The 230,686-nt window shown below is 38.4% G+C and carries 200 protein-coding genes, 6 tRNA genes and 4 pseudogenes (1 of these 210 cut by a window edge); 109 read left to right on the top strand and 101 right to left on the bottom strand.

Annotated features, from left to right (window positions below):
* The first annotated feature begins 92 nt into the window (after window positions 1-92).
* The 12 genes from ABLC00_RS13700 (at window position 93) to ABLC00_RS13645 (ending at window position 9,467) form a co-directional block, all read left to right on the top strand.
* A complete protein-coding gene (locus tag ABLC00_RS13700; RefSeq protein WP_004885831.1) occupies window positions 93-548 on the top strand; it encodes a thioesterase family protein in 456 nt (151 codons plus the stop codon).
* Between the two features lie 13 nt (window positions 549-561).
* On the top strand, window positions 562-1,110 hold the full coding sequence (locus ABLC00_RS13695; protein ID WP_004885833.1) for a GNAT family N-acetyltransferase: 549 nt from the start codon (window positions 562-564) through the stop codon (window positions 1,108-1,110).
* 183 nt (window positions 1,111-1,293) lie between these two features.
* Window positions 1,294-3,111 carry a translation elongation factor 4 gene (lepA, locus tag ABLC00_RS13690; RefSeq protein WP_033846083.1) on the top strand — a complete coding sequence of 606 codons (1,818 nt, stop codon included), beginning with the start codon at window positions 1,294-1,296 and terminating at the stop codon, window positions 3,109-3,111.
* 70 nt (window positions 3,112-3,181) lie between these two features.
* Window positions 3,182-4,009 (top strand): signal peptidase I, encoded by an 828-nt coding sequence (gene lepB / locus ABLC00_RS13685; protein WP_002052421.1) that lies wholly within the window; start codon window positions 3,182-3,184, stop codon window positions 4,007-4,009.
* 24 nt (window positions 4,010-4,033) lie between these two features.
* Window positions 4,034-4,408: a DUF4845 domain-containing protein gene (locus ABLC00_RS13680; protein WP_001224037.1), complete on the top strand. Its 375-nt coding sequence runs from the start codon at window positions 4,034-4,036 to the stop codon at window positions 4,406-4,408.
* Window positions 4,380-5,072: a ribonuclease III gene (gene rnc, locus ABLC00_RS13675; RefSeq protein WP_004707545.1), complete on the top strand. Its 693-nt coding sequence runs from the start codon at window positions 4,380-4,382 to the stop codon at window positions 5,070-5,072. The genes ABLC00_RS13680 and rnc overlap by 29 nt, the downstream gene beginning before the upstream one ends.
* A gap of 11 nt (window positions 5,073-5,083) precedes the next feature.
* A complete protein-coding gene (gene era, locus ABLC00_RS13670; protein WP_079376989.1) occupies window positions 5,084-6,106 on the top strand; it encodes a GTPase Era in 1,023 nt (340 codons plus the stop codon).
* Between the two features lie 18 nt (window positions 6,107-6,124).
* A complete protein-coding gene (locus tag ABLC00_RS13665; RefSeq protein ID WP_004885836.1) occupies window positions 6,125-6,325 on the top strand; it encodes an NF038104 family lipoprotein in 201 nt (66 codons plus the stop codon).
* Window positions 6,326-6,334: 9 nt separating this feature from the next.
* Window positions 6,335-7,048, top strand: coding sequence for a DNA repair protein RecO (gene recO / locus ABLC00_RS13660; protein ID WP_004707550.1), 714 nt, complete (start codon window positions 6,335-6,337; stop codon window positions 7,046-7,048).
* Window positions 7,049-7,061: 13 nt separating this feature from the next.
* A complete protein-coding gene (gene pdxJ, locus ABLC00_RS13655) occupies window positions 7,062-7,787 on the top strand; it encodes a pyridoxine 5'-phosphate synthase (protein ID WP_002052525.1) in 726 nt (241 codons plus the stop codon).
* Between the two features lie 6 nt (window positions 7,788-7,793).
* Window positions 7,794-8,438 (top strand): tRNA-(ms[2]io[6]A)-hydroxylase, encoded by a 645-nt coding sequence (locus ABLC00_RS13650; protein WP_002052437.1) that lies wholly within the window; start codon window positions 7,794-7,796, stop codon window positions 8,436-8,438.
* Window positions 8,439-8,708: 270 nt separating this feature from the next.
* Complete coding sequence (locus tag ABLC00_RS13645) at window positions 8,709-9,467, top strand: SDR family oxidoreductase (protein ID WP_004885840.1); 759 nt, start codon at window positions 8,709-8,711, stop codon at window positions 9,465-9,467.
* Between the two features lie 187 nt (window positions 9,468-9,654).
* Here ABLC00_RS13645 and ABLC00_RS13640 read toward each other — a convergent pair.
* Window positions 9,655-9,730 (bottom strand) — tRNA-Asn (locus tag ABLC00_RS13640).
* 49 nt (window positions 9,731-9,779) lie between these two features.
* Here ABLC00_RS13640 and ABLC00_RS13635 point away from each other — a divergent pair.
* Window positions 9,780-9,924: pseudogene (locus tag ABLC00_RS13635) on the top strand (hypothetical protein); the annotation flags it as partial.
* Window positions 9,925-9,965: 41 nt separating this feature from the next.
* Complete coding sequence (locus tag ABLC00_RS13630; RefSeq protein ID WP_004885843.1) at window positions 9,966-10,394, top strand: hypothetical protein; 429 nt, start codon at window positions 9,966-9,968, stop codon at window positions 10,392-10,394.
* A 14-nt stretch (window positions 10,395-10,408) separates the two neighbouring features.
* Here ABLC00_RS13630 and ABLC00_RS13625 read toward each other — a convergent pair whose 3' ends face one another.
* The gene (locus tag ABLC00_RS13625; RefSeq protein ID WP_004707558.1) at window positions 10,409-10,846 is read right to left on the bottom strand and encodes a PaaI family thioesterase; all 438 of its coding nucleotides are present in this window, start codon (window positions 10,844-10,846) and stop codon (window positions 10,409-10,411) included.
* A gap of 186 nt (window positions 10,847-11,032) precedes the next feature.
* Between ABLC00_RS13625 and ABLC00_RS13620 the strand changes: the two genes are divergently transcribed.
* Window positions 11,033-11,443 carry a GFA family protein gene (locus ABLC00_RS13620; protein ID WP_004885853.1) on the top strand — a complete coding sequence of 137 codons (411 nt, stop codon included), beginning with the start codon at window positions 11,033-11,035 and terminating at the stop codon, window positions 11,441-11,443.
* Window positions 11,444-11,494: 51 nt separating this feature from the next.
* Here the strand turns inward: ABLC00_RS13620 and ABLC00_RS13615 are convergent, their stop codons facing one another.
* Window positions 11,495-12,730 carry a pyridoxal phosphate-dependent aminotransferase gene (locus ABLC00_RS13615; protein WP_006581845.1) on the bottom strand — a complete coding sequence of 412 codons (1,236 nt, stop codon included), beginning with the start codon at window positions 12,728-12,730 and terminating at the stop codon, window positions 11,495-11,497.
* Between the two features lie 208 nt (window positions 12,731-12,938).
* Here ABLC00_RS13615 and ABLC00_RS13610 point away from each other — a divergent pair, with 208 nt between their 5' ends.
* Window positions 12,939-13,118, top strand: coding sequence for a hypothetical protein (locus ABLC00_RS13610; RefSeq protein ID WP_000139632.1), 180 nt, complete (start codon window positions 12,939-12,941; stop codon window positions 13,116-13,118).
* 29 nt (window positions 13,119-13,147) lie between these two features.
* Here the strand turns inward: ABLC00_RS13610 and ABLC00_RS13605 are convergent, their stop codons facing one another.
* Window positions 13,148-14,584 carry a diguanylate cyclase domain-containing protein gene (locus ABLC00_RS13605; RefSeq protein ID WP_004707564.1) on the bottom strand — a complete coding sequence of 479 codons (1,437 nt, stop codon included), beginning with the start codon at window positions 14,582-14,584 and terminating at the stop codon, window positions 13,148-13,150.
* Window positions 14,585-14,727: 143 nt separating this feature from the next.
* Window positions 14,728-15,519 carry a hypothetical protein gene (locus ABLC00_RS13600; RefSeq protein ID WP_002052788.1) on the bottom strand — a complete coding sequence of 264 codons (792 nt, stop codon included), beginning with the start codon at window positions 15,517-15,519 and terminating at the stop codon, window positions 14,728-14,730.
* A 179-nt stretch (window positions 15,520-15,698) separates the two neighbouring features.
* On the opposite strand from ABLC00_RS13600, the gene uvrB reads away from it, so the two are divergent.
* The 8 genes from uvrB to proB all read left to right on the top strand — a co-directional run bounded on the left by uvrB (window position 15,699) and on the right by proB (window position 25,236).
* The gene (uvrB, locus tag ABLC00_RS13595) at window positions 15,699-17,720 is read left to right on the top strand and encodes an excinuclease ABC subunit UvrB (RefSeq protein ID WP_004707569.1); all 2,022 of its coding nucleotides are present in this window, start codon (window positions 15,699-15,701) and stop codon (window positions 17,718-17,720) included.
* Between the two features lie 94 nt (window positions 17,721-17,814).
* Complete coding sequence (locus tag ABLC00_RS13590) at window positions 17,815-18,402, top strand: lipocalin family protein (protein ID WP_002052730.1); 588 nt, start codon at window positions 17,815-17,817, stop codon at window positions 18,400-18,402.
* 108 nt (window positions 18,403-18,510) lie between these two features.
* Window positions 18,511-19,458, top strand: coding sequence for an EamA family transporter RarD (rarD, locus tag ABLC00_RS13585; RefSeq protein WP_079376984.1), 948 nt, complete (start codon window positions 18,511-18,513; stop codon window positions 19,456-19,458).
* A 216-nt stretch (window positions 19,459-19,674) separates the two neighbouring features.
* The gene (locus ABLC00_RS13580; protein WP_004885861.1) at window positions 19,675-21,132 is read left to right on the top strand and encodes a glyceraldehyde-3-phosphate dehydrogenase; all 1,458 of its coding nucleotides are present in this window, start codon (window positions 19,675-19,677) and stop codon (window positions 21,130-21,132) included.
* Between the two features lie 149 nt (window positions 21,133-21,281).
* Entirely contained in the window at window positions 21,282-22,016 is a 735-nt protein-coding gene (locus ABLC00_RS13575) for a hypothetical protein (RefSeq protein WP_004885863.1), read from the top strand.
* A gap of 11 nt (window positions 22,017-22,027) precedes the next feature.
* Window positions 22,028-22,702 (top strand): hypothetical protein, encoded by a 675-nt coding sequence (locus ABLC00_RS13570; protein WP_006581331.1) that lies wholly within the window; start codon window positions 22,028-22,030, stop codon window positions 22,700-22,702.
* 164 nt (window positions 22,703-22,866) lie between these two features.
* The gene (cgtA, locus tag ABLC00_RS13565) at window positions 22,867-24,087 is read left to right on the top strand and encodes an Obg family GTPase CgtA (protein WP_004885869.1); all 1,221 of its coding nucleotides are present in this window, start codon (window positions 22,867-22,869) and stop codon (window positions 24,085-24,087) included.
* 15 nt (window positions 24,088-24,102) lie between these two features.
* Entirely contained in the window at window positions 24,103-25,236 is a 1,134-nt protein-coding gene (gene proB, locus ABLC00_RS13560) for a glutamate 5-kinase (RefSeq protein WP_002052602.1), read from the top strand.
* A gap of 27 nt (window positions 25,237-25,263) precedes the next feature.
* Here the strand turns inward: proB and ABLC00_RS13555 are convergent, their stop codons facing one another.
* Together ABLC00_RS13555 and ABLC00_RS13550 are read right to left on the bottom strand one after the other, a co-directional pair.
* Window positions 25,264-25,920 (bottom strand): HAD-IB family hydrolase, encoded by a 657-nt coding sequence (locus tag ABLC00_RS13555; protein ID WP_004885875.1) that lies wholly within the window; start codon window positions 25,918-25,920, stop codon window positions 25,264-25,266.
* Window positions 25,887-27,095, bottom strand: coding sequence for a DUF1615 domain-containing protein (locus ABLC00_RS13550; RefSeq protein ID WP_002052526.1), 1,209 nt, complete (start codon window positions 27,093-27,095; stop codon window positions 25,887-25,889). Before ABLC00_RS13550 ends, ABLC00_RS13555 begins: the two co-directional genes overlap by 34 nt.
* Window positions 27,096-27,177: 82 nt before the next feature.
* Here ABLC00_RS13550 and dusB point away from each other — a divergent pair, with 82 nt between their 5' ends.
* Complete coding sequence (gene dusB, locus ABLC00_RS13545) at window positions 27,178-28,203, top strand: tRNA dihydrouridine synthase DusB (protein WP_004885882.1); 1,026 nt, start codon at window positions 27,178-27,180, stop codon at window positions 28,201-28,203.
* 43 nt (window positions 28,204-28,246) lie between these two features.
* On the opposite strand, the gene ABLC00_RS13540 is transcribed toward dusB, so the two are convergent.
* Together ABLC00_RS13540 and ABLC00_RS13535 are read right to left on the bottom strand one after the other, a co-directional pair.
* A complete protein-coding gene (locus ABLC00_RS13540) occupies window positions 28,247-29,293 on the bottom strand; it encodes a nitronate monooxygenase family protein (protein ID WP_004885885.1) in 1,047 nt (348 codons plus the stop codon).
* Between the two features lie 111 nt (window positions 29,294-29,404).
* Window positions 29,405-30,106 carry a VIT family protein gene (locus ABLC00_RS13535; RefSeq protein ID WP_004700019.1) on the bottom strand — a complete coding sequence of 234 codons (702 nt, stop codon included), beginning with the start codon at window positions 30,104-30,106 and terminating at the stop codon, window positions 29,405-29,407.
* A 250-nt stretch (window positions 30,107-30,356) separates the two neighbouring features.
* Here ABLC00_RS13535 and ABLC00_RS13530 point away from each other — a divergent pair, with 250 nt between their 5' ends.
* Together ABLC00_RS13530 and wecB are read left to right on the top strand one after the other, a co-directional pair.
* Window positions 30,357-31,574: a M48 family metallopeptidase gene (locus ABLC00_RS13530; RefSeq protein WP_004885893.1), complete on the top strand. Its 1,218-nt coding sequence runs from the start codon at window positions 30,357-30,359 to the stop codon at window positions 31,572-31,574.
* A 2-nt stretch (window positions 31,575-31,576) separates the two neighbouring features.
* Window positions 31,577-32,713, top strand: a complete 1,137-nt coding sequence (gene wecB, locus ABLC00_RS13525) for a non-hydrolyzing UDP-N-acetylglucosamine 2-epimerase (protein WP_004885895.1) — start codon at window positions 31,577-31,579, stop codon at window positions 32,711-32,713.
* 7 nt (window positions 32,714-32,720) lie between these two features.
* Here the strand turns inward: wecB and ABLC00_RS13520 are convergent, their stop codons facing one another.
* The 9 genes from ABLC00_RS13520 to ABLC00_RS13480 all read right to left on the bottom strand — a co-directional run bounded on the left by ABLC00_RS13520 (window position 32,721) and on the right by ABLC00_RS13480 (window position 43,384).
* A complete protein-coding gene (locus tag ABLC00_RS13520; RefSeq protein ID WP_004885897.1) occupies window positions 32,721-33,626 on the bottom strand; it encodes a hypothetical protein in 906 nt (301 codons plus the stop codon).
* A complete protein-coding gene (locus ABLC00_RS13515) occupies window positions 33,604-35,448 on the bottom strand; it encodes a hypothetical protein (RefSeq protein WP_004707591.1) in 1,845 nt (614 codons plus the stop codon). The genes ABLC00_RS13520 and ABLC00_RS13515 overlap by 23 nt, the downstream gene beginning before the upstream one ends.
* Complete coding sequence (locus ABLC00_RS13510; RefSeq protein WP_004885899.1) at window positions 35,449-36,699, bottom strand: glycosyltransferase; 1,251 nt, start codon at window positions 36,697-36,699, stop codon at window positions 35,449-35,451.
* Window positions 36,686-37,582 (bottom strand): hypothetical protein, encoded by an 897-nt coding sequence (locus tag ABLC00_RS13505; RefSeq protein WP_004885902.1) that lies wholly within the window; start codon window positions 37,580-37,582, stop codon window positions 36,686-36,688. Before ABLC00_RS13505 ends, ABLC00_RS13510 begins: the two co-directional genes overlap by 14 nt.
* Complete coding sequence (locus tag ABLC00_RS13500) at window positions 37,582-38,322, bottom strand: membrane protein (protein ID WP_004885904.1); 741 nt, start codon at window positions 38,320-38,322, stop codon at window positions 37,582-37,584. Before ABLC00_RS13500 ends, ABLC00_RS13505 begins: the two co-directional genes overlap by 1 nt.
* 194 nt (window positions 38,323-38,516) lie before the next feature.
* Window positions 38,517-39,959: a deoxyribodipyrimidine photo-lyase gene (gene phrB / locus ABLC00_RS13495; RefSeq protein WP_033846081.1), complete on the bottom strand. Its 1,443-nt coding sequence runs from the start codon at window positions 39,957-39,959 to the stop codon at window positions 38,517-38,519.
* 102 nt (window positions 39,960-40,061) lie between these two features.
* A complete protein-coding gene (gene slyD, locus ABLC00_RS13490) occupies window positions 40,062-40,544 on the bottom strand; it encodes a peptidylprolyl isomerase (RefSeq protein ID WP_002052512.1) in 483 nt (160 codons plus the stop codon).
* Between the two features lie 135 nt (window positions 40,545-40,679).
* Window positions 40,680-41,966 carry an NAD(P)/FAD-dependent oxidoreductase gene (locus ABLC00_RS13485; protein WP_004885910.1) on the bottom strand — a complete coding sequence of 429 codons (1,287 nt, stop codon included), beginning with the start codon at window positions 41,964-41,966 and terminating at the stop codon, window positions 40,680-40,682.
* 98 nt (window positions 41,967-42,064) lie between these two features.
* Window positions 42,065-43,384, bottom strand: coding sequence for a D-alanyl-D-alanine carboxypeptidase PBP6B (locus ABLC00_RS13480; protein WP_002052978.1), 1,320 nt, complete (start codon window positions 43,382-43,384; stop codon window positions 42,065-42,067).
* A gap of 171 nt (window positions 43,385-43,555) precedes the next feature.
* On the opposite strand from ABLC00_RS13480, the gene ABLC00_RS13475 reads away from it, so the two are divergent.
* Window positions 43,556-45,259 carry a M61 family metallopeptidase gene (locus tag ABLC00_RS13475; protein WP_033846080.1) on the top strand — a complete coding sequence of 568 codons (1,704 nt, stop codon included), beginning with the start codon at window positions 43,556-43,558 and terminating at the stop codon, window positions 45,257-45,259.
* A gap of 401 nt (window positions 45,260-45,660) precedes the next feature.
* A complete protein-coding gene (locus tag ABLC00_RS13470) occupies window positions 45,661-47,898 on the top strand; it encodes an NADP-dependent isocitrate dehydrogenase (RefSeq protein WP_002052445.1) in 2,238 nt (745 codons plus the stop codon).
* Window positions 47,899-48,016: 118 nt separating this feature from the next.
* Here ABLC00_RS13470 and ABLC00_RS13465 read toward each other — a convergent pair whose 3' ends face one another.
* Window positions 48,017-48,805 carry an rRNA large subunit pseudouridine synthase E gene (locus ABLC00_RS13465; RefSeq protein WP_004707608.1) on the bottom strand — a complete coding sequence of 263 codons (789 nt, stop codon included), beginning with the start codon at window positions 48,803-48,805 and terminating at the stop codon, window positions 48,017-48,019.
* 200 nt (window positions 48,806-49,005) lie between these two features.
* On the opposite strand from ABLC00_RS13465, the gene icd reads away from it, so the two are divergent.
* Window positions 49,006-50,262 (top strand): NADP-dependent isocitrate dehydrogenase, encoded by a 1,257-nt coding sequence (icd, locus tag ABLC00_RS13460; RefSeq protein ID WP_004707610.1) that lies wholly within the window; start codon window positions 49,006-49,008, stop codon window positions 50,260-50,262.
* An 81-nt stretch (window positions 50,263-50,343) separates the two neighbouring features.
* Here icd and ABLC00_RS13455 read toward each other — a convergent pair whose 3' ends face one another.
* From ABLC00_RS13455 to ABLC00_RS13440, 4 genes are all read right to left on the bottom strand, one after another.
* Complete coding sequence (locus ABLC00_RS13455; RefSeq protein WP_079376986.1) at window positions 50,344-50,835, bottom strand: hypothetical protein; 492 nt, start codon at window positions 50,833-50,835, stop codon at window positions 50,344-50,346.
* Window positions 50,836-51,246 carry a hypothetical protein gene (locus ABLC00_RS13450; protein ID WP_002052664.1) on the bottom strand — a complete coding sequence of 137 codons (411 nt, stop codon included), beginning with the start codon at window positions 51,244-51,246 and terminating at the stop codon, window positions 50,836-50,838.
* 225 nt (window positions 51,247-51,471) lie between these two features.
* Window positions 51,472-51,597: a hypothetical protein gene (locus ABLC00_RS13445; RefSeq protein ID WP_004885924.1), complete on the bottom strand. Its 126-nt coding sequence runs from the start codon at window positions 51,595-51,597 to the stop codon at window positions 51,472-51,474.
* Complete coding sequence (locus ABLC00_RS13440; protein WP_004885926.1) at window positions 51,594-52,772, bottom strand: YbfB/YjiJ family MFS transporter; 1,179 nt, start codon at window positions 52,770-52,772, stop codon at window positions 51,594-51,596. Before ABLC00_RS13440 ends, ABLC00_RS13445 begins: the two co-directional genes overlap by 4 nt.
* 96 nt (window positions 52,773-52,868) lie before the next feature.
* Here ABLC00_RS13440 and ABLC00_RS13435 point away from each other — a divergent pair, with 96 nt between their 5' ends.
* The 4 genes from ABLC00_RS13435 (at window position 52,869) to ABLC00_RS13420 (ending at window position 59,193) form a co-directional block, all read left to right on the top strand.
* The gene (locus ABLC00_RS13435) at window positions 52,869-53,750 is read left to right on the top strand and encodes a LysR family transcriptional regulator (protein WP_348941027.1); all 882 of its coding nucleotides are present in this window, start codon (window positions 52,869-52,871) and stop codon (window positions 53,748-53,750) included.
* Between the two features lie 197 nt (window positions 53,751-53,947).
* On the top strand, window positions 53,948-55,342 hold the full coding sequence (locus ABLC00_RS13430) for an L-cystine transporter (protein WP_002052703.1): 1,395 nt from the start codon (window positions 53,948-53,950) through the stop codon (window positions 55,340-55,342).
* A gap of 150 nt (window positions 55,343-55,492) precedes the next feature.
* The gene (locus ABLC00_RS13425) at window positions 55,493-56,308 is read left to right on the top strand and encodes a PhzF family phenazine biosynthesis protein (RefSeq protein WP_032010297.1); all 816 of its coding nucleotides are present in this window, start codon (window positions 55,493-55,495) and stop codon (window positions 56,306-56,308) included.
* 122 nt (window positions 56,309-56,430) lie between these two features.
* Window positions 56,431-59,193: a pitrilysin family protein gene (locus tag ABLC00_RS13420; protein ID WP_004885934.1), complete on the top strand. Its 2,763-nt coding sequence runs from the start codon at window positions 56,431-56,433 to the stop codon at window positions 59,191-59,193.
* 59 nt (window positions 59,194-59,252) lie between these two features.
* Here ABLC00_RS13420 and ABLC00_RS13415 read toward each other — a convergent pair whose 3' ends face one another.
* A complete protein-coding gene (locus tag ABLC00_RS13415; protein WP_002052603.1) occupies window positions 59,253-59,642 on the bottom strand; it encodes a DUF3144 domain-containing protein in 390 nt (129 codons plus the stop codon).
* Window positions 59,643-59,745: 103 nt separating this feature from the next.
* Between ABLC00_RS13415 and ABLC00_RS13410 the strand changes: the two genes are divergently transcribed.
* On the top strand, window positions 59,746-60,378 hold the full coding sequence (locus tag ABLC00_RS13410; protein ID WP_004885938.1) for a hypothetical protein: 633 nt from the start codon (window positions 59,746-59,748) through the stop codon (window positions 60,376-60,378).
* Window positions 60,379-60,413: 35 nt separating this feature from the next.
* Here ABLC00_RS13410 and ABLC00_RS13405 read toward each other — a convergent pair whose 3' ends face one another.
* Complete coding sequence (locus ABLC00_RS13405; protein ID WP_006580651.1) at window positions 60,414-61,877, bottom strand: CYTH and CHAD domain-containing protein; 1,464 nt, start codon at window positions 61,875-61,877, stop codon at window positions 60,414-60,416.
* 165 nt (window positions 61,878-62,042) lie between these two features.
* Here ABLC00_RS13405 and ABLC00_RS13400 point away from each other — a divergent pair, with 165 nt between their 5' ends.
* From ABLC00_RS13400 to rapA, 6 genes are all read left to right on the top strand, one after another.
* The gene (locus tag ABLC00_RS13400; RefSeq protein ID WP_079377149.1) at window positions 62,043-62,426 is read left to right on the top strand and encodes a DUF962 domain-containing protein; all 384 of its coding nucleotides are present in this window, start codon (window positions 62,043-62,045) and stop codon (window positions 62,424-62,426) included.
* 114 nt (window positions 62,427-62,540) lie between these two features.
* The gene (gene thiE / locus ABLC00_RS13395) at window positions 62,541-63,152 is read left to right on the top strand and encodes a thiamine phosphate synthase (RefSeq protein WP_004885946.1); all 612 of its coding nucleotides are present in this window, start codon (window positions 62,541-62,543) and stop codon (window positions 63,150-63,152) included.
* Window positions 63,153-63,193: 41 nt separating this feature from the next.
* Entirely contained in the window at window positions 63,194-64,492 is a 1,299-nt protein-coding gene (hemL, locus tag ABLC00_RS13390) for a glutamate-1-semialdehyde 2,1-aminomutase (RefSeq protein WP_004885950.1), read from the top strand.
* A 62-nt stretch (window positions 64,493-64,554) separates the two neighbouring features.
* Window positions 64,555-65,259, top strand: a complete 705-nt coding sequence (locus ABLC00_RS13385) for an isochorismatase (RefSeq protein ID WP_004885953.1) — start codon at window positions 64,555-64,557, stop codon at window positions 65,257-65,259.
* A gap of 132 nt (window positions 65,260-65,391) precedes the next feature.
* Window positions 65,392-66,030 (top strand): RluA family pseudouridine synthase, encoded by a 639-nt coding sequence (locus tag ABLC00_RS13380; RefSeq protein ID WP_004700090.1) that lies wholly within the window; start codon window positions 65,392-65,394, stop codon window positions 66,028-66,030.
* 144 nt (window positions 66,031-66,174) lie between these two features.
* On the top strand, window positions 66,175-69,012 hold the full coding sequence (rapA, locus tag ABLC00_RS13375; RefSeq protein ID WP_002052446.1) for an RNA polymerase-associated protein RapA: 2,838 nt from the start codon (window positions 66,175-66,177) through the stop codon (window positions 69,010-69,012).
* A gap of 55 nt (window positions 69,013-69,067) precedes the next feature.
* Here the strand turns inward: rapA and ABLC00_RS13370 are convergent, their stop codons facing one another.
* Window positions 69,068-70,084: an AI-2E family transporter gene (locus tag ABLC00_RS13370; RefSeq protein ID WP_002052593.1), complete on the bottom strand. Its 1,017-nt coding sequence runs from the start codon at window positions 70,082-70,084 to the stop codon at window positions 69,068-69,070.
* Between the two features lie 168 nt (window positions 70,085-70,252).
* Window positions 70,253-70,948 carry an HTH-type transcriptional repressor FabR gene (gene fabR, locus ABLC00_RS13365; protein WP_004707630.1) on the bottom strand — a complete coding sequence of 232 codons (696 nt, stop codon included), beginning with the start codon at window positions 70,946-70,948 and terminating at the stop codon, window positions 70,253-70,255.
* Between the two features lie 140 nt (window positions 70,949-71,088).
* On the opposite strand from fabR, the gene ABLC00_RS13360 reads away from it, so the two are divergent.
* Complete coding sequence (locus tag ABLC00_RS13360) at window positions 71,089-72,159, top strand: ferredoxin reductase (protein WP_004885957.1); 1,071 nt, start codon at window positions 71,089-71,091, stop codon at window positions 72,157-72,159.
* A 12-nt stretch (window positions 72,160-72,171) separates the two neighbouring features.
* Window positions 72,172-73,266: an acyl-CoA desaturase gene (locus tag ABLC00_RS13355; RefSeq protein ID WP_002052591.1), complete on the top strand. Its 1,095-nt coding sequence runs from the start codon at window positions 72,172-72,174 to the stop codon at window positions 73,264-73,266.
* A gap of 32 nt (window positions 73,267-73,298) precedes the next feature.
* Here ABLC00_RS13355 and ABLC00_RS13350 read toward each other — a convergent pair whose 3' ends face one another.
* Window positions 73,299-73,763 carry a hotdog fold domain-containing protein gene (locus ABLC00_RS13350; protein ID WP_004885959.1) on the bottom strand — a complete coding sequence of 155 codons (465 nt, stop codon included), beginning with the start codon at window positions 73,761-73,763 and terminating at the stop codon, window positions 73,299-73,301.
* 119 nt (window positions 73,764-73,882) lie between these two features.
* On the opposite strand from ABLC00_RS13350, the gene ABLC00_RS13345 reads away from it, so the two are divergent.
* A complete protein-coding gene (locus tag ABLC00_RS13345; RefSeq protein WP_004885962.1) occupies window positions 73,883-74,515 on the top strand; it encodes a TetR/AcrR family transcriptional regulator in 633 nt (210 codons plus the stop codon).
* Window positions 74,516-74,569: 54 nt separating this feature from the next.
* Here ABLC00_RS13345 and ABLC00_RS13340 read toward each other — a convergent pair whose 3' ends face one another.
* Window positions 74,570-75,274 (bottom strand): SIMPL domain-containing protein, encoded by a 705-nt coding sequence (locus ABLC00_RS13340; protein ID WP_002052708.1) that lies wholly within the window; start codon window positions 75,272-75,274, stop codon window positions 74,570-74,572.
* 467 nt (window positions 75,275-75,741) lie between these two features.
* On the opposite strand from ABLC00_RS13340, the gene ABLC00_RS13335 reads away from it, so the two are divergent.
* From ABLC00_RS13335 to ABLC00_RS13325, 3 genes are all read left to right on the top strand, one after another.
* The gene (locus ABLC00_RS13335) at window positions 75,742-77,115 is read left to right on the top strand and encodes a diaminobutyrate--2-oxoglutarate transaminase (RefSeq protein WP_002052610.1); all 1,374 of its coding nucleotides are present in this window, start codon (window positions 75,742-75,744) and stop codon (window positions 77,113-77,115) included.
* Between the two features lie 2 nt (window positions 77,116-77,117).
* Complete coding sequence (locus ABLC00_RS13330; protein ID WP_004707641.1) at window positions 77,118-78,650, top strand: aspartate aminotransferase family protein; 1,533 nt, start codon at window positions 77,118-77,120, stop codon at window positions 78,648-78,650.
* Window positions 78,651-78,935: 285 nt separating this feature from the next.
* The gene (locus ABLC00_RS13325) at window positions 78,936-80,366 is read left to right on the top strand and encodes an aldehyde dehydrogenase family protein (RefSeq protein WP_348941026.1); all 1,431 of its coding nucleotides are present in this window, start codon (window positions 78,936-78,938) and stop codon (window positions 80,364-80,366) included.
* A gap of 71 nt (window positions 80,367-80,437) precedes the next feature.
* Here the strand turns inward: ABLC00_RS13325 and ABLC00_RS13320 are convergent, their stop codons facing one another.
* Window positions 80,438-80,923: an Lrp/AsnC family transcriptional regulator gene (locus tag ABLC00_RS13320; protein ID WP_004885973.1), complete on the bottom strand. Its 486-nt coding sequence runs from the start codon at window positions 80,921-80,923 to the stop codon at window positions 80,438-80,440.
* A gap of 134 nt (window positions 80,924-81,057) precedes the next feature.
* On the opposite strand from ABLC00_RS13320, the gene ABLC00_RS13315 reads away from it, so the two are divergent.
* The 9 genes from ABLC00_RS13315 (at window position 81,058) to blp2 (ending at window position 93,818) form a co-directional block, all read left to right on the top strand.
* On the top strand, window positions 81,058-82,779 hold the full coding sequence (locus ABLC00_RS13315; RefSeq protein ID WP_004885974.1) for an alpha-keto acid decarboxylase family protein: 1,722 nt from the start codon (window positions 81,058-81,060) through the stop codon (window positions 82,777-82,779).
* A 139-nt stretch (window positions 82,780-82,918) separates the two neighbouring features.
* Complete coding sequence (locus tag ABLC00_RS13310) at window positions 82,919-84,298, top strand: amino acid permease (protein ID WP_002052892.1); 1,380 nt, start codon at window positions 82,919-82,921, stop codon at window positions 84,296-84,298.
* A gap of 455 nt (window positions 84,299-84,753) precedes the next feature.
* Window positions 84,754-85,785 carry a substrate-binding domain-containing protein gene (locus ABLC00_RS13305; RefSeq protein WP_004707648.1) on the top strand — a complete coding sequence of 344 codons (1,032 nt, stop codon included), beginning with the start codon at window positions 84,754-84,756 and terminating at the stop codon, window positions 85,783-85,785.
* A 100-nt stretch (window positions 85,786-85,885) separates the two neighbouring features.
* Complete coding sequence (gene pstC / locus ABLC00_RS13300) at window positions 85,886-87,265, top strand: phosphate ABC transporter permease subunit PstC (protein ID WP_004707651.1); 1,380 nt, start codon at window positions 85,886-85,888, stop codon at window positions 87,263-87,265.
* On the top strand, window positions 87,262-88,659 hold the full coding sequence (pstA, locus tag ABLC00_RS13295) for a phosphate ABC transporter permease PstA (RefSeq protein ID WP_004885980.1): 1,398 nt from the start codon (window positions 87,262-87,264) through the stop codon (window positions 88,657-88,659). Before pstC ends, pstA begins: the two co-directional genes overlap by 4 nt.
* 13 nt (window positions 88,660-88,672) lie before the next feature.
* Complete coding sequence (pstB, locus tag ABLC00_RS13290; protein WP_002052705.1) at window positions 88,673-89,575, top strand: phosphate ABC transporter ATP-binding protein PstB; 903 nt, start codon at window positions 88,673-88,675, stop codon at window positions 89,573-89,575.
* Window positions 89,576-89,721: 146 nt separating this feature from the next.
* A complete protein-coding gene (gene sohB, locus ABLC00_RS13285) occupies window positions 89,722-90,684 on the top strand; it encodes a protease SohB (RefSeq protein ID WP_002052504.1) in 963 nt (320 codons plus the stop codon).
* Between the two features lie 137 nt (window positions 90,685-90,821).
* Entirely contained in the window at window positions 90,822-91,439 is a 618-nt protein-coding gene (locus ABLC00_RS13280) for a cytochrome b/b6 domain-containing protein (protein ID WP_004885989.1), read from the top strand.
* A 195-nt stretch (window positions 91,440-91,634) separates the two neighbouring features.
* On the top strand, window positions 91,635-93,818 hold the full coding sequence (gene blp2 / locus ABLC00_RS13275) for an Ig-like repeat protein Blp2 (RefSeq protein WP_004885992.1): 2,184 nt from the start codon (window positions 91,635-91,637) through the stop codon (window positions 93,816-93,818).
* A gap of 51 nt (window positions 93,819-93,869) precedes the next feature.
* On the opposite strand, the gene ABLC00_RS13270 is transcribed toward blp2, so the two are convergent.
* The 9 genes from ABLC00_RS13270 to ABLC00_RS13230 all read right to left on the bottom strand — a co-directional run bounded on the left by ABLC00_RS13270 (window position 93,870) and on the right by ABLC00_RS13230 (window position 101,377).
* Window positions 93,870-94,505 carry a DUF2238 domain-containing protein gene (locus ABLC00_RS13270; RefSeq protein WP_004885995.1) on the bottom strand — a complete coding sequence of 212 codons (636 nt, stop codon included), beginning with the start codon at window positions 94,503-94,505 and terminating at the stop codon, window positions 93,870-93,872.
* Window positions 94,506-94,587: 82 nt separating this feature from the next.
* Window positions 94,588-95,976 (bottom strand): adenylosuccinate lyase, encoded by a 1,389-nt coding sequence (gene purB, locus ABLC00_RS13265; RefSeq protein ID WP_004885998.1) that lies wholly within the window; start codon window positions 95,974-95,976, stop codon window positions 94,588-94,590.
* Between the two features lie 54 nt (window positions 95,977-96,030).
* Entirely contained in the window at window positions 96,031-96,765 is a 735-nt protein-coding gene (gene hflD, locus ABLC00_RS13260) for a high frequency lysogenization protein HflD (protein WP_000229973.1), read from the bottom strand.
* A 13-nt stretch (window positions 96,766-96,778) separates the two neighbouring features.
* Complete coding sequence (mnmA, locus tag ABLC00_RS13255) at window positions 96,779-97,912, bottom strand: tRNA 2-thiouridine(34) synthase MnmA (RefSeq protein WP_002052965.1); 1,134 nt, start codon at window positions 97,910-97,912, stop codon at window positions 96,779-96,781.
* A 4-nt stretch (window positions 97,913-97,916) separates the two neighbouring features.
* Window positions 97,917-98,405 carry an NUDIX hydrolase gene (locus tag ABLC00_RS13250; protein ID WP_004707663.1) on the bottom strand — a complete coding sequence of 163 codons (489 nt, stop codon included), beginning with the start codon at window positions 98,403-98,405 and terminating at the stop codon, window positions 97,917-97,919.
* A 120-nt stretch (window positions 98,406-98,525) separates the two neighbouring features.
* The gene (locus ABLC00_RS13245) at window positions 98,526-99,071 is read right to left on the bottom strand and encodes a gamma carbonic anhydrase family protein (RefSeq protein ID WP_004707665.1); all 546 of its coding nucleotides are present in this window, start codon (window positions 99,069-99,071) and stop codon (window positions 98,526-98,528) included.
* A gap of 89 nt (window positions 99,072-99,160) precedes the next feature.
* Entirely contained in the window at window positions 99,161-100,309 is a 1,149-nt protein-coding gene (dacC, locus tag ABLC00_RS13240; protein WP_002052555.1) for a D-alanyl-D-alanine carboxypeptidase PBP5/6, read from the bottom strand.
* A 126-nt stretch (window positions 100,310-100,435) separates the two neighbouring features.
* Window positions 100,436-100,858, bottom strand: coding sequence for an MCR_0457 family protein (locus ABLC00_RS13235; RefSeq protein ID WP_002052886.1), 423 nt, complete (start codon window positions 100,856-100,858; stop codon window positions 100,436-100,438).
* Between the two features lie 147 nt (window positions 100,859-101,005).
* On the bottom strand, window positions 101,006-101,377 hold the full coding sequence (locus tag ABLC00_RS13230; protein ID WP_004886002.1) for an MCR_0457 family protein: 372 nt from the start codon (window positions 101,375-101,377) through the stop codon (window positions 101,006-101,008).
* 102 nt (window positions 101,378-101,479) lie between these two features.
* Between ABLC00_RS13230 and surE the strand changes: the two genes are divergently transcribed.
* From surE to ABLC00_RS13215, 3 genes are all read left to right on the top strand, one after another.
* Window positions 101,480-102,250, top strand: a complete 771-nt coding sequence (gene surE, locus ABLC00_RS13225) for a 5'/3'-nucleotidase SurE (protein ID WP_002052561.1) — start codon at window positions 101,480-101,482, stop codon at window positions 102,248-102,250.
* Window positions 102,251-102,361: 111 nt separating this feature from the next.
* Window positions 102,362-103,201 (top strand): peptidoglycan DD-metalloendopeptidase family protein, encoded by an 840-nt coding sequence (locus ABLC00_RS13220; RefSeq protein WP_004886005.1) that lies wholly within the window; start codon window positions 102,362-102,364, stop codon window positions 103,199-103,201.
* Window positions 103,202-103,302: 101 nt separating this feature from the next.
* Window positions 103,303-104,232 carry a LysR family transcriptional regulator gene (locus ABLC00_RS13215; protein WP_002052792.1) on the top strand — a complete coding sequence of 310 codons (930 nt, stop codon included), beginning with the start codon at window positions 103,303-103,305 and terminating at the stop codon, window positions 104,230-104,232.
* A 55-nt stretch (window positions 104,233-104,287) separates the two neighbouring features.
* On the opposite strand, the gene ABLC00_RS13210 is transcribed toward ABLC00_RS13215, so the two are convergent.
* Window positions 104,288-106,906, bottom strand: a complete 2,619-nt coding sequence (locus ABLC00_RS13210) for a Lon protease family protein (protein WP_004707676.1) — start codon at window positions 106,904-106,906, stop codon at window positions 104,288-104,290.
* A 166-nt stretch (window positions 106,907-107,072) separates the two neighbouring features.
* On the opposite strand from ABLC00_RS13210, the gene ABLC00_RS13205 reads away from it, so the two are divergent.
* The 4 genes from ABLC00_RS13205 (at window position 107,073) to rpmE (ending at window position 111,189) form a co-directional block, all read left to right on the top strand.
* Entirely contained in the window at window positions 107,073-109,262 is a 2,190-nt protein-coding gene (locus ABLC00_RS13205; protein WP_004886006.1) for an MFS transporter, read from the top strand.
* Window positions 109,263-109,264: 2 nt separating this feature from the next.
* Window positions 109,265-109,666: a lactoylglutathione lyase gene (gene gloA / locus ABLC00_RS13200; RefSeq protein ID WP_002052709.1), complete on the top strand. Its 402-nt coding sequence runs from the start codon at window positions 109,265-109,267 to the stop codon at window positions 109,664-109,666.
* A 133-nt stretch (window positions 109,667-109,799) separates the two neighbouring features.
* Window positions 109,800-110,771: a bile acid:sodium symporter family protein gene (locus ABLC00_RS13195; RefSeq protein ID WP_006580654.1), complete on the top strand. Its 972-nt coding sequence runs from the start codon at window positions 109,800-109,802 to the stop codon at window positions 110,769-110,771.
* Window positions 110,772-110,964: 193 nt separating this feature from the next.
* Window positions 110,965-111,189 (top strand): 50S ribosomal protein L31, encoded by a 225-nt coding sequence (gene rpmE / locus ABLC00_RS13190; RefSeq protein WP_001200845.1) that lies wholly within the window; start codon window positions 110,965-110,967, stop codon window positions 111,187-111,189.
* Between the two features lie 62 nt (window positions 111,190-111,251).
* Here rpmE and ABLC00_RS13185 read toward each other — a convergent pair whose 3' ends face one another.
* The 3 genes from ABLC00_RS13185 to epmB are packed head-to-tail and all read right to left on the bottom strand — an operon-like array spanning window position 111,252 to window position 116,134.
* Window positions 111,252-113,360, bottom strand: coding sequence for an EAL domain-containing protein (locus ABLC00_RS13185; RefSeq protein WP_080775601.1), 2,109 nt, complete (start codon window positions 113,358-113,360; stop codon window positions 111,252-111,254).
* Complete coding sequence (locus ABLC00_RS13180; protein WP_004707685.1) at window positions 113,357-115,102, bottom strand: hypothetical protein; 1,746 nt, start codon at window positions 115,100-115,102, stop codon at window positions 113,357-113,359. Before ABLC00_RS13180 ends, ABLC00_RS13185 begins: the two co-directional genes overlap by 4 nt.
* A 15-nt stretch (window positions 115,103-115,117) precedes the next feature.
* Complete coding sequence (epmB, locus tag ABLC00_RS13175; protein ID WP_002052728.1) at window positions 115,118-116,134, bottom strand: EF-P beta-lysylation protein EpmB; 1,017 nt, start codon at window positions 116,132-116,134, stop codon at window positions 115,118-115,120.
* Window positions 116,135-116,207: 73 nt separating this feature from the next.
* Here epmB and efp point away from each other — a divergent pair, with 73 nt between their 5' ends.
* The 4 genes from efp to ABLC00_RS13155 all read left to right on the top strand — a co-directional run bounded on the left by efp (window position 116,208) and on the right by ABLC00_RS13155 (window position 119,588).
* Window positions 116,208-116,777, top strand: coding sequence for an elongation factor P (gene efp / locus ABLC00_RS13170; RefSeq protein ID WP_002052936.1), 570 nt, complete (start codon window positions 116,208-116,210; stop codon window positions 116,775-116,777).
* Between the two features lie 164 nt (window positions 116,778-116,941).
* Window positions 116,942-119,038 (top strand): carbon starvation CstA family protein, encoded by a 2,097-nt coding sequence (locus ABLC00_RS13165; RefSeq protein ID WP_033854306.1) that lies wholly within the window; start codon window positions 116,942-116,944, stop codon window positions 119,036-119,038.
* Window positions 119,039-119,040: 2 nt separating this feature from the next.
* On the top strand, window positions 119,041-119,343 hold the full coding sequence (locus tag ABLC00_RS13160) for a YbdD/YjiX family protein (RefSeq protein WP_002052430.1): 303 nt from the start codon (window positions 119,041-119,043) through the stop codon (window positions 119,341-119,343).
* 168 nt (window positions 119,344-119,511) lie between these two features.
* Window positions 119,512-119,588, top strand: a tRNA-Val gene (locus ABLC00_RS13155).
* Window positions 119,589-119,828: 240 nt separating this feature from the next.
* Here the strand turns inward: ABLC00_RS13155 and ABLC00_RS13150 are convergent.
* The 3 genes and pseudogenes from ABLC00_RS13150 to ABLC00_RS13140 all read right to left on the bottom strand — a co-directional run.
* Window positions 119,829-120,581, bottom strand: a complete 753-nt coding sequence (locus tag ABLC00_RS13150) for a caspase family protein (protein ID WP_050675164.1) — start codon at window positions 120,579-120,581, stop codon at window positions 119,829-119,831.
* An 8-nt stretch (window positions 120,582-120,589) separates the two neighbouring features.
* Complete coding sequence (locus ABLC00_RS13145) at window positions 120,590-121,432, bottom strand: hypothetical protein (protein ID WP_033846071.1); 843 nt, start codon at window positions 121,430-121,432, stop codon at window positions 120,590-120,592.
* A gap of 203 nt (window positions 121,433-121,635) precedes the next feature.
* Window positions 121,636-121,893, bottom strand: a pseudogene (locus ABLC00_RS13140) (NF045616 family extracytoplasmic (lipo)protein); the annotation flags it as partial.
* A 250-nt stretch (window positions 121,894-122,143) separates the two neighbouring features.
* On the opposite strand from ABLC00_RS13140, the gene ABLC00_RS13135 reads away from it, so the two are divergent.
* Window positions 122,144-124,024, top strand: a complete 1,881-nt coding sequence (locus ABLC00_RS13135) for a potassium transporter Kup (RefSeq protein ID WP_044422547.1) — start codon at window positions 122,144-122,146, stop codon at window positions 124,022-124,024.
* Window positions 124,025-124,120: 96 nt separating this feature from the next.
* Window positions 124,121-124,357 carry a hypothetical protein gene (locus ABLC00_RS13130; protein WP_033846070.1) on the top strand — a complete coding sequence of 79 codons (237 nt, stop codon included), beginning with the start codon at window positions 124,121-124,123 and terminating at the stop codon, window positions 124,355-124,357.
* Between the two features lie 461 nt (window positions 124,358-124,818).
* On the opposite strand, the gene ABLC00_RS13125 is transcribed toward ABLC00_RS13130, so the two are convergent.
* Window positions 124,819-125,349 carry a hypothetical protein gene (locus ABLC00_RS13125; RefSeq protein ID WP_033846069.1) on the bottom strand — a complete coding sequence of 177 codons (531 nt, stop codon included), beginning with the start codon at window positions 125,347-125,349 and terminating at the stop codon, window positions 124,819-124,821.
* Window positions 125,350-126,232: 883 nt separating this feature from the next.
* Between ABLC00_RS13125 and ABLC00_RS13120 the strand changes: the two genes are divergently transcribed.
* Entirely contained in the window at window positions 126,233-126,787 is a 555-nt protein-coding gene (locus ABLC00_RS13120) for a TetR/AcrR family transcriptional regulator (RefSeq protein WP_032010270.1), read from the top strand.
* Between the two features lie 106 nt (window positions 126,788-126,893).
* Here ABLC00_RS13120 and ABLC00_RS13115 read toward each other — a convergent pair whose 3' ends face one another.
* Complete coding sequence (locus ABLC00_RS13115) at window positions 126,894-127,862, bottom strand: threo-3-hydroxy-L-aspartate ammonia-lyase (protein ID WP_033846068.1); 969 nt, start codon at window positions 127,860-127,862, stop codon at window positions 126,894-126,896.
* Between the two features lie 254 nt (window positions 127,863-128,116).
* Between ABLC00_RS13115 and ABLC00_RS13110 the strand changes: the two genes are divergently transcribed.
* Complete coding sequence (locus ABLC00_RS13110) at window positions 128,117-128,740, top strand: transcriptional regulator (RefSeq protein WP_002052706.1); 624 nt, start codon at window positions 128,117-128,119, stop codon at window positions 128,738-128,740.
* Between the two features lie 111 nt (window positions 128,741-128,851).
* Window positions 128,852-129,088 (top strand): hypothetical protein, encoded by a 237-nt coding sequence (locus ABLC00_RS13105; RefSeq protein WP_079377406.1) that lies wholly within the window; start codon window positions 128,852-128,854, stop codon window positions 129,086-129,088.
* A 34-nt stretch (window positions 129,089-129,122) separates the two neighbouring features.
* On the opposite strand, the gene ABLC00_RS13100 is transcribed toward ABLC00_RS13105, so the two are convergent.
* A complete protein-coding gene (locus tag ABLC00_RS13100) occupies window positions 129,123-129,809 on the bottom strand; it encodes a pirin family protein (RefSeq protein ID WP_004707698.1) in 687 nt (228 codons plus the stop codon).
* Window positions 129,810-129,995: 186 nt separating this feature from the next.
* Window positions 129,996-131,252 carry a L,D-transpeptidase gene (locus ABLC00_RS13095; protein ID WP_002052477.1) on the bottom strand — a complete coding sequence of 419 codons (1,257 nt, stop codon included), beginning with the start codon at window positions 131,250-131,252 and terminating at the stop codon, window positions 129,996-129,998.
* Window positions 131,253-131,557: 305 nt separating this feature from the next.
* Here ABLC00_RS13095 and hemE point away from each other — a divergent pair, with 305 nt between their 5' ends.
* The 4 genes from hemE (at window position 131,558) to ABLC00_RS13075 (ending at window position 136,000) form a co-directional block, all read left to right on the top strand.
* Window positions 131,558-132,631 carry a uroporphyrinogen decarboxylase gene (gene hemE, locus ABLC00_RS13090; RefSeq protein WP_033846067.1) on the top strand — a complete coding sequence of 358 codons (1,074 nt, stop codon included), beginning with the start codon at window positions 131,558-131,560 and terminating at the stop codon, window positions 132,629-132,631.
* Between the two features lie 6 nt (window positions 132,632-132,637).
* On the top strand, window positions 132,638-133,432 hold the full coding sequence (locus ABLC00_RS13085) for a DUF817 family protein (RefSeq protein ID WP_033846066.1): 795 nt from the start codon (window positions 132,638-132,640) through the stop codon (window positions 133,430-133,432).
* A gap of 143 nt (window positions 133,433-133,575) precedes the next feature.
* Window positions 133,576-134,046 carry a DUF3015 family protein gene (locus ABLC00_RS13080; protein WP_000914200.1) on the top strand — a complete coding sequence of 157 codons (471 nt, stop codon included), beginning with the start codon at window positions 133,576-133,578 and terminating at the stop codon, window positions 134,044-134,046.
* 61 nt (window positions 134,047-134,107) lie between these two features.
* Entirely contained in the window at window positions 134,108-136,000 is a 1,893-nt protein-coding gene (locus tag ABLC00_RS13075) for a DUF4105 domain-containing protein (RefSeq protein ID WP_033846065.1), read from the top strand.
* 67 nt (window positions 136,001-136,067) lie between these two features.
* Here ABLC00_RS13075 and blaADC read toward each other — a convergent pair whose 3' ends face one another.
* Window positions 136,068-137,219 (bottom strand): ADC family extended-spectrum class C beta-lactamase, encoded by a 1,152-nt coding sequence (blaADC, locus tag ABLC00_RS13070; protein WP_033854308.1) that lies wholly within the window; start codon window positions 137,217-137,219, stop codon window positions 136,068-136,070.
* 156 nt (window positions 137,220-137,375) lie between these two features.
* Window positions 137,376-137,924, bottom strand: coding sequence for a GTP cyclohydrolase I FolE (gene folE, locus ABLC00_RS13065; protein ID WP_001187844.1), 549 nt, complete (start codon window positions 137,922-137,924; stop codon window positions 137,376-137,378).
* Window positions 137,925-138,185: 261 nt separating this feature from the next.
* Between folE and xdhA the strand changes: the two genes are divergently transcribed.
* From xdhA to xdhC, 3 genes are read left to right on the top strand one after another with little or no spacing between them, the layout of a single operon-like run.
* A complete protein-coding gene (gene xdhA / locus ABLC00_RS13060; RefSeq protein ID WP_033846064.1) occupies window positions 138,186-139,685 on the top strand; it encodes a xanthine dehydrogenase small subunit in 1,500 nt (499 codons plus the stop codon).
* Between the two features lies 1 nt (window position 139,686).
* Window positions 139,687-142,062 carry a xanthine dehydrogenase molybdopterin binding subunit gene (xdhB, locus tag ABLC00_RS13055; protein ID WP_004886101.1) on the top strand — a complete coding sequence of 792 codons (2,376 nt, stop codon included), beginning with the start codon at window positions 139,687-139,689 and terminating at the stop codon, window positions 142,060-142,062.
* A 6-nt stretch (window positions 142,063-142,068) separates the two neighbouring features.
* Window positions 142,069-143,052 carry a xanthine dehydrogenase accessory protein XdhC gene (xdhC, locus tag ABLC00_RS13050; RefSeq protein WP_004886103.1) on the top strand — a complete coding sequence of 328 codons (984 nt, stop codon included), beginning with the start codon at window positions 142,069-142,071 and terminating at the stop codon, window positions 143,050-143,052.
* A gap of 10 nt (window positions 143,053-143,062) precedes the next feature.
* On the opposite strand, the gene ABLC00_RS13045 is transcribed toward xdhC, so the two are convergent.
* From ABLC00_RS13045 to trpD, 3 genes are read right to left on the bottom strand one after another with little or no spacing between them, the layout of a single operon-like run.
* Window positions 143,063-143,758: a Smr/MutS family protein gene (locus tag ABLC00_RS13045; protein WP_004886105.1), complete on the bottom strand. Its 696-nt coding sequence runs from the start codon at window positions 143,756-143,758 to the stop codon at window positions 143,063-143,065.
* 9 nt (window positions 143,759-143,767) lie between these two features.
* Entirely contained in the window at window positions 143,768-144,574 is an 807-nt protein-coding gene (gene trpC, locus ABLC00_RS13040; RefSeq protein ID WP_000608301.1) for an indole-3-glycerol phosphate synthase TrpC, read from the bottom strand.
* 9 nt (window positions 144,575-144,583) lie between these two features.
* Window positions 144,584-145,633, bottom strand: coding sequence for an anthranilate phosphoribosyltransferase (gene trpD / locus ABLC00_RS13035; RefSeq protein ID WP_009498528.1), 1,050 nt, complete (start codon window positions 145,631-145,633; stop codon window positions 144,584-144,586).
* A gap of 356 nt (window positions 145,634-145,989) precedes the next feature.
* Between trpD and ABLC00_RS13030 the strand changes: the two genes are divergently transcribed.
* Complete coding sequence (locus tag ABLC00_RS13030) at window positions 145,990-148,722, top strand: TonB-dependent siderophore receptor (RefSeq protein WP_033846061.1); 2,733 nt, start codon at window positions 145,990-145,992, stop codon at window positions 148,720-148,722.
* A 13-nt stretch (window positions 148,723-148,735) separates the two neighbouring features.
* Window positions 148,736-151,501 (top strand): M1 family metallopeptidase, encoded by a 2,766-nt coding sequence (locus ABLC00_RS13025; RefSeq protein ID WP_009498543.1) that lies wholly within the window; start codon window positions 148,736-148,738, stop codon window positions 151,499-151,501.
* Window positions 151,502-151,597: 96 nt separating this feature from the next.
* On the opposite strand, the gene ABLC00_RS13020 is transcribed toward ABLC00_RS13025, so the two are convergent.
* From ABLC00_RS13020 to ABLC00_RS13010, 3 genes and pseudogenes are all read right to left on the bottom strand, one after another.
* Window positions 151,598-152,182, bottom strand: coding sequence for an aminodeoxychorismate/anthranilate synthase component II (locus ABLC00_RS13020; RefSeq protein WP_004886114.1), 585 nt, complete (start codon window positions 152,180-152,182; stop codon window positions 151,598-151,600).
* Window positions 152,183-152,476: 294 nt separating this feature from the next.
* Complete coding sequence (locus tag ABLC00_RS13015) at window positions 152,477-154,279, bottom strand: aminopeptidase P family protein (protein ID WP_033846060.1); 1,803 nt, start codon at window positions 154,277-154,279, stop codon at window positions 152,477-152,479.
* Window positions 154,276-155,837: pseudogene (locus tag ABLC00_RS13010) on the bottom strand (peptide MFS transporter). The gene ABLC00_RS13015 and the pseudogene ABLC00_RS13010 overlap by 4 nt, the downstream one beginning before the upstream one ends.
* Window positions 155,838-156,541: 704 nt before the next feature.
* Between ABLC00_RS13010 and glnA the strand changes: the two are divergent.
* The 5 genes from glnA to ABLC00_RS12985 all read left to right on the top strand — a co-directional run bounded on the left by glnA (window position 156,542) and on the right by ABLC00_RS12985 (window position 161,348).
* Window positions 156,542-157,957: a type I glutamate--ammonia ligase gene (glnA, locus tag ABLC00_RS13005; RefSeq protein ID WP_002052696.1), complete on the top strand. Its 1,416-nt coding sequence runs from the start codon at window positions 156,542-156,544 to the stop codon at window positions 157,955-157,957.
* Window positions 157,958-158,082: 125 nt separating this feature from the next.
* A complete protein-coding gene (locus ABLC00_RS13000) occupies window positions 158,083-158,592 on the top strand; it encodes a chorismate lyase (RefSeq protein ID WP_004886125.1) in 510 nt (169 codons plus the stop codon).
* Complete coding sequence (gene ubiA, locus ABLC00_RS12995) at window positions 158,589-159,467, top strand: 4-hydroxybenzoate octaprenyltransferase (protein WP_004886128.1); 879 nt, start codon at window positions 158,589-158,591, stop codon at window positions 159,465-159,467. The genes ABLC00_RS13000 and ubiA overlap by 4 nt, the downstream gene beginning before the upstream one ends.
* Before the next feature lie 115 nt (window positions 159,468-159,582).
* Window positions 159,583-161,040 carry a S9 family peptidase gene (locus ABLC00_RS12990; protein ID WP_004886131.1) on the top strand — a complete coding sequence of 486 codons (1,458 nt, stop codon included), beginning with the start codon at window positions 159,583-159,585 and terminating at the stop codon, window positions 161,038-161,040.
* A 107-nt stretch (window positions 161,041-161,147) separates the two neighbouring features.
* On the top strand, window positions 161,148-161,348 hold the full coding sequence (locus ABLC00_RS12985) for a hypothetical protein (RefSeq protein WP_004886133.1): 201 nt from the start codon (window positions 161,148-161,150) through the stop codon (window positions 161,346-161,348).
* Between the two features lie 10 nt (window positions 161,349-161,358).
* Here the strand turns inward: ABLC00_RS12985 and ABLC00_RS12980 are convergent, their stop codons facing one another.
* The 6 genes from ABLC00_RS12980 to ABLC00_RS12955 all read right to left on the bottom strand — a co-directional run bounded on the left by ABLC00_RS12980 (window position 161,359) and on the right by ABLC00_RS12955 (window position 163,955).
* A complete protein-coding gene (locus ABLC00_RS12980; protein ID WP_004886134.1) occupies window positions 161,359-161,802 on the bottom strand; it encodes a DUF2726 domain-containing protein in 444 nt (147 codons plus the stop codon).
* A 56-nt stretch (window positions 161,803-161,858) separates the two neighbouring features.
* A tRNA-Asn gene (locus tag ABLC00_RS12975) sits at window positions 161,859-161,934 on the bottom strand.
* A 181-nt stretch (window positions 161,935-162,115) separates the two neighbouring features.
* Window positions 162,116-162,191, bottom strand: a tRNA-Asn gene (locus tag ABLC00_RS12970).
* Between the two features lie 8 nt (window positions 162,192-162,199).
* Window positions 162,200-162,275, bottom strand: a tRNA-Asn gene (locus ABLC00_RS12965).
* A 147-nt stretch (window positions 162,276-162,422) separates the two neighbouring features.
* On the bottom strand, window positions 162,423-163,049 hold the full coding sequence (locus ABLC00_RS12960) for a superoxide dismutase (protein WP_000208083.1): 627 nt from the start codon (window positions 163,047-163,049) through the stop codon (window positions 162,423-162,425).
* A 147-nt stretch (window positions 163,050-163,196) separates the two neighbouring features.
* Entirely contained in the window at window positions 163,197-163,955 is a 759-nt protein-coding gene (locus ABLC00_RS12955; RefSeq protein ID WP_004886136.1) for a Nif3-like dinuclear metal center hexameric protein, read from the bottom strand.
* Window positions 163,956-164,148: 193 nt separating this feature from the next.
* Between ABLC00_RS12955 and ABLC00_RS12950 the strand changes: the two genes are divergently transcribed.
* Complete coding sequence (locus tag ABLC00_RS12950; RefSeq protein WP_002052780.1) at window positions 164,149-165,324, top strand: S1C family serine protease; 1,176 nt, start codon at window positions 164,149-164,151, stop codon at window positions 165,322-165,324.
* Window positions 165,325-165,373: 49 nt separating this feature from the next.
* Here ABLC00_RS12950 and ABLC00_RS12945 read toward each other — a convergent pair whose 3' ends face one another.
* From ABLC00_RS12945 to ahcY, 6 genes are all read right to left on the bottom strand, one after another.
* Window positions 165,374-166,612 carry a multifunctional CCA addition/repair protein gene (locus ABLC00_RS12945; protein WP_002052620.1) on the bottom strand — a complete coding sequence of 413 codons (1,239 nt, stop codon included), beginning with the start codon at window positions 166,610-166,612 and terminating at the stop codon, window positions 165,374-165,376.
* Between the two features lie 91 nt (window positions 166,613-166,703).
* Complete coding sequence (locus ABLC00_RS12940; RefSeq protein ID WP_002052468.1) at window positions 166,704-168,974, bottom strand: NADP-dependent malic enzyme; 2,271 nt, start codon at window positions 168,972-168,974, stop codon at window positions 166,704-166,706.
* A 236-nt stretch (window positions 168,975-169,210) separates the two neighbouring features.
* Window positions 169,211-172,063, bottom strand: a complete 2,853-nt coding sequence (locus ABLC00_RS12935) for a bifunctional diguanylate cyclase/phosphodiesterase (RefSeq protein ID WP_006580666.1) — start codon at window positions 172,061-172,063, stop codon at window positions 169,211-169,213.
* Window positions 172,064-172,197: 134 nt separating this feature from the next.
* Window positions 172,198-172,920, bottom strand: coding sequence for a 16S rRNA (uracil(1498)-N(3))-methyltransferase (locus tag ABLC00_RS12930; RefSeq protein ID WP_004886148.1), 723 nt, complete (start codon window positions 172,918-172,920; stop codon window positions 172,198-172,200).
* Window positions 172,921-172,938: 18 nt separating this feature from the next.
* Window positions 172,939-173,775: a methylenetetrahydrofolate reductase [NAD(P)H] gene (gene metF / locus ABLC00_RS12925; protein WP_004707740.1), complete on the bottom strand. Its 837-nt coding sequence runs from the start codon at window positions 173,773-173,775 to the stop codon at window positions 172,939-172,941.
* Window positions 173,776-173,846: 71 nt separating this feature from the next.
* Window positions 173,847-175,229 carry an adenosylhomocysteinase gene (gene ahcY / locus ABLC00_RS12920; protein WP_000994845.1) on the bottom strand — a complete coding sequence of 461 codons (1,383 nt, stop codon included), beginning with the start codon at window positions 175,227-175,229 and terminating at the stop codon, window positions 173,847-173,849.
* 221 nt (window positions 175,230-175,450) lie between these two features.
* Between ahcY and ABLC00_RS12915 the strand changes: the two genes are divergently transcribed.
* Complete coding sequence (locus ABLC00_RS12915; RefSeq protein ID WP_004886152.1) at window positions 175,451-175,987, top strand: cysteine peptidase family C39 domain-containing protein; 537 nt, start codon at window positions 175,451-175,453, stop codon at window positions 175,985-175,987.
* Between the two features lie 38 nt (window positions 175,988-176,025).
* Here ABLC00_RS12915 and ABLC00_RS12910 read toward each other — a convergent pair whose 3' ends face one another.
* The 3 genes from ABLC00_RS12910 to lipA form a co-directional block, all read right to left on the bottom strand.
* On the bottom strand, window positions 176,026-176,409 hold the full coding sequence (locus ABLC00_RS12910) for a carboxymuconolactone decarboxylase family protein (protein WP_000043121.1): 384 nt from the start codon (window positions 176,407-176,409) through the stop codon (window positions 176,026-176,028).
* 103 nt (window positions 176,410-176,512) lie between these two features.
* Window positions 176,513-178,978 (bottom strand): acyl-CoA dehydrogenase, encoded by a 2,466-nt coding sequence (locus ABLC00_RS12905; protein WP_004886155.1) that lies wholly within the window; start codon window positions 178,976-178,978, stop codon window positions 176,513-176,515.
* A gap of 281 nt (window positions 178,979-179,259) precedes the next feature.
* Entirely contained in the window at window positions 179,260-180,273 is a 1,014-nt protein-coding gene (gene lipA, locus ABLC00_RS12900) for a lipoyl synthase (protein WP_001289255.1), read from the bottom strand.
* A 196-nt stretch (window positions 180,274-180,469) separates the two neighbouring features.
* Here lipA and sthA point away from each other — a divergent pair, with 196 nt between their 5' ends.
* Window positions 180,470-181,882: a Si-specific NAD(P)(+) transhydrogenase gene (gene sthA, locus ABLC00_RS12895; RefSeq protein ID WP_002052850.1), complete on the top strand. Its 1,413-nt coding sequence runs from the start codon at window positions 180,470-180,472 to the stop codon at window positions 181,880-181,882.
* Between the two features lie 243 nt (window positions 181,883-182,125).
* Here the strand turns inward: sthA and ABLC00_RS12890 are convergent, their stop codons facing one another.
* The 4 genes from ABLC00_RS12890 to map form a co-directional block, all read right to left on the bottom strand.
* A complete protein-coding gene (locus tag ABLC00_RS12890) occupies window positions 182,126-183,340 on the bottom strand; it encodes an MFS transporter (RefSeq protein WP_006581671.1) in 1,215 nt (404 codons plus the stop codon).
* A gap of 169 nt (window positions 183,341-183,509) precedes the next feature.
* Entirely contained in the window at window positions 183,510-184,856 is a 1,347-nt protein-coding gene (locus ABLC00_RS12885; protein ID WP_033846058.1) for an MFS transporter, read from the bottom strand.
* 403 nt (window positions 184,857-185,259) lie between these two features.
* Entirely contained in the window at window positions 185,260-186,315 is a 1,056-nt protein-coding gene (locus tag ABLC00_RS12880; protein ID WP_004886163.1) for an OmpW family protein, read from the bottom strand.
* Between the two features lie 206 nt (window positions 186,316-186,521).
* Entirely contained in the window at window positions 186,522-187,346 is an 825-nt protein-coding gene (gene map / locus ABLC00_RS12875) for a type I methionyl aminopeptidase (RefSeq protein WP_004707758.1), read from the bottom strand.
* Between the two features lie 210 nt (window positions 187,347-187,556).
* On the opposite strand from map, the gene rpsB reads away from it, so the two are divergent.
* From rpsB to ABLC00_RS12845, 6 genes are all read left to right on the top strand, one after another.
* Entirely contained in the window at window positions 187,557-188,309 is a 753-nt protein-coding gene (gene rpsB / locus ABLC00_RS12870; protein ID WP_001982118.1) for a 30S ribosomal protein S2, read from the top strand.
* A 137-nt stretch (window positions 188,310-188,446) separates the two neighbouring features.
* Entirely contained in the window at window positions 188,447-189,322 is an 876-nt protein-coding gene (gene tsf, locus ABLC00_RS12865; RefSeq protein WP_002052897.1) for a translation elongation factor Ts, read from the top strand.
* A gap of 64 nt (window positions 189,323-189,386) precedes the next feature.
* On the top strand, window positions 189,387-189,869 hold the full coding sequence (locus ABLC00_RS12860) for a DUF3465 domain-containing protein (protein ID WP_004886166.1): 483 nt from the start codon (window positions 189,387-189,389) through the stop codon (window positions 189,867-189,869).
* A 96-nt stretch (window positions 189,870-189,965) separates the two neighbouring features.
* Complete coding sequence (locus tag ABLC00_RS12855) at window positions 189,966-190,790, top strand: AraC family transcriptional regulator (protein WP_004886168.1); 825 nt, start codon at window positions 189,966-189,968, stop codon at window positions 190,788-190,790.
* 94 nt (window positions 190,791-190,884) lie between these two features.
* Window positions 190,885-191,601: an AzlC family ABC transporter permease gene (locus tag ABLC00_RS12850; RefSeq protein ID WP_004886170.1), complete on the top strand. Its 717-nt coding sequence runs from the start codon at window positions 190,885-190,887 to the stop codon at window positions 191,599-191,601.
* Between the two features lies 1 nt (window position 191,602).
* Window positions 191,603-191,920, top strand: coding sequence for an AzlD domain-containing protein (locus tag ABLC00_RS12845; RefSeq protein ID WP_004886172.1), 318 nt, complete (start codon window positions 191,603-191,605; stop codon window positions 191,918-191,920).
* 37 nt (window positions 191,921-191,957) lie between these two features.
* Here ABLC00_RS12845 and ABLC00_RS12840 read toward each other — a convergent pair whose 3' ends face one another.
* The 11 genes from ABLC00_RS12840 to ABLC00_RS12790 form a co-directional block, all read right to left on the bottom strand.
* Entirely contained in the window at window positions 191,958-192,410 is a 453-nt protein-coding gene (locus ABLC00_RS12840) for an Mpo1-like protein (RefSeq protein ID WP_348941025.1), read from the bottom strand.
* Window positions 192,411-192,981: 571 nt separating this feature from the next.
* Window positions 192,982-193,599, bottom strand: a complete 618-nt coding sequence (locus ABLC00_RS12835; RefSeq protein ID WP_002052473.1) for a septal ring lytic transglycosylase RlpA family protein — start codon at window positions 193,597-193,599, stop codon at window positions 192,982-192,984.
* A 290-nt stretch (window positions 193,600-193,889) separates the two neighbouring features.
* On the bottom strand, window positions 193,890-194,891 hold the full coding sequence (gene mltB / locus ABLC00_RS12830) for a lytic murein transglycosylase B (protein WP_004886176.1): 1,002 nt from the start codon (window positions 194,889-194,891) through the stop codon (window positions 193,890-193,892).
* Window positions 194,892-194,910: 19 nt separating this feature from the next.
* Complete coding sequence (gene rodA, locus ABLC00_RS12825) at window positions 194,911-196,053, bottom strand: rod shape-determining protein RodA (RefSeq protein WP_004707770.1); 1,143 nt, start codon at window positions 196,051-196,053, stop codon at window positions 194,911-194,913.
* A 126-nt stretch (window positions 196,054-196,179) separates the two neighbouring features.
* Complete coding sequence (locus tag ABLC00_RS12820; protein ID WP_002052502.1) at window positions 196,180-196,830, bottom strand: hypothetical protein; 651 nt, start codon at window positions 196,828-196,830, stop codon at window positions 196,180-196,182.
* A 23-nt stretch (window positions 196,831-196,853) separates the two neighbouring features.
* On the bottom strand, window positions 196,854-197,666 hold the full coding sequence (queF, locus tag ABLC00_RS12815) for an NADPH-dependent 7-cyano-7-deazaguanine reductase QueF (RefSeq protein WP_004707772.1): 813 nt from the start codon (window positions 197,664-197,666) through the stop codon (window positions 196,854-196,856).
* Window positions 197,663-198,436, bottom strand: a complete 774-nt coding sequence (locus tag ABLC00_RS12810) for an ABC transporter permease (protein ID WP_002052782.1) — start codon at window positions 198,434-198,436, stop codon at window positions 197,663-197,665. The genes queF and ABLC00_RS12810 overlap by 4 nt, the downstream gene beginning before the upstream one ends.
* Entirely contained in the window at window positions 198,433-199,368 is a 936-nt protein-coding gene (locus ABLC00_RS12805; RefSeq protein WP_033846057.1) for an ABC transporter ATP-binding protein, read from the bottom strand. The genes ABLC00_RS12810 and ABLC00_RS12805 overlap by 4 nt, the downstream gene beginning before the upstream one ends.
* 117 nt (window positions 199,369-199,485) lie before the next feature.
* Window positions 199,486-199,562, bottom strand: a tRNA-Arg gene (locus ABLC00_RS12800).
* Window positions 199,563-199,663: 101 nt separating this feature from the next.
* Window positions 199,664-200,287 (bottom strand): hypothetical protein, encoded by a 624-nt coding sequence (locus ABLC00_RS12795; RefSeq protein WP_004886182.1) that lies wholly within the window; start codon window positions 200,285-200,287, stop codon window positions 199,664-199,666.
* A 149-nt stretch (window positions 200,288-200,436) separates the two neighbouring features.
* The gene (locus ABLC00_RS12790; protein ID WP_004707798.1) at window positions 200,437-201,123 is read right to left on the bottom strand and encodes a 3'-5' exonuclease; all 687 of its coding nucleotides are present in this window, start codon (window positions 201,121-201,123) and stop codon (window positions 200,437-200,439) included.
* 248 nt (window positions 201,124-201,371) lie between these two features.
* Here ABLC00_RS12790 and ABLC00_RS12785 point away from each other — a divergent pair, with 248 nt between their 5' ends.
* Window positions 201,372-202,601, top strand: a complete 1,230-nt coding sequence (locus ABLC00_RS12785) for an alpha/beta fold hydrolase (RefSeq protein WP_004886184.1) — start codon at window positions 201,372-201,374, stop codon at window positions 202,599-202,601.
* 108 nt (window positions 202,602-202,709) lie between these two features.
* On the opposite strand, the pseudogene ABLC00_RS12780 reads toward ABLC00_RS12785, so the two are convergent.
* A pseudogene (locus ABLC00_RS12780) lies at window positions 202,710-202,787 on the bottom strand (hypothetical protein); the annotation flags it as partial.
* 60 nt (window positions 202,788-202,847) lie between these two features.
* Between ABLC00_RS12780 and glyA the strand changes: the two are divergent.
* The gene (glyA, locus tag ABLC00_RS12775) at window positions 202,848-204,101 is read left to right on the top strand and encodes a serine hydroxymethyltransferase (protein WP_002049224.1); all 1,254 of its coding nucleotides are present in this window, start codon (window positions 202,848-202,850) and stop codon (window positions 204,099-204,101) included.
* A 39-nt stretch (window positions 204,102-204,140) separates the two neighbouring features.
* Here glyA and adeH read toward each other — a convergent pair whose 3' ends face one another.
* Genes adeH through adeF form a run of 3 tightly spaced genes read right to left on the bottom strand, consistent with a single transcriptional unit; the run spans window position 204,141 to window position 210,008 of the window.
* Entirely contained in the window at window positions 204,141-205,589 is a 1,449-nt protein-coding gene (adeH, locus tag ABLC00_RS12770) for a multidrug efflux RND transporter outer membrane subunit AdeH (protein WP_004886187.1), read from the bottom strand.
* Between the two features lie 12 nt (window positions 205,590-205,601).
* Complete coding sequence (gene adeG, locus ABLC00_RS12765) at window positions 205,602-208,781, bottom strand: multidrug efflux RND transporter permease subunit AdeG (RefSeq protein ID WP_033846056.1); 3,180 nt, start codon at window positions 208,779-208,781, stop codon at window positions 205,602-205,604.
* Window positions 208,782-208,787: 6 nt separating this feature from the next.
* Complete coding sequence (gene adeF, locus ABLC00_RS12760; RefSeq protein WP_004886191.1) at window positions 208,788-210,008, bottom strand: multidrug efflux RND transporter periplasmic adaptor subunit AdeF; 1,221 nt, start codon at window positions 210,006-210,008, stop codon at window positions 208,788-208,790.
* 197 nt (window positions 210,009-210,205) lie between these two features.
* Between adeF and adeL the strand changes: the two genes are divergently transcribed.
* The 5 genes from adeL (at window position 210,206) to ABLC00_RS12735 (ending at window position 214,476) form a co-directional block, all read left to right on the top strand.
* A complete protein-coding gene (gene adeL / locus ABLC00_RS12755; RefSeq protein WP_002049092.1) occupies window positions 210,206-211,237 on the top strand; it encodes a multidrug efflux transcriptional repressor AdeL in 1,032 nt (343 codons plus the stop codon).
* Between the two features lie 176 nt (window positions 211,238-211,413).
* Window positions 211,414-212,199 carry an ABC transporter substrate-binding protein gene (locus ABLC00_RS12750; RefSeq protein WP_002049251.1) on the top strand — a complete coding sequence of 262 codons (786 nt, stop codon included), beginning with the start codon at window positions 211,414-211,416 and terminating at the stop codon, window positions 212,197-212,199.
* Window positions 212,200-212,290: 91 nt separating this feature from the next.
* Window positions 212,291-212,980 carry an ABC transporter permease gene (locus tag ABLC00_RS12745; RefSeq protein WP_000010370.1) on the top strand — a complete coding sequence of 230 codons (690 nt, stop codon included), beginning with the start codon at window positions 212,291-212,293 and terminating at the stop codon, window positions 212,978-212,980.
* Complete coding sequence (locus ABLC00_RS12740; protein WP_033846055.1) at window positions 212,977-213,690, top strand: ABC transporter permease; 714 nt, start codon at window positions 212,977-212,979, stop codon at window positions 213,688-213,690. The genes ABLC00_RS12745 and ABLC00_RS12740 overlap by 4 nt, the downstream gene beginning before the upstream one ends.
* 9 nt (window positions 213,691-213,699) lie before the next feature.
* Window positions 213,700-214,476, top strand: a complete 777-nt coding sequence (locus tag ABLC00_RS12735) for an ABC transporter ATP-binding protein (protein WP_000438610.1) — start codon at window positions 213,700-213,702, stop codon at window positions 214,474-214,476.
* Window positions 214,477-214,546: 70 nt separating this feature from the next.
* Here ABLC00_RS12735 and abeS read toward each other — a convergent pair whose 3' ends face one another.
* The 4 genes from abeS to ABLC00_RS12715 form a co-directional block, all read right to left on the bottom strand.
* Entirely contained in the window at window positions 214,547-214,876 is a 330-nt protein-coding gene (gene abeS / locus ABLC00_RS12730) for a multidrug efflux SMR transporter AbeS (RefSeq protein ID WP_004886197.1), read from the bottom strand.
* Window positions 214,877-215,112: 236 nt separating this feature from the next.
* Window positions 215,113-215,376 carry a YfhL family 4Fe-4S dicluster ferredoxin gene (locus ABLC00_RS12725; protein WP_033846054.1) on the bottom strand — a complete coding sequence of 88 codons (264 nt, stop codon included), beginning with the start codon at window positions 215,374-215,376 and terminating at the stop codon, window positions 215,113-215,115.
* 2 nt (window positions 215,377-215,378) lie between these two features.
* A complete protein-coding gene (gene yegQ / locus ABLC00_RS12720; protein WP_033846053.1) occupies window positions 215,379-216,749 on the bottom strand; it encodes a tRNA 5-hydroxyuridine modification protein YegQ in 1,371 nt (456 codons plus the stop codon).
* 56 nt (window positions 216,750-216,805) lie between these two features.
* Window positions 216,806-218,272: a PLP-dependent aminotransferase family protein gene (locus tag ABLC00_RS12715; RefSeq protein WP_080775623.1), complete on the bottom strand. Its 1,467-nt coding sequence runs from the start codon at window positions 218,270-218,272 to the stop codon at window positions 216,806-216,808.
* A 230-nt stretch (window positions 218,273-218,502) separates the two neighbouring features.
* Here ABLC00_RS12715 and ABLC00_RS12710 point away from each other — a divergent pair, with 230 nt between their 5' ends.
* Window positions 218,503-219,372: a PhzF family phenazine biosynthesis protein gene (locus ABLC00_RS12710; protein WP_006581087.1), complete on the top strand. Its 870-nt coding sequence runs from the start codon at window positions 218,503-218,505 to the stop codon at window positions 219,370-219,372.
* A gap of 54 nt (window positions 219,373-219,426) precedes the next feature.
* On the opposite strand, the gene ABLC00_RS12705 is transcribed toward ABLC00_RS12710, so the two are convergent.
* Window positions 219,427-220,206 carry a ferredoxin--NADP reductase gene (locus ABLC00_RS12705; protein WP_002049093.1) on the bottom strand — a complete coding sequence of 260 codons (780 nt, stop codon included), beginning with the start codon at window positions 220,204-220,206 and terminating at the stop codon, window positions 219,427-219,429.
* A gap of 104 nt (window positions 220,207-220,310) precedes the next feature.
* Here ABLC00_RS12705 and tsaA point away from each other — a divergent pair, with 104 nt between their 5' ends.
* On the top strand, window positions 220,311-221,039 hold the full coding sequence (gene tsaA / locus ABLC00_RS12700) for a tRNA (N6-threonylcarbamoyladenosine(37)-N6)-methyltransferase TrmO (protein WP_004886212.1): 729 nt from the start codon (window positions 220,311-220,313) through the stop codon (window positions 221,037-221,039).
* Window positions 221,040-221,049: 10 nt separating this feature from the next.
* On the opposite strand, the gene ABLC00_RS12695 is transcribed toward tsaA, so the two are convergent.
* Window positions 221,050-222,318, bottom strand: coding sequence for a DUF4010 domain-containing protein (locus ABLC00_RS12695; protein ID WP_004886215.1), 1,269 nt, complete (start codon window positions 222,316-222,318; stop codon window positions 221,050-221,052).
* A 288-nt stretch (window positions 222,319-222,606) separates the two neighbouring features.
* On the opposite strand from ABLC00_RS12695, the gene ABLC00_RS12690 reads away from it, so the two are divergent.
* From ABLC00_RS12690 to ABLC00_RS12675, 4 genes are all read left to right on the top strand, one after another.
* The gene (locus ABLC00_RS12690) at window positions 222,607-224,364 is read left to right on the top strand and encodes a GspE/PulE family protein (RefSeq protein WP_004886218.1); all 1,758 of its coding nucleotides are present in this window, start codon (window positions 222,607-222,609) and stop codon (window positions 224,362-224,364) included.
* A gap of 75 nt (window positions 224,365-224,439) precedes the next feature.
* Window positions 224,440-224,790, top strand: a complete 351-nt coding sequence (locus tag ABLC00_RS12685; RefSeq protein WP_002049212.1) for a NirD/YgiW/YdeI family stress tolerance protein — start codon at window positions 224,440-224,442, stop codon at window positions 224,788-224,790.
* A gap of 104 nt (window positions 224,791-224,894) precedes the next feature.
* The gene (locus ABLC00_RS12680; protein WP_004886221.1) at window positions 224,895-225,557 is read left to right on the top strand and encodes a response regulator transcription factor; all 663 of its coding nucleotides are present in this window, start codon (window positions 224,895-224,897) and stop codon (window positions 225,555-225,557) included.
* Window positions 225,554-226,912, top strand: coding sequence for a HAMP domain-containing sensor histidine kinase (locus ABLC00_RS12675; protein ID WP_004886224.1), 1,359 nt, complete (start codon window positions 225,554-225,556; stop codon window positions 226,910-226,912). The genes ABLC00_RS12680 and ABLC00_RS12675 overlap by 4 nt, the downstream gene beginning before the upstream one ends.
* 65 nt (window positions 226,913-226,977) lie before the next feature.
* On the opposite strand, the gene hemP is transcribed toward ABLC00_RS12675, so the two are convergent.
* Window positions 226,978-227,148 carry a hemin uptake protein HemP gene (hemP, locus tag ABLC00_RS12670; RefSeq protein WP_000993415.1) on the bottom strand — a complete coding sequence of 57 codons (171 nt, stop codon included), beginning with the start codon at window positions 227,146-227,148 and terminating at the stop codon, window positions 226,978-226,980.
* A gap of 136 nt (window positions 227,149-227,284) precedes the next feature.
* Here hemP and ABLC00_RS12665 point away from each other — a divergent pair, with 136 nt between their 5' ends.
* Window positions 227,285-228,187 (top strand): NUDIX domain-containing protein, encoded by a 903-nt coding sequence (locus ABLC00_RS12665; protein WP_004886228.1) that lies wholly within the window; start codon window positions 227,285-227,287, stop codon window positions 228,185-228,187.
* A gap of 22 nt (window positions 228,188-228,209) precedes the next feature.
* Here the strand turns inward: ABLC00_RS12665 and ABLC00_RS12660 are convergent, their stop codons facing one another.
* Window positions 228,210-228,761, bottom strand: a complete 552-nt coding sequence (locus ABLC00_RS12660; protein ID WP_004886233.1) for a tetratricopeptide repeat protein — start codon at window positions 228,759-228,761, stop codon at window positions 228,210-228,212.
* 20 nt (window positions 228,762-228,781) lie between these two features.
* Window positions 228,782-230,686, bottom strand: partial view of a penicillin-binding protein 1B gene (mrcB, locus tag ABLC00_RS12655; RefSeq protein WP_004886236.1) — the 3' portion only. It continues 492 nt past the right edge of the window; the window shows 1,905 of its 2,397 coding nt (coding positions 493-2,397); its start codon lies beyond the right edge, outside the window; it ends in the stop codon at window positions 228,782-228,784.

Raw genomic sequence — 230,686 nt, 5'->3', positions numbered from 1 at the left:
AAATGGGTGGTTTTTTATTATTTGGATTCGGCATAATGTGATCTAGCTAATTTGGATGTAGCTTTAGATTTAATGATTAAAGTGGGTGTTTTGTGAGCAGTATTTTCGATTTGCATATTCTGGTTCAGCCACAGCATATTGATGCTTTGGGCCATGTTAACAATGTAATGTATGTCCAATGGATGCAAGATGTTGCTGCTGCTCATGTTGAAACATTAGGAGTAGGCGTAACCAAATATCTTGAGCTTAAACATGCAATGGTTGCTGTTGAGCATCATGTACAATACCGTAAAGCTGCGTTTGAAGACGAAGAAATCGTACTACGGACATGGCTCGATGATATCAATGCACTTTATTCATTTCGCCAGTATGTTTTTTTTCGCCCTTCTGATCAGGCTGTCTTATTTGTTGGGAATACCAAATGGGCATGTATTGAAATTGAATCTGGCCGACCAAAACGTATGTCACCGACTTTTACACAAGCCTATAAGCCACTTGACTCAAGTATAAATCCTTTAGATTTTACTATTTCGTATAGAAGCGATTAAGAGAGATCAAAATTTGGAACATTTATTTTCGATTGAAACTCCTAGACTAATTTTAAGTGAATTGGAGGAAGGTGATAAAACATCTGTTTTTGAATTATTTTCAAATTCAACAGTACTTGAATTCTATGATTTGAAAGCTTTTGTTTCCTTAGAAGAAGCGGAAGTTTTGATTGAAAAAATGCATCTAAAATGGAAGACGCGTATAGGTTTTAGGCATGCTATCCGTCTTAAACAAAATAGAACTATGTTGGGAACATGTGGTGTAAATAGCATCAAGCAAGTTGATAATGATTTCGCTGTAGTGATTGGTTATGAGCTTCACCCGAAGGCATGGGGTATTGGCTATATGCAAGAAGCGCTTACAGGGATAATTCAGTATTTGAAGCAAGAACGTTTATTTGGGAACAAAATAAAATATATTTGGGCTGAAATATTTGAACGGAACATTAAATCTCAGCAAGTTGTAAATAAACTTGGATTTGAATTAATTGGTAAAACAGTTAATCATACTAACAATACGGTATCTGACAACTTACTCAAATTTGAGCTGAAGTTGTACTAATTTAAGTTTTCTTTAAAGAACATTACTTGGTTACATAAAGAAGTTTAAAAGCTTTTTTTAAAAGAAATAATTTATATCTTTTTCATTTCTGCAATCTGCTATAATCTCTCGCAATTTGTTAAACCGCTTTGGCTATGTATTAAAACAAGCTACATAGCACTTTATATTTTCTCAAGGTAGCCCATGGCGCAAGCTAAAAAATCAGTTGATATCAAAAATATCCGAAATTTCTCGATTATCGCTCATATCGATCATGGTAAGTCTACTTTGGCTGACCGTTTTATTCAGATGTGCGGTGGCTTACAAGATCGTGAGATGCAAGCTCAGGTCTTGGACTCAATGGAGCTTGAGCGCGAACGTGGGATTACCATTAAAGCAGCGTCTGTGACATTGTATTACACCCATCCAAATGAGCAAGAATATCAGCTTAACTTTATTGATACCCCGGGGCACGTCGACTTCTCGTATGAAGTATCTCGTTCATTAGCAGCGTGTGAAGGCGCGTTATTGGTCGTAGATGCGGCGCAAGGCGTAGAAGCTCAATCAGTTGCAAACTGTTATACAGCAATTGAACAAGGCCTCGAAGTTCTTCCTATTTTAAATAAAATTGATTTACCTCAGGCTGAACCTGAACGTGTAATTCATGAAATTGAAGAAATTATCGGGATTGAAGCGACAGATGCGCCAACTTGTTCAGCAAAAACAGGTTTGGGCGTTGAAGGTGTATTAGAACGTTTAGTCGACGTTATTCCAGCGCCAGAAGGTGATCGTGAAGCTCCACTTCAAGCGTTAATCATCGATTCATGGTTTGATAACTACTTAGGTGTAGTCTCTCTTGTCCGCATTAAAGAAGGTCGTATCCGTAAGGGCGATAAAATGTTGGTTAAGTCGACAGGACAAACTCATCCAGTAACTTCTGTAGGTGTATTTAACCCTAAACATACTGAAACCGATATTCTTGAAGCTGGCGAAGTAGGATTTGTTATTGCTGGTATTAAAGACATTTTTGGTGCACCAGTAGGTGATACTATTACGCTTGCGTCTACACCAGATGTTGCAACTTTACCTGGGTTTAAAAAGGTTAAACCACAGGTTTATGCGGGTCTTTTCCCAATCGATTCAAGTGATTTTGAACCATTCCGCGAAGCATTACAGAAATTACAAATTAACGATTCTGCCTTGTTCTTTGAACCTGAAAGTTCTGATGCACTTGGTTTCGGTTTCCGCTGTGGTTTCTTAGGCATGTTGCATATGGAAATTGTACAAGAGCGTTTAGAGCGTGAGTATGATCTCGATTTGATTAGCTCTGCACCAACAGTAGTCTATGAAGCCGTTACCAAAAAAGGCGATACGATCTATATCGACAGTCCATCTAAAATGCCTGATGGTTCAGTTGTTGAAGATTTACGTGAGCCAATTGCTGAATGTCATATTCTTGTGCCACAAGAGTACTTAGGTAATGTCATGACCTTGTGTATTGAGCGTCGTGGTGTACAAAAAGACATGAAATTTTTAGGTAATCAAGTTTCGATTACTTTTGAAATTCCAATGGCTGAAGTCGTGATGGATTTCTTTGACAAGCTCAAATCATGTTCACGTGGTTTTGCATCGCTAGACTATAACTTCGTACGTTTCGAAAGTTCATCTTTAGTTAAGGTTGATGTATTAATTAATAGTGAAAAGGTTGATGCCTTGGCTATGATTTGTCACCGTAATGATGCTCGCCATCGTGGTATTGCTTTAGTTGAAAAAATGAAAGATTTGATTCCACGTCAAATGTTTGATGTTGCAATTCAGGCTGCTATTGGTGCTCAAATTATTGCTCGTTCGACTGTTAAGGCGATGCGTAAAAACGTTCTAGCAAAATGTTATGGCGGTGACGTGTCTCGTAAGAAGAAATTACTTTCTAAACAAAAAGAAGGTAAGAAACGTATGAAACAAGTGGGTAGTGTAGAAATTCCACAAGAAGCGTTCTTAGCTGTTTTGAAAGTAGAAAGATAAAAGAAAGGGCTGGGATGAACTTATATTCTCCCAGCCATAAAGCAAGCAGCTAGGCTGCGAGTGAGGTCATGTGGATTTTGATTTTAATTTAATTCTTGTTCCAGTTACGCTGATTTTATTTGCAGTGTGGTTGCTAGATAAGCTGGTTTTTAAACAGCGTGCAAATAAAGGGCGAGAGAACGAAAATTTTGTTATTACATGGGCCTATGACTTTTGGCCAGTTTTAGCTGTTGTGCTTGTACTTCGCTCATTTCTTTATGAGCCATTTAATATTCCATCAGACTCTATGGTTCCAACTTTAGAGACTGGCGATTTTATCTTAGTTAATAAATTCGACTATGGTGTGCGTTTACCTATCGTAAATAAAAAAGTCATTGATGTAGGTGAACCGAAACGTGGTGATGTCATCGTATTCCGTTACCCACCTCAACCGACCATTAGTTATATTAAGCGTGTAATTGGTTTACCAGGTGACCATATTGTTTACGATCATGGTCAATTGATTATTAATGGTCAGAAAATTCCTAAAGTACCAACACAATTTAGTCGTGAAAAAGATGCTTTAGATACACCAACGTCTATTTATCATAAAGAAACAATTGGTGATCATACCTTTACGATGCGTGAACTCGAAGGTGTAAACGTTGCGCGTCAGGCACCATTTATCAACTATGTTGATAATGGCAAATATTCAAACCAAGACGGTTTATATTGGGAAGTAACTGTTCCGAAAGGACATTACTTTGCAATGGGGGACAACCGTGATCAAAGTGCTGACAGTCGTTTCTGGGGGTTCGTTCCTGAAGAAAATTTAACAGGCCGAGCTTTCTATGTCTGGATGCACAAAGAACCTGGTTTCCACCTGCCAAGCTTTAACCGAAATGGAAAAATAGATTAAAAACAACCATTAGGAAAAACAAAAATGCGTAAGGCACAACAGGGTACTTCGTATTTAGCAATTTTATTTGGGGTGGTTATATTTGCAATTGCGGCGAAAGCCGTACTTGCAGTTTGGCCAGCATATTGGGATGATCGTGTGATTAATAATCAGATTACAGAGCTCATGCAACAAAGCTCAGCTGATATCACACCCCAAAAGTTTATGACACAGATGGACCAACGGCTGGAAATGAACAATATTCGTGATCTCCATTTTAAGGAAATTGCTGAAGTGTTTAACGAGTCTGGTCTAATCGTCAAAAAGAAATATGAAGTAAGAAAACCTTTCTTACTAAATATTGATTTAGTTTTAACATTTGAGAAGAGTTTTGACAAAACATCAGTTCAAACTAAGTGATCCTCGCTTACTCAGTCGAATCGGTTATCAATTTAAGCAGCCCGAATTGCTACAGTTAGCTTTGACTCATCGTTCGGTGAGTCATAAGTATAACTATGAACGTCTGGAGTTTTTAGGCGATTCGTTGTTGGGGATGATCATTGCCAATTATTTATATCATGCCTATCCACATGAAAATGAGGGGCGTTTAACACGTATGCGTGCGACTTTAGTTCGCCAAGAAGCATTAGGTAAAATTGCAACCGATTTGCAACTTAGTCGGTGTTTAATATTAAGCACAGGCGAGTTGAAATCTGGTGGTCATCATCGTGAGTCAATATTAGCGGATACGGTAGAGGCGATTATTGGTGCAATTTATCTTGATAGTAGTGATCTGAACCTACTCAAAGATATTGTGTTAAAATGGTATGTACCTTATTTAGATCATATTGAGCCAACAGATCAACTCAAAGATCCAAAATCACGTTTACAAGAGTATCTACAAGCACGTAAAAAACCTCTCCCTGTTTACGAGGTTGTAGATATTCAGGGTGATGCACCTCATCAACACTTTAAAGTCGAATGTTTGGTAGATGGTTTACCAAAGATTTATGGTGAGGGGTCAAGTCGTCGTTTTGCCGAGCAGGCAGCAGCGGCGGAAATTTTAAAGTTATTGGAGCAATAACCTGCATGTCGATGCATTCTGATCAAATCAATCCAGATTCAAATGAAAACCAAGATCCAAACAATCTGATTGATCAATTTTTTAGTTCCAAAGGCGTTACAATTCCTTCGGATTTTAAGAGCGGATTTGTGGCGATTGTAGGACGTCCAAATGTGGGTAAATCTACCCTCATGAACCATTTATTGGGTCAAAAACTCTCAATTACTTCACGTAAACCTCAAACGACTCGCCATAAAATTATTGGTATTGATTCACGTGAGAAGATGCAAGCGGTTTATGTAGATACACCGGGAATGCATAAGAAAGAAGTACGTGCGATCAATAAAATGATGAACCGTGCTGCTCATTCTGCATTACGTGATGTTAACTTGGTTTTATTTGTTATCGATGCGTATAAGTGGACTCAAAATGACGATTTAGTGCTTGAGAAACTCAAGAACGCTGAAATGCCAGTTATTTTGGTTATTAATAAAGCTGATACTTTTGAAGATAAAAGAGAGATTCTTCCTTTAATTCAAGAGCGTACCAAGCTTATGAATTTTGCTGAGATTGTTCCTGTTTCTGCTCTTCGTGGAGCAAACTTGGAACATTTAAGTGAAACGATTGAAAAATATCTTCCTTATCAGCCGCCATTGTATTCATTCGATCAAATTACGGACCGTTCAGAACGCTTTTTAGCAAGTGAAATCATCCGTGAAAAAATTATGCGTCAGTTGGGTGAAGAGTTACCATATGATTTAACAGTACAGATTGAATCTTTTAAAACAGAAGAGGCAACTGTTAATGAGAAAAATGGTCGATTAAAACCAGCTTGTACCTATATTGATGCAACAATTTTTGTCGATCGTCCTGGCCAAAAAGCGATTGTGATTGGTGAAAAAGGTGCCAAGCTTAAAACGATTGGTATGGATGCTCGCAAAGACATGGAAAAAATGTTCGAACAAAAGATCATGCTTACCTTATGGGTTAAGGTTAAAGGCGGTTGGTCTGATGATGAACGTGCTTTGAAAAGTTTAGGATATAGCGATATCTAACAAGCAGGGAATACTGGTATGAAAACAATTACATCAATATTGGCTATTATTGGGTGTACATTGATGTTACAAGGTTGTGTATATAAGCTTGTAACCGTACCAGTAGGTATTGCTTATAAAACAACTAAAGGTGTGGTGAAGGGTACAGCTGCTGTTGTAGGAGCTGTAATTCCTGATGGTGATGATGACGATAAAAAAGAAAAAGAATCTAAGGAATAGTTTCTTTTTATGATGCGCAATGAAGTCCTACATGGATATATGATTCACCATCGTAAATATCGTGAAAAAAGCCATATTGTGCATCTCTTCACTCAGGAATACGGGCGGGTCGATGGCATTTTAAGACAGACTCCGCCTCCCCAATATCAACCAATTCGGTTGCAAGCTACAGGTAAAAGTGAACTCAAAAATTTTACGAAGCTGGAAATATTAAATCAGCCGGTTTTCTTTTTTGGTGATGCTTTTTTTGCTGGCTTTTACTTAAATGAAATTGTTCTAAGACTTTGTCCGCTAGAAGAACCAATGCCACAAACTTTTGAACAATATCAATTAACTTTGCTTCAGTTACAACAATTATCTTCTCACGAAAATCCCGATCTTTTTCTCAGACAGATCTTAAGGCAGTTCGAACATATCTTACTTCCAGAGTTGGGCTATGCGATTGATTTTTCAGTTGATAGCTCACAAAAAGAAATTTTGCCAAATCAGTTTTATCAATTTCAAGTGACTGAAGGCTTTGCTCCCGTTGTCCAGGCAGGCCGCTCATCTTTGTCGGGAAAAGCAATTTTATCTATGCTGGATTATGAGCAAGGGCAGGATTTTTCTCACGAACAATTGCAATTATTAGGTAAACTATACCGTCAAATGATTACATCGCTTTTAGGTGATCGTCCCCTAAAAAGTCGACAATTGTGGATTCAAAATACTCAAACTCAATCGTAATTAGGATTTATTTATGGCTGCATTGCTTGGTGTAAACATAGACCATGTTGCTACTCTAAGACAGGCGCGCGGTACTACTTACCCAGACCCTGTAGAAGCTGCTCTTATTTGTGAACAAGCTGGTGCAGAGGGGATTACTTTGCATCTTCGTGAAGACCGCCGCCATATTCAAGATGATGATGTGCGTCGCATGCGCCCATTGTTAAAAACACGTATGAATCTAGAGTTGGCCGTTACTGATGAAATGGTTGAGTTTGCCAAAGAAATTAAACCACAGCACGTGTGTTTTGTTCCTGAAAAACGTCAGGAAGTAACAACTGAAGGTGGTTTAGATGTAGTAACTAACTTTGAAAAAGTTAAGGCTGCAACCCAGGCTTTAGCTGCTTTGGGATGTGACGTATCATTATTTATTGATGCGGATTTTGCTCAAATTGATGCGGCAGTTGCATGTGGCGCACCTACGATTGAGTTGCACACAGGTGCATATGCCGATGCAGCAACAGAACAAGAACAACAAGAAGAGCTGGCTCGTATTGTAAAAGGTGTTGAATATGCCGCTTCAAAAGGTTTGGTTGTAAATGCAGGACATGGCCTTAACCTAAAAAATATTGCACCAATTGCAGCAATTCCACAAATCCATGAATTAAATATTGGTCATTCAATTATTGCAGATAGTGTTTTTGTAGGTCTGGCACAGGCTGTTAAAGATATGAAAAAAGCGATTCAGGCAGCAGGATAAGTAGTAATGTCGAGTATCAATTACGATGAATTAATGCAGCCTGTGTTGGCATTTTTGGGGTGTCAAACTCCAAATGAATGGTTAGATGAGGCCGTTAATAATTTAGACATCTTGATGCAAGATCATGCCAATTGTGAGAAAAAAGCAGCCGGTACGGCAATGAACTTGATGTTCCGCTATAGTTTTTTTACAGATCTACAAGTCAAACTTGCTCAACTTGTACGTGAAGAAATGCTTCACTATGAACAAGTTCTCGAGTTTATGACGAAACGTGGCCAAGAGTGGAAAGGTTTAAGCGCAGGACGATATGCAGGTGGCTTACGAAAAGAAATACGTACCTATGAGCCAGAAGCTTTAATTGACGTACTGGTTATTGGAGCCTTTGTAGAAGCACGTTCGTGTGAGCGTTTTTATGCACTTGCCCCGCGTGTAGATGACGAACTTGGGCGTTATTATCGTTATCTGCTGAAGTCGGAATCTCGTCATTTTGAAGACTATTTAGCACTAGCGCTTGATGTCGCAAAAACTGCCAAAATGAAAGATCCTGAAGAGGATATTCAGCAGCGTATTGAACATATCCGTGAGGTTGAAAAGAACCTGATTTTGACTCCGGATGATACTTTCCGCTTTCATAGTGGTATTCCTGCATAGTCTTGGGTGCCTCAAATAAAAAAGTTTACCTTTCATGGTAAACTTTTTTATTAGGTGAGCTTCATCCTTTGGCAGCAGACATGTCCTGCTTTTAGTTCTTTAATGCATATAATTATTTAATAAATATATTTTTTATAGATTTTAATTTCTCATAAAATTTTTAAAAAAATTTTATTTTTTAGGCTAATAATAAATATTATGTAAATATAAAGGCTGATATGTTCATCATGAGTTCAACTGAAATAGTTGATTATTTCTAAGGATATAAGAATGTTAGCATTAGTTACAGGTGCATCGGCAGGTTTTGGTTATAGCATTTCAAAAAAATTGATTGAGTTGGGCTATAAAGTTATTGGTTGCGGAAGACGGGCAGAAAAACTAGAAGAATTAAAACAAGAACTTGGTGAGAAATTCTACCCACTCGTGTTTGATATGACAGATACAGTAGAAAATATAAATAAGTTATTTAAAGAATTACCAAATGAATTTCAAATCGATCAAATTGACTTACTGGTCAATAATGCAGGCTTGGCATTGGGTCTAGAGCCAGCAGATAAAGCTGAATTAGATGATTGGTACACGATGATTGATACCAATGTTAAGGGGCTTGTTACTGTTACCCGACTAATTTTACCAAGTATGGTGCAGAAGAAATCGGGTCTAATTATTAATATGGGGTCAATTGCAGGAACATATCCATATCCTGGTGGTAATGTTTACGGTGCAACAAAAGCTTTCGTGGAGCAATTTAGTTTAAATCTTCGTGCAGATTTAGCTGGTACTGGTGTACGAGTAACAAATATTGAGCCAGGACTATGTGGCGGTACTGAATTTTCTCTTGTGCGTTTTAAGGGAGATCAGGAGAAAGCTAGTAGTTTATATGATAAAAAGAATCCAATCTTGCCTGAAGATATTGCAAATACGGTCGCATGGATTGCATCACAACCACCGCATATTAATATTAACCGTATAGAAATGATGCCAACAACGCAAACTTTTAACCCTTTAAAAGTTGTGGAAGTCGAATAATAGAATTTTAAAAATGATCTAAAGATGGAGGGGTTATTCTTTAAATTTAGATCTAATGATTCAATCTGGTAAATATCAATTCATGGAAAGCAAATCCTCTACAGATAGGTAGGGGATTTTTTTATAGGTATACTGTAATAGAAGGCAATAAAAAAGCCCGCTTTAATGCTGCGGGCTTTTTAGTATTTGGCTCTCCCACCTGGGCTCGAACCAGGGACCTGCGGATTAACAGTCCGTCGCTCTACCGACTGAGCTATGGGAGAATCTGCATGCGATTATAAGGAGATTTTGACAAGGGTCAAGTGAAAATCGTCATGTTTCCTTCATTTTTGTGTTGTATGCTTTTTATTTGATCAAGTTGAGTGGCGAGGATATAAATTACTTGCACTTTAAAAACTCAATTGCTAGATTCAAAAAAGAACAAGCGTTTGGAGTAATCCAAACAGTGTGGATTTAAACCAACTTGCCAGCACTAAAATGGCTAAATCGGAGATAAGTATGAAAACACTTACTGTTGCTTCTATTTTTTCTAATTTTGATTTTTATCAACGCAATTATCTCAATATTTTAAATCAACCAGAATCTTATTACACACTTGTAGAAGATGCATGGATCAATGCTTTTCCATTTAAAAAGCAGGATTTGTACTTAGGTGACTTATTACAACTCTGGTTTAGTTCAAAATGGGATGTGCATACTTCACTGAAAGTTTTAAAGTCTTGCAATATATTAGATCAATCTAAACCCCTTTATATTTTCCAGCTCGAAGGGGAGTTATTGTGGGGTAAAAATAAAGTTTTAGCTTGGTCTACTCAGTTTCATAAAGTGATAGAGCTTCAACTTAAGAATATTTGGGCACCTTATGTGGTTGCACAAACTTGTGACCGTCCAGATCTTCCTGACTTAATAAAAAAGGCAGCCGTTTAAAGCTGCCTTAGTTTTTATGGTCGAATAATCATACAAGTCGCTGTTGCATAAGCATAAAGTTTACCTTCTTCATCAATAATTTTGCCTTCGGAAATACCCAAATTTTTACTTATATTAATAATCTTACCTGTAGCAATTAAAGTCTGATTTTGAGGAATAGGGCGACACATTTTTACATTCAGATCGATAGTTCCATAACCTACACCAGCGGGTAACATCGTATGCACAGCACAGCCAGTCACTGAATCTAGAACAGTTGCAGCGAAACCACCATGTACGCCACCTAAAGGGTTTAAATGGCTATGATCTGCTTGTGCTTTAAAAGTTACTGATCCTTCAGAAATTTCAGTGGGTTGCATAGGTATAGTTTTGCTAATACTCGCAGGCGGAATGTGGCCTTCAACCATGGCTTGTAAAAATTCGAGGCCTGTCATTTCCATAGGATTTTTCATTTTTGAGTCCTTCAATCAATAAAGTTCTAAAATGGAACTTGTTGATAAGTTAGGCGTTAAAAAAACAATTGTCAAGTTGCTAAATACCAGAAAAATAGTTGAGTTAACTGTTTATAAACTTGTAAAGTTGGATTGGGCAGAATATTTTATAAATCTAAAAATATAAATTTCGTATGGAAAATAATAATGAACGGTCAGTGTTTATGTGGTGAAACAACTTTTGAAGTTGAATTAAAAAATCATGATGTTCATGTTTGTCATTGTTTGATGTGTCGAAGACAGACAAGTGGTGTCATTATGACAGTTGATGTAGTTAAAGGTAGTTTAAATTTTCTTCAGCAAAAGCATCTTAGTGTATTTAACTCTTCTGAATGGGGTGAAAGGGGCTTTTGTAATGCTTGTGGAACAACAATTTTTTGGAGAACGAAAGATCATAGTTATTGCAATATCAATGCATTTTCCTTAAATGAGCCGGTAGAAGGTTTACACCTTGATATGGAAATTTTTATTGATTCAAAACCCGATTTTTATACTTTTCAGAATGATACCAAGAAACTAACTGGGGCCGAGGTGGTTGCGCTATTTAACCCAGAATAATTTTAATTATAAAAAAGGCCTCAATTTTGAGGCCTTTTTTAGTTTTACAAATTATTTTGCAGCTTTTTCAGCTTCGATAGATGCAATCGCAGCGTCAACACCTTCGATTGATTCAGCAGCTTTTTTGATACGTGCTAAAGCATCAACGAGTACTTCATCAGCTGTTGCATATGAAATGCGCATGAAGCCGCCTAAACCAAATGCATCACCAGGAACAACTGCTACGCCAGTTTCTTCAAGTAACCATTCAGAGAATTCTGTGCAAGACTTTAAGCCTTTTGCACGAATAAGAGGGCGAATATTTGCATATGCATAGAATGCGCCATCAGCCGGTAAACAAGAGATGCCTTTGATGTCGTTTAAGCCGTTCACCACTAAGTCGTGACGACGTTTAAACGCTTCGATCATTGGTTTTAATACATCTTGTGGACCATTTAATGCAGCTTCAGCAGCAACTTGCGAAATTGAAGTTGGGTTTGAAGTTGATTGAGACTGAATTTTTTTCATTGCACCAATGATTTTTGCTGGGCCGGCTGCATAGCCAATACGCCAACCTGTCATTGCATATGCTTTAGATACACCATTTAAAACAATTGTGCGGTCATATAAATCTGGAGCAACAGTTGCGATGTTATAGAACTCATCTTCCCAACGGATTGGTTCATACATGTCATCAGAAGCAACAAATACTTGTGGATGACGACGTAAAACCTCAGCTAAAGCTTCTAATTCAGCTTTACTATAAATCATACCTGTTGGGTTAGATGGACTGTTTAATACTACTAAGCGAGTGTTAGGAGTAATTGCTGCTTCAAGTTGTTCAGGTGTAATTTTGAAACGTTGGTCTTCACCACATTTCACAATAACTGGCGTACCTTCAGCAATAATCACCATATCTGGATAGCTTACCCAGAATGGCGCAGGGATGATCACTTCATCACCTTTGTTTAATAATGCAAGTGCCAAGTTAAAGAAGCTTTGTTTACCACCACATGAAACCAAAATCTGGTTTGGTTGATAATCAAGATTATTATCACGCTTCAATTTAGCAATAATTGCTTTTTTTAACCCAGGAGTACCATCTACAGCCGTATATTTTGTGAAACCATTATTAATCGCTTCAATTGCAGCATTTTTGATGTGTTGAGGGGTATCAAAATCTGGCTCGCCAGCACCTAAACCAATCACATTCTTGCCAGCAGCTTTAAGCTCAGCTGCTTTATTAGTTACAGCAAGTGTAGGGGACGGTTTGATGGCATTGACACGATCAGAAAGACGTACGTCCACGGCAATATTCCTCTTATGGGATTAAAAAATAAAAAGCATACTATCTTATCGCAAAAATTAAGTAATTTGCGGATGTGGGTATTTTTAGATGTAAAAAAGTTTAATTTAGGAACGTTCTTGTTGCGGTTTTATTCAATTGAAGCTTTTTTCGAAAGAAATGAGAAAAATCCTTTATAATAAATCGCAATCGAAATATCGAGACTGAATTATGACTGAGCAACAGCCAAAACAGAAAAAGGCTTTGGTGAAATTGCCATTCCCAATGCCGAATGAAAGCAATCAAGCTGGCGATGCTGTACACAACCAAGTGCGTCCGAAGCCAGAGCAATATGCAGATAGAACTTGGATGCCTCCTCGTGGTACCCGTCGTTCTATGGGTAAGCGTTAATTTAAAAAACAGGCAATATGCCTGTTTTTTTATTGTTGTAGTACTTCTTGATAATAAATTTTTTTCTTTTGATACATGTGATGATCTGCGCGTTTTAACATCTCTTCCACTTGTTCATTTTCTTTTGTCGTTGCGTGTCCAATTGCAATACTAATAGGATGGCTTGAGTAATATTGATTATCGATATTAAAAAGCTCCTGAATAGTTTGAAGCATAATCAATACATTTGCCTCATCTGCACCAGGCATCAAAATTACGAACTCGTCTCCACCAATTCGGGAGGCAGTATAAGCAGTATTCGTAATAGCTTGGTTTAAAATATTCCCCACACGACGTAATAAACCGTCACCAATATCGTGGCCAAGTTGATCATTCGTTTCTTTTAAACCATTCATGTCTAAAAAAATTGAAGAAACAGGACGAATAATGCTGCGGTTTAAACGATTAAGCTCTTCTGTAAAGAAAGCACGGTTATAAAGTTTAGTCAGTACATCATGCTGACCTAAATATTCTAAATAATTTTCAGCTTTCTTTCGTGCGGTAATATCTGTAAGAGCAACCTGTACCAATCCCCAAGTATCTTCATAACCGGGGAATACGGTAAATTGCAGTAAAACATTTCTGATTTGGCCATCTAATGCATAGTTAACGGCTTCACGCTTATGGTGAATATTTCCTTGCCAGAGTTCAATTAGTTGTTCTCTAAAAGTTTCCACCATCTCTTCAGCAAAAATTTTATGCGTATTTTTTAAAAGAGAGGTTTTGTCAGGTGCTTTAAATAAATCAAGAGTCGACTGGTTAACATCTAAAATTAAAATATCTTCGATACATTGACGCACAAATTCAGGATGTACATCTAAAAAAGTCCTAAAGTCTTCAATACCTAATAGCCTAAGCTGATCAATTCTATTTTTAATACGGCTAAAATCTTCAACCCAAAGAGAAGTGGGGGAGTAGATAAACATTGATTCTGCTAGACGTCGATTTTTCTCTTCCTGACGAAGTGCATTTTGATAAGGCGTAATGTCTTCGGTGGTAATTAAAATACGGTCAAATGTAGTTTCAGAACCCGGTAAAATTGCTCCCCGGAGTTGTACATCAATACGTTTACCAGAGAGCGTGTAATTTATCGTGGTACTTGAGAAATGAGTTTTGCCATTCCATAACGCTTCGAGTTCATGAATGTGAGCTTCAAACATCTCTTTTTTAAAAATAAGATTTAAATTGGCGCATAATTCTTCTTGGTTTTTTGCTTCAAAAAGTTCTAATACTTTTTGGTTGACCTTAATAATTTTAATTTTATGGGCGCATTCGACAATCAAATTTTCATTTTGACTTAGAAATTCGTAAAGGTTTTCGACCCCTTGATTTCTCCATAGATCAAATAGCTGTTTAACTTCACTGAAGTCCTCAATCCACATTGGAATTGGGGTTAGGTCAAAAATTGAAGAATCTAAAGTTTCCATTTGTTTCTTTAAGTATTCAGTTTGTCTTAAAGTATAATGAGAAAAATTAGGATTTGGGAAAATAATCAATTTAAATCTTTAGAAAAATTAAAATAATGAGAAAGCAGAATTTATCTGCTTTACTCATAAAATATCAAAATAAATTAACGGTTAATCGGGTGGTCGATATTTTTCTCGCCGCGCCATAATTTAATGAAGTCTTGTTCATCAAAATCATAAAGTTCCATCAGTGCCACAATGACACTGACAAAAATCATTGCGCCTTCTGAGTTACCATGAATATTGAAAATCTTGCCATTGAGCTTCCCTAAAATATCACTCAATTCGTGCTCTCGGCCTCTGCCATAGCGGTCACGAGGGTACAACTCTTCATTTAAAACAATCAGCGCTATTGCTTTTTCAGCATCTGATAAATCAGTTTTATCTAAAGCATCTTCAAAAGATTCACTGCCATGATTAAAGTAAAAAATAACCTCATCGTTAATAAAACTTTGAACCATTTTTTGAGTGAGTGTCGGAAACTGTGAAACAGCATTATCTTCAACATAAGGTTTAAAGGATTCTGGAAAAATCACGTTGTGATATATGCCTTTAAAAAGCGGGGCAATTTCAGAAACTTTATAACCCGCGATCCCACATCCTAAAGCAGTGACAAAGTATTTCATTTTAGGATGATTTTTTGCATAAATTTTAAAGTCTTCAACATAATGCTCGATTTGGGAGAGAGGCATTTGTTGAATGTGTTCATTTAAGGTTGGAATTGCAAAGCTTTGTCCAGCCCAGCCACGTCCCACACCTTCTACAGCCCCAAAATGCTGACTGGCAACACGTGCGGCTCCACTACCATGTTGCCCAGCCATATTACTACCGAAGACAAACACTGTATCTTCAGGGAGTTCAGTTACAATACTTTCATCATGATATTGATAGGTCATGGTTATGCTTTTTATCTAATGGATAAGTTCATGTTGCAACCGTTTAAAGCATTGGTCAAGTGTCAAGATGCTTAATATTTTCGCTGTATATTAATCTGGCTACAGACTTTAAATTAGGGAAAAAATCCCCATTAAATTGCTAGACGATAAATTCAAATTTTTTATAAAGAGAGAGAACTGTGAACGAAAATCAACCTTTCGATTTGGTCACTCATTACCAGCCAGCGGGTGATCAGCCACAGGCAATTGAAAAGCTGGTAAATGGCGTCGAAAAAGGTTTTCGTAATCAGTTACTTTTGGGCGTGACTGGTTCCGGTAAGACCTATACCATGGCAAACGTGATTGCCCAAACACAGCGACCAACCATTGTGATGGCGCACAATAAGACATTAGCAGCCCAGCTTTATGGTGAATTTAAAGCCTTCTTCCCAAATAATGCAGTTGAATACTTCGTAAGTTATTACGACTACTATCAACCCGAGGCTTATGTTCCGTCTTCAGATACATTTATTGAAAAAGATGCAGCAATTAATGACCATATTGACCAGATGCGTTTATCTGCAACACGTGCCTTGTTAGAGCGTCGTGATGCAATTATTGTAGCTTCTGTTTCTGCTATTTATGGTTTGGGTGACCCAAATGCCTATATGCAAATGTTATTGCATGTGGTTCAGGGTGACCGAGTGAGTCGAGACGAAATTATTCGCCGTTTGGTTGAAATGCAATATACCCGTAATGAGCTTGAATTTTTACGTGGTACTTATCGAATTCGTGGCGAAATTATTGATATCTTCCCGGCAGAATCTGACCAACACGCAATTCGTATTGAACTTTTTGATGATGAAGTAGATTCAATTCGTTGGTTTGATCCACTCACCGGTAAGATGGTGCGCAAAGTACCACGTGTTACGATTTATCCGAAAAGTCATTATGTAACGCCAAAAGACAACTTAACGCGTGCTATTGATACCATTAAGGATGAACTTCAAGACCAGCTTAAGTTCTTCCGTGAACATGACAAGTTGCTTGAGGCTCAGCGTATCGAACAGCGTACTCGTTATGATTTGGAAATGATGCAGCAGTTAGGTTATACCAATGGTATTGAAAACTACTCTCGTCATTTATCAGGCCGTCCAGCAGGTGAAGCACCACCGACATTATTTGATTATGTACCGGACGATGCTTTACTTATTATTGATGAGTCACATGTAACGGTCCCTCAAATTGGCGCAATGTATAAAGGTGACCGTTCACGTAAAGAAAACTTGGTGAATTATGGTTTCCGTTTACCAAGTGCGCTTGATAACCGCCCAATGAAATTTGAAGAGTGGGAACGTATTGTTCCGACCACTATTTTTGTGAGTGCAACGCCAGCCAAATACGAGTTGGAGAAGTCAGAACAAGTGGTTGAGCAGGTCGTTCGTCCTACAGGTTTGATTGATCCTGAAATTGAAGTTCGCCCAGTACTTACTCAAGTCGATGATGTTCTTTCTGAAATTAATATTCGTAAGAACTTAAATGAACGTGTATTGGTGACGACTTTAACAAAACGTATGGCGGAAGATTTAACATCTTATTTAAAAGAATATGGTGTTAAGGTCGCTTATTTGCACTCGGATATTGATACGGTTGAACGTGTCAAAATTATTCATGAGTTACGTACAGGCGTATTTGATGTTTTGGTCGGTATTAACTTACTTCGTGAAGGCTTAGATATGCCAGAGGTTTCTTTAGTTGCTATTTTAGATGCAGATAAAGAGGGCTTCTTACGTTCAGAACGTTCACTTATTCAGACCATTGGTCGTGCTGCGCGAAATGTGAAAGGTAAGGCAATTTTATATGCAGATAGAATTACCGACTCTATGCAAAAAGCAATTGATGAGACAGAACGCCGTAGAGCTAAACAAATCGAGTTTAACGAGCTGCATGGTATTACACCACGTAGTGCAGTCCGTCAGGCCGTGAAAGAAATTGATACGGGTGAAGTGCTTTCAGATGATCAAATTGATGAGAAAATATTGGAGCAGGCACAAGCACTAAGTGCTGATGACCGTCATATTCTTTCTGACCCTAAATTGTTCAGTAAGCATATTACTAAGCTTGAGAAAGAAATGTTAAAGGCGTCTAAAGATCTACAATTTGAGCAAGCGGCTCGTATTCGTGATGAAATCGTTCGTTTAAAAGCGCAAATGTTGCAATAAATGGATACATAACACTACATGATTTGTTTAAAAAACAAGCTACTGTAGATGTTTAAGTTATTTTTGTATTCACAACTAATAGTTGAGGGCAACAATGGCATTTCGAAATAATGTTCCGCAAGCCAGTTGGCGCTTGGCAAAAATTGCATTGGGCGGGATTGTTCTAACTGGCTTAGCCGTTGGAACATATGCCTATGCCCAGCAGAAGCCTTTACCAACTGTCGATAAAGTTGAATTAGACCGTTATTTAGGTGTGTGGTATGAAGTTGCACGTAAACCGGCATTTTTCCAAAAAAAATGTGCTTACAACGTATCTGCAACTTACACTTTAAATGAAAATGGAAATATCGTTGTAGATAATCGCTGCTACGATAATCAGAAGCAATTACAGCAATCTATTGGCGAAGCTTTTGTAGTCAATCCACCCTATAACACAAAATTAAAAGTAAGTTTTTTACCTGAAGCTGTGAGATGGATTCCGGTTATTCGTGGAGATTACTGGATTTTAAAGCTGGATGAAGACTATCAAACTGTTTTAGTAGGGGAGCCTTCACGTAAGTATCTTTGGGTATTATCTAGAACACCACATCCCAAAAAAGAATTGATTGATGAATATCTAAATTATGCCAAAACATTAGGATTTGATATTCGTGATGTTATTCATACTGAGCACAAAGAATAAATAAATTCTGCTTAATAAAAAACCATGTTTTCGCATGGTTTTTTCTTTTTTATAGTGGATAAATCAAGTATTGTATCGCTTTATTTTTCTTAAAGTGTAAAGAGGTTAGTGATGTTAAAAGGCGTGATTTTCTCTGTCATGGCATCATTAACTTTCGGTGTTCTTTATTTCTATACTCAACTACTTGGTCAACTTGATAGCGAACAAACATTTGGGTGGCGTATTATTGCTACTTTGCCATTTTTAACTCTATTTATGTGGTGGAGTGGTGACTTAAGTCATATTAAAAATATCTATCAACGTATTTTGGCAAAACCTTCTTTACTTTTGTTACTCATAACAACCTCGATTTTAACGTCGGTACAGCTATGGCTCTTTTTATGGGGACCCATGCATGGACGTGGTTTACAAGTATCTTTGGGATATTTCCTTCTACCGCTTGTGCTGGTTTTGGCTGGTAGTGTGCTATATGGGGAAAAAATATCAAAATTTCAGTGGGTCGCTATTATTCTGGCAATAGTTGGTGTCGGCCATGAGATTTTTCGTTTAGGGAGTATTGCTTGGGAAACTGCTTTGGTGGCCATTGGTTACTCAGCTTATTTCTTGTTACGCAAGAAAATTAAAACAGATAATTTAGGTGGTTTTTGGTGGGACCTTTTGATCATCATGCCTGTGGCGATTTATCTAACACATACAGGATTATTGCCATATAGTAAATTTTTCGATCAACCAACTCTTGCCTTAGTAATTGCAGGATTAGGAGTACTTAGTGCTATAGGCTTGGGATGTTACATATTAGCAAGTCGTTTTTTACCTTTAGTTGTATTTGGCTTACTTGGATATCTTGAGCCAGTGTTACTTGCTTTAGCATCCTTAGTGCTAGGGGAAAGCATTGGTCAAGAAGAATGGTTTACTTATATTCCAATTTGGTGTGCTGTATTTGTACTTGTGCTAGAAGGTGCATTCCATCTTTATCAGCAGCAGAAAAAAGCCAAAAATTTGCAATTAAATCTCGAAAAATATCAAAAAAGATTAAAAAATGATGCTCATGATTAGAGCAACAGAATCTAAAAAGTAAGAAAAAGCAAAAATTTAGCTGCTTTAAACAATAAGATAATAAAAAATAATTATAGGTATTTTATGAATTTATGATGAATTTTGGGAAAATCTAGTCACTAACGTCAGCTTTTGATTCATTCTTGCTAATAATTCCATTACAATTACGGGGTTTTAAAAATCACGCCTAGATATAATTAATTAGAGGACGTATCTGTGAGCAAAGACACTATCATCGCCCTGCACGCTGAACACCAAGGCCGTTGGAAAAACCGTGAAGAAATCGCGGAACGTATGATTGCATTAATCGGTCAATTATACCGTGAAAAAAATATTGTCGTATCTGTTTACGGTCGCTCTTTAATTAACCGTTCTGTTATTCAAATTTTGAAAACTCACCGTCGTACACGTGTTGTAGATGTTGAGCTTTCTGTAGTAAATACTTTCCCAATTTTAGAAGCTTTAGCAAAAGTTGAAAACATTGGTTCTGCAGAAGTTGATATCGGTAAACTTGCAGTTGAATATAAAGAAAAAGGCGGTGATGTTGACGCTTTTGTTGCTCAAGCAGTTGAGTCAATTAAAGGTAGCGCAACTTCTGAACAACCTAAAGATGTAGTTCTTTACGGTTTTGGTCGTATTGGTCGTATCTTAGCTCGTTTAATCATTAGCCAATCAGGTTTAGGTCGTGGTTTAAGCCTTAAAGCGATTGTTGTTCGTAAGTCTTCTGACGGTGACTTGGCAAAACGTGCTTCTTTACTTCGTCGTGACTCTATTCACGGTACTTTCGCTGGTACAATTTCAGTTGATGAAGAAAACGAAGCAATCATTGCTAACGGTAACTTCATCAAAGTGATCTATGCATCTAGCCCAAGTGAAGTAGACTATACTCAATACGGTATTGAAAACGCGCTTTTAATCGACAACACTGGTAAATGGCGTGATGCTGAAGGCTTAAGCCAACATTTGAAATGCCCAGGTATTGCACGTGTTGTATTAACTGCACCAAGTAAAGGCGAAATGAAAAACGTTGTATTTGGTGTAAACAACTCTGACATCTTAGATGAAGACAAAATCATCTCTGCTGCAAGTTGTACAACAAATGCGATCACTCCAATTCTTAAAGTATTGGATGACAAATATAAAGTTCTTAATGGTCACGTTGAGACAGTTCACTCATTTACAAATGACCAGAACTTAATTGATAACTATCACAAAGCTGATCGTCGTGGTCGTGCTGCTACATTGAACATGGTTATTACTGAAACTGGTGCTGCTAAAGCTGTTGCTAAAGCATTACCTGCATTAAAAGGTAAGTTAACTGGTAACTCTGTACGTGTTCCTACACCAAACGTATCTCTTGCAATCTTAAACTTAACACTTGATAAAGAAGTTGATCGCGAAGAAGTGAACGAATACATTCGTCAAATTTCGATTAACTCTAAACTTCAAGGTCAAATCGGTTATACCAACTCTACAGAAGTTGTATCGAGTGACTTTATCGGTTCTCGTACTGCTGGTGTATATGATGCTCAAGCAACAATTACTTCAGGTAACCGTTTAACTGCATATGTTTGGTACGATAACGAAGTAGGTTATAGCTGCCAAGTATTACGTATTGCTGAACAAATGTGTGGCGTAAGCTATACAAAAATCCCTGCAGAAACTAATGCTTAATTTGATTTAACGTTAGATAAAAGTATGTGACAAAAAGACCCAGTTTAGACTGGGTTTTTTTACAACCGTACAAAATATATGCTGATTATTTTTTAGAAATCAATGAGAATAGGATTTAAGGAACAAAAAGAAATAGTAAGGGATTGGAATTGCAGCAGTTTAAAAGATTATTGATAGTCTTCTTTTTCATCATCATCGCGAATATATGTGGTGTGCTCATCGCCATTTGGGTTTTCAAGCATTTTAATATTTATATTCCGCTGAAAAACCAAGCTGTAGCGATTGATTTACAAGAACCATTACAGGTACAGGTCAAAGTAAAAGATGCTTTAAATGTCGATGTAAAAGGCCGAGTAAATGCGAATATTCCTATTAATGAAAAGTTAACGATACCTTTAACACAGACGTTAACTCCTCGTGTCTATTTCGATAATATGGTGCCAATCAGCACAGTTATTCCTGTAAAAGAAACGTTAAAAGTTGATCAAAGCCTACCGATAGACACCAAAGTTCAAGTCAGAGTATTGGGTAAGGATATTACTTTACCATTAAAAGGGAATATTCCCTTAAAGCTTGATGTACCTATTGATATTCAAGTACCGCTCGATCAAAAAGTTCATTTGAAGTTTGATGCTCCAGTTAAAACGGTTTTAAAAGAAGATCTTCATATTCCACTAAATGCCCAATTAAAAACAAATATTCCAATTCAGGGTAGTTTAAATGTACCTGTAAAAACTGCTTTAAATGCTTCAGTAGATGTCAAAAATACTTTGCCAGTTAAAATTGAGCATGGCGAGTTAAAAATACCTCTATCAAGCATGAGCCTTAATCGTGTTAAAGATGATAATGCTACATCTTTACCTGCACAGAACCAGAATAAGTAGGAAGGTGACTTATGCTGGGTTCAATAAAAAGTACGCTCATCAGTTTCTTTCTGATTATGGTACTCACGGCAATTTTATTTTGGCTCTATTTAAATATACAAGCTTCGGTGGTGGTTTCTGCGCACGAATCAGATATTCGATTACCAGAATCATTAGAAACTAAAATACATGTTGGTAATAATTTACAGGTCCAGTCCATAGGTAAACTAGATACATCAATTGATATTAATCATCAGATTTCGGTGCCTTTAAAGGGGAGATATTTGGCTGATTTAGCGTTTGAAGTTGAGACTCCAATTACAGTAAGTGTTGATTATGCAACAACGCTGAAAGTTGATCAGGTGATGCCTTTGGAAACAACAACCGATTTAATATACCAAAATAAGTTGTTACCTAGGTTTCCACTAAAACTAAATATACCCATCAATCTGGATATTCCATTTCAGTTAAAACGTAGCTATACCATTCCTGTTAAGATTGCTTTTAATGGTCCAGTTTATTTCGAGTTCGATGAATCGGTAAATTTACCGATTAAACACCAATTTAATCCAAGCTTAAAAATTAATGATGCAATGGAAATGGGCAATATCTCAAGCTTTAATGCCATTATGTATAACTCTGTGCAACACACTAAAGCTAATTTAGATATGAAGATGGATTTACCTCTGCGTAATGTACATCCTTAAGGAATAAATACATAAAGAGAGGCTATGTTCTGCTATAAGTTTTTATCAATATAAAAAGTAATAAAATAAGACCTGGGAAAGTAGAATTCTCTCGATTTTCTATTCGAGAATTTTATGAAAATATGGCAGAATAGGCGGTTTTAGAGTTTTTAGAGGATTGGCAAATGCGCTTTGTTGATGAAGCAGTCATTACCGTAGAGGCTGGCGACGGTGGCAATGGCGTAGCCAGTTTTCGCCGTGAAAAATTTGTACCATTTGGTGGCCCAGATGGTGGTGATGGCGGACGTGGTGGAAGTATCTATATTCAAGCCGATGATGATACAAGTACCTTAGTCGATTACCGTTACACCCGTAAATTCCGCGCTGAACGTGGTAAAAACGGTGCAGGTGCTAACTGTACCGGACGCGGTGGTGAAGATGTGGTTTTAAAAGTACCTGTTGGTACAACAATTGTTGATACAGATTCTGGCGATATTATTGGCGACTTGGTTGAAGACGGCCAAAAAATTCTGGTTGCAGGTGGTGGTGAAGGTGGTTTGGGAAATACACACTTTAAATCATCAACTAACCGTGCTCCACGTAAATGTACTACGGGTACTAAAGGTGAATTTCGTGAAATTCGTCTTGAGTTGAAAGTGTTGGCAGATGTTGGCTTATTAGGTATGCCAAATGCTGGTAAATCTACTTTCATTCGTGCTGTAAGTGCTGCAAAGCCAAAAGTGGCAGACTATCCATTTACAACCATGGTTCCAAACTTGGGTGTTGTAGATGCTGACCGTCATCGTTCATTTGTAATGGCCGATATTCCGGGCCTTATTGAAGGTGCGGCAGAAGGTGCAGGTCTAGGAATTCGTTTCCTTAAACATTTGGCGCGTACTCGTATTCTTTTACATATTATTGATGTACAACCAATTGATGGTTCAGATCCAGCTCATAATGCAAAAGCAATTATGAATGAGTTGGTTAAGTTCTCACCTACTTTGGCGAAACTACCAGTTGTTTTAGTGCTCAATAAACTGGATCAAATTGCTGAGGAAAGCCGTGAAGAGTGGTGTCAGCACATTCTAGAGGAATTAGAGTGGACTGGACCTGTCTTTAAAACATCGGGCTTATTAAGTGAAGGTACAAAGGAAGTTGTGTACTACCTGATGGATCAGATTGAACAGCAACGTGAACGCGAAGTTGAAGATCCTGAGTACGCAGCAGAAGTAAGAGCTTTCCGTGAACAACTAGAAGTTGAAACACGTGAACAAACCATTGCGGCAAAAGAAGCATATCGTGCAATGCGTCGAGCACAACGTCTTGAAAGCATGATGGACGATGATGATGATTTTGACGATGATGAAGACGACAATGATGTAGAAAGCATCTACGTTCGTGACTAAAAAACCGAGGAAAACATGATAGAAGTGGTCGATGGGCAACGTAAGCTCAGTGAGTGTAAACGAATCGTTGTTAAAATCGGATCATCTTTACTCACAGCAAATGGGCAGGGGCTAGATCTGGATGCTATTTCGCATTGGGCGAAACAGATTGCAGATTTACACAATGCTGGGCATGAAATTATTTTAGTGTCTTCAGGAGCTGTAGCAGAAGGTATGGTTCGTATGAAGCTTGCGAGTCGACCCACCGATCTACCCAGTTTACAAGCATGTGCCGCAATTGGGCAGATGGGCCTAATTCATACATGGTCTAGCGTGCTTGAAAATCATAGTATTCGAACAGCTCAAGTGTTATTAACACATGACGATTTGGCAGATCGCCGTCGTTATTTGAACTCATGCGATGCGTTGCAGAACTTGATTGACTGGCGTGTTATTCCGGTTATTAATGAAAACGATACAGTCTCTACTGACGAGATTCGTTTTGGTGATAACGATACCTTAGCGGCAATGGTTGCTGGTCAAGTACATGCTGATTTACTGATCATTTTAACAGATCAGCAAGGCATGTTTGACTCAGATCCACGTCACAACCCTGATGCAAAGCTGTTATCAACTGTTCGTGCCATGGATGATGTTTTATTTGAAATGGCTGGCGGTGGTGGTGTACTTGGGCGAGGAGGCATGGTCACTAAAGTCCGTGCTGCCCGTTTAGCGGCTAAGTCGGGCTGTCCAACACTGATCGCTAGTGGTGAAAGTGATAATGTATTGTCACGAGTCATGGCTGGTGAAATGCTTGGTACATTGTTCACGACTGATAAAGACCGTATGACAGCACATCAACAGTGGCTTGCTGCACATTTACAAACAGCAGGTCGTCTGGTCATAGATGATGGCGCGGTTGATGCGATTAAATCTAAACATCGCAGTTTATTACCTGTTGGGGTAAAAACTGTTGAAGGACATTTTGATCGTGGTGATGTGGTTGAATGCGTTGATAAGCAAGGTAAACGTATTGCGGTTGGACGAGTAAACTTTAGTTCTCGTTCAGCTGAAATTATTAAGGGCCTCTCTTCAGATAAGGTTTATCAAGTACTTGGAGAAGCCCGTTCGCTTGAAATGATCCATCGCGATCATATGGCGATTTATTAAGTAGTGATCTACAAAAAAAAGCTCGCTTTATGCGAGCTTTTTTTGTGGTGTTAACGATGGCAAGATTCTATCTTCGCCGACCATAAAAGGGTGGGTGGCAAGGCTCAGCATATCTAAATCTTCTGAGCTATTTCCATAAGCATAAACTTGATAATAATCCTGCAAAGAATATTGTTCATGTATTCTTAACTTCTTTTGTTCACTACTACAATCTGGCGTTGAGTAATAACCCGTCATCATGCCATTTTTTACTTGAGTTTCAGTACAAATTAATTCGATATCGAGTAATTTGCAAAGTGGAGCAAGATAGATATCGATTGAAGCCGAAACTAGTACTACCTGATCACCAAGTAACTGATGTTGTTGTAATTGTGCAAAAATTTCAGGTGAAAGAGTTGAGACGAGTTCTTGTGCATATTCTTCGCCTAATCTTTGCAGCTCAATTGCTGGGGTATTGCGAAACATGCTTCGAAAAAGTTTGGCACGCATCGCATGGGCGGGATAAAAATTAAGATAATAGGCTTGAATCCATGGCAGGATTTTCAAGCCTTGCTTAACTATGTGGCGCTTAGATAACGCATAAAAGATGAACCCTGTAAAACTGTCTTTACTACACAAGGTCCCATCAAAATCAAACAGGGCGAGATTTTTTATTGTCTTATTCGTTTCGCTCGTTGCATACATGATTCATATCGTCCGTTTACGCGGGTTGCATACCAGTTAGTATTATAGTCACGACTTAATTTAGGCCCAGAAATTACCACTTGAGGCATAATAGCATAGATAGGTTCTTTGCCTGTTTTTGCCTTATAGAGTTTAGTTAAGGCAATATAAGTTTGTGTATTCTCAAACTTTTTCTCTTTTTCTAATTTAAGATCATCGCGAAGTTGTCTTGGTGTAATTAAGACATTATTTGCAGTAAATAGTTTCATTAACTCTTTTTCTGACTGACTCTGAACTGCGAGTGGACTACCAGCTTTATCGTAAAGTAGTAAATCACCATCTAAGGTGAGCTCATTATCAGTAAGGGCATCGAGCATGCTTTGAAAAGCAGCATTACGGCTAGAGTACATACCTGAGTTATAATCGGCAAAACGATAAATGGCCTTATCATAGTCTGCTGGGTATACCATCAAGCGATGAATGCCATAATATAGACCACCATATTGCGTATAAAGATCATTTCTAAGGTCTGCAATATTCATGCTAGAACGTTTATGCGCTTTAGCATAATTAATATGAACTTGCATTGAACCCAATGTGGTGATTGGATTCATTTTTTCACCAATATCTTGCCCAACTAGTTTAGCTGCACCAGTTAACGCACTGACATGATAATGTTGAGTCATAAAATCAAAAATTTGACGATAAAGTAAGTCGAGATCTTTTTCAGTTTTGACTTTACGCATCTGACTCATATAGTTGTTGTCAGGAGAGGGTTGGGTTTTCAATACTTCTTCAAAATAACCTGCGACAGTACCACCCACTTTCTGGCCAAGTTTGTCTTCAAACTTTTCATTTAAACGGGTACTGACTTCGTCAACTGCCTTTTTGCCTAGGCCTGGTACTACAGGGTTAGCAACAAAGTTAGATTCCTGATCTACAATCGCGACAATACTACAAACATTTTGTTTGGTTTTAGGAATTTTTAAGTCCTGCATAATATCGTCAATATCTTTAGCCCATGACTCCCGATCATGCACACGTGCTGGAATTAACTTTTTAATTTGCTGACTTTCTAAATCGGGCTCATCATTTTTTGACCACCAGGCTTTATCTCCACAAGCAGCTAAACTCATGCATACGGTGACTACACCGAATGATTTTAATAAAAAACGGGAAGACAACGGTTTGTTCATGGCGAGGAAAGCACCTGCAAAAAAGATGAGCTGATCAAGCGGATGAAGTATACTATGTTGATCATCAATTGTATGAATATATATGTATATTGGTCCCTATCAACTGTCAAATAATTTAATTGTTGCTCCTATGGCCGGTGTAACTGACCGTCCATTTAGAACGTTGTGCAAGTATTTTGGTGCGGGTCATGCGGTCAGTGAAATGATGACTGCTGATAAAACTTTACGGATGACTAAAAAAAGTCTTTATCGTGCTAATTTTGATGGAGAGTTAGCTCCTATCTCTGCGCAAATCGCGGGTTCTGACCCAGAACAGTTGGCTGAGGCTGCTCGCTATCAAGTTGCAAATGGGGCACAAATTGTTGATATCAATATGGGATGTCCTGCAAAAAAAGTATGCAATAAATTAGCAGGTTCAGCATTATTACAAGATGAAGACTTGGTTGCTCGAATACTGGATGCAGTTATTGCAGCAGTTGACGTTCCTGTGACTTTAAAAACTCGTTTAGGATTTTTAAATGGCCAAGAAAATATTTTAAGGGTGGCGAAACGTGCAGAAGAGGCGGGGATTGCTGCGTTAGCATTGCATGGCCGCACACGTGAAGACATGTATTTAAATACAGCGCGTTATGAATTAATCAAACATGTTAAAGAGTTAATCAATATTCCAGTAATTGCCAACGGTGATATTGATAGTCCTGAAAAAGCAAAATATGTACTGGACTATACTGGCGCCGATGCAATCATGATTGGGCGGGCTGCACAAGGTCGTCCATGGATTTTCCGTGAAATTGCCCATTATTTAAAAACTGGTGAGCATTTGGCTGCTCCAAATATTGAAGAAGTCAAAGATGTACTTTTAGGGCATCTGTCTGAGTTATATCAATTTTATGGTGAATATTCCGGATGTCGTATTGCTCGTAAGCATATTGCTTGGTACACCAAAGGCTTACGTTCAAGTAACGAGTTCCGACAAAATATGTATAAAGTTGAAACCACTGCTGAACAAGCATTAGTGGTCGAGAGTTATTTTAATCAATTACTTGCAGAAGGTAATTTGATGAGCGATGTTCAGGTTGAACAAGTTAATTTATTAGCTACTCACTAAAATAAAGCAACCAGTACACGGGCTGGTTGCTTAAAATCTTTATCTATTCATTATCTAACATTTCAACGACGAGTTGATTGACCAGATCTGATGCGCCTAATTCGCGTATTTGTGCAACATTACTTCCTGCCCAAAATGCACCAAAACCATAGTCATGGTGTTTACTCGCAAGAGCATTGAGTTGCTTTGCTAAATCGTAAGCGTATGGATATTCTGGTTGGGCAGGTCGAGTAGGTGAATCGATTTTGGTATGCCAATGGTTGAATAAACCGCGAGCAGGACGCCCAGAAAGGCTCGCGCTAATTTGCGTTACAGGTTCAGTAAATAATGCTTTGCGATATTCAGCAGAAGCATTTGAAGTTTGGCATTGAACAAATGCTGTACCTAGCTGGACTGCAGTTGCTCCTAAGCCCAACATATGTTTGGCTTGTAAACCAGTCATGATACCACCTGCAGCTACAACAGGAAGCTTACAATGCTTCACAATCAATTGGACCAAGTCACTGGTTTTAATCGCTGCATCAAAAGTCTGGTTGAGAATTCCTCGATGTCCACCTGCTTCAATACCTTGAGCAACAATAATATCGATACCGGCTGCCTCAATCGCTTGTGCTTCAATCAGGTTGGTAGCCGTGACCATGGTCAAAATACCAGCTTCTTTCAAAGCTTTAATTTGATGCGGATGCGGAATACCAAAATGGAAGCTCACCGCTTTAGGTTTAGTTTCTAAAACAACATTTAAAAAGTCATCATTGTCTAAAAAACTTGGATAAATACAGTGCAATTCTTGAGGTGGTTGAACACCAAATTTTTCGAAATGAGGACGTAGATATTCAATCCATTGTTTTGCTTTTTCTAGATTAAGTTCTGTAGATTGATGACAGAAAAAATTAACCTGAAATGAGTTTTCAGTGAGTGCTTGAGTTCTTAAAATTTGTTCACGTGCACTTTGTGGAGTATTTGCTCCCAAGCCTAATGATCCAAGGCCTCCTTGATTTGAAACCTCGGCTGCTAGTTCTGGTGTAGAAACCCCTGCCATGGGAGCCAGAAAAATTGGATGTTTAATTGCAAGTTGTTGTAATAGGCTCATTTTATTCACCTCACTTCTTTCACTTCACCATAACGTGAAAATAGAATGAAGAGCAAATAATATTGGCTATTTAATTTTTAAATATTCTAGAGGACTATTTTAAAAATCTTTTTATAAAGGAGTGACGTTAAATAAAGAACCGATCCAGCTTGAAAAAGCCATTGCTAAAATTCCCCATAACGTAATACGTAAACTACCTTTAAGTTTAGATGTACCAGCAAAGTAACTTGAAAGTGCACCTAAAATCGCTAATGAAAGAATTCCTGTGGCTAGGACAGCAGGTATAATCCATTGATTCGGGCTGAGTAATATAGCCAGCATGGGGAAAAAAGCCCCAAAAGAAAATGATGCAGCAGATGATAGTGCGGCCTGTACAGGATTGGCTGCGGTATTTTCATGAATGCCGATTTCATCCCGAGCATGTGCACCCAATGCATCATGAGTGGTTAGCTGCAAAGCAACTTCTTGAGCCAATTCTTTAGATAGGCCTCTAGAAATATAAATTTGAGTTAGCTCATCTAACTCTTTTTGAGGGTGCTTTGAGAGTTCTTTTGCTTCAATCGCTAAATCTGCTTTTTCAATATCTTCTTGAGATTTTACAGAAATATATTCTCCGGCAGCCATTGATGTAGCCCCAGAAATTAGTCCAGCAATGCATGTAATTAATAAAGTATGTGAGTTAGCTCCACTTGCAGCCATACCCATAATTAAACTAGTGACAGAAATAATTCCATCATTGGCTCCTAATACTGAAGCTCTTAACCAACCTGAACGGTGAATTGCGTGATGCTCTGTATGATGTGGAAAAGCCATGTGTTTTGCCTTATAAATGTTTTATAGATGCTATGAAATTTTACAAATTATTGATCAAAAAATATGTCATCATTATAGGGAATTTAGGGATACTAAAGAATAGATCAATAATAAAAATGGAGACTAAACTATTTATATTAAATCATCCTTAACCTAACTTAACGATGTAACTCATTATTTTAAATTATGATATTTATTGATCATTCTAACAAATTACCCTTAATAACTCTAATTTACTGTAGAGGTGATAATGAGAAATAGCAAAACAATAAACTCTATAACGCATTCGATATTACTTATGGGAGTAGTCATTTCTTCAACGGTAGTAAGTGTGTGTTCTGTTTATGCACAAGACCCAGTTACCTCTGAATATAAACCTGGAAATCTCATTTATGATAAATGGGACAGATTCTATAAAATAGAGCAGTCTCAACCTCAAGAAGCAGAAAAAATATTAGTTGAGCTGAGTAAGCTGACCCCTACAGATATTAAAGTCTGGAAAAGCCTTACTTATTTACAAATTCGGCTCGAAAAAAGAGATGAGGCTTTACAAAGTTTAAGACAAGCAAGAGCTTTAGCTCCTCAAGACGACACTTTAAAATTACAAGAAGCATATTTGCTGAATCAACAGAAAAAAAATCGTGATGCACTGGTTTTATTTAAAGAACTAACTTCATCTTCAGATCCAGCAATTGCTGCGAAGGCAACTCAAGCGGTTAAAAATTTAAGTGGAGGTGAGGTTAAGCCATATTTTGGGGATATCTATTTTGCACCCTCTTATGAGTCACGTTATGACGATGTTATTTTTCCTTTAAAAGTTCGGTACGGTAAAAACATCGACAATGGTCGTACTCAAGTCTACGGTTTTCTTAATTTAAACCGTGATACTAAATCTCAAGGTGGAGTACGACCTGAAATTATTGATGAAAATGCAGTTACTCTTGGGGTAGGTGCAAATTATCAACCATGGACTTCTATTCCTGTTCGAGCTTATGTCGAAGTTGGCGGAAGTTATGACTTGATTGATCGAAATCGAAAAAAATTTCGTGAAAGTGTAGTTGGAGGGGTAGCAGGTTATCAAGAGTGGTATTCGCAATCTAACTGTAATCATACACTTTGTTTAGATAATTACTTTACTGACCTCTATGGCAATGTCGCGACTTATTCAAGAGAAGACTATAACGTTATTGGAGATTTGCGCTTACGCACAGGTTTAAATTTATATAAGGGAGACAATGGAACTGTGCAGGCTTATGTGAAATTGCATGGCTTAGCAGACAGTAAAAATGAATATTACAATAATTTATTTGAATATGGGCCAGGGATTTCATGGCAGCCTTTTAACTATCAACCCATAAAACTACGTGTTGAACGTCTATATGGCAACTATTTTAAAGACGTGCCTGTTAATACAAAAGATCATTACAACAATACCCGAGTAGAACTTGTTTTTTATAAGGACTTCTAATAATGAAAAAAAATTTTATTTCGATTGTATTCGGTACTCGTCCAGAGCTAATAAAGCTAGCTCCGGTAATTTTATTAGCAAAACAAGACTCGCGATTTCAGGTTGAAGTTATTTTCACGGGTCAGCATGATGAATTAGTGCGAGATGCTATAGATTTTTTTGGGGTTGAAATTGACCACCGACTTAAAATTATGAATGCAGGACAAAGCCTAAATCAGCTATTAATTCATGGTTTGACACAACTTGAACATGTCTACACCGATGGTCAAAAAAGAGATGCGATTGTCATTCAGGGTGATACTACCACTGTATTAGCTGCTGGGTTAGTCGCATTTTCAATGAAGATACCTGTTGCCCATGTAGAAGCAGGTTTACGTTCTTATGATTTAGATCATCCTTTCCCTGAGGAAGGTAACCGTCAGTTAGTCTCGCGTATTACTAAATGGCATTTTGCTCCGACTGAACAATCAAAAAGAAATCTACTTAATGAGCAAATCAAGCCTTCGTTAATTACAGTGACAGGCAATACAGTAGTCGATGCTGTATATTTAGGCAGAAAGTTAATTTCTGAAAAAGCTGGTTTAAAAAATCAGCTCGAACCTTACGGAATTGAGTTAAAACAAAACGATAAAGTCGTACTTATTACCGCTCACCGCCGTGAAAATTTTGGTGAGGGAATTCAAAATATTTGTAATGCAGTTAAATATTTAGCTAATCATCATCCTGATTTACATTTTATTTGGCCTGTGCATTTAAACCCAGCTGTACATGATGTAGTGCATGATAAGTTTAAAAATCATGCTCAAATTCACTTGGTTAAACCACTTGATTATCCAAGTTTATTAGCCGTCATAAACCGTTCTATCTTCATTTTAACGGACTCTGGTGGTTTACAAGAGGAAAGCCCTTCGTTTAATAAGCCTGTATTAATTTTACGAGACACCACTGAACGACCTGAAGTCGTGGAAGTCGGGGCAGGAGTACTTGTTGGAACAAATCAGCAAAAAATTATTGATGAGGCTGAAAAACTTTTAACAGATTCGCAGCATTACCAAAAAATGGCAAATGTTGAAAATCCGTTTGGTGATGGGCGTGCTGCCCAGCGAATATTAGATGAAATTGCCAGAACTTCTGAATAAAAAGTATTTATTTTGAATTTTCTGATTCACTTATGGTGGCAGGAATGCTGCCATAAGTCAGACGATACCATAAACCGACGATATAAACCGACCAGCGTCCCATATAGTGGGGACCATCAAAAATATAAATTGTTTTGCCTTCATACGCTTTAATCTGAGAAATAATTTCCCAAGGATAGGCTGCTCGAAATTGTCCATTTTTTTTGGTACGAAATGCTTCTAGCACAATAACAGTTTTATCTTTTCCAAGAGTTTGTTCAAGTTGGTCTAAAATACGTCTGGCTTGTTGAGGGGTTCTTACACCGACACCTACACCATCTTGGAAAAAGACACCAGCTTGGCTAGGTAGCCAACTTTTAACCCATAAATTATAATTTTCAGGTTCTCTTTCACCACTATAAATGCTCACCCAAATAGGTGCTGGCAGTTTTTCTAGAACATGACCTAGTGTGCTTACCCTTAACCAAGTTGGATCAGCTTCAACTGGAAAATAGTAACCTTTTAAAGATGCATCATTTTGTTCTTGAATAATTTGTGCAGATTTTTCTCCTAGAGCAACAACATTTGCACGTGCTGCTGGTTCATTATATTCACCAGCTAAACCTAATATGAGATTTTTAGCCCAAGGTTGTTGCTTAATTTTCTGTATATCAATGGCTTTTTCCCACTGTGGGAGGTTGGAGTTTGTCCACCACGATTTAGATTCAACGACTGACCACTGGGGAACAAAAGTGTTGACTCCTAAATAATGCCAGTTTCCTTTTGGAGGAGTGGTATTGTTATCTGGTTGCCAAAAAATTCCTTCGATGATTGGTGGTTGTCCATGATTTTTGAACAACCCCGCATAAGCCACTACACTACATATAATTAAAATAATAAAAGCAGTTATTTTAATTGGTATCTGTTTTCTCATTATTACGTCGTAACCAATACCACAAGAAGATCACTATTATCATAATTGCAGAGATAATCACAACCAGTAAAAAGAATGAAGACTGCTGAACTAATGGAGCTTTTTGATTACCTACAATTAATTTTTGGAGAACATAGATATTGCCGTTTTCTGAAACCAACATTTTGGTCACATTATTTGGAATTTTATGCTGTATTTTTCCCCATAAATGCATAAAGGTGAGTGCACCGGTTTCAGAATCGGTAATCACATCAAAGCGGTTATTGTTATAACTCACAATAAAACCGTTGGCTGCCGCAGGCGCATAAATAATATTTTGATGCATTAAGATTTGTTGCTGATAAATCTCTTTATTTACTCTCACATTGACCGCTTGAGGAGCGTTTGGTGAGAAACGTACCAGATTGAGAGGCATTGGTGCCTGTGTAAGCAGCATATTTTTAGCGACTTGTCCCAAAATGATGGCAATATTTAATGCCCCTGATTGGTCATCAATTGCAATTGTTGGTTTGGTTGCTAATGTCATTGAAAGCGCTGCCACACCATTTTTGAGTTTATGTGGAAGTTTTACCGTTGATTTGGCGGTATCTACCCAAAGTGAACCATGAGCATTTGGTAAACATTGAGAATTTGCAATAACTGAGTTTTCCAGTTTTAAGCTAAAGTTTGTTGTATTTGAAATTTCCTTAGCAAAGATGTTGAACTGTCGGTTTACTGGGTCAGAAGCAAGATCTGCTGTTTTCATACTACCGGCAAGGCCACCATCAAGCCATGCTGTAATACTAGAGCCTTGTAATAAACCACTTTGAATACGAAGTGCAATTTGTCCCTGTAAAATATCAGTAGGCTGCCATACTGCCGGAAAATCAAGGAATAGATTCTTTTCAGCATGGTTGAGTCTGAAGTCATCAATACCTAAATCTGCAAGCGTATCAATTTTTCTAAATTGAGCCCATGCTGGTGGTGAAATTGTAGTGGGAAAAATAGCACTACCTGTATTAAGCTGCTGTACGTATGCCGGATTAATTAGACCATTAATCGCAGCAGTAAGCTCTTGGGCGGTATGGTAAGTGATAGAGAGAGTAGGTACCCCATCTGCAGGTTTTGAAATTTGTACAAACGCTCCATTTTTAAGTGGAGCTGTGGATTTGATCACTTCAATAATAAAGTTTGTTTCAGGATTCAGGTTCGTTTGACCTGAATCAACCCATTCAATAGGAGTTACTGAGCTCCAAGAACTTGCCAAACGAGCTAGCATGGATGCTTCGGTAATTTCCTTACGGTTATATTTTAAAATTCCAACAAATGGGGTAGGACGTCTAGCTTGGGGGTTAAATAGAGCATCTGGTAAATCTTTTAAACGGTATATATTTCGAACAGGAGTAAAGTCGAGTTGAGAATTACTCAAATAGGTTAAATGGTCGATATCTTCGGTACAGAAAGTCTCTTTTGTCTGGTTGAGAGTCGTTGGTTTAGCATATTGTTGAATAATAAAATCTAAACGATGAAAGCCACTTGGACTGGCAGGAATATTGAATTTAAACTGGCCATCACCATTTAAGGTCGTGTTATAGATCAGTTTATCATCATATTTCACCAGTAATGTTGTGTCATTCTCAGTTGAATAGTCACTAGAGAACTGAATATTCTGCCATTCAGCTCCTTTTCCAACATAGAAAAAATGAGGCTCGACTGTATATTTGGTCGAGGTACTTATATCATCAAGTTTCCATGTATATGCATGAGCAGATATGGCAAGTAAAAAACTGGTGCTGGCAAGGAGCACTTGAGCTGTCTGGTAAAGATCGAAAGTCTTTTTCATTTATTTTTTCTCCTTGCTACGTTCTGTTTTGTACCATTGAAGGGAGTTGCCCTGTATTTTATTTTTTAGCATGTCAAATGCGGCTTTAAAGACAATAAATAAGAAGATTTGTGAGTAACTGACGTAAGATAAGACAGAGTAAAAATAGAGTTCCGGTTTAACTTTTTCTAAGGAAAGAGTAAACCACATTTGTGCCACATAGAGACAAAATGAAAGGCCCCACAAGAGCGTAAATGGTCCCGGAACGGAAATACCTGCGATATCAAGTAACCCAAGCGTTAAAGTAATATGACTCCAGAATAGAGCTGGTACGAAAAGGATATAGCACATAATGTTATTCAGAATTTCAATCCCGATTGGGAAAGGTGTTCTAAGTGCTACAGGTAAATATTTACGTGTCACATAAAAGTTACCTTGGGTCCAACGTGAGCGCTGTTTAACAAATACACTTAACGATGGGGGATCTTGTTGCCAACCTATGGCATAGGGAACCCATTTAATTCGTTTTTGTCCAATAAAAATTCGGAAACTCATTTCTGTATCGTCAACTAACGATTTTTCATCAAAACCGCCTAAAGTCTCTAGTGCATCGCGCCAAATGACGTAGTTGGTTCCCATTAATGTTGATAACTCAAAACGTTGCCAACGCCCACCTTGGAAGATCCATTGGAAAAAGATGAATTCAATCGCAATAAAACGAGTCAAAATACTATCTTGCCAGTTACGGGTTCTTACTTTGCCATTTACAGCAACTAACTTTTTGTCTGCCAATAAAGTTTGAGCAAGTAAACGAACGCAATCGGGTTCAGGAGTACTATCGGCATCATAGACAACAATTAGCTCACCTTTGGCATGAGGAAGGCCATTATTGAGGGTCCGTGATTTACCTTTACCGCCCATTCCCTTGGGAACGTTGACAATTTTTATGCATGGATAAATTTTTGCGAGGCTTTCTGCGATTTCAAGGGTGTTATCTTTGGAGCCATCATTGATCAATAAGACTTCATAAGACTCTGCTGGATAATCCTGTTGAGCAATGGCATGCAAAGTGTCTTCAATCACCACGCCTTCATTATAAGCAGGGATCAAAACACTTAAGATGGGCCATCTTTCAGGTATTGGTAAGTTTTGCAGCTCTTTTTCAGCTGTTTTGGAATACTTCCACGCTTGATAACTTAACCATGCCCAAAATGCTTGTGGAATCCAAATACCTAAAAAGCCAAATAAAAACAGGATATCAATTGGAGCCATTTTTACGGACCCTCCTAATAATAGAAGAGATGAGTACTAATAATAGAATTAATCCCACTACTAAGGAGATCCATGAAATATAGCTACCAAATGTACCCAGAAGATCTGGATAAGTTGTTGTTAAAATCAGATCAAGAGGAACTACAACAACACTTAAACCAATAAATATATAACCTATAAGACTCGTATTCACATGTTCAGAAGTACTGGCATAATCAATATTATTAAATTTCCACGAAATACCGAGTTGAGGATAACGAATATTAGATAGGGGTAAGTCGGCAGGAGGATTAATAATAATTTCATAACCTGATACATGGCCGTTAAAGTCTTTGGCCGAATAAAATAAATGCTGACCTTGTCGGATTTCTCTAGATGGTAAAGGGACGGCTGAAGAATTTAACTGGACAATATAACTTCCAGCTGGCTGTGAAATTAAATTTTCATCCCATCCTGTACTTACGAAAGCAGCCATTGGCCTTAAACCAATAGCAGTTGAAAAAGTAGCCTTTGCGGCAAAATACTGAGGTTGTTCAGTTTTAAAAAGCACGATGGGGATAGCACCTTGGCTCACGGCTTCTTTTAATAAAAAATAGTGAGGGAAACCAAATACTTCATCTGGCAAGATAATGCCGGGGCGAACTCCGTTGTGAACAAACTTTTGAAAACTTTCGGAACTAATCTGATCAAGGGTGAAGACAGGCCACCATGTATCTTGATAAGGAAAAAACATGGAAAGATCGTTAGAACTTTGCACTTCAGTTTTTATTTGTTCTGCTTTAATTTCGCAATGATAATATTGCCGATAGAACTGCTGTAGAGTGGCATCTGGATATTGGCTAGATGCAATCACAATTCCACAAATGTTAAGAAGATTAGACATTAATTTATCTCCTCAGGTGGAATTGGAATAATTTTATATTCCACCTCAAGACGCAACGTCATAATTTCTCTTAACTTTTTAATAAAGTCAGGTTCTTGTTCAGTTTTTTGCTGACGAATCATAATACTGTATATATTTTCGAGATCATCATCTGCAAACTGAAAAACAATTTCATTGGGCTGATGCTGACTCAAAATTTTGATCATTTCGTTTTGAGTAGTTTTCCAGACGTCATCACCTAGCATTTCTTTAATGAGACTACGGTTAAGAATCTTGATTGCAAAGACTTCATAGTCTTGTACATTATGGTGATCAAGAAGCTTAAAAAAGCTACGCTGGAAATATTTCAAAGCGCTGATAGGGAAAATATCGCGGCGATAATTTCGATCATAGCTTTGAATATCTCGATATTTTTGAACATTAATTTCAATATTGTGGCGTACAGCACTTAAAAACAGCGGAATAAGAGGAATAATAAACAGTAAGAGAAGCTGCCGCTCAATATGAGTTTGTGCACCTAAGTCGAGTAGAAAATATACAGCAACTCCAATAAATGCGAGTAAACCAACAATTAAAGACAAGCCAACTTCTAAAAAAGCACCCGAAATTAAAAGAAGAAGAATAAAGATCCAGCTTCCTCTAAAACTAACAGGCAACCACTCATATGCAACCATTCCCATAAATAGATGTGCTGCGATAATCCATAAGACGAGTGTTCTACCTGGGTTCTTTTGTTGCATGCGAGCTATGCTACCTTTTTTGTAATGTTAATTTTTTTATACTTTTATAATGAAAGGTGTTCATTTACGAAGTTGTTGTTGTTTCTGTCCTTTTTAAGTATTTGCTATGTTTATTTGTAGTTGAAAGTCCCTTTATAGTCAAATCCCGTTTTTATTTTTTAATCAAAAATAAACAGATAAGACGCAATTCTTATCTAAATATGCTTGAAAGTTTCAATTGCTTTTAATCGTGTTTCTTTTAAATCTACAATTGGTTTTGGATAATTTAAACTCAAGTTGATTTTGTTTGAGTAGGGGTCATGAATGGATTTATTGTCCAGATGAGCCAGTTCTTTCACCCATTTACGAATATAGTCCCCATTAGGATCAAACTTTTGTGATTGGGAAATCGGGTTAAAAATTCTAAAATAAGGCACAGCATCTGTTCCTGTTGAGGCACACCATTGCCACCCCCCATTATTTGCTGCCAAATCTCCATCAATTAAATGTTGCATAAACCACTGTTCACCAATACGCCAGTCAATCAATAAGTTTTTGCATAAAAACATGGCTGTAATCATACGTACTCGATTATGCATCCAACCTGTTTGTAAAAGTTGGCGCATCCCGGCATCCACAATAGGAATACCAGTTTGTCCTGTTTGCCAAGCTTTTAGATGCTCTGGATTATGGTTCCATTTAATTTTCTGAGTATCTTTCTTAAATGGAAGATGCCTAGAAACATACGGAAAATCAAATAAGATGTGCTGGTAGAACTCTCGCCAAATAAGTTCATCTAGCCATGTTTGTTGACCTTCATTGTCTAAATGAAAGTTGCCGTGTTGATTACGAAAGAGTGCTTGTAAACACTGCCTTACAGATAAGATTCCAATATTTAAATAAGGAGAAAGTTTGCTTGTGCCATGCACATGAGGAAAATCTCGCTCAACTTTATAATGGGATACAGAATCTTCGACAAATTGGTCTAGTTGTTCTAATGCATATGACTCGCCAACAGGCCATAAATCTTGCTGTTCTTTAGAAATAGATGAACAAAATAGTTTTTCAATTTCTGCCAAGTCCACACTTTTTTCATCTAAAAACTCTAATGAAATTTCATTTTGCTTATGTGGTAAAGGGAAGCATTGAGGTAAACCGCTGGTATTTAGTTTTGCATAACATGCTTTTTTGAATGCACTAAAAACCTGATAGGGTTGTTGTGATTGATTGCGAATGGAACGTAAAGGGAAAATTGTACGATCATGAAATAAAAAAAGCTCTTTGCTTTCCTTATTTAAAGAATCTTGTACTGTTTTATCTCTTTTTAATTCATTTGCACCCATTTCAATATTGGCATAGACATTTTCAATATTATATTTCTTGCTGAAATCAGAAATAAACTTAGCAGTATCTTCCCAATAAGGAATGACTTGGATAACAAGTGGAATATGAAGTGATGCTAATTCTTTTTGAAGCTCTTTGAGCTGCCGTAAATAAAAACTAATTTTTATTGGAGCATCGTCGTGTTGTTTCCATTGCTCTGGCGATAAGATGACTAATCCAATTGAAGGCCCTTGCTGACAGGCATGCCATAAAGCTGCATGATCATGTATTCGTAAATCTTGTCGGAACCAAATCAATTGATAAGCATTTGACATGCATAGTCCAATAATAAATTAACTTACTGAATATTATATAAAATAAATACATAAAAAAAGCAAAGCTGAAGCTTTGCTTTTTATCATCTTGCGAAAGATGAATTAGTGGTGGTGACCACCTGCACCGTGTACATGACCGTGATCTAACTCTTCTTGAGAAGCTTCACGGATTTCTACGATTTCAACTTCAAAAGTTAAATCTTGGCCAGCAAGTGGGAAGTTAGCATCAACTACAACGTTGTCGCCTTCAACCGCTTTAACAGTAACGATTTGAACGCCGTCATCTGTTTGAGCTTGGAATTGCATACCAGGTTGAATGTTATCAACACCTTGGAACATTTGAGCTGGAACTTCTTGTACTAGGTCTGGGTTGTATTCGCCATAACCTTCAGCAGCTGGTACGTTTACAGTGAATTTATCACCAACAGTTTTACCAGTTAATGCATTTTCTAAACCTGGAATGATATTGCCTGCGCCATGCAAATAGGCAAGTGGTTCACCTTGAGATTGATCAAGTGTTTCACCCTCAGCGTTTGTTAATTTATAGTGGAATGAAACCACGTGGTTATTTGCAATTGCAGTCATGTTTTTGATCCATTCAATCAATTAAAGCGTACATCATAAAGTGAAAAATAAATTTTGTAGACTACAAAATCTCAATCTTTAACACTTTTTCTAATGCGTTTTTATCTATATAGGGATGAACTTAAAAAATTCAACTCAATACAGCTTAATTTTTGGACGTACTCGTCTTGTAAGTAAATCTTTCACTGTGAGTAGTCCAGCTTGAGTGTATCCATGAATTGTTGCTTGATGTAAACGATATAAAGATACGTACATCGTTTTAGCAATATATCCTTGTACACTGACATCCCCTAGCAATTCTCCAACGGCTTTATTACGACTTAAAGACACAAGCGAACCTTTGTCGTTAAATGTAAACATTGGCTGTGAGCGGCCATTCAGCCGAGCAGCCATTGCATCGACTAAAAAGCTTGCTTGTTGACTGGCAACTTGAGCACGTGGTCCGAGTGGGGGATTTCTTGCGTCGAGTTGACAGTGTGAACAATCACCGAAAGCAAATACATTTGGATCGGAGTAAGTTTGCAGAGTTGCGTAGACCATTAAACGATTAATATTGTCACGTTCGAAATCAGTAAAACTTTCAAGAACTTTTGGCGCTTTTACGCCAGCTGCCCATACCGTAATATCACTTGTGAGTTGATTACCGTTGCTGAAATAAATGCAGTGTTTATCAACTTTTTCAACGCGGTGTTGAGTTAAAATTTCGATGCCCATTTTTTGGAGCTGTTTTGCACTATGCTCAGCCGTTTTTTCACTTAAAGCAGGCAGGATTCGTTCTGATGCTTCAATCAGTGTGATTTTGACCTGTTTAGGATGGATCTTTTTCAAACCATAGCGATAAAAGTTTTTGGTTGTTTCAATCAGTTCTGCTGCAAGTTCAACCCCAGTTGCACCCGCACCAATGATTCCAATATTTAACGTGCGTTGATCTGGTTGATTTTGCGCTTCGATATATAAATGTAAAAGATCTTGCTGGAAAATATCTGCTTGTTTTCGGCTATCGAGGAAATGACAGTTTTCGCGTACCCCAGGTGTGTTAAAGTCATTTGACACTGAACCAAGCGCTAAAATAAGCGTGTCATAATTCAGTTGTTGAACATGCGTGTTTTGTTCTTTGGATACTTGAGGTGGTACGACATCTATTATTTTTTGATCTTTGTGTATCGCAACAAGTGTTCCTAATACAAACTCGTAATGATGTTTTTCTGCATGGGCAAAATAATTGGTTTGTTCTTCGTGAGGGTTTAAGGAACCCGCAGCAATTTCATGAAGTAGAGGTTTCCAGATATGAGTCAAATTTTGGTCGACTAATGTAATTTTAGCTTTACCACTTTTCCCAAAAGTTTCACCGAGTTGTGTGGCAAGTTCTAAACCACCCGCACCACCACCGACAATAACAATATGATGTAAACTTTCGGCCATTTTTATCACCTAATTATTTTTCTATAAAAAAAGATGGCTAAATTATGCCATCTTTTATTTATAAAATTTATTGTGCCTCTGTGCACAATTTGATGTTTTTAGTGCGAATCTACCGGGTAAAGTTTTGCGGCACTATGGTTACTCGATGAAAAAATAGAGAACAAATTTGAGAACCACATCACGATTCTTTGGAAAATATTCGCTTCTTCAATATGCACATCATTTTCAATTTGTAAGCTGCGAATCAGCTGATTATTTTGATAAATTGAAACAGTTGCCAAGTTCATGGCTTTCATTAAAGGCGCAGTTAACTTTTGCTCATTTAACTGAATATTTACACGAGTTTGGGTTGTTTCAAGTGGAACAATAGTCTTCGGTTGCTTATTGCTATCAAGAACTTGAATTCGCTGTGTAGCGTAGTCAAATGTATTTAAATCAATTGGTGCTGGCTCAGCATATAAAGAAGTTGTGACAATGGTCGGCTGCTTAGTTTCTACTTTAAACATTTTTAAAGTTGATTTAATGACAGGTAGTTCAGCAATCAATTTTTGTTCAGGAATAACCACTTCATCACGTGTATAAGCATAAGCAAGGTTCATTAATTTATCGGCAATTTCAGCACGTTTCACGGCACTTGGTGTACCTAAAACAATAACCAGTAAACGTCTTTGCGGTAAGTTGGGTGAAAATGAAGGACGTGAAGCCGTTAGAGCCAAGTTATAACCTGCTGCTTTGGTATAGCCAGTTTTTAAACCATCTACAGATGGATCATATTTCAGAGCAAGGTTAGTTGCATGGTGAAAACGTTGATTGTAGCTAAAGCTTGGCATTTTTGAATAATGTAAATATTCAGGAGTTTGGTGAATCACTGCCTGACTTAATAAGCTTAAATCATGCGCTGTCGTGTAATGATCAGGCATTGTAATCCCGGCAGGATTACTAAAATGCGTGTCTTTCATGCCTAAAGCTTGAGCTTCTTGGTTCATACGTTGTACAAAATGAGGCACATCACCAGAAATTTTTTCGGCTAAAGTCACAGCTGCATCATTTGCCGACATCACAATTAAACCAGCCAAAAGCTGATCAACTGAAATTTGCTCGCCCGCTTTAAGGTACATTTGTGATTCATCCCACTGCACCACGCTTACGACTGGTGTTGCGGTAATGACTTCGTTCAGTTTTAGCTTTCCAGCCTTAATCTCTTTTAATGCAATGTAGGCAACCATCATTTTGGTTAAAGATGCTGGCGCACGTTGTACATGACTATTATGCTCAGCAATGATTTGTCCAGATTGAGTGTCTACAATTGTCCATGCAGCGGCTTCAACACTTTCAGGAGCAATATTAAGTAGAGCAGCATTGGTAAGAGTAGTACAGAAAATACTAAACAGTGTAAAAAGAGATAGGAAGAATTTCACTAGGTGACCTTGACGTTTACTGGCAAATACGGAACACAGATGCCCAGCATGCTATGCCTTTTTTTTGTAGAAGGCTAGTGTGAATTGTTGCCAAAAAATACATCTACGCAAGTCGATACAAAAAAGTGATAATCTAATGTGAAACCGTTCTTATTTTAAATTGAAGAATTTATGTTGCATTATCAAATAGAGTTCGATGATTACAAACAACACCTTGTTCACGTAACAATTCGTTTTTTAGCGAATCCAAATCAGGAACTATGGTTACCAACGTGGATTCCAGGCAGTTATTTAATTCGTGAGTTTTCTAAGCATATTGAGGCTGTAAAGGCCTATGATGAAGCTGGACGCATGCTCAATATTAAAAAAACTGAAAAAAATCGCTGGCGGTTATTTAATACCGATCATGAGTTAATTACTGTTGAATACGATGCGTATGCTTATGATTTGTCGGTACGTGGTGCTTATGTAGATCAAACGCGTCTATATATTAACCCTGCCTGTGTGTGTCTAGGCTTGGAAGGTCAAGAGCAATCTGCTTGTGAAGTAGAAGTCTTTTTGCCTGATGAGCTGAAACACTTTCAATTAGCAACTGGTTTAGCTTCAAAAAGCTTAGTTAAGGGACGTTTTACCTTAAAAGCTGATCATTATGATCAACTCATAGATAGCCCATTTGAACTTGCGGAGCAAACACGTTTTAGCTTCGAAGCTCATGGAATTGAACATGAGTTTGCAATTTCTGGACAGCACAATACCAATGTAGAACGTTTAAAAACAGACATTGAAAAAATTTGTGCAGCCGAAATTGAAATGTTTGGTTCAGCTCCATTTAAAAACTATACCTTTATGACGATGGCTACAGGAAATAGTTATGGTGGCTTAGAGCATTGCAACAGCACAAGTTTGATTACACCACGTGATGATTTACCAAAATCGAATGAACCAACTGAACCTTCGAAAGACTATCAACGTTTCTTGGGTTTATGTAGCCACGAGTATTTTCATTCTTGGTTAGTGAAGTTTATCCGTCCAGAAAACTTTGCAAACTACAATTTGCATCAAGAAGGGTATACCTCGCTACTGTGGATCTTTGAAGGGTTTACTTCATATTATGATGATCTCATTTTATTACGTAGCGGTGCGATCTCTCAGAAGTCTTATCTAGATTTGTTGAAGTCACAGCTTGATCGTTATTTACAAAATCCGGGGCGCTTTGTTCAAACAGTAGCTGAATCAAGTTTTGATGCATGGATTAAGTTTTATCGTCCAGATGAAAATACGAATAATGCCGGTACGAGCTATTACAACAAAGGCGCATTAGTTGCCTTATGTTTAGATTTAGGCTTACGTTTACGTGGTTCTAGTCTAGATGCCTTAATGCGTCGTTTGTATGAAAATACGCAAAATGGTATTCAGGTCAATGAGCGTACTGTTTTTGATTTATGTGAAGAGTTAACTGGCGATAGTTGGGTTGAGCAGATTAATCATTTGATTAATACCACCGAAGAATTGCCGCTTGATCAGTTATTCCCTGAGTTTGGTTTAAGCTATACGCTTAAAAATGATAAGACCTTGGCTTATGGCTTAAAGTTAACTGATAAGCCAGAGGGCGTATTAGTACAAAATGCTCACCGTGAAGGAGCTGGTGCAAAAGCTGGTATTTCTGCCAATGATGTCATTATTGCAATTGATGGATTAAAAGCGACCACAAAACTTATTGAAAAATATGCTAAACAAAAGGGCAGTTACCCAGTCTTGGCTTTCCGCCGTGATGAGTTGTTATCATTTGAGGTTACAGGCGACAGTATCAACTTAACTGAAGTTGAACTTGTTGTTGAAGATCAAAGCAAAGCTGATAAATGGTTAAAAGCCTAAATAACAGTGAATTAATTTATAAAAAACCGATGTTTCGTACATCGGTTTTTTACTTTTTAGTAGATTATAAAAATTGAAATAGGTGTTATCTTTGAGTTTATTTTGAATGAAAAGTATAATATTTGTCAGAACTCTGAAAGATATCTCATGTAATTTAACAATGTCCTATATCTAAAAAGTTGGTAATCGTGCATGTATTACCATAAGTTAGGTATGAGATTATTATCAATAGATTTAAATTATGTATTATTTCGCTGCGAAATGTCGTTATCACTGGATATTTCGTTGACTGAAAGCCAATGAGAGCCGATACTCTCAGGGTTTTATTTAAGCATATCGGTTCGTAGGTACTGGGCCAAAAGCTCGGTCCTCAAAACTCAATTCAACGGAAGGGGCTATATATGGCTGGTGAAAAGTCAACTATCATTTACACACTGACTGACGAGGCGCCATTATTGGCGACTTATTCGCTACTGCCGATCATTGAGACCTTTACTAAGCCAGCAGGTATCGAGATTGTTAAAAGTGACATCTCTGTAGCTGCACGTGTGCTCGCAGAATTCGCTGACTACCTAAGTGAAGAGCAAAAGGTATCCGACAACCTTGCTGAGCTAGGTCGTCTTACACAAGATCCAGATACTAACATTATCAAACTCCCAAATATTAGTGCCTCTGTTGCGCAATTGACAGCATGTATTAAAGAACTTCAATCTAAAGGTTATCCAATTCCTGACTATCCGGAAAACCCAGCGACTGAAGAAGAAAAAACAATCAAAGCTCGTTATGGCAAATGCCTAGGTTCAGCAGTAAACCCTGTCCTTCGTGAAGGTAACTCAGACCGTCGTGCTCCTGCTGCCGTTAAAAATTACGCTAAGAAACACCCTCATTCAATGAGCGAGTGGAAACAATGGTCTCAAACTCACGTTTCACACATGGAAGAAGGTGACTTCTACCACGGTGAAAAGTCAATGACGCTTGACCGCCCACGCAACGTAAAAATGGAACTTATCACAAACAGTGGTAAGAGCATTGTTCTTAAGCCAAAAGTTGCGCTTCAAGAAGGCGAAATCATTGACTCAATGTTCATGAGCAAGAAAGCACTTTGTGATTTCTATGAAAAAGAACTTGATGATTGTAAAGAAGCAGGAATTTTATTCTCTTTACACGTTAAAGCGACAATGATGAAAGTTTCACACCCGATTGTTTTCGGTCACTGTGTGAAAATTTACTATAAAGAAGCTTTCGAAAAACACGGTAAGTTGTTTGATGAATTAGGCATTAACGTAAATAACGGTATGGCTGGGTTATACGAGAAAATCGAAACTCTTCCAACATCATTACGTGAAGAAATCATTGAAGACTTACATGCTTGCCAAGAACACCGTCCTGCACTTGCGATGGTTGACTCAGCAAAAGGTATTACTAACTTCCATTCGCCTAACGACATTATCGTAGATGCTTCTATGCCTGCAATGATCCGTGCTGGTGGTAAAATGTGGGGTGCTGATGGTAAGCAATACGATGCTAAAGCAGTAATGCCAGAATCAACATTTGCCCGTATTTACCAAGAAATGATCAATTTCTGTAAATGGCATGGTAACTTCGATCCGAAGACTATGGGTACAGTGCCAAACGTTGGTTTGATGGCTCAAAAAGCTGAAGAATACGGTTCTCACGATAAGACTTTTGAAATTCCTGAAGCAGGTATCGCAAACATTACCGATCTTGACACTGGTGAAGTGTTATTGACTCAAAATGTTGAAGAAGGTGATATCTGGCGTATGTGTCAGGTGAAAGATGCTCCGATTCGTGACTGGGTAAAACTTGCAGTGACTCGTGCACGTAACTCAGGCATGCCTGCGATCTTCTGGCTTGACCCATATCGTCCACACGAAAATGAATTGATCAAGAAAGTACAGAAGTACTTAAAAGATCACGATACGACTGGTCTTGATATCCAGATCATGTCTCAAGTACGTGCAATGCGTTACACACTTGAGCGTGTAGTTCGTGGTCTCGATACAATTTCTGTAACTGGTAACATTTTACGTGACTACTTAACTGACTTGTTCCCAATTATGGAACTTGGTACTTCTGCGAAAATGTTGTCTATCGTTCCGCTTATGGCGGGTGGTGGTATGTACGAGACTGGTGCAGGTGGTTCAGCACCTAAACACGTACAGCAACTTGTTGAAGAAAACCACTTACGTTGGGATTCGCTTGGTGAGTTCCTTGCGCTTGCAGTTTCTTTAGAAGAAATGGGCATTAAAGAAAATAATGCTCGTGCCAAGTTACTTGCGAAAACACTTGATGAAGCGACTGGTAAATTGCTCGACAATGACAAGTCTCCATCACGCCGTACAGGCGAGCTTGATAACCGTGGTAGCCATTTCTACTTATCACTTTACTGGGCAGAAGCACTTGCGGCTCAAGACGAAGATGCTGAGTTGAAAGCTAAATTTGCTCCACTTGCAAAAGCATTAGCTGAAAACGAACAGAAGATCGTTGCTGAGCTTGCTCAAGTACAAGGTAAAGCAGCTGACATCGGTGGTTACTATGCAGTTGATCCTGCGAAAGTAAGCGCTGTAATGCGTCCAAGTGCTACATTTAATGCAGCGCTTTCAACTGTTCAAGCTTAATAACTAATTCGTTAGTAAATAGCTGAAAAGCCGGTGCATATGTGCCGGCTTTTTTATTTTTATAAATAATAGCTATTAAAAAAGCCCACTTATGTGAGCTTTTAAAAATTAAATGTTTTTATCGACCATTACGGCTACGACCACGAGGTGCTTTAGTATTTGGACGAGTTGTACCGTTAGTTTTACGACGTGGCTTTTCACTTTCATCCATTTGCCAGATACGTTTTGTACCAGACTTTTTAACAGAACCATCTTTATTCTTACGAACCATTGGTTTGCCACCTGTACCCCCAGGTTTTTTCACATACGAGCGTGAACGATAAGGTTGTTCAGCGGGAACATCTTTAAAGTCTGGGTAGAGTAGAGGTTCGATTTCTTTGGTCTCGCCTGGCTGTAATCCTAATTGGACTAAATCAATTGAACCGATTTTAGTACGAATGAGACGTAAAGTCGGGAAACCTACCGCAGAGGTCATGCGACGAACTTGGCGGTTACGACCTTCACAAATAGAGATTTCAATCCAAGATGTTGGAATACTGGCACGGTAACGTACAGGAGGGTCTCGGTCCCATAACCATTCAGGTTCACTTACCTTAATCGCTTTAGCTGGTAAAGTCATACCATCATTAAGCTCTACACCTTTGCGCAGTTGCTCAAGCGCTTCTTCGGTTACATCGCCATCAACTTGAACTAAATACGTTTTGTATTTTTTATTCGCAGGGTTAGTAATGAACTGATTCAAACCACCATGATCGGTTAAAAAAACTAAACCCTCAGAGTCCATATCAAGACGGCCTGCTATGCGTAAAGTCGGGTCATCTATAAAGTCAGACACCGTCATATGCGCTTCGTCTTTACGAAACTGGGAGAGCACGTCATAAGGTTTGTTGAGAATGACGATTTTCATAAAAAATGACTTCTTCTTTCAAATAAGAGGTAAAAACATTGAGCAATATTTAAGTGTGAAATTTGCTTATTTCCCACATAAATCTCAAAAAGGATTAAATTCGATTAAGCTATTATGCGTGAATAAAAGTTGAAAGTATTGTTTATCGATAATTATTTTTGTTTGGTTAGTTAAATATTATAAAAGGGAGAATCTACACAATGGGTTATCAGAAGATCGTTGTTCCTGCCGACGGTGATAAAATTACAGTAAAAGCAGACCTGTCACTGAATGTACCGAATCATCCAATTATTCCTTTTATTGAGGGTGATGGTATTGGTGTAGATATTACACCGACAATGAAAAAAGTTGTTGATGGGGCAATTTTAAAAGCCTATGGCGGCAAACGTTCCATTGAGTGGATGGAAGTCTATTGCGGTGAAAAGGCAAATAAAATTTATGGCACTTATATGCCGGAAGAAACTTTTGAAGCCCTGCGTGAATTTGTCGTTTCAATTAAAGGCCCCCTAACTACTCCAGTTGGTGGCGGTATACGCTCACTTAATGTGGCGCTACGTCAAGAATTAGATTTGTACGTATGTGTACGGCCAGTACGCTGGTTTGAAGGTGTTCCTTCACCTGTTCAGCATCCTGAATTAACCGACATGGTTATTTTTCGTGAAAATTCGGAAGATATTTATGCCGGTATTGAATGGAAAGCCGATTCGGAAGAAGCTAAAAAAGTTATTAAATTCCTTCAAGAAGAAATGGGGGTCACAAAAATTCGTTTCCCTGAAGGATGTGGTATTGGTATTAAACCCGTTTCCAAAGAAGGATCACAACGTTTAGTTCGTAAGGCCATCCAGTTTGCCATAGATAATGACAAACCATCGGTGACTCTTGTTCACAAGGGCAATATTATGAAATATACCGAAGGTGCATTTAAAGAATGGGGATACGAGTTAGCACTAGATCGTTTCGGCGGTGAACTCATAGATGGTGGCCCTTGGGTTAAAATTAAGAACCCTAAAAATGGTAAAGACATTATTATTAAAGATGTAATTGCAGATGCTTTCTTACAGCAAATTTTGATGCGTCCTGCTGACTACTCTGTGATTGCAACCCTTAATTTAAATGGTGACTATATTTCCGATGCATTAGCAGCAGAAGTAGGGGGGATTGGAATTGCACCCGGTGCAAATATTGGCGGCGCTATTGCAGTTTATGAAGCAACACATGGAACAGCACCTAAATATGCTGGGCAAGATAAAGTAAACCCGGGTTCAATTATTCTATCTGCTGAAATGATGCTTCGAGACATGGGATGGACTGAAGCGGCTGATCTGATCATTAAAGGAATTTCAGGAGCGATTGCAGCTAAAACGGTAACTTACGATTTTGAGCGTTTAATGCCGGGCGCAACCTTATTGCGTTGCTCTGAATTTGGTGATGCCATAATTCAACATATGGAAGATTAAACTTAAATAAAAAGGCCCTCGAACGAGGGTTTTTTTATGTATATAAGTATTTATACATTTTTATGCTATTAAAAATTAAAGCTAAGAGTGGGCAGTGTATACCCATAATAAACAAGCCAATACTGTAAAACTTAGCAATATTAAACCTTGTCCGTGATGAGTAGCATACAGAGGTACATTACCAATGCTATGCGTCATTTTATAGTTCAAAACAGGCCTGATACAAAAGAAAAAAAGAGGTAATGATAAAATCACTGTATTACTAATTTTAATGCTATAGCGGAAATAGTAACTAAATAGCCCTATCGTAGCCGCATATAGCAGTGTTTTGAAAAGCACTTCACCACTGGTATATATATCTATGCCAATATAAAAATTAAGCTTCCATATAAGAAGGCTAACTGTAGCAATTATTGTAATAATGCCGACAACAACCGCATTTGCTGGGTTTGATACATTGTACATTTTTAAAGTTTTTAATTGGTATAAATTAATTTGAATAAAATATATATTATAAAAAAGTATAGTACATTGACTATTTTTAACTTTATAAAACTCCTCAAAAAATCTGATTTAGACATTTTGCGACTCACGCGAGTTTGAACTAGTCTCTTTAAATACCCATAAGGCAAAACAGAATATAATGACTATTAGTAGACCTAAACTTTGACCATGACCCGAGAGATAAAACGGAACATCTGGGATGGTTTGAAGGGCTTTATAATCAAGAATTGGTTCTAGCCAAAAGTACGCGAATGGAACAGCAATTAAAAATTGTGTTGTAAACTCAATATGATCGCGTGTTAAAAAGCCAAGAATAGCTGCTGTGGCAATATAGATAATGATCTTTACAGAGACCTCATAGGATGTTGTGATATCCAGTGCAAAAATGGTCCGGCATTTAAATGCCAGTAATGAAACACAGATAAAAGCAAACATCGCCAAGAGCTTTAAAAGCTCATCAATATAATTGTTATTGCTCATGTCTTACTCTATTTTAAGTATTAAAAATTATAAATTTTTATCGAATATAGATCAGAAAATAACACTCTACATTGACATAATATGACATTTTTTGTCAGTTGAGCTTACTGAGTAGGCGTATAAACATAGGTGTTATGCAGTTAGCTCTACTGATCTACTCATTAATTTTAATTTTGACAAACTACGATTACTCAATGAAAAGCCCCTTGTGTATAGGGGCTTTTTTTATTGCATAAATTCGGGATGTTTAGCAGTTTTAGGTAGCCCGATTTTCTTTTGATAGCTTTGGTCTAAAGCCTGAATAATAAGTACAAAGACAATTAAAAAGAGAGGAAAGTACAAAGTTTTCATAGTTTGGTTTCTCCGAGAGAATTTGGTATAGAAGAATGGGTACGAATTAAAAGGCTCAATGCAAATAACAAAACAATGCCTCCCATTAAAAACAGATGGGCATAAGACCAATGCAAGTGGTGTAAAGTACTAATGACAACGCCACCTAATAGCTGAGTGCTGGCAAACCCAATGGTGGCAAGGCTCCAGATTTTTTGATAACGCTGCTCATAAATCTGTAGCAGACTATAAGAGCTAATAAATACGGTGGCAGGTGTGAGTAAACCTGTAAGAAAGGACGATAAAGTGAGCAAAGCGGTAGCATGTGAAAAAAATGGTAGGGCAACTGCCAAGCAATAGACACCGTATAGACATTTAATTGCCTGCAAATATCCAATAAGGCGGCTTAAACAATACGCCACAAAGGCGCCAATACAGCTTCCAACCCCATAAAGAACCCAAAATAAATTTCGTTGTTGCAAGGGAAAGTGTAGGGTTCCCGATAAGTAGTCCATCCAGAACAAAGAGTGGGGAATATAAGCAAAAGCACTGCACATATAAGCAATAATAATGACAAGCCCCAAACGTGAGTGTTTGAAGTTTTGAGGAGCTTGCGTTGTGACTTGTACGGCCTGAGTAGACTGATATTTTAATAAGCGGAAAAGAACGAAACTGCCAATAATAGAGAGTACTGCAAAAATGCTCCATACATATTGAACAGACATGTTTTTGAGTGCAGGAATAATGAGAGTAGCAGATAACACGCCTGCGCCAATACCACTAAATCCTAAAAAATTAACTTTAAGTCTTTGGCTAATTGCAATATTTTTCATAGCAAAGCTAGGTGCTAAAATCATGAGTAGGCCACCCGCGACACCTGAAATAGTACGCCAGAGAACAAACCAAGCCATAGGCATGTGTATAAACGAACAGCAGAGCAGGCTTAAACTGCCTAAGACAGCTGAACTTGTGATCAAAGCGGGAATAGATCTTTCTTTAATGCTAAACAGTGCCAATAGTGCGCCAACCAGATAGCCCAATAAATTTGCACTTCCTAAGTAACTTGCAAAATCATGAGTCCATCCATATTGCACAATCATAATAGGCATGAGCGCAGTATATGAAAATCTAAAAATACCAATTCCTAGACAAGTCGCTAAAAAGACAAGCAGGCTCATTCGATAGAACGTAGACATGGGAAGTCTCTCAATTTTTTTATTATTAAAAGCGAGTTTATTTATCATTAGAAATGATTTAATATGATATTAATTATCTTGTTTTGAGATAGTGGCATGTTGCTTAAGTCTTTAGAGTTTTTTTTAGCGGTTGCAGAGAGTGGAAGTTTTTCACTGGCTGCACAAAAAATGTGTACGGTTCAATCGAACATCACAAGTCATGTGAAAAAGCTTGAAGAAGAGTTAGGCGTGGTTTTATTAAATCGTCATAACCCCGTTACATTAACTAATGCAGGACAGCAGCTACATAGTTATGCTGTGCAAATGATCGCACTGCATAATAAAGCGAAAAAAATTTTTCAAGAAGGTGATATTGACCCGAATGAAACCATTCGTTTGGGCAGTATGGAAACGACAGCAGCTATACGACTTCCTCAATTGCTTAATCAATGTATTCAGCAATATCCGAATTTACCAATTGAGCTTCAAACTCACCCAACCCGATATTTGTTAAACGCGGTGCAACAAGGAGAAGTCGATTGTGCGTTTGTTGCTTCTAAATATGTAATTCCAGAGTTATATAGTTTTCCAGTGTGGCAAGAACAACTGGTTTTAGTTTGCCCAAAACAACAAACTCACTTTCCCGACATTGCCACCCTCGCAAAGACTCGTTTTATTGCATTTCGACAAGGTTGTTCTTATCGGCATGCAATTGAGCTGTTTTTAAATGATCATAGTGTTCCACCTTCACAAATTATGGAAATGGGTAGTCTCGATGGCATTGTGAGCTGTGTAGAATTAGGAGTCGGTTTTGCTTTGTTGCCCAAGTCATATCTGAGCAAAGTAGCCGATAAAGTCTCATTAAGTTGTTTTGAAATTAACACTGAATCTGCACATTTCACTACTTATTTGGTTGCTCAGCCTCCTGAAACATGGGGCAGTAATTTAAAGCAATTTATTTGTTTTATTGAGCAAAACTTTATACAGAAATGCGCTTAATTTTTATACATAAATATCCTACTTATCTTATGTTTTAAAAGTGATATATATGTATTTAAAAGTCATTTTATATTCTCATTCAGATCAGTAATGATCTGCATGCTAGAAAATTGTTGAAAAGGGTAGTTTATATAGGCCGGCTATGGTCAAATATGCCCCCTTAAAAGATGACACAAGCAATAAGTTGGAGTTTGGGAATGAATATACCCTTAATCATCAATATTGTGGTTTTTGTCGGGTTAATATTTTTACTCGCCCAAACACGTAAAACGGACTGGAGCTTGTCTAAAAAAGTTCTTGCCGGCTTAGTTCTAGGTGTGGTGTTTGGCTTAGGACTACATTTGATTTATGGCGGTGGCCATCCGATTCTTGCTGAATCTATTAGCTGGTTTAATATTGTTGGTAACGGCTATGTAAAACTTTTACAAATGGTCGTGATGCCTTTGGTCTTTGTTTCGATTTTAGGTGCGGTAGCGAAGCTGCACCAAGCTTCTTCTTTAGGAAAAATCAGCTTCTATACCATCGGAACTTTGTTATTTACGACACTCATCGCTGCGCTGGTTGGGGTATTTGTGACGAACTTATTTGGTTTAACTGCCAAAGGTTTGGTACAAGGGGCTGCAGAAACAGCTCGACTTACCGCGATTCAGACTGACTATGTGGGTAAAGTAACAGACTTAAGCGTACCGCAATTTATACTTTCTTTTATTCCGAGTAACCCTTTTGCTGAGTTAACGGGTGCAAATCCGACTTCGATTATTAGCGTGGTTATCTTTGCTGTATTTTTAGGGATAGCAGCACTCAACTTGATGAAAGATGATGCAGAAAAAGGTCAGCGTATTCTGACGGCTATTCAGACTTTACAGTCATGGGTCATGAAGCTTGTCCGTTTAGTAATGACGCTTACACCGTATGGTGTTTTTGCTCTCATGACAAAAGTTGTGGCAAGTTCAAATGTTGCGGATATCTTGAATCTAGGCGGTTTCTTGGTCGCGTCTTACTTAGGTTTGGCGATTATGTTTGTCGTACATGCCATTATTTTGACTTTGACTGGTGTTTCTCCACTTAAATTCTTCAAGAAAGTTGCTCCAGTTCTAACATTCGCGTTTACGAGTCGTTCAAGTGCAGCAAGTATTCCATTGAGCATTGAAGCGCAAACTCGTCGTTTAGGCGTGCCTGAGTCTATTGCAAGTTTCTCTGCTTCTTTTGGTGCTACCATTGGTCAAAACGGCTGTGCGGGTTTATATCCAGCCATGCTTGCAGTCATGGTTGCGCCAACTATGGGTATTAACACCCTAGACCCAATGTGGATTGCTTCGTTAGTGGGTATTGTGACTTTAAGTTCAATTGGTGTGGCTGGTGTTGGTGGCGGTGCAACTTTTGCTGCGCTGATTGTGCTTCCTGCGATGGGCTTACCTGTAACTTTAGTTGCGCTTCTTATTTCAATTGAACCACTCATTGATATGGGACGTACTGCATTAAACGTAAATGGTTCAATGACTGCTGGTGTGGTTACAAGCCAATTTATGGGGCAGACCGACAAAGCTATAATGAATAGCGAAGATGAAATTGAATTAACTCAACATCATTAAAAGTTAATATTAAAATGGCTCATCCAGTCTGGATGAGCCGTTTTTTTATATGCGTAAATTGCTACTGTGATGTTAATTTTAAAAAAACTGTATCTGTTTTTCTTTTAAATAATTTTTAAAAGTGAGCTTATTAAGAAAGAGAGCACTAACATGAAAATGTATCAAGTCGATGCTTTTACCAAAGAGTTATTTCGTGGAAACCCTGCTGCTGTAGTAGTTGAAAAAGAGTGGCTAGATGCAGATTTAATGCAAAAGATAGCGCTTGAAAATAACTTATCCGAAACTGCTTTTGTAAAAATTATAGACTCTGAAAATTATGAAATCCGTTGGTTTACTCCAACAGTTGAAGTTGATTTTTGTGGACATGCGACTCTTGCCAGTGCGTTCGTATTATTTAAAGATTTTACCGAGAAAAAGACTCTTAATTTTCATGTACGAAACTTAGGCCTATTTGTCGTTCATCAAGATGAAGACGGCAAAATCAGAATGAATTTTCCAATTCGTAAGGCTCATCAAGTTGAAGATTATCCGGCTGTTTTACGTCAAGCATTAACAAAACCGTTTAAAGCGGTTTATCAAAATGTTCAAGCCTACATTGTTGAATATGAATCAGTTCAAGATGTATTGGATGAGAAGCCTGACATGAACTTGCTTAAAGCCTTAGGTAAGCGGACTGCGATTACCGCCAGTGGTCTTGATGTAGCAATAACGTCAAGAGCAGATCAACACTATGATTGCGTATCGCGTTATTTTGCTCCTGTCGCAGGTATAGAAGAAGATCCTGTTACAGGTTCAATTCATACCGCAATAGCACCGCTATGGGCAGAGAAACTCGCTAAAAATAATATTACTGCTTATCAGGCTTCTAACCGTGGAGGCGTTTTGTATTGTAATGTGCTGAACCAGGAGCGTATTGAAATTTCAGGCTATGGCAAACTTTATATGCAAGCAGAAATTTTTCCTTAAAATATAAGGCCGTTTAAATAAACGGCTTTTTTTTCAAATCTTTACTATTAATGTCAGCTTAAATTTCCTACTATAGTCCCACAACTATTGATTTTTTATTATTCAAATTAATTGGTATTTATATGTTTATGCAGTTTAAACAACTGACTCTCTCCCTATGTATTCTTGGTTTAAGTGCTGCGTCTTTTGCACAAACAACATTAGTAAAAAGTAAGCAAAATATTGAGGAATATAAATTAGATAATGGTTTTCGGGTCGTACTTGCCCCGAATGACAAAGAAAATAAAATCTTTATTAATACCATTTATTTAACAGGTTCTTTAAATGATCCGCAAGGTAAAGGTGGCTTAGCACATTTACTTGAGCATTTGGCCTTTAAAGGCACGCAAAATGTAAAAGGTGAAGAATTCCAACGCCGTTTAGATCAATATACATTAATGACGAACGCGAGCACGGATTACTATTCAACTAAATACACGAATATTGTCCGTCCAGAAAAAACTGCACTTGATCAAGTACTGTATCTTGAATCTGAGCGTATGGACAAATTGGTTTTACAAGAAAAATTTGTTCCTTCTGAAATTGAAATCGTAAAGCGTGAACGTGAAGTCCGTATGGATCAGCCTTTTGCTGTTTTAATGGATCAAATGTGGAAATCGGCTTATGGAAACCAGTATTTAGGACGATTACCGATTGGTGATTTGCCAGAGCTTAAGTCAATTAAAATGCCGGAATTGAACCAGTTCTACCGTAGTTGGTACGCACCTAATAATGCGGTCATGGTGATTTCAGGTAAGTTTGATAAAACTGATGTTTTAAAAACGATAGACCAATATTTTAGTCCAATTCCTGCGCGAGCTGTGCCTAAGCGCGTTCAGGTGCCTGTGTTAGATTCTACAAAAATAAAGAATCGTGAATTTGTGGTGAAAAAAGGCAGTGATTTAGCCAAATTTCATATTTATATGAATGGAAAAAACGTCAAAATTCAGCCGACACTGGCTTTAGCGCCTATGTTATATACCATGCAGCCAAGCGGTCATTTGTACCAGAATATGGTTGAAACAGGCATTAGCACAGACGTTCAGGCATCAACTTGGTTAGACCAAGATTTTAATGTTGTATTTTTAGGTGCGGTTTACTCACCAAAAAATGATCCTAACAAAGTTGAAAGCGCTTTGCTCTCTGGAATTGAAAAGGGTAAACCTTTTACTGAGACTGAGCTAAAACGTGTAAAAAGTTTAATGAAAACACAAAGCGAGTTAGTCAATAAAGACGCCGTTGCTTTGGGATCTCGTTTAAGTGATTACAGCGTAGCTGGTGGGCAATGGGATCAATATTTCAAAGATTTAGATGCAGTTGAGAAAGTGAAGCTCAATGACCTAAATCAAACCTTAAAACAGTTCCTTATTGCTGGGCATCGTATTGATGGCGATATTTTGCCAACACCTGAAGATCAAAAGAAAGCATTGCAACTCGACCCAAAAGATAAACCTAAAACTTTAGATCAGACAGATGTTAAACCAGAACCTTTAAAAGACCCGAAAGTTTATCAAGAAGAAGTTAACGAGTTTTTAAAAACTTCTAAGCAATATGCTGAGAGTAATGAGAAAAAGATTATTCGTGGAAAACTTAAAAATGGAATGAAGTATGCTTTGTTCCCTGTGGAAACCCGTGATGATCGTACCTATGCCACCATTACTATGGATTTCGGTACAGAAAAATCTTTATTTAATAAAGGCACGGTAGTTGATTTAACTTCGTATTTATTACTCCGCGGTTCTGATAAATATAGCCTGCAAGATATTGCCGATAAATCGATTGATGCTGGTGGCGCGGCTTATGCAAGTGCCGACGGCAATGGCATGACCATTAATATTCAATCTAAAACTGAAAAGTTTGATGAATTCTTCAAGTTTGTTCTAGAGGTTATGAAAAACCCTAAATTTGAACAATCTCAATTCGATTTAATTAAATCTCAAAGCTTATCCAGTCTTGATCGTCCTTATACAGAACCTGATGTAGTTGCAGGTTTAACGTTGTCACGTTTAGTTGAAGAATATCAGCCAGGTGATTTACGCTACCACTTTGAACCTGAGTTAGCTAAAAAACAGTTAAAGGATGTGACCCAAGAACAAGTCAAAGAGTTATATCAGCATTTCTTTGCAATGAACCATGCCCAAATTGCAATTACCGGCGCATTTGATGCTAAGAAAATGAAAAAACTATTAAATCAGGAGTTTGGTAGTTGGAACAGTAAACAACCATATGAAAAAATCTTAATTCAACACGTCGATTTTCCTGCTCAGCAAGTACATGCTTTATCTGAACAACGTGAGTTTGGTAGTTATCAAAGCGTACTTGCGATACCGGTTGGAAAAAATCATCCGGATGCATCTGCCTTAATTTTAATGAATTATATTTTAGGTGATTCTCAAATTTCTTCGCGTTTGGCTCAAGAGCTTCGTGAAAAAAATGCATTAGTTTATGGTTTTGGAACAGGACTGCAACTTGATCAGGACACCAATGTGGGTGCATTAAGTATTAGTGCAAACTATACGGCGGGGCGTTCGGCACAAGTTTCTGCTTCAGTTCATAAGGTATTAAATGACTTATTAACCAATGGTATTACCGAGCAAGAGCTTGCAGCAGCTAAAGCAGATCTCATGAAAAAACGTGTTACTGCATTAGAGGATGAGCGTAATATTCACGGTATGTTAAATATTGAGCTTGAGTCAGGTAAAACATTACTGGATCGTGTTAAGCATGATCAAGATTTAACAAAGCTAACTGTTGCTGATGTGAATGCAGTCATTAAAAAATATATTAAACTTTCCAATCTCGTTGAAGTGATGGCTGACCAATATGGTCAACCGCAAAAGCAATAAATGACTTGCCAAATAAAAAGCCACATGAAGTGGCTTTTTATTTGGGTATTTAAAATTTATTAATGATCATGGTCATGCTTGTGAGTATGAAAATCTTCATTCTTACGGAAACGTAAATAGTTTTCGAACTGTTCACAGTACTCATCAAAGTTATCTTCAAGCATCATTTGAAATTGTTGAAGCAGATAAGACATCACTTGCTCTTTTGCATCACGCATTTCATTGCCATCTTTAAAATTATTGGCAGCGACCCATGTATTAAAACGGGCAGTTGCAAATAACATCGCAGCACTCACTTGTCCGCGAAGCTCAGCTGGATCAGGTTTTTGGCCTTTAGGCGGGCGACAAAAATCATTCGCTTGTTTAATGAATTCATCCGCACGCTCAAAGAAAACAGCATTTAACGCTTCTTCTTCAGTAATATCTGTTGCATTAATCTTTTGAGACATGACTTATTCCCGCAAAAATAGAGCTGCTTATTATAGGCAAAGCCTTGCGGAAACAAAACCTTTGCCTTAGTCTGTAAATAGCCTAAGTATTGGGAGTTATAATATGCAAGATGCAATTGCCGTTCAAAGTCTAAAAACAGACATTGCTTTATTACGTCAGCATGTTTTTCCGCCCCAGTATTTGGAGCATGTCGAAGGGCTGCCAATTTATTATGGTTTGCAAGAAGAAGTCTTAGCCTATTATCAACAATGGAAAGATTTAATAGAAAGGGCACAAGAGCTTTTTCAGCCTTTTATGGAAGATGAATTACCAGATGCGATTCATTTACCGAGTCATTTAAATTTACCTTTATTCTTTTTCCATGTAGACCGAATTCGTATTAATAAAACACGCGCAAAAGAATCGAAAACTTTCCGTGGTGTGGCCAGTCTTATTGAAAAATGTGGACAGTTTGACACAGACCAGATTTTTACCATGCAAGAATGGTTGCAAAGCGACGACACGGCAGCATTAGTTGCACACCGCGAATTTATCGATTTAAGAACTTATGTATTCCAGCATGGTCAAACTGAATATACGCGTTCACGGTTTTATACCAATGGTATTGTGTTGGGGGTAGAGCCACACTTTAAACTTGTTGACGCTCGTGATAAGCCAAGAAAACAGCGTAGTGATAGCTATAGCGACCCATTAGCAGATAATGGTGTATGGAAAGTATTTGGTAAATACCGCTAAAAAGTCGCGGCATATTTGTCGCGACTTCAAGATTCTTACCAAAATATTTTTGCCTGTTTAAATTTTTGCAAAGCTTCAGCAGACTGATTTTGTAAATAAGGCTGTTTGGCCTTAATCCATCCTAATGCAAACCAAAAATGTGGGTCATGTTCAGTTGCTTTATTAAAGAGATCTTCGGCAATAAACAAGTCGTTATAAAGTCCTAAAGTATTTTGCACAGGTTGTAATTTTTTTAAAAACTGCTGAACATTTTTACGTGGATATAAGCTTGATATAAATTCGATACAGTAACGTAATTGCTTCGCTTTTTTACGTATTTTGTGCTGTTCAGTGACTTCAAGTTCTATGAAATGATCGGCATGACTTATGACTTGGTGATGTAACTTGTCTAAGCTTTTTTCTATCTGTTTTTTCAATTTTCCTTTAGCGTTTTGGTTATCTTCTTCTGAATAAACAAATGCCAGTAATGCGAGCACGAGCTTAACGGTTTCTGCAGATTTAAACAGTGTGGTTAGGTCTTTTAATGGCTGCTCAGAAATAGGTAGCAAAAGTTCAGGTGAACCATGCTGCACAATCATCGGTAAAATTTCAGTACGAATGGCATCTTCGTCTCGCGTGTCTCCAAGCTTGCGGAAAAGCTCGGCAATTTGTTCTTCCCACCCAGGGTTTAACTCGTCTGACCATGTTGCAAAATGGTGAAGTGCGCTGCGTAAACGGCGTAAGCTCACGCGTGCTTGATGAATGTGTTCAGCGTCGGCAACACCATCAGCAATTGCAGCCATATTCGGCAAGAACTGTCCCAAACAGTTTTCTACAATTTTTTTGAGTGCCTGTTCTGCTGAAATGTCTTTATCTAAGTTCAGATTTTTTGCGTGAACAGCCGGTGAAGCAGCTTGCCCCAATGCGAGTAAATTACCGCGCTCAGCTTTACTTCTAACATCGAGCCAAAGTTCATAACGATTAATCCATTGCTGAGCAAATTGAATAAGTGTTTTAACTACACCTTGTTTAAGTTCGAACTCAACTTCGCAAATTTTGCTTTGTGCTGTTGCTGTTTTTACGACGCCGTCATCAAGACAGACTTCAATTGCTGTGTCATCTGCTTCAAAAACATGATAAGTACGTTGTACATCAGTCTCAAACTGTAAGCTTAGCTTTTCGACTTCAGAGCCTAAAGCTTGAGTAATCAAATCTGTGACGACTTTATTGTCTTTATATAACTCAAGGTTTAGTTCAGGTTCTTGTTCGCATTTTCCTAAAAAAACTTCTTCTTCAACACGATGTAAATGACTTTGGCCAGCGGCTTTAAAGGTTTGTACCCACAGGTCATTTTCTTTACGTAAGCGTAAGGCCATACCATTTTTTGCAAGTAGGCGATCTGGGGTATCGTAATACTTGGCCTGTAAATGAATATGCTGTGCTTTATGTTTTTTTAAATATTGCTGGACGGTTTTTTTCTTCGATTCAGGTAACTGAAACTTAAGCTCAACTTCAACCATAATGGATCTCCCTGAATCAGGTATTTAAACTATCTTGAATAAGTATAATAGCTTAGCGCTAAAAATAATGTTTTTGATAGAGAAAGTTACAATCAAACATATGACGCTACACTTTTATTTAGGTGTACAATCAGGTGATGTTTTGATCAAATAAAAATCAGGAAGATGATCGTGAATGCACCAGTAAACTTTAGCCATGAAACTCAGCCAGAGTTTGAGTTACCGATTAAAAACTATCAGGAATTTTATCGTTTTTATTTAACTGAACACCGTAACATCATGAGCAGACGTTTGCATGTGGTGGGTAGTAGCATTGGTCTATACTTTTTTTCAAAAGCGATTCGTAAGAAACAAGCCAAATATGTGCTCTATGGTTTGGTAGCGGGTTACGCAAATGCATGGGTTGGACATTTTGTGTTTGAAAAAAATAAGCCTGCCAGTTTTAAACAACCTTTCTATAGCTTTATTTCTGATTGGCGAATGCTCTCTGATGTTGCGACTGGTCGATTAAGTTTAATTGATCGCAAGCACGATAAAATTCCAAGTTAATTTATTTATTTTTTTAAATATACCGATTGGTACTGGTAAGCCTATATCAATCGGTACTTATGATGACTTATAAATCCGTTATACTAGCGAAGTTTTCAAAAGCGAGAGTAGAGTATGCGCGGTTTATATCTCATTACCAATGATGATCCAATCGAATTATTATTAGAAAAACTAGACGCTGCACTCGCAACCCATCAAATCGCAATTTTACAGTACCGCCGTAAAAAAGTAGACAAAGCTGATCAGCCTGCTGAAGTTGAACAGATCAAAGGTCTATGTGAAAAATATCAGGTTCCTTTTGTCATTAATGATGATTTAAAACTGGCTGCAAAGTTTGGTTTAGGTGTGCATTTAGGACAAAGTGATGGTGAAATTACCGATGCAAAATCGCAGTTACCAGAAGGCGTCATTATTGGCCGTACTTGCCTAAACTCATTAGAACTTGCCCAAAAAGCAATTGCTGATGGCGCAACTTATGTTGCCTTTGGCGCTGTGTATGCAACTGCGACTAAACCGGAAGCAGGTAATGTTGGCATTGAGGTAATTAAGCAAGCAGCAGCTCAGTATGATTTACCTATTTGTGCAATTGGTGGTTTAACAGTTGAAAACTCAAAACCCGTGATTGAGGCTGGAGCTGACCTCTGCGCAGTCATTAGTGATATATTAGGTCGATCAACTGCTGAAATTCCTGCCCGTGTACAAGCATGGGCACAATTATTTTCTTAAGCTTTCAAAATTATTTTTAGATATTTAAGACGAGCATTTCCATGAGTTTATCTCCAAAGCAAGAACAGTTATTTAAACAAGCCAGCAAACACATTCCAGGTGGTGTGAACTCTCCAGTACGTGCCTTTAATGGCGTTGGAGGAACACCAGTTTTCATCGAGAAAGCCAAAGGTGCGTATTTATGGGATGTAGATGGCAAGCGCTATGTAGATTATGTTGGCTCTTGGGGACCAATGATTTTGGGCCATGCTCATCCAGATATTATTAAAGCTGTACAAACAGCAGCAGAAGATGGTTTAAGTTTTGGTGCACCAACCGTACATGAAACAACGCTGGCAGATATTATTTGTGAAATCATGCCATCTATTGAATTGGTACGTATGACCAACTCTGGTACAGAAGCAACTATGACTGCTATTCGTTTAGCACGTGGTTATACTGGCCGTGACAAGATCGTGAAGTTTGAAGGTTGTTACCACGGACACTCTGACTCTTTATTAGTAAAAGCAGGTTCTGGTTTATTAACTAAAGGTGAGGGTGAACCAACATCGAAAGGGGTACCAGCTGATTTCGCTAAACACACTTTAACACTACCATATAACGATATTGCAGCATTAAAAGAATGCTTTGCAAAATTTGGTCATGAAATTGCCGGCGTCATTATTGAGCCTGTCGCAGGTAACATGAATATGGTGAAACCAATTGATGGTTTCTTACAAGCGATTCGTGATGTGTGTGATGAATACAAATCTGTATTTATTATTGATGAAGTGATGACAGGTTTCCGCGTTGCATTGGGCGGTGCTCAGTCAGTTTATAACGTTAAACCTGACTTAACGACTTTAGGTAAAATTATTGGTGCTGGCTTACCAGTTGGTGCATTTGGCGGTAAGCGTGAAATCATGGAATGCATCGCACCTTTAGGGGGGGTATACCAAGCGGGGACTTTATCTGGTAATCCACTTGCTATGCGCGCTGGTATCGAAATGTTCAAACATTTACGTCAACCGGATTTTTACAGCAAATTATCGGCTCAACTTGAAAAGTTACTTGCAGGCTTACAAGCAGCAGCAGATGCAGCGGGTATTCCATTTAAAACTCAGCAAGCGGGCGCAATGTTTGGTCTTTACTTTACTGACCAAGAAGACATTACAAGCTTTGACTCTATGTTGGCATGTGATATTGAAGCTTTCAAAAAGTTCTTCCATGGCATGTTAAAACGTGGTGTAAACTTGGCGCCGTCAGCATTTGAAGCAGGCTTTATTTCATCTGCTCATTCTGATGAAGATATCGAGTTTACCATTCAGGCTGCAAAAGAAACCTTTGCCGAAATGAAGTAAGCAAAAAGGCCCGTTTAAAAACGGGCTTTTTAATTTGAGCTATTTTATATTTGTAGAGAACAATGTTTTATCCCTTACCTCGAAAAATTCAGTTAGCCGCAAGTACTTCAAATTGGCCTATTGAATCTACGCAAAGCATATTGCTCCTAGTCGGGCTAGATGATCTTGAAAATATATCTGATTGGGCGCATCAGCCATTAGCCGATTATTTAGAAATGCTAAGCAAAAGAGCGCAAGCACTCGAAATTCCGGTCATGATGATTCAGTCATCTCAACTTCAACAGGCCATGTTGCAGCTTGGGCAGCACTTGTCATCAAACACTCAGGCACAGGTGATTATGGCGGGGAATTTATCACCGCTATTTAAGCAAGTCATGCAGCTTGTTTTATCCATTACAGATTATGTAGCTGTTGTAAATGATGCGATTTTGGCGAGTAGTTTAGACCAGCATATACAGTGGATTGAAAAAATCAGTTTTGACTCCATTCAACATATAAACACACAGGCATTAATGCGCTTATGGTCTTTAAGTGCACCGTCGTCACAGGTGTTATCCGAGAAAGGAATTTTATTGGCAGTTGCTGAACAGATTGGGCGGCATCCAATGGAAATTCATCCAGAAATAGATTTAAGAAACTACGGTTTAGACACTGCTGGAGTCAATTATCTGGTGGAATTATGGCGTGCGAACGGTGCGAGTCTAAGTGCTGAAGAGCTGATGCAAACACCCACTTTGCAACATATTATGCAGTTATTGAAGCACTAATCGGCTTTAGCCATAAAGTGAATCATAATATTTGCAAATTCTGTTGTTAATTTACCCGAACGGCATTGTAATTCGGACGTAAGCTTTTTATTATTGCCCGCTTGTTTTTCATCTTACCTTGGGAATACAACTTTGAGTGATTTTCTAAGTGAACATCTGATCTATCGTGATGATGATTTTATGGTGATTCATAAACCTTCGGACATTTTGAGTGTGCCAGGGAAAGGTGATTTACATGACAGCGTTTTGACAAGACTGGTGGCAATTGAACCACGAACTTTGCTCATTCACCGCCTTGACCGTGATACCTCGGGTATTTTGGTTTTTGGGTTATCTAAGCGTGGACAAAGTGCGATTGCACGCCAATTTCAAGACCGTCAAACTTCGAAAATATATGAAGCGTTAGTCGCAGGCCATCTAGATGGCGAAGGGACTGTTGATATCCCTGTCGTCTATGACCCGAGTCGACCACCTTTACATATTGTCGATGCTTCTCATAATAAACCTGCTTTAACACATTGGCAGGCGATCGAACATTTCCAGATTCAGGGACAACCGGTTACGCGTGTCAAATTAACACCGATTACCGGACGTTCTCATCAACTCCGTGTACACATGCAATATCTGGGACATCCGATTGTAGGTGATACATTGTATGCAACACCGGAACAATTACTTGTTCCTCGTCTGTGCTTGCATGCCAAACAGTTAAGCTTTAATCATCCTGTCACAGGGGAATCATTAACGTTTAACTGTCCTGTACCGTTTTAATGTAAAAACTTTCAATGAGTAATTTTTGTAGCGAAATAATTTAATTGGTTTCTGCTGCAAAATTTTGCTTTAAAGACTACATAAAAAGATGCAAAAATAAGCTAATTTGCATCGTACAATATGTAGTGCGAACTTGAGAAAAAGGTGGAAAAATTGCAGCAGTATGCTATTGGTCAACGTTGGCTATCAGATACAGAGACTGAGCTCGGTTTAGGCGTTCTTATTGATGTAGATGAAAGATCTGTCAGCATTTTATTCCCCAAGAGTGATGAAACGCGTGTCTATGCACGTAATAACGCACCATTATCTCGTATCATCTTTAACACAAACGATGAAGTTCAAGATCAAGAAGGCCAAAAGTGGACTGTTGAGTCGGTTGAAGACCGCCATGGCGTTTTGCGTTACAACGTAGTTCGTACCTTAGAAAATGGCGAACAAGAACGTAAAGCGCTCAATGAAACTCGTATCGGTGCACAAATTCAGTTATCAAAACCTTTAGATCGTTTGCTGGCAAGCCAGATCGATTATAAAGAGTGGTATGACTTACGCATTGAAGCCATGCTAATGCAAGCGCAAATGCAAACCAGTCCATTACGCGGCTTGGTTGGTGCACGCGTTGGTTTAATCCCACATCAACTCTATATTGCGCATGAAGTCGGTAAACGTTTCGCACCACGTGTTTTACTTGCTGATGAAGTAGGTTTAGGTAAAACAATTGAAGCTGGTTTGATTATCCATCAACAGCTTAAAACTGGTCGTTCAGAACGTATCCTCATCTTAGTCCCTGATTCGCTGCAATATCAGTGGATGATTGAAATGCGTCGCCGTTTCAACTTGCAATTTTCTCTGTTCGATTTAACCCGTACTGCGTCTATTAAAGAACATGATCCAGAGCTTAACCCGTTCTTAACTGAGCAATGTATTATTGCCAGTGTAGATTTGATGGTGGACCATGACGATTTACGTGAGCAAGCACTAGAAGCTGGTTTCGATTTACTCGTTGTCGATGAAGCGCATCATTTAATGTGGAGCGAAGAAGAAGGCGGTAATGATCGTTACGATTTAGTTGAAGAGCTTGCTGAAAATACGGCTGGTGTATTACTTCTTACAGCAACACCTGAACAGCTTGGTGTAGAAAGTCACTTTGCACGCTTACGTTTGTTAGATCCGCAGCGCTTTAGCAGTTTAGAGCGTTTCTTGGATGAAGAAGCGCAATATCAGCAAACTGCTCAAGTTGCAGAAGTATTGATGTCAGATGAACCTTTAACTCAAGAGCATTTAACTGCTTTAGAAGGTTTATTGGGTCATTCAATTGAAGATCAGCCTGAACAACGTTTCAGAGCGATTCATGAGTTGTTAGACCGTCATGGTACAGGTCGTATTTTATTCCGTAATACGCGTGAAGCGATTCAAGGTTTCCCAGGCCGTGATTGCCAACCAGCACCTTTGCCAGCGCCAGAAGATTGGTCAAAAGACGGTAAACTACGTGAGCAAATGTGGCCAGAAGAAGCACAAATTGATGGATCATGGATGCAAAATGACCCACGTGTGCCATGGTTAATGGAAATTCTACGTAAAGAACTTAAACATAAAAAAGTTCTTTTAATTGCACGTAGTGGTCCTGTAGTTGAATCTTTAGAAAGCGCACTTCGTTTGCATGCAGGTATTCGTACTGCTATGTTCCATGAAGGCATGAGTTTACTTGAGCGAGACCAAGCAGCTGCTTACTTTGCAGAAGAAAGCTATGGTGCTCAAATTTTACTGTGTTCTGAAATTGGTTCAGAAGGTCGTAACTTCCAGTTTGCGAGTGATCTCATTTTATTTGATTTGCCTGCAAACCCAGATGTTTTAGAACAACGTATTGGTCGTTTAGACCGTATTGGTCAAGAAAATCGTATTCAAATTCATGTACCTTACTTAATGGGCACCGCTCAAGAGCGTATGTTCCGTTGGTACAATGAAGCATTAAATATTTTTAGCAATATTTCTCCAACAGCTCAAACGTTGCAAGAAAACTTTATTGTTGAATTAAAAGACTGCTTACTTTCAGATCAAGGCCAAACATTTGAAGATTTACTCGAAGAAGTCAATGTTCAACGTCAAGCTTTGGAAACAGAGTTACAAGCTGGTCGAGATCGCTTGCTTGAATACAACTCATGTCGTCCTATTGTTGCACAAGAAATTGTTCAAGCCTTAGAAGACTACGATGACAACACAACATTACCTATGTTTGTGAAGCGTTTTATGTCTTCAACCAATATCGATTTTGATGAGCAAAGTAACGGTACTGTTATTATTCGCCCAACAGACCAAATGCAAGTTCAAGGTTTGGCACTAGACGAAGAGGGCATGACTGCGACGTTCTATCGTGATCAAGCACAAATGCGTGAAGACGCTCAATACCTGACTTTAGAGCATCCGTTCATTGAAAGTGTAATGGAAATGATCCGTACACAATCATTTGGTAGTACTAATGTTGCTGTTCTTAAGTCAAATGCATTAAAGCAAGGTTCTGTATTACTTGAAGTTTGGTTTAAAGTTGATGTAGTTGCACCAAAATCTTTGAACTTGCCATCAAGCTTACCGAAACAGCTCATTCGCGTGTTGTTAAGTGAAAATGGTCAGGACTTATCTGAAAAGATCGATCCAACCATTTTAAAACCATATTTGCACCATTTAGATGGCAATAGCTGCCGCCAAGTGGTTAAAGCTCGCCGTGAAGTAATTGAAGAGCGTTATAGACAAGCGCTTGATATTGCTAAAGTCGGCTTGCCACAGTTACAACAGCAGGCAAAAGAGCATTATGGTAGTAAATGGCAATACGAGATTGACCGCTTAACTTATTTAAAACAGTTCAACCCAAGTATTCGTCAAGACGAAATTGAGCGCTTACAGAAGTTGCAAAAAGAAGGCTTGAGTTTACTCGATGGCTTAACTGTAACTCCGGAAGCGATTCAAGTACTTGTGGTTGTTAAACCATAAGTAGGAAATCATAAAAAAGCGCCGTAACGGCGCTTTTTTATTGAGTAAAATTTAATTAAATCATTCTGGCATCTTTTAATTCTAGTTTTAAATACGCATAAAAGATTGGTGCTGCAATCAATCCACCTAAACCAAAAATTGACTCAAAAATTAACATTGCCAATAAAATTTCCCATGCATTGGCATTAATTTTATGTCCAATAATTTTCGCATTAATAAAATATTCTAACTTATGTACTAATACGAGATAGAGCAGAGCAACGCCTGCTAGACCGAGTGAAACCGTCAATGCAGCAATAAAAGTGAGCGTATTTGAAATTAAGTTGCCTAAAATTGGAATGAGACCAAACAAAAAAGTAAGAATGGTTAAGGTTTTGGCGAAAGGGAGGTGAACACCCCAAATCGGCAATATTACAAATGCAAATAATATAAAGAGCAGCGTATTAATTGCTGAAATTTTAATTTGAGCAAAAACGACGTTTCTAAAAGAAATTGATAACTTTTGAATACGTTGAATGAGTAAAGACTTAAATATAGGCTGTGGTGTTCGACGGTGAAAGCCATGAATAGCTACCAAAATACCAATAATAAGGCCCATAATCATCGTTACGAAGTTATGTAAGATATCGGAACTGGCATTTTTTAATGTCGTCACGTTATCTTTCATAAACGCAAAAATTTCATCTTTTAGTTCTGTAACGCTGTCTGGAATATAACCGGGAAGATATTTGCCAATTTCGGTTTGTAAGTGTAATAGCGTTTGATCGACTTTATTGTTGATATTATGGATACCTACACCTTTTAAGTCATAAACCACAAAGCTAATTAAACTTGTAATGAAAAAGGCGATGAGTGAAACCGTGATAATACTGAGTAAAATACTAATAAAAATGCGGGCTCTTTGACCATCAATATAACGTTCAACAATAGAGCTTAAACTAATAATAATTTCATAAATGAGAAAGCCAGCAAAAAAGCTTGCTAAGAGATGCAAGGGGATAACCGAAAGCAAAAAAATGCCCATCAGAATATAACTTGCAATCAGGCTTTGACGATTACTCAAACTTTGCATGTGAATCCCTAAATATCGTGGGGAAATATGGGTATGTATTGCTAGAATAATAATTACTTATACTCTTGCATGTTGGTTGCTTCAATCTACGAATTATATTTTTATCAAGAAACTGGTATATCTGTATAAAAAATGGCTTGTAAAATCACAAACCATTTTATGTTGAATTTATCGTATTTTTGCTTCGTCTAGATGACGGGCACCTTCTAAAATCATTCTTATCATAATCATGGTTTGTTCTGCGACTTCTGCACGTTGATGAACCGGAAGATCAATCACCTTAGCACCCATATGAAATACAAGTTGCGTAATTGCTTTTGCAACGAGTTCTGGATGGTATAGATGGTTGTTGTTTAATCGCTCTAGACGGATTAAATCTTCTTGTAGTTCTTGCTGGAAGAAGTTGAGCTGGCGGTCTACAGCAGCTTTATAAGATGCAGAACCTGTAAAACCTTCGCGTAACAATAAACTTAAATTACCTTCATCTGCATCAAGCTGCTGAAGAAAAATCTCTACAGAACTACGAATAATACTGTCTTGAAAAGATGCCCGTAGACGAGCTTGACGAATAATCTTACGTAAAACGATACCTGCACGGTCAATGAGTGAAATGGCTAATTCATCAATATCTTTAAAGTGGCGATAAAAGCTGTTTGGTGCGATACCAGCTTCTCTCGCAACTTCACGTAAGCTGAGTGAGGCGATACTTTTTTGTGGACCAATCAGGTTAAGTGCAGCCTGAAAAAGTTCCTCTTTAGTAATCGTCGCTTTTCTTCCAACAGAACGCGTTACTGTTTTTATTTCAATGACATCTTGTGAAGAGCTTGTGTCATTTTGGCTCTGAGAAAGTGAGGTTTGGGTCATGCTTTTCAATATATTCTTAAACTCTCTGGATTATAGCGTTAGACAAGGAACTTGTGAAATTGTAATTAAAAGTACGGGTGTATATACAAATATATATACATGTGTATAATAATTAAAAAAGAGCGACAGAGCCCTCAGTTATGCAAGCAATCGAAAAGAGAAATTCTCTATTCAATTCATTAACACAAGCCGTATTTGATAAAGATATGGCGAGTTTCTGGCTACAAAAAATAAATCCCTTATGGTCTGTACAGCACGGACTCGTTCAAATTGTAAAAAAAGAATTCGTAGCTCATGACACTGTGAGCCTTACTTTAAAATGCAACCGTTTGGTCAAAATGGGAGCAGCAGGTCAGCATCATCCAGTGATTGTTGAAATTGCGGGCCGCCGTTATGAACGTACTTATAGCTTGACACAAATCGATGCAGAGCACTTACGTTTAACCGTTAAAAAAGTTGCTGATGGTGTTGTTAGTAATTGGTTCATTGCTGAAAGTAAGATTGGTGATATTTTTGAGCTTGGTCAACCTTATGGTGATATGCAACAAAATATCCAGACACCAAAATTAATTATGTTAGCTGCTGGTAGTGGTATTACACCAATGTTGAGCTTAATCACAGCAATTAAGCAAAGCCAGCAATTAGAAAAAGTGCAGGTTCAGCTTTTATATTGGGTAAAACAGCGTTCTGATGCTGCTTTTACAGAGTATTTCGAGCAAGTGGCTGAACAAAACCCAAATTTCAGCTATCAGGTGTTTTACACACAAGAAACACCAAATGATGAGCGCTTAAATGCTGAACATCTTGCTTTGGTTGATGATATTGAAAAAAGCACGGTCTACGCATGTGGTCCATCTGGCTTTGTTTCAACTGTCGAAGAGCTTTTTGAAAAAGCACCAGCCGTGCTTACTGAAGCGTTTAGTTTAAGCAATGCAAGTTCTGCAGATGATGTCGGTTATGTGAATGTCACATTAACTCAGTCTAATAAAGTGATTGCAATTCCTAAGGGACAATCGATTTTGGTGAGCCTTGAGCATGAAGGTGTTAAGCCAACACACGGTTGCCGTATGGGAATTTGTAATAAATGTGTTTGTAGTAAAACGCAAGGTTCTACACGTAACCTACTAAACGGTAGTCAAAATACAGAACCAAGCCAGTTACTTAAAATTTGTGTGAATTCAGCACAATCCGATCTAGTTATTGATCTTTAAGAGAGACCTCTTATGAATATGCCAGTGAAAGTCGAATATTTTAAAAATCCTAAAAATCGCGATTTGACTCCAGCAGAACTTGAAGCATTTGCAAAAGAGCTTGACCAGATCAAACAAGAAGTATTGGATGATTTGGGTGAAAAAGACGCAAAATATATCCGTCGTGTTTATGCTGCAGTTCGCTATAGCAGTCTTTTAGGACGAGCATGCTTATTCGCAGGTTGGTTCCCACCAGCATGGATTTTGGGTACAGGTCTATTAGGTTTCTCTAAAATTATGGAGAACATGGAACTTGGTCATAATGTTATGCATGGTCAATATGACTGGATGAATGATCCAAAATTTAATGGCCAAACTTATGAGTGGGACACGGTAGGAACATCTGATAACTGGCGCCAAACTCATAACTATAAACATCATACTTATACCAATATTAAAGGTATTGATGATGATATTGGTTATGGCTTACTCCGTTTATTCCCAGAGCAACGTTGGAAACCAGGGTTTTTACTGCAACCGATTTATAGTATTCCATTTTGCTTATTGTTCCAGTGGGGCGTAGCAATTCAGAATCTTGAAATTGGGCGTGTGCTTTATAAACGTAAGACCAAGGCACAATTTTTAGAAGAGTTAAAACCAGTGAATAAAAAAATTGGTAAGCAACTTTTTAAAGACTATGTTTTCTTCCCTCTCATTGCAGGGCCAGCAGCTTTACCAGTATTTACGGGTAACTTAGTCGCTAATGGTCTTCGTAATATCTGGACATTCAGTATTATTTTCTGTGGTCACTTCACAAAAGATGCAGAAGTATTTCCAAAATCTGTTTTACAAGAAGAAAGCCGTGGACACTGGTATATGCGCCAAATTCGTGGTTCTTCTAACTTAACAGGTTCAGAAGCATTTCATATTTTGTCTGGTCACTTAAGTCATCAAATCGAACATCACTTATTCCCAGATATTCCTGCTCGTCGTTATCGTCAAATGGCTCCAAAAGTTGAAGCAGTTTGTAAAAAATATGGTTTGAACTATAACAATGCCAGCTTTGTTAAACAGTTCGGTCAAGTGGTTGGGCGTATTGCAAAATATGCTTTCCCATTTAAAAAATAATATGAAAAAGCCCTGAGAGTTCAGGGCTTTTTTTATTTCTTTTTAGAAATCCACATCGTAATAGTGGCATGGAATACCTTGTCTTTGTGAGTGTCGTAAACATCTACATTAACTAAATATTCTCTAGCCTTTTCCCAGTCATAATTCGCGTGTACAGGCGCCGCTACAGCAATAAGGTCTGTTTCTGCCTTTTTTAAATATTCAACAGTCATGCCTTTTGGAATCCAGCGATGAGTAGAAGGGACAGTAACTTCTGTCATTGTTCCACCCGCCAGTTCAGCCATATTACACATGGCAATTGCATGTACTGTTCCAATATGGTTAAGCACAGAACGCTTCTTTTTGATGGAAATTTCACAATAATTTGGCTTTAGCTCAATAAAAAGAGGTGAAATACTGCCGAAATAGGGTGCTTTTAGGCACAGCATGCGAGAGAAAGTCCACTTTCCTTTAGGAAAAGCACTGACTTTATTCCAGAGTTCTAATGTTGTTGCCATAATTAATTTTCCTTTAATTTGAAAATACAGAATATTATTCTGTTAAAGAATATAGTTCTGTTTACAAATATGCGTCAAGTCATTCAAAATAACTCCGATGACTGGTCAGAGAATACAAAATGGTGTCTGCTCAAAATTTATTAGAACGTTTGTATCCCGGAAGAAGGGCTGCGTTAAAACGACAAATATTGTTAGATGCTTTAGATTGTTTTTTAGAGCATGGCATTGAAGCGACCAGCATTGAAATGATTCGTGCCAAATCAGAAACGAGTGTTGGAGCGGTTTACCACCATTTTAAAAATAAAGAAGGAATAGTCGCGGCTTTATTTTTTTCAGCTTTAGATGATCAGACAGCATTAAGAGATGAATATTTAAAACAGGTCAAAACATTACAAGAGGTGGTATTTGGTTTAATTCATAGTTATGTAGACTGGGTAAGTGAACAACCCGAATTTGCAAAATTCTTAATTACTGCTCATTTCAATATTATGCAAGGGGAAGAACAGCAACAACTTGCTCAAAAAAATAAAAGTAGAAACAAAAAGATATTCAGTTTAATTTCAGATTTTGAAGAATTTAAAGCTTTCCATATGATTCCACATGAACTTTTGCTGTCACTGGTCATTGGTTCTACAGAAAGTTATTGTCGTGCGTGGTTATCACAACGTGTAAAGTCTGACCCTAAAATCTATAAAGACTTGTTAGCCAAAGCAGCATGGAGTTCATTGCAAGATTTATGTTTAGAACAATAATGTGGAGTATAAAAAAACCGCATTAAGAATGCGGTTTTTTAGTTTGAAAAATAATTATTTAAACTGGATTGAACCATTTGCATTTACGGTAATTTTAGACTCACCAGCAGCCATATCTTGAGCTGGGGCTGCAGCTTCGGCCAGCGCAAATTTAGCCATACTTGCACGCATTACAGGCTGAGGAAAATAGTTATTCGTGTTTAGGTTTAGATTAACTAACGTGTATTGGCTCTTATTCCAAGCTTGAGTCAACATTTGAGCACGTTGCTGGAAGCTTTTAGATGCTTCAACCATTAACTCATTTTCAACTTTTTTACGTTGCTCATCTGAAACACTAAAATTAATGGATTGAGTTTGAAAGCTTTGCTGTAACTCATTAATTAATTGGCTTGCTGCTTTAAAATCTTTACTTTCTAAACGGATTTCTGCACGGCCACGCCATTCTTTTAATTTGTTACTGTCATTGTCATAAATTGGATAAGTGCTTTGAGCACCGGTTTCCACTTTTACCTGTGGATATTTGCGTGAAGTCGCCAGTGCTTGATTCATTAACTGGTTAATTTGATTTGAAAGTTCAGCAGGCTGCTTGTTACTTTTTTCAATATATAACGTTGCATGCATTTCATCGTTAGATACCTGACGAGAAGCTTCAGCTTGAACATTTACAATATTGTAGTGAAGTGCATTATCATCTTGGGCAAAAACCATAGGGCTGAGTACCGTACCAAGGAGAAGAGTAGATATTGCTAAAGTACGCATAAATTTATCCTTTAAAAATTAATATAAATTTAATTTTTTTTCATTAAGAAATGTTAAACATAAGTTATGCATAACTTTTGCAGATTTTGTGGGGTATTTGTAATATTTAAATCAAGTTTTTTGATTTTTGGTGCAGACAAAAGCTTTAAAAAATAAAAACTTAAAAATAAAGTATTTCAATGTAACTTAAAAAATCAAACTAATATAAAAAAAGAATATTTTCTTTAGGTTGTCACATAGTATGATGATAATTCATCATAACTATTGGGATAATACATTTTTTCAATAAGATTAGATGAGTAAAGTACACAAAAGACGTTTTTTTTCTTGCAAAATTAGGTATCATCGCGCTCCTAGTTACAAGATATAAAATATGTGTCTTCGCTAGTTCTATAAAGCACCGAGTCAAAGGACCAAAAGTCACCAGACTTATTTCTTTCTACCCTTATCAGAGATGGTAATCCGATATGAGCGTTACTTCTGTCAACCCTGCCACTAATGCTACTAACGAATATTATTTGACTCGCCAAAGTCAAATGGAATCGAATGTTCGTAGCTATCCACGTAAATTACCGTTAGCGATAGCGAAAGCACAAGGTTGCTGGGTTACTGATGTTGAAGGTACACAGTACCTTGATTGTTTAGCTGGGGCAGGTACATTGGCTTTAGGTCATAATCATCCTGCGGTGATTCAAAGTATTCAAGACACATTGGCAAGTGGTTTGCCATTGCATACTTTAGACTTAACCACACCTTTAAAAGATGCGTTTACTGAAGCGTTGTTAGCATATTTACCAGGTGGTAAAGAAGAGTATTGCTTACAGTTCTGTGGTCCTGCTGGTGCAGATGCGACTGAAGCAGCAATTAAACTTGCTAAGACTTACACTGGTCGTAGTTCAGTAATCAGTTTCTCTGGTGGTTATCATGGTATGACCCATGGTTCACTAGCAATGACTGGTAACTTAAGTGCGAAAAATGCAGTTAATGGTTTAATGCCAGGCGTACAATTCATGCCATATCCGCATGAATATCGCTGCCCACTTGGTTTAGGTGGTGAAGCTGGTGTTGATGCTTTAACTTACTATTTTGAAAACTTTATTGAAGATGTTGAAAGCGGTGTAACTAAGCCGGCTGCTGTCATTCTTGAAGCAATTCAGGGTGAAGGCGGTGTTGTTACAGCTCCAGTAAAATGGTTGCAAAAAATCCGTGAAGTAACTGAAAAGCACAACATCGTTTTAATTTTAGACGAAGTTCAAGCTGGCTTTGCACGTTCAGGCAAAATGTTTGCATTTGAACATGCAGGTATTGAACCTGATGTTGTTGTAATGTCTAAAGCAGTAGGTGGTGGTTTACCACTTGCAGTATTAGGTATTAAACGTAAATTTGATGCTTGGCAGCCTGCTGGTCATACGGGTACTTTCCGTGGTAACCAACTTGCTATGGGTACTGGTCTTGTCGTATTAAAAACGATTAGCGAACAAAATCTTGCTCAAAATGCGCAAGAGCGTGGTGACTTCTTACAAGCTGAATTGAAAAAATTAGCTACTGAATTCCCATGTATCGGTAACGTACGTGGCCGTGGTTTAATGATCGGCGTTGAAATCGTTGACGAGCGTAAACCTGCTGACCGTATCGGTTCTCATCCTGCTGACTCTCAGTTAGCAGCTGCGATCCAGACTGCTTGCTTTAACAACAAGTTATTGCTTGAAAAAGGCGGTCGTAACGGTACAGTAATTCGTTTACTTTGCCCACTCATCATTACTCAAGAAGAGTGTGTTGAAGTAATTGCCCGCTTCAAGAAAGCAGTTGCAGAAGCATTGGTTGCAGTACGAGGCGCTTAAATATGGTGGATTTTGCAGAACATCGTAAAGCGTTACTCTGCAATGATGCACAATCCATTGCTGACTATGAGTCAGCAATGGGCGAAGCGGTAAAAGCCGTTTCAGCATGGTTGCAAAATGAAAAAATGTACACAGGCGGTAGCATTAAAGAATTGCGTTCAGCAATTTCTTTCCAACCTTCAAAAGAAGGTATGGGTGTACAACAATCTCTTCAACGTATGATTGAGCTTTTCTTAAATAAAAGCTTGAAAGTACACCATCCACATTCATTAGCGCATTTACACTGCCCAACTATGGTGATGAGCCAGATCGCGGAAGTGTTAATCAATGCAACTAACCAGTCTATGGACTCATGGGATCAAAGCCCGGCAGGTTCATTAATGGAAGTTCAGCTGATTGATTGGTTGCGTCAAAAAGTAGGTTATGGTTCTGGTCAGGCAGGTGTTTTCACTTCTGGCGGTACTCAATCTAACTTGATGGGTGTGTTGCTTGCTCGTGACTGGTGCATTGCGAAAAACTGGAAAGACGAAAATGGTAATCCATGGTCTGTACAGCGTGATGGTATTCCAGCTGAAGCAATGAAAAACGTCAAAGTCATTTGTTCTGAAAATGCGCATTTCTCTGTGCAAAAGAACATGGCAATGATGGGCATGGGCTTCCAGTCAGTTGTAACTGTACCTGTGAATGAAAATGCTCAGATGGATGTTGATGCTCTTGAAAAAACGATGGCGCATCTTCAAGCTGAAGGTAAAGTTGTTGCTTGTGTTGTTGCGACAGCAGGTACAACCGATGCTGGTGCAATTGATCCATTGAAGAAAATTCGTGAAATCACAACGAAATATGGTTCATGGATGCACATCGATGCTGCATGGGGCGGTGCACTGATCTTGTCAAATGACTATCGTGCAATGCTAGATGGTATTGAGTTGTCTGACTCGATCACCCTCGACTTCCATAAGCATTACTTCCAAAGCATTAGCTGTGGTGCGTTCTTGTTAAAAGACGAAGCGAACTATCGTTTCATGCACTATGAAGCTGAGTACTTGAACTCTGCTTATGACGAAGAACATGGTGTACCTAACCTTGTGTCTAAGTCATTACAAACGACTCGTCGTTTTGATGCATTAAAATTGTGGATGACAATTGAATCTCTAGGTGAAGACCTATATGGTTCAATGATTGACCATGGTGTAAAACTGACTCGTGAAGTTGCAGATTACATCAAGGCAACTGACGGTTTAGAGCTTTTAGTTGAACCACAATTTGCTTCGGTATTGTTCCGTGTTGTTCCAGAAGGTTATCCAGTTGAGTTTATCGATAGCTTAAATCAAAACGTAGCAGACGAATTGTTTGCACGTGGTGAAGCAAATATCGGTGTAACAAAAGTTGGTAATGTACAGTCATTGAAAATGACTACATTAAGCCCTGTTGTAACATTTGAAAATGTTAAAAACCTTTTAGCTCAAGTATTGGCTGAAGCTGACCGCATTAAAGATGCGATTGCTTCTGGTAATTACGTACCACCAATCGACTAATTGAGTTGATACTAAAAAAGCTCGGTTTATTGCCGGGCTTTTTTATTACATATTATTTTTATTAAAAGTGTGCATCGGAAAAGACTAATATGCACAAAATATGCATATTTTCAAAAAACAAAAATAATTATGCATGATTTATGGGGAGCAAATTTCTTATTGTATTGGTAGGTTCCAGATATTTTGGGTTGTATTGATATATCAATATCGCACTTACTTTAAATAATCCCGCTTTAACTGAAAAAAGTAAGTGGCTGTAATTACAATTAAGACAAGGAAGAAGAAATGCAACAAGCGAATATGCTCAATGAATTTAAACTCATTATTGGCGGTCAACGTTGTTCAGGTGAGCAAGGTGAACTAGAAATTCTTAACCCTGCTACTGGCTTAACTGCTGCACGTTGTGCAAAAGCATCAGTTGCGCAGGTGAACCAGGCAGTGAGTGCAGCTAAACAGGCATCTAAAGCTTGGCAACAAGTCTCGCACGATGAACGTAAATCAATCTTAAATAAAATTGCAGATGGCATTGAAAAGCACGCTGAAATGCTCGCAGAGCTGGTTGTCCTTGAACAAGGTAAACCACTGGCACTTGCACAAATGGAAGTGCAGGGTGCAATTGGCTGGACGCGTCATGCGGCTTCTATGGATTTACCGGTAGAAGTAATTGAAGACAGTGAAACTAAGCGTATTGAGCGCCATCGCCAACCATTGGGTGTAGTGGCTTCAATTACGCCATGGAACTGGCCACTCATGATTGCAGTTTGGCACATCATGCCTGCATTGCGTGCTGGTAATGTTGTGATTAGCAAACCTTCTGAATACACACCACTATCGACTTTACGTTTATGTGAAATCATCCAGCAAGAAGTTCCGGCAGGTGTAATCTCAATTGTGGTTGGAGCTGGTGAGATTGGCGAAGCATTATCTTCTCATCCAGATGTACAAAAAGTCGTGTTTACTGGCTCAACTCGAACTGGTCAGCACATTATGGCTGGTGCAGCTCAACAGCTAAAACACTTAACTTTAGAGTTGGGTGGTAATGATGCTGGTATTGTATTACCAGATGCAAATATCGATGAAATTGCATCTAAGATTTTTAATATGGCGTTCTTAAACGCTGGTCAAACATGTGCGGCATTAAAGCGTTTATATGTACATGAAAGCCAATATGAGGCTTTATCTCAAAAGTTAGCTGATATTGCCAACGCTCAAGTGGTGGGAGATGGTATGGCATCTTCTACAACATTTGGTCCAGTACAAAACCAAATGCAATATAACAAGGTGAAAGCTCTTATTGCTGAAGCGATTGAACAAGGTGCAAAAGCACTTTCTGGACAACAACAGCTACCAGAGCAAGGCTACTTTATTGCGCCAACTATTTTGACTGAAGTTTCTGACTCTTGTCGCGTGGTGCAAGAGGAGCAGTTTGGTCCAGTGTTGCCTGTTTTAAAATATACCGATATCAGTGATGCAATTGCCCGTGCCAATGACAGTGAGTTTCGTTTGGGTGGTTCAATTTGGTCTTCTGATCTTAAAGCTGCACAGACCTATGCTACACAGCTTCAATGTGGAACGGTTTGGATTAACACCCATGCAGAAGTGCTACCTCATGCACCTTTTGGTGGCTGGAAAATGTCTGGCTTAGGCGCTGAGTTTGGTTTAGAAGGTTTGCTTGAAAATACTATTGGGCAAACGGTCCATATCAGTAAAGTCTAAATGTTAATTTTAAGGCGGATCTAGTATCCGCCTTTTTATTTTCACCGATATGGTAGAAAGACTTCGCTTATTTATTGGGAGTGATGATAGCTCAGGCTTTTAGGTTTAATTAAAAAATGATTCTGTTCTTTAATTTTTTTCAGAACAATGTAAGACTTTATGTGACCTATAAAATTATAAGAAAGCAATCTTTCAGTAACAAATTGAGAAAGCTGTTCTAAGTTTTCAGCAACAACTTTTAAAATAAAATCCGCATCGCCACTAATTGAAAAAGCATCCTGAATGTTATCTTCAGCTTCAATCAGCTCTTGAAAAGCTTGTTGTGATTTTGCCTCGTGTGTTCTTAAATTTATGTGAATCATTGCTGTAACTTCAAGCCCTAGCGCCTGTTGCTGGATGCGTGCCGTGTAGCCAAGAATCACGCCTTTTTGCTCAAGCAATTGACGTCGTCTTGAACATTGAGAAGCAGATAAACCGATTAAATCTCCAATTTCCTGATTGGTGAGTCGTCCATTCTTTTGTAGTGCCTGAATGATTTGCCAGTCGAACTTATCCATTGCATAAAATCCTTTTATGATACACAAATCATGTATTTTTATTAAAATGCGTTTTCATTATGCACGAAATCTAAAAGATAGATGAAATATTATTTTTCTATGGAATAAAAATTGGTCTCAAAGGATATAGAGCAATGTTCATAGAAATTGGTGAATTTTTAAATCTTCGTCTAAAACAAATGGGTATCCAACATCTTTTTGGTGTACCTGGTGATTTTAACCTCTCATATCTAGAACAAGTTGAAGCAGACCCACAACTCGAATTTATTGGAAATTGTAATGAATTAAATGCTGCCTATGCAGCAGACGGTTATGCGCGAATTAACGGTTTTTCTGCCTTGGCTACGACTTATGGTGTAGGTGACTTAAGTGCCATTAATGGTATTGCTGGTGCCTATGCAGAAAATGTACCTCTTATTCATATCTCAGGTATTCCACCTTTACATGCAGTACAAAAGGGCACTTTAATTCACCACACGCTTGTTGATGGTAACTATGACAATATTATGAACTGTATGAAAGAGTTCACAGTTGCCCAAACTCGTTTAACTCCTGCAAATGCAGCTTCTGAAATTGATCGTGTGTTACGTCAGTGTTTCCTTGAACGCCGTCCTGTACACATCCAACTACCTGGTGATATTACTCACGTTAAAATTGAAGTGTCTGAGCGTCCGCTCGACCTAAGTTATCCAGCTGTTGAGCCTGAATTATTGCAAAGTGTGGTGAGCAAACTTTGTGACATTATTGAGAATGCTCAAAGTCCAGCGCTTTTAATTGATAATGAAGCTTCAGTTTTTGGTGTAACTTCACTTTTAAATGATTTGTCTCAAAAATGCTCAATTCCATTTGCAGGTATGAATACTGCAAAAAATATTATGGATGAAGGTTCACCACGCTACATTGGTACTTATGTTGGTGGGGCGAGCCAACCGCATGTGAAAAATATCATTGAACAATCTGACTGTTTAATTGGTATTGGCGCGCGCTTTACCGATGTAGGCTCAGCTGTATTTACTCATCAAATTGAGACCAGGAACTACATCGAAATTAAATCTTATGGCTTAAATATTTTTGGTCAGGATTTTCCGGGTATTGAAATTGGACAATTACTTGTTGAGCTAAATAAAAAAGTTGCGCCACGTAAATCGTCAGTTCCCCTTCTTGAAAAACAACCTCAGAAAGTAGTTGAAGCGCCAGCTCAACAGAGACTAAGCCAAGATGTGCTTTGGAACTACATTTCAGGTTTCTTAAAAGAAGATGATGTGATTATTGGGGAAGTCGGGACATCAAACTCTGCTTTGTCAGGTATAAAACTGCCTGCTACAGCTAAATATATTGCACAGCCACTTTGGGGTTCTATTGGTTACACCTTACCTGCTTTGCTTGGTAGTTTGTTAGCTGCCCCTGAACGCCGTCAAATTTTGTTTATTGGTGACGGTTCGTTCCAGCTTACGGTACAAGAGCTTTCTACAATTATCCGTCATGGTTTAAAACCAATTATTTTCTTGCTGAACAATGGCGGCTATACCATTGAGCGCTTAATTATGGGTGAAAACGCTGCCTATAACGACGTGCAAAACTGGAAATACACTGAAATTCCAGCGGTATTTAACGGTAAGAAAGGCCATACAACTTATGTGGTTGAAACTGCAGGACAGTTAAAGAGTGTTTTAGACAACGTTCAGCAAAATGACCAGTTAACTTTTATTGAATTAAAACTACCAGCAATGGATGCCCCGGTGAGTTTGAAAAAATTTGCTTCTGTGATTGCACGTTTTGATTACGGCGATCGTGGCTACGAAATTTTAAAGGAGCGTTCCCAACCTATTAAATGTAAGGATGCAAGCTCGTTTTAAATAGAAGATAGGACACGTCTTCTCAAAATTAAATGGACTCATATTAAAGCAATTTATGTCCGAAGGTCGGTTTCTGATCTTCGGATGTGGTGCTGAATAAAGGTGTACAGGAAGTGACACCAACATTGGAGATAATGTTATGGATGCAAACAATAAGCACGAGTTAAAACAAGGCTTATCCAATCGACATATTCAACTCATCGCACTCGGAGGGGCGATCGGAACTGGGTTATTCTTAGGTCTTTCTCAAACAATTAAATTGGCTGGTCCTTCAATTTTATTAGGATATGCAATTGCAGGAGTGATTGCCTTTTTAATTATGCGTCATTTAGGTGAAATGGTTGTTGAAGAACCGGTAAGTGGTTCTTTTAGTTATTTTGCGAACAAATACTGGGGCAAAATGGCTGGTTTTATGTCTGGTTGGAACTACTGGGTGTTGTATGTACTGGTAAGTATGGCCGAACTGAGTGCAATTGGTACGTTTATACAGTTCTGGTGGCCTGAAATTCCGACATGGATGACTGCATTATTTTTCTTTATTTTAATTAACGGCATTAACTTGGTAAATGTCCGCTTTTTTGGGGAATCCGAGTTCTTATTTTCCTGCATTAAAATTGTTGCGATTTTAAGTATGATTGGCTTCGGTGCTTATCTTTTACTTTCAGGCTCAGCAGGTCCGCAAGCGGGTGTTGCAAATTTATGGCAACACGGTGGTTTCTTTCCGCATGGTATTCATGGCTTTATTATGGCTTTGGCTGTGATTATGTTTGCATTTGGTGGTTTAGAGCTTATTGGTATTGCAGCGGCAGAAACCAAAAAACCTGAAACAACAATTCCAAAAGCAGTGAACCAGATTGTGTACCGCATCTTGATTTTTTATATCGGCGCAATTGGTATTCTTTTATGTCTTTATCCTTGGAATATGGTGGCAGAAGGTGGTAGTCCATTTGTCTTAATTTTCCAGTCCCTTAATAGTAATGGCGTTGCGAATGTTCTGAACTTTGTGGTCTTGATTGCTGCTATTTCGGTTTATAACAGTTGTATTTACTGTAATAGTCGTATGTTGCATGGTTTAGCAGAGCAGGGCAATGCGCCAGCAATTTTGAAAAAAGTAAATAGCCGTGGCATTCCAGTTCCGGCAGCAGTTGTGTCTGCATCAATCACAGCAGTCTGTGTGGTGGTGAACTATTTAATTCCTGGCCAAGCTTTTCAGCTCTTTATGATGTTAGTTGTTGCAGCGCTTGTCATTAACTGGCTCATGATTTCTGTAACGCATTTGAAATTTACTAAAGCAATGAAATTACAACGTCGTCAAACTAAGTTTCAAAGCATCATGAGCCCATGGAGTAACTATTTAACCATTAGCTTTGTATGTTTCATTCTTATTATTATGGCAATGACTCCAGATATGAGACTGGCTGTGATTTTGGGGCCGATCTGGCTTGCTGTTTTAGCCATTATGTATTTCTTGAAGTACCGTAAAAAAATGGTCCCAATGCCAGAAGTACAATCAAACTGATAAGCTTAATTTACGGTGATATTGCGGTTATCTGACAAAAAGCAGGTAACCGTTTATCTTTTTGTCATAATATTTTCATCTTTGAACGAAATAATTTTTTAAAAACAAATATGACATCTAAAAATTTGAGAAATGTGTCAAAAATTAAATTTGTAATAACAATTTATTAAATTCTTTAAGTTTTTATAATTTAAGAATAATTGTAAATTTGGTAATTGGGATGATTGTCATATTTAATATAAAAATTAGGTTCTCTAAGCCTTATAAAATAAGTTTAAATGCTTGATATAAAATAAAATTAAAAATGTGACAATGAACATTATAAAAATCATGAAAGCGTCATAATACTGTAACTTATTTGTCATATTTTCTATTCACAATGCAGCTATCGAAGAGCGTACAAGCACTAAACAAAAAGTGACGTACAACCTATTGCATTAATGAGAGAGAACAGAATGCGCTTAAATCCACGTCAAATCGCAATTGCGTTAGCAGTAACTGGGGCCGCTGTAACAACGACTGCAAATGCAGCTCGTGATACGATTCAAATTGCTGGTTCTTCAACTGTATTACCGTTTGCCAGCGTTGTAGCTGAAGAGTTTGGTAATACATTTCCTCAATTTAAAACTCCTGTTGTAGGTTCTGGTGGTTCTTCTGCTGGTTTAAAACAGTTCTGTCAAGGCGTTGGTGACAACACGATCGACGTTGCAAACGCTTCTCGTAAAATTAAAAGCACTGAAATTGAAGCTTGTAACAAAGCTGGTGTAAAACAAATTCAAGAAATCAAAATTGGTTATGACGGTATTGTATTCGCGTCTAGCTCACACAAAGCAGCTTATAAATTAAAACCTTACCATGTGTTTGCTGCTTTAGCTGCACAGTTGCCTTCAAAAGGTAAATTGGTTCCAAACCCATATACAAACTGGAATCAAATCGACAAATCACTTCCTAATGAACCTATTACACTTGTAATTCCTGCGTCTAACCACGGTACGCGTGAAGTTTTCCAAGAGAAAATGGTTGATGCTGGTTGTGAATCATACGAATACTTCAAAAACTTAGATAAAGATGCTCAGAAGAAAGCATGTTCGACTTTCCGTAAAGACGGTCGTGTCATTGAAATTGCTGGTGACTATACAGAAACTTTAGCTCGCTTAAAAACTTCTCCAAGTGCAGTAGGTGTGTTTGGTTTAAGCTTCTATGACATGAACCGTGACAAGTTACGTGTAGCATCAGTAAACAACGTACTTCCTTCTGAGAAAACTGTGTTAAACGGTACATATCCTGTATCTCGCCCATTATTCTTCTATGTGAAAGGCGAACACTTAAAATCAGTTAAAGGTTTACCACAGTATGTAGAATACTTCCTAAGCAAAAAAGCGACTGGTAAAGGTTCTAAAGCTGAGCGTGATGGCTTAATCGCGATGTCTGATGCAGAACGCGCTAAAGTCCTAGCTGACTTTAAAGCAGGTAAAACTGTTAAATAATTTGTTTTGAATAGGGGCTGGTGATCCCAAGTGATCATCAGCCTTTTTGTCTAACACGTTTTTCCCAAATTATGACAATTGAGAAAACAGTGGAGAATACATGAATCTGCTACTTATCGGTGTGTTGTTAGCCCTTGTGGCAATTGCATATCAACTTGGGCTGAGAAAAAGCCGTAACCTAGCAGGTAAGGGAAGCAACTCAGCGACATTACATTCTCGTCCTGGTTATTATGGCGCACTGGTTGGACTTTGGTGCGGTATCCCTGCTTTTTTAATTTTGATAATTTGGAACTTGGTTGAACCAAATATTTTAAATCATATTATCTTTAATAATATTCCAGCTTCTGTGTCAGCTTCTCTTGATGAAGCAGCAAGAAGTGTACTTGTTGATCGAGTTCAAGCGATTGCTTCTGGTTTTGGGGTAAGTGATCATCCAGCTGCTTATGAGTTGGCTGCTGCTCAGCAATATGCAAAATTTCAAACTATTGGCTCTTTTGCCAAATTTGCTGTTGTTGTTTGTGCTGCATTATTAGGTCTAGTCTGGGCAAAGAAAAAAATTAGCCAAGAATATCGTGCACGTAACCAAGTGGAACGTGCGATTAATGTTGGTTTGATCTTGTGTTCTGGCGTGGCAATTTTGACCACAATCGGCATTGTAATGTCGATGTTTGGCGAAGCAATGCACTTTTTCCATTTTGTAAGTCCAATCGACTTTTTCTTTGGTACAGAATGGAACCCCGGCTTTAGTACTTCAGGCAATGCCGAAGGTAGCTATGGGTTATTACCATTGCTATGGGGTACGCTCATGGTCAGTGGTATTGCCTTATTGGTTGCAGTACCGGTTGGCTTAATGATTGCCATTTATTTAGCTGAATATGCGTCACCATGGTTACGCTCATGGGCAAAACCAACGATTGAAGTTTTAGCGGGTATTCCAACAATTGTGTATGGTGTTTTTGCCATGATGATTATTGGTCCATTTTTTAAAGCTGTTGGTGCTCATGTCGGTATTGAAATTAATGCAACCAGTGCTTTGACTGCTGGTTTCGTAATGGGAATCATGATTATCCCGTTCGTTTCATCTTTATCTGATGACATTATTACTCAAGTACCTCGTGCACTTCGTGATGGTTCACTTGGACTTGGCGCAACTAAATCAGAAACAATTCGCCAAGTGGTTTTACCAGCAGCTTTACCGGGTATTACAGGGGCATTTTTATTGGCTGTATCGCGCGCCGTGGGGGAAACCATGATTGTGGTTTTGGCAGCGGGGAACAGTCCACTTCTACATGCAAATCCGTTTGAAGCTGTTTCGACAGTTACCGTAACCATCGTAAAACAGTTAACTGGCGATACCGATTTTGCAAGCCCACAGGCCTTGGTGGCATTTGCATTGGGTTTAACACTCTTTGTAATCACCTTGGGATTAAACATTGTTGCACTGTACATTGTGCGTAAATACCGTGAGCAATACGAATGAGTACATCAAATACATCGTCTCCTATGGATCAGAACGTATTTGATCCACAAGCTGCTGCTCAGGCACGTGATCGCCGTAAAAAAGTCATTGAAAAGTCATTGGCTAAACGTCATCGTAAAGAAAAAGCTTTCCGTATTGCTGGTTTATCAGCAGTGGTTATTGGCCTTGCATTCGTAGCGCTACTGTTTGGTAGTATTTTGGCAAAAGGTTTACCAGCTTTTTGGCAAACCAGTATGAATGTACCTGTTTACTTTGATCCTAAAGTGATTGATGCTGGTCCGTTGCCAGTACGTGCACAAGGTGAAACACCTGCTCATTACCAAGAACGTTATGTCGATTGGCAAACAAAAATGGGTATGGTGGATTGGGACAGCCTCATCGTAAATGGAATAGTTGCTAAAGACCCTTCACTTGAGTCACAACGTGATTCTTTACGTAGCCTTTACGCAAGCTCGGAAGCTTATCGTTTACGTGACATGGTATTTGCTGACCCATCACTTATTGGTAAAAAAGAGAATCTTACTTTCTTGGGTGATGCTAACGTAGATGTCTGGTTAAAAGGTAACATTGACCGTTCATTACCAGATGACCAGCAGCAGCTCGATCCGGAAATCCGTAAGCTTGCAGATGATTTGAAAGCAAAAGGTATTCTTGAAAATACGTTTAATACTAACTTATTTAAGAATCCGGATTCTCGTAGCTCACCAGCAATTAGTGGTCTTGCAGGCGCATTCATGGGTTCATTATTCATGATGTTGATTGTGATCATTATCTCGATCCCAATTGGTGTTGCCAGCGCTATCTATCTTGAAGAGTTTGCTTCAAAGAATTTTATTACCGACATCATTGAGGTCAACATTAATAACCTTGCTGCTGTTCCTTCAATTGTATTCGGTTTACTTGGTGCTGCAATTTTCATTGGCTGGATGCATTTACCATTATCAGCTCCATTTGTTGGTGGTTTGGTATTAAGTTTAATGACATTACCGACAGTCATTATTACAACACGTGCTTCTTTAAAAGCTGTACCTCCATCAATTCGACAAGCTGCTCTTGGTTTAGGGGCATCTAAAGTACAAACCGTTTTCCACCATGTTTTACCTTTGGCTATGCCGGGCATCATGACAGGTTCAATTATTGGTGTGGCACATGCTCTAGGTGAAACTGCACCGTTACTTTTAATCGGAATGAGTGCATTCGTTGCAAGTATTCCAACCACTCCATTTGATCAAGCAACTGCTTTACCTGTTCAAGTTTACTTATGGCAAGGTAATGAGTTGCGTAACTTCTTCGAAGGCCGTACAGCTGCTGCGATTATCGTACTCCTTGCATTAATGATTGGTTTAAACAGCCTTGCAATTTGGTTACGTAAAAAGTTCGAAGTGCGTTGGTAATAGAGGATAAATAATGAATACTATCGATATTACGAATTCCTTAGAAAAGGATAAGTTAGTGAATACTGAACAATCTCCACTTACAGATACACAACTGCATCATGGCACTTCGTATGTTTCGCATTTTGAGCCACATACTTCAAAAAAGCCAAACTCAACCGAAATCAAGATCAGTGCACAAGATGCCCATGTTTATTATGGTGACTTCGAAGCGATTAAAGGCATTGATTTAGATATCTATCAAAATGAAGTGATTGCATTTATCGGGCCGTCAGGTTGTGGTAAATCGACTTTCCTGCGTACCTTAAACCGTATGAATGACACAATTGATGGTTGTCGTGTAACAGGTAAGATCACTTTAGATGACAAAAATATCTATGATCCGAATCTGGATGTAGTGTTACTACGTGCTCAAGTGGGCATGGTATTCCAAAAGCCAAACCCATTCCCTAAGTCTATTTTTGATAACGTTGCATATGGACCAAAGTTACATGGTTTAGCACGTGATAAATACGACCTAGAAGAAATTGTTGAAAATAGCTTGCGTAAAGCTGGTCTATGGGAAGAAGTTAAAGACCGTTTAAATCAGCCGGGTACAGGCTTATCTGGTGGTCAGCAACAACGTTTATGTATTGCGCGTACAATTGCGGTAAGTCCTGAAGTCATCTTGATGGATGAACCATGTTCTGCACTTGACCCAATTGCAACAGCAAAAGTGGAAGAACTGATTTCAGAACTTTCTGACCAATATACGATTGTGATTGTAACGCACTCAATGCAACAGGCGGCGCGTGTTTCAGACCGTACTGCTTACTTCCATTTAGGTGATCTAATCGAAGTAAACTCTACAGAGAAAGTATTTACTCAACCTGACCATCAATTGACAGAAGCGTACATTACTGGCCGTTTTGGTTAATTTATAGTTATAAAAGAAAAAGAGCCTCGTGCTCTTTTTTTATTTAATAAATGAAAATGAATCTATTTTGCAAAATCGCTATTGAATTTTAATCAAAAGAACCACATCTTAAGGCTATAAAGACAAACTTATGAGCATAGAATTTTATGTTATTCCATTTGCCTAAACTCCCTGCGGAAATACGTGTTAGTCATTTAAATGCACGTGTAAATGAACAGAGAAAAAAAATTGCACAAACGACAGCAAGTCGTTTAGAGCTTTTACAATTGGCTCAACAACTTGCGAAAGAAGCTAAAATCCGCCGTAAGAACAATCAGAAAATTTTTGTTTTAGATTTTAAAGGTGATATTCAAGCATCTGCGGTTGAAAACCTCCGTGAAGAAATCACACTTATTTTAGCTACCGCTAAAGCTGGACGTGACCGCGTAGTGGTACGTCTTGAAAGTCCGGGTGGTATGGTTCATGGTTATGGACTAGCAGCAGCTCAGTTAGTTCGTTTACGTGATGCAGGCTTTCATTTAACGATTTGTGTTGACAAGGTCGCTGCAAGTGGCGGTTATATGATGGCTTGTATTGCAAATGAAATCATTTCTGCACCATTTGCTGTTGTGGGTTCAATTGGTGTCGTTGCTCAAGTTCCAAATTTCAATCGTCTTTTAAAAGAGCATAACGTTGACTTTGAACTTTACACAGCAGGGCAATATAAGCGTACTGTGACTATGTTCGGTGAAAATACACCTGAAGGTAAAGCGAAATTTGAAGAAGAGCTACAACAGACGCATATCCTGTTTAAGCACTTTGTAGAAAAGTATCGTCCACAGCTTAATGTAGATAAAGTTGCTACAGGTGAGCACTGGTATGGACAAGATGCGCTTGATTTAAACCTTGTAGATAAATTACAAACTTCCGATGAATACCTATTAGCGTTGTTACCTCAGCATGACGTCTATGTGATTAACACACGCAAAAAGGCGACTTTGGGTGAAAAGTTAGGTTTACAAGCAGCACAAATGGCAGATAGCTTGATTCCAGCAGTAATGCATAAAGTTGCAGATACGTTGGCAAAAGCGAATTCAACTTTAGTGCAAATGCGCGATACCAAATTTTAATTAAGATATGTTTTTAACTAAAGAGTACCTTTATAGGTGCTCTTTTTTTATGGAATTGATTAAACCAAATTTGATTAATATTTATTTAAGTTTTAATTGCCAAAGTTAATATTATTTTTAAATTTTTGAGTTTTGTGATGTCAAAAACGTTATTGCATATCGATATTCTTATAAGAGTTTTGCACATCATTATTATGGTTTCGTTCGTTGGTGCTTATTTTACAGGGGATAACGAGGAGTTACATCAGGTGCATATGATGTTTGGTTATATTCTCCTGATTGGCATTATTACACGGGTTATTTGGTACTTTTTAAGTCCACGTGTTTCAAGTACTGCGCCATTTGGCTTAAAGAAGCGGAGCACTATGGCATTTAATGCAATTAAAAAGTCCTTTAGCCATACAAATTCAGTCAGTCTTTTTTCGAAAAATACAATTCAATTGTTCAGTATTGGGCTATTTCAAGCTTCGATAGTATTTATTTTCATACTCATTCCTATTGTTGTAGCACTTGGATACGGAACAGAACACTTTACTTATGCTTTGAGAGACTTACATTCATTTTTCGCAAACTTATTTTTAGCCTTGGTTATATTGCATCTTTCAACGCTTATTTTAAATAGCATTCTTGCTAAACGCTTTCAGGGTTGGACGATGCTTAAAATGACATGGGCAGATAAAAAAATAACTAAATTTATGACATTATTCATCTTATTTCTTATAGGAGGTTTTAGCTTTATTTATTTAAGAATGTAATATATAAGTTTTATATAAACTCTATTCGAAGTTATTTTTTAATAAAAATTCAAAAAATATTGTTGATAAATATACTTATTGAATTGTGATAGATAAGTGATTTTGATATTTTAGGCAACAATAAAATAGCTTTTAGATGTTTCATTTAAAAAGTTACACATTTAAAAATATAACTGAAATTCAGGATAGGAAATAATGACAAGAATAATTGTGGCATCCAAAGAGGGTTTGGACGTTCTGCAAGATGGTCAACTCAATAAAGTAATTTTAAATCAGCCTACTATTATTCAGATTGGTGTAAGCCAAAAAGATATTGCATCCATGGAAAAACAGGGTGGGCGCTTAGTTATCCATTTAAAAAATGGAGAGACTATTGTCTTAGAAAATTTCTTTAATGAAGCAACAAATACAACAGAGCATTCACTTGTTTTTCCGACTGAACATGGAAAATTTGTTGAAGCGCAATTCGATGCTCAAGGTAAAGTGATCGATTATAAAGGCTTAAATCATGTTACAGATTTAGGCTATGCCAGTACGAGTCCAGCAGCTGCAACTATGGCGGTTGATAGTGATCCAAGTTTTACGATGGGTAATGTACTCAAAGCAGGCTTAGCAGTTTTAGCTGCGGAAGGATTATATCTTTGGGCTTTTAAGAAAGATGATAAGGATGACTCATCAAGTGCACCTGATTTAATAGCACCTGCTGCTCCTACAGCTACGCTTGCTGATGATACCGTGACAGTGACTGGTAAAACTGAAGCAAATGCAAAAATCTATCTTAAAGATGCTGCAGGCAATACAGTCGCATCGGGTGTTGCAGATGCAAGTGGTAACTACACGGTTAAATTAGATAAGCCGCTCGTGAATGGAGACAAATTAAACGTTATTGCCCAAGATGCGGCTGGAAATAGTTCTAAAGCGACTGTTGTGACAGGTACAAAAGATACAATACCTCCAGATGCTCCGCAGGCGCAATTGAGCGATGATGGTTCATTATTGACTGGTAAGGCAGAGGCAAATGCCAAAATTACAGTTTATGACGCCACTGGCAAAGTATTAGGTTCTGTTTTTGCAAATAAAGATGGTATTTATTCTTTAAAGCTTACTCCGCCGTTAACCAGTGAAGCGGGCGGTAAAGTTGTTGCTGAAGATGCTGCTGGTAATAAATCTGAAGAAGTTAAAATTATTGCGGGTAAAGACACCGTGCCACCAGCTTCTCCTTTTGTTGAAGTCAACAAAGAAGGGTCAGTAATACATGGTAAAACTGAAGCAAATGCGAAAGTTCAAATAAAAGATGCCGATGGTAAAGTGATTGGAAGTGGGACCGCCGATGCTCAAGGTGACTTTCAAATTACACTTTCACCTGCTTTAACAGAATCCCAAAAAGGTACAGTGGTTGTTGAAGATGCAGCCGGTAATATGTCTAAACCCGTTGAAATTAAGCCGGGCTTTGACTCGATTGCACCAGATAAACCAACGGCTCAAATTAATGCAGATGGAACTTCGGTAACTGGTACAGCGGAAGCCAATGCCAAAATTGAAATTAAAGATGCAACTGGTAAAGTGATTGGTACTGGAACGGCAGATGCGAATGGAAAATTTACGATTACTATTTCGCCTGCATTAACTGATAACAACCATGGTGCTGTTTCAGCGATCGATGGTGCTGGAAATAGATCTGAAAGTCTCGACATTGTGGGGGCAAAAGACACCATACCCCCGACAAAACCTATCTTAAATAGTGTAGAAGATGATGTAGGTGACATAAAAGGTGCTATTGCAGCAGGTTCTGAAACTGACGATGCTAGGCCAAAACTTACAGGTTCAGGTGAAGCGAATGCGACACTTACGATTTATGATAATGGTGTTGCAATTGGGGTGGTGACTGTAACGGCTGGTAGATCTTGGTCATTTACTTTTGATAAGGATTTAACTCTTGGTAAGCACAGCATTACTTTAACCCAAACTGATGCAGCAGGGCTGACCAGTGAAGCAAGCTCTCCATTTACTTTTTATGTGGTTGCACCGAAAGTCGCGAGTCTGGCTGATGCTTCAGTCAATACTTTAAGTACAGAAACACCATCTTTAGCAGATAGTGTTGGGTTACACACTTTAAAGGTTACGCAAAGTACGACAACTGAGCCTACGAATCAGCAGAAAACTGTTCCTGTAGATGATTTGCTAAAAAGCTCTTCTTTAAACGACTCAGATCCTGTCTCAAAACTTCTATCATCGACAGCATTGAAAACAACGCAGATACCTGAGCAAACTGATGTAAATACTTCAATTGATCAAACAACAAATCTTGATCAAATTTTACCAAATACGAGTTCTTCACCTTTGCAAAATATTTTAGAACAGACTTATCCAGTTGTTTAAAAGACTCTATGTAAAATATAAAAGCGCTCAATGAGCGCTTTTTATTTATGGCTAATTTTTGATTTTCGGTGTTGTTATAAGAGTAATAACTCCATAAACAATTGATCCAATTGTGGCGAGTAACATGTCTTTATGAGCATCCCACATGTCGCCTTGTTGCCCATTATAATTTTCAGCTTGTTCAGGTGATAAGCCAATTGCAATTGCCCATTCGATCAGTTCATAAAAAACACTAGACGCCATCACGAATTGGACTACAAGCAAAAATAGAGAAAAAGGACGTGCGGTCGGCAACCATACTTGGAAAACACGATAGATAAGAGGGTAGAGCAAAGCACCATATGAAAAGTGGACAAGTCGATCATACATATTACGAGACCAGCCCATGTACTCATCTAAATTAAAATGAAAGATGTGCTGAATCCAGTCATTGTATGGAACGTATGAATAGAGATAATGAGCACCAATTACGTGGATTAAAAGAAACAGTAAATAAAAACAAAAACTTAAAAAATCGAGACCAATTTTTTTAAAAATAATAAAAAGTAGAATCAGCATCAAAACAGTTCCAGCCTGATGAAGTAAATAAGCTTCAAACTCAAGAGGCTGTATACCTGAAATGATAATGGCAATGAAAAGCAGACTAAGCGCAATATAATGTTTAAGCTTAAATTTTTTTTCGATCATTTTCTAAATAAGATTTCTTTTGATGAATATGAGTGTAATAAAAAAGCGAAGCCTAAGCTTCGCTTTTATCAAATTTTTTTAATTAGATTTTGCTAATTAAATCGTTAATTTGTTTTGCTTGTTCAGCTGCATTACCTGTGTAAGTTGCAGGTGTAAGCTTAGCTAAACGAGCGCGCTCTTCGCTTGGTACTTGAGCAAGTTCATTACCATTTACGAAATCAACCATCATGTCGCGAGTCATTGCTTGACCACGAGTTAAAGCTTTTAACTTTTCATATGGTTTTTCAACGTTATAACGACGCATAACTGTTTGAATTGGCTCTGCAAGAACTTCTTGAGCTTGGTCAAGATCTTCATTCAAGCGGTTTGCATTCAATTCAAGTTTGCCAATACCTTTTAAGCAAGCATCAAAAGCAATTAAGCTTTGAGCAAAACCAACACCCATGTTACGAAGTACAGTTGAGTCAGTTAAGTCACGCTGCCAGCGAGAAATTGGTAATTTTTCGCCTAAGTGAGCCAACACAGCATTTGCAATGCCTAAGTTACCTTCAGAGTTTTCAAAGTCAATCGGGTTAACTTTGTGTGGCATAGTTGAAGAACCAACTTCACCTTCTTTAAGTTTTTGTTTGAAGTAACCTAAAGAGATATAGCCCCATACGTCACGGTTAAAGTCGATCAAAATTGTATTGTAACGACGTAATGCATCAAATAATTCAGCCATGTAGTCATGTGGCTCAATTTGAGTTGTGTATGGGTTAAATGTTAAACCTAAAGATTCAACGAAAGCTTGTGAATGGGCTGGCCAATCAACATCTGGGTAAGCAGAAAGGTGAGCATTGTAGTTACCTACTGCACCATTGATTTTGCCGAGTAACTCAACATTTTCAAATTGCTTGATTTGGCGAGCTAAACGATATGCAACGTTCGCCATTTCTTTACCCAAAGTTGTTGGGCTAGCAGTTTGACCATGTGTACGAGACAACATCGGTTGTTCAGCATGAGTCGTTGCTAAAGCAGAAATTGCATTTAAAATTTGCTTCATGCTTGATACTAAAACTTCACGACCGTTTTTAAGCATAAGTGCATGAGACAAGTTGTTGATGTCCTCTGATGTACAAGCAAAGTGAATGAACTCACCCGCATTTTGTAATTCAGCAATACCAGCAATTTTCTCTTTCAAGAAATATTCAACGGCTTTTACGTCATGGTTAGTTGTACGTTCAATTTCTTTAATGCGATTCGCATCTTCTTCAGAGAAGTTGCTTACGATTGCATCTAGAGCTGCATTTGTTTCAGCTGAGAAAGGAGCAACTTCAATAATTTCTGGACGGTTAGAAAGCGCTTGTAACCAACGCACTTCTACAGTGACACGAGCATGAATTAAACCAAACTCAGAAAGAAAAGGGCGTAGCGCATCACATTTGCTGGCATAACGTCCATCTAATGGTGATAGTGCGGTTAAAGCGTTCATAACGATTCCTTAATGCTGGAATAAACATAAAACAAAAATAATCTCGTTACAGCCTTAGATAACTTGGTACTGTAAGCGAGCAAGAGCTTGAATATCCTGTAGCAATTTACGTTTGCTAAAAATCATGTTCCATGAACTACCGCCGAGTTGTCGCCATAAATGAGCCATTTGTAGCCCTGTAAACAGACAAGCACGAATACGGTTGGTATGGTTGGTATCTTTAAATGCCTCAGCATTACCACGAACAAGAATGCGTGGATTAATTTGCCCGGCAGTATCAACATAGGTTTGTGCCAAATTGGCTAAAATGCTGGGGTGTAAATAGTTATTATCGAAAAAAGAAAGCTGTTTTAAAATCTTCTGCTGTGCTTTTTCAATAATGGCCACATATTCAGGATTGCTATAGACCTTCTTTTCTAGCTGCAAAAGTGACATCGCGTAAGACATAGGAAGTTTTGCACTACGCATTTTAGGCAAACGAGATTTGGGCGCATTGGTAAAAGGCTGGGTAATACAATTCTCAAGAGTTTTAAGACCTAGAGAAATATCAGCCAATTGATTAAAAAAATCTAATGTCTGAACGGTATTATTATTTGTTGTAGGGCGAATATTTAAACTCGCCTTTATTAATAATTCAAAATAGAAGTTACCACTTTCACCAATACTTTGTTGACCTGTCATAGCGGTCATATGCGTAAGCTGGGTCGCTTGAAATACCCCCGCCAAGGCAAGGGCACGGTTTTGGCGAACATTCAAGGCTTGTGATTGTTGAAAGGGTAACTCCACCATGCCATTCATTCCCTTAAATAAAATTTGGTGTAGGGGCATTTGTATGGTGAATCACACCCCCGCCTAGGCAAACTTCATCTGAATAAAATACAACACTTTGACCTGGTGTAACTGCGCGTTGAGGTTCATCAAATTCAACACGAACACCATGCTCACTATTTTCATCAATAAACACTGTGCAAGCTTGATCAGGCTGGCGATAGCGTGTTTTAGCGGTACAACGTAATCCTTCAGCCGGAATATGTTGTTCACCAGCTACCCAGTCAATAGACTCACTCCAAAGCTGCGTACTTTGCATAAGTGGATGTTCATGTCCTTGGCCTACAACTAAACGGTTATTGGCAACGTCTTTATGAAGTACAAACCATGCACCTTCAGCTGCACCTTTCATACCGCCCAGACCAATACCACCACGCTGACCGAGCGTATAGTACATCAGACCGTGATGTTCACCAACTTCTTTACCATTATCCAGCACAATTTTACCTGGTTGAGCGGGTAAATATTGTTTAAGGAAGTCATTAAAACGGCGTTCACCGATAAAACATATACCAGTTGAATCTTTTTTCTTCGCAGTTGCTAAGTCCAGCTCTTCGGCAATTCTACGAACTTCCGGTTTTTCAATTTCGCCAACAGGGAAGAGCGTTTTATTAATTTCGCGGCCATGTACTGCATGCAAGAAATAAGTTTGATCTTTATTATTATCTAAACCACGTAATAAAGGTGCATATGCTTCACCTTTAGAGTTGTATGCAGTTTCAGCACGACGAGCATAGTGACCTGTTGCAATAAAGTCGGCACCTAAAGTCATGGCGTGGTCTAAAAACGCACGGAACTTAATTTCTTTATTACATAAGATATCTGGGTTTGGAGTGCGGCCAGCTGCATATTCAGCCAAGAAGTGTTCAAATACACGATCCCAATATTCCATCGCAAAGTTTGCAGTGTGAAGTTTAATACCGATTTTATCTGCTACTGCTTGAGCATCGGCTAAATCTTCCATTGCTGTACAGTATTCCGTGCCGTCATCTTCCTCCCAGTTTTTCATGAAGAGACCTTCAACTTGATAACCCTGTTGAAGTAAGAGTGCCGCAGAAACAGATGAATCTACGCCACCAGACATACCGACGATGACACGTTGTTGCATAGGACTAGGCATCCAAATGAGAAGTTAATGAGGGAGAGAAAGGGTGCTCATAAATAAGAGCTAAAGGATAATGGTGACCTTTTATGGCATCTTCAATCGCTTTAATGACCAGAGGACTACGAGCGCGGGCAGATTCTTGAAGCTCATCTAGAGTCATCCAGACAGCAGAAACAATACCTGTATCAAGTTTTGGGTCGCTTTCGACATGAGTGACATGTGCTAAAAAGCAGAAGCGATAGTAAGTACGATCCGGAAACATAGGCGGAGTATATGTATAAATACCAAGTAAGGCATCTATATCAACATGATGACCCGTTTCTTCAAGTGTTTCACGAATAGCAGCTTCTATTAGCGTTTCACCACATTCCACATGACCAGCAGGTTGATTAAACACAGTGTGTACAAAACCTTCGCTATGTTCTTCGACAAAAAGATAGCGTCCATCTTTTTCTACGACTGTAGCGACAGTGACATGAGGAGTCCATGCGGCCATAAAAAAGCACCATGAATTTAAAAGTCGTATGATACGAAATTTAGGGGTTTTTGGCTACGGTGATCTTACAAACGATAGAGAACTATAAAAGCTCTATCGTTTGAAAAAATTGAGTATGTATTAATTGGTTTGGTTATCTTTATGGTTATTTTGCACTTTTACATAATGTCTTGCTGAATAAGGTAAAAATGCCAATTCTTTTTCAGTTAGAGGACGTACTTGCTGTACTGGACTTCCAACGTAGAGATAACCACTTTTTAAGACTTTACGAGGTGGAACTAAACTTCCCGCACCAATCATTACATCATCTTCAATAACGACATCATCTAAAATGACGGTATTGATCCCGACTAGTACGCGGTTGCCAATCGTACAGCCATGTAAAGTCACATGATGACCTACTGTTACGTCTTCACCAATAATAAGAGGCGAACCATTCGGTTTTGCATCATTTTTATGGCTGACATGTAACATACAATGGTCTTGTACATTACTATTTTTACCAATTTGAATACTATTTACATCTCCGCGAATGACTGCAAAAGGCCATACCGAAACATTTTCGGCCAATTTAACATCACCGACAACCACGGACATTTCATCAATGTAACAACTTGGATCAATTTGTGGATGATGATCTAAATAAGGACGGATGTTTTTTGTCATGAGAAGCATCAAAATAAAATTTAATAGAAGTATAAAATAAAAAAGCACTCAAGCTAATAGCATGAGTGCTTAACTGAACTATTCTAAAATTAGAATAAGTTACTAAAGAATTGTTTGATATGGTCGATCATGCGTGCAAAGAAGCCTGCTTCTTCAACTGGTTTTAATGCAACAAGAGGTTTTTCAGCAATAACTTTGCCATCTAAACTTGCAACAAGTTTACCTACCACTTGGCCTTTTTGAAGAGGGGCATTTAAATTTGGTTGAACAACCAATTGAGTTTTTATACCACCTGCTTTGCCTTTTGGCATAGTGACATTGAAGTTCTCTGCTAAACCAATTTGAACTTCATTTTCTTTACCGAACCATACTTTAGCTTTGGCAAGAACTTGGTTTGCAGGTTGAACATTTGCAGTTTCAAAGTTCGCAAAGCCCCAAGACAACAACGCGCGTGTTTGGTTAGCACGTTCATTAACGCTGTCAGTACCAAAAATAACTGAGATTAAGCGCATTGGGCCACGTTTACTTGAAGTTGTTAAGCAGTAACCAGCTTCATCTGTGTGGCCTGTTTTTAAACCGTCAACACTTGGGTCAGTATAAAGTAACGCATTACGGTTACCTTGCTTGATACCGTTAAATGTAAATTCTTTCTCAGAGTAAATTGGGTAGTATCTTGAGCTGTCTTTAATAATATGTTGAGCTAGAACAGCCATATCTTTTGCAGTTGAATAATGACCTTCTGCAGGTAAGCCCGTAGAGTTCATAAACTGGGTATTTGTCATACCAATACGTTTTGCTTCCTGATTCATGAGGTGAGCAAAAGTACCTTCATTTCCAGCAATATGTTCAGCCATTGCTTTTGACGCATCATTACCAGACTGAATGATAATACCTCGAAGCATTTCTAAAACTGTTGCAGTACCATTTAATGGTACATACATACATGATTCAGCGCTGCTTCCTTTACACCAAGCAGATTCGTTCATACGAACCTTTTCATTCTCGGTAAGCTCACCTTTTAATAGTTTTTGTTCAATGATGTAGCTTGTCATCATTTTAGTCATAGAAGCAGGCGCAAGCTTTTCATTTTCATTTTTAGAAGCGAGAATCTGTCCTGTCTCGTAATCCATTAATACATAAGACTTATTATTTAATTCTGGCGGAGCTGATAAGACAGTTGCTGCATAAGAAAAACTTGGTAAGAGGAGGAGTGCAGCAATAGCGCTTTTTCGAGTCATTCTAGGTAATTCCAATATCTTGTGTGAAGCAGAAGAGCCTAGCATTTTAGGACAAAGCAAAGCCGACTTCTATGGGGGAAGTCGGCTTTTTCAAACAGTATTGTAACTAGAGAGTTTTTAACTAATTTAGTTTTGCGATTGATAAGCTTTTACGTCTTGACAAACTAACTTGTTTTGCTCGTTACCAGCAGCTTTTGCATCATTACGTGCTTCTTTTAAGACTTTCTTGAAACTTTTGTCTTTGCTACGTTTTTCTAAAGCTGCAACTGGGTCTGCTTCATTTGGTAAATAATCTTTCACAAGGCGCTCATAACCTTGGGCAAATTCAGCATCTTTTTTGCCAATTAAACTTGGACAAATTTCAGAAAGTACTTGAATTGCTGCTAATTCTTCGGGTGTAGTCCCTTTGGTCGGCGTAACTTCAACAACATTTTCATTTTCAGTTTTCTTTTCAGCTGTTTTTTTCTTGTCAGCAGCATAACCCACTGTTGCCATTGTCATGAGTAAAACAACAGAAAGTGATTGAACTAAGCTTTTTTTCATAAACATGGATAACCTGAAACAAAAATTTGAAATATGCCGATAGCTTAAACAATTTAAACGCTAAAAAAATGGAAAAAATGTATTGTTATGTAGGTTTTCTGCTTTACATAAACAGAAAACCCTTCAAAGAAAAGCGTATTGAGTCAAATAAACTTAATCTTTGTAATTTACCACTTCCTGACAAAGTTCGTGTTGCTCATGGTGATCCATTTCTTTTGCCGCTTGGCGAGCTTCACTTAAAAGTGTCTTGTATTCTGCATCATTTTGTAGGGCAGAAAAGGTAATTGACTTATTGGAATAACCACCAAGGTACATTGCAATAATCTTTTTAGTATTCGTTTCAAGATTTTTATTTGCGCCAACAAAACTAGGGCAAATTTCTTGTAAAACTTGAGTAGATGCAATGTCATCTTTAATTAAGCTATCAGCTTCTTGTGTCGAGATACCCTCATCAGCAAAAACCGTTTGCGTACACAATGTGATACTGATCCCCAATACTTGAAAAAAAGGAGCGAAAGTTTTCATTTTTTCACAATTTTATAATGCTATGGAGGCATAAATATATATAATTCAACAAATAATTCAATTGAGAAAACCTTCGGGTTTATTTGTCGAGAAAGATTTTTTGTGAATATTCTAATTGCGAATGATGACGGTGTATTTGCACCAGGTATACAGGCTTTAGCTGAAGCGTTAAAACCATTAGGCCGTGTTGTAGTAGTTGCTCCAGAAAGTGAAAGAAGTGGATTTTCGAGCGCGTTAACGTTAGATCGCCCTTTACGTCCTATTCAAATTGCTGAAGATGTATGGGCTGTAAATGGAACGCCAGCCGATTGCGTCTATTTATCTATGAATGGATTGTTTGATTTCGAATTTGACTTGGTAGTTAGTGGAATCAACAGTGGTGCAAACTTAGGTGATGATGTTCTGTATTCGGGAACAGTCGGCGCTGCATTTGAAGGACGCTTAATGAAACAGCCTGCAATTGCGGTTTCTTTAGCGGGTTCTGATGTGCGTTCATATAACCATAAAGATGATTATGCGCAAGCAGCCAAATGGGTACATGACTTTATTGCCAAAGGTTTACCTGCGCTACCACCTCGACATATTTTTAATATTAATATTCCGGATGTACCTCAGTTGAAAGGTACACAAATTACCTATCAAGGACGCCGTGCTCAGTCTAAACCCATCACAAGTCATGTCGACCCAAGAGGAAGACAGGTTTACTGGATTGGTCTGGCAGGTGAAGCAGTTACGGATCCGCAGCGTATTGCTAGCCAGATTCAATCTGACTTTTTTGCGGTTGCAAACGGTTTTGTGAGTGTGACCCCAATTCAGATGGATGCAACAAACTATGCGGTTTTAGAGGATTTGCAGGCAAGCTTGGGTCAATAATTTGGCCCGAATGTTATAACTTTGTGAATATAGAAAAAGAGGAACATGTTTCCTCTTACTTTTTTGGTACTCTTAGCCGAAATGATTTGTAGCATTTAGTGAGGGAGATCGATGCATTTAACTGGGCAACAAAGCAGATCGCATATTCAAAGAGACAATATAATGAAAATTATGATGTTGTCTGTAGCTGTAGGTTTTACTGTTGCAATGGCAGGATGTGCTTCTAAACCACAAATTAATAATAGTTCTCGCTATTCAATGGCTCCTAACTATTACACCGTTCGTTCAGGTGATACTTTAAGTGGCATTGCAATGCGTTATGGTTTGGACTATCTCAGTATTGCAGAGATGAATGATATTGCTCCGCCATATCGTATTTATGTTAATCAATCATTACGATTGAAAAAAGCTTCTTCACCAAAAACCGTGTCGACACAAGTCATGGCGCAACAAGAGCCGATTAAGCGCCAAACAATTGCATTACCGACAACCACAACTCCACCAACAACAACGGTTACTACACCGCCGCCAAGAACAGTTGCACCAACAACCAATACTAGCGTAGGGGCTTCAATTCCAAGTTCAAGCTTGCGTTGGGTGAAACCAAATAATGGTCCGGTTATCCAAGGATTTAATTTGGCGAATAATGTCAAAGGAATTCGTTACGGTGGTAACCAAGGTGATCCTATTTATGCGGCAGCTGACGGTCAAGTTGTATACGCAGCCGATGGTTTAAAAGAATATGGTAATCTCGTTTTAATCAAACATATTGATGGCTATATCAGTGCGTATGCCCACAATAGCAAGATGATGGTGAAGAGTGGAGACAATGTAACCGCAGGCCAAAAGATTGCTGAAATGGGGTCTTCAGGGGCTTCTCGTGTCATGCTTGAGTTCCAAATTCGCCTTGATGGTAAACCAATCAATCCGGCAAATCTTTTACCAAATTAGCTAATGCAATAAATATAGGTTTCCTCGTATAATGTAATTGGTTGCTTTCATTACAACAATAAGCATTTTTTATAAATTTAGAATTAGATTTGAGGAAACCTATGTTAGATCAGCTTCGTGCGATGGGTGTTTTTGCTTGTGTGGTTGAAAAAAGTTCATTTAGTGGTGCGGCACGTGAATTAGGCATTACAACAAGTGCTGTCAGTCAGCAAATACGTTCTCTTGAAAATGAAATGGATGTAATTTTATTACACCGTTCTACTCGAAAACTTAGTTTGACAGAGGCTGGACAGGCTTTTTTCTCAAGTTGCCAAGAAATGTTGGCAGCAGCAGAAAGAGGCAAAATCAGAATCAATGAATTGCGAGATGACTTGATTGGTGATTTGCGTATTGCAACAACCCCAGACTTAGCAGTTCAGCACATTATTCCTGCTTTATCTCACTGGATGTCTGCCCATCGCGGTTTATCTGTTCATTTTGAAGTGGGGCATCGTTATATCGACTTAATTGAAGAGCGAATTGATATTGCGGTACGTATGAGCTCTACGCCAGTAGAAGAGAGTAGTTCTGTAGTTCCTATGGCTTTTGTCGATCAGATTTTGGTAGCCTCTCCCAGCTATCTCAATCAATCAAGCCCGATTTTGCATCCAAACGATTTAAACAACCATGAGTTGCTTTCTATCAATGCAATGAATGAATCACGCACTTTTAACTTCCAGCATGCTAAAACAGGTGAAAAATTAAATATTGAGATGGTAAGCCGTTTGCAAAGTAATAATTTGCAAGTTGCTAAAGCCTTATGTCAGCAAGGACATGGTATTGCTAGAATTTTATATTTAGATGCTCAAAAAGAGTTGAAGGCTGGTTCTTTAATTGAAATTCTTCCAGATTGGAAACTCCCAGCTTTCACTTTATATGCAGAGATCGCCAAGCACGATCAACAGCCAATGAAGATTCAGCGTTGTGTTGAAGCGCTTAAACAGTACTTTAGTCAATTGGCTGGCGGAAGGGCCATGCAAATTGTTCGCTAATTTTACCTTATTCATAAAAAAGGGCTTGTGATTACAAGCCCTTTTTTACTTAGTGCTATTTTTGCTTCAGAGTCGCAACTTCTTCTTGAGTCTCTTGCGGAAGATCATCAGCTGTGAGCTCTTCATGTTTTTTGATTTTTTTCTTGTTTTTCTTTTTCTTCTTTGGTTCCTCTTCAATTTCTGCACCATCTTCAATGGCTTGCCAATATTCAAGTTGCTCCATTACAGCCGCATAAATAGAGTGCTTACTGTACTTGCCTTTTTTATCGAGTGTACCGACTGGACGAGCCATTAAAATTTCAAGTGCTTGGTCAATCGTATCAATCGCATGAATATGGAACTGACCAACTTTTACTGCATCAATCACATCTTGGCGTAACATCAAATGTTGCATGTTTTGACGCGGGATAATGACACCCTGTTTGCCAGTTAAACCTTGTAATTTACAAGCATCATAGAAGCCTTCAATTTTTGCATTTACACCACCAATTGGTTGAACTTGGCCTAACTGATTCATAGAACCGGTAATTGCCCAGGATTGATCAATTGGTATTTGGCTAATTGCAGAAATTAGTGCAGAAAGCTCGGCAACCGTTGCACTGTCACCGTCGACTTGCCCATAGCTTTGTTCAAATGCAAGCGCAGCAGAGAAGTGTAAAATCTGTTCACGGCCGAAGTGAGCTTTTAAGAAGCTAGACATGAGCAACACGCCTTTGGCATGGAGTGAACCACCAAGTTCTACGCTACGTTCAATATCAAGAATATCACCGCCACCTTGATAAACTGAGGCAGTCAAACGTGAAGGTAAACCAAACTCAACATCTGCATAGTGAATAACGGAGAGGGCATTGATTTGACCTAAACGGTGGCCCGAAGTTTCGATTAACTGAGTTCCACGCGATAGATCCTGCCAGTAAAGTTCTCTTAAATAGCCTAAGCGATATTGTCTATGTTGTAATGCAAGATTAATGTGTTGGTCAGTTACAATCTTTTCATTGGCTTTAAATGCATGATGATGTGCTTCACGAATGAGGTCACCCAAAGTTGAAGCATGTAATGATAGTGAGCTTTGGTCTTCCGCCTGACGGCTTGAGTCGGTAAGTAAAGCTGCTAAGGCACTACGATCAAATGGAAGTAGTTTATCTGCTTGTACATAGTCAGCAATTAGCTGCATGTAAGCTTGTTCATTTTCGTCATTACGCTGTAATGTATCGGTAAAATCTGCACGAATTTTAAATACACTACCAAGCTCTGGTTCTACTTCTAAGATTTCATAATAAATCTCAGGTTCTGCCATAAGAACCACTTTAATATCAAGTGGAACTGCAGCAGGTTCTATCGAGATAGAGCCTGTTAACGTCAACATGTGTTCAAGAGAAGAGAGTTTGAGTTGACCTGATTTTAAAGCACGCTTTAAACCCTGCCATGCATAAGGCTGTTCGAGTAATTGCTCGGCTTCAAGCATTAAAAAACCACCATTCGCTTGATGTAGAGCACCTGGGCGAATGAGAGTGAAATCTGTGGTAATTGTACCGTTGTGCGTAAGCTGTTCTACATGACCAAGCAAGTTGTAGTGGGTTGGAAAATCTTCAAAGATAACCGGTGCACCGCTGTTTGGTTTATTTGAAACAATTACATTTGCTTGATAACGTGCTGGTACACGATTGAACATAGCAGGAGCAAAGTCATCTTCTTCTTGCTCTAAAATGAGTTCAACATTGTCAATTACATCTTGCGCATATTGTTTTAAATAATCTTCAAGCCCTTTAACTTGACCATACTTATTTAAAATTAAATCTATTCGTGGCATGACCACTTGAGTCGCGATGTCTCGATTTAAAACAGAGACTTTGTCTCGTGCATCGTCTTCTAAATCGCCTAAATGCAAACCAAGACGCTCAAGCTTTTTATCCATATAGCGAATATTCGCCGCGATTTCAGCACGCTGTTTACTATTTAAAGCATCAATTTCTGCTTGGGTCAGTTCTTGAACCTGATCATTTTTTACTTGGACAGGCACAAAACCATGCTTCTCATTTCGAGAAATTAATTTTAAATCGAGCTCTTCGCCTTCTTTTGTTAACTCAACAAGCGCTTCTTGCTGCTCATCTCCAGTTTCCTGACGAATTCGCTCAATACGGTTATGATAAGTCTCGGCACTAAAACGGCGTTCAAGCTGTTTTAAAATAATTTGCCAAGTTTGATGAAGAGTATGTTGAAACTTGGTACCTTGCCCAGCAGGGAAGCGTAGCGCAATTGGCTGACGCGCTTGCTTAAAGTTATAAACATATACCCAATCATCTGGAGTAGGCATTGTTTTGGCATGTTGTTGTAGTAAACGCTTAATCATGGTGCGTTTACCCAAACCTGCCGTTCCTACTGCAAAAATGTTATAACCAGAGTAGGGTAAAGAAATGCCAGCTTCTACTGAAGCTTTGGCACGATCTTGTCCTAAAAAGTTATTAAGCGGTTTTATACGTTTTGTTGAGGCTGGAATATTTTCAAAATCTGGAATATGTGTAAGTTGTTCGGGTTTTAAGGCTGTTTTATCCAAAGTCATTTTTATATCAGGTTGCTCAAAAGCTGAAGGAAATGCATTTATTGTGACGTTTGTGGTGTTTGTTTTAGCGAGTGATAAAGTTGAAGTTGTCACTTGATCAAGTTTTTGTGTCACTGTTGATATCCAGCAAAAGAAAACGAAGGTTGAAGATTAAAGGTATACAGGTTTAGCATAAAATATCAAGCAAACTTGCTGCTTTTATCACCAAAACAAAACTTGATTGCAGAAAGAATCTTGAAAGCAATTGTAAGAAGCGATTGAATAGACGCATTTATAATTTATGGAAAATAAAAAACGAATGACCACACAAACCTCTGGTTGGGTCTCGGCGTTTAAAGCATTTTTAGACCGTCGTGCATTAATTATGCTATTTCTGGGTTTTTCTGCCGGAATACCTATTTTACTAATTTTCTCTAGTCTTTCTTTATGGCTAGGTGAAGCGGGCATTGATAAAAGTGCAGTCACTTTTTTTAGTTGGGCAGCTTTGGGATATTCCTTTAAGTTTGTTTGGGCACCTCTCATTGATGAATTGCCAGTACCGGTCTTGACCAAGGCTTTGGGTCGAAGACGTGCTTGGCTGCTTATTGCTCAGTGTTTAATTGTGCTTGCGATTTGTACCATGGCTTTTGCCGACCCAGCTTTAGGCCATAGCTATTTGGTTCAAATGGCAGCCGGTGCAGTGTTGCTTGGCTTCTCGGCAGCAACGCAAGATATCGTAATTGATGCTTATCGTATCGAATTAGCTGAAACTGAAATGCAGACGGTGTTGGCGTCGACTTATAATGCTGGCTACCGTATTGGTATGATTGTAGCGGGTGCGGGTGCATTATTTTTAGCAGCACATTTAGGAACAGCTAAAGGCAACTATATTTACGAGGCATGGAAAACGACCTATTTAACCATGGCAGCAGTCATGTTGGTCGGTATTGTTACAACCTTGCTTGTTCGTGAACCTAAGGTTAATCGCGTATATAAAAACTATAAAACTACTGATTATTACCGTCTGGTTTTAGTCTTCTTTATAGCGGTCATTTCGTTTGTCATAACTTATATTTACTCAGGTCAAATTACCGAGGCAATTTCCAAAGCTGGCAATATTCAAGATAGTGCAGCTTTATTTGGTTTAGAAGCTTTAAGATTCTTAACAGCAACAGGTTCTGCCATTTTAGTTGGTTATGTGTTAGTTAAGATGGGTGTGGTCAACCAGCAAATGGCAAAAGAAACTTGGATTGCTCCAATTCTGGATTTCTTTAAACGTTATGGTGTCAAACTCGCGTTAGTGCTTCTATTTTTGATTGGCTTTTTCCGTATTTCAGACATCATTGCCGGTGTGATCTCAAATGTCTTTTATCAAGATCTAAACTTTAGCAAAGAACAAATTGCTGAAGCTGTAAAAGTTTATGGTGTGATCTTTAGCTTGGTTGGAGGCTTCTTAGGAGGCTTATTAGCACAGCGTATGAACATCATGAAACTGATGTTTGTGGGTGCTGTATTGGCAAGCTCTACTAACCTCATTTTCATTGGTTTAGTGAAATCTGGCAAACCCCTTGATATGGTGGATGTTCAAGTGGGAGACAAACATTATAAAGCTCAGCCAGATGAAGTAGGTTATTGGAAGATTAAAGTCCCGAGTTCCACTTTTGAAGGAACAAAACAAGTTGATGTAAAAGCTGGCTATGCTTTGCAAGGTCAACAAGCAGAGACCATAGTCCGAGTTCAACCTTTAGTAACAACGCATGCTGAACATGTACCCCTACAGATTTTACCTTTAATGGGAAGTGACCAAATCACTGCTAAATCTTCTGAAGGCAGTGTGGTTGTTCGTGGTCAGTATTTTGGTAAAGCTTTATCGCCTAACCAAAAGATTGTGTTGAATCTTGATGGACAGAATTTTGATGCAAAAATGACAGATCAAAAAGGTGTATTTAACGCTGCAATTGATATGCAAAAATTACTGTCATCACCAAGCAAACAAATTACTGCTTCAGTTGTCGAAGGAAATCAAAAAGTATTATCAGTTTCCCATCATTATAACGTTGCTTCAAATTCTGTACCCAAAGCTGAATTAGATGTAAATATTGACCCTCTACCATATATTGATACTCAGTCAGGTAAAGAGGTCGAGATTAGCGGTAAAGTCATTAAGCCTTATAGTTCGCTGTGGCTCTACTTTGCAATTGTTGTGGATAATATGGCTTCGGGCCTCGCGGGTGCAGCATTTATTGCATTCCTTTCGAGTCTAACCAGTGTGTCATTTACCGCTGTTCAATATGCGATCTTTAGTTCACTCATGACCCTTACACCAAAACTTTTAGGTGGATATTCAGGTACCATAGTGAGTAATATTGGGTATCCAAACTTCTTTTTGATGACCACATTGATCGGGATTCCAATCTTAATTTTAGTGGTTTGGGTTGGAAAACTACTCAAAGATCATCAAACACATGAAACAGAAAAGGCAGGTGAATAAACATGCGAATGCTTCATACAATGTTGCGAGTAGGCAATTTAGAACAATCTTTAAAGTTCTATACCGAAGTATTAGGGATGAAGTTACTTCGTAAGCGTGATTATGAAGAAGGTCGTTTTACACTAGCATTTGTTGGTTATGGCGATGAAGAAAATAATACCGTGCTTGAACTTACGCATAACTGGGATACATCAAGTTATGATTTAGGCAATGCCTATGGTCACATCGCAATTGGTGTCGAAGACGCTTACAAAGCATGTGAAGAAATTAAAGCACGTGGTGGTAAAGTTGTGCGTGAAGCAGGCCCAATGAAGGGCGGTGTAACAGTGATTGCGTTTGTTGAAGATCCAGATGGCTACAAAATCGAACTCATTCAGCAAGATGCAAACGCTAGAAATAATTAAGTAATTGACTCAGGCGCTTTAAGATTTAGGTCTTAAAAGCCTAGCTTTATTTTTATAGCCCAGTATGATGAAGGCTTGACCAAATGGTCAATTTATCAACTGGGTTTTTATTTGTCTAAAATAATCATAGGATGTGAACATGCTGAAGTTCTTGGCACTTGATCGATTTACAATTTTGTTAGTTGGTATGGTGCTACTAGCAACATTTTTTCCAGTCAGTGGTCAAGCTGCGCAGTATTTCAATACACTAACTACAGTCGCGATTGCAATTTTATTTTTCCTGCACGGTGCTAAGTTATCTCGTGAGGCAGTCATTGAAGGTATTTTGCATTGGAAAATGCACTTGCTGGTATTTGCAATTACGTTCTTTATTTTTCCTGCCCTTGGTTTATTGGCTAAACCTATTCTTTTGCCCTTATTAGGACAGCAGCTCTATTGGGGCTTTTTGTTTATGTGCTTCTTGCCCTCTACTGTTCAGTCCTCTATTGCATTTACTTCAGTGGCAAAAGGAAATGTAGCAGGGGCGGTATGTAGTGCATCTTTTTCAAACTTGGTTGGCATGTTCATTACACCAGTTTTAGTGAGTTTCTTTATTTTAGGACAAAGTCAGCATGGCTTTGATCCAACATCATCTATTATAGAAATTACGCTGTTGTTATTGGTACCATTTGTTTTAGGGCAATTGCTTCGTCCTTATGTTTTTCCATATATGGCAAAAGTACCAAGTATTGTAAAAGCGTTCGATCAAGGCTCAATTTTGATGGTGGTGTATGGCGCATTTAGTGGGGCGGTGGTTGCTGGACTTTGGCATCAAGTAAACTGGAAAACCTTACTTCTTTTGGCGCTCGCTTGCTCTGTATTACTGACTATTATTATGTTGCTTGCCCTGTATTTACCGCGTGCTTTTGGTTTTAGTCGTGCCGATCAGATTACTGTTTTCTTTTGCGGCTCAAAAAAGACCTTGGCAAGTGGTGTACCAATGGCACAAATCTTATTTATTGGTCAGCCTTTAGGAATGATTGTATTGCCAATTATGATATTTCACCAAATACAGTTAATGGTGTGTGGAGTAATCGCAAATTACTGGGCTAAATCCCAAGATTAATTCGCAAAAAAAAATTATATGGCGTATAATACTGTCCACTTGTTGTGCTTAGCTCTAACCCTAGAGGTTTCGGTGGGCCAAAAGAATGGTCTGTTGTGGTGTTGATCTGCTTGTAAAAGCTTTCCTCAATTTAATTGAGAGTGATCAATTGCGATGACAGCTTAAGCCTTTCTTCAATTAGGAGTAATCGACGATGCGCGCCGATATTCACCCAAAATATGAAAAATTAGTTGCAACTTGCTCATGCGGTAACGTAATCGAAACTCGTTCTGCTTTAGGTAAAGAAACTATTTACCTTGACGTATGTTCAGCTTGCCACCCTTTCTACACTGGTAAACAAAAGAATGTAGACACTGGTGGTCGTATCGACAAATTCAAACAACGTTTTGCTGGTATGTCTCGCTCTATCAAGCGTTAATACTTCAAAACGAAACAAAAAACGGGCTTATGCCCGTTTTTTGTTTTTAGCGTCCAAGACCATTACTGGTCTTGCACATCTGTTAAACGATCAAGCTTCTTCTGAAAATAATCACCTTGTAAGAAACGTGTTTCCACATTCCATGCATTGGCAAACAGATTCATATCATTTAAGTTAGCTAATAAAATTCCAATTGGTTTTACAGTCAAATAGTTCAATACTTTTTCTTGCAAGCTATTGAGTCCTTGGTCTGAGCTTAATAGATCAGTTTTGCTAGACTGCAGTTTTACAAGCTGGATATCAAGCTGCTGTAAAATTGAATCGCTATATATAGAAGAAGCAAAGTCTCGGATTGAAACTTCTGCACCATGTTGACGTAAACGACCAATCAGCGGTTGAACTGTTGGAAGGTAGTGCTGAAGAGCTTGTTCCGAAAATTGCAAAATCAAAGGGCATTCAAGTTTACTACCAATGATAGTAAGCAGTTTGGAAATCAGCTCAGGGAAGGTTTTATCTTTCAGCAAAATATCAATATTAAGGTTAATAATGAGCCTTGCTTTAGGATACTGAGCAATGAAATTATGAAGCTGTTTACAGGCTTCTACTAATATCCAGCGATCTAGTTGAATTGATAGTTCAGCATCTTCTTTTAATTCAGCTAAGTCATTTAAATCATGCCATTGTTCATCTGCAATAAAGCCACTCGTCACTTCATAGTTATGAGTTTCTTCATCATGTTTATCGTAAATTTGCTGATACTTAAGATGTATCTCACCTTTAGCTAATTTTTGTTTCAACTGCTGTAGCAAAGAAGACTGCGAAGTCACCTCAAAGTGCTCAATCGTTAAATCAAGAGGAACAGCTTCAATGCTCGGCGAGACTGGTTTTTCTACAATAGGCGTTATTTCAAGCTGAGGGGTAACTTGAGGTAGGTTCTGCTTTTCAGCTTCATTAAGTAATGAGCTAAATGTAGTTTCAGTTAATGGTTGGTTAAGCGGAGCATAGCCAAGTTTTAACTGTACCGAAAAGTTTTGCTCATTCACTTTTAACAAGTGTTCTTTCTGCAAAGTTTGTAAACTCGTCAACTGAGAATTTAAAACCGTACTATTTTCAGCTTGTAAAATCCCGACATAACTGCCCAAGTCGACTTGGAAAATCGGCATCTGAGCATGGTCTTTTAAAAAACCATGTAGCTGATTGAAATAAAGTCCTAAAGTTTGCCAACCTTGTTGAAAAAGTCGTTCTGGACACTGTGCAAGTCTAAATAGAACCAGAGCATTTGCTTGGGCAGGGTGGGTCGATAAATGACGATTAATCTGTGGCCAAGCTGCACTTAATCCAGTCGTTTTCTCTGTTAGTGCTGTATTTGCTGGTGTTTTTAAATCAACTTGATAGTCGATGGTCAGTTGTACAGCATCTTCTTCTTGGCTCGGAATAAATTCCAGTTTTAAAGCATTATTACCAGAAATAGCTTGATGCTGACTTTGAATTTCGAAACGTGCTTGATCAAACTGGCCTAAAGAAATTTTCTTAAAACGTTGTTTAAAAATATTTAAATCGTTAGGTTGTAAGACATCTAAAATCGGCAAACCAATAATATCTTCTTCTTGCTGGAAACCAAAAAGATTCAAATATTCGGTATTTGCCTTAATATGTATACCTTCTTGAAAAATAGCGACTGCTTTATGGCTGCTATCGACCAGTGTTTGAGTATGTGTATGAATGGTATCAAGCTCAGCCAAAAGGCGCTGTTCTTTCTGTAAAAGGCGGCTATATGAAAGCGCTCGAACAAGCGTAATATAGAAATAGTCCGAAGGTTCTAATGGAACTACATCATAAATACCTTTTTGAATATAGTTTTGATATTGCGATGATTGGTAGTCATCTGGTTGTAAAAGTAAAATTGGAAGCTGCGGCTGTTCTGAGGCTTGAACAAGGGAGAGAGTTTGTTCAATTTTCAAATCATACGCACGACCAAAAATAATGACATCCCACGATGTATTTAACTGCTTTTCAAAACTTTTTAAATCATCAAGTAATAAGGCATTAACTTGATAATCATTCCCCGATAATAAAGTTAAAATTTGGTTATAACGTAACTGGTTATCATCAATAATGAGTAAACGTATTTCAGTACGTTTTAACTTTTTAGATAGTAAAGAGTTTCTCACTTTAATGCTTCCCATAAATCTTGGTTATTCGCGTTACTATTCTTTTTCAGCATGAACTGATCAAGCAGATGTTGTTGCTGCTCATTCAAAAGTTCAAATTGAAATTGAATAAAACTTTGAGTAATGAGTTGTGCTTTGAGTAGATACACTTTGATTTCTTCTGTCCCCAATCGTAAATGAATTGTTTGTTGCTCTCTAAAAATTTGAGACCCCGGTAAAATAAGCGTGTTTTGTATTTCTTCTAGATTTTGAGTTTGTAGTAATAGTGCAGGGTGGTAATTACGAGTATGGCGCTCTGCCTGAATATGTACGGCACAAGGGAACATGGCTTGCGAAAGAATTTCTAAACCCAGCTCCAGACTTTTTTCAGTCGATTGTTTAATCCAGCGAATCACACCGCCACGCCACTGACCATGGAGCGTTTCTTTGACTAAAATATATTCGCCAGTTCTTAAGTTTTTAGGCGCCTCACCAGACCATTTAATACGGTAGCCATTAACACTAATATCAAGCACTGTAGTTTGGTAAATCGTCTTGCTCTCACGACTCAAGCGCTGATACGAGCTGGTCTGTTGCTCTTTTTTTTCTAAGTTTGATAAGACTTTCGATTCACTTTGTAGATTATAGTTATTGTTAAGCTGTAGCGTTTCTTCAAAGTTTTTTGCTTTAGATAAATAAAAATGAGCAGTACTTAAGCCAAAACAGATTTGCAGTGCAGCATTGTATTCATAACGTTCATGACGGCGCTGTGCTGTGGTACCCAAAATGGTTTGAACGTGGAATTTTAGTGCTGGACTCAAATAAATCTTTTCATTTTTAGACATGTATTGAGCATTTTTATGCATGGTGGCAGTCACATGCTCAAGCAAGGCTTGTGTACTAATGAAAATGCTTGGGTTGAAATTTGAGCTTTGCTTTTTGTTATATACAGGCGGATGGTCTTTAGTCGGATCGACTACATATTTAGTTAAAGCAGAGTCTTTAGGCAAGATTTGAATCATGCGTGCCCAGTCAAAACTACATTGAAATAAAGCCTGAATTTCTGATTGACGAATCTGATTGGTATTAAAAATATCTAATAAAATCAGCTGAGCATATGCCTGTGTAATATTTGCTAAAGGGTGCTGTACACCTTGAATATGATTAATATTGGTTAAATGATATTTATACTGAACGGCTGTTTCATAAAGTTGATGAGCAATTAACCATTGACCTTTTACAGGTTCGCTGTAGAGCATATGCTGTTGGTATAAAAGGTTGGTGAGTTGCTGCAATGCATGGAATGTCGCCAAAATACGCGCAGTTTGTAAGTTTTTCTTTTGTTTAAAAGAAAATAAAGAGAACTTTTGTCTTTGTAGCTGCTCGTGGCTGGTCTGTGCAATATTTAAATAAATGCTGGCAAAATAACAACGCAGCAGCATTGCCAGCTCAATAATATGCTCGTTACGGTCGGTACTAATCACCCCTTGGTTAAAGAAGTTTTTTTCTAAGCTTGCCAAAACATTATTAATGGTTGGGTGAAGCGTTTGAATTAAGTCAAAGCGGAGCGTTTCACTGCAATTTAATTCATTTAACTCCAAAATTGCGGTAAATAGCGCTTTTGAAGTATCACCCAATTGCATAATAGAAAGGGTAGTGACCCATTCATTAAGATCTTTAATATTGGCTTCACAAAAGCTTAACCGTTCACGGGTACGTGAGGTTTGATTGTGAAAAATGTCCGAAAGTGCATTATTCATCATCACTTATTATATAACTCAAAAAGTTGTAGCCCCAAAAAGCGGTGTTTTATTCTTTTCGCCCGCAATTTCCCTGACGAGTTTAGGAACCAGATATCCAGGTAGGCTCGCTAACACGTCTTGATATATCGCATCTATTTCAGATGGCATTAAATCAAAATGTTGTGCGCCTTTTACTTTATCTAATACGTGTAAGTAATATGGCATAACGCGAGCTTCAAATAGACGATAACTTAAATCAGTTAAAGTTTGAGCAGAATCATTGACACCTTTTAGCAATACAGCCTGATTTAGTACAGTAATGTGGTGCGAAGATAACTCCATCAACTTTGAACAAGTAAAGTCATCGAGTTCAGAAGCATGGTTTGAGTGTACCACCAGAATAATACGCAGCCTACTGTTTTTTAATAAAGAAATAAGCTCTTCGTCGATTCGATTTGGAATGACAATTGGAACTCGTGAATGAATTCGCAAAATCTTAACTTGTTTGAGAGATGATAAGCGTTCTAGCCAAAGTGCAAGCTTACGATTAGAAAGTGTAAGGGGGTCACCTCCACTTAAAATCACTTCATTAATATCGGGATTAGCTTCGATATAATTTTTAATATTGAGCCAATCATCATTTTTTGGCAGATTTTCCTGATAGGGAAAGTGACGGCGGAAACAGTAACGACAATGCACAGCACATGCGCCGGTTAAGGTCAGTAAAAAACGAGATTTATATTTATGTAAAACACCCGGTAACTGATTGGCTGCTTCTTCACCTAAAGGGTCGGTTACAAACTCAGGATGCTCTTCAAGCTCTAAATGATGAGGTAATACTTGTAGTAAAAGCGGGTCAAGCGGGTTTTTAGCGTTCATTTTTCCGACGAACGCACGAGGAACACGCAATTTAAACTTTTCAGAAGCCAGAATCGCACCTGATAATAGCTGATCTGAGGATAACTCGAGTAGGCTTAGCAGTTCAGAAGGATCAGTAATAAGGTCACTGAGTTGTGATTGCCAGTTTTGCTCTTGGTATAAATAGTTTATCATTTGACACGATTAAGATAATGCAACAACGCATTATATCGCATAGTTGACTTGTTAAGTTTGGAGTGTGCCTTTCATGGCCTATTATTCTACAAATGATTTCAAAGCTGGCCTTAAGGTTATGCTTGATGGTAACCCATGTTCTATCATGGAAAACGAATATGTAAAACCAGGTAAAGGTCAAGCGTTCAACCGTGTAAAATTACGTAACCTTAAAACTGGCAAAGTATTAGAAAAAACTTTCAAATCAGGTGACTCTTTAGAAGCGGCTGACATCGTTGAAGTTGAAATGGATTACTTATACAACGATGGTGAAATGTGGAACTTCATGGATCCTGTAACTTTTGAGCAAATCGCTGCAGACAAAACTGCAATGGGCGATGCTGCTAAATGGTTAAAAGACGATTCAAATGAAAAATGTACAATTATGTTGTTCAACGGTGTACCTTTAACTGTAAACCCACCGAACTTCGTTGTATTAAAAATCGTTGAAACTGATCCGGGCGTACGTGGTGATACATCTGGCGGTGGCGGTAAACCAGCTAAGCTTGAAACAGGTGCGGTTGTTCGTGTTCCGTTATTTGTTCAGCAAGAAGAAAGCGTTCGTGTAGATACTCGTACTGGTGAGTATTTAGAGCGTGCATAATAGTTAAAAAATAAACTATTATCGAAGGGATGATGTAAATCATCCCTTTTTTTATGCGAAAGTATAAGAGGAAAAAAGAAAAAGGAGGAGTAGAGTCACAGGGATTAAGAGAAACAGTACATAACAATATAAAAATGCTGTAGTTATTTATTGAGAGGTTAAGAATGGACACAATGCAAGCGAAATCTACGCTTCCCTCCAAGCTGGTCTGGAGCCTAGTGGCAATTATAGGTGCAATTTCTTTTGGGATGCTGGCACTCAGTCGTGGTGAACATGTTAACGCGGTTTGGCTTGTACTGGCTGCAGCATGTGTATATAGCATCGCATATCGATTTTATAGTCTATTTATTGCAACTAAAGTATTTGAATTAAACCCAAGACGTTTAACCCCAGCCCACCGTTTAGCCGATGGTCTGGATTATGTACCCACCAATAAATATGTGCTTTTCGGTCACCACTTTGCTGCAATTGCAGGAGCAGGGCCGTTAGTTGGACCAATTCTGGCTGCACAAATGGGCTTTTTACCAGGAACGATCTGGTTATTGGTCGGTGTAGTGCTGGCGGGTGCAGTACAAGACTTTTTAGTTTTATTTATCTCAACACGCCGTGATGGTCGTTCACTTGGTGAAATGGCAAAGCAGGAGCTTGGTTCTTTTGCTGGTATTGTCGTAATGCTCGGTGCGCTTGGGGTAATGATTATTATCCTTGCCGTACTGGCGTTGGTGGTTGTTAAAGCACTTGCACATAGTCCATGGGGTGTCTTTAGTATTGCAGCAACCATTCCAATTGCATTGTTCATGGGCGTTTATATGCGCTTTATCCGTCCGGGACGTATTGCAGAAGTTTCAATTATTGGCTTTATTTTAATGATGCTGGCAATTGTCTATGGTGGACATGTTGCAGCAGACCCGTACTGGGGTGAGTTCTTCACTTTAACGGGTACACAACTTACTTGGTGTCTCATCATTTATGGTTTTATCGCATCGGTATTGCCAGTTTGGTTGTTATTAGCTCCGCGTGATTATTTATCTACCTTCCTCAAAATCGGGGTGATTCTTGGTTTGGCGGTGGGTATTATCATTGCATTACCTGAATTGAAAATGCCGGCTGTAACCCACTTCATTGATGGTACAGGTCCAGTTTTCTCAGGTAGCTTATTCCCATTCCTATTTATTACTATTGCTTGTGGTGCCATCTCTGGTTTCCATGCGCTTGTTTCTAGTGGTACAACACCAAAACTCGTCGATAACGAAGCTGACATGCGCATGATTGGCTATGGCGGTATGCTTATGGAGTCTTTTGTCGGGATCATGGCAATGATCTGTGCGACAGTGTTAGACCCAGGTGTGTACTTTGCGATTAATGCGCCAGCGGCAGTACTCGGTACAACTGTAGAAACTGCAGCAGAGGCTGTACGTAACTTAGGTTTTGTTGTTACCCCAGAAATGCTGACCGTGTTGGCTCAAGAAGTAGGTGAAAGCTCGATTCTTTCACGTACAGGTGGTGCACCTACCTTCGCTATTGGTATGGCTCATATCATTTCTGAAATTTTTAATAGCCGCCAAATGATGGCATTTTGGTATCACTTTGCCATTTTGTTTGAAGCATTGTTTATTTTAACTGCTGTCGATGCGGGTACTCGTGCTTGTCGTTTTATGGTGCAAGACACGGTAGGTATTGTTATTCCTGCGGTTAAAGCATCAGGTTCATTCTTTGGTAATTTGGTTGGTACAGCGGTTGCAGTTGGTGGATGGGGCTTCTTCGTTTATCAAGGTGTAATTGACCCACTTGGTGGTGTTAACTCATTATGGCCTCTGTTTGGTGTTGGTAACCAAATGCTAGCTTCTATGGCACTCATTTTAGGTACTGTCATTTTATTTAAAATGAAAAAAGAAAAATATGTATGGGTAACGATTATTCCAACTATTTTCTTGTTCGTGACCTGTATGACTGCGGGTTGGCAGAAGATTTTCCACGAAAACCCAAAAATTGGTTTCTTGGCGCAAGCGCATAAGTTCTCTGACGCGATTGCTCGTGGTGAAATTATTAAACCAGCCAAAACTATTGCTGAAATGCAAAACATTGTGATGTCGAATCAGATTAATGCTGCGCTTTGTGGCTTCTTTATGATTGTTTCGATTGTCATGATTATTGCCTCAATTGGTATTGTTCGCCGTGCTTTAGCGAGTCCGAAACCGACTGTAAATGAAGCGCCTGCGGTATATGCCGATCCTGAAGTGGTTACCACTCGAGGAGAATAAAGATGAATTTTAAATTTGCAAAAAATGGAACTGTCATTATTGCGAAAATCATCAAAATGACAGTGCTCTCGCAAAAAGAGCTATTACTTTCTCCAAAGAACTGGTCGCGTATAGCAACCTTGTGGCAACGTTTACAGCAAAGCTTCCGACTGATGGTTGGCGTGCCGGACTATCAAACATATTTGGAGCATATGAAAGCCCACCATCCAGATTTAACACCTATGGATGCAAAGACTTTCTATCGACATTGTGTTGATGTGCGTTATCCATCGGCAGGTGGTACTTTGAAGAAATGCCCATGTTAAGTTGAGCTTGATATTTGGTTAACTAAAGACGGTATGTGGTTGAACCATGTACCGTTTTACTTTTTGGGAAATGAAAAAGAGTTTGCTCAAAGTCTGCTCATTTGTATTTTTTTCAATGGCAAATCTCTTGTTTTGCTTTTGAAAAATGAATATGATGCTTTCCATTCTAGGTGTATAGCTCAGTTGGTTAGAGCGCTACGTTGACATCGTAGAGGTCTCCAGTTCGAGTCTGGATATACCTACCAAGATTTATAAAGGGTTTACATCGTTTTAATAACATGTAAGCCCTTTTTTTATGTATAATTTTAGGCATTATTAATAAAAAGCTCTGAGTAATCAGAGCTTTTTATTAATTAGTTATTTCAACGTAATAACAGTTTGAAGCCAGTAGGGAGTTGCGTTAACTAGAAATAGATAATCTCAATTAGTTATTAAAATATAGAAATCATTTCGATAATCATATTTTTTAATTCCATAAAACTATTTTAAGCGACAATTGTGAATGGGAATGAGCTATCTGACCGGGGCCCTTCATATACTGGATTTTGTCGGTCAGCACTTAATCTTTTTACTATAGTTGAAGCTGAATCATGGGATTTTTTAGTTGAATAAGTTGCGTAGTTTTTTTGTAGGTTGATAGTTACTAGTTTTTTATCGGCCCAATCACGTGCGGATTTAATTAAAGATGAAGTGTAATAACCTCCTCGTTTTTCATTCTCACCTGCATATTCATTAAGATCGCAAGAATTCATTACGACAAGTCCGAGATTACTTTCTTTAATTTTTTTATCAAAATATTTTCTACATTCCTGAATATCAATATATTGTGTCGTTGCACTATCATAAACCATTGATTCGAAAGCTGCTTCATTTAGGTTTTGTTCGTCTACTAATTCCCTACAACAATCTAAAATCAATGTGTGCTTAGGTGATCCTTTTCTTAATAACGTACTATCAAGTGTTTCGGATCTATTGATGGAAATTACTGTACAATCTTTACTTGTTGAATAATAACCATGGCCTGCAAAAAAAACAAAAGAGTAGTCATATTTTTCTAATTGGTTAATATTTGAAATAACTATATTTTTTGAAGGATTTGTTAAATTAATAATTTCAGATTCTTTCCATGCACCTCCTATTGCTGATTTTAGAAAGGAATTCATATTTGCTGTATCAATATTAACTCCAGGTATCTTTTTATCTGGTGATCCAATAATTAAAGCTTTACGTGAAATCATTATTTCTCTCATTTAGACTCTGTTAGTGATATTTTTTCAATCTGTGTGATAATAGATGGCATAAATCTCTCACTTGCACCTGCTAGAATAGAAAGAAGTGGAAGTAAAAAATTAGAATTTTCTATTTTAAAAACTGATGCAAAAAGAATACCTGATTTAATACCAAAAAAAACAATAAGACCTGTTATAAATCCTCCTAGAAGGCGAGAACAAGCTTCAAGTAAATGAAGATTTTTACCCGCATAACTAGCATGGCATAGTTCGCCCGATCTTATAATAATTGAAAAACAAGCTCCAATTACAGCAAAAGCTCCAGCATTTAACATTTCTATATTTTCTTTATTTATTAAACCAAAATTATTATAATTAAGAGAAATAAATAATAATATAAAGATAAATGTTAATAAGATTGTGAATGATAAATACCACTCTCTAGACTTTTCTATTAAACGGTCTGATCTAAATTTTTCAGCATCAATTAAAATTTTTTTTGCTGCTTCATAATTAAATTCAAGGCAATTTACAATTGCTTCTCCTATAATTTTTTTCAAACTTATTACAGAAGTACTACTCAATCCCTCAATAGGTTGCTGATCAAAATTTTGGCATTCACTAATATATTTATTGTGATCTGTTTTCTTCGATACATTTTCAAATGAGGTATCATACTCATCTGTGGTTTCCCAATCAATATCAGAGTAATTATTTACAAATACGATATAGTTCTTTGTTATTCTTATAATGAATTTATAATTTCCTTTATGGTGTTTCCAAATCTCAGCATAGTCACCAAAATCTTTTTCAAATGTGCATTCTTTAGAAGCATTTTTATTTTCGTTACACAAAAACATGATAAAAATTATCTTAAGTGATTGATATGATACCTATTCTATTTAAAAAAAAAGAAAAGTCATTACTGAATAACTAATTTTTCAATTTTTATAGTTTATTTTGATATGAGATATAATTATCAAGATTTATAAAGGAAATCCTTGTTAGATTAAAATTATTTAGGAAAACCCTAATTACTTAGGGCTTCATTTCATTTTTAAATTTAATTGCACGTAGATTTTCTTGCATCAATATATTTGACTTCTAAGCGATTCCCTTTATCTATTACATAAATTCTGGCATGAAAACTATTATTCATTTCTAAAACAATTTCATAAGCAACATTCTTATCAATTACTTCTAATGGTATCGCAACACAATTACTTTCTTCTATGGGGAGAGGAGCTTTTGTATAGTCAATCTTACCCAAATAAACTAGAACAAAGCTGTCAAAATTCGCATAAGTTTAAGGATTGTTTGTTGAGGTGTAACCACCTTTACAAAGCTGCTTCAAACTTAACCATCCATATAAGTACGAAAATTAATCAAGTTTAGAATTCAAATACTCTGGGAGTAGATTAATTTTTTGTGTTTATGGTCCCTTTTATTATAGGAAGTAATATCTTATTGATTATTAATGCTCTTGATTTTTATATTTTGATCAATGATAGTGGATTATAGGTATTAGTACTTCTAAATAAGAATAATAATTTCATATCAAGGAGATATGGATGAGTTCACATGAGATTGGACGTCAAAAAATGTCTGCAATGACATTGGGGGCTTTAGGGGTGGTTTTTGGTGATATCGGTACTAGCCCACTTTACGCTTTTATCCAATGTTTTCATACATCACATAATGTTCCTATAAATGAAGCGAATGTTCTAGGCATTTTATCATTGATTTTTTGGGCACTAATGATCGTGGTGTCCTTGAAATTTAGTATGTTAATTATGCGTGCTGATAATCATGGTGAGGGCGGCATTTTAGCTTTATTAGCTCTTAACATGCACAATAAGCAAATTGGGCCTAAAGTGCGCTTTGGGTTAATTACAATTGGTTTATTTGGTGCTTCATTATTTTTTGGTGATGGCATTATTACCCCAGCTATTTCTGTATTGTCAGCAGTAGAGGGATTGTCCGTAGCAACCCCTATTTTTACACCGTATGTGATACCAATTACGATTGTGATTCTAATTGGATTATTTATGATCCAGAAGAAGGGAACTGGATCCGTAGGCCGTTTTTTTGGACCTATCATGCTACTCTGGTTTTTCTCAATAGGTTTTATTGGCCTATCTCACATTATCAAGAACCCTTATATCTTGAATATGCTTAATCCGTATTGGGCTCTTCCTTTCATTGAAAATAACCCCGTGACTGCATTTGTAGTCATGGGAGCAGTTGTATTGACGATTACAGGTGGAGAGGCGCTATATGCGGATATGGGCCATTTTGGTCGTAAACCAATTCAATTGGCTTGGTTTTTGGTTGCGCTACCGTGCTTGGTATTAAACTATGCAGGACAAGGTGCGTTGATTCTGCAAAACCCGCAGGCCATCGAGAATACTTTTTTCATGATGGTACCTAAAATAGCATTATATCCTATGATTGCTTTAGCAACTGCTGCGACAGTGATTGCCTCTCAGGCAGTTATTTCAGGTGTGTTTTCTATGGCACGTCAAGCTATCCAATTAGGTTATTTACCACGTTTTGCGATTGATCATACCTCTGAATCTGAAATTGGTCAGATTTATATACCAGCATTAAACTGGATGTTGCTTGGTATGATTATGAGTTTAGTGCTTATGTTTCAATCTAGCGCTAATCTAGGTTCGGCTTATGGTATTGCAGTAACTTTGACTATGTTTTGCGATACGATTTTAGTTGCTTTCATCATGTATCACTTATGGAAATGGCCTTCGTGGGTCATGTTATTAGTTGCGATACCTTTGCTAATTCCAGATCTCCTCTTTATTGCTTCAACTTCACTAAAAATTGTAGATGGCGGCTGGTTCCCATTAATGATGGGTGCAATCACTTTTATAATTATGACAACATGGCGCCGTGGACGTGAATTACTACTGAACAAGTTGCAAAGTGACACTATGCCATTAGATTTATTTATTAAGAGCTTGGAGTCTAGTGCTTATATGGTGAGTGGAACGGCTGTATTTATGACAAGTAGTCCAAAAGTTGTTCCTCATGCTTTATTACATAATTTAAAACATAATAAAATACTGCATGAACGTAATATTTTGATCACCATAAATACTCGTGACATTCCATATGTAGATGAATCAGAACGTATTGATGTCGAAGTATTAGATAAGCACTTTTTACGTGTCAGTGCTTATTATGGATTTAAAGAGCAGCCAAATGGACCTCAAGCATTAGAACAAGCTTTAACTAAGTTGAATCAACCATATAACATTATGGACACAAGCTTTTTTGTATCACGTGAACGTGTAATTCATAACGTAGGTGACGGTATTGTTTCATGGCGTGAAAAACTGTTCATTTCTATGCAACTTAATACGAGTCCTGCTAGTGATTTCTTCCAGATACCAGCTAACCGAGTGGTAGAAATGGGGAGCCAAGTAGAGATTTAGGGATGCCTTGATTGATTTAATTTATTTTTACACTTGAATCTGATTTTTTTGTACCCATTTTTTGGTAGGGAGAAATCTTTTTAAATAGAGGAAAAAATGACTTTTGAAAATGACGGAAATTCATTTGCAGTTGAGTATCTAATAGAACTCGAAAAGAACTTTGAGAATAAAAAGAGCGAAACTTATAAGCAGGTATTGGATGCACTTGGAGAAGCCGGTGGATCGTTTGCAGTTGAGCATCTAATTAAACTTGAAAAGAACTTTGAGAATAAAAAGAGCGAAACTTATAAGCACTTAATTAATGCCATTGGTCGAGCAGGGCGTATTTGTTGATTCCTATACGTGAATGGGTGAGCAGAACTACCCACTCAATTTAATTTCATTCATGTAGACGTTTCACCGAAAGTCAAAAGTCCGCCTAGTTGCGGGCTTTTTACAATTTTAGAGCCACTCTAATTACTTCTGCAATAGTATTGGAAGTAATTCCACGTTTATGGGAATTTTTATAATAAAACCAAATACTTAATTTTTTTATTATTTTTGGAAGCATTGAAACCAACACAACATAAGGGGATATTATCTAATGTGGTGATTTTGATGTCATTGATGATTGTTCCCATGACCTTTTTTGATCTTCCGGTTCCAAACTCACAACCGCAATAGACACAGTCTTTGTCACGTTCCAAAACTAATTTTTCAATATTGTGTGGTATACCTCATGGATTAGCCAAAATTCTCTCCTTCTTTATTTTAACTACTAATTATTAGTGTTCAATTCATATCAATAATATTTATTAAAATGATCTTCTCAGTAAGGAAAGAAAATATTTTTTCCTAAATAGTACATGGGTCAATATCACTTTCTTTAACTTATAAGTCTCCTCTAATATAACTTTTCTATCTTTTTTTAAATTATCTTTGATTTCAAAATATTTTTCATGTGAACGACATTTGGAATACTGCTCTAATATTTTTATTACCGCATCAAGGTAATTTCTAGTGTGATCAAAAAGATCTACATCTAGGACTGACGAACTAATAAAATCAATAGAATTAAAAATTTCCTCATGAAGATCAAATAATTTATTTAATTCATCATCTAAAAAACTAACAGAACTACTTTTTTCTTCCAAAGTTTCTTTTCTGTAAGTTCTCTCCACTTCCTTTTCAAATCGTCTAGATTCATTATTATAATTATTCAGTAAATTAAGTAAGTTTCTAGCCTCTGAAGATATTACTTCTTTTTCTTTTTGAACATGCCAAACTAAATAAACAATGAATGCTAAAATGTAAGGTGTTGCAATTTTAATTATTTCAATGAACATTTATTTCTCAATTGGTTCTATAACTTGTTATGATTTTACATTCAATTGAAAAGAAGCTCACCTCTGATGAGGAAGTTGTAACATCAATTTATTTAATTAGTGCTTTTAAGATCGCTAAGAAATTTGCCATAGTCAATAAGCATTGATTTTGTAATCTACTACAGCATAAGTAGCTTTATGTGTACAAGCTGATATTGTTTGAAAGCTATTTAGCGCAAAATACATATTTTCAAAACCCTATACCCCCAAAAACCACCCTTTATAAACCCTCATTTAACAATCACTTATCCATTATTTATCCTTACTTTTTAATGATCTAATTTAAAGCAAATGTCATTTTGTGTGCTTGACTGCGGAAGGGTTGGGCACTATTCTTTGCCTGCTGGCCACATTGCCAGCCGGCTTTGACAGGCTGAATAATAACTCCCGCATCAGAGCTTTTCCTTCTGAGGAATAGTTTTGTGTGTGGTGGACCACTCGTTCCCTCCCGTAGCGGTAGGACGGGAGAGGGACACCTTCGGGTGTGCTAGTTTGAGTTATTACTAGTCTGTCAACCTTCTTCCGTTCTGCCACCATAATTCTATAAATGTCTGGCAGAACTCCCTATAAAAAGGAGTTGGCTTTGCACATCCATTATTTCTTGGCAGCCGTTGCCAAAAGCTATAACGACACCACTTAAAAATTTAAAGCAGCTTGATGACCTATAGGGTTTTCAGGCTTTAAGTCATTACGGCTCAAAAAACTTGCATCAACAATAAAACTTGAGATGTGCCAAGCACAGTCTTTATAGGCTTTGCTGTGCCTTTTTTTCTCCCAGAAAGGGCACAGGTTTTTTTTATCTCATTTATATACAACAAAAATTTATTTTTATAACGGTAAAACTATGCCAAATTTTATTCTCCCAACACGTGCTTTAGAAGTTGTAAAAAAAGGAATAAATTTGTTCCATCACGGTGGGTTTCACATGGTCGGTGTCGACAAAATTGTGAAAGAAACCGAAGTGAATAAAATGACGTTTTATAATTATTTTCACTCTAAAGAACGCTTCATCGAAATCTGTTTAATCGTACAAAAAGAACGCCTCCAAGACCAAGTGGTTGCACTGGTCGAATATGACCATGACACAAGCACAATCGATAAACTCAAGAAGTTGTATGTTCTACATACCGACCTAGAAGGCCCGTACTATTTATTATTTAAGGCTATTTTTGAAACTAAAAATAGTTATCCAAAAGCTTATAAAACCGCGGTGAGATACAGAACATGGCTGACCAATGAAGTTTATAGCCAGCTTAGATTACTTAAAACCGATGCTTCTTTTACCGATGCCAAACTCTTTTTATATATGATTGAGGGCGCCATTATTCAGCTTTTAAGTTCAGATAAGACAACTCAAAAAGAGAAGATGCTTGAGTATTTTCTGCGAGGACTGATTTAACACTAAATTTTATTTAAATTAAGACGAAATAAATCGAAAAGTTAATACAGATTGGATGTCTATCTATGAAGCTTTACCTAACATCATAGATAGACACCGACTTTTATTAAGCAGATAAAAACTCTATATATTTAGAAATATCAACGTTGCCACCACTAATAATGATGCCTATACGTTTGCCTTTTAACTCATGCTTTAAATTACGCGCAGCAGCAAAACCAAGACATCCTGTTGGTTCAACGACCATTTTCATTCTTTCAGCAAAAAACTTCATACAGCTAATGAGGTCTTCATCTGTGACTGTCAAAATATCATCAACTTTTTGCTGAATTATAGGGAATGTTAATTTGCCTAAATATTGCGTTTGAGCACCATCGGCAATGGTTTGTGGCGTATCAATATGAACAATTTCTCCCTTTCTAAAAGACATTTGCCCATCATTTCCTAAAGCAGGTTCAACGCCATATATTTTACAGTTCGGAGAAAGCTGGCGAGCAGAGAGGGCAGAACCTGCCAATAAACCGCCACCACCTAAACATACAAACAGGTAATCTAAATCACCCACTTCTTCAAATAACTCTTTTGCAGCAGTTCCTTGACCCGCAATCACATGCGGATGGTCATAAGATGGAATGAGTGTCAGGCCATTTTTTTCGGCAATCTCTTTACCAATTTTTTCCCGATCTTCGGTATAACGGTCAAATTCAACAATATTACCGCCGTACTCTCGGGTCGCTGCCATTTTTGCAGCAGGGGCATCTTTAGGCATGATGATTGTTGCTGGAATACCAAGAATTTTTGATGCGAGCGCAATCGCTTGTGCATGATTTCCCGAAGAGAAAGCGACCACGCCAGCTTTCTTCTGAGCTTCATTGAATTGTAAAAGCGCATTTATTGCACCACGAAATTTGAAAGCACCAACTCGCTGAAAATTCTCACATTTAAAGAATACTTCTGCTTCAAATTCATTATTAACAGTGCGTGAAGTTAAAACAGGAGTCTTATTTGCAAAACCTTTTATACGTTCAGCAGCGGCTGCGACATCTTCATAAGTGGGAAGGGTTAAATTTTTCATAATTAAACCTAATTCTATTCATGTTTTCGGATGCAAGATTTGGTATTGCTCAAGGAATACACAAGATAGTAGTCTTGTTTAGATAAAATATATATATTTAGATAAAATGTCTAATTTTATTTTCTAACGTGATAACAATGAGATATAAGATTTTGATTTACATTAAGTTTAAAATTAGATAAAAAGTCTAAATTACTATTACATGTTTCATTCTAAAGTTTGAAATAGTAAGTAAGTCATTTGGAGGAAATACCTTGGGAAATCGTGATAAACATTTGCTCACTCAACTAGATACCATCGCGAAGGGGTTAAGTGAAACGCTATTTCCTTTTTGTGAGGTCGTTGTCCATGACTTAACAAATCCTGAGCATGCCATACTCTCTATACATAACAATTTATCTGGTCGAAAAATTGGAGATCCGGCAACCGAGTTAGGGCTGGCTAGAATCATGTCTCCAGAGTTTCCAAACCTCATTTCAAACTATGCAAACCAGTTTGCTGATGGTCGGCCCGCCAAAAGTACGTCTATTGGAATTAAAGATGAAGAAGGTCAGTATGTAGCCGCTTTATGTATGAATATTGATTTAACCCTATTTAGGGGGATGCAAAGCGCTTTAGAGCAGTTTACTAAAATTGAAACTGACAACATTATTGAAAATTTAGAACCGAATGGTACAGAGGCAATTCGAAGATATATTGACCAATTTGCCTCAAAGCATGCTACGACACCGCGTATGTTAAAACTCAATGAGCGTAAACAATTAGTACATGAGTTAAAAAATAACGGTTTGTTAGATATTAAAAAGGCTGTCGAGACAGTGGCACAACATTTAGGTATATCAAGAGCCAGTGCCTATTTGTATGTAAAAGAAACTTAATAGATTTATCTTATCTACCAAAAAACAACTTGTTTATTCAACATAGCTCATTTAAATAAATGGATAGGGACACAACAAGTATCTCTATAGCCTAATCAAGGAGGTCGTTATTTGAAGTTATTTATTATTATATTTATAGCCATTTTTTCGAGTATTGGACTGATCTGTTTAATCGCGCTACTCAGAAATTTAAAAAGTTATTCACCATCGAGTGATCATGATTATTCATCTTCAACACATCATTTACACGATAATAGTTCTAGTCATCATCATAGCTCTAATTATTCAAATGATTGTTCATCGTCTTCAGACTCAGGGAGTTGCGATGGGGGCGGAGGAAGCGATTAAAAAAGCCCTTTTATATAAAAGGGCTTTTAGTTATTTAAGGTAAATCAAACCAAATGAATTGGCTGTCTTCAAGTGCATGAATCACGGCGTTATCTTCAAACACTAAAGCATCACCCGCTTTAACTTCTTGATCACCAATACGAATTACACCTGAAATGACATGAACGTAATTTACGCGTTTTGATGTTTCAACAGGAAGTTCATTTCCTTTTTCCAATACAGCAGATTTGACCTCTGCGTTTTGGCGGATGTGCATTGGGGCATTTGCATCGGGACCTGCAATTAAATGCCATTTATTTGGATCTTTACGTGGGTCCAAACTAATTTGTTGGTAATTTGGCTCGGCTTCTTTTACGTCTGGAATAATCCATATTTGTAAGAGATGTACGGGTGTATCAGTGTTATTAATTTCACTATGAGCCACGCCTGTACCAGCGCTCATAAGTTGCCATTCACCTGCCTTAATTTGGCCTTCATTTCCCATCGTGTCACGGTGTGAAATTGCACCATCGAGCACACATGTTAAAATTTCCATGTTGTCATGAGAGTGAGTGCCGAAACCATTATGGGCATCAATTTGGTCGTCATTAATCACGCGTAATGCACTTACACCCATATATTTAGGGTTATACCAGTTACCAAATGAAAAGCTATGGTAAGACTCTAACCAACCTGCTTTAACATGACCACGATCTTCACTACGATGCAAATAAGCATTCATGACTCGATCTCCTCAAATTATTATTGATCTCTTGAGGACTATGTTAAACCTGTAGAAACAAGCTAAAAATAGAGTAGATGCAACATATTGTTGCGTTTTTAATATGATCAAGGCATCTAGAAATTTTCGTTTTAAATTTTAGATATAAAAAAAGCCTGCATAAGGCAGGCTTTTTCTTTTAAAAGATTATTCTAAGAATTTAACAGTGACACCTGAACGTACTTTATTACCTAAATCGTTAGCATCCCAGTTTGTTAAACGGATACAACCGTGTGATGCAGTTTTAGAAATTAAAGACGGGTTTGGTGTACCGTGAATACCGAATGATTTTTTACTTAAACCAATCCAGATGTTACCTACAGGAGCGTTAGGACCTGGTGGTAAAGAAAGTGGTTTTAAGTTTTTACCTTGTACGAAGTTCGAAGGTGAATAGCTATACCAAGGGTTACGCGCAACACCCACTACCTTATAAGTACCGGTCGGAGATGGCGTATCAGTACTGCCAATTGTTGCAGGAAATGAGGCAATCATTTGATTGCGGCTATTAAACAGATACAACTGTTTAGCACCTTTATGCGCAATAATTAAATGAATGTCTTCTGGTAAGTCATTGCGTACGTTAGGAACAATAATTTTCTCACCAACTTTTTTGAAGGTTGCTTTTGGGTTTAGTTTCTTTAAGAAACCTTCGTCAATATGGAACTTCTCGCCCAACATTTCACTCACGCGAGTGTAATACAAACCTTTCATTTTGGCTTGTAATGCATAGTCAGAAGGAATTGACTCAGCATATGGACCTTTGAGGTCTGCATCAGTAATGGTGTATTCAATAAATGCTGGTTTTGTCTGTTTTGCAACAAGTGCATCCCAAGTTTCTTTAGTAAGTTCACCAGTAGGTGATAAACCATTCATTTGCTGGAAAGATGCAATTGCTTTAAGCGTGTTTTTACCGCTCATGCCATCAATTGCACCCGGTGAAGCATGCGCATTGTTTAGCATGACATGGGCACGTGCATAAACTGGTAATTGACCTTTACCAATATTTTCGTACCACTCAGCATTGTTTAAGCCATCTAATGTCCATGAAACGGCTGGAGCAGAAGTAGCAGTCTTAGATGCTGTTGTTGTTTTAGCTGGCGCTGTTGGTTCTGAAGCCGCAATACCTGAATCGGCATTTGGATCTTCAGCTTTTTGTAAATTTTGTAATGTTGTAGACGCTCGATTTAAGTCATTTTGTTCTTGAGCTGTAATCTGTGTCTGGGCTTGAGCTTGAGTTTGGGCTTTAACAGTTGAAGCAGCATCTACAGCAAGCGGATCAATCGGATCTTCTACAGGAGCAGATACTTTTTTAGGAGTGACTGGTTGCTCAGTTGTTGACGCAGCCAAAGCAACATTAGCAATAATACAACTTAAACTCATAGCGAGTAATGAGCGAACAAACATGTAATTCAACCTTAAGAATTTTCATATAAGCAATAGGGTAAGGAGACTGATCCTAAAGTTTATAAAATCACCGATAACGCAATGTATGCGTATTTAAGTATTGGTGAATTTAATCATTAAAGGAAGATCAATAAACCCGATGTAACATGTTGCAAGTATTGCAGAAAACCGAGCTTCTTGCAGTAGACTTTTGTGTAAATATGCATTTTTTAGTAGATTGACAAGTTTTTTGTATGAAATTGAAATTATAAAAACATTCACCTTTTTGATATGATGCTGCCACATGAAAAAGATAGAGATCGGCAATGACGACACTTAAAAATGATCGTTTCTTACGTGCTTTATTACGTGAGCCTGTAGATACCACTCCAATATGGATGATGCGCCAAGCAGGACGTTATTTGCCTGAATATCGGGAAACACGCTCAAAAGCTGGTGACTTTCTATCTTTATGCAAAAATACAGAGTTTGCTTGTGAAGTAACTTTACAACCTTTGCGTCGCTACAATTTAGACGCAGCAATTTTATTTTCAGATATTTTAACGATTCCAGATGCGTTAGGACTAGGCCTTTATTTTGAAACAGGCGAAGGCCCTAAGTTTCATAAAACGGTACGTACTGAACAAGATGTAGCAAACTTACCGAAGTTAAATGCTAAATCTGATCTTGATTATGTCATGAACGCAGTAAGCACAATTCGCTCTGCTTTAGGTGGACAAGTTCCACTCATTGGTTTTTCGGGTAGCCCTTGGACACTGGCGACTTATATGGTTGAAGGTGGGTCAAGCAAAGAGTTCCGTTTTACCAAGCAAATGATGTATGCCCAGCCTGAAGTTTTGCATGCGTTGCTTGACCATTTAGCAGATTCAGTCATTGACTACTTAAATGCGCAAATTGATGCAGGCGCTCAAGCAATTCAAATCTTTGATAGTTGGGGCGGGGCTTTAGCACACCGTGAATATGTAGAGTTCTCGCTGAACTATATGAAAAAGATTATTGCAGGTCTGCAACGTGAAAAAGATGGACGCCGTATTCCTGTCATCGTATTCACTAAAGGTGGTGGTCAGTGGCTAGAGCCAATGATTACAACAGGTGCAGATGCATTAGGTTTAGACTGGACTACACCATTAAATACAGCTCGTACAACTGTAGCAGGCCGTGTTGCCCTACAAGGAAACCTTGATCCGGCTGTTTTATATGGTTCAGCGGCTTCAATTGAAAAAGCAGTGAAAGCCATGCTAGATGATGCTTATGCAAATGGTGAGAAGACGGGCTATGTTGCAAACTTAGGCCATGGCATTACCCAATGGGTAGATCCGGCCCAGCCAAAAATCTTTGTAGATACGGTACATGAGTATAGTGCTAAATATCTAGGATAGTTTTTTGTGCAATATCTCTCTTTAACCTTACAATTTATTGGCAAGGCTGTTTCGGCAGCCTTGTTTGGTATTTTACTTCTCATTGCTTTTGCCCTAACTGCGCCGATGGGAAGCCATGAATATATGGGTTTTTATCGTTATGATTATTTACTCATCTATGCGCTCATTATTCAGATTTGTCTGTTGTATTTAAAGCTTGAGTCTTGGCAAGAAGCCAAGGTCATTGCTTTATTTCATATCATGGCAATGGTCATGGAAATCTTTTTGACACACCCTGGCATTGCTTCATGGCAATATCCGCAGCCTGCTGTGTTTAAAATTATTACTGTGCCTTTATTTGCAGGCTTTATGTACTCGGCTGTAGGTAGCTTTTTTGCTCGCTCAATCCGTTTATTTCAAGTTTCTTTTGAAAAACTTCCAAGTTTTGGAAGTATGCTTTTTCTCGCATTTTTCTCATATATTAATTTTATGAGTAAATTTTTTATACCAGATATTCGCTATATTTTATTTGCTTTTAGTGTTTATATTTTCTGGAAAACTACACTTTATTTTCAAATAAGTGAACGTAAGTTTAAAACTCCAATGCTCCCTGTGTTGGTAACACTCGCATTCATAATTTGGGTTGCTGAAAATATTAGTACATTTTATAAAATTTGGGTTTATCCAAGTCAGATCAATGCTTGGCATATGGTGGGATGGGGTAAACTTGGTTCATGGTATTTATTATTACTACTAAGTTTAGTATTAGTTCTTAAAATATTAGGTCATCGAGATAATCAAGGTAATTGGAATTTAAAATAAAAATTTCCTTTTTACTTTTTATCATATTATTTAATTTTTAATTGCTAAATGACAAGCATATCGCTATCTTTGAAGGGTGTAACAATAGTTACATATAACAATACATAAGAAACAATCAATAATGATTTTGGAGATATACATCTATGTTAAAAAAATTAGCTTTAGCTGCTTTGTTAGCAGCTGGTTCAAGTGTTGCTATGGCTGATAACGATGTAGGTTGTGGTGTGGGTACGCAAGTATGGGCTGGCCAAAAAGGAGTGGTGCCTAAAATTCTTGCTGCAACAACAAACGGTATTTTTACTAACCAATTATTAGGTATTACTTTCGGTACTTTAGGTTGCCGTCAAGGCGGAACAGTAACAGCTCAAGTTGTTACCTTCACAAATGAAAATGCAGAAGCTTTAGCGCGTGATATGGCTGTAGGCCAAGGTGAGAGCCTGAACGTACTTGCTGAGTTAATGCAAATTAAACCACAAGACAAAGACCGTTTCTTCAAAGTTTCAAAAGCAAACTTCGGTGAAATCTATTCAACAAACAACCAAAACACACTTCAAGTATTAGCATCATTACAAAACGTAATGGCTAAAGACGAAGTTTTAAAAGCTTACGTATAAGTTTGAAATTGAAAACCCTGCCATTTGGCAGGGTTTTTCTTATATTTAATGATAAAAATTGATGAGCTTAATGAAATCGGTTGCTTTAATTTTTGCCTCATTGGCAGTTAATATTGCGTATTCAGCAGAAATAAATCCATCTATTCAAAACTACTGGTCTATTGCAGAACAAAAAAAATTAGATCAAGACATTACATGGCAACGGCTCATGTATGCCAATAAAAACCAGAAGAGTGAAGTAAGTTATTCAGGTTATTTTATTGCTGCAAATGGGAAAAATAATTTAAAAGAAGAACAGAAAGCTGATATCGCTGCATTATTTACACCAGCCCCAGACAACCAGTCAATACGTTGTAAATTTCCGGCACGTAGTCAGTGGCTTATAAAGCAATTAGGCATTCAGGAAAATGAATTGCCGCAAGTAAAATGTTCAGAGTTTGAAAACTGGATTGGCCAGATTAAGCCTTATAAAGCGACTTTAATTTATGCGACTGATTTTATGGGCAATCCAAGCTCAATGTTTGGACATACCTTATTGCGTTTAGACCCTAAAGATCAAAAGCAGTTAAACCTCGTTTCTTACGCTGTAAATTATGCGGCCACTGTCGCAGGCAATGACAACTGGTCATATGCTTGGAAAGGCTTAACAGGGCAGTATCCGGGTGAATATTCACTTATGCCTTATTATCGTAAGGTAAAAGAGTATGGTGATTTTGAAAGCCGTGATTTATGGGAATATGAGTTAAATCTATCCCCTGAAGAAACACGTTTTTTGGTGAGCCATATTTGGGAAATGCAACATGTGAGCTTTCCTTATTACTTTGTAAGTGACAACTGTGCCTATCGGTTACTGGGCTTAGTCGATTTAGTTAAACCTGAGTCTCATCTACAAGAAAAGTTTAATTATGCTTCTATTCCAATGGAAACCATTAAAGCGATGCAACAGCAAGGACTCACCAAAGCTCCTGTTTATCGACCCGCTTTAGAAACTCAATTATTGGCCCAAGCTCATCAACATGGTGCGTCTTTAGCAAAAGTTGCTCATCAAGTAGCAATGAAGCCAATTCAACAGTCTACAGAAACACTTAAATCATTTAGCCCATCAGATCAGGCCAAAATTCTTGAGATGGCTTACGATGATTTATATCTACAATTTATTGGTCGCAAAGTTGAAGAAAGCTTTGCCCAGCCACAGCTTAGACAGCTTTTAGCACTACGAAGTCAGATTGATTTAGATAAACAGCGCCAAGAACCGAAACGACCTTCTACGGAGCCAACACAAGGGCATAATGCACGTAATGTTTCGCTAAAACTGGGCGAAGTGCAAGGTGACAAGTTTATCGAGATAGGTCATAGACAGGCTTATCATGACTTAATAGATCCTCAAGGCGGATACCGTGCCGGTACTCAATTATTATTTTTAAATGGTAATGCGCAGTGGCGTAACGATCATCTAAAACTTGAGCATCTTGATCTGTTAGAAGTGAACTCCTATAACCCGATTCAACCATTTAAAACACCGCTGACTTGGGGATTTAACTTAGGTTGGCGTCAGGAAGCGGTTCATGACGGTGTTTATAGTGATGAAAAGCAGCATGGCGTCGCGAGTTTTAATGCTCAGGTTGGTTACAGTCTTGCAGATTATGAGCGCAAACATATTTGCTATGGGCAGGTACAAACTTACCTCCAAGCGGGTTCAAATTTAGATAAAGGTTGGCGTGTAGGAGTAGGGCCGACATTAGGGTGTATGAATCAATGGTTTGAAAAGTTTAACTCAGTGGTGCAAGTGGAGTTGCCATATTGGGAAGACAAAAACCAATGGAACTTACGTTTAAATACACAGTGGCAATATGCCATTAATAGCAATAATGCTATTCGGCTTAATTGGGATTATGAAAAACAGAATCATCTGGACTGGATGAAATCAAGTCTTGGATATGTTTGGTTCTTTTAAATCATATATTCATAAAAAAGAGAGAAATAGATGAAGACTATTTCTCTCTTTTTGTTTTAGGGAAAAATTATTTCTTTATTGCATTTAGCACAGCATAAGCTGCTTTAATGCGTTCTTCATTTGGAATGCGTTTATTGGTTAACATGACTAAACCAATATTTTCTTTAGGAATAAATACGACATAGGTTCCGAAACCATTTGTTGAACCAGTTTTGTGGTACATCTTAACTGAAGGTTCTTTTGAAATAGCAGTCACTTTATTAGGTTTCATCACAATCTGTTCTGAATTACTGTCTAATAAAGTTTGTAACGTTGCCGGATAAGCAAACTCTTCCCAACCGAGTGCCTGATACATACTATTTACTTGATAGCGACCTTGATGCGTCTCATTAATTGCACGTTGAATATTTGCCGGATATTTCTGTGGGTTCAGGTTGGCATGAATAAAGCTCAGCATGTCGGGTAGGGTCGATTTGACGCCGTATGCTGGGGCATCGAGTGGGCCAGGGTTAACTCGAATTGGCTGATTTTCTTGGTTATAACCAAATGCATAGTTTTGCATCTGAGTTTTAGGCACATTGACATAGCTATGTTTTAAGCCAAGGTCCGGAAAAATCGTTTTTTCCAAGACCTGACTAAAAGGCTGCTTCATTGATAAACCAACTATTTCCCCAAATAGGCCAATACTTGGGTTTGAATATTGTCTATATTCACCGATTGGGTTTTTAGGTTTCCAATCTTTAAAAAAAGTTAAAACCTGTTGATCTGTTTGTACTTCATCTGGGAATTGCAAAGCGAGGTTACCACTTGTATAGGTGGCAAGTTGAAGTAAATTGACCTGATCAATTGGGGTGTTTTTTAACTCTTTCCAGTATTTGCCCGGCGTATCATCAAAAGAGATTTTTCCTGTATTTTTTGCATAAGCACCTGCCGTCGCAGTAAATAACTTACTGACAGAACCTAGCTCAAAAATGGTATTGCTATTTACAGCTTTTTTATCTTGAACGGATTGTAGGCCATAATACGTTTCATATTTTTTATTGTTTTGAATAATACCTACCGCCATACCCGGTACATTATATTTTTCTAATAAGGGTTTAAAATTTTGATCTACCAATTGTTTAATTTCTTGGTCTTTAGAAGTATTGCCCGCATAAATTGAGGTATTAAAAATAAAAAGAGAAGGTAAAAGTAAGTAAGAAATTTTTTTAAATCGCATGATTCGCTCATAAATCATTTAAAAAGAAAGATGCGTACTTTTATAACAAAAATCATCTAATTTAATTGTTATGTTTTATAGAGTTGGATTGAAGGTTTATAGAGTTCAGCTATAAAAAAAGCCCAACATTGTCGGGCTTTTTGCAGTAAAACTATATTAGTAGCTTTCTGGTACAGCACTTAAAAATTCACGGCGTGCTTCTTTATCGGTTTTAAAATCTCCGACAAATGAAACTGTACGAGTAGTAGATTCTTGTTTACCTACACCACGCATCATCATGCACATATGTGCAGAGTCAATGACTACAGCAACCCCACGAGCGCCAGTGACTTCTGCAACAGCTTCAGCGATTTGCTGAGTTAAGTTTTCCTGAATTTGCAAACGACGAGCAAACATCTCAGTAATACGTGCAAATTTAGACAAGCCAAGCACTTTGCCTTCTGGTAAATAGGCAACATGAACACGGCCATAGAATGGAAGGAGATGGTGTTCGCAGAGCGAATAAAATTCAATATTCTTCACCAATACCATTTCATGGTTATCTGATGGGAAAACAGCATTATTGGTGACTTCTTCTAAAGTTTTACTATAGCCAGAAGTTAAATATGAAAAAGCTTTAGCCGCACGCACAGGCGTATCTTTAAGGCCGGGACGATTAAGATCTTCACCGACGGCAGTCAGAATATTTGCGTACGATTGCTGCATTGACATAAGACGTATAAATTTACTCTATTAGACAAGCTCGGCATTGTATCAGAAACATGCCGTGATGTTCATAAATCCTCACACTATATTTATTTTGGTTTTGCGCACGCTTAGTAAAAGATGAATAAAATTCATGTTTTTTATCGTTAAGAGTCAAGTGGTTGGATATGAAATGTGCGTTTAATATAGGTAAGTTCTAAATGATCGCTTCATGGCATCATATTTGCACAAAAGCATTATTATAAAACATAAGGATAAAACATGTCAGAACGTCCAATCACCTTCTTTTTTCGTGGCGGTCAGCAGCAAGTAGAAAATGTTCTACCCACAATGACGGTTTTACAGTTTCTACGAGAATATACCCAAACTGGTAAAACCAGACAGACTGGTACAAAAGAGGGCTGTGCTGAGGGCGATTGTGGTGCATGCACAGTAGTGATTGGTGAGTTGGTCAATGACAGCTTGCAATTGCGGAGCGTGAATGCGTGTATTCAGTTTTTACCGACGTTAGATGGCAAAGCGCTATTTACAGTAGAAGACCTTCATAGCTTATTGCCTGTACAAGATGGCACGCTTCATCCGGTACAACAGGCGATGGTCGATATGCATGGTTCACAATGCGGTTTTTGTACACCCGGTTTTATCATGTCGTTATGGTCAATGTACGAAAATGAACAACAGCCCCCAAGCAAAGATAAAATCAGTGATTATCTTTCTGGAAACTTATGTCGCTGTACGGGTTATCGCCCTATTTTAGATGCAGCACAAAAAGCTTATGACTATCCACGTGTGGCATTAAAGCGTCAAAAAGTAATTGATGTATTAAAAGAGATCAAAGCTTTACCCGCACTGCATTTGAATGATCAAAAGCAGCAATTTTTTGCACCCAAGACTTTGCAAGATTTTGCTGCTTTACGTTTACAGCTACCGCATGCGCGTATTGTTGCAGGGAGTACCGATGTCGGTTTGTGGGTAACAAAGCAGGGCCGTGATTTGGGCGATATGCTTTATATCGGTCAGGTTGAAGAACTCAAAAAGATTGTAGTCACAGACCATGCTTTAACGATTGGGGCAAATGTAAGTTTGAGTGATGCACTCATTAAAATTTCAGAGTTTTATCCCGACTTTCAAGAATTACAGCGCCGTTTTGCTTCCATGCCTATTAAAAATGCAGGAACGTTAGGGGGAAATATTGCCAATGGTTCGCCGATTGGCGATTCAATGCCGGCATTAATTACGCTAGGTACGCGATTGATTTTGCGCGTTGGTGAGCAGACCCGTGAAATTGCTTTGGAAGACTTTTATTTAGATTATCAAAAAACAGCATTACGACTTGGTGAGTTTGTTGAGACGATTGTTATTCCACTTCGTGAAGGGCAGACACGTTTTAAATTTGTCAGCTATAAAATTGCCAAACGATTTGAGCAAGATATTTCTGCGGTATGTGCAGCCATTTCATGTGAGCTAGATAATGATGGTGTCGCTCACAATGTGAAAATTGCTTTTGGTGGCATGGCTGCTATTCCCAAACGTGCAAAATATACAGAAGCCATATTGGAAGGCCAACAACTTACAACAGAATTGATCGTTCAGGCACAAGAAGCATTGTCGCAAGACTATCAGCCTTTAGATGATGGACGTGCTAGTTCTGCATATCGTTTACACGTCGCGAAAAACTGTTTACAGCGTTTTTATGTAGAAAAAGTCCTGTCTCGGACAATCACTCGAGTAAATGACTTGATTGCTATGGTGGAGATCTGACATGAATCAAAATATTGACTTAAGGGTTTCTAAAAAATCCGCTAAAGCAGGTGATTCGATTCCACACGAGAGCGCGCATTTACATGTGACGGGGCAGGCAACTTATATTGATGATTTACCCGAGTTTGAAAATACGTTGCATTTGGCAGTCGGATTTTCGAATTGTGCCAAAGGCAAAATCAGTAAGTTTGATTTAGAGGCAGTACATCAGGCCGATGGTGTCCATGCAGTTTTTTCGGCAAAGGATATTGAGGTTGAAAATAATTGGGGACCCATTGTTAAAGATGACCCAATTTTTGCAGAGGAGCAGGTTGAGTTTTATGGACAAGCCTTGTTTGTGGTTGTTGCTGACACTTATCAGCAAGCCCATCAGGCAGTTCGCTTAGCAAAAATTGAGTATGTGCCTGAAACTCCGATTTTAACGATTCAAGATGCGATTAAAAAAGAATCGTGGGTGCTACCGCCTGTTGAATTTAGCCACGGTGACGTTGAACAGGCTTTTGAAAATGCAACACATCATCTTTCAGGGAATATTCAGGTTGGTGGACAAGAGCATTTTTATCTAGAAGGGCAAATTTCCTATGTGATTCCACAAGAAAATCAGAGCTTAAAAGTCTATTGCTCGACACAGCATCCAACCGAAATGCAGTTACTAATTTGTCATGCACTAGGCATGAATATGCATCAGGTGAGTGTGGAAAGCCGTCGTATGGGTGGTGGTTTTGGTGGTAAAGAATCGCAGTCGGCGCAGTGGGCGTGTATTGCATCTTTGGCAGCGCAAAAAACAGGCCGTCCGTGTAAATTACGCTTAGATCGTGATGATGACATGAGTGCTACAGGCAAACGTCACGGTTTTGCTTATGAATGGTCAGTGGCTTTTGATGACACTGGTATTTTGCAAGGCTTAAAGGTGCAACTGGCTTCAAACTGTGGTTTTTCGGCTGATCTTTCTGGGCCAGTGAATGAACGGGCGATTTGCCATATTGGCAACGCTTATTATTTAAATGCAGTTGAGCTACGTAACTTGCGTTGTAAAACCAATACTGTTTCCAATACCGCATATCGTGGTTTTGGTGGACCGCAAGGCATGTTTGTCATTGAAAATATTATTGATGACATTGCGCGTTATTTAGGTTGTGATCCAGTTGAAATTCGTCAGCGCAATTTCTTTGCCGAGCAGCCCGGCGCTGGACGTGACCGTATGCACTATGGGGCAGAAGTTCGTGATAATGTTGCGCCAAAATTAGTAGCCGAACTATTGCAAAGTAGTGATTACGCGAAACGCAAACAGAGCATCCATGCCTTTAATCAGAATAATGACATCATTAAGCGTGGTATTGCGTTAACCCCATTAATGTTTGGTATTTCGTTTAACGCCGTGCATTACAATCAGGCAGGGGCACTGGTCTATGTGTACATGGATGGCACTGTCTCTATTACTCATGGCGGTACAGAAATGGGACAGGGGCTATATACCAAAGTACGGCAGGTTGCTGCACATGAGTTGGGTTTACCAATCGATAGCGTTCGTTTAATTGCAACTGATACTTCTCGTGTACCAAATACTTCGGCAACTGCAGCATCGAGTGGCGCAGATCTAAACGGTAAAGCTGTTCAAAATGCCTGTATTAAAATTCGTGAGCGTCTGGCTAAACTTGCAGCCGAAATAAGTCAAAGTGAAGCTGACCAAGTCCAGTTTGAAGATAGTATGGTTTCAACAGGGAATGGTCATTCATGGACATTTCCTGACTTGGTTCAACGGGCATATATGGCACGTGTACAACTATGGGACAGTGGTTTTTATAAAACGCCAGAAATTCACTATGATCAGGTCAACCATTTAGGGCGCCCATTTTTCTATTATGCCTATGGTGCAGCGGTTAGTGAGGTTGCAATAGATACCTTAACTGGGGAAATGAAAGTATTACGTACCGACATTTTGCATGACGTTGGGCAGTCAATTAACCCTGCAATTGATATTGGGCAAATTGAAGGCGGTTTTGTGCAAGGGATGGGGTGGCTCACGACAGAAGAATTGTATTGGCAGCCGCAGGGTCCACACACAGGCCGTTTATTTACCCATGCACCTTCAACTTACAAAATACCGACCAGTGTAGATATTCCTCATATTTTTAACGTCAAACTGTTTAATAATCAAAATCAGACAGACACTATCTATCGCTCTAAAGCGGTAGGTGAACCGCCATTTATGTTGGCATTATCTGTTTTCTCTGCAATTCGTCAGGCAGTACAGGCGGCTATTCCAGAAAATGCACCGCTCGTACTCAATGCTCCGGCAACTGCCGAAGAAATTTTACGTGCAATTGCTATTGGACGTGGACAAGCTTTGGCAGATCGTCCACAAGCTAGAATGTAGAAGATTATGCAACATTTACAATGGTGGACTGATTTTGTAGCTTGGCAAGCCGATGCGTTGCCTATGGTATTGGTCACAGTGGTCCGTGCTGATGGTTCTACACCACGAGAAGTTGGTGCAACGATGTTGTTGCGGTTTAATTTACAACAGCAATGGCAGCAGTCAGATACGATCGGTGGGGGGCATTTAGAGTTTCAGGCAATTGATATTGCTAAAGCAATGTTAAGTGAAACGGGAACTTGTGTAAGGCGTATTGAACGTTTTAACCTCAGTGCTCGGCTTGGGCAGTGTTGTGGCGGAGTAATGTGGTTATTGTTTGAAAAAATATTACCCGCTGAAATTGCGTCGGATTTGTCTGGAAGTTTCCAAGCATGGCGAGCTGGAAAGCATATATGGCGTAACGTCTCACATCAATATGCATCCACTTGGCAAACTATGGATATGGAACAACAACCAAGTTTCGAGTTTCATTCTGGCAGTAGTGAGCAATGGCAATTTAGCCAGCAGATTCAGCCTTATGCCATGCAAGTACTGGTTTGTGGTGCAGGGCATGTGGGTGAAGCAATTGTTCGTTGTTTATTGCCTATTGGTGTTGGAGTGAAATGGATTGATCCGCGTGATGATATTTTCCCATCCGATTTACTGCAACAGGCGCACTGTATAACAACTGATACCTTAGACACCGAGATAGAGTATTTTGACCGTTCAGGTGCAGTTTTAATTTTAACGCACGATCATCAACTAGATTTGCAACTGTGTTTTACAGCCTTAAAACCTACGGCAAAACCATTTGCTTATGTTGGGATGATTGGTTCAAAGAGTAAAAGGGCCATTTTTGAAAAACGTATGCAGGTGCGAGGTTATACTCAGGAAACATTACAACGTTTGGTTTGCCCGATCGGGATAGAGGGGATTTCATCGAAACAACCTGCAACGATTGCCATTGCAGTAGTTGCTCAATTATTGCAGGTGTTTGATGTAAAAAAATGATCCCAAAGGATCATTTTTTTTGTTCGAATTTTGGATTTTTTTCTGCACGTTTAAGCAGTACGAGAACGGCACCTGTTCCACCTTGATTTTCAGGGGCACTTACAAAGGCCAACACATCGCGGTGTTGACGTAACCATCCGTTGACATAGGTTTTTAAGACCGCTTCTGGGCCTTTACCATGCACAATTTTGATGACATTCTGATTTTCATCTTTTGCCATCTGGATGATTTGTAAAACTGCGTCACGTGCTTGTTCAATGGTACAGCCGTGTAAATCTACAGCTTCAAACCAACGCATCTTGCCTGCTTTTAAGTCTTCAAAAACCTTATGTTGAAGGGTCGCAATGCGATAGCTTAACGTTGCTTGGCTTGCGACTGGATTTAAAGCAGCTTGTGTATCTGATAGCTCGGCATGTTCGGTATCACGACCACCTTCGGCAGCTGCACGTTTTGCCAAAGTTTGTGCATCGACTTTTTTGGCACGAGGTGTTTTTACATCGGCAATATTACTATTGTTGATGCGTTTTACACCTGCAACAGCCTGTTGAAACAGGTATGTATCTTCCAATTCTTCAGTCTCAGCCTGAGATTTTTTAGACCCAGGCTGATTTGCGATTTTGCTTGAATGAGGATTGGAGATTTGCTTTTTAAATTGCTTCAATAACTTTTGTTGCTCTTTAGAAAGCGATGAATCTTTATTACTCATATATCTTCATTAAACCGTTTGAGGTTGTCCAAAAAGAGCAGTAAAAGCTTGATCTGGACGTGGTTGTTTCATAAAACTTTCGCCAACCAAGAAACTGTGAATATCATGCTCTTGCATCATACGCACATCATCTGGTGTCGCAATGCCACTTTCAGTGATCAGTAAACGTGAGGACGGAAGTAATTTTTTCAAGCGGATAGACGTATTTAAATCTACATCAAAGGTTTTTAAATTACGGTTATTCACACCTAGTAAACATTGCTCAGAAAGTTTTAAGGCACGCTCTAACTCTTCTTCGTCATGAACTTCAACCAATACATCAAGTTGATGTTCAAACGCTGTTTTAGACATTTCTTCGAGTTGCTGGTCAGACAAACAAGCAACAATTAATAAAATACAGTCAGCATGCAAAGCACGTGCTTCAACTACATTATATGGGTCGACCAAAAAGTCTTTACGTAAAGCAGGTAGGGCACAATGATTGCGGGCAATCGCAATATTTTCATCTGCACCCTGAAAGAAATCCACATCAGTCAGTACTGATAAACATGCTGCTCCAGCTTGTTCATATTGCTGAGCAATTTCAGCAGGATTAAAGTCTGCGCGAATGATTCCTTTTGATGGAGATGCTTTTTTAATTTCAGCAATCACACCCGGACGTTTATGTTGTAAAGCATTTGCAAAGCCACGCACCGGAGACGCTGCTTTTGCAAGCTCTTCTACATCTTGCAAATTACGTTGTTTTAAACGCGCAGCAAGTTCCTCATGTTTACGGTCAACAATTTTACCTAAAATGGTATTTTGAATATTAATCATGAGAAGTCCTTAATCTGCCTGAGATTGTTTTAATGTTTTAGTAAATTCAGCTAAAACACTCATTTTCTCTAATGCTTGCCCGCCGTAAATAATATCTTGCGCAAATGTAACAGCCTGAGCATAAGTTTTGGTAATGCCTGCTACATAAATACCTGCGCCCGCATTAAGCGCAATCATGTTTGCTGCTTTTTCACCAATATCGGATTTATTTTTGCTTAAAGCATCTTTAATGAGCTTTAGACTCGCCGATGCATCAGCAACCACTAAACCATTTAAAGTTTGTGACTCAATTCCGACATCTTCCGGATTAAGTGTCCACTCAGTAACTTCGCCATCTTTGAGTTCTGCAACAGTGGTAGGTGCTGCAAGACTAATTTCATCAAGACCATCTCTTGAATGAACAACCATAACGTGTTCAGCACCGAGTTGTTTCATCACTTCTGCAATTGGACGGCACAGTTCATCTGAAAACACACCAATCACAAAGCGCTTTACCCCAGCTGGGTTGGTCAATGGGCCAAGTAAATTAAAAATACTACGAATACCAAGTTCACGACGTGGGCCAGCAGCGTATTTCATGGCTTTGTGGTGGTTTGGTGCAAACAAGAAACCTACACCCATTTCACGGATGCAGCGTTCGGTTTGTTGCATATCTAAATCAAGGTGAATACCTGCTTGCTCAAGTAAGTCTGATGAACCCGATTTACTTGAAACGCCACGGTTACCATGTTTTGCAATGGTGGCACCTGCTGCTGCAATCACAAAGCTAGATGCAGTAGAGACGTTAAATAAATTTTGTCCATCACCGCCAGTTCCCACAATATCAACTAAATGTTTGATATCACTCACATCGATCTTAATTGCAAATTCACGCATGACACGTGCAGCAGCTGTCATTTCGTCGATGCTTTCACCTTTCATGCGTAGGCCCATCATTAAAGCACCAATTTGTGCCTCGGTTGCCTCACCTTGCATGATGCTGCGCATAATTTCTTCCATTTGAGGCTGAGTCAAATGAATGTTCTTGGTAATGTGGTTAAGCGCCTGTTGGATATTCATAGTCATGATTTACAGCATTAATGATTAAAATTTTTAGGTGAAGTTGATCGAGTGTGGGAGGTTCGGCCTATTGCGTTCCATGATTCACTAGCTAGGGGAGCTATGTTAGCAGAAAATAATCAAAGATTTTTGCTGTTCGATAAGAGAATTAAAAATTTTGATTAGAGAAGGTTTTGAATCTATTCATAAACAAAATTTATTTATTGAAAAAGGTTTTAGTTTGTTGTGAGTTTTTATGATAAATAATTAACCATTTGGTATATCTTAAACATCAATATATCTAGAAAAAATGTGTATAAATCAACCAAATAAAAGTGGATATAGTAGGGCGATCTTTATTTTTTCTACTAATAAATATGTATTTAAATAACTTGAAATATGTAGGGGCTTTAAAAAATAAGCGCTCATTTATTTTCGTATTTGTTGCACTGTTTCATCCGTTAGAAAGTTATGCACAAGAAGCTGTAGAGCAACCACAAAACCAAGCTAAAGCAGATAAAGTAGTTCGTGTTGCAGTGACAGGATCTCGAATTTCAAAAGCACAAAAAGATGGCCCAACCAGTGTGACCGTCATTACCGCAGCCGATATTGAAAAACAAGGTTTTAGTAATGCATTTGATGCACTCAATAACCTGACGCAGAACACAGGTTTTGTACAAGGTGCCGATTATGGAAATACGTTTACGCCTGCGGCTAATGCCATTAGTTTACGAGGTTTAGGACCCAATCATACTTTGACTTTGATTAATGGACATCGGGTTGCAGACTATCCTGTACCGTATGATGGCTCTGTCAATTTCGTAAACTTAGCCAATATTCCCACTGCCATTATTGACCGTATTGAAATATTAAACGGTGGTGCTTCTGCAATTTATGGTTCAGATGCAATTGCAGGCGTGGTGAATATTATTCTGAAAAAGAAAACAGACGGCACACAATTTAATATCAAGGCAGGCGGAACCAAAGAAGGCGGTGAAAATTTACGTTTACAACTGAGTGGTAGTAAAACTTTAGACAAGCTTAGTCTCGTTTATGGAGTTGAACTCAGTGGTCGTGAACCGATATGGGCAGCCGATCGAGATTTTATGTCAAGTCGAACTCGTTTGGGGGAGAAACCTGACACGATTGTGGGTCGGAAAAATGCCGATACTGGTAAATACCTTTCAATTGGAGGGTGTCAGGCCTTTAATGGTTTATTTAACGGATCAGTCAATAATATAGGGCAAGCAGGGGCGGACAATTGTGCCAGTGGTTTGGCACGACCAACCTATTGGACTGTTCAAACTCAAAATCGCAGTCAAAATGGTTATCTCGGTTTAGACTATGAGTTAAATGATAAAACCCAACTATTTGCCGATTTTTTAATTGGGGCAAATCAAATTGAAAACAATACCCGTATTCCGATATGGACCTCTTTAGGTGCATCGAGTGGTTATTTTCTAAATCAAGATTCGGGAAATTATGAAATTTGGAATCGTCGTTTTGCGCCTGAAGAATTAGGTGGGGTAGAACGAATAAATAAAAAATGGAAAGAACTTTCTTCGAACTTAAATTTTGGAATTCGAGGCGATATTGGGGAGACGAGCTGGAGTTATGAAGCAGCCTATAATGGTTCCATCTATACTAGTCAGCTACACCGCCAAGGCTTATTACGTTCGAATGTTGATGAATATTTCTTAGGTCAGCAACTTGGTACAGATGCCGATGGTATTCCCATTTATTCACCTCATTTAGATCGTTTAAGTCGACCACTCACAGCAAGTGAATTTGAAAGCATTTCGGGCACAACAAAAGAAAAAGATAAGTCGTGGGCACAAAGTTTAACCCTAAGCGCGAATGGTGATGTGTTTAAGTTACCTGCAGGAACTGCCAAACTTGCGGCTGTGGCTGAAATTGGGCGTCAAGGTTTTTCGATTAAACCAGATCAGGCGATCGAAAATGGTGAATATTATAATTTAAGCTCTAGTGGCGAATATGGAGGTACACGTACCCGCCAAGCACTTGGCGCAGAATTATTCTTACCTTTAGCAAAACCATTAAATTTAACCTTGTCTGGACGTTATGACCGTTATGCTTTATCAGATAACAGCATTGATAAGCTAACTTTCGGTTCGGGTCTCGAGTTTAGACCACATCCAACTTTATTAGTGCGCGGTAACTATGCGACCAGCTTTCGTGCACCAGATATGAACTATCTGTTTTTAAATAAACAAAAAGGTTATTTCGAAAAGACCACCGATTATTTACGTTGTAGCCAAACGGGACAACCTTTAGATAAGTGTAGCTTTAAAGATTACGCACCTGGGGCGAACTACACTTTAACCGGAAACAAAGAGCTTAAACCTGAAGAGGGTAAATCTTATGGTGCAGGTTTTGTTTGGTCGCCAACCAATAAGTTTGACATTAGCATCGATTACTGGGATATCAAAATTGATAATCTTGTGAGAAATTTGAGTGATGACAAAATTCTACGTTTAGAAGCAGATTGTCGTTTAGGCAACCAAGATATTAACTCTGCGGCCTGTATTGATGCTTTGGCACGTGTAGAGCGTAACCCTGCAAATGCAGTTGTCGATCCAAATGTGATTAAGAATATAAATATCGTTCCGATTAATGCTGCATCAGACCATACCCGCGGGATTGATTTCACTAGTAGATGGCGCTGGAAAACAGACAGTTTTGGTAACTTTCTCTGGACGGTAAATTATAGCCGTGTACTAGAACATGAATATCAACAATCAAAAGATCACGAGAAAGATGACTATTTAAAAGATTTAACTATTCCTGATTGGCGTGACCGTTTTAATACCAGTCTCAGCTGGAGCTATGGTGATTGGGCTTCAACAGTATTAGTTAATCGTTATGGCAAAATTCCAAATGGTAACCAGACTGCCTATTTAAGCCCAACGTATTTGGTGAACTGGAGTGGTACTTATCAAATCTCTCCAAAAGCTTCTGCTTCAATCATTATTAATAACTTGTTTGACAAAGTGAAACGAGATGACACAGGCGGTTGGCCGTATTATCCGGTAGGATCATATTCACCATTCGGCCGTCAAGGTTGGTTGGAGTTTAACTATAAATTTTAAGAATGATGTATGGATGCAGCGAAGTGGTACAGCAATTGCTGCATCTTTTTATTTAAAACTACAGAGGATAAAACCCCTTATGCTGGTCAAGCCTTCATTTAAAAAAAGATTGCTACTTACAACATTATTATCTTTATCGGCAACTCAAATTTTTGCATCTAATAACAGTGAACAAATCCCGATTGGTAAATTACCCGAGTGGGTTGTACCCGAATCTTATGATTTAGATTTTAAGATTGATCCCGCACAAAAAGGCTATACCGGTAAAACTACTATTCATTTAAAACTGGCTCAAGCCACAGATCACATCTGGATTCATGGTAAGTCTTTAACGGTGAAAGATGTGAATATCACATCGGCAGAGGGCGTCAAAACCAAAGCAAAATATGAGCAAGCCTCCGAGGTCGATGGGGTGAGTAAAATTAAATTTGCCAAGACCTTGCCCGCAGGCCAGTATCAACTCGTTTTAGATTTTAATGCGGCGTACGATCAGCAGCTCGACGGTATTTATAAAATTGAGTTTGAGGGTAAACCTTATGTGATGACTCAAATGGAAGCAATTAGTGCACGCCAGTCATTCCCATCATTTGATGAACCACGTTTTAAAACGCCGTTTAATATCCGTTTGACGATTCCAAGCAAATATTCAGGTTTTACCAATACCCAACAAACATCTGAGCAAGCAGAGAAGTCAGGTTGGAAAACGCTCAGTTTTGCACAGACAAAACCACTGCCAACTTATTTACTTGCATTGGCTGTCGGACCATGGCAATTACAAAAAGGGCCAGATATTGGAGTAACTTCATGGCGTAAGCAGCCGATCCAGTTACGTGGTATTGCACCTGATGCTAAAGCTGAAAAAATGCAGCATGCCTTATCTGAAACGCCAGCAATTTTAAAAACTTTAGAAGATTATTTTGCCTTTGGTTATCCATTTGACAAGCTCGACTTACTTGCCGCACCAGACTTTGCTGCCGGAGCAATGGAAAACCCAGGGCTAATTACTTTTAGAGACTATCTAATGTTGTTAGATAAGGACTCACCAGTCTCTTTTGTACAGAATTCATTTAATGTCAATGCACATGAGCTTGCACATCAATGGTTCGGTGATGTCGTCACGATGCCGTGGTGGGATGATTTGTGGCTAAATGAATCTTTCGCGACATGGATGCAAAGTAAAATTACTCAAAAATTACATCCGGAATTTAACGCTGATTTAGAGCGTATTTCAGACACCGCAGATGCGATGAAAAGTGATAGCTTGGTGAGTGTACGTCGTATACGTCAGCCTATTTTAAGCAATGCCGATATTCAAACGGCTTTTGATGGTATTACTTACCAAAAAGGTGCAGCTGTTTTAAATATGTTTGAAAACTATTTAGGTGAAGAAAAATTCAAACAAGGGGTACGCAATTATATTAATAAGCACCAATATGGTAATGCGACAGCCAATGATTTAATTAGCGCTTTAGCAGAGCAATCTGGACAAGGTGAGCGCTTTACTAGAGCGATGAAAAGTTTTCTTGATCAACCAGGTGTGCCTTTAATTAACACCGCATTACAGCAAAAAGGCAATAAAGTCTTTTTAAATGTGAAGCAAAGCCGTTATTTACCTGTGGGTTCAAAAGGTGATGCAAGAAGCCTGTGGGGTGTACCATTATGTGTACGTTATGAAGTTCCAAATGCAGGTAGCAAAGTGCAATGTGAACTGGTAGACCAAGCAGAAACCAAGATTGAACTCAAAGGTGCCAGCCTTGACAGTTGGTATATACCAAATGCAGATGCGGCAGGATACTACCAATTTAGTTTGCCACAAAAAGAGTTTACTCGTCTGACTGCCGCTACAGAAAAGCTTTCTAACACTGAACAGTTAGCTTATGCCTATGCAATTTCAGCTGCATTTAACCACGGTGATATTAATTTGTTGGCTGTCGTAGATGCTGCGAAGAAATTCGCTAATTCAAATAGCCGACAAATTAGTACAGCGCTGTTTTCCCAGTTAAGTACAATTCATCGTCATGTATTGAAAACAGAAGCTGAACGTGAACATTTTAGAAAAGTTTTGGCAAATTTATATTTACCTAAATTAAATCAGTTGGGTTATGTCAGCAAAACAGGTGAATCAGCTGAAGACAGTTTATGGCGTAGTGAGTTAGTTAGATTTCTTGCTTTAGATATTCAAGTTCCAGAAGTCCGTGCACAACTTTTAAAACAGTCAGATGCACTCTTTGCTCAAAAGCAGCTTAACTTTGCGCAAGTAACCCCTGAATTATTGCCAACCATTTTAGCTGTACGTGTACAAGAAAAAGGTCAACCAGCTTTTGACCGATTGTCTGGAGAGTTACAACATGTGAGTCAGCCGACACAGCGTCTAGCAATCCTTACAGCCTTAGGTTCGGCAAATCAAGAAGCAACACGTCAACAAGCCCGTCAGTTGATTTTGAACCCACGTGTTAAAGTTGGTGAAGTTCGTACCGTAGTTAACTCCATTAATAATTATGGAGATGAGCAAGGTGGCTTATGGTCTTGGTTTAAGGTAAATCATGAGGCAGTGTTTGACCGTTTAGGTAAGTCTTCGGCTGGGCGTTTTCCTGCAATGTTTAGTGGGGCAGCATGTACCCAACAACAGGCAGCACAGTTAAATGACTTTTTTGCACCACGAACTAAAGAGTTGGTTGGGGTGGAAAGAGGATTGAAACAGACTAAAGAGCGTATTCAACTCTGCGAATCGCTGGTAGCAAAACAAGATGGATCAATTGTGCAACAGTTAAAGTTGTAATTGATTCAGCCATGAAAAAAGCCAACTGATCGTAGTTGGCTTTTTTATTAAGGGTTCTTATCAAATTACTCTTAGAACAGTCGATTCGAGACTGAATTATGCATAGATGTCTAAAAAGTTTTTAAAGATTTGATGGCCATGTTGACTCAAAATGGATTCAGGATGGAATTGCACGCCTTCAACAGGAAGTGTCTTATGTTTAACGCCCATAATTTCTTCCATTGAGCCATCTGCTTCATTAGTCCAGCATGTTACTTCAAGGCAGTCAGGTAGCGTTTCCTGATCAATGACCAACGAGTGATAACGAGTTGCCGAGAATGGGCTAGGCAGATTAATGAAAATACCCTTATTGCTGTGGTACATATCAGATAAACGTCCGTGCATCACCGTTTTGGCTCTTACAATTTTTCCGCCAAAAGCTTGCCCGATACTTTGATGTCCTAAACACACGCCAAGCAATGGAATTTTTCCGGCAAAGTGATTAATTGCAGGAATTGAAATACCAGCTTCACTTGGAGAGCAAGGACCAGGACCAATCACGAGGTATTTAGGTTGCCATCGTTCAATATCCTCTAATGTGACTTGATCATTGCGAACTACTTTTACTTCCTGATTCAACTCGCCAAAATACTGGACGATGTTGTAGGTAAAAGAGTCGTAATTGTCGATCATTAGAAGCATGATGAACTTAACCTCATGATAATTAAAATATATTTAATAAGTGACTAAAATAGTTATCCATATTGATACCCGTTTTCAGAAAAGACTTTTTAGATTTGAAAAATAAGAAGCCGTTTTCTAATGGGCTAATATAGCAAAAAAAGAAGTAACCAGTTTAACTATTTCATTCGTTAGAAATTTGCAGAAAAAATGGTTTAAGAAGTGAGGCTTTTTGAAATTATAGATAAGTACAAATAAGGCAGAATAAGCTTGTATTGTAAATAAAAAACTATTCTGCCTTAAACAAAAAGAAGATTAAATCTTACGTGTGTTATAAATCAACCAATCTAAAACATCGCCAGATAAATGTTCAGCCAGTCTTTCTTGAACATTTTGATGATAACCATTTAACCAGTCTTTTTCTTCATCTGTTAGCATCTCAACGATAATACAGTCTAAATGAATCGGGCAAAGGGTCAGCGTTTCAAACTCTAAGAAATCGCCGTAGGTTTTTTCAAACCCTGAGTGAAGTCTGTTTGCAACCAGATTTTCAATACGAATACCGTATTTTCCTTCATGGTATAAGCCCGGTTCATTAGAAAGAATCATACCTTCACGCAATTTGCTATAGGCATGAATAGGTGCGTAATAAGAAAGCACTTGCGGCCCTTCATGTACGTTAAGCGCAAAGCCTACGCCGTGACCTGTGCCGTGGCGATAATCTAAACCATGTTGCCATAAAGTATGGCGACAAATTGAATCGAGTAGAGGAGCGGCTAAACCTTCTGGATAAATCGTTTTTGCCAAAGCAATATGACATTTTAAAACCAGAGTATAGTCACGTTTTTGTTGCTCTGTTGGTGTCCCGACGGGAACAACACGGGTAATATCCGTTGTTCCGTCAACATATTGTCCACCAGAGTCAATGAGTAATAGGCCATCGCCTTCAATAAATGAGTAGTGTTCTTCAGTTGCACGGTAGTGGGGTAGAGCACCATTGGCATTAAAGCCGGCAATCGTTGAAAAACTTGGACCTATGAAACCCTCTTGTTGAGCACGGAAAGCTGTAATTTTCTCATCAATGGTGAGTTCTGAAATGCGTTGACCTTGATGAAGGGCTTTCTCTAACCAGTGGAAAAAGTGGCAAAGGGCAACACCATCTTTCACCATGGCATGGCGGATATGAGCAATTTCGCTTTCATGTTTACGCGATTTAAAAAGTGTACTTGGGTTGATGTCGTAAACAATCCGAATATCTTTTGCGATGGCTTGCTCATGAAAAATCGATACTTTGGCTGGATCTAACAGCACAGATGCATTAGAAATATTTGCTAAAAACTGAGCTGAATCTCGATAGTCACGAATCTCAATGCCATCAGCTTTGAAAGCTTGTTGAATGGTTGAATCAACTTTAATGCTATCAATGAATAAAACAGCCTGTTGAGCACTGATATATAAATGCGAAAGGAATACAGGGTTGTACTCTACATCTTGTCCGCGTGCATTTAAAGCCCAGGCAATATCATCTAAAGATGAAATGAAATGTCCTTCAATCGCTTTACTATTTAAAGCATCGCGTATTGCCTGAATTTTTTCTTTACGAGATAGGGCATTTAACCCTTCAGGCATTAAATGAATCTGTTCTAAAGGAAGTTCTGGACGATTAGACCAGATCGAGCCAATTAGATCTTGCTGTGTTTCAAGCTTAAAGCCACGTTGCTTTGCTGTATTTTCCAACGCTTTAGATTGCTGGATTGAAAGTGTTTGCCCATTTACTGAAATAACCGAACCCGCTGGTAGATTTTTCTCAATCCATGCGAGATGTGTAGAAGATTCATCACTGGTCAGTTTTTGTAATTGAAAGCCAGTTCCAGCGAGTTGTTGCTCGGCTTGTACCCAGTAGCGGCCATCGGCCCAGAGTCCTGCAAAGTTTTGTGTCACAACTAAAGTGCCAACAGAGCCACTAAAACCGCTTAACCACTGCCTTGCTTTCCAGTAGTCTGGTAAATATTCAGACATATGGGGGTCTGCACTCATCACAACCAAAGCATCAACGTGTTGATTGATCATGAGTTCTCGAAGTTTCGCTAGTTTTTCTGGAACAGTTAAGTCGTTCATATGGTTTCCAAATCAGGTTGAACTTTGCTGGTACTTTTGCCCATTAATTTATTCATTGGTTTCTTTAATAAAAATAACACGATTGCGCCAATAACCAAGGCCAATACACAGCGCATAAATAGGCTAGGTAAGTGATTAATACCATCTGCCGATACATGTCCGCCAATGAGACCTGCCATGAGATTGCCTAAAGCTGAACCAGTGAACCATAAACCCATAATTTGACTGCGTATAACATCGGGTGCAAGTTTTGTCATGGTTGATAAGCCAATTGGGCTTAAGCAAAGTTCACCTATGGTAAGAAGAAATAATGTACCAACTAACCAAAATGGTGAAACTACTCCGCCATGAATAGCAAAATGACTGGCTAAAGTCATAAGCAAAAAGCCACCTGCTGCGAATAGCAACGCAATAATAAATTTGCTGATATAGCTTGGATCTTTATTTGCCTTACCAAGTTTTGCCCATAGCCAAGCTGCAACTGGAGCAAAGATAATAATAAAAAGAGCATTGATTGATTCAAACCATACCGTTGGAATCTCAAAACCGAAAACAATACGGTCCGTATAATCTTGCGCAAATAAAGTAAAAGTTGTGGGCTTTTGTTCAAAAGCTGACCAGAATAGAGCAGATGCAGCTAATAAAACGAAGCAAATAATGATTTTAAATTTTTCATTTTGCTCTAAATTCAGGAAAAGTAGTAAGTATGCAAAATAAGCAATAATCCCAATGCTAATTCCTACGGTTAAATAGGTTGCGACAGCGACGGGATTGATGTGAATGATACCAAGGAAGGTTAGCGCAATAACGACTGCAACTGCGAATAAAAAGCTAAATACAATTTTAGGCGCATTTTTATTTTCTACGACAGGTTTGCTACAGCTATTGGCTTCTTGGCGTAGCTCATTAAAAGTTTGAAGCTGGGGCATTGCCATAAAACGGAAAATTAATAAAGCAATTAACATCCCAATGCCACCAATACCAAAGCCTAAATGCCATCCATGGTCTTTCGCCAAAAGCCCTGTAATAAGTGGGGCAATAAATGACCCCATGTTAATTCCCATATAGAAAATAGAAAAACCTGCATCACGTCTTGCATCATTGGCTTTATATAGTGTTCCGACAATCACTGAAATACAAGTTTTAAATAAACCTGAGCCAAGAACAATCAGAACTAGACCGAAATAAAAAAAGAATTGATCAAAAATGGTGGTGAGGGCAATTGATAAGTGACCTAAAGCAATAATAATTGAACCGTACCAGACAGCACGCGCCTGACCTAACCAGTTATCAGCAATCCACCCACCAAAAACTGTCATTAAATACATTGAGCCTGCAAATAATCCCACAATAGCTGCGGCAGTTGGTCGATCAAGTGCTAGCCCACCGTCATTCACCAGAGCAACCATATAAAGAACAAGTAAAGGGCGAATTCCGTAATAAGAAAATCTTTCCCAAAGTTCTGTAAAAAATAAAGTTTTTAATGGTTTTGGATGACCGAAAAATGCTTTATCGGTCTGTTCAAGTTCATGTTTCATTATTCAAATCCTTGAATGATTTTATGTTTTTTATAAACATAACTTTTAGTTTGTTTATTTATAACCAAAATTTATGTTTTTATTTTTTAGTTATTTTTAACAATAAAAGCAAATTTACCTTGTATAAAAACAGTGAATGAAAAAGAACATGAATAGTGGAGTTTGTGGATAGGCGAATAACACAAAGGAGTATTCATTTGAAGAATCAAAGAACTGCCGAGTACTGAAATGCTCTATAAGAATTCATAAAAATGAAAACTATTTGGTAGATTGTAAATAAACAATAAAGAACTTACTTGGGTGGCTTAACCAAGGCGCTTAAGTCATCTAAACAACCTAAAAATGAGTGAGAATGAATACTTTAAAAAGCATAAATATTTTTTGTGTAATCTAATAAGAATCTCAACATTATATATAAGAAAGTATTATGATCATGAACGTCTGATAGAAATTGATGCAGCGGATTATATCAGTGCAACAATTTTGCACTAAATTAGGGCAATAATAAGCTATTTAAATATGCCATAATTTGAAAATGTGTGAATATGGTGCATTTGCACAAGCAAACAGTATAATGGGTTCAAGACAAGGGGCCTAAATCATGAATACTTATAAGTAATTCAATGTTTTAGGTAAGTCTTATAAAGTTGGTATGAGAATTGCTTAATAAATACCAGCAACTAACACGCACTTAACAAGTGCAACAAAATTTCATTGGAGCAAAATGAGCATGGCGAACAAGGTCCTTCAACTCATACAAGAAAGTGGCGCAAAATGGGTCGATTTTCGCTTTACTGATACTAAGGGTAAAGAACAGCACGTAACTTACCCAGCTGATTCTATTGATGAAGATACTTTTGAAGACGGTAAAATGTTTGATGGTTCTTCAATCGCTGGTTGGAAAGGTATTGAAGCATCTGACATGATCTTACGTCCAGATGCGGAAACTGGTTTCATCGACCCGTTCTTTGCTGAACCAACTGTAGTTGTGACTTGTGACGTTATTGAACCTTCAACTGGTCAAGGTTATGAGCGTGACCCACGTTCGATTGCTCGCCGTGCAGAAGAATACTTAAAATCTACAGGTATCGGTGATACTGCATTCTTCGGTCCAGAACCAGAATTCTTTGTATTTGACGAAGTGAAGTGGGACATCGATATGTCTGGCGCTCGTCATACATTAATCGCTGAAGAAGCTGCTTGGTCTACTGGTAAAGATTACGAGTCTGGTAACTCTGGTCACCGTCCACGTGTTAAAGGCGGTTACTTCCCAGTTCCTCCAGTCGATTCTTCACAAGATATGCGTGCAGAAATGTGTGCAAAAATCGAAGACATCATGGGCCCAGGTCGTGTAGAAGTACATCACCATGAAGTTGCTTCTTGCCAGTTAGAAATTGGTGTGAGCTTCAATACTCTTGTTCGTAAAGCTGACGAAGTTCAACAGTTCAAATATGCTGTTTGGAACGTTGCACATCAATATGCAAAAACAGCTACGTTTATGCCTAAACCAATGGTAGGTGATAACGGTTCTGGTATGCACGTTCACATGTCTATCTCTAAAGATGGCAAGAACTTGTTTGCTGGTGATGAATATGCTGGCCTTTCAGAAATGGCGTTGTACTTCATCGGTGGTATCATCAAGCACGCTCGTGCATTGAATGCAATCACAAACCCATCTACAAACTCATACAAGCGTTTGGTTCCTCACTTCGAAGCACCAATTATGCTTGCTTATTCAGCGCGTAACCGTTCTGCGTCTATCCGTATTCCATACGTTTCTAGCCCTAAAGGTAAGCGTATCGAAGCTCGTTTCCCAGACCCAATGATGAACCCATACTTAGGTTTCGCTGCATTGTTAATGGCTGGTATCGACGGTATCCAAAACAAGATCCATCCGGGCGAAGCTGCTGACAAGAACTTGTATGATCTTCCTCCAGAAGAAGAAGCAAAAATCCCAACAGTTGCTCATAGCTTAGATATGGCTCTTGAAGCACTTCAAGCAGATCACGAATTCTTGTTAAAAGGCGGCGTGTTCACTAAAGAAATGCTTGATGCATACATCGAACTTAAAACTGAAGATGTACGTCGTCTTAACACGACTACTCACCCAGTTGAATTCGATATGTACTACAGCTTGTAATACGTATTTCGTAAAAAAGCCTGCTTATGCAGGCTTTTTTATTGCTTGGAATGTTGATTGAATTCTCTACGTTTTTTATCAAAAAATTGGGGTAAACTAGGTGCGAGTTTTCATGTGAGCAGATTATGCGTAAACGACAACCAGTACTTAAACAGGAAGAAGCGTTAAATCCTGCATTGAAAACATGGTTGTATGCGTCTGGTTCTCTGACCCAACAATTGACTGAACTTGGCGGTGGACAGTTCAGCGTAAAACCTTTTAAAGAACACTTTCAGCGTTTAACTTTTGCAGACAGTCAATGGATGAATATGCCTCATACCCATACTTCATGGGTAAGGGAAACATATTTATATGGCTGTGAAGTGGAACCTTGGGTTAAAGCAAAAAGTATTTTTCCAATTCGAAGTTTACAAAAAAAAGCCCGTATATTTCAGCATATTGGTTCTAAACCGATAGGCCGTTTTTTATTTCAAAGAACTACGCCACTGTGTGATCGCCGTGTTATTCGCTTACCCGAAGGTTGGACGCGACAAAGTTGCTATACTTGGCATGGGTGTAAATTTATTGTTCAAGAAACATTCTTACCGGCTTTTGAAGCTTTTTTATATCAGCAGCACGACAAGGAATTACTATGACGACTGCAACAGGTACAACATGGCGTCAGCGTTTAGAAGCTTATTATTATCTATGTCGATTTGATAAGCCAATTGGTACAGAATTGGTGTTTTGGCCAACCATGTGGGCACTTTGGGTTGCATCAAAAGGAATACCGAATTTAGGTATTTTATTCGTCATGATTTTAGGTGTTATTTTTATGCGCGCTGCTGGATGTGCGATTAATGACTTTGCTGATCGTAAAGTAGATGGTCATGTAGAGCGTACAAAAACTCGTCCTTTGGCAACAGGTGTCATTCGTGCGAGGGAAGCAGTATATGTATTCTTAGGTCTTGTTTTAGCAAGTGCATGTCTTTTGTTCTTTTTACCTATAGAAACTTTTTATTGGTCATTTGGCGCGTTATTTTTAGCGTTTATTTATCCATTTATGAAACGCTATACCAACTTACCGCAAGTTTTTTTAGGAGCAGCATTTTCATGGTCAATTCCAATGGCCTTTACTGCTGTAGGTAAAACTCCGGATCTGACTTGCTGGCTGCTGTATTTTGGTAATTTGGCTTGGACAGTGGCTTATGACACTCAATATGCAATTACAGACCGTGAATATGATTTAAAGATTGGTGTGAAATCTACAGCTATTCTTTTTGGTCGATATGACATCCAGATTATTGCAATCTTACAAGCAGCCAGTCTTGTTTTGATAGGAACGGCGTTGTATTTAGAAAATATCTTATTTCCATGGGCAATTGTTGCTTTAATTGTTGTGGCATTCGATTTTATATATCAAACACTTAAAACCAAAGACCGCAACCCTCAGGTTTGTTTCTGGGCATTTCGTCACAATCGCTGGGTAGGATTAATCATTTTTCTAGGAATATTTTTAAATTTCATATAGTAAAAATGACCGTGAGGTTGAAAAGTGTTCTATGCAGAGCACTTTTTTTATGTCTTAATATTTGTGCATAAAAATTATGCGGAATAAATAACACATAACATAAAAAGGATATTTTATGAAACGGTCAAAAGTTGCTTTAGCTATAACATTATCGGTTTCAGCATTATTTCTTACAGCATGTAATGACAACAATGACGATTACACTGGGATAGATTCAAATAAGACCTTTTTGTCTGAAAGTAATTACGCTATAGATAAAGTTGATAATGCTTCATCAATTAAAGTCATGACTTATAACATGACAAATGTGCAGGGAAAAACAGCCACTGCTACTGCTATGGTATTGTTCCCAAAAGCATCGCAACCTAAAGATGGTTATCGAGTGGTTGTATGGGAGCATGGAACTGTAGGAGTAGGAGATAGCTGCGCGCCAAGTAAAAATGCAATTAATCCACGATTTAAAATTTTAGCTGAAAACTTATTAGCAGCAGGTTATGTGATTATTGCACCAGATTATGAGGGTTTAGGTACGCCAGGTGTACATCCGTATTTAAACTTGTCTAGTGAAGCAAAATCCGCATTAGCAGCAGTCAAGGCAGCAAAAGACCATTATGGAAATCAGTTGAAAGGCGATTGGATGTCAATTGGCCAATCACAAGGTGGACATGCATCATTAGGTACTGCTGAATTCGCCAATACAGATACAAGTTATAAAGGTGCTGTAGCTGGGGCGCCGGCATCAAGCTTGGGCACAATTATTCAAATTTATATTGATCCTGCAATGAATCAAGATAGTAATTTTGCAGTTAGTAAGCTAGATCAGGCAATTATAGCGCGTAGACAAATTGATGCAGCGATTGCTGCAGGGCAAATGTCTCCAAATGATCCACTGGCGCTTGCTGTACCAACAATTGATAAAACTGCAGAAGGATATGCCGAATTGTTAGCATATGCTGCTTTTGCAAGTGCTGGGATTAAAGCACAGCAGCCAAATTATGATTTGAAGTCAATCTTTACATCAGGGGCAGCTGATATTGCAGAATTGGCTTATGGTCGTACAGGAGATGATGGTACATGTCTGAGTTATCCTGCACCTGATACTGCAAATGGTTTACAGGAGAAATTTAAAGCAGGAATCCTAGCTTTCTTAGCTGACCCTACACATCAAATTTCACAGTACGGTATTGATCTAAATAAATTCAAGACCGATCAAGTAGTTCAAAGTTTTTTAACATCGACTCAACCTGCAACGAATGCTACAGCTGAAAAAGTTATTAAAGCACCTGTATTTATTATTCAAGGTGAAAAAGATCAGGCAGTATTGCCTGTAGTAACACAAGCCTTATTCGCAAATATGAAAGCGAATGCTTTGAAATTTTTCCCTCAAGCTGGGTACGATAAGGGATATAACTTAACCATTGTACCGAATGCGACTCATACACAAGCAATCGTATGTCAAAATGCAAATGCCGTAGATTTTATTCAAACGAATATGTCAGCAGGTACCGGTATTGTTCTAACTGATGCACAGAAAGATGCTAGCCAAAGCCCGCACTGTACAGGTAAGTTCTAAGTTTTATTTAACTAGCATTAAGCTTAAGAAAAGAGCCTTTATATAGGCTCTTTTTTGTTATATTGTTACATAGCTTAAAATTAATGATGTTCGAGTTTAAATCACTTATGAGTCAGCAATCAGTTGAAAAAAAATCTGTTCCTTGGTTATTAATGGGGTTGGGTTTACTTATTCCTTTTTTAATTATTGGAATACTTTTCTTGGCTGCAAAGAGTGATGCTAAGAATAAAAAACAATATGAGCAGCAACGTATAGAAATGGAAAAAAGAATAGCTGAAAAAGAGGCTGCAAATTCAGATAAGAAATAGCATTAGCTGTTCAATGAATATCTCTTTGTAGTTGGCGTACGCTCGGTATGCTTGTATAACGTTTTACGATATATCCGGCTTCTGTCAGCATTTGATCGCGTAGACGGTCTTCTTCTGCTTTTTCAAGGTGAGTAGGGTCATCTAACTCAATAATAGCAATTACTTCCATTTTGTCATTAAGCAAAACAAAGTCGGTAACTTTACGATTGAACTGGCTACGAACCTTATAGTCATTGCTGGTGATTAATGCGCTAAACGCCACTTGAGCTAAAACATGGCAAGTTGGGAAACTCTGTTTTAGACGTATAAACATTTGAGTTTCAAAATTAGTAATAACAGGACGAGCAAAGAATTTTTGTTTTGGGAATAAATAGGGACGTAAACAAACAATAAGAAAAATACAGGTGCTTAAGCAACCTAAAACAATAAAAAATAAGTGACTCGATTCGAACATGTGACAACATCATACAAATAAAAACCCACTCGTAATGAGTGGGTTTTTAAGAATCTTGGCTCTCCCACCTGGGCTCGAACCAGGGACCTGCGGATTAACAGTCCGTCGCTCTACCGACTGAGCTATGGGAGAATCTGGAAAAGGATTTTAGGCAGGAAAGGGGGCTGGGTCAAGCCTTAATAGCAGAATTAGTGAGAATATCTAATCGTTTGGCTTAAAAATACACGAAACATTGATTTTATTCAAAATAATAGAAAGTTATTAGATGATTAGAAAAGAAAAAACCCGCAATAAATGCGGGCTTTTAGAATCTTGGCTCTCCCACCTGGGCTCGAACCAGGGACCTGCGGATTAACAGTCCGTCGCTCTACCGACTGAGCTATGGGAGATTAGTAGATGGCTCTCCAACCTGGGCTCGAACCAGGGACCTGCGGATTAACAGTCCGTCGCTCTACCGACTGAGCTATTGGAGAATCTGATGCGCATTTTATGGATGAAATCTAAAAGCGTCAATAAGAATATTAAAGAAAATGAATCGTTTGCTTGATTAATATGCTTTTGTTGCCTTAAAAATAAAAAAACCACCCTAAAGAGGGTGGTTTTTTTATAAAGAAATAAAATTATTTCTCTACACCAGCTGGCTGACCTGCAAGTTTTGCATTTGCATAGTCCCAGTTCACAAGGCTTTCTAAGAAAGTTGCGATGTATTTAGGACGTAAGTTACGGAAATCGATGTAGTAAGCATGTTCCCATACGTCAATTGTTAATACAGCAATTTGACCATGTGCAAGTGGAGTGTCTGCATTTGAAGTTTTAGTAATAGAAAGTTTACCGTTTACTTCATCAGCAACTAACCAAGCCCAACCTGAACCGAATTGAGTTGTTGCAGCAGCAGTAAATTCTTCTGCAAATTTTTCGTAGCTACCAAAAGCTTCGTCGATTTTAGCAGCGATTGCGCCAGTAGGTTTACCACCACCATTTGGCTTCATGCTGTTCCAGTAGAAAGTGTGGTTCCAAACTTGAGCAGCATTGTTGAAAATACCAGCTTTAGATGCGTCACCAGCAGTTGCTTTGATGATTTCTTCTAAAGTTTTACCTTCAAGGTCAGTGCCTTTGATTAAGTTGTTTAAGTTAACAACATAGGTGTTATGGTGTTTGTCGTGATGGTATTCTAAAGTTTCTTTACTGATATGTGGCGCTAAATCATCATAGCCATATGGAAGTGCAGGTAAAGTAATGGTTGTCATGTTCCTATTCCTTGCATTTGCTGGGTTATACAATATTAAGTGGCTCTATTGTAAATGATTCTGTTAACAATAGGGCATCGTTTTAAAGAACTATACACAATAAAGATCTAATTAATACGCATAACACAGATTGAAAAAAAGACTTAATTAAATCGGATTATTCAATTCAAAATATTCAGATTCAACTGTGAACTGTTTTGAAATGGCTTGTGCCAAACGTTGAACTCCATAACGTTCGGTTGCATGGTGACCACAGGCAAAATAATGAACACCTAATTCTTTTGCTTCGTAAAAAGTTCGTTCACTGACTTCCCCTGAAATATAAGCATCACAATTTTGCAAAGCAGCTTTAGCAATAAAATCCTGAGCACCGCCTGTACAGAAACCTACTTTTTGAATCGTTTTCTTCTCGGCTGGTAAGTGAATCACTTTAAAATCAAAACTGTTTTGTAGTTTTGCTTTAAAGTCATCTACAGAAAGTGCTTGTTCTAAATAACCAATATTACCAATTGGGTGTTTCTCGGTTAAATCGAGTGGTTCTAAGCTTTGCAAGTTTAGCTTTTCTGCAATGGCGATATTATTGCCTAAAGATGGGTGTGCATCTAAAGGTAGATGATAAGCGACTAATGAAATATTATTTTGAATGAGTTTTTTAATGCGGTTGCCTCGCATACCAGTAATAGGATACGGTTCGCCTTTCCAAAAATAACCGTGGTGTACAAGTAATAGATCGGCATTTTGAGCAATAGCTGCATCAATTGCATCTTCAGAAGCAGTCACTGCACAAACAATACGTTTTACTTCAGTTGAACCTTCAATTTGCAGGCCATTTGGTGCGTAATCTTTAAACTCTGCTGCTTTTAAGGTTTGGTCGCACCACTGAATAATTTCATGCAAATTTGCCATGATATTTCCTGAATTGAGTAGTAAAAGTTGCTAAAGCTATAGAAACATATTTTGTTGTGTAACTAAAGCTAGACAAATCTTTTTTGACTTTTTTATGTATATCGACATATTTAATTTAAAATGCTTAACTGAAAACTCTTTTTGTTCAATATATTAATTTAATTAAAAACTTCTTTGCGTAGAGGATATGAACGTGCGCCGCACCTTTACATGGTTACCTTGGGTGTTACTTATTATTGTAATTGCCAGTTTTATTGCATGGCAAAAATACCATCAGCCGAAACCAACTGTTGCAGTTGATGGGGTGCAAATGCCTGCTGAGAAAGTTGAGCCTCTGGTGAATACTTCTCGAACGGGTGGGGTGGTATCTTATAGTGCTGCGGTAAAAGTTGCAGCGCCGGCAGTTGTTAATATTTTTACGACCCAGAAAGTTAAACAAAATCATCCTTTATTAAGTGATCCGGTTTTCCGTGAATTTTTTGGAAATCAGGTTCCTGAACAACAACAGCAAAATGAAAATAGCTTAGGTTCAGGGGTTATTGTTCGTGCTGATGGTTATATTCTTACCAACAACCATGTGATTGCCCAAGCTGACCAGATCGTAGTTGCTTTACATGACGGACGTCGTGCAGAAGCTACAATTGTGGGGACTGACCCAGATACAGATTTGGCAGTTATTAAAATCGATTTAGATAAACTGCCAGTATTGCCATTTAAATTGAGTGGTAATGAAGTGGGTGATGTTGTTTTAGCAATTGGTAACCCGTTTGGTGTAGGACAAACGGTAACTCAAGGTATTGTTTCAGCGACAGGTCGATCAGATTTAGGTATTAATACCTATGAAGACTTTATTCAAACTGATGCAGCAATTAACCCTGGAAATTCAGGGGGAGCCTTAATTGATGTTGCTGGTAACTTGATTGGTGTGAATACGGCTATTTTTTCACAATCAGGTGGTTCTTTAGGTATTGGTTTCGCTATTCCTGCGAAGGTTTGTCAACAAGTTCTCAACTCAATTTTAAAAGATGGCCGTGTGGTTCGTGGTTGGTTAGGTATTAGTTTACTACCACCTACACAAGACGATGTATTGGCACCAAAACCACCAGTTGGTGTAATCGTTGCTGATGTATTAAAAAATGGTCCAGCGGCTTCTGCTGGTATTAAAGTGGGCGATAAAATTGTTCAGGTGAATAATGAACCGATTACTTCGGCTTCTCATTTGATTAACTACGTTGCTTTACAGGCGCCAAATAGTGAAATTAATGTATTGGTTGAACGAGATGGTAAACAACAAAACTTTGTTGTGACTGTGGGCGAGCGAAAAGCGCAAAATACTCAATCTCAGTATATCCCGCTTCCTAAACGTTAAAACCTCAATAAAAAAAGCCTCAAGATGAGGCTTTTTTTATGACTACTGATTAAGAATGGCTAAGGCTTTGATGTTGATTTTTAAACTCAGCTAAAGCCTCAATTCGATATTGAATGAGCATTTCACCAATTTCTGCACCCTTAATGTTCTCTGGTAAATCCTGAACTTTAATAGAGCGAACAATTTGCATCGCTTCACGCATATATTGAGCTTGAGGATACGGACGATCTTCTAGCCCTAATCTGCCTTTTGCATCACATTCACAGGCTTGGACAAAAGCTTCTACTCTTTCTGGACGACGTAAAACATCTAAGCGTTGTAATAGACGCCATAAAGTACCTGGCTTTAATGACATAATCTGGTGGCATTTTAAATGCTCTTTACACACTGATAATGCCAACTGCTTGGTTTGCGTTGGGACTCTTAAACGTTCACATAATTGAGTAACTGGTTTAATTCCACGTTCTTCATGCATGATATGACGAGGAAGCTCATCGGCTGGAGTAAGAGCCTTACCTAAATCATGCACTAAAACAGCAAAACGTACATCGAGTGAGTAATTCGATTTACAAGCTTGTTGTAATGACATAAGGGTATGAACGCCACAATCTACTTCAGGATGATATTCAGGACGTTGAGGTACACCAAATAAAGCATCAATTTCAGGAAAAAGATGTTTTAATGCGCCACAATCACGCAAAGTTTGAAAATAAATATCTGCATGAGTTTCCATTAAAGCGCGAGAGGTCTCTTTCCAAACACGCTCTGGTGTTAATGCATCCAGTTCACCTGACTCTGCCATGGTTTGCATAAGTTGCAAAGTCTCTGGCGCAATTTGAAAACCATATGGAAAATATCGTGCAGCAAAACGAGCGACACGCAAAACCCGTAGGGGATCCTCAGCAAATGCTTCTGAAACATGACGTAGAATTTTATTTTCTAAGTCGCTTTGACCACCATATGGATCATATATTTTGCCATCTTGATCCATGGCAATTGCATTAATTGTTAAGTCACGGCGAATTAAGTCGTCTTCTAAACTTACGGTTGTATCAGTAAAGAATTGAAACCCATGATATCCCTGACCAGACTTTCGTTCGGTTCGTGCAAGTGCGTATTCTTCTTTGGTTTGAGGATGAAGAAACACAGGGAAATCTTTGCCTACAGGCTGGAAACCTTGGGCGAGCATGTGTTCCGGCGTTGCACCGACAACAACATAGTCTTTTTCTTGATAGGGATGCCCAAGTAAAAAATCTCGGACGGCACCGCCTACTAAATACACTTGCATGAAAAAACCTCTATTCTTCAAGCAATCATGCTACAGAATAGAGGTTTTCTCAAGTGATTAGAGATGCTTTTCGTAAAAAGCAGTTTCTAAATTACTTTTCTTGTTGTTGAATTTCAGCAACAGTTAAAGCAGTCATATTGATAAGGCGGCGAGTCGTCGCTGTAGGTGTCAAAATATGAACTGGTTTAGCAGCACCTAGCAAAATTGGACCAATTGTAACGTTGTTACCAGAAGTTGCTTTTAACAAGTTAAATGAAATGTTTGCTGCATCTAGGTTCGGCATAATAAGCAAGTTTGCTGAACCTTTGAAACGTGAACCTGGGAAAGCATATTGACGAATGCTTTCGTCTAACGCTGCATCACCATGCATTTCACCTTCAACTTCAAGCTCAGGAGCTTGCTCAGATAAAATACGATAAACTTCACGCATTTTTTGAGCGCTTGAATCAGTCTGGTCGCTACCGAAACTTGAGTGAGAAAGTAAAGCTACGCGTGGTGTAATACCAAAGCGACGTACTTCTTCAGCTGCTAAGATTGTCATTTCAGCAAGTTGTTCGGCAGTCGGGTTAGTGTTTACATACGTATCAGCAATAAACAAGTTACGGTCTTCAAGCATTAATGCATTGAGCGTGAAGAAGTTGTTCATACCTTCTTTAAGACCAATAACGTTACGCACAAAGTCAAGGTGAATGTTATAGCTACTGTACGTACCACATAACATACCATCTGCTTTGCCGAATTTAACCAGAAGAGATGCAATTAAAGTTGAGCGACGGCGAGCTTCACGTTGAGCATATTCAACAGTAATGCCTTTACGTTGCATTGTTTGGTAGTAGTCTTTCCAAAACTCTTCATACATCGGGTTTTGTTCTTGATCTACAATCTCAATATTTACACCGTGTTGTAAACGTAGACCTAATTTTTTGATGTTTGCTTCAATGACTGCAGTACGACCAACTAAAATTGGTTTAGCTAAATCTTCATCAACTGCAATTTGAACAGCACGTAATACGCGCTCATCTTCGCCTTCAGCATATGCAATACGTTTAGGATCTGTTTTTGCTTGAGCAAAGATTGGTTTCATCAAGAATGCTGAGTTATAAACAAACTCAGAAAGTTTTTGACGATATGCAGAGAAATCTTCGATAGGACGAGTTGCAACACCTGAATCCATTGCTGCTTTAGCAACAGCAGGTGCGATTTCTAAAATTAAGCGTTGATCAAGTGGGCGTGGAATTAAGTAGTCACGACCAAATGAAGCAGATTTTTCACCATAAGTAGCTGCGTCAGCTTCTACGTGAGCCATACGTGCAATTGCGTGTACACATGCAATTTTCATATCTTCGTTAATTGTTGTAGCACCTACGTCAAGTGCACCGCGGAAGATATAAGGGAAACATAACGCATTGTTTACTTGGTTCGGGTAGTCCGAACGACCAGTTGCCATAATGACATCAGGACGTACTTCATGTGCATGTTCAGGCAGAATTTCTGGATCTGGGTTTGCTAATGCAAAAATAATTGGATTTTCAGCCATTTGTTTCACCATATCTTTGGTGAGAATACCTGCAGCTGAAAGACCTAAGAACATATCTGCGCCAGCCATTACTTCATGTAATTGAGTCGCTTTAATGTCTTGTACATAACGCTTTTTAGATTCATCTAAGCCTTCACGTGAAGTCGTAAGTAAACCACGAGAATCGGCAACAATGATATTTTCTTTATTTACGCCTAACGCGCAAAGTAAATCTAAACAAGAAAGGGCAGCAGCACCTGCACCTGAAGCAACGATTTTGATTTCTTCAATTTTCTTATTAACGATTTGTAAAGCATTTAATAATGCTGAACCTACAATAATACTTGTACCGTGTTGGTCATCATGGAACACAGGAATTTTCATGCGTTCACGAAGTTTCTTCTCAATATAGAAACATTCTGGTGCTTTGATATCTTCAAGGTTAATGCCGCCAAAAGTTGGTTCTAATGAAGCAACAATATCAACGATTTTATCTGGATCGTTTTCAGCAATTTCAATATCAAATACATCAACACCAGCGAACTTTTTAAACAGAACGCCTTTACCTTCCATTACCGGTTTAGAAGCTAATGGACCGATGTTACCTAAACCAAGAACCGCAGTACCGTTACTGACAACAGCAACTAAGTTACCACGCGCTGTGTATTTTGCAGCAGCTGAAGGATCACGTTCAATCTCTAAACATGGAGCAGCAACCCCTGGTGAATAAGCTAGAGCCAAATCTCGTTGGTTGACGAGTTGCTTACTAGGCGTGACGCTGATTTTCCCTGGATTTGGATATTCGTGGTAATTTAAAGCGGCCTGTTTTAAAGATTGATCGTCCATCTGAGTCTCTATTTGATACAAAAAAGCAAACTAGTCAAATCACTCATTTAGGGGGAGGCAACTCATTTCGTTTACTTTGCTTTAATTTTTACCAATTAAGAGAATAGTAGACGAATTGCCAATAGCCCCGTAGTGAGCTAAATGCTAAAGAATATAACACTACTTCTTTATTTCTCACAGTCAAAAACGCTCATTTTTGGAAAAACCAGCGCATGTAAAATAGACTGTTAAAACAATTATGAAATATACGTATTTGATTGTAGATATTGAATAATCTGATTTGGATGGAGTGGGCGACTAAAGAAATAGCCTTGTAAAAAATCACATTGTTGTTTTTGTAGATAAATGACTTGTTCCTCAGTTTCAACACCTTCAGCAACCAGTTTTAATCCCATACTTTTGCCCATCGCAATCATAGCATTGACAATCGCTTCTTGTTTTTGATCACCAATTTTAGAAATAAAGGCTCGATCTATTTTCAAAATATCGATTGGGTACTCTGTTAGATAAGCTAAAGATGAATAACCTGTACCAAAATCATCGAGTGCAATTGAAATATTGCGTTCTTTAATTGAATGCAATAATTTTTTCACATTATCAGTATTGTCTAATAAAGCCGATTCGGTAATTTCTAGCTCTAAATTTGAACCATCTAACTGATATTGTTCTAAAAACTCATCCAAGTCATTGAGTAAAAGGCCTCGATGAATTTGTTGGGCAACAATATTTACCGAGACTTGGATATCTGTATAGCCAGCTTTTTTCCATTCTTGTAATTGTTTGCCGACTTTATCTAAAACGACTTTACCGATATCAGAAATAAGGCTACTACGTTCAGCAAAAGGAATAAACATATTTGGCATAACTAGTCCTTTTTCAGGATGTTGCCAGCGAATTAAAGCTTCAAAACCCTTAACTGATTTGTCATTTAAATTAATTTTCGGTTGGTAATAAACAACGAACTCATCATTTTGAATGGCTTTACGGAGTTCTTGTTCTAAATCGGCTGTCTTATATGGATTTGTTGTTTTATTACAATAATAGCTAATAGTATTGCCGCCCAGACGTTTTGCTTCTGACAATGCTTGTTCAGCGTGGTTGTTAAGATGGTCAACTTGTCTGCCATGTTCTGGAAAACAAGCGACTCCAATAGATGCTGTAATAAAATATTCCTGCTGATCAATATAAAAAGGTGCATTCAAAGCTTGTAATATATTTTGACAATATTGCTCAATATTTGGGTGAATCGGTGATATTTCATAAATAATCGCAAAATCGTCCCCATTTAAATAAGCGACTAAAATAGCATTAATATTGGTGAGACGTAGACGCTGTGCAAATTGTTTCAGTAGTTCGTCACCACTATCATTATTTAAGAACTCATTAAATGCTCTAAATCTATCAATATTAATTCGAATTAATGCCAGATTTTTAAAACTATAAGAAGGATTGACTAAATATTGATGTAATTGATTGTAATAATAAAAACGGTTAGGAAGGTGAGTTAAACTATCATAATTTTTTAAATAAGATAAATGTTGCTCTTGGCGTTTTTGCTCAGTTAAATCACGTGCAAAACCAATATAATTAATGACTTGATTGTGTTCATCTTTAACTGCATTAATATGAAGCCATAAATAAACACTCTTACCCGAAGCAAATTTTTCATCAAACTGGCCCATATATTCACCAGTTTTAAGAAGTTGTTGAGTAATCGAGTCATGAAACTGTTGTTGCTGCAATTTCTGATTTATTGCGATGTTAAATAACTGCTGATTTAATAACTCAGATTTCGAAAAACCAGTTAATTTTTCATAATAAGGATTAACATCAATATAATTAAGTTTTTCATCTAGAATGAAAATTCCTTCAGCAGCTTGTTCAAGCACAATAGCGCAGAGTCTTAAATGCTCTTGATCTTTTTTTTCCTGATGAATATCTCTGGTCATTCCAACCATGCGTAAAGCTTTATTGGTTTTAGGATCACGGCTAATGACACGCCCTACATCATGAATCCAGCGCCAAGAGCCATTACGACGTAAAATACGAAAAGTAATATTGAAATGATCAGATTTTCCTTCCAAATGTTCTTTTAAACGTTCATCAAATAATTTTCGGTCATTCGGATGAATACGCTCTAATATGGCTTTGAGATGTAAAGAGGTATTTTGCGTTTGTTTTTGTTGATCAAAAAAAGTGATTTCTAGTTTTTGTTTTTCAATATCCCAGTCCCACGGTCGAATACCTGCAGTTTCATGGGCAAATGCTAAATTATGACGATGACTTTCAAGCCTCTCATTCATTTTGGTTAAGTCGTATGTTCTCTCACGTACTTTTTGTTCGAGTAAATGATTATTAAATTGAAGCTGTGCTTCAATATCTTTGGATTTATTTACTTCTTGTTGGAGCTGTACACATAACTCTTCAGCCCATTGAGTATGCTGTTCTGCGACTTGTACAAGTTGCTTATTTTTAAATAATAGTTGAGAAATTTTTTGATAGTTACGTTGAGTTGCATATGCACAAAGCAAAGTTGCTACAAAGGCTAAGTTATAAGCAAAGTAAAAAGGAAGTTGGGTGACTTGAGAATGGGTAAATTGACTAATAAGGAGTGGAACTGTACTTGGAATAAAGAGTAAATAAAAATATCGGGGCTGCTGAGTTAAAAAAGTAAGACCAATAATGTGTGCTGAAGTAATAAATAGGGCGATTAGGATATGAACATCGGATACGGAGATTAAGCTAGCTGGAAGCGAAAAATGAAGAACAATTATATTTATTCCCATTAAAATTCCAGAGAGCAAACAAATAGCTTGCAGGGTCAAATCAGTTTTTTTAATAAAATTAATATCGCGATATTGTGTTAAAAGTTTTGGAATAAATAATAGACAGGTAAAAATTAAAACGGTAAAGCCAATTGACCAAATAAATTTTGTAATGTAAGAAGTAAAGTAACAAGAGAAAATAAGGGCTGAAATTAGGCAAAGTAATATTAGGCTAATCAGATACCAGCGAATATATTGAATTGAGAGCCGGAGCTGTTCAATTTTTGTTTGATGCTGTAAATATTCTTCCTGAAGGCCAGACATAAGATTTTTCTATCCTATTTTTTTACATTTATACAGAAAGAATCTGATTTATCAGTGGAAAAAAATTTAAATTAATATTCATACAGTAAAAGTAAGTTAACTTTAATTGTTGATTTAATCAATGTTCAATTAGTTTATATGGATAAAAACCGATAATTTAAAATAGATAATGCCACAACAGGTGCAGTTTCAGTGCGTAATACACGATCTCCAATACACCAGTTCATAAAACCAGCTTGATTCGCTTGCGTAATTTCATTTTCGCTTAAACCACCCTCTGGTCCAATTAATAGGGCAAGTTCAGGCTGAATCCCTGACAATACATCTTTTTGTTCTTTTTCAGGAGCTAAAACAAATTTAGATACAGGAAGTTCAGAAGAGCTTAGCCATTCATTAAGCGAAATAGGGGCTAAAACTTCTGGGACTAAGTTAAGTCCACATTGCTCACATGCTGCAATCGCAACAGCTTGCCAATGGTCTAATTTTTTTTGGTCTCGGTCATATTTCAAGCGCATTTCACAACGTTCACTGGTTAAAAGCTGAATTTTGCTAACACCAAGTTCAGTGGCTTTCTGAATAGCATAATCCATTCGGTCACCTTTACTCATGACCTGACCAAGAATAGCTTTAAAAGGAGCGTTACGGTTTGCAGGATTAAAACTCTCAATTGTGACAAATGCATTTTTTTTATTAATTTCGGTCAATGTTGCGAGATATTCTCCGCCTTGTCCATTAAATAGAGTCGCTTGTTCTTGTAGTTGTGCACGTAAAACACGTACCCAATGATGGAATACCGATTCAGTCAGCTGAATTGTTGAGCCAACTGTAAGTTCAGTTTCGATAAAAAAACGATTCATTGGGTACGCCTTACAAAATTAATTTAAACCAAGATCAACAACAAGTTGACGAGTTGGTTCGACTTGGTTCATTGAATAGAAGTGCAAGCTTGGTGCACCACCTGCAATCAGGCGTTCGCATAGCTTAACAACCACTTCATGACCAAAAGCTTTAATACTTTCGCTGTCATCGCCATAGGCTTGTAACTGCTTACGGATCCAGCGAGGAATTTCAGCACCAGTACCATCTGCAAAGCGAATTAAGTTGCTTGCATTGGTAATCGGCATGATACCAGGAGCTACCGGAATGTTAATTCCAGCTTTTTCCAAACGCTCCATAAAATAAAAGTATGAATCTGGATTAAAGAAGAATTGGGTAATTCCAGCATTGGCACCAGCTTGTACTTTTTCAATAAAACGTTGGATGTCTGAATCAAGGCTTTCAGCTTGAGGATGCATTTCTGGGTAAGCTGCAACTTCAATATGAAAATGATCACCTGAGTGCTCACGAATAAAACGTACTAAGTCTTGAGCATAAGGAAGCTCGCCAAGACCAACCTGTCCAGATGGTAAGTCGCCACGTAAAGCGACAATACGGTCAATGCCTTGAGCTTTATATAAATCGAGTAGTTCAGCAATACGCGTCTTATCATCACCAATACAAGAAAGGTGAGGGGCAACAGGAGTGCCTTTACCGTTGAAATCTTCAATAGCGGCAAGTGTACGTTCGCGAGTAGAACCACCAGCGCCATAAGTAATCGAGAAAAACTCTGGATTTAATAGCTGTAATTCTTGGTGAACAATACGAAGTTTTTCAGCACCGGCATCAGTTTTTGGCGGGAAAAACTCAAAAGAAATAGGTGTACGTTTAGTCATGTCAAATCCTTGTAAACAGCGAAACATTTTTAGAAAAAAGGGCAGTCGGTTCACCGTCTGCCCTTAAGTTCTTAGTATTTGTAAGCGTCAGATTTGAATGGTCCCTCAACAGCAACACCTAAATAATCGGCTTGCTCTTGAGTTAACTGAGTAAGTACACCACCGAAACCTGCAACCATTGCTGCAGCAACTTCTTCGTCAAGTTTCTTAGGAAGAACTTCTACGCGAATTTTTGCAGCTTTTTCGCTTGCAGGAAGGTCAGCAAATTTCTCTTGGAATAAGTGAATTTGGCCTAAAACTTGGTTAGCAAAAGAACCATCCATTACACGTGATGGGTGACCAGTTGCATTACCTAAGTTTACAAGGCGACCTTCAGAAAGAAGGATAAGGTAGTTGTTTTCGTCTTCTGAACGATAAACTTGGTGAACTTGTGGCTTAACTTCAACCCACTTGTAACCACGTAAATAAGCTGTATCGATTTCTGTGTCGAAGTGACCGATGTTACATACAACTGCACCAGCTTTTAAGCTGTCTAGCATTGCGGCATCACACACGTGGTAGTTACCAGTCGTTGTTACAACAAGGTCAGTGTTGCCAAGAAGATCGTGGTTAATATCTTCTTTTTTACCTGTTTGTACGCCGTTTTTGTATGGAGATACAACTTCATAGCCGTCCATACATGCTTGCATTGCACAAATTGGGTCAACTTCTGTGACACGAACGATCATGCCTTCTTGACGTAAAGATTGAGCAGAACCTTTACCTACGTCACCGTAACCGATCACAAGCGCACGGCGGCCAGATAACAACATATCTGTTGCACGTTTGATCGCGTCATTTAATGAGTGACGGCAACCATATTTGTTGTCGTTTTTAGACTTAGTAACCGAGTCATTTACGTTAATTGCAGGTACTTTTAAAGTGCCGTCTTTCCACATTTCGATAAGACGTTGAACACCTGTAGTTGTTTCTTCGGTAATACCGTGAATACGTTCTAAAAGAGCAGGATATTTTTCATGAACAAGAGCAGTTAAGTCACCGCCATCGTCCAAAATCATGTTGGCATCCCAAGGTTGACCATTTACATTGATCTGTTGTTCTAAGCACCATACATATTCTTCTTCAGTTTCACCTTTCCAAGCAAAAACTGGAATACCGCGAGCAGCAATTGCAGCAGCAGCATGGTCTTGAGTAGAGAAAATGTTGCAAGATGTCCAGCGAACTTCAGCACCTAATTCAACAAGCGTTTCAATAAGAACCGCTGTTTGAATGGTCATGTGGATACAGCCAAGAATTTTTGCGCCAGCAAGTGGTTTAGAAGCTGCATAGCGTTTACGTAAGCCGATCAAAGCTGGCATTTCTGCTTCAGCAAGTTTGATTTCTTTACGACCGTAGTCAGCAAGTGAGATGTCAGCAACTTTGTAATCTGTAAATGAAGCATTAACCGCGTTCATCAGGATCTCCTAGGAAAAAATAGTATTGATCATTCTGTTCGCGGATGCCGTTGTTGGTTAAAACGAGTGTTTAACCGATCGTCGAGCCTGGCAAAATGATCTTTAGTGCCGATCATTTGTCGCAGCATCCCTCGACTAGCGAAACATTGTACTTGGAAAAGCTTTTAGTGCCAATCCAGTTTTGTTTATTATCTGCTTAATTACGACTTTAGATTTAAATTATGGCCTTAAATATTCCCGAATCTTTGGCAAACCTCGAGGCAAACAGTGGAGTTTTCGCAGTTTGGATGGTACTAAAGCATTATGGGGTACAAATTGATGTTGCTGAGTTGATTAAAGTTTGCAGATATGAGCAAGACGGTACCTATACGATTGCTTTAGCTGTTGCTTTAAAAAAATTTGGTTTTGATGTGTCCTTTTATTCAGATGATGATCCCAATATTAGCCCGAGCGAACGCATGAGCTATAAAGAAGCAAAGGTACTAAAAATTCCAATAGGATCTGCTTTGAGCTATCAAGATATTCAAGCTGCTATTCATAATGGAAAAATGATGATTGTGTACTACGACACTTTAGATGGCGTAGGTAATCAGTCACTGGTTTATTCTATAGATCAAAATGAAATTTGCTTTTTTGATAGTTTTGAGCCGATGTCGGCAACAGTTTTTGAGAACCAGCGTAATGTAGAAGGAATTTGCCGTCAGGCTATTATAATTGGTGAACGTAATTTAAATATTTATTCGACTACATTAAATTAGATCAAAGTGAGCCAGTAGAGTTCTGGCTCAGATTAAAGTTATTGTTGTTGATATTCTTGAATGACTTCTAAAGCAGCGCGAAAAGCTTCCTGAGTAGCAGGAGCGCCGCAATATGGCAAACTATGCAATAAAGTTTCCTGAATTTCTTCCACTGTACAACCATTATTGAGTGCACCACGGACATGGCCTTTAAGCTCGGTAGGAGATTTAAGCGCAGTTAACATTGCTAGAGTGATTAATGAGCGATATTTACGTGGTAGCACACCTTCACGCTGCCAAGTCGAACCCCAAGCATGTTCATTAATCCAGTCTTGTAAGGGCTGGGTAAAGGGTACCGTATTTTCTTGTGCACGTTTTACAAAAGCTTCTCCCATTACTTCTGTGCGTACTTTTAATCCATTTTCGTAATCTTGCTTAGACATTAATTTCTCCTAAAAATAAAAGCGTCGAGTGACGCTTTTATGGTTATTTATTAATTAATGCGAATCAAAAATGATTGCAATAGTGAATTGGTGGAGGCATCAGTCACACTATTTGATGAGGGTTTGATAAAGGCAAATCCTTGTCGAGTTTTTCATCAAAAACATCGGTAAGCATGCTGTCAAATCGAATTGCGTTGTATTGCAACAATTGTTGAGCTTCGCTATCAGAAATAAAGCCTTCTTTTGTAGCCTGCGCAATATTCTCTTCAAAAGTAAGCCCTGTAAATTTTCCTTTAGATTCAGCTTTCTTAAACTTATCCCAAAGTGGCTCGATGGTTCTTAAAATCTGGAATGTATGTTCCAGACGTCCAGTCACGTCATTAGGTTCAGTTGAATAGTACACATGGTGTTTAAGTTGCTCTCTAAATGGGTGTTCTTCCATCATAAGTTCAGCTACTTGTTGTTTTAACTCATCGTCAGGTTTTGAAATCATGCGGCCTAACGGGAAACATATCCATTTTACAAGTGCTGCTGGAAACTTGGCTGGGAAGTTATCAAATAACCCCCAAAATGCTTCCTGAATATTCAAGAATGCTTTTTGTAGTGCTAGTTTAGCATGCAGTTGTTCAGCTTCAGTTTTTTGCCCAGCTTCATAAAATTTTAAAATTGCAGTAGATATAAATAAATGCGCATGTATATCGGCTAAACGTCCTGATAGCATTTCTTTACGTTTTAAATCTCCGGCAAGTAAGCCAAGCGACATGTCAGAAACAAGTGCGAAGTTGGCACTAAAACGGTTAATCGTTTTATAGTAACTCGCAGTGAACTGATCTGATGATTGAGGTGCATCACTTGAACCACCTGTCCAACCATAAGCAAATGATTTTGCACCACGGTTAAAGGTATAGGCTAAGTGTTTAAATAACAGGTCATCGAATTTTTGAACTGCATTGGCTTTATCATCAGACTGAAGCAATTGTAGTTCTTCAAAAAGATAAGGGTGACAGCGCATTGAACCCTGACCAAAAATCATTAATGAACGGGTTAAAATATTTGCACCTTCGACTGTAATTGCAATAGGAATAGCTTGATAGGTAAGTGCAAGGAAGTTGCGGGGCCCAAGCTGAATGCCACGACCACCAGCAATATCCATGCCGTGATTAACCACTTTGCGCATGGTTTCAGTTGCATAGTATTTTGCCATGGCGGTCATCACGGCAGGGGTTCCGCCTTGATTTAAACCACATGTCACTAAATAACGGAATGCTTCAAGCATATAGGCATCACTGGCAATTTCACTGCTGGCTTCTTGTACACCTTCAAATTTGCCGACAGAAATATTGAACTGTTGACGAATTCTCGCAAAAGCACCGACAGTTAAATAGCTCATTTCACCTGCGGCTGTGGCTAATGCTGGAAGGGAAATGCCACGACCGACGCCTAAGCATTCCATCAGCATGCGCCAGCCTTTACCAGCATTTTCTTGTCCGCCAATAATCCAGTCAATTGGAATGAAGACATCTTCACCTTCTACTGTTCCATTCATAAATGGAGATCCGGGATAATGGCGTGCACCTATTTTCACACCTGAATGGCTTGCAGGAATGAGTGCGCAGGTAATACCGTATTCAGTTTTATTTTTATCACCGAGTAGACCTTCAGGGTCATAAAGCTTAAATGCTAAGCCAACTACGGTGGCAATTGGAGCAAGCGTAATCCAGCGTTTAGAGAAATTCATGCGTAGACCAAGAACTTGAGCGCCTTCATATTCGCCGTAGCAAACCACTCCCGAATCTGGAATTGCGCCTGCATCTGAACCTGCTTCTGGACTCGTTAAACCAAAGCATGGAATTTCTTCACCTTTGGCAAGACCTGGTAAGTATTGCTGCTTTTGTGCATCAGTACCGTAGTGCATGAGTAGTTCGCCGGGTCCTAAAGAGTTAGGGACCATACAACTCACTGCTGCGGTTAATGAACGTGAGGCAATTTTGCTCATAATACGACTTTGAGCAAATGAGCTAAATTCTTTACCGCCAAAGGATTTTGGAATAATTAGGCCTAAGAAACCTTTATCTTTAATGAATTGCCAAACTTCAGGAGGAAGGTCTTTTAATTGATGATGAATTTCCCATTCATCAAGCATACTACATAGCACTTCAACTTCATTATCGATAAAACTTTGCTCTTCTTGTGAAAGTGTAGGATAGGGATATTTTTCAAATTGCGACCAGTCTGGAGTCCCCATAAACAATTCTTTTTCCCACCAGCTTGTTCCTGCTTCTAAAGCTTCTTGTTCGGTTGTGCTGATGCTCGGCATTGAATTTGCCAGAGTTTTATATGCAGGTTGAGTAATTAAGTTAAACCGTAAAGGTTTAAACAAAATGATAATGCTCAGCGCAATAAGAGGAATACCTAAGAGTAATGACCATGGCGTTAAAATGAATGCAGTAAGTATGGCTACCGCAATCATAAGAACACTGCCAACGACCCTGTTTAGGTTAAAAAAGAAAATTGCCCATATTGCAATGAGCTGAATGACAATACTTAAAACAAAGAGTAGGAAAATCATACTTGCTCCTTGCTAGATAAGCCCTCAAGTTGGAAGTTACAAAAAAAGCGAGGAGAGATTAAGGCTTAACTAGCTAATTTTTTAATGCTGTTTAAATTTAATTTTTTATGTCGCAATTGATGTATATGCTAGAGCAGGGATATATCGTGCTTTTACATATAAGATATTTTTAAATGAATGTGTAATGGCTTGTTTTATCGATTTGTCAAGAAATGTTATTGATTTTCTTATACAAATAAAAAGCCCTCAGATTAGAGGGCTTTTTAAAAAGATTTACTAGATTAAGCTTCGACGACCTGAACCGCGATTTTTTTAGCAGGATCTACTTTACGACGAACTTCTGGTACTGGTTCACCATGATATTGGCGGTCAGCAAAATAACTTGAACGAACCATTGGTGCAGACCAGATATTTCTAAAGCCAAGTTTACGGCCATGCTCTGCATAGCGTTCAAACTCTTCTGGTGTTACAAAACGGTCAATTGGCGCGTGTTGTTTAGAAGGTTGTAAATATTGACCGATAGTCACATAGTCGACATCGTGAGCACGTAAGTCATCAAGTAATGCAATCACTTCTTCTTCAGTTTCACCAATACCTACCATCAAACCACATTTTGTTGGAATGTCAGGGCAGTATTCTTTAAACATTTTCAATAAGTTTAAAGAATGTTGGTAATCTGAACCTGGACGCATGGCTTTATACAGACGAGGTACAGTCTCAATGTTGTGGTTAAATACGTCTGGTGGACATTCAGTCATAATGCGTAAAGCAATATCCATACGTCCACGGAAGTCTGGCACTAAAATTTCGAGTAATGTATTTGGACTAAGCGCACGAGCTTCTTTAATACAGTCCACAAAGTGTTGTGCACCGCCGTCGAGTAAGTCATCACGGTCAACCGAAGTAATTACTGCATATTTGAGCTTAAGATTGGCAATTGTCTCTGCCATGTGACGAGGCTCATCAGGGTCTAATGCATTTGGACGACCATGTGCTACATCACAGAACGGGCAACGACGTGTACAAATATCGCCCATAATCATGAATGTTGCTGTACCACCACCAAAACACTCTGGTAAGTTAGGACAAGCTGCTTCTTCACAAACGGTATGGAGTTTTTGAGCACGTAAAGTCGTTTTAATACGCTGAACTTCTTCTGGTGCCGTCATCTTGACACGAATCCAGTCAGGTTTACGCGGCACTTCAACCGTAGGTACAACTTTTACAGGAATTCTTGCGACTTTTTCAGCGCCACGAAGTTTTACACCCTGTTCAGGTTTACGGTGTTCTGACATATTTAACTTTTCCACTCGTTTATAGAGACATTGACATTGTATTATAGCGGAGTTCTTTGGTTAATAGCGGAAAATAACTATTCATATAATAAATGTGGTTATTCAGAAATATAGGGTTGAGAAATACATAAATTCACCGCATATTAGTCATAATCTATTATAAAATATGGTCATTCAAGAGAGGAAGGAGCTTTCAATGCCACGTAAAAAAGAGGTCGTTAGTGGGAATTTCGTTAAGTACGATACGGTAGTTCTCGGTTCTGGACCTGCAGGTGAAGGCGCGGCAATGAAGCTTGCAAAAGCGGGTAAGCGTGTTGCAATTGTAGATGTGCGTGATCAACTTGGTGGTAACTGTGCTCACGTAGGGACTATTCCAAGTAAAGCATTGCGTCAAACAGTATCTAGTATTATCCGCTATCAACGTGATCCAATGTTTCAAAAAGTAGGTGAATGGAAACAGTTCACCATGAAGCAGGTTTTGCGTAATGCACACAAAGTAATTCAACAACAAGTTGATACACATACACGCTTTTATGATCGTAACAAAATCGGTGTATTCCATGGCCGTGCATATATTCAAGATAAAAATACAGTTTTAGTTTTTAGCCATGAAGGTATTAAAGAAACAATTATCTGTAAGCAAATCGTGATTGCGACAGGTAGTCGTCCTTATCATCCACAAGGTCTCGACTTTGACCATCCTCGCGTATTTGATTCAGATAAAATTCTTGATCTTGATTATTCAATTCAAAAAATCATTATTTACGGCGCAGGCGTTATTGGCTGTGAATATGCTTCAATCTTTATTGGTTTAGACCATAAAGTTGATTTAATTAATACTCAGCAAAAACTATTAAGTTATTTAGATGATGAAATTGCTGATGCTCTGTCTTATCACTTACGTGAGCAAGGAGTGTTAATTCGCCACAACGAGCAAATGGATCATCTTGAAACGTTTGATGACCACGTTGTTTTACACTTACAAAGTGGTAAAAAGATTAAAGCTGATGCGATTCTTTGGTGTAATGGCCGTTCAGGAAATACAGAAGGTTTGGGCCTTGAAAATGTCGGATTAGTACCAAATAGTCGTGGTCAACTTTCTGTAAATGATCAGTATCAAACTGAAGTTGAAAACATCTATGCTGCTGGTGATGTGATTGGTTGGCCTTCACTTGCTTCAGCTGCTTATGACCAAGGACGCTGTGCTGGTGCGAACATGAGTGGTGAAGATGCGAAGCCAGTGCGTGATATTCCAACAGGTATCTATACAATTCCTGAAATTTCTTCGATTGGTAAGAATGAACAGGAATTAACGGAAGAGAAAATTCCATATGAAGTGGGACAGGCATCTTTCCGACATTTAGCACGTGCACAAATTACGGGTGATACCGTGGGTGAGTTGAAGATACTTTTCCACCGCGACACTTTAGAAGTTTTAGGTATTCACTGTTTTGGTAATAATGCTGCCGAAATTATCCACATTGGGCAGGCAGTTATGCACAGCCCAAATAATACCTTGAAATATTTTGTTGAAACGACGTTTAACTATCCAACAATGGCTGAAGCATATCGTGTAGCTGCACTTAATGGTATGAATCGTTTATTTTGATTTTAAATAAGTTTTTCATAAAAAAGCCCGCAAACTTGCGGGCTTTTTTATTTTCATTAGACCATACGATTTTTATATTTTTATGACAATCTACAGAGTGATTTTCGTGTCTCATCTATTTAGTGTGGACAAAATGCTTGATTAAAATATTCAAATAAATCAGGTGTCTGCTTCCATAATACGATAGAAAGAACCAGAAGAGCGGCAATGAAGAAAGTCATAATTGTTTTCAAAAGTAAGGCATTATGCGTCATGAATAACAGCCTCCTCATTTACAAAGAAATGTACGATTACCCCTAATATACTCAATGCAATAGAGCAGAGCCAAATCGCATTGTAATTACCTGTTAAGTCATGGTTAACACCACCAAGCCAACCGCCAAAGAAAGAACCAACTTGATGGGTGAAAAACACGATTCCGCTCAGCATTGAAAGATATTTAACACCAAACATATTTGCCACAATGCCGTTTGTAAGCGGAACTGTAGAGAGCCATAGAAGTCCCATGATGATGCCAAAAGCATAGACCGTATAAGTGCTTAAAGGTAATAATAGAAAGGCAATGATTGCGATGCCACGGCTTCCGTAAAGTGCCATTAATAATTTAGGTTTCGAGAAACGGTCTCCCAACCAACCTGCACCGTAAGTTCCCACAATATTAAACAACCCGACCAAAGCAAGAAATACTGTACCTGTGGCTGCATCAAAGCCGTGATCGATTAAATAGCCTGGTAGGTGGACACCTAAGAAAACAACCTGGAATCCACACACTAAAAAACCTAAAGCTAACCACCAGAACGGCTTATGTTTTCTAGCAATATTCAGTACTTGTTTAAAGGTGAGCTGAGGTTGAGCAATTGCTTTGGGGGCTTGGTTGCTTGGCCCTTTTAACATCCATGCTAGAGGAATGATAAGAGCGATTAACAGCGCACTTACTATTAAAGCTGACGACCATCCCACTGTTTTAAGTAAGAGAAGGGTGGAAGGCAGCATAATAAATTGGCCAAAAGAACCAGCTGCACTGGCAATGCCCATTGCCATACTTCTTTTTTCTGGTGGAGCAGCTCGGCCTACTGCGCTAAGTAATACTGTGAATGAAGTGGCTGATAAAGCTAAACCAATAATAAGACCTAGGCTCAAATTCAAAATGAGTACACTTGAGCTAAAAGCCATTAAGAGTAAACCAAGGGCATAAAGTAATCCGCCGACAGCAACCACAACTTTACTGCCATATTTGTCTGCGATTGCACCGGTAAAAGGCTGCACAGCTCCCCAAATTAGGTTTTGCATAGCAATTGCGAGACTAAAAACATGCTGACCCCAACCAAAATCATGGCTCATTGGGACCAGATAAAGTCCGAAACCATGACGTACACCTAATGAAAGAGCCAAAATAATGGCACTACCAATGAGCATATAAATGAGTGATTGAGAAAACTGGTTGCTTGTTTTAGTCATTGTGAGTGTAAAGTTATAAGAATGTGATGAATCATTGTAAAAGATATATCGAATAATATCGATATATCTATAAAAATATTTAAGAAGAATTAAAAAGCTTGAAAGAGGTATGTGACGCTATAAAAAGTAAATAAGCAGAAATCATTTTAATTTCTGCTTATTATGAAAATTAAGCTGCGGAATTACGTTCAAGTAGAGCTTGTTCAAAAAGTACTTTTTCCTTTTCTTTATGCTCGGTTGTGAAGCGAATCAAAATTACGCTACAACCTGCAACCATAACCAGTCCACCTAAAATAAAGAGACAAGTTTGAACATCAAGTACACCTTTTAACAAGAAACCAGCTGCTACTGCTCCAGCATTCCCACCTGCACCAATAATTCCAGCAACACCGCCTAATGCATTGCGATCAATAAATGGTACCAATGCATACGTTGCGCCGCAGGCCATGTGAGTAAATAGTGCAAAGATAGTCATTGAAAGAATAGCGAGAGTGACACCGTTCATTTGAGAGAAAAGAATCAAAAATAAACCTTCGCCTAAAATCATGAGTACCAGTACCTTAGTGCGTCCGTCTAGTCCTTTTTTAAGTGCGACTTTATCTGAAATAATGCCTCCCAATGCCCGTGCGAATAATGCGAGAAGGCCAAATATTCCGGCCGTTAAGCCCGCAGTTTTTAAATCCATTTTGAACTGATCAACATAGTACATCGCTGCCACGTTATGGATAAAAATTTCGATACCAAAGCATGCGCCATAAGTCAGAAATAAAATCCAGACGCGGTAGTTACGAGCAGCTTGCATTAAAATTGCCATACCGCCTTTTTTACCACTGCCAACTTCAATACCTTGTGCGCGAACCTCTTTAAAATTTCCTTGAGGGCAATCTTGAGTTAGTTTCCAGTAAAGGACTCCCACAATCACCATCATTACACCAGGTACGATGAGAGCAATGCGCCAACCCATAGTTTGTTCGACACCAAACATGACAATTGCACCGAGTAATAAAGGCATTAACGCTTGAGTTGCACCGCCACCAGCATTGCCCCAACCAGCCGCTGCTGCATTTGCTGTGCCTACAACGTTAGGCGCAAACATAATACTTGTATGATATTGCGTAATGACAAAGCTTGCGCCAATTGCACCAATCAGCAAGCGGAAGAATAGAAAAGATTCATAACTGTTAGCAGCAGCGACACCAAATACTGGAATACTGCCGAGTAAGAGTAGGGCTGTATAGGTAATTCGTGGACCATATTTATCACAAAGTGGCCCAACAGCGAGTCGTACTAAAATCGTAATCGCAACGGCGGCAATATTAATATTGGCAATTTGATCTTTTGTTAAGCCAAATTCGCCTTTAATAACAGGCATTAGTGGAGCACATGCAAACCATGCGAAAAAACACACAAAAAATGCGAGCCAAGACATATGGAACGCACGCATGGCTGGAGTTGAGAAACTAAATAATTTAATCTCAGTTGCTTTTTTTGCATCTAGATTGATATTTGAAGACATACGTCGTCCCCCTGAACTGAACGAAATTTTAATTTGCATGACAAATTGAATTGTCTATATGCATACCGATCAGAGCGGACGTCATTGGCCGTCTTGGTTTATCCATTGAATCGCCATTGATTCATCATGTTGTAATAAAGCAAAGGACGTGCCAAAAAATAATTTTTACTAAGAGGAAAACTTTAGTTTTTAATTTTATTAAATTAGTTAGAAATTAAAAAAATTAATGACTAAAACAAAATTAAGAAAATAGGAAGAAAGAGGAAAATGATGAGAGATTCTTTTAATAAGAAATGCTCATTTTTTTAGCATATTGGTTTAAAAAGAAGCAGCTTTAATTTGTTTAATAAAAAAGCTATAAAAACCTTTAGTAAAGCTTTTATAGCTTGTACGCTTTTAAAAATTAGAAACGATAACCTACACCAACATATGTAATTAGTGGATCGATATCAATTTTGGTGTTTGCTTTGATAAGTTCTTTACCAGTGTTTTGGTCAGTAACATAAATTTTTGCTTCATTATTCATTTTCGAATAAGAAACGGAACCTACAGCAAACCAGTTTGGATTGAAATCATAAGTCGCACCAACAGTAACAATAGGTGCGAAAGTATCAGTTGCCTCTAACTTCACAATAGGGTTAGCTGAAGATGTTTTGCCATCTAAAGCTGCTCCAGCTTGACCATCATGAATATTTTGAATCATATGGCCTGCTTTAATTAAATCTGACTCAATCCCTGAATTCATTTTTAATTCATTAAAATAGGCATACATGACCCCGGCACCTACATATGGACGGAATTTATTTACCCCAGATTTACCAAATTGATAGTGTAGTTCTACAGCAGGTAACCAAGCACGTGCGGTAGCAGCTTTACCACCTTGAGTGAGATCGGTGATATGAATATCTTCTTTTAAACCTATCGTGCCAAGAGTGGTATTTGCTGAACCTGATAATGGTGCATAAATATTACCTTTACCTTGAATATCAACTTTAGGAGGGACACCTGCTTTAATTTCTAGAGATAGATTATCTGTAAAATTATAATTCGCCATGATCCCTAACGTGTCGACATCTTTTGCTTCTAAACCCGTACCTTGACTTTGCCAATTTGATAATCCATTTACAGTGGCTGTTCCGGTGAGTATTGAAGGCAGTGTATCTGTGGGTAAAATTTTGATTGCATCGTATAAGAGGGGATTGGAACTTCGGTCAGCCGCATTTAAAACAGATTGTTTTGATACGGAACCTACTTTAGAAGTAGTTCCTTCTGCAACACTAGTATTAATATTAACTGGATTTGCGCTTCCTTGTGGCATGGCATGTAACCAGCCAGCAGAAACCGAAAAACGCTTGAAACCATCACCATCTTTAAAACTAAAATATGGTGAAGCAGCGAAAGTGACTGTAGGCAGAGCAAAAAAGGCAGCTGTCATACAAAATAATGACTTTTTCATCATAAAGGACTCCATGTCCGGACATTTGTTTACTGATTTTTATTGAGCCCACCATAGCGCGTTTTATCAAAATGATTGTGTAATAAAAATTAATAATTGTAATGTTTTTGAAATATTTGTTTATATTTAGAAAGATTTATTAATAAAAAGTACAAAATAAAAAATAAAAGGCTACATAAAGTAGCCTTTTATTAAATCTGATTAAACTATTAATTGAAACGTGAGAGGTCTTCTTCAGGACGAGCTGTTAACACTTCAATCCCTGTTTGAGTCACTAAAATAGTATGTTCATATTGAGCAGAAAGTTTATGGTCTTTAGTTACAACAGTCCATTTATCACCAAGCAATTTAGTCTGCCAAACACCCGCATTGACCATAGGTTCAATGGTAAAAGTCATACCTGCTTCTAAACGCATGCCTGTACCAGGTTGTCCATAGTGCAATACTTGAGGTTCATCATGGAAGACAGTACCGATACCGTGACCACAATATTCACGTACTACGCTAAAACGTTCTGACTCGACATATTTTTGGATGGCATGGCCAATATCACCTAAATATGAACCATCTCTAACTGTTGCCATTCCACGATACATTGCTTCTTGAGCAACTTTACATAAACGGTTTGCCAAAATAGAAGTCTCACCACCCACGATATACATCATGTTAGTGTCGCCGTGATAACCGTCTTTGATCACGGTTACATCAATATTAAGAATATCGCCGTTTTTCAAGATTTTATTTTCAGAAGGAATACCATGACATACAACATGGTTAACCGAAGTACAGATAGAGTGTTGAAAAGCAGGGCGTCCTGGAGCACCGCCGTAACCTACGCAGGCTGGAATAGCGTGTTGTACATTTTCAATATGATTACGGCAAATCGTATCAAGTTCGAGGGTGCTTACACCGGCCTTAATATACGGCTTGATCATCTCTAGAACTTCAGCCGCCAGTCGTCCTGCAATGCGCATTTTTTCAATTTCATCTGGAGTTTTGATTAATCGACGTGGAGCTGTATAAGTACTGTTCATGATCTCTAAAAACTTTTGGTAATTTACAAGCGTCTATGGTATAAATAGCCGCCCATTTTATCAAATGCTTTTCGTGAATATCTTTTACGAAGAATTTTGATAGGTGGAGTAAAAAATCCGCACATATATCGTCACATTACTCTGGGTGCCCGTAAAAAGGTGGAGAATGCGGATATATGGAGGCCTAACCCAACTTTTAAGGTAAAGAAAATGGCAGATTACAACGTAAGCATGCGCGACCTTCTTCAAGCAGGTGCGCACTTTGGTCACCAAACTCGTTTCTGGAACCCAAAAATGCGTCAATACATTTTTGGCGCGCGCAACAAAATTCACATCATCAACCTTGAGCACACTGTTCCTGCGTTAAATGATGCTTTGAACTTCGCTAACCAATTAGCAAGCAAAAAGAACAAAGTTTTGTTCGTTGGTACAAAACGTGCTGCTTCTAACATCATCCGTGAACAAGCTCAACGCGCTGGTCAACCATATGTAGACCACCGTTGGTTAGGTGGTATGTTGACGAACTGGAAAACACTTCGCCAATCTATCAACCGTTTAAAAGATCTTCAAACTCAATCTCAAGACGGTACTTTTGCTAAGCTTACTAAACGTGAAGCTTTAGAACGTACTCGTGAGATGGAAAAACTTGAGCGCTCTTTAGGCGGCGTTAAAAACATGGGTGGTTTACCTGACGCATTATTTGTAATCGACGTTGATCACGAAGCGATTGCAATTAAAGAAGCTAAGAACTTAGGTATTCCTGTTATCGGTATCGTTGATACAAACTCTAACCCAGATAACGTTGATTACGTTATTCCTGGTAACGACGATGCGATCCGTGCAGTAACTTTATATGCTTCAGCTATGGCTGATGCAATTCTTGCTGGTAAAGAATACGCTCAATCTCAAGCGAACGCTCAAGCAAAAGGCGATGACGCTGCGAAAGACGCTTCTGAGGCTTAATGCGTTTTGACGCAGGCTTGTCATTTTTGCGACATGTAATGGTGGCAAATTAAGCGTCGAGAGTGCAAACGGCCCAGAGTTTCTTTGGGCCGTTTTTGTTGAACAGATTTATTTTCTACCGATTTTAGGAGATCAACATGACTGCAATTACTGCAAGCATGGTAAAAGAATTACGTGACCGTACTGGTCTTGCAATGATGGAATGCAAAAAAGCATTAACAGAAGCGAACGGTGACATCGAACTTGCTATTGATAACCTTCGTAAATCTGGTCAAGCTAAAGCTGCTAAAAAAGCTGGCAACATTGCTGCTGACGGTGCAATCACTATCGTTCAAGACGGTAATAAAGCGATCTTAGTTGAAGTAAACTGTCAAACTGACTTCGTTGCTAAAGACGAAAACTTCTCTAATTTTGCACACGCAGTTGCTGCTGCTGCTTTAGCTGCTGGCGAAACTGATGCTGCTAAAATCGCTGAATTAAAATTGGCTGATGGCCAATCAGTTGAAGAAGCTCGTATTGCGCTTGTTCAAAAAATCGGTGAAAACATCCAAGTTCGTCGCGCGAAAATCGTTGAAGGCGAAAACTTGGCTATCTATAAACACGGTTTAAAAATCGGTGTTGTAGTTTCTTACACTGGTGATGCTGACACTGGTAAAGGTATCGCAATGCACGTTGCTGCATTCAACCCAGTAGCAGTAAGCGCTGAAGCTGTTCCTGCTGACCTTATCGCTAAAGAGAAAGAAATTGCTGAAGCGAAAGCGTTAGAATCTGGTAAGCCAGCGAACATCGTTGAGAAAATGGTAACTGGTTCTGTTGAGAAATACTTAAACGAAGTTGCTCTTGACCGTCAAATGTACGTTATCGACAACGAGAAAAAAGTTGCTGACGTATTAAAAGCAACTGGTACAACTGTTGCTAACTTCGTACGTTTCGAAGTTGGTGAAGGTATCGAGAAAAAAGCTGAACTTAGCTTTGCTGAAGAAGTTGCTGCTGCTCAAGCTGCTGCGAAGTAATTCGTATCTTCAAAAAAAGCCCCTATGGGGCTTTTTTTATCCCTGTTGAAATCGGAATATAAAGATGACAAATAAAAAAAATTTGAGTATTGGCGGCATTATTGTTTTATTGATCGCTGCATATTTCGGTCTGGATTTATCTGGGCATAAGAAAAATCAATCGCCATCATCAAGTCCTGCCACTCAGCATACTGAAACTACGTTTTCAAATGATGGGATAGATACTATAAAAGCTGCCTATGACCGCAGACAAAGTAATGTTCAAGTGCAGGGAAGTGGTCGAGTAAAAGCAATTTTAAGAGAAGATAATGATGGGACAAAACATCAGAAATTTATTCTTGTATTAAAAAATGGTCTTTCAATTTTGGTCGCACATAATATTGATTTAGCACCAAAAATTGACGATTTACATAAAGGGGATATTGTCGAATTTAACGGTGAGTATGAATATAACGAAAAAGGTGGTGTATTGCATTGGACGCATCATGACCCACAAAACCGCCATGAAAATGGTTGGTTGAAACATAACGGGCATATTTACCAATAGAAATAGAGTATACATTTCTATCTAACAGCAATTTTGTTCTATGCATCTTTTTAAAACATGCTATGTTTTTTTTAGATAAATAGATGAGATGTATATATGCACCGGGAACAGGCTGACTACTTGCATTTGCGAGAGTTGGGCGGTTTAGAATTATTAAAAGCACATTACCATCAAACGCAATTTTCAAAGCATACCCATGAGGGATATTGTATTGGTGTTATTGAAGAAGGTGCACAGTCTTTTTTTAGGACGGGTCAATTACATGTCGCTCCTAAAGGCGACATTATTTTGGTGAATGCAGATGAAATTCACACAGGCTCATCTGCTGTTGAATCGGGCTGGCGTTACCGTGCAATCTATCCTACACCCGAAATGCTTGCTGAAGTAAGCCAAGATTTTTTTGAGCAAGGCCATGGGGCACCTTGGTTTCCGCAAGCAGTTATTCAGGACTTGGGTTTGTCTCAACAACTTTGTTTATTATTTGATTTATTAGAACAAAAAGACAATTTTTTGCTTAAAGAAACCATGTATCTATCCACATTAGCATGTTTAATGATGCGCCACGGTAAATCACGGCACACTTTTTGTGAATTACCAGAAGCTTATTCGAAAATATTAAAAGTTAAAGATTTGTTGGCAGATATGCCTGAAAAGAATTTTTCTTTGCAGGAATTGGCTGACATGGCGGGATTAAGTGCTTGGCATTTTTTAAGACAATTTAAAAAACATGTGGGTTTGCCACCTCATGCGTGGTTAGTGCAGGCACGTTTGCAAAAAGCGAGACAGTTGTTAAAGCAAAATGTTCAAACTGTGATGGTTGCACAGCAATGTGGATTTTCTGATCAAAGTCATTTTAACCGACATTTTAAAAAGGCCATGGGTGTTACACCTACCCAGTATGTAGCAAGTCTTAATCTCTAAAATTTATTTTTATTTCTAAACGCAATTTTGTTCAAGAGAAGTTAACCTGCATAGAAGAAAATTTATAAATATTTAATATTATAGATGTCTAGAGATGAATACTCCTTTAAATCAATCTATTAGATTTTCTAAAAGCCGACCTCCGTATCTTTTTTTACGAGGGGCGGTGGATATACTGCCATTGTCTATTTCGGTTATTCCGTGGGCTATTTTGGCTGGTTCAATGGCAATTCATGCAGGTCTATCATTTTATAAAGCATTGGCAATGTCAGGAATTGTGTTTGCTGGAGCTGCACAATTGGTCAGTTTGAGTATGATGATGGAGGGTGCTTCATTATTAACAATCTATATCACGATTTTCTTTCTTACTGCTCAACATTTTATTTATGCATTAACTTTAAGAAATGATATTTCTATTTTGTCTTTGCCCAAACGATTAAGTTTAGGGTTTTTACTAACAGATGAATTGTTTGCCTTAAGTGCTCCGAACGAAAAAAGGCATCCTCATTATTTATTGGGGGCGGGTATATGTTTTTATTTATTCTGGGTAATTTTTAGTCTAGTTGGAATTTTATTGGCTACGGCGATTCCAGATTTATTGTCCTACCATTTAGATTTTTCGATTATTGCTATTTTTGTGGCCATGATTATCCCTATGTGTAAGGAAAAACCTGTCATAGCCGGAGTTTTAACAACTTGTTTTAGTGGTTTTATTCTCAAATTTTTTCATGTTGAAGGCGCCATTCTGATTTCCGGTTTATTGGGAATGCTAATTGCGGTTGTTGCAGAAAATAGAACAGGAGAAAAATAAGATGTCATGGCTCATGATTTTAGGATTAGCGGCTATTGTGTTTTTTAATCGTTATTATTTTTTGGAACCCAATGTAAAAGTAAAATTACCGGTATTGATGAATAAAATGCTGAACTATTCAGCGCCTTGCTTATTAACTGCTATTTGTATACCAGTAATTTTTTTTGAAGGAAATGAACTAAGAGGTCTTTTAGATAATCCATATTTATATGCGACAATATTTTGTATTGTAATTGCTTTTTATTTAAAAAAAGTCTTATCGAGTGTGCTACTCAGTCTAGCATTTTTCTATTTTATAAATTTTCTAATAAATCAGTAAACTTAAGCTGAATCTAAAAGATTCAGCTTTTTAAAAATTATTGAGTAATCAATTTGTTCTGCCGACTTTTCCACTTTGGCAATATTTTTCCAAGATAGGCATCCATACACCAAACTGGGCCAATCAATAGAAATTGCAAATCTTTAAAGAAAGAGGGCTTTTTACCTTCAACTTTATGTCCATAAAATTGTCCAACCCAAGCAATCACAAAAATTGCAATATAAAACCCTATACCTACAGGTAGGGCATAAATGAGCCAAGCCATCACAACTAGAAGCGCAGCCATCGCTACTGCAAGTACAAGATCGAGTCGAGCATAGAAAATAAGAGTCAGTACAATGAGTAAAGCAGTGAGCAAAGCACTAAAGTGGGCGATGATTCCGATAATAGAAAACAAAATAGCTGGGACGCATACCCAATGAATTTTCTTATTCGTTGGATTTTGATGGCTTACACTGTATTCATCAAGCCATTCAGCAATAGATTTCATAGACCTTGTTCTCCATGTCTAATTTTGAGTCATTCTTTTTATGTCTATATTTTATCCTGTTGTTATGTATGTAGACAAGAAAAGTCGAAAATCTTCCTTATCGTACATTCATGTGACCTTAAAAATTAAGGACTGATCATCTGGGAAAAGCAGGGGGAAAAAATTAAAAAACAATTTTAAAAGCCAGCAGAGTTGGATTAAAAAATCAGACTATTTATTTTTGGATTTTGAAGTGGGGAAATCCTTATAAAAACCACTTTTTTATGAAAAGTTGGAAAATAATAGAAAAAAGCTCAACTCAACTTGCTTTAAAACGCTATAAACAGCTTTTTTGGGACTACGGTGGTACTAGGGTAGCGGAATTTTTTTAAAATGGCTCTAATCAAAAAATATAAGCAAAAATGGATGAGTAATAAAATGATGTGTTTTTGGGTTAAAAAATAATCAATTTTGTAATTAAAAAATGAGTAAAAAAACAAAATTTTTAGCATGATTTTTATATTTTTGGGTCTAAAAATAAAAAAGCCACAAATTAATTTGTGGCTTTTCCATGAACTCTAGGAGTAATCGCTTATGAAGTAGGACCGTCTACACGTTCAATACTTACTTTTGCAGTACCAGCATTGGTAATACCAAGACGTTTTGCAGCACCGTATGATAAATCAAGTACACGATTTGCATGGAATGGACCACGGTCGTTTACTTTTACTACCACACTTTTACCATTGTCTTTATTTGTAACACGTATATAACAGTTCAATGGCAGACTACGGTGAGCAGCAGTAAGTGCATTCATATCGAATGTTTCACCACTTGCAGTTTTACGGCCATGAAATTGACGACCATACCAAGATGCCATACCAGTTTGGCTAAACTTACGAACAGTATTTGAAGCTACTGTGTTAAGTTTTTCAATCACTGAAGGCTCATCTTCAGGGATTTCAATTTTAGCTGCGATAGCTTGACGACGAATTTGATCGCCAGAACGTTCAGTGATTGAAAGACTGTTAATGTTAGAAAAACGAGAATTAAAGCTTTGAGTATCTTTACTCAATACACGTGCAGCTAAATTAGCATTTGGACCATCTACATCACTGTTTAATGATGATGATTGCATCATTTCAGCGTGCAGTGGGGCCATGCTTAAACTAGCCGTCAGTGCAAGAATGTATTTCAGCGATAACTGCATTTATATAAACTCCTGAGAACATGCTCTTTTTCTTTTAGCCAACAGGCTAAAAATTGAAGTGAACATGCCTAATTATTCACTTTTGCAATTGCTTGATTGGGGTGGATAATATTCATCGCTTACGGAGAGTGTCTAGTCTTTAACGAGAAATAGTTACAAAAAGGGCAAAAACTTACAGTTTTAGGTTAAAAAATAACCAAATATGTAACAAAGTATTTAAAATGTATGTATTGTGATCGATTTAACAAAAATATTTATTGACTTTTACATAAACTCATCAAAAAGCTAGCCTATCGGCTAGCTACCTCTGTGCCTAATAACCATACAGCAGTCGCATACATTCGACTTTTGTTATAGGTCGTAATTACCTGAAAATTTGGATAGGTTAAATAGTAAATTGGACCGTTATAGTCTTGTAATTGAATAACATTTACCATATCTAAGTCATCAATTTTAACTAATGGGTTTAATGGAGAAATTCCTTGATTTTTGAGCACACCATACGGAGTAGGTTGAGTGAGATCTTTAGCAATAATACTTTCTGGATTTGAGCCTACATAACGAGCCATAAAACCAATAGGCTGATCACGTTGCCAACCTTGCTTTGCTAGGTAATTTGCAATTGAACCAATCGCATCTTCCGCAGAGTTACGAAGATCGATATGACCATTACCATCAAAATCTACTCCATACTTACTGATATTACTTGGCATAAACTGTGGATAGCCAATTGCTCCAGCATAAGAGCCAACAATACTATTGGTTGGATAGCCTTCTTTGTAAGTCCATGCAATCAGAGCAGCTAACTCATCACTAAAATAATCAGCACGGCGAGGGTAACCAAATGCTAATGTTGCAAGTGCGTCACGAGTGATAAAAGAACCTTTATTTGCCCCATATCCTGTCTCAACACCTAAAATACCCAAAATAACAGCTTGAGAGACACCAAATTGCTGTTCAGCTCGGTTAAGCGCATCTGCATATTGATTTTTAAACCGGACACCACGTTGAATAGTCCCTTCAACTAAAAACATAGAGCGATAATCGTACCAAGGCTTACTTTCTCCTGGACGAGTCATAATATTTATAATGTTTGGTAAATTTTTTGCACCGCTCATCGCGGCATCTACTTGTACACTACTTAAACCATAAGTATTCATGGCTTTTTGTTTAAAATTTAAATAATTAGGATCATTTACAAAATCATTGGCTTGAGCAAAATGACTTGTGCTCACTAGGCCGGTACACAAGGCAAGCGCTTTTAAAGTTTTATTAATAGATTGAGACAACATATCTTTTTAAAATTCCAAATTATCGATGTGTATGAATAGACATGACTAAACCAAAAGTGGCCATTAAAGTAATAATAGCGGTACCGCCATAACTCATAAAAGGTAAAGGAACACCCACTACAGGTAAAATACCACTGACCATTCCTGCGTTTACAAATACATAAACAAAAAAAGACAAACCAAAGGCACCAGCAACTAAACGACCGTAGTTATGAAAGCTCTGTAAACCAATCTGAAATGTTCTAAAAATAATAGCCGAATAAAGAATAACTAATATAAGTACGCCAATTAGGCCAAATTCTTCGGAATAAGCCGCAATAATAAAGTCAGTATGGCCTTCGGGTAAAAAGTGTAAATGTGATTGTGTACCTTCAAGAAAACCTTTACCTGAGAAACCACCAGAACCAATAGCTGTTTTGGACTGAATAATATTCCATCCTGTTCCTAATGCATCTGCTTCTGGGTCAAGTAGCGTTAGAACCCGTTGACGCTGATAGTCGTGTAAAAGAAATTCCCATGCAATTGGAATAACAATAGCTGCACAAGCTGCTGCGGCACCGATCATGCGCCAAGATAACCCACTTAAAAATAGTACGAAAATACCACTTGCTAATACGAGTAGGGATGTTCCTAAGTCAGGTTGTTCTGCAATCAGTAAGAAAGGAACACCAATTAACATTAATGATAAAACAACTTGAGAAAAGCTTGGAGGAAGTGGTTTGCGTGCTAAAAACCATGAAATCATCATTGGCATGCCAATTTTCATGAACTCACTGGGTTGCACGCTCCCGAAACCGGGAATATCGATCCAGCGTTTAGCCCCCATGCGGACTTCACCAAAGACCATAACTCCAATTAAGGAAAATAGTGCAAATAAATAAAAGTAAGGTGAAAAAGCTTGATAAACCTTAGGGGGAATTTGAGCCAGACTAATCATGACTAAAAAGCCAATACCAAAGCTCATGGCTTGTTTACTGACTAAGCCTACATCTTGTGCAGATGCACTATATAGTACCGTTAAACCTAATAGGGCATTTAGGAATAAAAATAGGCATAACCACGGGTCAATATGAAGTTGCTGCCAGCGCGATGGTTGCATGGCAGTACTAAGACCATCTCGAGGAGCTTGGCGTAAAAATTTATATTGTGGACTAGGAGACATGCGGCTTTAACTAGGTCAATCAGTGCTTGGCGCATGCTAACATAAACCTGATTAATGGCAATGTATATCAATATTTTGCAATAAAAAAACCTGGCTCTCGCCAGGTTTCCGATGGTCTATTTTCTGTTAGTTAAAGAATAAACTATCGTGATATTCAGCCATCGCTTTTAGTTCAGTGCGATTTAAACTTGGTATAAGTTTATCGATCGCAATGTGGACTGCTTTTGTTACAGCTGCTGCGCCAATATCAGCTGCTTTGCGCTTAATCATGCCTAAATCTAATGTTTTATTAAAATCAGACATAAAGTGTCTAACCATAGCATCACCAAACTGTTTATATAGTTCTGCTAAGGCTGCTTTATTAATGTCATTACCTGCCTGAAGCTCGGCAAAATTATGCTTCAAATTAGTCACTAAACCAGCATCTAAAGCTACACCAACTTTATATTGACCTTGTGGGTCTTTAAATAAGCTTTTCTCTGAAAATTCCACGGATTGTTTAACAACATCGTTTGGTGCTTTACTCAGTAATTGCTTTAAAAGCACAGCAACTGTTGATTTGACATAACCAGCTAGTTTTTCGGCAGTATCTCTTTTTTCACTCGCTGGGAAATGTTGTACTAACTGAGTCAGTACATTTTCAATAATTTCCTCATTAAGTTGTAAAGCAATTTTGTCTCGAAGTGGATATAACGGTTCACTGGAATTCTTATTCGCAATTCCAGTCTGTATATCGTTCAATAAGCCTTCAGAAGGGGTAAAACCAAAAAACGGCATGGTGTATCCTCAAATTATTCGTTTTATTGTCGTGCCAATCGAATCGGTTTTGGCATCCATGATAGATCCGATACTCGGCAAGGATTGATATCAAGTCCACCGCGGCGAGTATAAGTTGCATAAACCATCAGCTTTTCAGGTCGCAAATTTTGCCAAATATCTGCAAAGATTTGCTCAACACACTGTTCGTGGAAACCGTTATGCTGACGGTACGAGATAATATAAGCTAAAACACTACGATAACAAGGTTTTTTGCCCTTAAAACGGATAAAAACTGTACCCCAATCTGGCTGTCCCGTGACTGGGCAGTTACTTCTCAAAAGATGAGAATACAGTTCAATTTCGACTTCTTCACCAGACTCATCCAATTTTAAAAGTGATGCATCGGGATGTTGTTCTAAACGTTCAGGTGTTAGATCATCAATACAAATGCCTTGTGGTTTAGAAATATCAAGTTCATCTACTTGAAATAGCGTTAGCTCAACTTTTGCACCAGCTGCAGACGATAGATCTTTTTCAACCGTTTCAATAAATAACTCTTTAGAGCCAAACTGAGTGAAGTTAAGACTATTGAAGTATAGCTTTAATGACTTTGATTCAATCAAATTTGGTGAAGAAGCTGGCAGGGTAATTCTGCCAATCGCAACCTGTGGAATACCATGCGAGTTTAACCAAGATATTTCAAAAACATGCCACCAATCTTTACCTTGGTTGATACCTTCAATATGTGAATATTTTTCACGAGATTGAGCACGTGCAATTGGAAATAACACATCGGGTTGATAGCTAGTTGGATATTGGGTTTCTTTACCCAATAAAGACTGTTCGACACTCATTCACGCATTCCTGAACCACGAGCAAGTAAATAGTAGGCAATTCCATAAAGTACAACACAACATAATGTCACAATGATTAAAGAGAACGTAACGTTCACGTCACTATGACCTAAAATGCCGAAACGGAAAGCATTTACCATATACACAATAGGATTAATTAAAGAAAGTTTTTGCCAAAAAGGACCAAGTGCACTAATGGCATAAAACACACCACCTAAATAGGTGAGTGGAGTAAGTACAAAGGTTGGAATAATAGAAATATCATCAAATGATTTTGCATAGACTGCATTAATAAAGCCGCCTAAGGAAAATAAAACGGATGTAATTAATACTGTATATATAGTTACGAACCAGTTATGTATAAAAAGATGGGTAAAGAACATGCTCATCGCAGTAACAATGGCACCAACCAAGACACCACGACAAATACCACCAATCACGTAGCCCCATAAAATAATATGTAAGGGCACGGGACTCATGATGAGTTCTTCAATACTCTTTTGAAATTTAACACTGAAGAAACTAGAAGACACGTTAGCATAGCTGTTCGTAATAACAGCCATCATGATTAAGCCAGGTACAATAAACTGCATGTAGCTCACGCCACCCATTTGCCCAATACGTGAGCCAACCAAATTACCAAAAATGACAAAATACAAGCTCATGGTAATTGCAGGTGGTAATAAAGTTTGTGGCCAAATACGAAGAAAACGGCGTACTTCTTTACGAACTAAAGTCCAGAGGGCAATTTGCAGTTGGTTAAAGTTCATTTTGCCGCTCCTTCAAGATTTTTCTCGACCATTTTGACAAATAGCTCTTCAAGGCGATTCGATTTGTTACGCATACTACGAACACGAATACCTTGTGACTCTAAAAGTTGGAATAAGTCATTTAATGTATGTGCTTTATCCATTGTTACTTCTAAAGTACTACTATCAATTAAGTTGAACTTCACACCAATAATATTGAGCTGGAGTGGGGCAATTGGTTCTGCTAAATCAAAAATAAAAGACTCTTCACTCAGCTGGTTTAGGAAACTTTTCATGCTGGTATCTTCTTTAATGACACCACGGTCAATGATGGCAATTTGACGACACAACATTTCTGCTTCTTCTAAATAATGTGTCGTTAAAATAATAGAAGTACCGTTTTCGTTCATTTCGGTTAGAAAATCCCACATAGAACGGCGTAATTCAATATCTACACCCGCAGTAGGCTCATCTAGAATAAGAAGTTTAGGTTCATGCATCATGGCGCGGGCGATCATTAGGCGACGTTTCATACCACCAGACAGCATACGTGCTTGTATATTACGTTTTTCCCACAAGCCAAGTTTTTCTAAATAATGTTCCGCTCGTTTCTCGGCAATCTTTTTATGAATACCGTAATAACCAGCCTGGGTAACTAAAATATCGAATGCTTTTTCAAATTGCCCGAAGTTAAATTCTTGGGGTACAACGCCAAGCTGCTGTTTTGCCAAGGATGGATGAGTATCGAGATTATGTCCAAAAATCTCAACAGTTCCGGAAGTTTTTTTCGTGAGGGAGCTGATAATACCAATGGTTGTTGATTTGCCGGCACCATTTGGGCCTAACAACGCATAAAATTCACCTTCAGGCACAGTGAGGTTAATACCTTTTAACGCCTGAAAACCATTACGATATGTTTTGGACAAATCTCTTAAAACCAAAGCATCAGTCATGAAATTCTCACATTATGAAAGAGGGGTATATTTTGAGCGATAATGATTAATAAACCAAGTAAAATAGTCGGAATTTTATGAAATTGAGATAAATTTATGAAGTTATTATATATAAATTGGTGCGCCCGGCGGGGATCGAACCCACGACCCCAGGCTTCGGAAACCTGTACTCTATCCAACTGAGCTACGAGCGCACATGTGTGGGGCACATCATAGGAAAAAAACACCGGTAGGTAAAGCACGAAATACGTACCAAGTGAGTTTAATGCTTAATTAAACAGCAGCTTGTTCTATTTTAGATGCGTTGCTGAATAAGCTGAATTGAATAATTAATAGAATGGAGCGTATGTGCTAGCTCATGAGGAGGAATGCGTGATTCCTGCAAACTGGTAATCCATTGCATTTGGCACATTTTAAGTTCTTGAAGTGTTTTTATTTGCTCTATTTTTTGAATAAGTGGCTTTGCCATAAGGCCACAGTATTGGCTTAAGCTTTGTTTCATTAATAGTTGTATTTCTTCAAAAGATAGCTGTTGAACTGGAATGCGTGGTTGGTTATTTTCAATATTTGAAGAAGGCGCAGAAGTTGATTGAGGAACCTGAATTTCTCCAACTAAATCATTACTTTTATTCTCATCAACATTTTTTTGATGTATTTCTTTAGTTGTTATAGATGACTCTTGGGGAGATATTTGTTCAGGTAACTCTGAATAATTTTCATTAGAAGGTGCAATTAGTTTTAAGTCAATGAGCTGTTGTATCAGTTCTGGTGGGGCGATCCGCTTTTTAAACTCAGTATCGAGACTTTGAAAATCTTCATGGTCTATTAATAGAAGTAAACGTCTTTGTTTTGCATTTAACGTAATATTACGTTGTTGAAGCGCAACTCTTCCCAAATTGGTTCGATAAAAACCAGACATTGTATTTCCCCAATATAAAAATGAAGCAGCCTGTTTGATTTTTCTCTACCAAACAGTACTGTTCTTAATAAAATATAAATGGGGTTAAAGATAAAACTCAAAAATGACAATTTGATGAAGAATTTATGAATATCATCTATTTAAGGAAATTAAAATGCGCTTTCTAATGCCTTGCGTAAATAGACATCGAGCTCGTCTTGACGTAGAAGCCATTGAATATAATCTTTAGGCAGTTCAGCAATTGCCGTACCTTTATGCTTACCAAAATTAATCGTATGCGGAATACGGGCTTCTTCAGAAACTTGGTAAAGCTCTTCAATATCTTGAATATTTAAATGATAGATAATATGCATCAAAATATTGGCAGTTAAAATAATGTCAGCGTCGGCACGGTGAGCACCTTTCAGCATTTCTCGAGCTTTACCGCTGCCTTGGGAAATCATATAAATGAGTGCAGAAATATTATGAGCTTCGGCATCTGGCCAAGCTTTACGTGCTAAAGCCAAAGTACAAATCGGTTTAATATGAGATACATCGACGCCACAGCGAGCAATTGCGGCAATATCATAATCAATATTATGGCCAATAATATAAGTTGTGCTATCAGGTAATTTAAAGGTTTTATAGTGAGGCTGATTTTCTAGGTCGGACTCTAAGATATGGTGAACAGCCATTGCAGCATAAGAGATCGGAGCTCCCACCTGATAAAGCTGATCAAACAATTTGCTTTTATCTAAAGTGAGTTTACCTGCATTAAGTTCAATAGGGGCGTATGCAATTTCAATAGGCAAACCATTTAGTGTATGAGTTTCTGTATCTAAAATAATGGCTTGCATCTTTTGAACCTTTAAACAATTACAAGTAACCATCAATCTTAACAGTTGGCTATCTACTTTAAAACATAGAGTAAGGCTAGATGAGCTATCAAATGCAATTTATGTTGAAAAGTAGAAAATCTCGCTGTTCATTTTGATTAAATATCACTTGCGAAAAATGAAGATTAGGCGTAATTGTTTGTAAGACATTTAAAATGTTCATTAAAAACTAAAGCACAACAAAAATTGAATTTAAGGAAGATATACGAATGAAAATGAAATTGTTCATGACCAGTGTTCTTAGCACAAGTTTACTATTGACGGGATGTGGAGATGGAAGTAGCGATGACAGTCCAGCAACTACTGATCCATCGGGTACTCCAGCCAATAATATTCAAAATCCAGTGGTTAAGGTCGATGCTTATACAAGTACTAACTTAGGAGCGGTTGCTGCTGAAAGTAGTATTTTAACTTATAAAATGTTAGGTCAAAGTGGACAAGAGGTGCAGGCAACAAGTCTAGTATTTACACCGACTACTCCACCACCAGCAGGCGGTTGGCCAATTGTGGTTTGGGCACATGGTACGACAGGGGTTGCAGATGCATGTGCACCTAGTAAATCGGCATTAACAGACAGTACTAAAGATTTAATTAGTAAACTTCTTGCAGCGGGTTATGTGGTGGTTGCACCAGATTATGAGGGATTAGGTACACAAGGTATACATCCATTTTTAAATATTAAAAGTGAAGCTTATTCAATTACCGATGCAGTAGTAGCAACACGCAATTATTTATTACAGCGGAACTTATTAACTTCGAAAAAGTGGGTTACTGTAGGACATTCGCAAGGTGGGCATGCTGCATTGGGCGCTGCACAATATGCGAGCCGTGCGCAGCTAGACTATAAAGGTACAGTAGCGGTAGCACCAGCTTCAAATCTAGGATTTATTTTAATTGCAGGTGAACAGGCTGTTGCTAATGCAACTGTGGATAAAAAGATTTCAATGTATGCGCAGCTTGATACATATACTGCTTTAGTGACAGCCGGCATTCGAAATACACAGCCAAGCTTTGATTATTCCCAAGTATTTACTTCACAAACAGCAAGTACTGCACAGCAGGCGGAAACAATTTGTGCAGGGCCATTGGGGCAAGCCTTTGGTGCAGGTATGACTAAGTATGCTACAGAGCATAATGGAACACTGGATGGATATACGCGTACACAACCTAATTTTATGGCAGTACCTTTAGTTAAAACATTCTTAGATAAAGATTCTCAACCTTTACAGGCAAAAGTCACTACACCGATTATTATTTATCAGGGGCTAGCAGATACAACAGTTCCGAAAGTAGCTACTGATATTTTGATATCTAATGCCACTGTCGTCGGTACAAAAATTAATAGCTATGTAACGGGTAATTGGGATCATGAAGCGGCAATGAGCAGTAATGTAGATAACATTGTTGGAAATGTACAAAACTTGCTGTCAGCTCAATAAGAGTGTTTGATATTTAAGGTTTTTTTATTGCTATGAAAAGCTAAATTTAACTTTGGAAAATTATTAATTAAAAGCTTTTTAAGTGTTTATAAATTATTTTAGATTTGATGGCTCATTTTTTATAAAAATTGAGCCATTTTTATTTAAAACTGAGCTAACTTGATTCTGTTTAATTATAAAGTTCATGCTACAATATGCCGCAATCTTAGCACGGCTTAAAAGCCCTAATTTATAGGACCCCCGCTAATGTTTGCCAATATTTCCATTTCTGAATTTGATCCAGAATTAGCTCAAGCAATTGCTTCTGAAGGTGAGCGTCAAGAAGCACATATCGAGTTAATTGCATCTGAAAACTATTGCTCTCCTGCTGTGATGGAAGCGCAAGGATCAAAACTTACGAACAAATACGCAGAAGGTTATCCTGGCAAACGCTATTATGGCGGTTGCGAATATGTAGATGTTATTGAACAAATGGCGATTGACCGTGCTAAAGAACTTTTTGGTGCTGATTACGCAAACGTTCAACCACATGCTGGTTCACAAGCTAACTCTGCTGTGTATTTAGCACTTCTTAACCCAGGCGACACAGTTTTGGGTATGAGCTTGGCTCACGGTGGTCACTTGACTCACGGTGCAAAAGTTAGCTTCTCTGGTAAAACGTATAACGCTGTTCAGTATGGACTAAATGCTGAAACTGGCGAGATCGATTACGAAGAAGTTGAACGTTTAGCGTTAGAACACAAGCCACGTATGATCGTTGCTGGTTTCTCTGCTTATAGCCGTGTTGTAGATTGGCAACGTTTCCGTGACATCGCGGACAAAGTTGGCGCTTACCTTTTTGTTGATATGGCTCACGTTGCTGGTCTTGTTGCTGCTGGTGTATATCCAAACCCAGTTCAAATTGCTGACGTAACGACAACGACAACTCACAAAACACTTCGTGGTCCACGTTCTGGTTTAATCCTTGCGAAAGCGAATGAAGAAATCGAGAAAAAACTTCAATCAGCTGTATTCCCTGGTAACCAAGGTGGTCCATTAATGCATGCGATTGCTGCTAAAGCAATCTGCTTCAAAGAAGCAATGTCTGATGACTTTAAAACTTACCAACAACAAGTTGTGAAAAATGCTCAAGCGATGGCTGAAGTATTCATCGCACGTGGTTATGATGTTGTTTCTGGTGGTACAGACAACCACTTATTCTTGTTATCTTTAATCAAACAAGACGTAACTGGTAAAGATGCAGATGCTTGGTTAGGTGCTGCTCACATTACTGTGAACAAAAACTCAGTTCCAAATGACCCACGTTCTCCATTTGTGACTTCTGGTATCCGTATCGGTACTCCGGCAGTAACAACTCGTGGTTTTGGTGAAGCTGAAGTTCGTGAACTTGCTGGTTGGATCGCTGACGTGATTGACAGCAAAGGTGACGAAAAAGTTATTGCTGATGTAAAAGCAAAAGTTGAAGCTGTTTGTGCAAAATTCCCTGTATATGCAAAATAATTTGTGTATATAAAAAAAGCGCCGTAAGGCGCTTTTTTATTAACTACTCCAACCGCCCCCTAAAGCACGGATTAAATTGATGCTTGCAATGATTTGGCTACCTTTCAGCTGAGCTGCTAATTGTTCTTGTTGCAAAATAGTTCGGTCAGAATCAATGACATCAAGATAGTTAATCGCACCTTCTCGATAACGTAAATGAGAAAGTTGATTAGCATGACGAGAAGAGGAGAGTGCTTGGTTTTGAGCCTGAATTTGCTGATCGAGAATTCTTTGATCGGATAAACCATTTTCAACTTCGCGAAATGCGTTTAGTACAGTTTGCCGATAATTCGCAACGCTTTCTTCATAAGCTGCTCGTGCTTGAGCAACGCCTGCTTTACGTTGTCCACCATCAAATAAAGGTAACGACAAAATAGTACCGGCGACAGGTCCTAGTAAAAAAGTCCGACTCGACCATTTACCCAACTCGCTTAAACTTGAAGATTCATAACCTAAAGCTCCTGTAAGACTGAGTTTTGGGAAAAATGCTGCACGAGCAATTCCAATACGTGCATTATCTGCTGCCATTGCACGCTCTGCAGCCGCAATGTCGGGTCTTCTTTCAAGTAAAGTTGATGGCAAACCGGCAGGGAAACGGATACTATTTGCAGTTAAAGATTGAACTGGCAAGTTAAAGTCCGCTGGTGGTTTTCCTAATAAGACTGCAAGCGCATGTTCTGCACTGGCTCTGTTACGAGCAATATTTAGGGCAGTGGTTTGTGCGGTAGCAAGTTCGGTTTGTGCACGAGAAACATCTAATTCACTGACCAGTCCGTTTTTAAAACGAAGCTGCATTAAATCTCGTGTTTCACCTAGTAATTTGATTGTTCGGTTATAAATTGCTTGCTCGGTATCAAGTTGACGTATCAGAAAATAGCCTTGAGCAACATCTGCTTGTAGAGCTAAAAGTGCCGACTGATATAGAGCCTCTTGTTGCTGTAGATCTGCTGTTGCTGCATTGACACTACTTGCTACACGACCAAATAAATCGAGCTCATATGAAACATTGGCTTGAGCGCGCCATAAGGTGTGAGCCGAAGTATGTGCATTGTCATCTAAACCGAGTGAAGCCGGAGACGGCTTTTGGCGGGTTGGCCCAAATCCGGCATCAATACTTGGTAAGCGCTCAGCTTGAGCTGCCGAACGTAGTGCACGTGAAGCCTGAATATTGGCTGCCACCGCTTTAAGGTTCTGATTGCCTGCGATAGCTTGCTGTTCAAGTTCATTCAGTTGAGCATCATTGTAAATGCGCCACCATTCACCACGAGTTTGTTGATCGGCAGGTTGGGCAATCTTCCAGTTATTATCTTCAATTTTTGGATCAGATTCTTTGAATTTGACTGGCATTATAACTTTTGCAGGTTGATATTCTGGAGCTAATGAGCAGCCTGCAAGGAGCAGGCTTCCCATGAGTGAGGACAACAACCAGTTTTGTTTTGATGTAATCACCAAATGCCCTCCTTAATGATCGTGTGGGCTAGCTAACGGCGCTTCATGAACTGCCGCAGAATGCAATTTATGTTTGCTGTTGAGGGTACGAATCAGAACGTAAAAGGCCGGGGTGAGGAATAAACCAAAGAATGTTACACCGATCATGCCGAAGAATACGGCAACACCCATCGCATGTCGCATTTCAGAACCTGCGCCAGTTGAAGTCACCAGTGGTACGACACCCATAATAAATGCAATAGAGGTCATTAAAATTGGCCGTAAACGTAGACGACTTGCTTCAACGGCTGCTTTAAAGGCAGTCGCGCCTTGCATTTCAAGTTCCCGCGCAAATTCGACAATCAAAATGGCATTTTTACAGGCTAGCCCGACCAGTACCATTAGACCGATTTGGGTAAAGATGTTGTTATCTCCAGCAGTCAGCCAGACACCTGTCAGAGCCGCTAAGATTCCCATCGGTACAATTAAGATAACTGCTAATGGTAGGGTTAAGCTTTCATACTGAGCAGCTAAAACCAAGAACACGAGTAATACGCTAATTGGGAATACCCAAAGTCCTGCATTACCGGCCAAGATTTTTTGATAAGTTAAATCTGTCCATTCAAACTTGATACCACGCGGCAGAGTTTGTGCAGCAATACGTTCAACCGCAGCCTCAGCTTGGCTAGATGAATAGCCCGGTGCAGGTCCGCCGTTAATATCTGCTGATGTGTAACCGTTATAACGAACGACCATTTCAGGACCATAGGTTTGAGTGACATTTACCAATGAAGATAATGGCACCATTTGGCCGGCACTATTACGGGTTTTAAGTTGCAAAATATCTTCAGGGTTAGCACGGAAAGGCGCATCAGCTTGTGCACGAACCTGATAAACACGTCCAAAGCGGTTAAAGTCGTTAACGTACTGAGAACCCAAATAAATCTGCATAGTGTTGAAAACATCTGTCACAGCAACGCCTTGCTGTTTAGCTTTTACACGGTCCAGATCTACGTTGAGTTGAGGTACGTTAATTTGATAACTTGAGAACATTGGGCCAAGTTCGGGGGCTGATTGTGCTGCTTTCATAAAATTTTGTGCAGCATCATTCAAGGCTGAATAGCCTAAGGCGCCTCGGTCTTCAAGTTGGAGTTTAAAGCCGCCCATAGTACCTAAGCCCATCACTGGTGGTGGTGGGAAAACCGCGATATAGGCATCTTGAATAGCTGAATATTTCTGGTTGAGCGCTCCTGCAATAGCATTTGCAGATAAGTCTTTAGCCTTACGTTCATCGAATGGCTTTAAGGTCACAAAGACAATACCGGCACTCGAGCTATTGGTGAAACCGTTAATTGATAGGCCCGGAAAGGCAACTGCACTTTCCACGCCAGGTTGTTTAAGTGCAGTATCACTCATTTTACGAATGACTGCTTCGGTACGATCTAATGATGCGCCGTTTGGTAGCTGCGCAAAGCTAATCAAATATTGTTTGTCCTGCGCGGGAACAAAGCCACCCGGAACAATATAGGAAATCCCAACGGTTAAACCTAGGAGTGCTGCATAGACACCCATTGCCGAAGCTTTATGGGAAATGACACGGCTGACGCCTTGACTATAACGGTCTGAAGCACGTGAAAACACACGGTTAAACAGTGCAAAGAAACGTCCGAATACACGATTCATAATACGTGTTAAGGCATCCGGTTTAGCATCATGACCTTTAAGTAACATTGCTGCCAAAGCTGGAGAGAGGGTAAGTGAGTTAAATGCCGAAATGACTGTTGAAATGGCAATGGTCATGGCAAATTGTTTATAGAATTGCCCAGTTAAGCCTGTCATAAAGGCAAGTGGAACGAACACGGCAACAAGTGTTAAAGCAATGGCAATAATCGGTCCGCTCACTTCTCGCATGGCACGGTAAGTCGCTTCCCTTGGATTTAAGCCAGCTTCAATATTCCTCTCGACGTTTTCGACGACCACAATTGCGTCATCGACCACAATACCAATGGCAAGTACCATCCCGAACAGTGAAAGTGCATTGATGGAGTAACCAAAAGCGAGCATAAGGGCAAATGTACCAATAATTGAAACCGGTACAGCAAGCAATGGAATAATTGAGGCACGCCATGTTTGTAAAAATAAAATAACGACCACTACAACCAGTGCAATTGCTTCAAGTAGGGTATGAACGACCGCTTTAATACTGGCCCGTACGAATTGAGTCGGGTCATAAACAATGTCGTATTTAATTGAAGATGGAAAATCTTTTGAAAGCTCCTTTATCGTGCTACGCACTTGATCGGAAACTTGTAAAGCATTCGCACCCGGAGCTTGGAAAATTGGAATTGCGACTGCTTGTTTGTTATCAAGTAATGAACGTAAGCCGTATTGAGAGGCTGCAAGTTCAACACGAGCAACATCACCCAATCGGGTAACCGCGCCATCAGGGGCAGTTTTTAAAATAATATCTGCAAATTCTTGCTCAGTAGTTAAACGACCTTGAGCATTGACTGAAAGTTGTAAAGGGGAATTACTTGGCGAAGCACCAATTGTACCTGCTGCAACCTGAATGTTTTGTTCACGAATGGCATTCACAATTTCAGTGGCTGTGAGGTTACGCTGTGCCACTTTTTGTGGGTCAAGCCATACGCGCATCGCGTAGTCACCGGAACCAAATAATCCGACTTCACCTACACCTTGTAAACGTGCCAAACGGTCTTTTACGTTGAGCACCGCGTAGTTACGTAAGTAGGTCATGTCATAGCGATTATCTGGGGAGGTCAGATGCACTACCATGGTTAAAGTAGGTGAGCTTTTTAAAGTCGTGACACCTAAGCGCTGTACATCTTCAGGTAAACGGGGCATGGCCTGAGACACACGGTTTTGAACCAGTTGTTGTGCTTTGTCTGGGTCGATACCGAGCTTAAAGTTCACCGTAATGGTTAAATTGCCGTCGCTGTTTGCTTGAGATTGCATATACAGCATGTCTTCGACACCGTTGATTGATTCTTCGAGCGGAGAAGCAACTGTTTCAGCGATCACTTTTGGGTTTGCACCCGGATATTGAGCACGTACCACCACAGATGGTGGAACAACCTCGGGATATTCAGAAATCGGTAACTGAAATACCGAAAGGAGACCGGCGAGTAAAATCAAGACTGATAACACACCAGCAAAGATCGGCCGATCAATAAAAAATTTAGAAATATTCATATGTGATTAACCTTTTGCCGGAGTTGATGTTTTATCTGTTGGCTGAGGTTGAGAAGAAGTAGCGTTAGCAGTGATTTGTGCATTTGGCATAGGCACGAGATGCGGTGTAATAGGGTCACCCGGACGAATCCGCTGTAAACCATTCACTACAATACGGTCACCCGCTTGTAATCCGCTATTTACGATTTGCAAGCCATCTTGTTGGGCACCGAGTTTTACTTCGCGGTAAGCAGTTTGATTTTTCGCATCAACGACTACAACAAAACGTTTATCTTGGTCGACGCCAACCGCGGTTGGACTAATCAGAATCGCTGGGCGAGGTTGGCCTCCACCTAAACGGATTCGTGCATATAGACCCGGTAATAAAACACCGTTTGGATTGTCAAAAGTTGCGCGAACACGAATCGTACCTGAGGTTGTATTCAGGTTATTATCGATTGAGTTGATTGTTCCTTCGCGAGTAAAGCCTGTTTCATTGGCAAGTCCCATATAGACAGGTACCTGTGCTGAATTACGCTGATTACTGATATATTTCAGGTAAGTTTGTTCATCCACATCGAAAGATGCATAAAGACGGGATACAGAAACTAAACTTGTTAAGACCTGTGCACCGTTACCTGCAGAGACGACATTGCCGACGGTGACTTCAGCTCGTGAAATCCGGCCGCTGACTGGTGCAGTAATACGGGTATATTCCAGATTTAAACGTGCAGATTGGACAGCAGCTCTAGCGGCTTGTAGGTTAGCATTCGCTGAACGTGCATCATTTTCGGCTAAATCCAGTTCTTGGCGAGAAACAGCATTACTCTGAATGAGACGTTGAATACGTGAAAGATTGCTTGCGGTATATGTTACCTGTGCTTCAGCTGAAGCAAGCTGGGCTTTTGCACGATTCAGTTCTGCTTCGAAAGGACGCGGGTCAATGGTAAATAGTAAATCGCCTTTTCTAACAAGACTGCCATCTTTGAAATGTACGGCAATAAGTTTTCCTGAAACTTGAGGCCGAATATCAACTTGATCAATTGCTTCTAAACGACCGGAATATTCTTGCCAATCGGTAATGGTTTTGCTTACTACAGGGGCTACATCAACAGTAGCAGCTTGTTGGGCACTGGTCGGTGCAGCTTTTGCATCGGCATTTTCATGTAAAAACATAAAACTGCCCCCTGTAGCCAAAATGGCGACAAAGATGGCAGACAGTGCAAACTGTTTGCGGGAAAATGACATGAGGTGCTCCTAGTTATTTGGATACCTGTTTTCAGACTTTTAGTTATGGTCCGTATGGGAGAAACAGGGTTTATGGAATGGACGGAGCATAAAAGTTTGTCAATCACGAATAAATATATTAAATTCGATAACACTATTCGTATTTTTATAACAATTGATGTATTTGAATAAAGAAATGCATTAATAGGAGTGTGCGTGTGGATCTATTTCATGCCATGAGAGTGTTCAACAAAGTGGTTGAAACAAATAGTTTCAGTTTAGCAGCTGATAGTTTGGGTTTACCGCGTGCTTCTGTGACCACAACTATTCAGGCTTTAGAGAAGCATTTACAAGTTCGTTTGCTGAATCGGACAACACGAAAAATTAGTCTCACACCGGATGGCGCCGTATATTATGATCGGACAGCCCGTATTTTAGCGGATGTTTCCGATATTGAATCTTCCTTTCATGATGCAGAGCGGGGGCCAAGAGGTCAGCTTCGTATTGATGTGCCTGTATCCATTGGCCGTTTAATTTTAATTCCAAGACTACGCGATTTTCATGCACGCTATCCTGATATTGATTTAGTGATTGGTCTAAATGACCGACCTGTAGACTTGGTGGGAGAGGCTGTCGATTGTGCAATTCGGGTCGGTGAATTAAAAGATTCAAGCTTAATTGCGCGTCGTATCGGAACTTTCCAGTGTGCAACTGCTGCTTCACCGATTTATTTAGAAAAATATGGCGAACCTACCTCAATTGAAGATTTGCAAAAAAACCATAAAGCGATTCACTTCTTTTCAAGCCGTACCGGACGCAACTTCGATTGGGACTTTGTCGTTGATGATTTAATTAAAAGTGTGTCAGTACGTGGACGTGTTTCGGTAAATGACGGTGATGCTTACATCGACTTGGCTTTGCAGGGTTTCGGTATAATTCAAGGCCCACGTTATATGCTCACCAACCATTTAGAATCGGGTTTGTTAAAAGAAGTATTGCCTCAGTGGACGCCAGCGCCGATGCCGATTTCAGCAGTTTATCTTCAAAATCGTCATTTATCACTCAAAGTAAAAGTGTTTGTAGATTGGGTCGCTGAACTTTTTGCAGGTTGTCCATTACTTGGCGGTACGGCTTTACCTTTCGACCAGAAATGTGAATTTGCCTGTGATAAAGAAACTGGTCATGAATATACAATTCGTACTTTGGTCGAGCAGCACAATATTGCTGAAGCTTATACACTCAAAACTTAATCTTAAAATTTGATTGATTTTTCAACATTTAAACCGTCAATACAGTTCATTGCTTAGACATCTTCATAAATCCTTAATTTACTGGTATAGAAATTGCAATTATTTCGGCAGAAGAGTAATTTAGAAATTGCTCAAGTTTTTATCACCTTATTAGGATTTTAAGGAGAAGCTTCAAGATGGCAAGCTTTATGAAAAAAATGTTCGTTTCAACAACCTTAGTTTTGGCTGCTGTTGCAACGAATGTTCAAGCAAAGGATTGGAAGGTGATTCGTTTTGGTACTGAGTCGTCTTATGCGCCGTTTGAATATAAAACACCAGATGGCAAGTTAACTGGTTTTGATGTTGATTTAGGTAATGCCATTTGTGCAAAGCTTAAAGCCAAATGTGTTTGGGTGGAAAACTCTTTTGACGGGATGATTCCCGCGCTTAAAGCGAAAAAATTTGATGGCATTCTTTCATCAATGACCGTTACTGATGAACGCGCGAAACAAATTTTATTTAGCAGCAAAATCTATAATACGCCAACGCGGATGGTTGCAAAAAAAGGTTCGCCGTTGTTACCAACACCTACTTCATTAAAAGGTAAGCGTGTTGGCGTACAGCAGGGCACAATTCAAGAAACTTACGCTAAAACCTATTGGGCTCCAAAAGGTGTGAGTGTTGTTCCTTATCCAACTCAAGATTTGATTTACCAAGACATGATGTCTGGTCGTTTGGATGCAACTTTACAAGATGCAATCATGGTTGATGGCGCTTTCTTAAAACAACCGAAAGGTAAAAACTTCTCTTTTGCTGGCGGCAATGTGGTGGATGTCAAAACATTGGGGGTAGGTGCGGCTATCGGTTTACGTAAAGAAGATGCAGACTTGAAAGCGAATATTGACAAGGCACTCGCTGCAATCATTGCGGATGGCACATACAAGAAACTCGAGAAAAAATACTTCTCTTTTAGCATTTACTAATGATGTGAAAAATGTCGGCTAAGTGCCGACATTTTTAAATCTATTCTCATCTCATCAATATTAGATATTGTTTTTAAGGAGAAGATGAGTCATGTCTTTTTCTGGCTACGGGCCACTCCTTCTCAGCGGAACATGGATGACCATACAGCTTGCGCTGTTATCACTCTTGCTTTCTGTCATTATTGGCTTAATTGGTGCGAGTTCAAAACTCTCTAATATTAAAGCTTTACGTTATATTGCGACCGCCTATACCACACTCATCCGTAGTGTGCCTGACTTAGTGATTATGCTGCTGTTATTTTATAGCTTGCAGTTGGGTTTAAACCAAATTACTGAAGCACTACAAATGGACCAGATTGATATAAACCCATTTGTGGCTGGTGTGATTACCTTAGCGTTCATTTATGGTGCATATTTTACCGAGACCTTTCGTGGTGCATTTCAATCGGTTCCGAGGGGACAAATTGAAGCAGCAATGGCCTATGGGATGACGCCGTGGCAGGTTTTTCACCGTGTATTATTCCCTCAAATGATGCGTTTTGCGTTGCCCGGCATTGGTAACAACTGGCAAGTTTTGATTAAGGCGACCGCGCTGGTTTCCATTATTGGCCTGACTGACATTGTAAAAATTACGCAAGATGCAGGTAGAAGTACCATGCAACTGTTCTTTTTCAGCATCGTGGCTGCCGCTATTTATTTGGTCATTACTACCGTATCGAACCTGATCTTAATGTGGCTTGAACGTCATTATTCTGCTGGTGTGAGGAAGGGGCAATTATGATTGAAATCCTTCAACAATATTGGAAAGCATACCTTTGGACTGATGGCCTACAAATGACTGGTGTCGCGATGACTGCTTGGTTATTGGTGCTTTCTATTGGTATTGGGTTTGTGCTTGCTGTGCCTTTGTCACTTGCACGAGTATCAGAAAATAACTGGTTACGTGGTCCAGTTTGGTTGTTTACCTATGTTTTCCGTGGCACACCACTGTACATCCAACTGTTAATTATTTACTCGGGTATTTATAGCTTTGATTATGTCCATGAACATCAAACTCTCGATGCATTCTTTCGAGAGGGCATAAATTGCACCATTTTGGCATTCGCGCTCAATACTGGTGCATATACCACTGAAATCTTCGCTGGAGCGATTTGTTCTATTCCACATGGTGAGATTGAAGCTGCTCAAGCTTTTGGTATGTCAAAATGGAAACTCTACACACGTATTATCATTCCGTCGATGTTACGCCGTGCTTTGCCTTTTTACGGCAATGAAGTCATTTTAATGTTGCATGCCACAACCATTGCATTTACAGCAACAGTTCCCGACATTTTAAAAATTGCGCGTGATGTGAATGCAGCAACCTATGACACTTTCAGTGCTTTTGGCATTGCTGCGGTGTTATATGCAGTGCTGGCTTTTATTTTGATTTGGATATTTCGTAAGTTGGAAAAACGTTGGTTGGCATTTTTAAAGCCATCGAATCATTAGGAGACATAAATGGAACAGGTTGCAAAACTAGTGATTCGTGATTTACACAAAACATTTGGCGATCATGAAGTACTTAAAGGAATATCACTTGATGCAAATGCCGGTGATGTAATTAGTATTATTGGTTCATCTGGTTCAGGTAAAAGTACCTTGCTGCGTTGTATCAACTTTTTAGAACAACCGAGCAATGGCACGATTAAGCTCAATGGTGAAAAACTACGCACAGTCTTTGATAAAAAAGGCAATTTAAAAGTAGTTGACCCAAAGCAGCTACAAAAAATGCGTACTCAGCTCATGATGGTATTTCAGCACTTTAATTTATGGTCTCACATGACAGTGCTAGAAAATGTCATTGAAGGGCCAATCCATGTACTTGGAGTAAAACGTGCTGAAGCAGAAGAGTGTGCACGCAAGTATCTACGTAAAGTTGGATTGCCTGAAAGTGTTGAGAGTAAATATCCGGCATTTTTATCTGGTGGTCAGCAGCAACGTGTAGCAATTGCTCGTGCTTTGGCTATGGAACCGGAAGTGATGTTATTTGATGAACCAACCAGCGCACTTGATCCAGAGTTGGTAGGTGAAGTACTAAAAGTAATGCAAGGCTTGGCTGAAGAAGGTCGTACTATGATTGTGGTCACACATGAAATGGGCTTTGCACGTCATGTGTCTAATCAGGTGATTTTCTTACATCAAGGGAAAATTGAGGAACAGGGACATCCTGATGAAGTACTTAACAACCCGAAAAGTGAACGTTTAAAGCAATTTTTGACGGGCAGTTTAAAATAAGCTGTTGATACCGAGTATGGTGAAACTTTTTTAACATTCTCATCATACTCGGTTGCTTTTTAAATATATTTTATAGATGAGTATTTTTAGAAAATACATTAATAATCACAATACCCGCGATCATTAAAGCTAAACCAATGCAGGCAGCCAGGTCTAAATGTTGTTTGTAAAATATCCAGCCAATTGCGGAAATTAAAATAATACCTGCACCCGACCAAATGGCATATGCGATTCCGATTGGAATTGTTTTTAATGTCAGAGACAGTAAATAAAAAGCAATTGCATAGCCCACAACCGTAATAATAGACGGAATGGGAACAGTAAAACCTTGAGATGCTTTTAATGCTGAAGTTGCAATAACTTCACAAGCAATCGCAATTGCTAAATAAAGATAAGACATGGGAAGCTGCGCCAGAAAGGGTTTTAATCAATCTATATGAAATGTTGATATAGTTTGACCAGTTTTAACGATTGTTCAATTTTTTTGGTACAAAAGTACCAGTAAACCAAACTAAACTGATAAATTGATTTTATCACTAGCAATATGCTCTAGACCATTTCTTCGTTTATTTAATAGCTGGTCAGCATAGTCATAAAAAGAGGATCAGTGATTTTAACTTGATCCTCTAAATGGTTTTAAAAAGAGAATGAGCCAATTAAATTCAGGCCTTTAAATTTCTCTAATAATTGTTCTTTGCTTTCAATATGTGCAGGGTCTGGTTCTATACAATCGATTGGGCAAACCGCTTTACATATTGGTGCATCATAAAAACCTACACATTCTGTACAACGAGATGAATCAATTTCATAAACTTTGCTTCCTTCAAAAATAGCTGTATTGGGGCATTCGGGTAAACACATATCACAATTGATGCAGTCATTCGTAATCAAAAGGGCCATGTTTAACTCACTGAATAAGCCAATGTAGAGGCAGTAATACTTTCTTTCGCATGCGGCAAATTGCGTATGAGTAGGGCATAACTAACATCAACATCTTGTGAAAGTGGAATCTCAACAAAATGTCCCGAACCTTTAGCATCTGTAATTGGATTGCCCTTTAAATCGCGCATTTCGGTTAAGGTAAAGCTGATATTGCCTTGAGGCGTCATGAGTTCAAGTGAGTCGCCAATCACAAAACGGTTTTTCACCTCAATGCGAATATAATCACCGTGACGTTCTAAAACTTCACCACAAAATTGTTGATAGTCAAAATGTGATGATCCGTCAGCATAGTTTTGATATTCGCTATGTACATGCCGTCTTAAAAAGCCTTCAGTGTAACCGCGGTTTGCCAAACCTTCGAGTTGGGTCATTAAACTTGGGTCAAAAGGTTTACCTGCTAATGCATCATCAATGGCTTTTCGATAAATTTGAGCAGTGCGAGCACAATAAAAATAGGATTTAGTACGGCCTTCAATTTTCAGTGAGGCAATGCCCATTTTTGTTAAACGATCTACATGTTGTACCGCACGTAAATCTTTAGAGTTCATAAAATAGGTGCCGTGTTCATCTTCTTCCGCAGCAAACATTTCTTCATTATTACGTTGTACGAGTAAAGTTTGAACCGAGGTTGTTTCTGATTGTCCTGATGAGCAGCAAGACTTTTCTGTTGTATTTAGCTGAGTGACTGGAATTACATCGCCGTTTGCATCTTCTTGGGCTTCATGCAGTTTATAGTCCCAACGGCAGGCATTGGTACAAGCACCTTGGTTGGCATCACGCTTGTTCATATATCCAGAAAGTAAACAGCGGCCTGAGTAGGCCATGCATAGAGCGCCATGTACAAAAACTTCGAGTTCAATATCTGGCACATGTTGCTGGATTTCTTCTATTTCTTCTAAAGATAATTCACGCGATAAAATCACACGACTTAGGCCGTAGTCTTTCCAAAATTTAACAGTGGCCCAGTTAATAGCGTTGGCTTGAACCGATAGATGAATTTGCATTTCTGGAAAATGCTCACGTACCATCATAATTAAGCCAGGATCAGACATAATCAAAGCATCTGGCTGCATAGCCACAATTGGCTCAAGATCGCGTATAAAGTTTTTTAATTTGCTGTTATGTGGCTGAATATTTACCACAACATAAAACTTCTTACCCAAAGCGTGGGCTTCATCAATACCAATTTTTAAGTTGTCATGATCAAAAGTATTATTACGTACACGTAAGCTGTAACGAGGTTGGCCTGCATATACGGCATCTGCACCATAGGCAAATGCATAGCGCATGTTTTTAAGTGAGCCTGCGGGAGAGAGAAGTTCGGTTTTCATAAAATAAAAGGCATAAAAAATATATGGTTTTATTTTATTAACTCTATATTTTCGATTCAACCTACTGAATTAGTAGGAATTTGAGTTATATCATTTTGCGTGGGTAGCATATTTTTTGCTAACTCTCCTAAGCGCATCAAAGCATTTAACATTTTAGGATTTAACTCAAAACAAGTTGCAATACGTAAACAATGACTAAAACGTTTATCAGCTGAACATAAAACTCCTGGCATACATAAGATCTTTTCATCCATTGCTTGATGAAACAGTTCTAATGTATCAATAGACTCGGGTAGCTCTAACCATAAAATAAATCCAGCTTGTGGACGACTAACTCGAGTACCGAGTGGAAAATAGCGACAAATATAAGAGTTGATGGTGTCGATTTGTTGTTGATAGCGCTTTTTGAGCTGACGTAAATGCAGATCATATCCGCCATTTTCTAAAAAAAGTCCTAAAGTTTCGGTGAGTAAAGTTGGTTCGGCAACGGTTGTTGTTAATTTAATTTGCTGCACAATATTACGAAAGCGTCCAGCTTCTAGCCAACCAATTCGATAGTCAGGTGCCACAGTTTTGGTATAGCTACCACAGACCAAGACCCATCCATTTTGGTCAAATGCCTTAATGTTGGGTAGGAGAGGCTCGGTGAGTTGTAGTTCAGCATACATTGCATCTTCAATAACCGGAATTTGGAACTGATTAGCGAGCTCTGCTAAACGCCGGCGGTTGCTTTCAGGCATGCTAAAACCAAGAGGATTATGTCCTGTCGGAATAGTTAATATGGCTTGTACACTTTTAGATTTTAAGAGTTCTTCAAGTGCATCTAGACACATCCCTGTATGCGGCGAAGTCGGCACTTCTACGATTTTTCGCCCTAAATTATGAAGAAGCGGGTACAGGTTATGAAAAGTAGGAATCTCAAGCGCTATGCTGTCACCTGCTTGGGTGGTTGCCATAATTGCGAGACTTAAAGCCTCCATAGTGCCATGAGTCAGCACAATGTCATCTGCGGACAGAAACATGCCAAGCTGTAAGCTTCGCCTAGCAATTTGAGTACGTAATCGTAATGAACCAGGCGGCAAAGTATAGTTTTTAAAAATGTCTGCCTGTGTCCGTAAAACTTGAGCAGTTAAACGTTTTAATCTTTCTATTGGATAGAAGTTTTCTCCAGTAGGGCAAGCTAGAGCTAAATTGGCATAGTCAGGCTCCATCTGTTTTTTAACAATTTGTGCGAGAAAACAGCTAATTCCTGAAAGAGATACTTTTTCTTCACTGACATAACGCTCTTCGAGTTCTAGTAAGTTTGAAGGCGCATGACAAACATAGTAGCCAGACTGTGGGCGAACTGAAATTAAACCTTGGTCTTCAAGCTGACGATAAGCTTCTTTTACGGTGTTAATACTGACCTGATAATGATTTGCACAGTCACGAATTGAAGGCAGCCTAGAACCAATAGGCTGCCTACCATTCTGGATTTGAAGGGTGAGGTCATCACTCACTTTTTTATATTTGTACATGTCAATTTATTAAAAAATAAAAGCAATGGATACACTTTATAGTGATCTGGTATTTATCTCAAATATTGTTATTCGCTTAGATTAATCCTTTTAAGCAGGATTTATTTTTAAGAACTGTGTCTATTATTTTTAATATTAACTGATACTGTGACCATCAAAAATAAATTAGTAAGATCAAAAAGTGGTGAGGATTTAAAGCCATATTTTTTTAATTATAAAATCAGTAGGAGTGGTCTATGTCTGTTGTTGCATTTAAACAAGTTGATGTTTTTACTTCACAAGCATTTAAAGGAAACCCTGTTGCGGTCATTATGGATGCCAGTACTTTAACGTCTGAGCAGATGCAAGCCATTGCGAACTGGACCAATCTTTCTGAAACCACATTTGTATTTCCAGCCACTGATTCACAAGCTGACTATCAGGTTCGAATTTTTACTCCACAAAGTGAGTTGCCATTTGCAGGACATCCCACAATTGGTACCGCCTATGCTTTGCTTGAAGCGGGTATAGTGACTGCTAAAGAAGGTAAGCTAGTACAGCAATGCGGTGCAGGTTTGGTGACTTTGACTGTAAGTGATTCAAAGCATATTTCATTTGAACTCCCTAAGCCTAAAATTACTCCACTCGATGCAATGCATACTGAAAAATTGGCAGAAATTTTAAAATGTAAAATTAATACACAATGGAATGCAGCATTGATAGATGTAGGTGCGCGTTGGGTTGTATTACAAGCTGTAAATGCTAAGGCTGTTTTAGATAGCCAACCCGACTTTGCTGCTCTAAAAGAACATGATTTAGAAATGAAAGTTACGGGTGCGACAGTTTTCGGTTTTTATGAAAATGATGATATAGAAAAGCATATAGAGGTCCGTTCATTTGCACCTTCATGTGGTGTAAACGAAGATCCAGTTTGTGGTAGTGGTAATGGGAGTGTAGCGTCTTTTATTCGTTACTATGGTATTTTGCCAGCACAAAATGACCTTGTGCTTTCTTCACAAGGTCGCGCTTTAGGGCGCAATGGACAACTTAAGCTTGAATTGCATCAAGATAAAATTTTAGTGGGTGGAACAGCTGTTACCTGTATTGATGGCAGCATCACCTTATAAAAAGAGCTATAAAAAAACCGAGGACTTTACCTCGGTTTTTTATTTAGAAAAATCTTATTTTTCTACGAACGCACGTTCAATCACGTAGTCGCCCATTTCACCCATGCGAGGTGATTCAACTAAACCATGTTGGTCAAGTAATGCAGCAACGTCTTTTAAGAATGCAGGGCTACCGCAAAGCATTGCACGGTCAGTTTCACGGTTGAAACGTGGTAAACCGATTTTTTCAAATAAAGCGCCTGTTTCAATTGCAGTTGTTACACGGCCTTGAGTGTGGAAAGGTTCACGAGTAACAGTAGGGTAATAAACAAGTTTGTCTTTAATACCTAACTCTTCAAAGAATTCATGGTTTGGTAATTCGTTCAAGATCAGGTCTTGATAAGCTAATTCAGAAATATAGCGTGTACCATGAACAACAATTACTTTTTCAAAGCGTTCGTAAGTTTCTGGGTCACGAATAATTGACAAGAATGGAGCAAGACCAGTACCAGAAGATAAAAGGTACAAGTTTTTACCTGGTAAAAGATCATCATGAACTAAAGTACCTGTTGGTTTTTTAGAAACTAAAATTTCGTCACCAACTTGTACTTTTTGCAAAATTGAAGTTAAAGGACCATCTGGTACTTTAATCGAGAAGAACTCTAACTCTTCTTCGTAGTTTGCACTTGCAATCGAATATGCACGCATTAACGGTTTGCCATTCACTTCAAGTCCGATCATCACGAACTGACCATTTTTAAAACGTAAGCTAGTGTCGCGTGTAGTTTTAAAACTGAAAAGGGTGTCATTCCAGTGGTGCACATGAGTAATGCGTTCAACGTTAAAAGCAGCCATTAAAGGTCTCGATCACGATTAAAAGAAAACAGATTGCTATTCTAATCTAATTTCATTCCCGATAAACTGAATATATTTAATTGTGTTTATAAGAAAAAGTGATGATGAATTCTGTCACCCTCCCAATAGTCGGGCACATGTGCTCACCTTTTCGAGAAAAATTTGGTATTCCACGTCAGCCTAATTTGGTTAATATCGAATCTTATATCGAGATGGTAGAACCTTATAACGACTTGTTGGCTTTTGAGGGAATCGAACAATTTAGTCATCTTTGGCTCATTTGGCAGTTTCATGACAATAAAAATCAGGAGAATGCAACTAAATTCCGGCCTCAAGTTCGCCCACCACGTTTAGGGGGCAATGAAAAAATTGGTGTGTTTGCAACACGCAGTATGTATCGTCCAGCGCCTGTGGGTTTATCTGTAGTACGTTTAAAAAAGATTGAAAAAGTCGGTAAGTCATTAAGAGTGTACGTTACAGGCAGTGATTTATTAAATGGCACGCCAATTTTAGATATTAAACCTTATATTCAATATTCAGATGCCATTGTTGATGCTCAAAGTGGTTATGCGCAGGCTGAACCCGAACGAAAGTCGGTCATATGGTCGGAAACTGCACTCACTACCCAGCAATATCTTTTAAAGAATAAAAAAATTAATACGCAATATCTTGATGAATTAGAACAAGTATTGACGTTAGACCCTAGACCTGCCTATCAAGAAGACCCTGAACGTGTCTATAAAATGAAATTTTCGAATTTTGATATTCATTTTAAAGTGAATGGCAATGTCATTACAGTTATTGCTATGGTGAAAGATAAATCGCTTATCTAATAAAGCCGTTTTAGAACCAATGTAGGTTCATCCATAGCAAGCTAATAAATATTGTCATATGCAAAATTTGGGCAGGAATAAAAGCAAGGGCATAACGCATTCCACCAGAAATAGCCGAGTTAATGCTTTTAGCAATCGCATGGACAGCGAAGCCGCTCATGAAAGCAATGAGTAGTGAGGTATGAGCGTTATTCGGTTCTCCTTGTACAATTACTGCTGCAATAGCTGCATGTATTTCAAACAAAGATGCGAGTAAGGTCCCTGCGATTAAGCCCGCATCTCCCAAATATAGACTTAGACCATAAACGCCTGCCTGAATGAGGGTAAGTGTCCCTGCAATAATAATCGCTTCTTTTAAGCTAAACATTCTGGAATCTAGCTCGGGTGTAGTCGTACTTGGCTCTGCCTTGCGTAATATAATGAAAGCCCATACCGCTAAAAAAGCCAATGCAATGAGTGTTGGAAATATAATGAATTTGAACCATGCCAAACTTATACCGACGACAATAATTAAGGTTTGTACCAATGTGGAAACACATGACATTAATGCTGCACCTGCATTTGTCTTGGCATTTGCACGACCAGAGCGTACTTCCAAGCCCAGACTCGCGATAGTGGCGGTACTTGAAACAAAACCTGATGCTAAAGAAGAGAGTAATAAAGCATTTTTAGAAGATAAAAGCCGCTTTGCAATATGTGCGAGGGCTTGCACAAATAAAATCAACGTCAGTAACTTTAAAATCACATGAGGGTTTAGAACGGGGCCCCAAAAAGGTTTATTGGGGACTAAGGGTAAGGCAATTAAAAGTAATGCCAGTAAAAAAATCCCGTCGCGCAATTCTGATTCGGTAATCCATTGACTGGCTATGCCATGCATAGATTGTTTTGCCAATAAGATAATCGTTATGATGACGGCAAGTCCTGCAGCCAGCGAAATATTCCAAATACAAAGCGCCCCGATGAAGTAAGTTATAATAAAGGCAAGTTCTGTGGTGACACCAGGATCATTAGGCTGATTTTTAAGAGAGACAATACTGATCGCGCCTATAAGTAGAGCACCTACAATTCCAATTTCAGTACCAAATAAAAAGCATATTGCTCCGAGTAGTGAGCTAATTGCAAATGATCGAAAACCTGCGAAAGTTTTATATTCGTGTTTTAACTTACTTCGTTCGCGCTCCAGACCAATTAATAACCCGCAGCCCAATGCAGCAGCAATGATAGTGATAAATTCTTCAAATGATGCAGTTTGTAATGACATTGTCATTGGAAGATTCATAATACTTCCTCTTAGGTTTATTGTTATATGTAGATGTCAGTCATTTTTAAATCATATATTCATGTCCAGTTTATGCTTTTTATTGTATTGAGCCTAGTCTCTTTTTTAATCAAACTATCATAATAAATATCTTTATAAATATGATCTATGACACAAAAAAAATCTAAGTTGAGAATTGGTTTAATTATTTGAAGTTAAAAGATATTTAAAAGCTAAATTTGAAGATTTCTAGACCAGTTAAATCTAAAACATCTCTGCTATATTATAAAAATATATTGGGGATAACACATGAATGCACATGTAGAAATAGACGCACATTGGTGTCTGGAACAACTATTACAAGAAGGCCGCATTACTGAACGGGACAAATTACTGGTACAAACGACAAATAGACAAAAAGATCAATTGAAATGGCATCCATTACAGTGGATTGCACATTTTAATTTAAAAGACCAACAGCACGTACAAGCACATTTAAGTCTAAACCGCCTGTGCCAATGGTTTGCCGATCGGGCGCAATTACCTTTATTTGTGATTGATCCTTTAAAAGCAGATGTAAGCGCTTTAACTCAAGTCATGTCACAAGAGTTTGCAATTCGAAACCATATTTTAGCTGTAGAAGTCCATGCAGACCGAATTGTGATTGGTACAGACCAGCCTTTTAAAACAGATTGGTTAAACAATTTGGAAAGAAGCCTGGCACCGAAGAAAATTGAACGGGTATTGCTTAATCCCGAACAGTTGCAACGTTATTTGCGAGAATATTATCAGGTTAGCCGTGCGGTAAATTCAGCTCAGAAAGATGCTGCCCATGACCGTGATAACAAAGGGGTAGAAGCACTTTTACAGCTTGGTGATACACAGAATCCTGATGCCAATGATCAGCATATTGTGAAATTGGTCGACTGGATTTTACAGTTTGCATTTGAACAAAGCGCCAGTGACATTCATATGGAACCGCGTAAAGACAATGGCAAAGTTCGGTTCCGTATTGATGGTGTTTTACATACCATTTATAACATGCCCTCAAATACACTGACTGCCGTGATTTCCCGAATTAAAATTTTAGGGCGATTAAATGTAGCGGAAAAACGTAAACCGCAAGATGGTCGGTTAAAAACACGCACACCGAAAGGGCAAGAAACCGAGCTCCGTTTATCTACCTTACCAACAGCGTTTGGTGAAAAACTGGTTATGCGTATTTTTGATCCAGATGTACTGGTACGTTCCTTTCAGCAATTGGGTTTTGACCAGTCATTGTTGCAACAATGGCAGCGTATTACACAAAATAGTCACGGCATTATTTTGGTTACTGGTCCAACAGGTTCTGGTAAAACCACAACGCTATATTCTTCTTTAAAGCAGCTTGCAACCGAGCAGGTCAATGTCTGTACCATTGAAGACCCGATAGAAATGCTAGAGCCTAGTTTTAACCAAATGCAGGTCAATAATGCAATTGAGCTGGGCTTTGCTGATGGTGTGCGTGCCCTGATGCGTCAAGACCCAGACATTATTATGATTGGGGAAATTCGTGACCAAGATACTGCAAATATGGCCATTCAGGCAGCACTCACAGGTCATTTGGTTTTATCAACTTTACATACCAATGATGCGCCGTCTAGTTTGACGCGTTTACATGATTTGGGTGTGCAACCTTTTTTAACAGCAGCGACTATTTTAGGGGTATTGGCTCAGCGTTTAGTGCGACGACTTTGCCCGCACTGCAAACAAGAAACTCATATAAATGAGGAAGAATGGCAGCATCTAACATTTGACTATATTATGGAAATGCCCGAAAAAGTTTATCAAGCAGTAGGGTGTGAACAATGCCGACATACGGGCTATAAAGGTCGAGTTGGTATTTATGAGTTTATGCCAGTTAGTCTTGAGCTTAAGCATCTTATTAGCAGCCATGCGACATTAAATGAACTACGAAGCCAAACCAAAAAAGAAAGTGTAGAGCCTTTGAGAATTGCGGGAGCACATAAAGTCATTGAAGGGCTTACCACTTTAGAAGAGGTATTAAGAGTTGTTCCATTAAACTAAACTTTTCTTAAGATTCACCTCATTTATGCTTGTTTTACTGATGTCATTCCAAGATGTAATCAAATAGGTGATTTTATGAAAGCATTTAAAGTGATCTTGATGACAGCGCTTACTGGTATAGCGCTAGCTCCTATATCTATGAGTCAAGCAGCGGCTATATCTGCAACGGTCACTACTGTTAAGCAAGCATTAACGGCAAAAGACGATACGCCTGTAAAACTACATGGACAAGTCGTGAAATCTATTGGAGATGAGAAATATCAGTTCCGAGATAAAACAGGTACTATCACTATTAATGTAGATGATGAGCTTTGGCAAGGTCATCCTATTTCCCCAACAACTAATATTGGTTTAGTTGGTGAAGTAGATATAGACTTTAAACCCTCAAAACATGTAGAAATTGATGTAGAACAAATCCAGTTTTAAGCATTGGACTTTACTTATAATATTTATAGCCGCACTGATGATGCGGCTTTGCTTTTTTAATAAAGGCTTGGCAAGATCAAGACAGAATATAACAGGAAAAATAGATGAGAATTTTGCTTGCAGAAGATGATCGCTCTCAAGCGGAAAGTATTCAATCTTGGTTAGAGTTAGATGGCTATCAAGTCGATTGGGTCGAAAGAGGTGATTATGCCCTTACTGCGATTGAGCAGCATGACTATGATTGTATTTTACTTGATCGAGGTTTACCTCAACTGGCAGGTGAAAAAGTCTTAACAACAATCCGTTATAAACAAAAAAATGTACCTGTCATTTTTATTACAGCACGTGACAGCATTCATGACCGGGTAGAGGGACTAGATTTAGGCGCAAATGACTACTTGATTAAACCTTTTAGCCTAGAAGAGTTATCTGCCCGAATCCGTGCTCAATTACGTAATCAAACTTTAAGTCAGCAATCGATTCTAATATGGGGAGATTTACATCTCGATACTCAAGCAAAAGTTGTATCGTTGGCCGGAAATCCCATTGATTTAACAGCGAAAGAGTTCCAAATTTTACGTAAGCTCATGGTTCATCCTGAACATATTATTACTCGGGATCAATTAGAAGAAGCGCTCTATGCATGGGGGGACGAGATTGAAAGTAATGCAATAGAGGTTTTTATCTATCAACTTCGAAAAAAAATCGGCAGTAGCAGTATTAAAACCATACGGGGACTAGGCTACCGTATGGGAGATTTAAAATGAAAACGAATCGCTCCTCTTTGCAGTCTCAACTGGTTAAAACCACTATGTGGAGCAGTATCGTGGTGGGGCTGCTCGCTTTAAGCTTGCTTACCATATTTTCGATTTATCACAACATGTCAGTGCAAGATGAAATCATGGATGAAATTTCAGATACCTTATTGGTTTCTGATCTCTCTAAACATTCTATGAGACAATTTGACGAGCTCAGTGATGAGTTTGATATTCAGTATGAATTATTAAATTCTGGTCAATTGCTTACTCATTCTCATACTTACCAACATGAACTTTTTGAACAAGGCAATTTATCAAACGGTTTTTCATATTTTTGGTTTGATGGTCAATTATGGCGTAGTCTGGCCGCACAACAAAAAGATTCAGAGCTGCAAGTTGAGGTTTTTCAACCCATGAGTACTCGTGTTGAAGAGGTACTCAAAGCACTCGCTGGATATAGTGGTCTTATGGTTTTGTTCTGGCTACTACAATGGGTCATTGTAAGTTGGCGTACCGAACAACAATTGGCGGCTCTCAATCTACTCTCTAAACGTATTGCTCAAAAAACCGCATCAAATTTAGAACCGATTCAAGACCCAGATGTCATTACAGAAATTCAACCCGTCATAGATGCATTAAACCAGTTACTTGCAAGGCTCCAAAGGGCACTCGTTGCTGAACAGCGATTTACCGCAGATGCATCACATGAGTTACGTTCACCTTTATCTGCCATACAAATGCGTCTGCAAGTTTTACAACGTAAATATCAGCATATTCCAGAGCTTGATCAAGACTTTGAACGCATCCAAGAAGACGTTTCAAGAAGTACCAAAATTCTTGAAAATTTACTGCTTCTTGCTCGTTTGGAACCTAATGAAATAGAACAACCAGAACTCTTTAAGAGTGTGATTGATTTAAACCATCTATTGGCTCGAGTAATTGAAACTGTAAGCATGGATGCACAAGCCAAACAAATGATGATTGAGACAAATATTTTGTCAAATGAAACCAAAATATTTGCAAATGAAGAATTACTTTTCATTGCTTTTAGAAATCTGTTTGATAATGCTATTCGCTATAGTCCTATGTTGGGTTTTATTCATGTTGAGCTCAGTCATGATCAGCAACAATTAAAAATTTCTATAGAAGACACTGGAAATGGCGTAGATGATGAAGTTTTAAGACGTCTAGGACAGCGTTTTTTTCGTGTATTAGGTACGCAGCAACAAGGCTCAGGATTAGGTCTATCAATTACTAAGAAAATTATTCAACTCCATGGTGGGGAACTACAATTTATGCATGCAAACCAAGGTGGTTTAAAAGTTGAGGTGACATTGCCTTTTAATCATGAAATACAAAAATAGCATGGTTGCCCATGCTATCCATTTTTTGTTTTCCCACGAATATTATTGAAACGCGAGGGTAGTTCTTATTTAGTTAAAATGAGACGGTTATTACGAGTAAGGCGTAGTCGGTATTCCTCGCCAGCATGCATAATTCGAATTTCACGACCTAATGCAAATAGGTTGTTAGAATGCAGCATTGGTAAGGCATGAGCTGAGTCAGTGTTACGAGTAAATAAGCTAAAAGGTGCGTTCATTTGTTGTGCTCCGTGGTATATTCTTGAACGATTTAAATGATAATCATTATCGAATAGATCTGTCAATGAGATTTTAAAGAATTTATAAATTGATAAAATTTGCTTACACTTGGGAAAAATTTGAGTGAGTAGAAAAATGCCTAAACCGATAGTCGATGTCGCAATAGCTATCTTAATTCATCGCGGAAAAATATTAGTTGGATGGCGTGGTGAACAGCAGCATCAAGGTGGAAAGCATGAGTTTCCAGGAGGAAAGGTTGAGCAGGGTGAAACGCCTGAAGAAGCATGCCGCCGTGAAATTTATGAAGAAGTCGGTATTGGTTTAAAAGATTGGCATCAGTTTGATTATATTCACCATGAATATGATGACATTATCGTCAACCTTCATTTGTTCCATAGCTATGTACCTGATGAATTATTAAATCTTATTCATCAGCCTTGGACATGGTATACGCGTGATCAGCTAGTTAACTTAAACTTCCCGAAAGCCAACAAAGATATTATTAAAAGATTGTATTGGCCACATTTTATTAAAATTAGCGCTACGCTCACACTACCCGAAAATGATGAAACTTTAGTGTATTGGCGCAGTGAAAAAGATAATGTTAGTGAGGATGATCTAGAAAAATTAGCTCTTTTAGATACAAATCAGCTTTCAAAATTAATCATGAATGTCGATGTTTGGCACAAACTAAAACCTGATTTAAAAAGCCGTATAAGAACAGTACATCTTAAACAGTCTCAATTAATGAGTTTGCATAAAGGCGACTTAGAAGTGGGAGTACGTTTTATTGCTGCTTGCCACGATGCGGTTTCTTTACAGCATGCTCAGCAAATTGGTTGTGATGCTGTTTTTGTAAGCCCTGTCAAAGTAACAGAGACCCATCCTGACGCTATCGCATTAGGGTGGGATCGTTTTGCTGACTTAATTGACAAATGCCAGATTCCCGTCTTTGCTTTAGGGGGCATGAGTCCTGATGATTTAGCCACAGCACAGCAATATGGTGCGTATGGCTTGGCAGGTATTCGTAATTTTTAAAAAGACATAAAAGCATTAAAAGCTAGAGCGCTTTTAATGCTTGCTGAGCTTCCTGAACAGTTTTTGGGTTATTACGTTGTTGACCCGCTTTTAAAATGGTTAGCCAAAGCTGTTTTTTCATCGCTTGGCTCTGAGCAAAGCTTAAACCACGTCTTGCAAGAGACTCAGCATTAGCATATTGCTGTTTATGATTTGCAGTCAGTGCAAGAAATAAATAAGTCTCGGCGGCCTGTGGAGCTAAACGCTGGGCTTGAAGGGCGTAGCGCTCTGCATCTGACCATTGCTGGTTTTTGTAAGCTTGCTCAGTTTTTTGCATTAAAGTTTTAAAAGCTGGTAACTGGCTTCCATCCTCATTAAAGCGTTGGGGCTTTTTCTGCTGAGGAACAATCACCTGTAAACTTTTACGTTGAATATCTGGATGATCATAGGGTGTAATTTTTACACCAGATGGTGTCTCAGCATTCTTTTTCTCAGTAACAGGTGGTGTTTTCTCTTTTGGAGTTGAATGATCCGGTAAAGTTGTACAGCCGACCATAAGTACAGCACCAATATAAAAAACACCTTTCTTTAACATATCCTGTTTCCTGTTAATGCTTAGTTGTTATAACTACCACTAGAAATCACTCGTGTGTTATTCGACAGATCTTGTTCCATCTGGCTTTCACTCTCACGAATATAGCTATCGCTATTATCCGGTTGAGAAGCTGGTGCTGTGTTATCACTTTGTGGTGCGTATGTTGGATCAACTTGATAATACGGTGCTCCACATGGCGTAGCACGATGCGGAACCGTATGTGTCAGCATAGGGATATACATCGCGCCAGCACAAGCTTGTGCTGATAAATCACCTGTTGCATGGTCAATCCATTGCCACTGTACCGTGTCTGGCTGACGTAGATTTACTGGTGTTTGACGTAATTGTTTCATCACATTAATCCACACTGGTAATGCACCAGATGAACCTGTTAAGCCAGTTACTTTGTTGTCATCTAGACCTAACCATACTACAGCGACATGGTTCCCCGAATAACCAGCAAACCATGAGTCACGTGTATCGTTAGTTGTACCTGATTTACCAGCCAATTTTAAAGTAGGAGGTAAGCTGTTATACGCTGTGCGGCCCGTACCTGATGACATGACCTGTTGTAGGCCATAGTTCATGATATAGCCAACCGAAGGGTCAATGGTTTGTTGTACGTTTAAACCATAACGATCAAGTAAACGGCCATTTGCATCTACCACAGAACGAATCGCACGAGTTGGATATTTGAAACCACCTGTAGCGAAGTTTTCATAAATACCGAGTACTTCCATTGGTGACATATTAACTGCACCAAGGAAAATAGAAGGGTAGGCTGGAATTGGTGATTCAACACCAAATTTTCTTAAGTTGTTGGTAAAAGTAGATAACCCAAATTCTTGACCTAGACGAACTGCAGATAGGTTGTAAGAGTTTGCTAAGGCTTCACTTAAACTTACAACGCCATGACCACCGCCACTATAGTTTTTCGGTGTCCAGCTTTTACCGCCATCTACAGGAATGCTAATAGGAGCATCTTCGATCTTACTTGCCCAGTTATAACGTCCAGACTCAATTGCACTTAAATAAATAACTGGCTTCAATAAAGAACCGACTTGACGTTTTGCATCTAAAGCACGGTTAAAGCCAGTAAAATCTTGAGTTGAGCCAACGGCTGCAATCAACTCACCGTTTTCAGGATGTGCAATCAGTACCGCACCTTGCAAGTTTTTCAAGCGGGCAGGGTTACTTTGAGTAAGACGTTCTACAGATGCTTTAAATGCATCTTGAACCTGAGTTTGTGCAATTGGGTCCAAGGTCGTAAAAATACGTAATCCTTGATTAGTTAAATCGCTTTCTTGATATTCGGTACGTAACTGACGGCGCACAATATCTAGGAAATCAGGGAATTTTGCAGGACCTAAGCTTGGCTTGCTGAGAACACCTAAAGGACGTGCAATTTCAGTTTCATATTCGGCTTGAGTTAAATAACCCATTACACGCATGTTATTCAATACTGTATCGCGACGATTTTTTGCTCCTTCAGGGTTTTTCCAAGGGTTATATAAAGATGGCCCTTGAACTAAACCGACTAAATAAGCTTGTTGCGCGACATTAAGTTCCCGAAGTGGTAAACCAAAATAAAACTGCGAAGCCAAGCCATAACCATTAATTGAATAGTTACCATTTTGGCCTAAATTTACTTCATTTAAATAAGCTTCTAAAATTTCATCTTTGCTGTAATGAAGCTCAATAAGTAAAGCCATTAATGCTTCATTAACTTTACGCTTTAATGTACGTTCAGGGGTTAGATAGAAATTTTTGACTAACTGTTGTGTCAGGGTTGAACCACCTTGGCGACGTCCTCCAGTGACATTACTTACCAAAGCACGTGCTGTACCACGAATTGAAATACCGTGGTGATGGTAGAAATTACGGTCTTCTGTAGAAATTAAAGCTTCAATGAGTGGTTTAGGAAC

The sequence above is a fragment of the Acinetobacter nosocomialis genome (genome assembly GCF_041021905.1).
In the GTDB taxonomy this organism is placed as follows: domain Bacteria; phylum Pseudomonadota; class Gammaproteobacteria; order Pseudomonadales; family Moraxellaceae; genus Acinetobacter; species Acinetobacter nosocomialis.
The sequence above is the reverse complement of the archived record's forward strand: the minus strand, read 5'-3'. Positions and strand labels throughout refer to the sequence as shown.

Excerpts from the sequence above, each read along its gene's own strand:
- ABLC00_RS13160 (WP_002052430.1), top strand. The coding sequence starts at position 119,041 with ATGAATTTTAAATTTGCAAAAAATGGAACTGTCATTATTGCGAAAATC.
- ABLC00_RS13120 (WP_032010270.1), top strand. The coding sequence starts at position 126,233 with ATGCCAAATTTTATTCTCCCAACACGTGCTTTAGAAGTTGTAAAAAAA.
- ABLC00_RS13325 (WP_348941026.1), top strand. The coding sequence starts at position 78,936 with ATGCAACAAGCGAATATGCTCAATGAATTTAAACTCATTATTGGCGGT.
- ABLC00_RS12850 (WP_004886170.1), top strand. The coding sequence starts at position 190,885 with ATGAATACTCCTTTAAATCAATCTATTAGATTTTCTAAAAGCCGACCT.
- ABLC00_RS12880 (WP_004886163.1), bottom strand. The coding sequence starts at position 186,315 with ATGATGAAAAAGTCATTATTTTGTATGACAGCTGCCTTTTTTGCTCTG.
- ABLC00_RS13475 (WP_033846080.1), top strand. The coding sequence starts at position 43,556 with ATGTTGCATTATCAAATAGAGTTCGATGATTACAAACAACACCTTGTT.
- ABLC00_RS12695 (WP_004886215.1), bottom strand. The coding sequence starts at position 222,318 with ATGAATCTTCCAATGACAATGTCATTACAAACTGCATCATTTGAAGAA.
- xdhC (WP_004886103.1), top strand. The coding sequence starts at position 142,069 with ATGCAACATTTACAATGGTGGACTGATTTTGTAGCTTGGCAAGCCGAT.
- ABLC00_RS13370 (WP_002052593.1), bottom strand. The coding sequence starts at position 70,084 with ATGCAAAGTTTGAGTAATCGTCAAAGCCTGATTGCAAGTTATATTCTG.
- ABLC00_RS13620 (WP_004885853.1), top strand. The coding sequence starts at position 11,033 with ATGAACGGTCAGTGTTTATGTGGTGAAACAACTTTTGAAGTTGAATTA.
- hemP (WP_000993415.1), bottom strand. The coding sequence starts at position 227,148 with ATGAACGCACCTTTTAGCTTATTTACTCGTAACACTGACTCAGCTCAT.
- ABLC00_RS13465 (WP_004707608.1), bottom strand. The coding sequence starts at position 48,805 with ATGAAAATCGTCATTCTCAACAAACCTTATGACGTGCTCTCCCAGTTT.
- ABLC00_RS12960 (WP_000208083.1), bottom strand. The coding sequence starts at position 163,049 with ATGACAACCATTACTTTACCTGCACTTCCATATGGCTATGATGATTTA.
- ABLC00_RS13570 (WP_006581331.1), top strand. The coding sequence starts at position 22,028 with ATGCTGGGTTCAATAAAAAGTACGCTCATCAGTTTCTTTCTGATTATG.
- ABLC00_RS12835 (WP_002052473.1), bottom strand. The coding sequence starts at position 193,599 with ATGCAGTTATCGCTGAAATACATTCTTGCACTGACGGCTAGTTTAAGC.
- lipA (WP_001289255.1), bottom strand. The coding sequence starts at position 180,273 with ATGTCAGAACACCGTAAACCTGAACAGGGTGTAAAACTTCGTGGCGCT.
- ABLC00_RS13610 (WP_000139632.1), top strand. The coding sequence starts at position 12,939 with ATGACTGAGCAACAGCCAAAACAGAAAAAGGCTTTGGTGAAATTGCCA.
- ABLC00_RS13100 (WP_004707698.1), bottom strand. The coding sequence starts at position 129,809 with ATGAATGCTTATTTGCATCGTAGTGAAGATCGTGGTCATGTTAAAGCA.
- ABLC00_RS13550 (WP_002052526.1), bottom strand. The coding sequence starts at position 27,095 with ATGAACAAACCGTTGTCTTCCCGTTTTTTATTAAAATCATTCGGTGTA.
- ABLC00_RS13220 (WP_004886005.1), top strand. The coding sequence starts at position 102,362 with ATGCATTTAACTGGGCAACAAAGCAGATCGCATATTCAAAGAGACAAT.
- ABLC00_RS12805 (WP_033846057.1), bottom strand. The coding sequence starts at position 199,368 with ATGACTGATGCTTTGGTTTTAAGAGATTTGTCCAAAACATATCGTAAT.
- ABLC00_RS13555 (WP_004885875.1), bottom strand. The coding sequence starts at position 25,920 with ATGTATGCAACGAGCGAAACGAATAAGACAATAAAAAATCTCGCCCTG.
- ABLC00_RS13625 (WP_004707558.1), bottom strand. The coding sequence starts at position 10,846 with ATGAAAAATCCTATGGAAATGACAGGCCTCGAATTTTTACAAGCCATG.
- ABLC00_RS13245 (WP_004707665.1), bottom strand. The coding sequence starts at position 99,071 with ATGACAAAAAACATCCGTCCTTATTTAGATCATCATCCACAAATTGAT.
- trpC (WP_000608301.1), bottom strand. The coding sequence starts at position 144,574 with ATGATTAATATTCAAAATACCATTTTAGGTAAAATTGTTGACCGTAAA.
- mltB (WP_004886176.1), bottom strand. The coding sequence starts at position 194,891 with ATGTTGTCTCAATCTATTAATAAAACTTTAAAAGCGCTTGCCTTGTGT.
- abeS (WP_004886197.1), bottom strand. The coding sequence starts at position 214,876 with ATGTCTTATCTTTATTTAGCAATTGCGATTGCTTGTGAAGTTATTGCA.
- ABLC00_RS13500 (WP_004885904.1), bottom strand. The coding sequence starts at position 38,322 with ATGCAACAAAAGAACCCAGGTAGAACACTCGTCTTATGGATTATCGCA.
- ABLC00_RS12725 (WP_033846054.1), bottom strand. The coding sequence starts at position 215,376 with ATGGCCCTTTTGATTACGAATGACTGCATCAATTGTGATATGTGTTTA.
- ABLC00_RS13125 (WP_033846069.1), bottom strand. The coding sequence starts at position 125,349 with ATGTTCATTGAAATAATTAAAATTGCAACACCTTACATTTTAGCATTC.
- purB (WP_004885998.1), bottom strand. The coding sequence starts at position 95,976 with ATGAACGCTTTAACCGCACTATCACCATTAGATGGACGTTATGCCAGC.
- ABLC00_RS12845 (WP_004886172.1), top strand. The coding sequence starts at position 191,603 with ATGTCATGGCTCATGATTTTAGGATTAGCGGCTATTGTGTTTTTTAAT.
- ABLC00_RS12935 (WP_006580666.1), bottom strand. The coding sequence starts at position 172,063 with ATGTCTGGCCTTCAGGAAGAATATTTACAGCATCAAACAAAAATTGAA.
- ABLC00_RS13080 (WP_000914200.1), top strand. The coding sequence starts at position 133,576 with ATGTTAAAAAAATTAGCTTTAGCTGCTTTGTTAGCAGCTGGTTCAAGT.
- ABLC00_RS12930 (WP_004886148.1), bottom strand. The coding sequence starts at position 172,920 with ATGAATCGTTTTTTTATCGAAACTGAACTTACAGTTGGCTCAACAATT.
- ABLC00_RS13335 (WP_002052610.1), top strand. The coding sequence starts at position 75,742 with ATGAGCGTTACTTCTGTCAACCCTGCCACTAATGCTACTAACGAATAT.
- blaADC (WP_033854308.1), bottom strand. The coding sequence starts at position 137,219 with ATGCGATTTAAAAAAATTTCTTACTTACTTTTACCTTCTCTTTTTATT.
- recO (WP_004707550.1), top strand. The coding sequence starts at position 6,335 with ATGATGCGCAATGAAGTCCTACATGGATATATGATTCACCATCGTAAA.
- ABLC00_RS12660 (WP_004886233.1), bottom strand. The coding sequence starts at position 228,761 with ATGTTAAAGAAAGGTGTTTTTTATATTGGTGCTGTACTTATGGTCGGC.
- ABLC00_RS13330 (WP_004707641.1), top strand. The coding sequence starts at position 77,118 with ATGGTGGATTTTGCAGAACATCGTAAAGCGTTACTCTGCAATGATGCA.
- ABLC00_RS13680 (WP_001224037.1), top strand. The coding sequence starts at position 4,034 with ATGCGTAAGGCACAACAGGGTACTTCGTATTTAGCAATTTTATTTGGG.
- ABLC00_RS13205 (WP_004886006.1), top strand. The coding sequence starts at position 107,073 with ATGGAAAATAAAAAACGAATGACCACACAAACCTCTGGTTGGGTCTCG.
- ABLC00_RS13445 (WP_004885924.1), bottom strand. The coding sequence starts at position 51,597 with ATGAAAACTTTGTACTTTCCTCTCTTTTTAATTGTCTTTGTACTTATT.
- ABLC00_RS13315 (WP_004885974.1), top strand. The coding sequence starts at position 81,058 with ATGTTCATAGAAATTGGTGAATTTTTAAATCTTCGTCTAAAACAAATG.
- ABLC00_RS13530 (WP_004885893.1), top strand. The coding sequence starts at position 30,357 with ATGAGAAATAGCAAAACAATAAACTCTATAACGCATTCGATATTACTT.
- ABLC00_RS13250 (WP_004707663.1), bottom strand. The coding sequence starts at position 98,405 with ATGGCCGCATGGACTCCTCATGTCACTGTCGCTACAGTCGTAGAAAAA.
- ABLC00_RS13095 (WP_002052477.1), bottom strand. The coding sequence starts at position 131,252 with ATGTTTGTTCGCTCATTACTCGCTATGAGTTTAAGTTGTATTATTGCT.
- ABLC00_RS13590 (WP_002052730.1), top strand. The coding sequence starts at position 17,815 with ATGGCATTTCGAAATAATGTTCCGCAAGCCAGTTGGCGCTTGGCAAAA.
- rodA (WP_004707770.1), bottom strand. The coding sequence starts at position 196,053 with ATGTCTCCTAGTCCACAATATAAATTTTTACGCCAAGCTCCTCGAGAT.
- ABLC00_RS13015 (WP_033846060.1), bottom strand. The coding sequence starts at position 154,279 with ATGAACGACTTAACTGTTCCAGAAAAACTAGCGAAACTTCGAGAACTC.
- ABLC00_RS13030 (WP_033846061.1), top strand. The coding sequence starts at position 145,990 with ATGTATTTAAATAACTTGAAATATGTAGGGGCTTTAAAAAATAAGCGC.
- ABLC00_RS13470 (WP_002052445.1), top strand. The coding sequence starts at position 45,661 with ATGGCTGGTGAAAAGTCAACTATCATTTACACACTGACTGACGAGGCG.
- dacC (WP_002052555.1), bottom strand. The coding sequence starts at position 100,309 with ATGACTCGAAAAAGCGCTATTGCTGCACTCCTCCTCTTACCAAGTTTT.
- ABLC00_RS13345 (WP_004885962.1), top strand. The coding sequence starts at position 73,883 with ATGGTGTCTGCTCAAAATTTATTAGAACGTTTGTATCCCGGAAGAAGG.
- ABLC00_RS13235 (WP_002052886.1), bottom strand. The coding sequence starts at position 100,858 with ATGTTTATGAAAAAAAGCTTAGTTCAATCACTTTCTGTTGTTTTACTC.
- ABLC00_RS13215 (WP_002052792.1), top strand. The coding sequence starts at position 103,303 with ATGTTAGATCAGCTTCGTGCGATGGGTGTTTTTGCTTGTGTGGTTGAA.
- ABLC00_RS12685 (WP_002049212.1), top strand. The coding sequence starts at position 224,440 with ATGAAAGCATTTAAAGTGATCTTGATGACAGCGCTTACTGGTATAGCG.
- ABLC00_RS13405 (WP_006580651.1), bottom strand. The coding sequence starts at position 61,877 with ATGGTTGAAGTTGAGCTTAAGTTTCAGTTACCTGAATCGAAGAAAAAA.
- ABLC00_RS13230 (WP_004886002.1), bottom strand. The coding sequence starts at position 101,377 with ATGAAAACTTTCGCTCCTTTTTTTCAAGTATTGGGGATCAGTATCACA.
- map (WP_004707758.1), bottom strand. The coding sequence starts at position 187,346 with ATGAACAGTACTTATACAGCTCCACGTCGATTAATCAAAACTCCAGAT.
- ABLC00_RS12675 (WP_004886224.1), top strand. The coding sequence starts at position 225,554 with ATGAAAACGAATCGCTCCTCTTTGCAGTCTCAACTGGTTAAAACCACT.
- ABLC00_RS13355 (WP_002052591.1), top strand. The coding sequence starts at position 72,172 with ATGAATATGCCAGTGAAAGTCGAATATTTTAAAAATCCTAAAAATCGC.
- ABLC00_RS13485 (WP_004885910.1), bottom strand. The coding sequence starts at position 41,966 with ATGGCCGAAAGTTTACATCATATTGTTATTGTCGGTGGTGGTGCGGGT.
- ABLC00_RS13145 (WP_033846071.1), bottom strand. The coding sequence starts at position 121,432 with ATGTTTTTGTGTAACGAAAATAAAAATGCTTCTAAAGAATGCACATTT.
- mnmA (WP_002052965.1), bottom strand. The coding sequence starts at position 97,912 with ATGCAACAACGTGTCATCGTCGGTATGTCTGGTGGCGTAGATTCATCT.
- ABLC00_RS12820 (WP_002052502.1), bottom strand. The coding sequence starts at position 196,830 with ATGCCGTTTTTTGGTTTTACCCCTTCTGAAGGCTTATTGAACGATATA.
- ABLC00_RS13515 (WP_004707591.1), bottom strand. The coding sequence starts at position 35,448 with ATGAAAAAGACTTTCGATCTTTACCAGACAGCTCAAGTGCTCCTTGCC.
- ABLC00_RS13420 (WP_004885934.1), top strand. The coding sequence starts at position 56,431 with ATGTTTATGCAGTTTAAACAACTGACTCTCTCCCTATGTATTCTTGGT.
- ABLC00_RS13075 (WP_033846065.1), top strand. The coding sequence starts at position 134,108 with ATGAGCTTAATGAAATCGGTTGCTTTAATTTTTGCCTCATTGGCAGTT.
- fabR (WP_004707630.1), bottom strand. The coding sequence starts at position 70,948 with ATGACCCAAACCTCACTTTCTCAGAGCCAAAATGACACAAGCTCTTCA.
- ABLC00_RS13045 (WP_004886105.1), bottom strand. The coding sequence starts at position 143,758 with ATGAGTAATAAAGATTCATCGCTTTCTAAAGAGCAACAAAAGTTATTG.
- ABLC00_RS12885 (WP_033846058.1), bottom strand. The coding sequence starts at position 184,856 with ATGTCTTCAAATATCAATCTAGATGCAAAAAAAGCAACTGAGATTAAA.
- proB (WP_002052602.1), top strand. The coding sequence starts at position 24,103 with ATGATAGAAGTGGTCGATGGGCAACGTAAGCTCAGTGAGTGTAAACGA.
- pstA (WP_004885980.1), top strand. The coding sequence starts at position 87,262 with ATGAGTACATCAAATACATCGTCTCCTATGGATCAGAACGTATTTGAT.
- ABLC00_RS13540 (WP_004885885.1), bottom strand. The coding sequence starts at position 29,293 with ATGAGCCTATTACAACAACTTGCAATTAAACATCCAATTTTTCTGGCT.
- ABLC00_RS13270 (WP_004885995.1), bottom strand. The coding sequence starts at position 94,505 with ATGATCGAAAAAAAATTTAAGCTTAAACATTATATTGCGCTTAGTCTG.
- ABLC00_RS13180 (WP_004707685.1), bottom strand. The coding sequence starts at position 115,102 with ATGATGAATAATGCACTTTCGGACATTTTTCACAATCAAACCTCACGT.
- ABLC00_RS13440 (WP_004885926.1), bottom strand. The coding sequence starts at position 52,772 with ATGTCTACGTTCTATCGAATGAGCCTGCTTGTCTTTTTAGCGACTTGT.
- ABLC00_RS12840 (WP_348941025.1), bottom strand. The coding sequence starts at position 192,410 with ATGAAATCTATTGCTGAATGGCTTGATGAATACAGTGTAAGCCATCAA.
- era (WP_079376989.1), top strand. The coding sequence starts at position 5,084 with ATGCATTCTGATCAAATCAATCCAGATTCAAATGAAAACCAAGATCCA.
- ABLC00_RS12810 (WP_002052782.1), bottom strand. The coding sequence starts at position 198,436 with ATGAACTTTAACCAACTGCAAATTGCCCTCTGGACTTTAGTTCGTAAA.
- wecB (WP_004885895.1), top strand. The coding sequence starts at position 31,577 with ATGAAAAAAAATTTTATTTCGATTGTATTCGGTACTCGTCCAGAGCTA.
- ABLC00_RS13645 (WP_004885840.1), top strand. The coding sequence starts at position 8,709 with ATGTTAGCATTAGTTACAGGTGCATCGGCAGGTTTTGGTTATAGCATT.
- ABLC00_RS12980 (WP_004886134.1), bottom strand. The coding sequence starts at position 161,802 with ATGTTCGAATCGAGTCACTTATTTTTTATTGTTTTAGGTTGCTTAAGC.
- pstB (WP_002052705.1), top strand. The coding sequence starts at position 88,673 with ATGAATACTATCGATATTACGAATTCCTTAGAAAAGGATAAGTTAGTG.
- ABLC00_RS13665 (WP_004885836.1), top strand. The coding sequence starts at position 6,125 with ATGAAAACAATTACATCAATATTGGCTATTATTGGGTGTACATTGATG.
- ABLC00_RS12990 (WP_004886131.1), top strand. The coding sequence starts at position 159,583 with ATGAAACGGTCAAAAGTTGCTTTAGCTATAACATTATCGGTTTCAGCA.
- xdhB (WP_004886101.1), top strand. The coding sequence starts at position 139,687 with ATGAATCAAAATATTGACTTAAGGGTTTCTAAAAAATCCGCTAAAGCA.
- ABLC00_RS13400 (WP_079377149.1), top strand. The coding sequence starts at position 62,043 with ATGATCGTGAATGCACCAGTAAACTTTAGCCATGAAACTCAGCCAGAG.
- ABLC00_RS13605 (WP_004707564.1), bottom strand. The coding sequence starts at position 14,584 with ATGGAAACTTTAGATTCTTCAATTTTTGACCTAACCCCAATTCCAATG.
- phrB (WP_033846081.1), bottom strand. The coding sequence starts at position 39,959 with ATGTCAAATGCTTATCAATTGATTTGGTTCCGACAAGATTTACGAATA.
- thiE (WP_004885946.1), top strand. The coding sequence starts at position 62,541 with ATGCGCGGTTTATATCTCATTACCAATGATGATCCAATCGAATTATTA.
- ABLC00_RS13130 (WP_033846070.1), top strand. The coding sequence starts at position 124,121 with ATGACTTTTGAAAATGACGGAAATTCATTTGCAGTTGAGTATCTAATA.
- ubiA (WP_004886128.1), top strand. The coding sequence starts at position 158,589 with ATGACGACTGCAACAGGTACAACATGGCGTCAGCGTTTAGAAGCTTAT.
- ABLC00_RS12985 (WP_004886133.1), top strand. The coding sequence starts at position 161,148 with ATGAGTCAGCAATCAGTTGAAAAAAAATCTGTTCCTTGGTTATTAATG.
- ABLC00_RS12750 (WP_002049251.1), top strand. The coding sequence starts at position 211,414 with ATGGCAAGCTTTATGAAAAAAATGTTCGTTTCAACAACCTTAGTTTTG.
- slyD (WP_002052512.1), bottom strand. The coding sequence starts at position 40,544 with ATGACTGCAATTGCAAATAACCACGTGGTTTCATTCCACTATAAATTA.
- ABLC00_RS13650 (WP_002052437.1), top strand. The coding sequence starts at position 7,794 with ATGTCGAGTATCAATTACGATGAATTAATGCAGCCTGTGTTGGCATTT.
- ABLC00_RS12855 (WP_004886168.1), top strand. The coding sequence starts at position 189,966 with ATGCACCGGGAACAGGCTGACTACTTGCATTTGCGAGAGTTGGGCGGT.
- ABLC00_RS12945 (WP_002052620.1), bottom strand. The coding sequence starts at position 166,612 with ATGCAAGTGTATTTAGTAGGCGGTGCCGTCCGAGATTTTTTACTTGGG.
- ABLC00_RS12710 (WP_006581087.1), top strand. The coding sequence starts at position 218,503 with ATGTCTGTTGTTGCATTTAAACAAGTTGATGTTTTTACTTCACAAGCA.
- cgtA (WP_004885869.1), top strand. The coding sequence starts at position 22,867 with ATGCGCTTTGTTGATGAAGCAGTCATTACCGTAGAGGCTGGCGACGGT.
- ABLC00_RS12690 (WP_004886218.1), top strand. The coding sequence starts at position 222,607 with ATGAATGCACATGTAGAAATAGACGCACATTGGTGTCTGGAACAACTA.
- ABLC00_RS13000 (WP_004886125.1), top strand. The coding sequence starts at position 158,083 with ATGCGTAAACGACAACCAGTACTTAAACAGGAAGAAGCGTTAAATCCT.
- glnA (WP_002052696.1), top strand. The coding sequence starts at position 156,542 with ATGAGCATGGCGAACAAGGTCCTTCAACTCATACAAGAAAGTGGCGCA.
- ABLC00_RS13340 (WP_002052708.1), bottom strand. The coding sequence starts at position 75,274 with ATGCGTACTTTAGCAATATCTACTCTTCTCCTTGGTACGGTACTCAGC.
- metF (WP_004707740.1), bottom strand. The coding sequence starts at position 173,775 with ATGACTAAACGTACACCTATTTCTTTTGAGTTTTTCCCGCCAAAAACT.
- hflD (WP_000229973.1), bottom strand. The coding sequence starts at position 96,765 with ATGGTGGAGTTACCCTTTCAACAATCACAAGCCTTGAATGTTCGCCAA.
- ABLC00_RS12955 (WP_004886136.1), bottom strand. The coding sequence starts at position 163,955 with ATGGCAAATTTGCATGAAATTATTCAGTGGTGCGACCAAACCTTAAAA.
- rpsB (WP_001982118.1), top strand. The coding sequence starts at position 187,557 with ATGGCAGATTACAACGTAAGCATGCGCGACCTTCTTCAAGCAGGTGCG.
- adeF (WP_004886191.1), bottom strand. The coding sequence starts at position 210,008 with ATGTCATTTTCCCGCAAACAGTTTGCACTGTCTGCCATCTTTGTCGCC.
- ABLC00_RS13535 (WP_004700019.1), bottom strand. The coding sequence starts at position 30,106 with ATGGCTTTTCCACATCATACAGAGCATCACGCAATTCACCGTTCAGGT.
- ABLC00_RS13600 (WP_002052788.1), bottom strand. The coding sequence starts at position 15,519 with ATGACCTATCAATATCATGATGAAAGTATTGTAACTGAACTCCCTGAA.
- sthA (WP_002052850.1), top strand. The coding sequence starts at position 180,470 with ATGCCACGTAAAAAAGAGGTCGTTAGTGGGAATTTCGTTAAGTACGAT.
- ABLC00_RS12795 (WP_004886182.1), bottom strand. The coding sequence starts at position 200,287 with ATGTCTGGTTTTTATCGAACCAATTTGGGAAGAGTTGCGCTTCAACAA.
- ABLC00_RS13025 (WP_009498543.1), top strand. The coding sequence starts at position 148,736 with ATGCAGCGAAGTGGTACAGCAATTGCTGCATCTTTTTATTTAAAACTA.
- glyA (WP_002049224.1), top strand. The coding sequence starts at position 202,848 with ATGTTTGCCAATATTTCCATTTCTGAATTTGATCCAGAATTAGCTCAA.
- ABLC00_RS13165 (WP_033854306.1), top strand. The coding sequence starts at position 116,942 with ATGGACACAATGCAAGCGAAATCTACGCTTCCCTCCAAGCTGGTCTGG.
- ABLC00_RS13415 (WP_002052603.1), bottom strand. The coding sequence starts at position 59,642 with ATGTCTCAAAAGATTAATGCAACAGATATTACTGAAGAAGAAGCGTTA.
- ABLC00_RS13505 (WP_004885902.1), bottom strand. The coding sequence starts at position 37,582 with ATGTCTAATCTTCTTAACATTTGTGGAATTGTGATTGCATCTAGCCAA.
- ABLC00_RS13450 (WP_002052664.1), bottom strand. The coding sequence starts at position 51,246 with ATGAGCAATAACAATTATATTGATGAGCTTTTAAAGCTCTTGGCGATG.
- ABLC00_RS12940 (WP_002052468.1), bottom strand. The coding sequence starts at position 168,974 with ATGGACGATCAATCTTTAAAACAGGCCGCTTTAAATTACCACGAATAT.
- ABLC00_RS13150 (WP_050675164.1), bottom strand. The coding sequence starts at position 120,581 with ATGATTTCACGTAAAGCTTTAATTATTGGATCACCAGATAAAAAGATA.
- ABLC00_RS13020 (WP_004886114.1), bottom strand. The coding sequence starts at position 152,182 with ATGCTTCTAATGATCGACAATTACGACTCTTTTACCTACAACATCGTC.
- ABLC00_RS13410 (WP_004885938.1), top strand. The coding sequence starts at position 59,746 with ATGCAAGATGCAATTGCCGTTCAAAGTCTAAAAACAGACATTGCTTTA.
- epmB (WP_002052728.1), bottom strand. The coding sequence starts at position 116,134 with ATGATAAACTATTTATACCAAGAGCAAAACTGGCAATCACAACTCAGT.
- ABLC00_RS12745 (WP_000010370.1), top strand. The coding sequence starts at position 212,291 with ATGTCTTTTTCTGGCTACGGGCCACTCCTTCTCAGCGGAACATGGATG.
- ABLC00_RS12705 (WP_002049093.1), bottom strand. The coding sequence starts at position 220,206 with ATGGCTGCTTTTAACGTTGAACGCATTACTCATGTGCACCACTGGAAT.
- queF (WP_004707772.1), bottom strand. The coding sequence starts at position 197,666 with ATGAGTGTCGAACAGTCTTTATTGGGTAAAGAAACCCAATATCCAACT.
- ABLC00_RS12740 (WP_033846055.1), top strand. The coding sequence starts at position 212,977 with ATGATTGAAATCCTTCAACAATATTGGAAAGCATACCTTTGGACTGAT.
- ABLC00_RS13310 (WP_002052892.1), top strand. The coding sequence starts at position 82,919 with ATGGATGCAAACAATAAGCACGAGTTAAAACAAGGCTTATCCAATCGA.
- icd (WP_004707610.1), top strand. The coding sequence starts at position 49,006 with ATGGGTTATCAGAAGATCGTTGTTCCTGCCGACGGTGATAAAATTACA.
- pdxJ (WP_002052525.1), top strand. The coding sequence starts at position 7,062 with ATGGCTGCATTGCTTGGTGTAAACATAGACCATGTTGCTACTCTAAGA.
- ABLC00_RS12915 (WP_004886152.1), top strand. The coding sequence starts at position 175,451 with ATGGCCTTAAATATTCCCGAATCTTTGGCAAACCTCGAGGCAAACAGT.
- ABLC00_RS12860 (WP_004886166.1), top strand. The coding sequence starts at position 189,387 with ATGACAAATAAAAAAAATTTGAGTATTGGCGGCATTATTGTTTTATTG.
- ABLC00_RS13510 (WP_004885899.1), bottom strand. The coding sequence starts at position 36,699 with ATGGCTCCAATTGATATCCTGTTTTTATTTGGCTTTTTAGGTATTTGG.
- ABLC00_RS12890 (WP_006581671.1), bottom strand. The coding sequence starts at position 183,340 with ATGACTAAAACAAGCAACCAGTTTTCTCAATCACTCATTTATATGCTC.
- ABLC00_RS13115 (WP_033846068.1), bottom strand. The coding sequence starts at position 127,862 with ATGAAAAATTTAACCCTTCCCACTTATGAAGATGTCGCAGCCGCTGCT.
- gloA (WP_002052709.1), top strand. The coding sequence starts at position 109,265 with ATGCGAATGCTTCATACAATGTTGCGAGTAGGCAATTTAGAACAATCT.
- ABLC00_RS13435 (WP_348941027.1), top strand. The coding sequence starts at position 52,869 with ATGTTGCTTAAGTCTTTAGAGTTTTTTTTAGCGGTTGCAGAGAGTGGA.
- ABLC00_RS13360 (WP_004885957.1), top strand. The coding sequence starts at position 71,089 with ATGCAAGCAATCGAAAAGAGAAATTCTCTATTCAATTCATTAACACAA.
- sohB (WP_002052504.1), top strand. The coding sequence starts at position 89,722 with ATGTTATTCCATTTGCCTAAACTCCCTGCGGAAATACGTGTTAGTCAT.
- ABLC00_RS13320 (WP_004885973.1), bottom strand. The coding sequence starts at position 80,923 with ATGGATAAGTTCGACTGGCAAATCATTCAGGCACTACAAAAGAATGGA.
- ABLC00_RS12785 (WP_004886184.1), top strand. The coding sequence starts at position 201,372 with ATGAAAATGAAATTGTTCATGACCAGTGTTCTTAGCACAAGTTTACTA.
- ABLC00_RS12665 (WP_004886228.1), top strand. The coding sequence starts at position 227,285 with ATGCCTAAACCGATAGTCGATGTCGCAATAGCTATCTTAATTCATCGC.
- adeG (WP_033846056.1), bottom strand. The coding sequence starts at position 208,781 with ATGAATATTTCTAAATTTTTTATTGATCGGCCGATCTTTGCTGGTGTG.
- ABLC00_RS13385 (WP_004885953.1), top strand. The coding sequence starts at position 64,555 with ATGTTTTATCCCTTACCTCGAAAAATTCAGTTAGCCGCAAGTACTTCA.
- ABLC00_RS12790 (WP_004707798.1), bottom strand. The coding sequence starts at position 201,123 with ATGCAAGCCATTATTTTAGATACAGAAACTCATACACTAAATGGTTTG.
- ABLC00_RS12680 (WP_004886221.1), top strand. The coding sequence starts at position 224,895 with ATGAGAATTTTGCTTGCAGAAGATGATCGCTCTCAAGCGGAAAGTATT.
- ABLC00_RS13430 (WP_002052703.1), top strand. The coding sequence starts at position 53,948 with ATGAATATACCCTTAATCATCAATATTGTGGTTTTTGTCGGGTTAATA.
- trpD (WP_009498528.1), bottom strand. The coding sequence starts at position 145,633 with ATGAATATCCAACAGGCGCTTAACCACATTACCAAGAACATTCATTTG.
- ABLC00_RS12905 (WP_004886155.1), bottom strand. The coding sequence starts at position 178,978 with ATGATTTTCCTACTCTTTGTTTTAAGTATTGTCATTCAGCTCATTGCA.
- blp2 (WP_004885992.1), top strand. The coding sequence starts at position 91,635 with ATGACAAGAATAATTGTGGCATCCAAAGAGGGTTTGGACGTTCTGCAA.
- dusB (WP_004885882.1), top strand. The coding sequence starts at position 27,178 with ATGTATATTGGTCCCTATCAACTGTCAAATAATTTAATTGTTGCTCCT.
- folE (WP_001187844.1), bottom strand. The coding sequence starts at position 137,924 with ATGCAGCAATCGTACGCAAATATTCTGACTGCCGTCGGTGAAGATCTT.
- hemE (WP_033846067.1), top strand. The coding sequence starts at position 131,558 with ATGACGACACTTAAAAATGATCGTTTCTTACGTGCTTTATTACGTGAG.
- ABLC00_RS13305 (WP_004707648.1), top strand. The coding sequence starts at position 84,754 with ATGCGCTTAAATCCACGTCAAATCGCAATTGCGTTAGCAGTAACTGGG.
- ahcY (WP_000994845.1), bottom strand. The coding sequence starts at position 175,229 with ATGAACGCGGTTAATGCTTCATTTACAGATTACAAAGTTGCTGACATC.
- ABLC00_RS13280 (WP_004885989.1), top strand. The coding sequence starts at position 90,822 with ATGTCAAAAACGTTATTGCATATCGATATTCTTATAAGAGTTTTGCAC.
- pstC (WP_004707651.1), top strand. The coding sequence starts at position 85,886 with ATGAATCTGCTACTTATCGGTGTGTTGTTAGCCCTTGTGGCAATTGCA.
- ABLC00_RS13425 (WP_032010297.1), top strand. The coding sequence starts at position 55,493 with ATGAAAATGTATCAAGTCGATGCTTTTACCAAAGAGTTATTTCGTGGA.
- efp (WP_002052936.1), top strand. The coding sequence starts at position 116,208 with ATGGCCTATTATTCTACAAATGATTTCAAAGCTGGCCTTAAGGTTATG.
- ABLC00_RS13350 (WP_004885959.1), bottom strand. The coding sequence starts at position 73,763 with ATGGCAACAACATTAGAACTCTGGAATAAAGTCAGTGCTTTTCCTAAA.
- rpmE (WP_001200845.1), top strand. The coding sequence starts at position 110,965 with ATGCGCGCCGATATTCACCCAAAATATGAAAAATTAGTTGCAACTTGC.
- ABLC00_RS13630 (WP_004885843.1), top strand. The coding sequence starts at position 9,966 with ATGAAAACACTTACTGTTGCTTCTATTTTTTCTAATTTTGATTTTTAT.
- ABLC00_RS13520 (WP_004885897.1), bottom strand. The coding sequence starts at position 33,626 with ATGAGAAAACAGATACCAATTAAAATAACTGCTTTTATTATTTTAATT.
- ABLC00_RS13135 (WP_044422547.1), top strand. The coding sequence starts at position 122,144 with ATGAGTTCACATGAGATTGGACGTCAAAAAATGTCTGCAATGACATTG.
- ABLC00_RS12735 (WP_000438610.1), top strand. The coding sequence starts at position 213,700 with ATGGAACAGGTTGCAAAACTAGTGATTCGTGATTTACACAAAACATTT.
- lepA (WP_033846083.1), top strand. The coding sequence starts at position 1,294 with ATGGCGCAAGCTAAAAAATCAGTTGATATCAAAAATATCCGAAATTTC.
- hemL (WP_004885950.1), top strand. The coding sequence starts at position 63,194 with ATGAGTTTATCTCCAAAGCAAGAACAGTTATTTAAACAAGCCAGCAAA.
- tsf (WP_002052897.1), top strand. The coding sequence starts at position 188,447 with ATGACTGCAATTACTGCAAGCATGGTAAAAGAATTACGTGACCGTACT.
- yegQ (WP_033846053.1), bottom strand. The coding sequence starts at position 216,749 with ATGAAAACCGAACTTCTCTCTCCCGCAGGCTCACTTAAAAACATGCGC.
- tsaA (WP_004886212.1), top strand. The coding sequence starts at position 220,311 with ATGAATTCTGTCACCCTCCCAATAGTCGGGCACATGTGCTCACCTTTT.
- xdhA (WP_033846064.1), top strand. The coding sequence starts at position 138,186 with ATGTCAGAACGTCCAATCACCTTCTTTTTTCGTGGCGGTCAGCAGCAA.
- ABLC00_RS12910 (WP_000043121.1), bottom strand. The coding sequence starts at position 176,409 with ATGTCTAAGCAAGATTACGAAAATGGATTAAAAGTACGCACAGAAGTA.